The organism is Prevotella sp. oral taxon 313, assembly GCF_003043935.1.
Taxonomy (GTDB): domain Bacteria; phylum Bacteroidota; class Bacteroidia; order Bacteroidales; family Bacteroidaceae; genus Prevotella; species Prevotella jejuni.
On the sequence record NZ_PYXE01000001.1, the window covers coordinates 3,344,949 to 3,564,033 of the forward strand.

Below are 219,085 nucleotides of genomic sequence, written 5' to 3' on the forward strand. Positions count from 1 at the left end.
CTTTTGAGCTGCGCCCCACTTAACCTTATCATTTTTCCATTTTCATATATTTTGATACCATTGCCCATAAAGGTAATACCACCTTCTCCATCATAATTTACACCTGGAATCAAATTCAAAATATTAGAAAGAGAACGTGCCTTTAACAATTTACTATGTTCTACACTAACTATCATTCTGTCAGCTTTATGTTGAACAAATGGTCTTTCTGCTAATGCTGTTACTTCAGAAAGATTTATTGTATCTGATATTGAGGTATGTTTGTTCTGTGCAAAGGCCGTTAGTGTACATTGCAAAAAACAAAAAGAAAGAATGTATAAATACTTTTTCATAGGGACTTTGGACAATTTACGTCAGAATAATTCCAATTTTTGTACCATCTTCTTACAATATCTATATAACATATATAAGAATATCTAATGGTTGTTTATGCGAATATAGTCTTTTATTCTTTAGAGTGCAAGAATCTTACCTGAAATATCAATGGGAATCGAAAATTTAACAATTAAACCGGCATAAAATGCAGACAAATTGACCTTTGGGCATATTCATAGTTGTTCGTTTTGACATGTATGTGTCCGTATGTTCCATCTATAGAATTTTTCTCATGATTTCTTGAGAGGTTGGTGTTTATCTGCAAATTTTCGTATAGTTTTCTACGTTTCATGCATGGCAAACGGCAAAAACATGAAAAAACATCCGTCACGTATTTCTCATAAAACACATGATGGATGCAATTCCTATATGATAAAAGAGTTTTCTCCTGTCTATGCGCTATAATTCTCTTCCAGCAGCCTCTCCAAATCTAAAGCCTTATAGAGTATCTTTCCTGCGAACTGTGCATAGGGAATAATCCTCTTGTCCCGATAGCTCTGCAGGGGGCTGGGCTGATATACAGCCTTTCGCATACTTCTTTACTTGTGAGGAAGTGCTCACCGCCAAAGAGCGGCTTGTGTGTCTGTGTACTTCCTTAATTCTCTTGCTTATTCCGCTGATAGCGGACAACACCACCTGCATATTGTCAGCCTCCATGTTTAAGTCTCTTACCTGTTCCATAATCTTCCTACTTTGGTTCATCTTTGTAAGTCAAACACAGAACCTATTATTCGTGTTTACAGCGAGGCTAACACCATGGAGGCTGCTGACGCATTAGGCAAAAAGCTGATGCAGGTAGTTTACGATATGCAGTAAAATAACCTTATCATATAAAAGAAAAGGATGCTTTTGAGGTTTCTTTAAAGCATCCTTTTTTCATTGATAGCCGTTTTATGTAATATTTCATCACCGCCTTTATCTGTCTTTCTGTTGACTCATAAGATGTAGGAGAATTTTGTTTTAGCCTCTGTATATGCCCTTTTAATTCTGTGTTAAGGTGCAACATGAAATGCGTTTACTATCAGTAGGCACCGTGCGAAGCTATAGCATGAAAAGAAAAAGTATAGATTTGCAATTGGAAGAGGGACTTATAGTCATTTATTTGGAATATTATATGTATCTTTGCGGTATCATCCATTAAAAGAGAAGGAGACGATTATGAAATATCCTATCGGTATACAGAGTTTTGAAAGTTTAAGAAAAGAAAACTATGTGTATGTTGACAAGACGGAGATGGTATATGAGTTGGCTGAAAGAGGAAAGTATTACTTTCTTAGCCGCCCGCGTCGTTTTGGCAAGAGTCTGCTCGTTTCCACGATTGAAGCCTATTTCTCAGGACGGAAGGATTTGTTTAAAGGCTTGGCAATAGATGAACTGGAAAAAGATTGGGAATGTCATCCTATCTTACATCTTGACCTAAATACAGAACGTTATAATACAGTTGACTCCTTGACTGACAAGTTGGAAGCCAACCTTAATGACTGGGAGCAGTTGTATGGTAAGAACCCAGTTGCAAAGTCTTTTGCTACTCGTTTTGAGTATGTCATTCGATATGCTTATGAAAAGACAGGCCACCCTGTGGTAATTCTTGTTGATGAGTATGATAAGCCAATGTTGCAAGCTATTGGTAATGAAGAGCTGCAAAATGAATATCGTGGGATTTTAAAAGGATTTTATGGTGCCCTGAAGTCGCAGGATCGTTATATACGTTTTGCTCTACTCACGGGTGTTACGAAGTTCGGAAAAGTGAGTGTATTTAGTGATTTGAATAATCTACAGGACCTCTCAATGGATGCGAGATACCAAGCATTATGTGGTATGACAGAGGACGAGGTTGTACGTTGTTTTGGCGAGCCTATCCGTGCATTGGCTATCAAGAACAAACTGAGTGAAGAAGAAACGCTTGCCAGATTGAAGAAACGTTATGATGGTTATCATTTTGTTGAGAATGGTATCGGTATCTATAATCCATTCAGTCTGTTAAATACTTTTGAACGATTACAGTTTGGTAGTTACTGGTTTGAGACAGGAACACCATCTTATCTTGTTGAACTGTTGAAGCGTGATGACTATGTTCTGCCACATCTGACAGAAGAAGTTTCCACGGCTGACGTTTTAAATAGTATTGATGTCGTTTCTAATAATCCAATTTCTGTGCTCTATCAGAGTGGCTATCTTACAATCAAGGATTACAATGCTGAATTCGGGGAATATAGATTGGGCTTTCCTAATGAGGAGGTGGAAGAAGGGTTCCTACGCTATCTTCTTCCTTATTATACTGGTTTGCACGATGTGACAACTCCCTTCTCCATGAGCCAGTTCATTGGTGATCTCCGATCTGGTCGTCCAGAACAGTTTATGCAACGAATAGCATCCCTCTTCTCAGATACAGACTATAAGATTGTTGGTAATTCTGAACTCTATTTTCAGAATGCTTTTTATCTTGTCGCTAAGATGATGGGCTTCTACACAAAGGTGGAACGGACGACGAGTAATGGTCGGATGGACCTAACGATAGAAACTAAGGATTATGTTTATATTGTGGAGTTTAAATTAGATGGTTCGGCTGATGTAGCCTTGCAACAGATTAATGAAAAGGGCTATGATAAACCATTCTTGATGGATGAACGCCACCTCTATAAGATTGGTGTGAATTTCTCTTTGGAGAAACGTTGTATTGATGCGTGGAGGATAGAACCTGCTCCGTAAGTGGGAGTTTACAATAAACAGTAGACAATTATTCTGCACCTCACGTCTATATGTCATCATTCTCAGTCTATTGTAGAATATAATTAGAGCAAAAAATATTACTTCTCAATATCATTTGTCACCTTTTCACTTGTTTTTTTCCTATTTATTTTCTTACTTTGTAGCGATAGTTATAAAGCTTAAAGTATAATGTTATATATGCTTGTATATGACTGAAAGATAGCAGTAAGATGGATAGAAGGAAGATAATTTGTGTGGTCTTTGGTATGATGACACTTCCTGCTGTAGCACAGACTGATTCTGTATCAAAGAGTATTCAGCTGAAGGAGGTGGTTGTTGCAGGTGATATGGCGAAACGAGAGGTGGACCATATCGACTGTATTCCTACTCCGAAACAGCGGAAGCATGCCCATTCTGGATTTGAGCTTATAAGGAATATGATGTTGGCTGGTGTCAATGTGGATATTGAGAATGGTGTTATAACAACGCCAGCAGGTACGGCAACGCTGTATGTTAACGGCAGGAAGGCTTCTGTGAGAGAGATAACTTCGTTACGTCCAAAGGATATTCTGCGTGTAGAATACTATGATATGCCTACGGGAAAGTATGCAAACGACAAGGCTGTGATAAACTATATTGTTAAGACTTATACTTCGGGTGGTTATACGCAAGTGGATGCTTTGCAAGGAGTAGGTTATCTGAAGGGTGGTTACAACCTTACCTCAAAGTATAGTCTTGGGCATTATAATGTTAATCTATGGGCAGGTAGCAGTGTACAGAACCCTAAGGTTTACGGTGAAACTACGACAGATTATCTGCTGGATAACCCTATTCACAAACAAGAAGCAGCGTATGATACTGATGTGAAGAGTATCGGTCGTTACGTTAATGCCAGTCTTAGTCGGAGGACGGAGCGTACAACGTGGATGATTAGAAGCGGTGTTGAAGTCAGTACAAGGCGTGATGATATATTGAATGGTAGTTTGATATATACGGGTTATACCGTTCCTTTGTCGTTTACAAATAATGTTCTTGAGCATGATAAGACTGTAAAACCCACTCTTTCCCTATACTTTAATCGTATTTTCAAGGGTGGAAAGAGTCTTGAATGTTCGTTGGATGGTTATTATGCACGTAATACTTATAAGCGTAAAAGCCTTGAAGACAGAGCTTTCTTGAGTGACGTGAAAGAAGATTATACGTATCTAAACCTAAATTCAAGCTATGTGATGCCCCTTCCCAAGGGACATAATCTAACGTTTAGTCTGATTGAATTCTTGAAGATAAGTCAAGATGAGTATAGAGGTAGTTCTCCGAGTCTGCAGCATCTGAGGTCTTCTGAATCCTTGTTTTTTGTTGATTATGCGAAGCGGTGGGGGAGAAAAGTAATGTTGGTGGCTCGTCCTGGTGTGTCTTACCTTGCTTACAAGTTGCGTGGAGAGCAGGAGGTGACACATCTGGCACCACGTTTTTACTCAATGTTTTCGTGGAGTCCAAATCAGCATCAGGCTGTACAACTGTTCTTTGCCTTAGGGAATACGTTCCCAACACTGAACACCGTGAATGCTGCAGAGCAACAGGTAGATCGTGTCTTGGTACGTCGTGGTAACCCAACGATGGCCAACTCCACGCTGCTTGGTCCTGCTTTGACTTATTCACTCAACTTTAAGAAGTGGTCGGCTCTGTTGTCTGCCAACTATGAATATATGAGTAATGCTATTGCCGATGTTTTTCTAAAAGATAATAACAGACTGATAAATACCTATTCGAGTGACACACGCTATCATCAATACCAGCTGTTACTTTCTGCTACATGGAAACCTATGAGTGATTTCAATGTGAAATGGGAGGGTGGATATGATTATTACCGTGTAAGCGGAGCTGCCGACGAACGTTTAGGATGCTGTTATGCACGTATGGAAGCCAGTTATTACTTGGGCGATTTCTCGCTCTCAGCTTCTGCACAGACGGCTCGCAAGGATTTGATGGGTTGTCAGGAACGTGTACACCTTCCATTCCTCTATGATTTGTCAGCAGAGTGGAGTCACGAGAACCTGTCAGTAGTCGTTACTGCACGAAATCTCTTTATACAAGGAAATGAGCGTACACGAAGTTTATTAGCCTCTAACTACCAGTGTTATAGACGTGATGTTAGCGAGCGGGATAATTCTTTTGCTTCTGTAAAAGTAGCCTATTCTCTTGATTATGGTAAGAAGGTTAACCATTCCCCTAAGTATGAGTCGAAGGCTGCGGAGAGTTCTATCTTGAGGTGAAAAGTGGGTTTTACGTAGCTTGAATGTCTGTCGCTCCACTGTTCAGAGAAACTAATAAGACTATGAAAAATCATTACATAGTGTCGAGCAAAATATCTTTAATGACGGAGTATAATCTCCCTTAAAAGTAAGCCTGTAACATGCAATAAATCAGTAGATTACAAACAGTGTTGAACAAGACGCCCTTCTTGCTCCAAGAAGGGCGTCTTCTTAACCCTTGAAGGGCATGTTCTTGAACGTAGAAGGGCCTCTTTTAGGCTCATCCTCGGCCCCTTCTCAAATTGAGAGGAGAGGGATGATTAAAATATCCTTACAATCTTCAGCGTCATTCGGAAGAGTTGTCAATGTTATTCCCGTTTAATCCACTTCAGAATTGTTGGGTCTTTCAACTTGTTGTCTTCTGCAAGTAGTACCATCTTGGAAACAATCTCCACGGTCTTTGGGTCTTCATCCATAAAGGGGAGATAGAGTCTCCCACGGTGCTGACCATGTACGGGAATGATAGGAATCTCTACGCCACCAACCTGTCGCACATTGCCCGAACCGAGGTGGATAGTATAGTCAGCAAGTGTGCCTTTGACGTGGATGAAGTTGTCAGAAACCGTTACATTGTTGAATTTCATCAGCTCGGCAGTACACTTGACAATAGCTGCGCGGAGTTCTTTCGTTGAGTTTCCTGTCTCTGGGTCGACGCCACCAACAAAGGCTATACTGACTGTCATATCCACATCACGCATCACCTCGCTATAGAGAATAGGGTCGATATCAGCAATTTTCAGTTGCTTGTCAGAACGTGTAGATGAGAAGCTTACATACTCAATGGCTGGGGCCTCCACATCGGCAGGAGTGAACCAGTTGGCTTTTGCATAGAGTTCAACCGAGATACCTTGGCGATAGAACACCTTGCGAAGGCCTCCTTCGTAGTCAGCACTCCATCCACGGCTACGCAATGCGGCTGCGGCTTGCTTCACTTGAATCTGGTATCCGCTGTAACGGAGCGACTCACTCTGTTCTGATTCGGCAGGTGTAGGGATGTAGATCTCACGGAATATCTGTTTGAAAGGTTGTACTATCTTCTTGTTGAAGACGGTGTGTTGCCAGGCTGACCATGTACCGTCGGCATAGAGCTGTTGTGCGTGGGCAATGGTGATAGGCTCGTTAGCTTTCACTTGACGTACACCATCGAGGGTCTCCAAACCTTTGTCAGTAAGGAAGCCTGTGGTTGTCCCTTGTCGAAGAAGCAGTAGTCGGAACATCGGACTGACAATAGGATTTTGTGCAATCACCTCCACATCCTGTGGACGTAATGGTGTCTGCCGTATCATCATGTCCTCCAGCATTGTGCGAGCACGCTTTCTCTGTTTCGTCCATTCCCTGCCCATATCGGCAATACTGAGGTAGTCGGGATGCTTCTTAATCTTTGTTGGTACTGTTTTCAATACCTTCTCGCCTTGTTGGATGATGAGTTTATTGGTGCCATCCTCGGCCAACTGCAGTCTCAGTGTGTATCCTTCCACATTGATTCCCTGCAAGTAAGCAGCATTATCAGTCACCTGCTGACTCTCCATACGCCATGTTAGCTGCATTGGGTCAGCATAGCCTGCACCACGTGAGAGGTTCAGTAGGGCAATCTCACATACCCGTTTCTCTGACGCCTGACGCTGTGCACCATACTGCTTCGACTCTTTCAGAAAGGCTTGTATAAGCTGGTAGCGGAGTTGCAATGCTTTGTCACTCTTGTCTGGGAGTAGTCCCAATGAACAAACTGCATCCTTGTTGCGCTTGGAATGTATCTGTTCTGTGATGGTTTCTTCGTCTATCTTGCCGAGAGCCGTGTCTGCAAAGCGACGTGCGCGACTGTGATAGTTACTGCTTCCGATGTATCGTGCTGCCTTGTAGAACAGTTCGAAACGCTTTTCTCCAACCACGGTGTAAGCCTCGTGGAAGAGTTTTTCGTCAAAGGCACCATCGGCAAGATCGGCTGGATCAAGGTCAGTGAAGAGTGCCGTAGCTGCCCGCTTCTCGTCTGCACCCATCTCCTTTGTATGCGCAATGAAATAGTAGTAGGCAAGGTCGAAGCCCTCCCAGTTAAGATGTGCTTTGATAAGTGGGACCCATTGCGGTGCAAAATAGGCTAATTCTAAGAGTCTGTCGTCCTTGATAGGTTTAAGTATTTCGGGCTTATCAGTGGTGAGCGGGAAGGTAAGTTCGATGATATCGGTCAGTACCACACGCTTCTCTGTGCCATAGCTGCTTGCCATCAGGTGATCTTTGCCCAATGCCTTCATTGCTGTAACCATGTATTCAGCACCCTGCAGCACCATTGCGTTCCCCGCACGGGTGATGATGTAGGAGGCTGTCGTTGGTGCATTAAGGCGCGTCATCTCAATCTTAAAGAGGTGTTGAGCTATCTTGTTGATGACTCTCTGCAAATTCTCGTAAGTCTCTTTGCCGTATCGAGCATCAAATATCTTCTCGTCCTCATATTGTAAAGAGAGTCGGTGACCTCGTGTGTTATAGATGTACTTCCCTGCTTCCTGTAGCTGTTTGCCTTCGTCCTGCAGCAGTAGTTCCATAAAGGCGTCGTCGGATAGATGTCCTTGAAGGTTGTAACGGGATAGTAAGAGTGCATCTATGCTATAGTCAGAGTAATATGTTGATTTGTCAGTTCGGGCCAATGGTGCATACTTCTCATACATCGCCAATGTCATCTCAGCAAAGAGCTTGAACTCTTCTTCGGTTCTCCAACTACTTTCGGCATACCTCATCGCAATTGAGAAGAAATGGCTGTTGAATATATATCCCTCTTTCTTTGAATCGTAAGAAGAAATTCTTATATACTTGTTAGTCGGACAATAGAAGTATATCAGCGCAAGTGTCACGTAGGCTTGACGGAATAGTAGGGACGGATTTCTCCTGTTTAAGTCGGCAAGTAAGGTCGCTATGATAAGTTTGAAATGGTAGTCATACTTCCAGCTTTCAACGTTCTTTAGACCCTTGAAGGGATAGTTGTCTGCGTTAAGGTCTACGATTTCTGTATGATAGTTGTCTTCAAACACAATAAGCATCAGATAGATACCTAATAAATCTTCGTCTTTGAGAGGATGGGCGGCCAGAAAACCTTTCCATAGTTCGGGGTAGGGAAGGGTGTCAAGGGTTTGTTCATCAGACGTAAAAGAGAGATAGCTATCTCCAAGTATTTGTGTACCTCCCCAGCGACTCTTATACTCCTTGTCGGCATTCTCTACTATAATCTTTTCCAGTTCGGTGTAGAGCTTGCGTAGTTCGTCAATGGTATAGGTAAAGACAGAGCTTGCATCTGCATGGCTCTTACCGGTAATCTTATTGAATACCTTACCAAGGAACGACTGCGAATCGTTCTTTGTCTGGAAAGGATCGGATAGCTTAATGGTTGGTATCTCCCCCGTCTTGTACAGACCGTAACCACCTTCAGGGCCAGGATAGGACGTTGGTGTGACAGTGCTTGTCTCTTCACTTGTAGGAGCAAAGTCCTTTGCAAGCTGTTTGTTGCCCTCCCTAAGTTCGGTCAAAGCGGCTGGGATATAGTCTCCATTAGTAGTCTGCAAGCGTTCGTAAGATGCTTTCAGCAGCGAGTAAGGTAAGGTGAGAAGGATGCGCACAGCCTTATTACGTGTGTCAGAGACCTTGGATTTCAGTTTCTTCTCTATCTCCTTGATATCCGTGGTGGTAAAGTCTTCCTTGGGGAAGAAGGTCAAGAGAAATTCAAAACCCTCCTTCTCGTAGCTAAAGATATTCTTTGTAAGGTACTGACGACGTGCTTCAGGACTGCCTAAGGGGTAATAGTCCTGCATAAAAGCACGTAGTGGCTCTTTGCGTTCATCGTCTTGCCCATATCTATAATATCTGGTAAAGGATACACTCCAGTTAGGAATCTTCTCAAGAAGGATGTGGTCAATGGTCTCTTGCGTCTTCAGTTGGCAAGCAAACACCCACAGAGCATTGATGAAGGTCTCGCGTGTAAGACGGATTCTGAACCATTCAAAGCCTTTGAAGGTGAAGTCTGTATTATTCTTAACATCCTTCTCCCATTTCGCAATCTCATCAAAAAGCTGTTGAAAAAGTCCACGTTGTTTTCCCGAGACACGGCCAACCTTCCCATATTCATACTTTTCCTCCCTGGCTGTACAACTTAATTGTTGTATGAAGAAAGCCTTTGTGAAAGGATCATCCAGATGCTTCGCAAAGAACTCGAGGTGGTCTGTAACTTTGAAATGACTTGAACGGTCAAGATAGTAGATGGCTGCAATACGATTTTGGAGTGGGGCATCATTGTTGATTAACTGTATAGCATCATGTTGTGCAACATTGAAGTCTTCAGCGCCAGCGGTATATAAAGCAACGTAAACGAGTAGTGCATTCGGCCCCATATAGGCTTTTGCTCGTTCCTCAGGGTGGCCCAGGAACAGGCAAATACCTTCAAAGATGGTCTTTATATCTTTGTCGGTAACAGTCTCGTAGCCTATTCCTACCCACGTCTGCACAGACCGTCTAACGGAGCTATAACGTAGGAGTCCTTCTTCAGCAATGACTTTTAGCATCCGTTTATAGAATGTCAGACTATATTCATTACCACATTCTACGATACTCTGGCGTAGACCTTCTTGTAGTTTTGCTGCCCTCAACACGTTGAGCAGGAGCATGTGCAACTCCTCATTGTTATTAGACTCTATGGCTGTGATGAGGCTTTTTGTGAGGATTCCGACGTTGTTCTCACTGGTCAACACCTCTTTTGTAGCTTCGATAGTTTCTGGCTTACCTTGTTGGATGGCAGCAGTAAGAACCGGAGTGAATGAGAAGAAATAGTTTGTAACATCTGGGTACTGTCCACGGATGAGCTCGTCAATAGTGAGGCCATAGGCAGCTGTGGCAAAGAAAGTTCGCATTATGTCTGATATGTCAGATGCTATCTCCATTAAGTCGAGGTCGCCTCTTACGTCTATGCGATAGATTCCTTTCGTATGGGAGAGGTCTTTGAGCTGTCTCAGATGCGTTTCTAAGAGTTCGGAAAAGTCTTTGGGAAGAATGTGAGGGAGGTTTGCTCCTGAGGAAAGGAGTTCTTCTATCGTTTGAAAAGAGAAATTTTCCTCAGTGATTGGATTATAGAAAATATTCAGATAGTTGCCGAATTGATAGTTATCCTCCCTGCAGCGTTTTACAAGTTTCTCCTCCCATATATTGCATTTAGATAGGTTGATGTTTTCAATATATTGTTTACAGTGTTCCTGTAGTTCTTGCTTTGTTTTCATATCTTATTCTTTTTAGTAGGTTCTTAGATGATAAATCCTTTATTGTCAATGCGATATTGCTGACCGAAAGGGTTTGTGAAATGATGGTGAATGGCAGAAACTAAGCGTTTGCCCTTGTAGGCAGAACTTCTAAGGGGATGTCTTAGAAATAAAGTCCTGTGAGCATGGTGAGTCTGATAATGACGATTTCTGCTCCTTGACAGAGCTTGATGGGAGCGTCCCATGTTGTTATTTCTTCACCATTGATGAATACTCTAAAGAGTCTATCGTCGTATGCCTGTCTCGTTCGTTGGATAGCCTTTTCAAGTGTGTCATGGTTTTCACCATAGTTCTCAGCAAAGCGGATACGTCCTTCTTCTGCCTGTTCGGCTATCTCACTGTCGGATAAAGCATGGTTCTCTTTCGGAGTCTGGGCTTCTGTCAGACCTTGTCGGGTCAAGGTGTAGAGTAGGGCTTCGAGCGTATTGACGGTTTCATCAATCTCTATAGGGTGCCTGCCTAATTCCTTTCTACTCCCCAATTTCTTTTTTACAATGTGTACTTCCATTTTGTTTAGGTGTTTCTTTCCCTTTGCAAATATAGGAAATAATTAGTAAACAAATGAATATTATCCCATTTCTTTGTATTCAGTGGGAGTAAGAAGGTGATAATAGAGTATGGGCTCGAGCGTTGGAAAGTGGGTTTAAGGTTCTCGGTAGTTGTAAGAAAGAGGATTGGTTATATTTAGAAATGATATGTAGACATCTATTAATAAGAAATGCTATGAGAGTATTTCGTGGAAAAGTAGTCTTTTAGAGGTTTAGTGTATGACATTTAATATGAGATTTAGTCTGCTTTACCAGTTGTCTTCAATCAATGTGTTCTTCTCCCTTTTTTGCTTTTGAGGTAGTGCCGTTGTTTCGGAGTAAGACTGGGGAGGAGTCTACTTATTCGTTTCAAGGTGGTTTTAAATTTGCTGTCATTCCTGTCATGCGGAGTCGTCATCTAACTAATTAGTTATCAGCATGGTTACATAAAATGTTAAAAATGACAGCAAACTAAAATAAAAAATATTCTTGTAATATGTGTAATAGTTTCTCTTGTTAGCAAGCCTTTATGACGTCAAATACCGAACAAGCTATATTCCCTAAGTGTTTTATAGTTTTATCTATGAGGAGGTAGTTATGAAAGAGAGATTTATTGTTTTATCTAAGTCGGTTATTAAACTACAAAATCACTAATTTTAGTTTTAGTACTGTTGCTTATCACGTATATAAAAGAAAAAGCGGAAATCTATTAAAGACTTCCGCTTAATTTAAGAAGGGTGGGTGGTGGGATTCGAACCCACGACATTCAGAACCACAATCTGACGCTCTAACCAACTGAACTACATCCACCATGTTGGCTATTTCTTCTTAGCGAGTGCAAAGGTACGGGTTTTATTTGGACTGACCAAATATTTCCCGTACTTTTTTGTTATTTCTTTTTATTTAGCTGGAGATGCTGGTGCCTGAGCTGGTGCAGCAGGAGCTTGAGCAGCTGGTGCGGCCTGTTTCTGCTGGCTTGCGCCGAAATTAGGCAGGTTATTAGGATTAGTTGTGTTGTCCTGTGTTGCAGCTTTCTCTATTACGCTCTCATCAGTGCTTGCTCTTGGAGCCACGTATGCACTGGCAACACTGATAACTACCATAGCAATAGCTAAACCCCATGTAGTCTTCTCAACGAAATCAGTAGTCTTGCGAACGCCCATGATGGCATTAGAAGATGAGAAGTTTGAAGAAAGACCACCGCCCTTTGACTCTTGAATCAGTACGACACCAATCATCAAAAGTGCTGCAATCACGATAAGGATTACTAATAACGTGTACATTTTTCTTGTCTTATTTTTTATTGTTATTTATTATCAATTTCTCTAAAAACCGTATTTGGTCTGCAAAGTAACGATTTTTTTTCGGATATACCAAATTTAATCGCTTAATAATTTCCAATGCTTTGGAATATCGACCTTGTTTTATATATATTCTTGCTAAGGTCTCGGTGAAGTAGCCTGTATCTTCGTTTTCGGCTGCTTCGTTATGATTGTTTTCTTCTGGTTCGTATTCTGTTTCCTCTTGTAAGGTTATCTTACCTCCTTCGTTGAAGATGAAGTCGTCGATTAGTTCTTGTCCTCTAAGCTGCGGGGTGACCTCTTCTTTCTGTTTACTCTCACTTTCCAGTAAATAGGCAACGTAGTCTACTGTTGCATCGGCAGGTGTTGGTTTACGTACACCAGCTGTTTCTTGTTCTCTTTCGGCCTCCTCTGGGATTTGTTCCAGGAAATTGTCTATCAGTGAGGTCGTACGATCCTGTTCCTCTTTGGCTGTCTGTGTAGCAGTAGAAGCTTCTGTTTGCTTTTTTACTTGTTTCTGTTGTGGAATCAACCGATAGTGAGCTTCTTCTACAAGCTTAAATAGTATGTGACGATCAGAGATATAAACAGCAGCACGTCTCAACTCGTCATCGAAGGTCGGGTCGTGGAGTAGGAAGAGATTCTGTAGTAGTAGGATACGTGCTGGTTGGTAATAAGGATAAAGCGCAAGCAGACTTCGGAGATCATATAAGGTCTCCTTGTTCAGATTTTCTGGGTGATTAATCAGATTGGCTATATCCATGTGTTGAAGCGTTTATGAGGGGGAATGGTAAGAATGATAATGCAAATGAATTGTATTTACCAATTAGCTACGGTTGCATTAAATATTTGGTCAGTAAGATCTTTCACCATCTGTGTGACGAGTTCCTCCTGTACAGAGTTCAGACTACGTACTGTTTCATAGCTTGCTGTGGCTGTGAACTGTCGCTCAAAGTCTTCGCTATGGTTAGTATTGTTTGTGAAACGCACGTTGACGGTGATGGAAAGTTCTGTTTGTGCAGAATATCCTTCGCTTGAAACACTCTTATTACGTTGCTGGTATTGTGTGATTTCACCCTCAATCTTCATATCTCCATTTCGCTTCACTTGTTGTAAACGTGTGTGATTGGCAAAGACATCTTTCAACTGGTTGTTGAACATTGGTCCCATAGGGCCCCATACGTAGGATGAACGGATAGGGAAATCTGAAATCTGGATAGTATGTACCTTACTATAATCAATGCTTGCACCATTGAATTTATAAGATACACTGCACGCTACAAGCAAGAGCAAGCAGATAGCTGTTACACCCCATGTGAGTGGACGAATAGATATTATGTTCTTTCCTATCTTCATTGTCTTTTATGAGAGGATAATTCTTTTACGTAGTTATTGTTTAATCTTTGTCTAACCCGTATTGTCTGATGCGACGATAGAGGGTGCGGTCGCTGATACCTAACTCTAAGGCAGCTTTCTTGCGATTGCCATTGTTGCGTTCTAATGCTTTCTCCACGAGTTGCTTCCCAATATCATTTAGGTTGAGTGTCTCTGGTTCAGAGATCTCTTCAGCCTCAGCATCTTCAACTGGTTCTATCGTACGAGTAGGGGTGATAGGTTGCTTGTTAGCAGTGGCTGGGAGATTTGAGACTGTCTGTGGAGCAGGTTGGAATCCACTTGCCCCATTGAGTTGTCTACTCTCTTCCAACTGTTTACGAACATTGGTAAGGTCGCGACGTAAGTCACTTACATTTCCTCTTAACTCATAGAGTATCTTATAGAGAATCTCACGTTCGCTCTCATAACTATGCGTACCACCACTTTGTATTGGTGCAAGTTGTGTGCTATCCTGGTCACGAGGGATAAAGTGCAGCAATGTGTCAGCATCAATCTCTCGCTTCTCACTAAGGATAGACATCTGTTCGGTAATGTTCTTTAGTTGACGAACATTGCCTGGCCACTTATATTGTAACAGTATCTGTCGGGCTTCTTCGGTAAGTGTAATCTTTGGAAGATGATACTTCTCGGCCATTTGCATTGCGAAAAGACGGAATAGAAGTAGGATATCTTCGCCACGATCACGGAGTGGTGGCATTTGGATGGGAATTGTATTCAGACGATAGAACAAGTCTTCACGGAACTTTCCTTCGCTGATGGCTTTACGCATGTTTACATTGGTAGCAGCAACAATGCGTACGTCAGTCTTGCGAATTTCCTGTCCTCCGACACGAATATATTCACCTGTTTCGAGTACACGAAGTAGTCGAGCTTGCGTTGCTATTGGTAGTTCACCAACCTCATCAAGGAAGATTGTGCCTTTATTGGCTATACCGAAATAACCTTCACTCTCACCTATAGCACCAGTGAAAGAACCTTTCTCATGACCGAATAACTCGCTATCAATGGTTCCTTCTGGGATAGAACCACAGTTGATAGCAAAGTATTTCTCACGGCGACGAGGCGAATTGTCGTGTATTACACGTGGGATAATTTCCTTACCAACACCGCTCTCGCCGATAATTAGTACTGACAAATCGGTGGGTGCTACCTGTAGAGCAACATCCAATGCACGATTTAGTCCGTCACTATTACCGACAATATTATATCGTTGTTTGGTTTTCTGTAATTCTGTTGTATTCATTTAACTGACAAATTTACCTATTAAATTTGAGAAAACTGCAACTTTGGCAGACTTTAACAACTTTCTTTTTGTCTTTCTTTGCCGCCTCTGATAAAGGATAATTCAAATAGTTTAGAATTATGAACGTCAGTCGTATAACAAGTAGAAAAAAGTTCGCGAATAATTCATAAAGAGTTCGCGAACATCTTGATGATTGTTCGCGAACTTTTTTATAACTGTTTTTATATTTCAGATTACTTGTCTTGTCTTCTATTCAGTTTGATAAGTAGTAAGCCAATAGCTGTCCAAATGAGTTCACGGATACGGACGAGTAGGGCAACGAAAATACCCGCTTCGAGCGTAAGTCCTAAGCCTTTGACAGACATTAGGAAGCCTCCTTCACGACCACCTAATTGTAGAGGCATGAAAAAGAGCATGTTGGCAAAGAGAGAGGTGAAGGCAAGAATGAGAATACAGTCAAAGTAATTGACTGACGGGAGTAATACTAAAAGGATGAAGAATATCTCTAATGCACTACAAATTCGGCATGAAAACTCAAGTAGAACAACGGTAAAGAAGGTACGTGGGTTCTGGTTGTGTAATGATGCTATCTGTGTGTCAATTCTGTCGAGCTCTTCCTTATGACTGGCAATAAAGGGTTCTGCCCATCTCTTTATAAAAGGTATATGCCGTACAAGGTTCATTCCCCGAACTGCTAAACCTTTCTTATAGCCTGTGAGGAAGAACCAAATAGCAGACACGCAAAAGACAAAGACTACAGCTAACATCACACCCATTGGAAGGTTGACAGGCTGCGTGAAGATATAAAGAAAGATGGAGACAAGCCAAAACCAAAAATGACTAAAGATGTGGGTCATGGCATAAAGGACGACAGAAGAGGTTGCACGTTCAGCTCCAATCTTTGGTGTAAGTTCCATGATACGATAAGGTTCACCACCCATTAGTCCTCCTGGAGTAGCGTAGTTAAGGGCAAAGCCTGACACAGTAACCTTATAAAGCCATAGGAAAGAAACCTTCTTTCGTTCCTCTGCGCCCTGTGTCTGACTACGTATAATCGTGTACCAAGCTGCCGTATTAAAGATGTAGAGGAATGCCCAAAGTATAACTACAGCAAGGAACCAATACCCCGCATGCTGTATTTTTTGCCATGCATCAGTAAAGTCAAGGTTGTACACCATAATACAGAGTACAACCAAGCCAAAGATGAAGAAGATGTTCTGAAACTTTTTGTTCATAAGTCTTCTTTATTAATATCAGTAATAGAAAGAGGACACGCTTAGTGTGTCTCTTTCGTGTTACGGCTTTCGCCGTTATTTGGTGTGCGGTCCTCACGCTTACGTGGAATGGCAAAGCGCACCTTGTCGCTTTCATCTCTTCTTTCCTTGTAAAGCTTTGGAAGAGGATTGCGCATAGGTGCATCGTATTCTGCACGATTGCGGAAGATGTCTATAGCGAGATAGATTGCATGGCGAAAGGGTAGTTCGTCTGCAATCCCCTTACCTGCTAATGCCAGACTATTTGGTATTTCTGCAGCTGTACGAATAAGTGATAATCCCGCTGTATATATGATACCATGGCATGACGAAAGAGTACGGAAAGGAGCAAGTCCTTGTTCGTAATACATTGCTAATATACCATCAAACTGTTCTGCATCGTTGCAGCCAAAGAATGTGTCAGCAGGGTAAGGGCCGAAAGCTTGTATTCCATTTTCTACCAGTTCGTCTATAGCTGGCAAGATAATCTCTTGTTCTTCAGAGCCCAACAAACCATTGTCGCCAGCTTTGGGGTTCAAACCGAGTACGGCAATGCGTGGACAAGAAAGGCGGAAATCACGACGAAGACTCGTAAAGAGTGCACTTACATTATTAACAATACTTGCTTTTGAGATAGACTCTGCTACTTGGCGTAATGGGAGGTTACGTGTAGCGAGAGCAATACGTAGTCCGTCATTAATCAATACAGATAGTCCTTGCTCCTCTGTGTCCAAATGGTCTTCAATATATCGGCTCTGACCACTAAAGTGGAAATGTTCATTGTTATCGATAGGAGCGGTTACGAGAACATCAAATACTCCTTGACGATAGTCTTCTAAAGCCTTGTCTACAGCACGCAAACCAGCTACACCAGCTTCCTCAGAAGGTACACCTAATTCAACCTTAATCTCGTCATCGAAGACAGGGAGCAGGTTAAGCCGTCCATTCTGTGCTTCTGATGCATCTTTAATAATAGTGAAATTTGCTTCAATATTGAGTGCATTGCGATGATAGGTGGCTACTTTAGGCGAACCATAGATGATGGGCGTGCAGAGTTCCAACATCTCTGGTTCAGCAAAGGTCTTAAAGATAAGCTCATAACCAATGCCGTTCGTGTCTCCGTGTGTGATTGCTATACGGATTCTTTTATTCTCGTTCATATAATTATATCTTGTATTGTTTTGTTTTATTCAGTTTCCTTTTTATCTTTTACTTTTCTTTCCTCCTCTTTCCTCATCAATCTTCTTTGCCGTTGAGAGCAGACCGCAAGCTGCAAAGATATCCTGTCCACGACTGGCACGGATTGTTGTGAAGATACCATGTTGTGTCAGATAGTTTCTGAATCTCTCCATCCTATGGTCATCAACACCCTGCAATGGAATATTAGGGATAGGATGGAAACGAATAAGATTGATACGGCAGTCCAATCCTTTGAGTAGATGTACGATCGCTTTAGCATGTTCCTCACTATCATTGAAATCCTTGAAGACAATGTATTCAAACGACAGACGACGTTGATGTGAGAAATCGTAATTGCTGAGTAACTCGATGATACTCTCAATAGACATTCCTTTTTCTGCTGGCATCAACTCCGAACGCTGGTCGTGCAGAGGGGTGTGCATACTGATAGCAACGTGACAGTCACTTTCATCAAGGAACCGTTTGAGTTTTCCTTTGACGCCTACACTGCTCACTGTAATGCGCTTTGGTGACCATCCATAGCCGAAGTCAGCTGTCATAACCTCTGTGGTACGAAGTACGTTATCAAGATTATCCATTGGTTCGCCCTGCCCCATGAAGACGATATTCGTCAGCTTGTCACGTTCAGGGAGGGAGTAAATCTGATTGAGAATGTCTGTAGCCGAAAGACTACCTTCAAAACCCTGCTTTCCTGTCTGGCAGAAGAGACAGTTCATCTTACACCCCACTTGTGAAGAAACGCAGAGTGTGGCACGGTCTTCATCTGGTATATACACCGTTTCAACAAACTTACCATTATCAGTTGGGAAGAGATATTTGATGGTTCCGTCCTTAGAATGTTGTGCATCAATAGGTTCCTTACAGCCAATAGCATATTCTGCAGCGAGTTTCTCTCTGTTTGCTTTTGAGATGTTCGTCATCTCATCAATACTTTTCACATGCTGTGTATAGAGCCACTTGGCTATCTGTCCGCCTGTAAAAGCTGGCATTCCGAGCGACTTGGCAACCTCTTTCAGTTCGCCAAGTGTCATTCCCAACAAATACTTCTTTGCACTTTCCATTCTCGTTCTCAATGTTTTGTTGCTGCAAAGATAACGAAAAAATAGCTAATATTCGTGCTTTCCTTTCTTTTTTGAGATACTTCGATAATATGGAGTGATAAAGTCCGCTAAAGTAAGAAGGAATTTATCACGTATTATACAAGAGTTTTTTTATGGTTCTTCCGTTAAATGTGTAGATTGTTAATAGAGTGAGATTAATCCACATACATGGTAAGCTTACCTCCAATAAGATTGTTTTATAAGGGGGGAGGTAAACTATATGATAAATGTAATTAGGTGTGATGCCTATCTGTCGTCTATAACCTGCTTATTCCCTTATTAAATCATGTTTGTAAATTGTTTTCGTACAGCTCAAACCCAATACATGCTCTTTTGGCTTCTAAAAGACGCCCTTCTGGGTTGCAAAAGATGCTCTTTAAGACCCTTGCTAACGCCCTTTTGATGTCCAATCAAGCACCTTTTATTTTATACTTGGTAACTAATTGATACCCTGTTGATTGCAAACTTGCTTCATGTGTGTATTTTTGCCGTTAGTTCTAGGTGTTTTCCTTAAAATTATGTAATGATTTTTCAAACCCTTGTCTGCAGATTTTCGAAGTCTTAAAACGGAAAGATTTTCAATGAAAGAGGATGAAAATAGGATAGATAGTTGACTGTCTCAGCTATATTTTTGTTTAATGAGTAACTTTGGCTCTTACGTTAAAGCACTACGAAAAGCGTCCACACATTTAACGGAAGAACCTTTTTTATTTTATTTTCCTGTCATTTTTAACATTTATCGTAAACTCTTTATAAATCAAATACTTGTGTGTCTACGTTGGATGACAGAAATGACAGGAAAATTTGTTTTGGTAGAATCGCTTATTAATTACGATCTTTTTGGGCATAAGGTGGCACACTTATTAGGCGTGCCTCCGTCCAGCATTAAATATGACCTTCTAGATAAGACTTTTGATGAGCGAAGATTTTGTAAACATCAGTGCTGAAGAATTCTTCATGTGACTGCTTCTTTTTCTTGGAAATCTTTTTCTTTACATCATCAAAACTCCCACACCACATTTCGTTTACATAGCCTGTATCATACATTGCTTCTATTTTGGGGAGAAGTTCTGAAGCTTGTATATCTATGACGTCAGAGGTGATAATTCCTGCCAACGCACCATCGAAATATTCTTCTTCTGGTAGTTTTTCAGTTGCAAATGTGATAACCTTGTCAAACCACTCAATACATGTCTGCCTCAATTCAGGCTGGTTGAATACTATTTGCAGTATTGTCTCAGCCACATGAGATTTGCCGAAAGAATATGGTAAAGGCTCTTTCATGAAGCTGAGTAGCTTATCAAAGTCATCAGCTGTCATTATCTTGTAGAGAGTCGGAACAAAAACATGATGAGCAGTATCGCCATAATGATAATCATAGAAATCCTCTGACTGTCTTAGACTCTCCAATACGAGGTCCAGACTACTGCTGTTGTTTCCCACTTCTCCTAATAAGATAAGGGAAGAAGAAAGAATTCCATTGATATCTCCATGTTCAAAATAGGACGGAATATCGCCATCTTTTGTGATGGTTATGACATAGCGGATAATCTCTTCTAAGTCCGAACGCAGCTCTTCCTTAGGCAGAGCAAGAATCTTGCTTATTAATGGTTTTTCTAACCAATAAGCGTTTTCGGGTTTGCTTAGTTCCTCTACAAGCCATTTATTATGCAGGTTTAAGTTCTCTGCAAGTTGCTGTGATTTGTTGTCGTTTTCTGTTTCCATGTCGTATGTGGTATTTGTTTCATTGTCCGATTTAATGATAGACTCGTCGTCTTCATCGCTCTCTGCAGGTGGAAGATTGTGTCTGAAGCTATTCCCAAACTCGTACTCTATGAGAGGTATATCGTCTGTATCTTCTTCCAGCATATACTTTGTGATCATGAAGCTACTATGTGGTTTTCTTCCTTGTTCTGCGGCATATTCAATAGCACCATATATAATGTTGTGTGCTTCTTCGTAGCTACATTCTTCAAGTTCAGTTGTCTCGCTGAGCATCTCTACAGTATCGATAAAATCGTCTGCATCTACTCTTATTGCATACATAGAATCTTTTAACCCTAAGTAAAAGGTCTCAATGAGATAGCATGCATAACTAATCTTACCGCCTGTATGTTCTCTGGAAACTAAGACATAACCAACTCCAATTTCAAATAGGTTAACGGCGCAGTAGCATTTCCCTATTTTTAGGGATCTGGCTCTTGTTTTCAGGAATTTCTCTGGTGAAAGAAACTGTTGTTGTCCACCTTTCTTTTGCTTTTTCTTCTTTGCCATATTTTTTATATTTGTTTTCTGTCTTTTATAATATCTGGGGTAGCTTACAAGCAGTTCTTTGTTGTTTTAAGTTCTTAATAACAAATGAAAGCTAGTGCTACTTTACTTAATTAGGTGAGCAAAGGTAATAAAGAAAAATAGAACGACAGGATAAACGGCTCATAAAATGTGTTTTTGATGATTGATTTGTGCGAATGACGTGTTGTGAACATGGTATTAAAAGAACAGGATACAATCTTTTCATCAGTTGACACAGCCGCCTTCTCTCTTGCATAGTTGTCGTGTGGAATGGGGCAGGGGAGCTTTCTGTAAGTGTAGTAAAGATATGAGGTAAAAGAATAAAATGTAAGAAATATAGACAATGTTATTTCAACTGTGTTACCAGCTAACACAATAAAAAGTTTGTCGGCCACTTCCAATTATTATAGGTTCTTGAAGTTACATATCCAAAAATTAGGAAACTCAGAAATACTTTCGTATCTTTGCAATATCAAGAAAAACGATGGTTTATATCACCAGTGAATTAAAAGCCATACTTTATATCGAACCCAGCGTGATTTTACCAAGAGAAAGGCAGCTTCGGTTTGCCCATCAGCATTCCTCAAGCTCCTAAAGAAATGAAGCCAATGGCACAGTTCAGATGACGCACCCGGACTAAACTTAGTGGGTCGTCCTTATCCATAAATCTGTCTTCAATGTCTTTTCCCTCTTTTATCTTATTGTGATGAACAGTGACGTCTAATCCTCGTGCTTTGAACTTGCGATTACCATTCCACAAAATTCTCTTCAATAAATTCTTCAAAAGAATTTGAAAGCACCTGCTTTTCTTCTGTATCGTAGTCAAATAACACCATTTCCCCATTAGGCATAATAGCAATAGGATTTCCTGAACCATCGTCTGCAATTACAAGACTCTTATTAATCTCTGGGAAAAGATTAGCTTCATTAAAAAGTTTACGATCGTTATTTGTTAAATCAATTATAGTTTCATTCCCTATTGATGTTCCATTTATAAAAGCATGAATTGCTAATCCAGCATAAGCACCTCCAAAGTTTTGAATAAACTCTTTATAATCTTTATCCATTATAATATTAAGTTCTTTTTCTGCGCTTATGATTTGTTCATTAGTAGCAGCTTTCCCTAACATCGTGGGATTTTCTTGAAAAAAATATTCAATTTATTTATGATTTCTTGTTTCATATCCTTTTTTTTAATTAATTATAACCAATTATTTTACCTCTCGCTTTTAATTCCGTTACGGCTTGATTTTTCCAATATTCTTGCTTCCATTTATTAAATACAGCTCGTTCGCCAGGTGTTAATCCACTTCCTTTTTGCTTCCCAAATGGATGCTGGCCAGGGTTTGTATGTGGTTTATCGTGATGTTTGGCAGGCATAGCTATTAAATCTCCATTAGGATTTTGTTTATAATGATGTAATACAATTGTATTCCCTTGTTTATCCACACCAGATAATCCAAAACCTTTTCCTTTGAGAGCATTATTATTTGCATGATAGAGTGTATTTAATTGGCTATCGCTCATATGACTCAAATTTGTATATCCACTGATTTTATGAGTCTGTCCGCTACTACGTGTAAATATTAGGGGGTTGGAACTCAATCCTAATAGGTCTATCCAGCTGTTAGAATCATAAGCATATACATTTATCCCACCTGCTATAGAAATCGGCTCTTGGCTGATGTAGTTACCAATCCTCAAGTCATAATAGCGGAAGCGGTTATAATACAGTCCAGTCTCTTCGTCCTCATACTGTTCTAACTGTCGGAAAGGGACGAACAGTCTACTGCCGTGTAGGTTGCGGAGATTATCATAGATGTCATAGTCTGCCTGCCAGACGATATTACCGTTATCATCGTATGCCTGTACGGGACGGCCGATGTAGTCACTGATGATGCTGTAATGCCTGTCACCAACAATCTTGGCTGTAGGGACATAGCCGTCACTGTCGTAAACCCATGTGATGAGATTCTCAACTGGTTCTGGCCTGTCAAGTGTGACCTCACCAGCCTCGGTAACAACCGTATTCGGACGGTCAGACTCGGCATAGTCCCACTCGTGCAGGATGACATCACCATCCCATAGATATCAACTCGTTCTACAGTAATATCGTGGAGCGTTTATCTTGTATCAGTAGAGGTGCGAATAAAAAAAATAAAAGACCTAATTTATACAAATGAATTTATTCTGCTTTTTGTTCACGAAACTTTATCAATTTTTTTTCGATAAAAGTAAAGTCATTTATAGCTTTATCTTTATCTTTAGCACGATCATACTTTTCACGCCATTTTCTGATTCCGAAAGCATAGAATTTAAATCCGTCTTCTGTTAAGTCCCCAACTTTGATTTGAGAATCATCAGTGGCTTTTTCTCCCTCTTCTAATATCACCCTTGTTGTAAATCCATTATCTTGTAAAAAATGAACATAGTTTTCAAAGAAACGATATTGTCGTTCTTTATATTCTTGAGTTATTGGCTGTGGAGCCATTTTGGATTGAGTTATCCAACTAACTTGTTCAATGATTCTGTCTTGATCCATAATTTATCTAATTAATGATAGCTTACTTTTTTCGTCTCTAAGTCGACATCCAATCTTTCAGTTTCAACTTTAGAGATATCATATAACGTACCATTTTTGCCAGGTTCCTTAACATGAGTACCTCCATTCCTTCTAATATCAGCTTTCTTCACCATTTGTGCTGTTTTATCTGCTGTCGGACTTGTAACTTCATAAACACCTTTTTCCTTACCGTCTTCAACAACAACAAAATCTAATCGCCGTCTTGACCCAAAAGTTTCTCTAACACTTTTGCTTTTTATATCTCGTATATAGCGTTCTGATAATATCTCTGCATTAGCGAATTTGTTTTCTAACCAATTTTTGCGATTACTTCACGGGCATCACCTGCTACTTTAATAGCAATGGCTTCTAATCCCATGGGGCTATCCAATTATTAGTATCGTGAACATGGCTGTAAAAATTATACTCACTGTTTGCCAATCCAATTGGGTCTTGTGAGATAAATAGCCCTGTATTTGGTTCGTGATACCAAAAGCGGTTGTAATACAGCCCTGTCTCCTCATCCTCATACTGTCCTAACTGGTGGAAAGGAATGAACAGCCTGCTGCCGTGTAGGTTACGGACGTTACCATAGATGTTATAGTCTGCCTGCCAGACGACATTACCTTTATCATCGTATACCTGGACGGGACGACCGATGTAGTCGCCGATGATACTGTAATGCCTGTCACCAACTATCTTGGCTGTAGGGACATAGCTGTCACTATCGTAAACCCACGAGATGAGATTCTCAACTGGTTCTGGCCTGTCAAGTGTGACCTCGCTAGTCTCGGTAACAATCGTGTTCGGACGGTCAGCTTCGGCATAGTCCCACTCGTGCAGGATGACATCACCATCCCAGAGGTAGCGGTAAACACAGCCGTCAAAGACCTTCTCAATGCGTCTGCTTAAAGCGTCATACCTGAACGTAACGGTCTTTTCGTCAGGTCGTGTTACACTCCTAAGCATACCATTACCCTGCCACGTATAGGCATAGTCACCGCTCTGCCATGCAAGGAACTCATCCCGTACCTCTGCATTACGCGATGGTTCCATCCTACGCATGGTCTTCAGCACAAGGTTGCCATGGCAATCATAATAATACTGCCACTTCCTATTCTCACGCAGCTGTCCACCACGACCATAACTCCTGTCCGTTCGGTCAGGGCTATCGTACACGTTACCCATCAGGTCCGGGTTGCGCCACTGACGGCTGCCGTCACCAAACACTGCCCCTGACAGAGAACCGAAGGTATCATAATCGTAACGAATATTCCTGCCGTTTATTGTGTCAAACTTTCGTAGAAGGCGAAGATTATCACCCCAGATAATAAATACGATGTTTACCCATTACCATGTCTTTCCATTCTCTACGAACAACTTATCTCTATACTAACCGATACTTGTAAACTATTTTCGTACGACTTAAAACCGATATATGCTCTTCTGGCTTTGAGAAGACGCCTAACTAACTTGTAGAAGATGCTCTTTTGAGGTTCTACTAATGCTCTTTTGTATCCTTACTAGGCACCTTTATATTACGATTTCGTAGCCGATTGATTTACTGCATGATACAACCTTGCCTTTTACACGCATTATAATCTTTATTTGTATATGTTTTATCTGAAATTATGTGATGATTTTTCAATACTATATCTACAATTTTTCGGAGCGTTAACATGAAAAGCTCTTTTGTGTCAGAGGATAAATAAAATAGACAGCCAATACCGTCTTGGCTATCTATTTGTTGAACGCATAACTTCTGTTCTTCCCTTAAAGCTATACGAAAAGTGCCCATGTGGTGTAACGGAAGCACCCTAAATAGTTCTTTCGGTTCTCCCCAGCAATAACTACGTAATAGCATTGTTCTATGTTCTAATCTATATACATTATTTAAGTAAAGAATAGCGTCACAGAAATAACAAAATCGAAATGGCACAATACGATTATATTCATATTTTCCATATATCGTGTATTTATGCCCTAATGGCACTAAATGATAAACTGTGTATCACTGCCGTGCTTTTCCTTTATCAGTTCTGTTACTTCCTCTATTGTATACTTCCGTCGATTCTGAATCGTAAGGAAAACCATCTGAAATATTACATCCATTTCCTTATTGTAGCCAGTTGGAATCTTCGGAGCTTTCGCCATATTAGTGGAAAACAACTCGTTTTTGATTTGGGGTACATCCAGTCCCAAGTGTCTGCGCACCTTTTGTAAACTAATCAGCTCCATCGGAATCATGCCAGAATGCAGGAACTCCTCATTCTCCCACTTCTCACCACGCTGCAATCCTATCCCCTTCAGATGGTACTCACACAATTCATCCCAATAGCTGTTTTCTATCTGGGAAAGATCTTCCCAATTGTCGATAATCCGCTGATAAATACCGTAACCGCTACCATAGTTCAGAATAAGGTCTTTCACAGGACTGTACCCAAGCCACTTCTCTAAAAGGAAATGAACCAGCTGTGTACTCGCATAAATCTTTTGTTTTCTGAAATACTTATCTGACAAATTCTTCTCATTTGTCAAAATAGATAACAAATAGTCAAATAATTGTTCTATCAAGTCTTTCCGTTCGACATATAGAGCGTATTCGAGAGGTCCTCTGATATTCTCAACCCAGTCACCATTACTATGACCGTATGTCCAGAACACCGCTGTTCTTTCAAAATATTTCCAGCAGTCTTCACTCCCTTGAAACAGAAGATTCTTTGCCTTAATATGTGTACTGTCTGGGAGTCCATATAAACTCAATCTTACAGTTCTTATATTCTTACGCAAATCCTCTTTTTGAGTATAAAGATCGTACATATACAAAAATGTCTTTACGCTTTCCTCCAAATCTATAAGCTCGGCATATTTATAATGCTTGATAGCCTTATCTATCCATTTCTTCATCATTTACATCGTAGTCTAATAGAACGTTTTTCAATATTTATCTGAAAAAGCTTGTTGTTAAGTTTTCTATTATCTTGAGCTTTTCTTATTATTGTAAGCAAATTGTCTTGATATTTGGGTTTGCTAGCCCACATACCATTGGTGTTACCGTTATCTTTTCAATATTCTTCCTTGTCCAACCACCCATATTGCTCTTACTTCTCCACTTGTTCCCACTGGTCTTCACCTCAATTACATTTATATAGCCATCGGCTGTCTTGGTAACAAGATCAAAACCATGACCAGAAGCATTCTGTATTGACCCAAGGATAGTATGTCCCTCCTTCTTCAGATATTTGGCTGCGACCTTCTCTCCCTATTTTCCCATTGGCATATCTCCTACCATCTGTGTTGTGAGACCAAGCACGTCAACTCCAAGATTCGAGTCACTGACAAATGCATACAGCGTAGGATTATTTCCTCCTAACCTTATCGGATCCTGGCTGATGTAATTACCTAGCCTTGAGGCATAATAGCGGAAGCGGTTGTAATAGAGGTGCGTCTCATCGTCCTCATACTGTCCTAACTGGCGGAAAGGAATGAACTGCCTGCTGCCGTTAAGGTTGCGGAGATTACCATAGATGTCATAGTCTGCCTGCCAGACGATATAACCATTATCATCGTATGCCTGGACGGGACGGCCGATGTAGTCACTGATGATGCTGTAATGCTTGTCATCAACAAGCTTGGCAGTAGGGACATAGCTGTCACTGTCGTAAACCCACGTGATGAGGTTCTCAACTGGTTCTGGCCTATCGAGTGTGACCTCACCAGTCTCGGTAACAACCGTGTTCGGACGGTCAGCCTCGGCATAGTCCCACTCGTGCAGGATGACATCACCATCCCAAAGGTAGCGATATACTCGTCCGTCAAAGACCTTCTCAATGCGTCTGCCTAAAGCATCATACCTGAACGTTACGGTTTTGCCGTCAGGGCGTGTTACACTCCTAAGCATACCATTGCCCTGCCACGTATAGGCATAGTCACCACTCTGCCAAGCAAGGAACTCATCCCGCATTCCAGTTTCAAGGGATGGTCCCGACCTGCGCATGGTCTTCAGAACAAGGTTGCCATGGCTGTCATAATAATACCGCCACTTCTTGTCCTCACGCAGCTGTCCACCACGACCATAACTCCTGTCCGTACGGTCGGGACTATCATACACGTTACCCATTGCATCCGGATTACGCCACTGACGACTACCGTCACCATACACAGCCCCTGACAGAGAGCCGAAGGCGTCATAGTCGTAACGGACACTTCTGCGGTTTATTGTGTCAAGCGTCTGCAGAAGACGAAGATTGTCACCCCAGATAATAAATACTATGTCTACCCATTACCATATCTTTCAGTCTTCTACAAACAACTTATCCCTATAGTAACCGATACCTGTAAACTATTTTAATGCGACTCAAAATCGATATATGCTCTCTTGGCTTTGAAAAGACGCCTGATTGACTTGCAATAGGTGCCCTTTTGAAGGCTAACTAACGCCCTTTTGAACCCTTACTAAGCACCTTTTCTTGTACGACTTCATAACCAATTGATTTTCTGTTGGTTGCAAACTTGCTTTTTATACGTGTTTTTCCACTTTACTTTAGACGTTTTATTCGAAATTATGTCATGACTTTTCAAAGTCTTATCTCCAAATTTTCGATGTATTAAAATGGTAAGGTGTTCTGTGTCGGAGGATAAATAAAACAGACAGCCAAGACTGTCTTGGCTATCTGTTTGTTTAACGCATAACTTTGGTTCTTCCTTTAAAACTATACGAAAAGTGTCTACGCATTTAACGGAAGAACCAAAAATAGCGTTTACAGTCTTTGCAGAACCAACGCTGATAATCCTTCTCCTTACCCTTTTTAATGGTGCGATGAGAACCGCAATAAAAGCAGTTTTTTTGTCATCGAAAAGTTTTTTATCCAAAGCTATAGTAAATAAAGGGATTACAAAAGATTTTAGGTTTCTTTTTTCATATAAGCCCAATTATCTTATTCATATTTACCAAGAGTTTGTTTCTTTAGCCCAAATCTCATTAAACTAGTAAAAAACAATTTCATATGATTTCTAATGACTGCCATTAGAAAATGATATTTGGGAATGGATCTTGTTTGATAACTTACATCATCAACCACAAATAAATCATTCCTAATGAAATTTGGGCTTAAATATGATTGATTGCATAAGATTAATATCACGAGAGATTATCATATGCATCCCCTATATACTCAAAATTGTCTTGCAACCAATAGTAATAACCACCTTTGCCTTTAAATAGCTGTTCTAATAATTCTGTAAAAGAATTAGCTATGATAGGCTGTTCTCCTACAACACCATACCTATCCCAAAAGCTATCATAACATTTACCCAAACGTTCCTTAAACAGGTCTATTGTTATAAATTGTGGATTGTCATCTGCTATAATAAACCAATTATTACTAATATCATCAGGAACCTCTTCTCCAATTATGACAGGATTAGCTTTTTTAAAATCTTCTATTCCGACTATTTTCACAGAATACTCTGAATTCTTCCAAAAAATAATCGAGTTATAATTCTCAAGATAATATCTTAAGTCATCAGGCAAAAGATATCCTACATCAACATTTACATGATGTTCTCTCTTCAATAATAAACAGTCCTTTGACTCTGAAATAGCCTTGAGGATTCTTTGAACTCTTTCCATAATTTTATTTACACATTGTATATATATATTTATTAAACTCCTTATAATATTCATCTCTTGCATACTGTGGAACACCAGCAGCATCAAACATGTCTTCTGATAATTTAAATATCTCATGTGGATAGATTTCTTCCCAAGCTACTTTACCTCCAACAGGTTTACCAGTTTTCTCTTTCAGCCATTCTCTATAAACTTGCTTCGTAGAATCATGCTGTCCTTTTGTTAATGCAATAGTTGGATTATGGCTAGCTCTACTTTTATAGCCCTCAATATTTTTTGCTGCCCAAACATCTAAAATACCATGATGATTTTCTAAAGGGGAACTTGATGGTTTATATGTTACAATATCAAATGGACTTGTTGGGCTTAACCCAAATGTATCCACTTGAGTATTATTATATGAATAAGAGTAGAGGTTAAACTCACCACTTGAGAGTCTTATCGGGTCCTGGCTGATATAATTACCAATCCTCGGGTCATAATAGCGGAAGCGGTTGTAATACAGCCCTGTCTCCTCATCCTCATACTGACCTAATTGGCGGAAAGGAATGAACCGCCTGCTGCCGTGAAGGTTGCGGACGTTACCGTAGATGTCATAGTCTGCCTGCCAGACGATATTACCATTATCATCGTATGCCTGGACGGGACGGCCGATGTAGTCGCTGATGATGCTGTAATGCCTGTCGCCGACAATCTTGGCTGTAGGGACATAGCTGTCACTGTCGTAAACCCATGTGATGAGGTTCTCAACTGGTTCTGGCCTGTCAAGTGTGACCTCACCAGCCTCGGTAACAATCGTATTCGGGCGGTCAGCCTCAGCATAGTCCCACTCGTGCAGAATGACATCACCATCCCAGAGGTAGCGATATACTCGTCCGTCAAAGACTTTCTCAATACGTCTGCCCAAAGCGTCATACCTGAAGGTAACGGTCTTGCCGTCAGGCCGTATTACACTCCTAAGCATACCATTGCCCTGCCACGTATAGGCATAGTCACCGCTCTGCCATTGAAGGAACTCATCCCGTGCCTTCGCATTATGCGATGGTTCCATCCTGTGCGCATGGTCTTCAGCACAAGATTGCCCTGGCTGTCATAATAATACCGCCACTTCTTGTCCTCACGTAGCTGTCCACCACGACCATAGTTCCTGTCCGTACGGTCAGGGCTATCGTACACATTACCCATCAGGTCCGAGTTGCGCCACTGACGACTTCCGTCACCATACACAGCCCCTGACAGAGAACCGAAGGCATCATAGTCGTAACGGACACTTCTACCGTTTATTGTGTCAAACGTTCGTAAAAGACGAAGATTATCACCCCAAGTATATGACTTGTCAAGCAGCGTCCGGCCATTGTGACGGACACGCTGATGTGCCGGACGGCCAATGCTGTCATAGTGCATCGTATTCTCTACACAGCCAGGCATCATACGTGATGTTTCACGCCCGAGTCGGTCGTATGCTATATCCGCCTCCCAAGGCTTCTTCCGCCCTGACATGCCAGCTGATATGTGGTTGACAGAGCCTTTTGCATCATATCCGTAGGTAATACTTCCTCCTAATGCACTTACTATATGCGACAGTCGAGAGCGCTCATCATACTTATGCTCCACTGTACGCCCGTCTTGGGTTTCCTTTACGACTTGCCCCAAGGCGTTACGCACGAACTCCGTCACGCTGTCCCTGTTGTACGCTTTGGTGAGCCGTCCTACCTTATCGTACTCCCAAGCCTCCCAACTACCGTCGGTATACTTGTTAAAAGTAAGTCGTCCAGCCTGGTCATGCTGATGATGCACAGCTGTACCATCAGGCAGCTGCGTTGTGATCACCGTGCCGTCAAGGTCACGGATATAGTGGCGTTCTAATCCATCGAAGCCCCTTTCACAAATCACCTCACCATTAAGGTCACGTTCAAAGAAGTAACGTTCGCCATGTTCGTTCTCGACAAACTTCAGCTGGTCATAGGAATCATACTCGTAGTTCAGTGCACTGACCATGCGCATACTGCTCGTCCGTCGTGTCTGACGGCGCAAGTTACCCATAGGAGTGTACTCCATAGTCCACACCTCATTGCCACTGGTAACTTCAATGGGCAGGTCGTAGGCATCGTAGGAGATGTGCATCACACTTTGTCCAGGAGCCGCATAGCGAGTAACACGGCCAAGTCGGTCACGCTGCCACTCTGTACTGTTTCCATCAGCATGCTTGTGCTTCAGTGGACGGCCATAGTCATCATAAGCGAATGTTTCACAAACACCATGCCCATCTGTAACACTTGAGATTAATCCTAAAGTGTCATATTGTAGAACAGCACGTAGTTCTCCACCATACTCAATAGCAAAAGGCTGTTGCTTACCCTTTTCATAAGTATAGGTCACAACTGTGCCATCCGCTTCCTTATGTTTCAGCAACAATGCTGTCTCTGTATCATAGACCCATTCTTCTCTATTACCTGCCGCATCTGTACGTGCCACCATACGATTATGGTCATCATACTCATAAACAGTCTCAGCTCCGTCAGCAGCCGTCAATCTTATAAGGTTACCACGGTCATCATAATCATATCCTACGACCTTACCCTCTGGTGTACCTACCAATGTTCGCTCATGCCAAGAATTATAACCATACCAGGTCTCACCACCCATGGCATCCACCTTCTTATATACAAGGTTGTTTCCGTCATAATAATACTGTTCCGTAGCTCCTGTAGCAGAGTATCTTACTTCATTATATCCGTCATGGTAAGAGATATAACCCTCCTGTACGCCACCTTCACCAGTAGTATGGATAACACGTCCTTCAGCGTCATACTCCCATGTATACGTCATATTGTTGCGGTTACGACGTAGAACGACTCTATTGGCACCATCATATTCAAACTCAATACTCTTACCAAATCGATCACGTACACGTATGAGATTACTCCTTTCATCATAGTCGTATACCACCAATTGGTCTATGACATCGCCATGTTTATACATTGCTGAGCGGATAAGACCTCGTTCCTCATCCTGTCCAAAGATTATAAGACGTCCAAGGTGATCTTCTATAGTAGAAAGCAAGTGCTTACGCCCACTATAATCTAACAATAGGAAACCACCACCCACATAGTCTATCCTTTCTGCAAGATATACCGTGCCGTACTCCTCGTCAGGAAAAGCACGATAGGTACGCGTTTCAGTCTCTGTCCTTACAACCCACTTGGACTTGCCTGTTGAATCCGCCAAGAGCTTATAAACATTAAAAAGCCATATCTACGCATTTAACGGAAGAACCTCTTTTATTTCAAGTGACCTATTATCATCGTTGAGGATGACGGAAATGCCACTACGTGTCTTAAGACTTTTAATACTATTATTTGAACCTCCGCCACCACCTATCGTACCATTAAACAGGCTACCCATGACGTAGGGACGGGCGGGGTCGCCATGGCGGAAGCCGAGGAGGACTTGGTCGCCTACCTCTGGGATAAACACAAAACCACGGTTGCTCTTTACGTCTTTGCTGCCGCCACCATCCGGCGTCATCACACGCACCCAACTTGTTCGCATGTTGTCGGTTTGCCAATTCATGCGCACCTGCACACGACCTGCTCCATGTGGGTCGGCATTGCTTGGCACCGTTGCCATCTGTGTTTCAGCCAGAGGCATACGCAGTCTATCGGTATAAAGACATCTACAACGCATCATAAAGGTAGAGCATGAGTACTTTTATTCACTTTCAACAAAAGTATTATTTCCTGTGTCTACAAACGATATTCTTCCTCCTTTAGCACACATACAGAATGACTGCTCCGTCAGCTTTTTCATCCCATTGATACTGTCTTTCTGTGTTGTTTGCTGCCATCCTTGTGGCTGGGGAAGACAAGGAGGATTCGAGGTGCTACATTTGCAAACTCCAAAACTGGAGATATTATCTAAACCACTTTTATCCTCCTCCGTAGCTACCAATGCTCCCGAAATACTTCGGAAACTTTGACTAAGAACCGTCAACTTAGCTTGCCCAGTCCCTAAAGTACAACACATTGAAGCACCATCAGTTACAACTTTCACCATTCTACTTTATTATAGGATTTGTACCTAGCATATTACATAGACTATGGTTTAATCTCTACTTTTGAGCTTTAAACTCCTTTTCTTTTATCACTTTTCTCGTACTGATGTCTATTATAACATTCTTAAATACATCTTTCTTGCTTTGCCAGCAAATATCATATACTGGGATACTAGTCGTATCAAGATAACGATGTACAATCGTGTGCTTGTCAAAAAAATCAACATGATATTCTTTCTCCATAAATAAGCGTACTTCATTCCAAGGATAATTCCTGAAAGGCTCATCCTTATCAATCTCTCTTATCAACTTTCCATCTTCATTATACTCACTCCAGACGCCTATAGAAAAACCATGGTTCTTATAACAAAACCCCCTCACATTGAGTTTGCCACTTGAGAAAAATCTACGATACTCCTCGATAAGTTCCCCATCCTTTAGTTTTCTTTCATAATAATAGTAAACATTATTATCACTCATATACCTTTGCAGAACTTGCCATTGTCCTGTTCTATACATATAATCATTATTGTAACCTCTGTTCATTTGGAACAGAAGTGTATCAAATTCTTCACTTGTTGTTTCCATTTGTTTTCCTATTCTAGTTTGGATGTTACAACTATTATTAGGCGCACTGCAACTGTAAATGCCTATCAATATTATCGATAATATAATAAGCCTTTTCATTTGTTTTTTGATTCATTAATTATTTCATCTACTGTCTGTAATTCTCTATGCAACATATCCCATTGAAATTGCCAAGTAGAAATGACAGGAATTCCTTTCATGTCAGAGTAATCCATAATATTATCTGTTTTGTATTGTTTAAAAACATATTTATTCAAGCTATTAAATGAATGATGTAAACCTAATGCGTGGAAAAGTTCATGTACCATTGTACTATCATATAGTCCCAGCTTCAAGACTATGACTTCTTTAGCAGGAATGTTACGTGTCTGTCCACATAAACCAATTTCTTCAGAAAGTTCATCAAAAAGGAATATTTTATGAAAATCCATATACTTTAAGGTATCCTCATTGTTGTTCATTATGGTTGTCAGATAATCAAAAATAAGACCATTATCTATTGTGTCTTGTTTAATTTTTCCATTTGAAGTGAATGTTGTAAAACCTTTCTTGTTCTTATCAGTTGTCAGGTCTAATTCGCATTCTTTAATTTCTGTTTCTATATAGCATTGGGCAAAATATTTTTCCAATTTTGTTTTATAATCAGGATTTTGTATAGGCTGTGTGGGCTCTTCGTCAGGATTTTCCCGTATCTTGCATTTGACCCTTACTAGTATAACTTTAAGTACATAGCGATGTTTTTTATCATTAGCTTTTATAATTAATTTACCTGCTAATGATTTCTCCTCTTTTTCATCATAGGCATAAATGCTTATTTGCTTATCTTCCGAGAACTCTTGTTTACATAATATTTCCAATTTATCCCCTTCTTTATGTTTTCCTTTCTTATAATTCTTAACCGTGTCCGTACTCAAAGAAAACAAACTTTCATCATACTCATATTTTAGTGTCTTAGGTGTTTCGAAAACATCTATATTCAAAACTAGTTTAGCAGATCTACCTTGCATTAGAGTCATCACTGGAACGACATAAAGATTTTTACTTTTCTTCTTCCAAGGTATGATATACTGTTGCTTGTATTCTGTCAGAAACTGAATATATTTATTGGTTTCTTGTTTGAAATTATAACCATTTCCCTCACAAGTACCGATTATCTTGTCGTATCGGTTTGCTCTTTTATCTCCAATCCTACTTGAGTCTGCAATACGCACCCAGTCAAAGCCGAACTCGCCGCTATAACTTTCTGATGTCCTGAACTGTACGCATACCTTTGTTCCTATTTCCTCTTTTACTGTTTCATATTCTTTGGCTGTATTCAGTTCGTGCATACCCTGCTCTCCACGCATCTCCATCGTACCTTGTGAATTCACCACCGTTTTGTTTGCTGAATGTATAAAAAGTTCCTGCTCACCAACGACATTCGTTTCTGGAGCTTCAATCTTTATTTGATTCTGAGAGTTGAGCAATGCCTTTCCTGCCTGTGTGTGGAAGAAGTCTGCAACAAGCTGCTGCATGAATGGAGTATTTACCAATATCTTCTGCATTACATTGGTCAGCATCATATTACCAATGTTCGTTGTTTGAGAGTTTCCAACATTAACTTGTAGGTCGTGACCTACCATTAAGGACATATCATTACCAGCATGGAGCTGTATGTTCTTAGGGGCGTTAAGCAAGATATTTCCATTTCCATCCAAATGAATGGAGCTACCACCTGCATCTTTTATTTCAAGTGACCTATTATCATCGTTGAGGATAACGGAAATGCCACTACGTGTCTTAAGACTTTTAATACTATTATTTGAACCACCGCCACCACCTGTCGTTCCATTAAACAGGCTATCCATAACGTAGGGACGGGCGGGGTCACCATGGCGGAAGCCGAGGAGGATTTGGTCGCCTACCTCTGGGATAAACACAAAACCACGGTTGCTCTTTACGTCTTTACTACCACCACCATCTGGTGTCATCACACGTACCCAACTTGTTCGCATGTTATCAGTTTGCGAATTCATGCGCACCTGCACACGACCTGCTCCATGTGGATCAGCATTGCTTAGCACCGTTGCCATCTGTGTCTCAGCTAATGGTATACGCACCTTCGGACTTGGCAGCGCAAGTTTACAGATAAAACCGGACGTAGTATTATATTGGAGCTATCGGACAAATATCTGCAATATGTTCAACAGGAATTTTAGCAAAATCAAATGCTCCTAAGACTTTATATTGTCCAGTATGTTGAAAACTAATACAATTAGGTGAACCTAAAGCACATGTCCCGATACTGTCATCAAGTAAGGGATAAGATGTACCATTGATGCTCACTCCATCATAGTATTTCTCCCATTTGACTATAACAGGAGTGCAGGGACAGTTGTTGTGTAAACTGCACGTTCCAAAATTAGGAAAGAAGGTGTTTCCTAATGAATTTGTTGTAGCAGTGCGATTACCATTCATAGTAACGCCTGTATTATCATTCACCAGTAATTGACCTACAGAGATTCCATACTTACAGGTTGCTTTTGCTCCATTAACAATATATTCTTTTCCCATATCACTCTTCTATTATGTTTATATCCACCATCTTACGGTAGTAGCCTTCATTAGACATCTCTACTCTAAATTCCAAATGAATATCTTTAGGGATACCATGAATTGTTTTTTCTATTTCAAGAATTCCCTTCCCTTCAACAAAATAAGGATTACTTCCAGGCAACTGTGCTTTTAAGTCCCAAATACTGGGATTAGAATATGTTGAGGCTCTTTTAAGCTTCCATTGTAGTGGCGTATTTGGATTAGGATAATTTGGTGTCAAGAGATAATCTTGATTATCCTTAAAAAGCATGAGTTGCAGGAAGATTCGTTGCATAATCGCTTTAAGAAATGTACTCTCATCTTTCATCCATAGAGAGCTACTCTCTATATATTCTTTCACGTATTTTGATTCTTCTCCTGAACAAGCGACTTTACTATATTTATCCCATTGCGCTTTTGCCGCATCAAAATTCAATAACTCATAGTCTTCCTCGTTCATTTGAAATGATAGAGGATAAACAGATTGCCCTAAGTTGAAGGCAACTTTACTAGCTTCTGTTAGAGGTCTCCCGTCTAACGATATATCATTGCTTCCCAAGAAAGTAATAGTAGTAACCCTTTGATTTAAACGTTGAATATCTACTGATTCTTTCATTGAAAGTATAGATGTATGTCCTTTAGGATTTAAAGAAATTATTTGTACTCTAAAATCTTTAATCTGCTTCATTGTTTTAACCGTTGTACATATCTCTAAGATTATCTTCTGATGGTTTATTAATTTTCACAAGACCTCCACCTGCCGCCTCACCATTAGCAGACAAATGGATATACTTGGTTCGTATTCCTGTTAAAATTTTTATCCATTGTATATTATCCGCTCATTATCGCTTGTAGCGTGATGCCCTTTTTCTGCACGTGCAGACAGATGTAAATAGTTAGTCCTGACGGCAAGTATTTTTTCCCAATCATCACTATCACCTATGAATCTTATCTTTCCATCCACATAGCCGTATACAGGTTTTCCCTCTACGACATCTCTTAGTTTTTTTAAATCACTAAGCGCTTCACCATCAAGTGAAGTCGTTCCTTCAAAGACTTCGCTTTTCCATAAGATACCTTTAGATGCAACTTTATTAGCTGATGTGAGATTTATCCATGTAACTTTCTTGGAGGCCGCTTTCTTTCCCATGATATACAAAGGGATTTTGGAATAAGTATTATAGACCATCCTTATTTTATTATAGGTAATAACGGACCTCCCATACCTATCTAAGCTTTCTTGAGGGGCTAACCAATTAAAAGGCAGCCATCCTCCATCCAACAGTTCTTGTAAAGAGAGGTAGCCTCTACATTTTCTCTTTCCTGTTTCGTGTTCATTAACATCATGAAATATACGATCACTCATATAAATATATTCTTCTTCATACCGTTTGTACCCTCCGCCAATATCGCTATGTGCACCAGGAAGTATAACCTCTTCTCCTCTGGTAGTTTCAGCAGAGGCAATGTTTGTAAGACCAAAACACTCTCTATATTCATCAGCCGCAACAAGTTGGACTACAGAACCTACATAGGGTGGAATGGTTAATTGAAGTTCTTCTACATCATTTTCAAAAGGCGATGTACTCCATAGTAACGTTATCGTAGATGGCGATATAAAACTTTGTTTATAAGATGAAACGGTATCAAATAAGCCTAAAAAACGAACACCCGTAGTGATGTGACTAATTGTTCCTAAAGCATAAATTCTATCAAACTGCTCCTCCAAAGTTACTTTTTTATCTTCTGTAACGCTTTGATATATAAATCCTTTTAGAAGCCTATGAACAAAACTTCGTGCAGCTGTCGCTCCTCGGCTAAATCCAAAAACATCCAATATCAGATTTAATCGCAACTGGTCGCCCTGAATATCGCGTATCTTTTTAAGAACTTTATCAACGAGCAATTGGCATCCACGCTCAATCTTTGCATTTACACCAGTATCCCCAGAACCCAATGCATATCCCCTTAAAGAGTCGTCTTCTCCGCTCGAAACCATTCCGTCTTCATCACTATATGGTTTAACACTCTTGGATACAATGGGACTTTCCGTCCCAGGGCCCTCAACATACACCTTAATGCAATTTGGCATCTTTGTAGTATCATACATATACCAAAGTTCTGCAATATTTGTTTTGGAACTATTTCTATAGCTGGCATAATGCTCTGCATCTGTATCGTCTTTGAGCTTTCTATACTTTTCGTAATCTTCTTTATCTGAGGGGTGTATATTTGGCCCATTGCCCCAAAAATCTATATTATATTTATTATTATTGGTTCCGTCGAAAAATACACCTGCAATAATAGTGATATCTGTGATATCTGAACTCGAATCCGAATCATTCGATTCGTTCCCACATATACTGTTTGAATACTCTCTCATATGCTATTCTCCTATATAATGAATGTCTCCAGAATAAATATCTGGATGATTATTATAAAATGGCCATTTTTCCTCCTTTAAATGCTGTGGGGTTATTCGAAAAACATGAATCTTTGTTTTGGTTAACGGATACTTTTTACCACTCACCAACAAATAAATAGTAAACCAATTGTTATATTTGCTAACCTCAATGACCAACTTTCCCGAAGCTCCCTTAGCTTTGAAAGCCTCTGCATATCCCTTTATGATTTCATCTTCATCAAAATAGAACTTTCCATTATAAATTGTTGTACCTACCTTCCAGCCAGCCTGTATCTCTCTTACGCGAGGCAATAATGAAGGCATCGGCTTATTATCTCTATGCCAAAATTCTCCCGTAAGGAACCGGTAAAGGTAATCAGTACCTAAAGCTGCTTTTTCGTCTTCAAACTTAAATTCTATTTCATAGTTGAATTTTGTCTTGTAGGTATCCCACAAACCATCTGACAAACCATTTCGTTTGAAATTCTCTTCCGCCCATGTGTAATCCCTAAGTCGCCCTTCACAAAACGCATCAAGTGTTTTGCGGTATCGAAACCCATCTTCGTCAAAATCCTGCAATGGCACATTTACTTCCCTGCCAACAAGAGTGTCACAGACCAATTCGCGTCGACCTATACCATCTACATAAAGCCACACATGCCCTTTGGGAAGCATATTGATCACAAAACCTGTAAATGCCCAATACCTCTTAGCTGGCCAATCATAATATTTTGTACGGAACTTTTGGCGTATCTTATCTTGTAGCTCTAATGAGAATTTAACATTAAGCCGATAAAACTTCTTTTCTAAATACGAAAGCCACACAATATCAACACTACTGGGGGCATCCATTCCTCCGTTAGAGTCACTGCCCATATCTACCGTACCATCCGCTTCGCCCAAACCTGAACCAGTAAATCTCTCCATCACACCAACATATCCACCAGAGTTTCCTACGCCTACTCTTGCATAATGCACCTCCATGGGATAATTTCTTGAAGATGCAACGAGTGCTTCCCAACAAAAAGCTGTATCCATACCTTTATTATCTTCCTTTTTTGTTTTGTTTCCTAATCCGCTACATGCCGTGCTTATAGACATAGCAAAGCTAACCATTATAACTATTAGTATATATTTCATAAAACTTTATTTATTCCTTTGTTATATCAACCTTAGTATTACTCTTTATATACAAACGATCTTGGGCACCAATAGTCGTAATTCCTTTCGTTTCGAATGTAGCGTTCTCCATAATATTCCCCTTAATAGAACCTCCTACATTCAGAATTGTATCTTTGTCTATATGACTGATATGATCGCCCGCAATGTACGTATGGTTGTCTTTCCCTACATTCTGCATAGCATTTCCATTTACCGAAACTGTTGAATCTTTTTCAATGCTAACAGACGATTGCTCACCAACCTGCATCGTAAAATTCTTACCCACATTTACATTCATATTCTCTGATGCGTTGATGTTGACATTCTTCGTATTGACATTTACTTCTTCAGCAGAAGATATGGTGATGGTGCCATTTAATTCATCAATGAAGATTTTATTAGCTCGAGTTGTCTGTAAGAGAATGGTATGGGCTGTATCGTCAAAGGTAACGGTCGAACCGCTTCGGGTGGTAAGGCTTTTCTTGTGATTGGCAGCAAAGCCTCCGCTACCTGTCACTCCGTTAAACAAGCTACCCATAACGTATGGTCTTGCAGGGTCACCATGACGGAAGCCGAGGAGGACTTGGTCGCCTACCTCTGGAATGAAAACGAAGCCACGGTTGCTCTTTACGTCTTTACTGCCACCGCCATCCGGTGTCATCACACGCACCCAACTTGTTCGCATGTTATCAGTTTGCCAATTCATGCGCACCTGCACACGACCTGCTCCATGTGGGTCGGCATTGCTGAGTACCGTTGCCATCTGCGTTTCAGCCAGAGGCATTTCAACCTTTGGGTTAGGCAGACTCATTACAGTACCAGGAATGGCTTTGAAACGGTTTTTGTAATAACAGCTCTCGCTCACTTCATGGGTCATCTCGATGATGATGAAATCGCCTAAGCTCTCTTGAGAGAGATTGCCAACTCCCTTTAAGAAAGAACTATACAAGCTAATCACCGAACCCACATGTAGCCTTGGGTCCTGGCTTTCGGCTGTGACATAATGGGTTTCAGCCGTTTCGGCTGCTTGTTTTAGGAGTACATAATTCTCAAGATCATTGATAGAGCTGACACGCTGTATGGAGTGCTGGCGAGCCGCCTTAGGGTAGGAGGGGAGCGCAGCACGGAATGCATCACCCGCCATCCTGTCATGTCCGTAAGCCTTATCAGGTGTCTTGCGGTCCATCTCACGGTTTGCACCAGAATGGAACGTAAACACCTGTTCTGGACGAGCTAATGTTTGTAGGCCAATATTGAGGGAACTTAGTGACGTGCCAAATTCCATCTTGATAGGGTCTGGCAATCGTCTTGGCTTACCGAAGACAAGTTTCAGACCATCATAGTACATCCACTCCTGATACTGCAAGGCAAGCCGACGAACGAAATCGAAGTCAGATTCCTCGTATTGGCAGATGTAATCCAACTGTTTCTTGTGTGCCGCATTCAATGCCAATTGCACCTTACCATCACTGCACAGACTCTTTACGACATCACCAATCGACCTGTCATTCCATGAGTAACAGCTCGGAGCCGTCTCCATACGATAAGTAGAGGAGTATCCAGACACCTGTATACACCCGAAGTCGCTACCATCGCGATGCAACTCAATGTTCGTCACTATGCCGTAGAAGAATGGTTTGTTCGCAGCTTTCACTATGATATCCTTGCCGAGCCACTCTTTACTGCTACTGATGTTATGCACCTGTCTGTTGCCCCCCGACTCAAGGTCAACCGTGAGGTCAAAGTGATGATGTGCCCCAGTACTTTGGTCGATACGAAGTGATTTGAAAGAAGAAAGTCCATCCTTTCCTATGGTGATGGAGATGGGATTAAAAGGTATTGCCATTGAATATATTTTTTGAGGTAATTAAGGCTGAAAAGCGATTTGATAAGATTTGTTCCCTATATATAATAAGGTGGCGACCTCAGCAGCTTATAGGTATGTCCTACTGCGGTGAGACCTAAATAGAAAGCTAAAAGGACCATGTCAAGCACGTAGCCCGACACAGTCCTTAAGTTTCTTAGACCTATGTGCGAGGCCAACGGTTATCGAGCTCGGCATTACCCACGGTGATATTCTCAGCAGAGAAGGTCATCGCAATGGTCATCGGCGCCTCGTTGTTAACGTCGAGTGTCTCCTTGTAATGAACGATGTAAGCATTCTTGAAAGAGATCTCCTTCATCTTAGCATCCTCCTCACTCTTCTTGTAAACAATCTTACCCTCAACAGGCTTGAACTGACTGTTGAGCATAGCCTCGATAGTAGAAGTGTCATCAGTAGACTCGATAGTGACACTGATACGGCCACCAGAGATGCTTGATGCAGGCTGACCCTTCTTGTCAGTCGTACGACTGAACTCGTAGTTAGAATAGAGTACGTCGTACTCCTTGCCACCTAATTCCAATGTTGCTCTAAATGAACTCATGATAGATAATTTTAAAGTAGTTAGAAAAAAAAGAAAACGAGGTCATCTTAATTTCCCTCACGTATGAGAAACAAAAAAGAGAAAACCCCTAACAACGTTTTGAAGTCTCCTCTGCGTGTGGCTGTAAAACAGTCTTGCTCTTTGGAAGAAGAGGAAGATTTGCAATCTGTTGTCATTTTTGTTGTTAAAAGTAATCATATAATTTCATAAAAGCAATTGATACAACACTAAATAACAAAGGTTTAATATCTTATACATATTCAAAACCATTTTTATTCTGCCCCTTATCCAGTCTTAACCATTATGCCATTCTGTCTATGTAAGAGCTTTCGGTTACTCTATGTCATTATGTCATTCTGTCTGTGAACATTAAAATCTCCAAAAGTTCAGAGCTTTTAGTCACTCTATGTCATTATGTCATTCTGTCTATGTAAGTGCTTTCAGTCTCTTCCTGTCATTATGTCTGAGAACATTAAAAGTGTTTTTCCTTCTGTACCCTCCGTCTTCATGCAATTTGTGTAATTCGTAGTCCTGTGTTGATGGTTGTTTAGTATAGTCCATACTGTTTTGGGGTTTCTTCAGAAATTTGGACTAATAATGACTCGCCTAAGCTTAAGTCTCTGATTAAATGTCACATAGAGAAAAGGACAGTACGGAGAGTCGCAAATTCGACAAACTATTATTTTTCTATCTATTTGTTAGGGTGGTAAACTTTAGTAAGTAACTTTAAAAGGTTCTTTCTGCCTCACGAGTGTCATTCAAAACCTTTCGTTATAGGGGACAGAAGAGTTTGTAAAAGAGTAAGAAAGTATTACACCGTGAAGAGCTAAGTATGCTCTATGTGGTTGTATGATATCCCTTAAAAACGAGTTTGTAATATACAGTAAATCAGTATATTACAAATAGCGTTGGAGAAGACGCCCTTCTTGCCTCAAGAAGGGCGTCTTCTATGTGCAAGAGGGGCATATTCTTTATCGTTGTTAGGCCTCTTCTTGACTTAAATTCGGCCTCTTCTCGGATGAAAGAGAGAATGGTTAGTGAAATATCTTTATGTTTTCTACCTATATATTTAGTATTTCATCCCCTTTTATCAGCAGTCTTATAGAGATAAACTCACATTCTATTCTTTGCATCATGCGCAGAGTGACTGGAGGTGAGGTTGCCTTTATAGGGTTAATAAGACTCATGGGGTAAATAAGGCCGATAAGGGAGAAGCAGGATAATACTACCCGTAGAAGAAGATTGATAAGGGTTAGTAAGTGGGTAGAAGGTGCAAAATGATGTTAAAAATAACATGCAGTCGCTTGCGATATAAGTTTCTTTTTATATCTTTGCAAATAAGAATAATGGTTTAGCAAGATTTAGATAAGAAAGATTGTAAAGACGATTAATCTGTAAAAGCATTGCAAGTGGATGTGATGCCGACAGTTTATACGGTATAAAAATATAATTGTAGAATTTAATAAAGAGTAAAGAATTATGGCAACAGTTTATGATTTCAATTTGAAGGACAAGAAGGGTAATGAGGTAAGTCTTGAGACATATAAGGGTAAGGTACTCCTTATTGTAAACACAGCAACGGGTTGTGGCTTCACTCCACAGTATGAGGAGTTGGAGGCTATGTACCGCAGTCTGAAAGAGAAGGGTCTTGAGATTCTCGATATTCCATGTGATCAGTTCGGTCATCAGGCTCCAGGTACAGACGAGGAGATTCACGAGTTCTGTACAGCAAAGTTTGGAACTGACTTCCCACAGTTCAAGAAGAGTGATGTGAACGGTGCTAACGAGCTTCCTCTTTACACATGGTTGAAGAGCGAGAAGGGCTATGCTGGTGGCGCATACGAGGAGAAGTTGGCTGCTATAATGGAAGACCTTTATAACAAGGCAAACACAGAGCCTCGTAAGCAGAACGACATTCAGTGGAACTTCACCAAGTTTCTCATTAACCGCAATGGCGAGGTTGTTGCACGCTTCGAGCCTACAGTAGACCTCAAGGAGGTTCAGAAGGCTGTGGAGGCTGAGCTCTAATCAATAGCTGATAAGTAAGTTTTAATAGTTCCTTGTGGGACAATCTTTTAGGAGTTGAAGGTTTTAGTGGGGTTAAGCCATTACTGTTTCTTTTCGGAGGGCAGCAATGCAAGGATATGAATGGTATCGGCTTAACCCCTACTAATTCCTTTCGCTCCTTTTTCATTAGGACAATTTGGAGTGAGAATGGCTATAGATATAGAGGCGTTTCGCAAAGAAGTCTATGAGGTTGTGGCGTCTATTCCGAGCGGGCGTGTACTGAGTTATGGGCAGGTAGCGTGGCTTGTTGGTTGTCCCCGACATGCTCGTTTAGTGGGGAGGATGCTTCATGGCGTATCTGAAACCGAACATTTGCCATGTCATCGAGTCGTAAATAGTAGTGGACGTACGGCTCCTTGTTGGGAAGAACAGCGCAGTCTGTTGGAAGCTGAAGGGATAACCTTCCGTGCAAATGGCTGTGTAGATATGAAGAAATGTCAATGGAAACTGGAGGAATAAGACTGTTGTGGTCTTTTTTCCATTTGTAGCATACAACCTTATATAAAGTGATAGTTATGAGCGTAAAGCTCTTTCTTTTTGATTTAAGTCCGTCATTCCTTTGTTAACTGAAATAAAAGCATTAATTTTGTAGGCATAAAAAGAAAAGTAAATGCAGGCAATGATTTTTGCAGCCGGACTCGGTACCCGTTTGAAACCGCTTACTGACACAATGCCAAAAGCGTTGGTAAGGGTGGGAGGTGCGCCACTGCTTGAGCATGTAATCAGGAGATTAATAGATGCTGGATGCAGTCGTATGGTTGTTAATGTACATCATTTTGCAAACCAGATAACAGACTATTTGGATGCACACAACTATGGTGTGGATATCTATGTGTCTGATGAAACAGAGCAGCTCCTTGACACCGGTGGTGGTATCAAGCGAGCTGCTTCGCTTTTTAATCGGCAATTACCAGTGTTGATACACAATGTTGATATATTAAGTAATGTGGATTTAGCTGCTTTCTATCGCCATGCTTTGGAGATAAAGGCCGATGCCTTACTACTGGTAAGCCGTCGTGTGACGCAACGTTACTTGATATTCGATAGCAATATGCGCTTAGTAGGTTGGACGAATGTGGCTACAGGCGAGGTAAAATCACCTCATGACGAGATACGTCAGCTACATTTTGTATCACCGACAGAGGCTGAAAGTTCTTATTTTCAGCATAGTTGCTACCTCTGTGCCTTCTCTGGTATTCACGTGTTAGCACCTTCTGCGGTACAAGCTGTTGAGGCTGTTGATGAGAATAAGTTCCCAATTATGGAGTTCTACCTTAACAACTGTGACAGACTGGATATCCGTGGAGAGTTGAAGACCGACCTCCATCTGCTTGATGTAGGCAAACTCAACAGTTTACAAGCTGCTGAAGACTTTATAGCAAATTCAGAGTATCGAAGCTCCAAGACGGAGAACTGATATTCTTTAAATATATTCATTTACATGCAACAGAAGATTATCATTTTGGATTTCGGCTCACAAACGACCCAGCTTATAGGCCGTCGTGTACGTGAGTTGGATACCTTCTGCGAGATCCTTCCTTACAACAAGTTCCCGAAGGACGACCCCTCTGTGATTGGTGTTATCCTTTCTGGTTCACCTTACTCCGTACATGATCCAGAGGCGTTTAAGGTAGATCTCAGTCAATTTATCGGTAAGATACCTGTCCTTGGCATCTGTTATGGGGCACAGTACATCTCTCATTCAAATGGAGGTAAGGTTGAACAGACGGGTACACGTGAGTATGGTCGTGCCAACTTAGAGCATATCGACCTTAATAACCGCCTTTTTGCAGGCTTTGAGAAAGGCTCGCAAGTATGGATGAGTCACGGTGATACGATTACAGCAATCCCAGAGGATTACGATATTATAGCTTCTACAGGCGACGTTAAGTATGCTGCTTTTGCATCAAAGACACAGCCTGTATGGGCAGTACAGTTCCACCCAGAGGTTTACCACTCATTGCAGGGTAAGCAGCTGTTGAAGAACTTCGTTGTGAATATCTGTGGCAGCAAGCAGGAGTGGAGTGCAGCTTCATTTGTAGAGAGTGCAGTTCAGGAGATTCGTGAGCAGGTGGGTAACGATCGTGTTATCCTTGGTCTTTCTGGTGGTGTTGACTCTTCTGTTTGTGCAGTATTGCTCAATAAGGCTATCGGCAAGAACCTTACTTGTATATTCGTAGACCACGGTATGCTCCGTAAGAACGAGTTTACAAAGGTGATGGAAGCCTATAAGGGACTCGGACTGAACGTTATCGGCGTTGATGCATCAGAGCAGTTCTTTAAGGATTTAGCTGGTGTTACCGACCCAGAGCAGAAGCGTAAGATTATTGGTCGTGACTTTGTTGAGGTGTTTAATGCTGAGGCTAAGAAGATTACCGATGCTAAGTGGCTTGCACAGGGTACTATCTACCCAGACCGTATTGAGAGTCTTAGCATTACAGGTATGGTAATCAAGAGTCATCATAATGTAGGTGGACTTCCTGAGGAGATGCATCTTCAGCTTTGTGAGCCACTCCGCTGGCTCTTTAAGGACGAGGTTCGCCGTGTAGGTTATGAGCTTGGAATGCCAGAACGTCTTATCAAGCGTCATCCATTCCCAGGTCCTGGTCTTGCTGTTCGTATCTTAGGTGACATCACACGGGATAAGGTGCGTATCCTTCAAGATGCTGATGACATCTATATCGAGAAGATGCACAACTATACTATGCCAGATGGTACAAGTCTTTACGACCATGTTTGGCAGGCTGGTACAGTGTTGCTTTCTACCATTCGTTCCGTGGGAGTGATGGGTGATGAGCGTACTTACGAGCATCCTGTTGCTCTTCGTGCCGTTACATCAATGGATGCCATGACAGCAGACTGGGCCCACCTCCCTTATGATTTCATGGCAGAAGTTTCCAACGAAATCATCCGTAAGGTAAAGGGAGTTAATCGCGTATGTTACGATATCTCTTCAAAACCACCTTCAACAATTGAGTGGGAGTAAGAAGGAAAACAGACAAAATAAAAGGATAGGGGCGCAGTTGCGTCCCTATTTCTTTTTATACAACTTTATATATGATGTTAGAGTGGACAAAGAACACGATGTTCTTATAGTTGTAAGATACCTTTTATTGTGTTGATAATCAGAGTGTAACTTTTTTTATTTGACTGGCTAATACTATCGTTGTTTACCATCTATAACAAATTATATTTATGATAAAATAATTTTTTCGATATTTTGAGTGAAACCTCTTTAATTTTATGGCGTAAACCTCTATAATCTTTTAGGTTTATTTGTGTTCACCATGTTTCCCTATACTTAGTAACTCTGAGTGCCATAACTGTCCGCACTATTTGTGTATGCCATCCGCACCATGAGTGCTGGACTTATGCACTCTATGTGTTGGGGACGTACTTTGATAAGGAATGGGAAGAATGGCTTATTGTGGTTCATCCTCCATATGGAAAAAGGATGTATATTGATAAGGTATGTTGTCGTTGTGTAAGTGGCACCTAAATTCTTCTGCCGAAAATAATTCTGTGGTGTAGTATACATCTTCTTTTGATTCCATATACCTATTCTTCTATAACAAAGCAATCATTTCAAAATTAAGTTTCCTGTCATTCCTATCATTAAAGATACACTTATAACCTGTTGATTTTCATTATGTTTGGAAGAAATGTTAAAAGTGACAGCAAAATGATTTCAAAACTATTATTGTAATATAACTGTATTCCTGTAAGAAAGAAGATGATCTATCTCTTAGAAATCAAAGGACAATATGAAGCATTGGGAACTTTCATATCTTCCATTAAAGTATCTTCTGTTTGAGAAAACTTTATCATTTTAGATACCGTTTGAAACTTATTTTTGTTATGTAGGAAGGTTTATGATGATATTTTTTGTGTTCTATGGTTTTAATAATTTTGTCCTTTAGCTATAAAATGTTCTTTTTTCTTTGTTATTTAGAAATGTTTGTATATATTTGCAGAATGAAACAAAATAATTGCCTATGACATAAGATAAGAAAAGACATATAAGAAAATAAGCGTTAACTCGTTATTCTGACTTCCTAAAAATCGGCAAAATTTACAAGAAGCACATTAGAGTAAAGTTAATGCTCACGTCGAATGGCGTGGGCTTTTACTCGTGTATGATGTGCTTGGGTGTTTGCCGATACCTTAGGGAGCGTAGACGAAGTATTAGTCCTCGCTTTTTTCTGTCTAATACTCAGGTTAATGGACTATAACTTATCTAAATTCTTTAATTTATAACTTTAGTACAAAACTTTATTTTATGAATAAATTATTTTTATCAATAATTTTTGCCTTGTCTAGTGTATCTCTCCAGGCGCAAAACTTTTTCGATAATAGCTCATTAGATTTGACAACAGGTTTAAATTTTTCAACAGTTACAGATTTGAGTGGTCATTTTGGCTATAATGTAGGTGTCCGATTTAATAAATCTATAAAGGATTTTGCAAAAGGTAATTTGTATGGTAATATAGGGATGTTGTACTCAAAAAAGGGAGCAAATCTAGATAATGATGGGATTGGACTCATTACGGGAGCTTCTAATCTCACAATTAATTATTTAGAATTCCCAATCCATGTGGGGGGTAGTTATCCTATTGGCAAGAAAGTTTCTTTATTTGCAGATGCCGGTCCTTATATAGCTTATGCCACAAGTGGAGATTTAAGAGGGGTAGAAAATATATTTTCTGATAATGGTTTAAAAAAAATCGATTTAGGATTAGGCTTTAGATTTGGTTTAGCATTTAAAGAGAAAGTAAGATTGTCTTTTGAATACGAGTCAGGACTTGTAAACATCAATAATGGTTTGGAAGATGGTAGATTTAGACCTGATAATAGTTCAATTGCAAATATAAAAAACTTAAATTTCATGATTAATTTGTCATGGAGAATTTGGCATAAATAAATTATTTATATATAAAATAGTATTTGATATTTATGAAAAAGTTTAAATCATATTTTGTTCTTAGTTTCATAGCAATATTGAGTTTAATATGTAGTTCTTGCACTATAGAAAGAGATGAAGAATTTAATAACTCTTCATCGATATCTGTGGATGGGAATAAGTATTTTATTTATCAATCTTTTTTTAATAAAAGTAATACTGGTGATATATATTTTTCTGCGATTCTTTACCCAGATAATAAAGAGCCTGGAGGGGCTGACGAATTTGTTATAGTAACGTCTATATCGTCCCAAGAACAATTAACAGTTGGAGAGGATATTACAGATAGGACATCAGTAAGAGACTTTAAATATTATTTGGAAGCAAGTGTACACCCGTATAGTTATAAGGAACTTAGTGGAAGTATAAAGGTAGTATCTGTTGATAAAAAATATATAACTTTGCAGTTCAATAATTTCACGTTTAGTAATATTGCTAATATAACATTTTGTATTAATGGTACCCTTAAATATAAAAGAGATGGAGTACGTTATGAGAATGGTGTTGTAGTTGAAGATTAATAGTGAAAAAACTCAAGGTTCCAATTGAAACCTTGAGTTTTAATTTTTAAACTTATTTGATAGATTTGCTTACTTGTTTTTCAGCAAATCACGAATCTCAGAGAGCAGTTTCTCCTCGTTAGTTGGCTCTGGATCAGGTGCTGGAGCAGCTGGTTCCTCCTCCTTCTTCTTAGAAAGCTTGTTGATAGCCTTAACCATTAAGAACACACAGAAAGCAATGATGAAGAAATTAAGTAATGTCTGTAAGAAGTTACCATAGTTGATGGTAGCTGGAGCAGGAGCAGTTACACCAGGAATCTCTACTGCAGGCAGCGTCCATTTCAAGTCTGAGAAATTAACACCACCGATAAGCCATCCGATAGGAGGCATGATGATGTCGTCTACAATAGATGAAACAATCTTGCCGAATGCACCACCGATAATTACACCGACAGCCATATCAACTGCGTTACCCTTTACTGCGAATTCCTTGAATTCTTGAATAAGTTTGCTCATAATAAATGTTGTTGTTAATTTAATTGTTTGTCTTGCGTGCTAATACTAATACCCTTTCTTTTGTTATATAGACTTTGCAATCTTGGTTTAATGTATTGCATAGAATTGCCTATGTGTGCGAAACGAGTTATTTTTTATAATATTTAATACGCTAAGCGACTGCAAAAATAAAAAAAAAATTGTATCTTTGCAATCGTAACAGATAAAATGTTTCAATCGAAAGGTAAAAGAATTTAGTTTTTATACACTTTTATAAATAAATTAAAGTAAAATGGTAAATGTAGCTATTAACGGCTTTGGCCGTATTGGTCGTCTCGCATTCCGTCAGATGTTCGAGGCTGAAGGTTATGAGGTTGTTGCAATTAACGACTTGACAAGTCCTAAGATGCTTGCTCATTTGTTGAAGTATGATACTGCTCAGGGTGGTTTCGCTGGTAAGTTCGGTGAGGGTAAGCACACTGTAGAGGCTACTGAGGATTCTATCATCGTAGATGGTAAAGAGATCAAGATCTCTGCTGAGAAGGACGCTGCTAACTGCCCATGGGCTGCTAACAACGTAGACGTAGTTCTCGAGTGTACAGGTTTCTATACATCTAAGGAGAAGGCTTCTGCTCACCTCCAGGCTGGTGCTAAGAAGGTAGTTATCTCTGCTCCTGCAGGTAACGACCTCCCAACAGTTGTTTTCAACACAAACCACAAGACTTTGAAGGCTGAGGATACAGTTATTTCTGCAGCTTCTTGTACAACAAACTGCTTGGCTCCTATGGCTGCTGCATTGAACGCATACGCTCCAATCCAGTCTGGTATCATGTCAACAATCCATGCTTACACTGGCGACCAGATGATTCTTGACGGTCCACAGCGCAAGGGTGACCTCCGTCGTTCACGTGCAGGTGCTTGCAACATCGTTCCTAACTCAACTGGTGCTGCTAAGGCTATTGGTCTTGTAATACCTGAGTTGAACGGTAAGTTGATCGGTTCTGCACAGCGCGTTCCAACTCCAACAGGTTCTACAACTATTCTCGTTGCTGTTGTTAAGGGCAAGGACGTAACTGTTGAGGGTATCAACGCTGCTATGAAGGCTGCTTCAAACGAGAGCTTTGGTTATACTGAGGATCAGATCGTTTCATCTGATATCGTAGGTATGCGTTTCGGTTCTTTGTTCGATGCAACTCAGACTATGGTAAGCAAGATCAGCGATGACTGCTATCAGGTTCAGGTTGTTTCTTGGTACGACAATGAGAACTCTTACACTTCTCAGATGGTTCGTACAATCAAGTACTTTGCTGAGTTGAAGTAATACCAACCGAAAGGTCATCTGCAATCCTCTCTTGCGTAGAGAGTGGTTGACGGATAAAATAATAGTCCCTGTCAGCTTGCTGGCAGGGATTTTTTTGTTATCTTTGTGACATGAAGAACGAGTTTACAGGTGAGAGTACTGTTGTTGGCACTGCTTCCGACAAGCGTATGATAACCATTCTTGGACCTACAGCGTCGGGAAAGACCGACCTTGCTACACATTTAGCTGCTCGGCTCAATGCTGAAATTATCAGTGCTGACAGCCGTCAGGTCTATCGTGGCATGGATATCGGTACGGGCAAAGACTTGGCTGATTACACGGTTGCAGGACAGGCAATACCTTATCACCTTATAGATATATGTGAACCAGGAACGAAGTATAATCTCTTTCGCTATCAGCAGGATTTCCTTGATAGTTATGAGGATATACGGAGTAGGGGAGTGTTGCCCATTCTCTGTGGTGGTACTGGCCTTTATATTGAAGCAGTACTGAAGGGGTATAGTCTGTCACCAGTGCCACAGAACCCTGAACTCCGTAAAGCGTTAGAAGACAAGACACTTGAGGAACTGACCACGATGTTAGTTGAGTTGAAGGAAAAGAATCATTCTGTCATGCACAACAAGACGGATGTAGACTCTTGTCAGCGGGCTATTCGTGCGATTGAGATAGAAACCTATAATCTAACTAAGCCAACGGAGGAACGACAATGTCCGCCAATAGACTCATTAATAATAGGTGTAGACATCGACCGTGAGGCACGAAGAAAGAAGATAACCACCCGTCTGAAAGCTCGTCTTAAAGAGGGAATGGTTGAAGAGATAGAAGGATTACTAAAGCAGGGCATACCTGCTGACGACCTTATCTATTATGGTTTGGAATATAAGTATGTGACAGAATATCTCATAGGGAGGCTGTCTTACGACGAAATGTTCCGACAGTTAGAGATAGCCATACATCAGTTTGCTAAACGACAGATGACGTGGTTTCGTGGTATGGAGCGTCGTGGATTTACAATCCATTGGGTCAATGCTGCGCAAAAGATGGAAGATAAAGTAGAAGAAATTATAAAGTTATGGTAGAGGAAGGAAGATGGGGGATTATTTATTGCCCTAAAAACGGATTGCTTAGTAGCCCAGAAAAACGCTGGGAACATACAGAACGCTGTCTACTATCGCATGGTATAGAGTTTGATATGGTGCAGAGTGAGAACCCACGAAGCGTAGATCGGTTGGTGCGTATGCTGGTTAGTAATGGCTACAAAACTATTATCATCTATGGTGGAGACTCAGCATTGAATGATGCGGTAAACTATCTCATGCTGTTAGAGCCAGAAGAGCGGGATAAGATAACGTTGGGTGTTATCCCGAATGGTGTGTTGAACGACTTTGCCCACTTCTGGGGTTTTGACGAGTCACACGTGGAGCAGACGATTAAGTGGCTCAAGCAGAAGCGTGTAAGACGAGTGGATATTGGCTGTATTCGCTATGAGAATAAGAAGAATGAGCGTTGTCGTCGATATTTCCTCAACTGTGTGAACATAGGTATGGTGGCTAATATCATGAGTATGCGTCGTCGTATGCGCCATCTCTTTGTGTCGCGTACAATCTCCTTCATCCTTTCTTGCATCCTACTTCTCTTCCAACGAATTGACTATTTGATGTCGTTAAAAATTAATACAGATACTATCAAGCAACGACTGATGACGGTCTGTATAGGAAACGCTCAAGGATATGGACAGACACCGAATGCTGTTCCTTATAATGGGTTGCTCGATGTCTCCATTGTATCGCAACCAAAGATGTGGCAAGCAATAGAGGGTATGTATCTCTTGTTGAGGGATAAGATACTAAATCATCGTAATGTCTTACCTTATCGTACGCAGGAGTTGAGCGTACAGTTATCGGAACACACACCAGTAAGTGTTGACGGACGACTATTGAATGGTACTCCTGTCGGCACATTCACGATTGGCGTAGAAAAAGAAGTTATCAATTTCCTCATTCCAGATTAGTCTTTTGAGGGGCTACTGGGTTGTTGAGGGCTTTCGTACTACAGATTGTTTCTCCCGTAGGGCGGCTCTGTCTGTGACGAATTACCTGCGATATTCCGTGAGAGATAATCGCTGAGAAGGCTCTATAAGAATACTGATAGAGGGAGAAAGAATACTGAGCATATTGGAAGAAATTGTAAGAATATTTCAGTAATTGTGCTCCTCTCTATTTGGAAAGGGGCCGAGTAAGAGAATAGAATATGCCCTTCTACGTTCAAGAACACGCCCTTCTTGCATGTAGAAGAGCCTTTTCTTGATGCAAGAAAGGCATACTCTATAATTCAGCTTGTAATGTGCTGGTTTATTGCAGGTTATAAACTTTGTTTTAAGAAATGTTTGACTGCTTTGTAGAGGGAGTTTGGTTGATTGTGTTGTAAATATATTTCACTGTTCTAATAGCTCTTCTGATGTGTGGATTGGAATGTTTATTGTTCTGCTGAAATATGGAGTGATAAACTAAAACTCTTATATCATAAGGCACACAGAGTTACGGAGAGGACAGAGGTAAACGCAATAACACGGAGGTGCCGATGGCACAAAGAGCAACGGAGGTGTAGTGTATAGATTTCTGATAACTTTTGAAATAAATGCTCTGGGTATAGAATCTCTAAAAAAACAGGCAACCTATCTCCGTCGCTCCACGCACCGACGGTGCCTCCGTGACTACCGATGATGTGTTTTGATACCCCTCCGTATTCTCCATTTCTCTGTGTGACATTTTGTTAGAGACCTAAGTTTAGGCGAATCATTATCATTCCAAAAATCTGAAGAACCATGTTTATCACATCACTTGAAAAGAGGAATGAGTGAGTGGGAGGCTTCTGTACAACAGGTGTGGATGGTTTGCCAATATGACACAGGGGTGTGGCGTTGATGCAGTTAAGTAGTGATTATTCTACAATCTACTATTGTGACTCATGCAGTCTTTTGTTATTTAAAATCTTATACAATACCCCAAGCGAATAAGGTTTACTTGTTGGAGCGTGATGGTATTTGTCAATGCGATAGGAGATGGTCTAATTAGTCTAAATCCATTCAAGCCCAGAAGAACTGGTTGATAGCAAAAATAATTTTGCTGTCATTCCTGTCATACTTAGTAAGAGGCTAACAGGTTAGTTGTCAATGAGTTCTATGGAAATGTTAAAATGACAGCAAAATGAAAATAAAAAAAACTTGTTATTTGCGTAGTTTTATTCTTCAAATACCGTAAAGTTTAATCACTCCAAAACATAGGAAACAACTAATATTTCCTGAGACAATAATGGGCAGCAAACAAGAGGAAGATTTTATCGAACATTAATAATTGAAAATATTATCTTACTTTATGGTGTCATTATGAAAAATATTTGTATCTTTGGAGTGCCGAACGGCAAAGTCTGTAAAGACTTCTACCAAAGGACAATTAAAAACCAAACAATAAACCTTAAAAGACATGAGCTACTTAAAATTTGAAAAAGCTCTGATGACCAATCTTCAAGATTCGCTTCCCAGAGAGTTATTGCGAACAAATCGCTCTGGTGCCTACTCTTGTTCGACGATTGTTGATTGTAACACACGCAAGTACCATGGCCTACTTGTAGTACCAGTTCCTGAATTGGACGATGAAAACCATGTACTTCTTAGTTCTCTCGACCCTACCGTCATTCAGCATGGTGCCGCTTTCAATTTGGGTTTGCATAAGTATCAGGGCAATAACTTTAGTCCGCAAGGGCATAAGTATATCCGTGAGTTCGACTGTGATACTGTGCCTACTACGCTTTATAGAGTAGGTGGTGTCTTGTTAAAAAAAGAGGTTGTCTTTCAGCACTATGAAGACCGTATCTTAATTCGTTACACCTTATTAGAGGCACATTCAAAGACTACCTTGCAGTTCCGTCCATTCCTTGCGTTCCGCAGTGTGCGCCAGTTTACCCATGAGAATGGTGCTGCCAACCGCTCGTATGAGGTTGTCGACAATGGAATCAGCACTTGTATGTATGCTGGTTATCCATTGCTTTATATGCAGTTCTCTAAGAAGAATGAGTTTCACTTTGAACCTTATTGGTATCGTGGATTGGAATATCCGAAGGAGCAGGAGCGTGGTTACGCTTCTAATGAGGACCTTTATGTCCCTGGCTACTTTGAGATGAATATCAGCAAAGGCGAGAGTATTGTCTTTGCAGCATCTACAGCAGAGTGTCACCCATCAACGCTGAAGAGTCTGTTTGATAAGGAGGTGGAGTCTCGTAGTCCACGTGATAATTTCTTCCATTGCCTTGTCAATGCTGCCCATCAGTTCCATAACCGTTCGAAGAAAGATGAACGTTACATTCTTGCTGGTTATCCTTGGTTTAAGTGTCGTGCTCGCGACCAGTTTATTGCTTTACCTGGACTGACCTTGAGTATCGAAGAACAAGATTACTTCGAACTCGTGATGCAGACGGCAGCAAAGGGCTTACGTGAGTTTATGGAGGATAAACCACTCAGCGTGGAGATATACGAGATGGATAAACCTGATGTTCCGCTCTGGTGTGTTTGGGCAATACAACAGTATGCTAAAGAAGCTGGCAAGGTGCGTTGTAGAGAACTATACATGGATTTGATACGTGATATTGTTGATTATCTTCTTGCAAGTAAGCACCCTAACCTCACTTTAGACGAGAATGGATTGCTTTATGCAGATGCGAAAGGAGAAGCGATAACATGGATGAACTCCATGAACAATGGTCAGCCGGTTGTTCCTCGCTCTGGATATATCGTTGAGTTTAATGCTCTTTGGTATAACACGCTGCGTTTTACGGCCTCTATGGAGAGGGAATGTGGCAATGAAGAGCGTGCAATAGAGTTAGAGGCACTTGCTGAGAAATGTAAGGCTTCATTCGTTGAGATATTCCTCAATGAATATGGCTACCTTTATGATTATGTTGATGGTAAGATGATAGACTGGAGTGTACGCCCTAATATGGTGTTCGCTGTGGCACTTGACTATTCTCCACTTGACCAGAAGCAGAAGAGAGGAGTGTTAGATGTCTGTACACGAGAGCTGCTTACGCCAAAGGGATTGCGTTCGCTTTCTCCAAAGAGTGGTGGATACAATCCGATGTACACGGGTCCACAGAGTCAGCGCGACCTTGCCTATCACCAAGGAACAGCTTGGCCATGGTTGGGTGGTTTCTATCTTGAAGCCTGCTTGAAGCTTTACAAGCAGACACGTCTGAGCTTCGTAGAACGCCAGTTGGTAGGTTATGAAGACGAGATGATTAACCATTGTCTCAGTACACTACCTGAACTCTTCGACGGCAATCCACCGTTTAATGGGCGTGGAGCAATCTCCTTTGCCATGAACGTAGCCGAAGTGCTTCGTACGTTAGAATTACTTGAGAAGTTTAAGTTTTAAGAGGAGGGACTAATATGAAAGTTTTAATGTTTGGATGGGAGTATCCTCCTCATGTATATGGCGGTTTAGCAACTGCTAACTTTGGTATTTCAGAAGGTCTGCATGCGCAGGGCGATGTTGAGACAATCCTCTGCTTGCCACATCCTTTTGGTGATGAAGACCATACCTACGCTGAGATTGTGGCAATGAATTATGTGCCAATCGCTTATCGTGAACTTGGCTATGATTATGTGAAGGAACGTCTTGGTAATATTATGTCGCCAGAACTTTACTTCAAGTTGCGTGAGCACATCTATGCCGACTTCAATTATATGAACGTCAACGACCTTGGTGCAATGGATTTTGCGGGAGGTTATCCTGCTAATCTACATGAAGAGATTAATAATTATTCGATTATTGCTGGTGTCGTTGCACGTACATACGATTTTGATATTATCCATGCACACGACTGGTTGACTTATCCTGCTGGTATTCATGCTAAGCGTGTGTCTGGTAAACCTTTGTGTATTCATGTGCATGCAACCGATTTCGACCGCTCACGTGGTAAGGTTAATCCTACTGTTTATGGTATCGAGAAGGATGGTATGGACAATGCTGATTGCATCATGTGTGTGTCAGAACTTACACGGCAGACCGTTATCAATCAGTACTATCAGGACCCACGCAAAGTGTTTACGGTTCATAATGCCGTTTATCCTTTACCACAGGAGATTGTAGACATTCCACGTCCTGACCACAAGGGAAAGGAGAAGATTGTTACTTTCCTTGGTCGTCTGACAATGCAGAAAGGTCCAGAATACTTTGTTGAGGCTGCCAATATGGTGCTTCATCGTACACGTAACGTTCGTTTCTGTATGGCTGGTTCAGGCGATATGATGGACCAGATGATTTATCTGGCTGCTGAAAGAGGTATTGCCGACCGCTTCCATTTCCCTGGTTTTATGCGTGGAAAGGAGGTTTACGAGTGTCTGAAAGCATCTGATGTCTATGTTATGCCGTCAGTCAGTGAGCCTTTCGGTATCTCTCCTTTGGAGGCCATGCAATGTGGTACACCAAGTATTATCTCTAAGCAGAGTGGCTGTGCCGAGATTCTCAACAATTGTATTAAGGTTGATTATTGGGATATTCATGCGCTCGCTGATGCTATTTACTCCATTTGTCATAATGAGAGTCTCTTCGATTACCTTGCTGAAGAGGGTAAGAAAGAGGTTGACCAGATAACATGGGAGAAGGTTGGTGCATGGATTCGTGAACTTTATCTTCGTACTTTGGGCTGGCAATAGCGGTCATGAGAGAACTAATAACCTTTTAAAACTAAAACAAAAAAGATAATGAAAACAATCTGTTTATATTTCGAGATACATCAGGTGATTCACCTGAAACGCTACCGCTTCTTCGATATTGGTACCGACCATTATTATTATGACGATTTCGAGAACGAACGCTCAGTATCGGAAATCGCCGAGAGAAGCTATATGCCTGCATTGGACACGCTGCTGCAGATGATTAAAGACAATGGGAAAGCTTTTAAGGTGGCCTTCTCTCTGTCGGGTGTGGGTATTGAACAACTTGAGATGCATGCTCCACAGGTGCTTGATAAGTTGCAGGAATTGAACAATACGGGCTGTGTGGAGTTTCTTGCTGAGCCTTATTCTCATGGTTTAGCATCATTGGCTAACGAGGAGAGCTTTAAGTCTGAAGTGAAACGGCAGGCCCAGAAGATTAAGGAATACTTTGGTCAGACTCCAAAGGTGTTGCGTAATTCTTCACTCATCTATAGTGACGACATTGGTTTGATAGCTTCTCAGATGGGTTTCAAGGGAATGTTGACAGAGGGTGCAAAGCATGTCTTGGGTTGGAAGAGTCCACATTATGTATATAACTGTGCCCTTGCTCCTAACCTAAAACTTCTGTTGCGTGATGTGAGATTGAGCGATGATATATCATTGCGCTTTAACAATTCAGACTGGGAGGGGTATCCTTTGTTTGCTGATACGTATATGGCAGAGATTGCTGCGCTCCCAAATGAAGAGCAAGTGATTGGTATCTTCATGAACCTTTCAGCCCTCGGTATCGAACAGCCATTGTCAAGTAATATCCTTGAGTTCTTTAAGGCGTTACCTGCTTGTGCTAAGCAGCAGGGTATTACCTTCTCTACTCCAACAGAGATTTGCATGAAGTTGAAGAGTGTTGACAGCCTTTATGTGCCTGACACATTGAGTTGGATGGATGAAGAACGTGATGTCAGCACATGGTTGGGTAACCCAATGCAGCGTGAAGCGTTCAATAAGTTGTATAGTATTGCCGACCGTGTACGTATTGCTAACGACCCACGTATCAATCAGGATTGGGACTATCTGCAGGCAAGTGACAACTTCCGCTTTATGTCGACCAAACCTTCACGTGTTGGTATGGACCGTGGTATCTATGACAGTCCATTTGATGCTTTCACTAACTATATGAATATTCTCGGTGACTTCCTAAACCGTGTCAATACTCTTTATCCTGCTGAGATAGACAATGAGGAGTTGAATGGATTGCTAACTACTATTCGCAACCAGGGTGATGAGATTGAAATGAGAACGAATGATATTAGTAATCTTCAAGCAAAGGTTGAGAAGTTGGAGGAAGAAGGTGACAAACTTCGTGCGCAGTTAGAGAAGAAATCACCTGCCAAGAAGGCTGCTACATCAAAAGCTATAGCTAAGAAGCCTGCCAAGAAAGCTCCTGCTAAGAAGGCCGCTTCGCCTGTTAAGGAAGAAACTAAGGCTAAGTAAGACTTTTATATAACATACATATAACGCTCATATAGCATGTGCCCTCATTTATCCGCCATGTTATATGAGCGTTTCTTTTATACCTTTAAAGGCTATGTCTACATTTCATGATAGAATAAAATGCTAAAGTCGTTCAAGTCTATTGCTTTCTTCTGCAGAATATTACCACGAAAGTAAATGTTTCTTGGTATGAAGAAAAATATTTTTATAATGAGACTAATTTGATAATAGGTGTTTGTGAGGCAAGGACAACGCTTATTCTTATAAATTGTTTGATGTTATTTTTGTTATTAATGATAGCTGTTAGAAATTTATATTTAGGGAGTTACGGTTACTTAATGGTATGCTTAATATTTGAGGTAATGTTATTATAGGCTTTCTTGTAAAGCAGTTGTCGACTGCTATTTCCCCTCCATTGGTACGCAGCACCAGCGGGAGACTTTGAGCATCACGCCTATACCTGGTATTTCTTTTAGGAGATAATACTTCTTACTTGAGCGCACCAGACGACCTGTCATCCCTTTTAATGGTCCAAACTTAACAAGAACTTCATCTCCAGCTTTCATTTGTGCCTCGTCAGAAGAGAGGAACTTGCGCATCGTTATTTCAGGATTACACATCAAACGGAACTCATACATCTGGTTATGAGGGATAAGCGCATACTCTCTTGAATCCTTAGCTTTCTTTACAACGCTAATCTTATAGTTAGCTTCCTGTACTATCTTCAAGAACGAGATGTCTTCATCTGGTTTTTTTACGAAGATAAGATTGCGAACAACAGGACGAAGAACAGTGTGTGGTTTACCGTCTCGTCCCTCAATGTCAACATACTGTTCAGGAACGAAAGATTCCAAGTTATGACTTTTAAAATAGGTTCTGACTTCTTCAAGTTTCAGTGTGAATAGTTTCACAGCATACCACGGTGCTCCGTCGTCAATGACTTCGTCTGTATAGCTTGTCGCTTTTGTCATAGTAAAGTACAAGATTTATTATTTGTTAGATGCGTAACCAATTCGCCATAATCTTCTTCCCATCAGGTGTTAAAACACTTTCTGGGTGGAACTGTATACCATATATATTATGCGTCTTATGGCGTAATGCCATGATTAATCCTTCCTTGCTTTCAGCGATAACCTCCAAGCAATCAGGAAAGTTGGTCCTTTCTACGACCCAGCTATGATATCTTCCCACAAGGAAATGTTTGGGAAGACCGTCAAACAAAGGGGTATCAACGACTTGTGTTGTTTTTGTTGTCACACCATGAAAGACGTCAGAAAGATTCTTCAACTTTGCTCCGAACACCTCGCCAATAGCTTGATGGCCCAAGCAAACGCCCAAGATAGGTTTTACGCCAGCATACCGATGAATAACATCCAATAGTAGGCCTGCTTCTGAAGGAACCCCAGGGCCTGGACTCAAAACGATACGGTCGTAAGCATTCAAGTCTTCAAGGGAGAACTGATTGTTACGAACTACCGTCACATCAGCTCCCAACTCCTTTATGAGATGAACAAGATTATAGGTGAAAGAATCGTAGTTATCAATGATAACACAATTTGTTTTCATTCGTGTATCAACCTTTTAATCGACGAACCTTACTTTATCTTTTCAAGAAAGTCCTTCAGTAATGCAACGTCCTTTACTGCTGGTGCGCTCTCAAACTTCTCGTTCACACTGATACCATAGAATAGAGGGTGGGAGAGCTTTTTGATATTCTCAATATCTTCAGCACCAATATTTCCACTTACAAGGAAAGGAACTTTCCCGTCGTACGCTTCTAAAAAGCTCCAATCCTTTAGATGTTCTTGGAGTTCGAAGAGGAAATAATCCACTCCCTCAGCATATTCCTTGTATTTCTCTATGTCCTCACGTTTTGTGATGACAAGACGCTTCATCATCTTAATTCCCGCATGAATGTCTGGGTCAAGAGTACGACGAAGATTGTCAATCATCACGCTACTCTCGTCTCCATTGAGCTGAACAACATCAAGATTGAAATTAACAACACGTGTAACAATATTCTGTGGCATGTCATCAGCAAAGACTCCACAAAGAACAGGACCTTTTTTCTGTTGGGATAGTTTGTCTGAAGACAGGTCAGAAAGGCTACTATAGTCAGGAATTATCCCCGCACATGATGCTATTTGACTCACATAACGTTCGCTGTTAGGAATGAAATCCAAACCTATCCAGTCTATGCCAAGTTGAGAAACCTCGTGAATATTGCGGGCATCACGCATGCCACATACCTTTATAATCATATAGATATAAAATTCTCAAATACTTTTACGCTACAAACTTACATAAAATTATCGAATTATTAGCCTGTGGGATAGAGAAAAGCTTGTATCTTCAAGGGAAAGATGGGTAAAAAGGAGCAATGCAAGAGTATTCTGATAGAATTAATACATATAAAGAAGAAATATTCTTGTAAAGAGATATAATAATATCTAATTTATATCGTTTAGAAGATATAATAACTCTCAATAAAACATTTCCAGCCTATGGTAAGAATATTTACTTCAGAAGAACTTAAGCCGTCTGAGAAGACGCTTAACCTCATCCGACAGATAGCTTATACCTATCGGGTAATTAAAGTTAATGGAAAAATGCAAACCTTTTGCTTGAACTAAGTCTTATATGGAAACAATAGTATCACCTTCTTTACTCTCTGCTAACTTCCTTCATTTGGATAAGGAGATTGAAATGATTAACGAAAGTGAGGCCGATTGGCTCCACATGGATGTTATGGATGGTGTCTTCGTTCCTAATATCTCTTTTGGATTCCCTATACTCGATGCTGTCGGAAAGGTTTGTAAGAAGCCTATGGATGTTCATTTGATGATTGTTCATCCAGAGAATTATATCCAACAGACCGCCAAGTCGGGTGCTGCAATCATGAATGTCCACTATGAGGCATGTGTTCATTTACATCGAACGATACAGGCTATTCACGATGCAGGGATGAAGGCGGGTGTAACCCTTAATCCTTCAACACCTGTCAATGTACTTGAGGATATCATTGGCGACGTAGATATCGTTCAGCTCATGAGTGTTAATCCTGGTTTTGGAGGACAGAAATTCATCGAAAGCAGTATTAAGAAGGTTCAACGTCTTCGTCAACTGATAGAGTGTGAAGGTAGTAAAGCCTTGATAGAGGTAGATGGTGGAGTACAAGCAGAGACAGCCCCTCGTTTAGTGGAGGCAGGCGTCGACATACTTGTTAGTGGTAGTTATGTCTTTAAGGCAGCTGACCCAAAAGCAACAATCCACTCTCTCAAGCAGTTGCATAGATAATTATAAGGTATAAGGCGACCCTCGCTTGTTTCAACTACATTGTAGAGAAACAAGCGAGGGACATTTTATAATTAATTCAAAGAGGTGTAAATCTTTATGCTAACTGTAGGTTCACCTTGTGTTCGCGAACCATTCTTCTTAGGTTGAAGATGGCATAACGCATCCGACCAAGACTGGTATTAATGCTAACACCTGTAGTCTCAGCAATCTCCTTAAACGACATCTCTTGATAGAAACGCATAAATACCACTTCACGCTGTGTCGCTGGAAGAAGATTCATCATGCGCTTTACGTCAGAGAGCGTCTGGCTGTTAATGAACTGACACTCAATGTTGTCAATGACAGTATCGTCACCACCAACATTGGATAGGTCGTTGTCTTTGGGTGCGTCAATCACCTTGTCAGCACGTTGTGCACGATACCAATCCATGATAACGTTATGAGCGATACGCATAACCCATGCAGAGAACTTACCAGTTGGTGAGTATCTGCCCTGTTGCAACTTCGTGATAATCTTTACGAAAGTCTCTTGAAACAAGTCATCAGCAGCATCCCTATCATGCACAACGAATAGAATATACGAGAAGAGTTTCGACTGATTGCGTGACAGCAACAGGTCGAATGCATCGTTGCTTCCTTCAATGTATGACAATGCCAACTGCTCGTCGGTCATCTCATTCAGTTTCTTCATTTTTAATTCTCTTTCTTATGAAGTAGAAGTATGTCGATAGGCTTTTCTAACTTTTACAATTATTTGGTGTTGCAAATATAATCATTTTTCTCTTTTAGAGCAAATGTTTCATATAAAAAAGTCATTCGTCAAGCCATTCAATGGCCAATATGTGCTTTTTTATACCTGGTATTCCTAAGTATTTCTGTTTAATGCCTAAGAAAGCTATCTGCCGTCCATAGTTTTGTGGATTACTATCTAAGGCAATGTTTTCTTTCATTTGTTTGTTAACCATCTGAATGGATATAACCTTATCAGGGTCTGATTCTTCTGGGCTATCAGCCAACAAGATAGCCGTATTATACGAGAAGGGAGGTTCCCATTCGGCTTGTTTGATACTTCGTTTACATGCGCCAACGATATAACCCTGTACCCAAACAGCTTTGTCTCCAAAGTTTCCTTCGATGAACTCCTCCACACTATAGACGGTTTCGTCGTCGACAGGCGTTGAAGAAGGTGTTTCTTTCTCTGTTTCTTCTTCCTGATCATTCTCGGAGGGCAGAATTGTTTTGCCACAACCAGATAGGTAGATTACGGCTAATAGTAAGATAAAAAGCTTATTCAGTTTCATAGACTTAGGTTTAAAAACTGGTACAAAGATAAGTAATCATTTGTTACTTGTCAAGTAAATCAGTATTTTTCTGATGGAAGAAGGGACAGTGCTACGAGTGACTCTAATCCCTCGAAGACTGTAGAAGTGAACTACGAATTAATCTAATTATTCGAGTAAGGGTGGTGGCAAATATGAGTTAGAATCTATGAAAGGATGAGAAACTAAAATAGAGAAGGAAAAGTATCAATATATACGAATTTAGTTTTAATGTTAGTTGCTGTCATTTTAACATTTACTCGTATAGTATTGTAAATAAGTTGTTTAGCTCTTTGAAAGTGATGACAGATATGACAGGAAACTTCGTTTTTACTTTTCTTGTCTATACAGAATATGGGGAACATTCGCTAAGGATTTTGTTTAAGATGATAAAAAAAAGAGGTTGGTGCAGGAAGCTACCAACCTCGAACATGATTTAGCAGAATATCTAAATCAATGAAAAACACATCGCAAATATAGGGCAAATAATGTAATAAAGCAAATTTTACCAATAAAAAAAGATGTTTTTAACATTGTAAGCGCACACATGTGTTTATGTGAACTTTGCTTATACATGTCGAAGAGGATAAATAAATGGCTATACTTTGATTAATAATTGCATATATCATAATTATTACCTATATTTGCATTGTATTTAAACCTTTATATTAATTAAACTAATTTATTATGAATCGAATTTTACGCTTTGCTTTTGTAGCAGCATTAACTGCTGTTAGTTCTTTATCTTTTGCCCAGAATACTGTGACTTTTGAGGCTGGTCAAGATACTGCTGATGGACTAACAATTGAAAAAGAGGGAGTAACCATTACTCTTACTATTGGTAAATTGAATGAAAGTCAATCTTATCGTCTGTATAAGAATGCCACAACCACGATTTCTTCATCAGGTGCAAATATAGTGAATGTAGCTTTTATATGTGATAAAATCAAGTATGGTAAGAAGATATACTTAGGTGATGGCTTTGATTCATCTATGACTGGTTTGACAATTTCAGATGATAAAGTTAATGTAACATGGGCAGGAGATGAAAAGTCAGTAGAGTTTAAGACTTCTGGTCATCAGGTACGTGTTAAGAAGATTACCGTTACTTTGAAGAGTGACCCTGCAGGTATAAAGGAAGTCCATAATAGTGAGGTTAATGATAAAGCACCAATCTATAACCTTGCTGGTCAGCGTGTAAGCAAGGATTATAAAGGTGTAGTTATACAGAACGGTAAGAAGTTTGTTCGGAAATAGACAAACTATCGTACTGTTGGGTAATTATCTTCTGTATAAAGTCGACCTTGACATCTGTCGATATGGAGGATACCATCTATGAATACCTCTCTTAATCTCTAATTGATAGATAAAGGGATTGTACAGGTGGTGTTGCTGTTTGATACATGTAGTGTACACGTTGAATACCAACAATTTTGCAGTTCCGATATATTGATTGATAGAGGTTACAAAAGTAATAGGAGTACTTTTTTCTCTCCTTTCCCTTCACCGAAAGGAGAGACATGATTAGTGAGGTTACCCCAATGAAGGTAGCCTCACCTCTGACTCCTCGCCGATAGTAGCGGGGAGGAGAATGTGAGCTTTCTTCTATAAGGTGGCTGATAAAAGGAGATAGGACGCTAAACATGTAGGAAGAAAAGATTGCTTTATTTTGGTAATCACGACCATCATTGTTTGGAGAGAGGATAGAGGGGAGCAAAGAAGAGGCTCTTCTTTATTCAAGAACATGCCCTTCTTGCCTATAGAAGACGCCCTTCTTGGGGCAAGAAGGGCGTCCTCTTGAAGGCTGTGTGTAATAGTCTGATTCCGTGGGCGTTATAAGCTCGTTTTAGTGAGATATGTCATTCCTATTCTGAATGAGACAAGCTCGATGATGTGTAATGTTTTTTTATGGTGATAATGTTACCTTCGAGATGTGAGAAGAGCGTTTGAAGCATCACTCGAAAAGTTAGTTGAGTAGGTGTATTCTACCTAAAATGCCATGTAATATAACGGTAGGGTAGGAGCTGTAAATGGTTAGGAAAGGGTTTTACCTTTTCTATGCTAAGATGATATTGATTACTCATAAAGAGAAACCTCAGGTGCGTGTGCTAAGGAAAATAAGCCCAGCAGCGTAATCTCTTTAGTATAAGCGAATAACAAAGCTCCCCTTTAACTCGTTCTGTCATATAAAAAACGCCAAAGAATTGACATACTCTTTGGCGCTTTAATTTTATCTTGTCCTAAGTTTAGAACTCACTTGTAAAGTGGAAACGGATATGTTCAAAGTCTTGTTGTGCCATACTTAGCACGTAACCAGAGTCTGCGAGGAAGACATCACGCCCCTCAATATCCTTAGCCATATACTGGTATTTACGCTTCTTAAAGTTCTCTAACTCTGCCTCATCATCAGCCTCAATCCAGCAAGCTTTGTAGAGGTGTACTGGTTCCCAACGACACTTCGCATTGTATTCATGTTCCAATCGATATTGAATAACCTCAAACTGAAGCTGTCCAACGGTTCCCACGATACGACGGTTGTTGAATTGGTTTACGAAAGACTGTGCGACACCTTCATTCATCAGCTGTTCGATACCTTTTTGGAACTGCTTAGACTTCATTGGGTCATCGTTCTCAATGTATTTGAAAAGTTCTGGAGAGAAACTTGGCAGACCACGGAAGTGGATGTTTTCTCCCTCAGTTAGTGTGTCACCAATCTTAAAGACACCACCACTATCAGGCAGACCAACGATGTCACCTGGGTAAGCCTCCTCTACAGTACTCTTACGTTGTGCCATAAACTGAGTAGGGGAGGAGAAGCGCATCGTCTTCCCATTACGCACATGGAGGTAAGGTTGGTTGCGTTGGAACTTACCCGAACACACCTTACAGAAGGCAATACAACTGCGATGATTAGGGTCGATATTGGCTGTAATCTTAAAGATGAAGCCAGTAAACTTTGGTTCAGTAGGTTCAACAACACGTTCTTCAGCCTTAGTAGGACGTGGACTTGGGGCTATTTCAACGAAGCAATCGAGTAATTCTTGTACACCAAAGTTATTTAATGCAGAGCCGAAGAACACTGGTGCAACCTCCGCACGACGATAAGCCTCGACGTCGAAATCTGGGTAAACACCATTTACTAATTCGAGGTCGTTGCGTAGCTGTTCAGCAAACTCAGCACCTACTTGCTCGTCCAAGTCATTCGAGTTGATGTCTACCTCAACCTTCTCGGTCACACGCTGTTTGTTAGGTGTGAAGAGGTTCAGCTGTTGCTCGTAGATGTTATACACACCTTTGAAACGCTGACCTTGACCGATAGGCCATGAAAGTGGACGTACACTAATCTTGAGTTCTTCCTCCAATTCGTCTAACACCTCGAACGGGTCGCGACCTTCACGGTCCATCTTATTGATAAAGATGATAACTGGTGTGTTGCGCATACGGCACACCTCCATCAACTTACGTGTCTGTGCCTCCACACCTTTGGCTGAGTCGACAACGATGATAGCTGAGTCAACAGCTGTCAGAGTGCGATAAGTATCTTCGGCAAAGTCCTGGTGACCAGGCGTATCGAGGATATTCACCTTATAATCTTTGTAGTCGAACTCCATCACAGAGGTCGATACAGAGATACCACGTTGCTTCTCGATGTCCATCCAGTCAGACGTAGCCGTCTTACGTATCTTGTTGCTCTTCACCGCACCAGCAACCTGAATCTGACCACCGAAGAGAAGGAATTTCTCGGTCAAAGTGGTCTTACCGGCATCTGGGTGAGAGATAATGGCGAACGTTCGCCTGCGTTCTATTTCATTCATCTGTATTATGTTCTTTGGGAGTAAAAGTCTTGTCTGCAGTTGGTTAAGCCGATGCCAACTATTTTCCCTTTATGTTTTCAAGGAAGATGACGGCTTAACTTTATCTCATCCAACTTATTTCTTCACTCCTATTGTTTGTCTTGTTCCTGTAAGCCTTTCATGCACTTCTTAAGAGAGTCTACCCAATATGGGATCTTTATGCCGAAGGTCTCTTTTATCTTAGTCTTGTCGAGGACCGAGTAAGCAGGACGTTTAACAGGAGAAGGGAACTCGTCGCTGTGGCAAGGAAGGATGTCACATGCTGTGTTACCTGCAAGTTCTGCAATCTTAATGGTGAAGTCATACCAGCTACATACACCCTCATTTGAGAAATGATAGATGCCATTATTCCCCTCATACTTGCGGTTCTCAACGATATCGAAGATAGCTTCTGCTAAGTCGCCAGCGTAGGTAGGAGTACCACACTGGTCGAAGACAACCTTCAACTGTGGTTTAGTAGCAGTGAGATTCATCATCGTTTTCACGAAGTTATGGCCGAACTCACTGTAAAGCCATGCCGTACGAAGAATAATATGATTGACACCAGTAGCCTGAATCTTCTCTTCCCCATGTAGTTTTGTAAGGCCATAAACACCTGTAGGAGTACCCTTCATGTCCTCTTTGCAAGGAGTGTTGTAAGGGTCGCCACCGAAGACATAGTCAGTGCTGACATGAACGAGCAAGCCACCCACCTCTTTCATTGCCTTTGCGAGGTTCTCTGGGGCAACGGCGTTGAGTAGTTCAACAATCTCGCCCGCTGTCTCTGCTTTGTCCACATTGGTCCACGCAGCGCAGTTGATGATACATTCAACCTTATTGTCTTGTACCATCTTGCGGATGTCTTCGAGATTAGTAATGTCTAACTTTGTATACCCCTCACACACGTCAGTGAAGATATAGTGGTCTTTACTCTGTTTAGATACAAGCTGTATCTCATTGCCAAGCTGTCCGTTAGCTCCTGTAACTAAAATATTCATACGCTATCTCCTTTATTCTTCGCCGAAGTCTAATCCTTCAGTCTTATCTTTTATGTAATAGTCTGATAACATACCAATGAAGGTTGTTATCTCGTTAAGTGCACGAGTTGTCTCTGGTGTAATTTCTTTCTTCTGCAGACGAAGCATCATCACACCATAGAGGAGGTCGAAACAAGTCTCTATCTCGCTCTTTCCTAACTGTGCAGCAACGGTCTTCAGGCGTTCGTCATTCGTACGAGCCATCTTGTCTGCTGTGCGCTTAGTCTTACCTCTTAGTTCAACAATGAAAGGCAGAACACGATAGTACTCAGCGGAATAGAAAGGAAACTTAGACGATTGCAGTAACTGTGCGTGTAGTTCTGTCAAATCTTGCATGAGCACCTTATTAATCTGCAGATGTCCACCTTCACGGCAACCCTCTTGGTTCATCATACGAACAAGGTCGCCAAACCAGTCTTCCTCTTCTTCTTTTTGCTCGTCAGTATATTGGAATTGGTCGATATATTCTTTACGGATTCGTGTCAATGAACAGCCGTATGCACGGATAGTATCTTCTATCTGCCACATGTAAAGCAGGTATTCTGCTATGCTCTTTTTTCTTAATTCCTTCGCTACAAACATAATTACCCTTTCTCTATTAATCCGTCAATAGTTGGTAAATGATAGAGATTAAACACTGTTCCCAAAAGCATAATGATAGAGAACAGGATGACGACAGCACCTATCACCTTATTTATAATAAGGATACCATTGACATCGAATTTCCCTCTAATCTTGTCTATCAGCCATGACAAACCATACCACCATAGCAACGCACCAGCTGGGACGCAGGCAAAACCAATAATCATCTCTAATGGACGATTAGGTTGTACGAATGCAAACTGTGCGTATGATGCAATGAAAAGAAAGATAATCAAGGGATTAGAAAGCGTTACTAAAAAGGCTGTAACACCATTGTGGAAGAGTGAACCCTTCTCCTTTCCGCTCTGGTGAGCTTTCTTCATCGGGTCTGATTTGAAACAATATACACCGAAAAGCAGCAGTAACACGCTTCCTGAAATCTGTAAGATCAACTTGTAGGTTGGATTCTCTAAAGGAGCCATGATAAAGCTCATGCCTAATCCAACAATCAAAGCATAGATTGTATCACTGATGGCAGCACCGATACCTGTTATAAAACCATACCAACGCCCCTTGTTCAAAGTGCGTTGTATACATAATATTCCAACTGGACCCATGGGAGCTGACGCTATAATACCAATGAGTAATCCCTTAAAGATGAAATCCAGTATATCTAATTGAATAGGAAATTGCATGCTTGTTATTTTGGGTGCAAAATTGCAAAAATAATACGAGATAAGCAAATTTACCTAACAAAACTTTGTGGTATTCTACTTTTTTCATAACTTTGCCCATAGTATATTCAAACTAAAAACTTATTATGTCATGGACGTAACAGAGCAGAAGCCAGTTGTAGCTGGATTGGAAAAGCCATTTGTAATTGGCTTGGACTTAGGAGGAACAAATGCTGTATTCGGTGTCGTAGATCAGCGTGGTCAGGTACTTGCCACCAATTCTATTAAGACACAGGCTTATAAAACAGTCGACGATTTTGTAGAAGCAGGTGTAGAGGCAATACGTCCTCTCGTTGCTAAATATGGTGGAATAGGTCAGTTCCGTGCTATGGGTATTGGTGCACCTAATGGTAATTTCTATCGTGGAACGATTGAGTTTGCGCCAAACCTCTTATGGGGACACGATGGTGTTGTGCCATTGGGCGATATGTTCTCACAAAAGTTAGGTATTCCTGTTGGTCTTACCAATGATGCGAACGCTGCTGCTATCGGAGAGATGCAGTACGGTGTGGCACGCGGCTTGAAGGATTTCATCATGATTACCCTCGGTACAGGCGTAGGCTCAGGTATTGTTGTTAACGGTCAGATGGTTTACGGCTCTGATGGCTTTGCAGGTGAGTTGGGTCATATCATTATGGTTCGTGGAGAGAAAGGTCGCACTTGTGGTTGTGGTCGTACAGGTTGTTTGGAGACTTACTGCTCTGCAACAGGTGTTGCTCGTACTGCTCGTGAGTTCTTGCAGAATAGTAAGGAAGATTCTCTGTTGCGTGAGTTGAAACCAGAAGATATTACATCTTTGGATGTTTCTATTGCTGCTGGTCGTGGCGATGCACTTGCTAAACGTGTTTACGAGTTCACTGGTAATATGTTAGGTGAGGCTTGTGCTGACTTCGCAACCTTCTCTTCTCCAGAGGCTTTCATCTTCTTTGGTGGTCTAACTAAGGCTGGTGACTTGTTGATGGAACCTATCATGCGTTCTTATAAGGAGCATGCTTTGGAAATCTTCAAGGACAAACCAAAGTTCTTGGTAAGTTCGCTTGATGATGCTGCCGCTGCCGTTCTCGGTGCTTCAGCTATTGGTTGGGAATTATAATATAAGGTATATAGTTTCGGCTTCTATGAGGTGGTGCGTATGGCTATCCGCTTAATAGAGTGTGAAACGAAATGTACATAATGTAGGGACAAACACCCTTGTCAGTCTTTCTATATTAGATAGGTGGAACTGAGTTACGAGGATGTTTGTCCTTTTTGTGTTTGTTATCCATATCTTTGTTTTCGTGTGATATATCTTTAGTGAGGGTATAGCTATGTTATAAAGAAGAGCAAGATAAAGGACAACTTATTGTTTGTATGGAATAGTTCTACCACAAGTAAGTTTATAGAAGAGTCTGCTTTTAGAGGTTCCTCCGAACATTAATCACTCTTTGTAGACTTTCTTTTTATAGTTTTTGTTTTGTGTTCTCGTTTTTTTAATCTAACTTTGCGAATACTTATAATAGTTAGACAGAAAAAACAATAACAGAAGATGAAACAGGAAGACGACATCAAGAAAGCGATTGAAGTGATGAGAAAGGGTGGTATCATTCTTTACCCAACTGATACAGTGTGGGGTATAGGTTGCGATGCTACCAATGCGGAAGCTGTAGCAAAGGTATATGCCTTGAAACGCAGAGATGATTCGAAGGCTCTTATTTGCTTAGTTGATTCTGATAACCGACTTCAGCGTTATGTTCGCAATGTTCCTGATGTTGCTTGGCAGTTGATAGAAGCTGTTGAGAAACCAACAACATTGATTCTTGATGGTGCTGTTAATCTTGCTCCAAATCTGATAGCAGAAGATGGGTCTATAGGTATTCGCATAACAAAGGAGCCCTTCTCACATGAGTTATGCTATCGATTCCAGAAGGCTATTGTAAGTACTTCGGCAAATGTCAGTGGTGAACCTGCTGCGCAGAATTATCGTGATATCTCACAGGAGATTCTTGATGGTGTTGACTATGTTTGTGAGTCAAGACGTCAGGAACACAAACCACATACTCCATCCAGTATTATCAAATTGGCTGCTGATGGTGAAGTAAAAGTTATAAGGAAATAATTGAATAGATAGATGAAAGTATCAGGTAGTCAGGGCGTTATTTCTCAACTTGATAATTGGCGAAAGAATCATGTTTCCAATCGCGAGTTAGTCTTAGTACTGGCGTTTGCTATTGGTCTTCTTGCTTCATTGGCAGCATATATTCTTCACTTTATTATCAAATTGATAGAGGAATTAGTAACCTCTGGTTTCGATGTTGCAACGATTAACTGGCTCTATCTCATCTATCCAATCGTAGGTATTTGGCTGACAAGTCTATTTGTTAAGTATGTTGTACGTGATAATATTTCGCATGGTATTACGCGTGTCCTCTATGCTATTTCTACGAAACAATCTCGTTTGAAAGCTCATAATACTTGGTCGTCTATCGTTGCTTCTGCCATTACGATTGGTTTTGGTGGTTCGGTAGGAGCAGAGGCACCTATTGTGTTGACGGGTTCAGCTATTGGTAGTAACCTCGGACGTATCTTTAATTTAGATAATCGCACACTCATGCTTCTTGTGGGTTGTGGCGCAACGGCGGCTGTATCTGGTATTTTCAAGGCTCCAATAGCAGGATTGGTATTTACATTGGAAGTGTTGATGGTCGATTTGACCATGGCTTCTCTTTTGCCGATATTGATTGCATCAGTGACGGCAACGTGTTTCTCCTATTTCTTCACAGGTGGTTCGTCTATGTTTCATTTCCAAATGGATAACATCTGGGGACTTGATCGCGTTCCACCGACAATCTTGTTAGGTATCGGTTGCGGTTTTGTATCACTCTACTTCATGCGCTTAATGTCATGGTGTGAGAATGGTTATGGGAAACTTTCTTCTAAGCCTTATCTGAAACTTCTTGTGGGAGGCTTGGTGCTTTCTCCACTTATTTTCCTCTTTCCCTCTCTCTATGGTGAAGGCTATGATAGTTTGAGATTGTTTATAGAAGGAAAGACAGAGGCTGACTGGATGCAAATCATGAGTGGCTCTATGTTTGCAGAGAAGTCCAATTTCCTACTGCTATATGTGGGCTTAGTTGTCATGACGAAGGTCTTTGCAACCAGTGCAACAAATGGTGCAGGCGGTTGTGGTGGAACCTTTGCGCCTTCTTTGTTCATCGGCGGTTTTGGTGGTTTCTTCTTTGCTCGTTTTTGGAATATGCAGCAACTTGGTGTTTATATTCCAGAGAAGAACTTTACGCTTTATGGTATGGCAGCTGTGATGTCGGCTGTGATGCATGCACCTTTGACGGGTATCTTCCTGATTGCCGAACTAACAGGCGGTTATCAACTCTTCATCCCATTGATTATCGTGACTATCAGTTCTTATCTTACGATAAATATCTTTGAACATCATAGTATATATGCTGTACGTTTGGCAAAGCAAGGTAAACTTCTCACACACCATACAGATAAGTCTATCCTCACTTTGATGAGTATGGATAAGATTATCGATCATGACTTTACATCTGTCGGACCTGATATGGAGATGGGAAAGCTTATTCATGCTATCAGTTCAAGTCACAATGATTATATTCCTGTGCTCGATGAGTCTCGTAAGTTATTAGGTGAGATTGATATTAACAATCTACGACATATTATTTTCCGTACAGAGCTTTATCATCGTTTCCATGTCAATCAATTGATGTCGCCACCAGCAGCAATGCTCGGTGTCAACGACCCAATGGAGGATGTGATGAAGACTTTTGAACGTACGGGTGCACAGTATTTACCTGTTGTGAATATTGATAGCCAGTTGGTTGGCTATATCTCTCGAGCTCGCCTTTATAGTATGTATCGTCAGTTTGTAGCAGACTTTAGTGCGGAATAAAATAGATATCTGCCGTCTCTTACTTATTATCTCATCTCTTGTTAAATTCCCAAAGATAATGAAAAAAGAAAATATACGTATTGTTTTCATGGGTACTCCAGAGTTTGCTGTGGAGTCGTTGAAAGCATTAGTTGAGAATGGATATAATGTTGTAGCTGTAGTCACACAGCCTGATAAACCTGTTGGACGTCATCAAGAACAGCTGCAGCCATCACCGGTGAAACTCTATGCACTTGAACATAACTTGCCTGTTTTGCAGCCTATAAAGATGAAGGATGCTGATTTTATAGAAGAATTGCGTTCTTATAAAGCTGATATGCAGGTGGTTGTAGCCTTTCGAATGTTGCCAGAGATAGTGTGGAGTATGCCTCGCCTGGGTACGTTTAATGTACATGCAGCCTTGCTTCCGCAGTACCGTGGTGCTGCTCCTATCAACTGGGCGGTTATCAATGGTGAGACCGAGACAGGTGTGACGACCTTCTTCCTTGATAAAGACATTGATACTGGTCGCATTATCCTTCAAAAACCATTTGCTATTCCTGATACAGCTGATGTTGAGTATGTCTATGATGGCTTGATGTATTTGGGTGCAAAGATTGCTATGGAAACAATTGATCTCATTGCATCTAAATTGCCTGAAGATAGTTTGGATAATGTTGATTTCTCTGCAGTTCTTGATGGCATAAGTGCTCCTCAGGTGTGTGAAGATGCTGAATTACATCATGCACCGAAGATATTCAAGGAGACATGCGAAATTAATTGGAACCAGTCTGCTAAGAAAGTTTATAACTTTGTGCGTGGACTCAGTCCTTATCCTGGTACTTGGAGTACACTCTGTTCTATTGAAGACAATGGAGTAAAGCCTTTGATTATGAAGGTTTATAAGACGGCTAAGTCAGACCGTGCATCTGTAGGCACCCCAGGTACGCTCGTTGTAGAAAAGACCCGTCTCTATGTCAATACTTCTGATAACCTCTTAGAACTTCTTGATATTCAGTTGACAGGTAAGAAACGAATGGATGTTCGCTCATTCTTAAATGGCTTTAAGGATATAGAGAAGTACCTCTTCCAGACAGAATGACGATAGTTTAGACAGAATGACATAAAGACATATTGCTTTAATGACATATTCTAAGGGAAGACAGAATGACATAAAGACATATTGCTTTAATGACATATTTTAATATGGGACGTGTAGGCTGTGAATTAAGATATCTTATGTAGTTCTGTCTGATAGCCTATACTTAACTTCTTTCCAAACAACAAAATATGTCATTAAAACAATATGTCTTTATGTCATTCTGTCTAAACTATCGTCATTCTGTCTAAACTCTTGTCTTTTTGTCTTGTTTTATAGTCTCACAGGTATTGTTATTTGTAGTTCTGTGAAGTCTGCCTTCGTTGCATGTGCATTAACGCTAAAGCCTAAAGTAAGATTCTTTAGCTTAGGGAAACTATAAAACACACCAACTTGTTCATGATAAGGTCTTTCCAATCCATTGCGTGATTTATAACCCATGTGTCGGTAGAGGTAATAGCCTAAGCTGACACGGACAGACATGTTACCATAAAAGATTTCGTGACGGCCTTCGATGCTAAGTGACCACGGACTATGCTTCTCTCCGATGTATCCATGTTCTTTATCATGTTGTGCAACCCTACTGGCATAATCTCCATAGAAAAGACCAAGACCTAAGCCAGATGCCCAGCGACGTGCATAACGATAGAGTAGGTGAGTATGGAAAGAATAGGCTCCGTAGAAAGCAAACTGCTCCTTACGATAGTCAGGATGTCCTTGCGGTGTTTCAAATTGTGTCTGCTGCCAATCCTCAAGTAAAGTTTTACCACCTATTCCAAGGGTGAATTCAGTAAACCAATACTTTTGGAAGTGATTTTTAGGAAGTGTATTCCCCTTTGCAACCTTTGTTGTTTCCTTCTCTGGTTCGTATACAATACCCAGGAATGGACCTAAATAGTTTGCGCCTTTGTTGGGTCGTGCCATAGCCCCATTACTATGGTGTGCGAAGTCTAATCCAGCCTTTATGCTCCATTCCTTAGCTACCTTATATTGTCCGTACAGTCCTGCTGTGAAGAAGATATTAAGGTGTGAACCAATATATTCGTTGTCAATATTGTTCTTCTGGTTATATTTTAGCGAAGTATAGCCTACGCCAGTGCCTAAGTAATAGCCCCATTGCCAGTGCTTACTACGATAAAGTGGACGATTAAAAGTGCCATAGAGTGTCAGAAAGTTGCCTAATTTACTGGTGTAGTCTACTGGCTGTGCTTCTCCCCATGGATAGTCTTTATGCATTGTTGTCCCATGGTTGAAGTTATAACGCAAGCCAATAGAGAATGTTGGATAATTATAATCGCGTGCAAAATCATTCTCTGATGGTGTGATATTTAGTTGTGCAGCTATGGTATGCGTTTCTTTCGTCTTAGTCCAAATACGTGGCTCCTTGTCCAAACATAAAGTTTGGGCAGGCGTATAATGCACCTCTATACCAGTTTTGGATATAGCAATAGAATCACACTCCTCTGCAGAAGCAACTGCAGAGAGTAGCAAAAAAGGTATGAAAAGGAATTTTCTCACTTGTCTTCAAACGGCATCAGAGCACCTGTATTCTGTAGCCAAGTGTTACTTCTAACATGCTGTTGCGAGCATTCTTTAATAAATCCTTTGCTTCAGTGTTTTTTGTTAATTTTCTGAGGGATAGGCTGTAACGTCCTTCTATCTGCCATTGTTTCCATTCGTAGCTGACACCGATAGGAATAGATACATTGCCTCTATAGATGCTATTCTTTAAATTAATAGCTTCTCCATTCTTTTGCTTAGCGTGTCCACTGATGAGATAGCCTGTGTGAACTCCTGCTGTGAAACTCCAAGGTAAATCTGCCCAAGGATACCAACGTACAAGATAGTTCATGTTGAAATAGTGCAAGTTAAAGTTATATGGACCATATTCTTGTACAACAGGGTTTCCATAGTCGTCTGTTGTATTAATATTGCGATAGACTCCAGAAGAACCTTGGTGACTATAAAGAAGTTCTGCATCAATTGCAAGGTTATTTGTAAAAAATACTTCAATATAAGCACCTGCAACAGCGCCAATTTTCATTTTCCCATCGATTCCTGATAGGTTCGATAAGTTTAGTCCAACTTTCGGGGCTGCATAGATATCCCATACCGTATGCTCACCAGTTGGTTTGGTATCTTGAACAATAACCTCTTTGACGTCCTGGTAGCCTTCTTTGACGGCTTGTCCAATACGTTTTGCGTAGTTCTTGTTTATTACCTGAGCGTGTCCGTTTGTTAATGCCCCTAAAAGGATGGCAGCAATCAATATAATCTTTTTCATTTTTTAGGAAAACTGATTCTGATGCAAAGATAGTGATTTTTCTTCAAACCATTGATATCTTGTGGCTTTTTCATACATATAAAGATACAGAATGCTAAACAGAATGATATAAAGACATAGATGGTATTAAGCCAGAATGACATAAAAACATATTCTTTAATGACATATTTAATACAGAATATGTAGCTGAAGCATTAGGTATATACCTATGTCCTTATGTCTAAGCTTTGTCATTATACGTGCGGGGTATCTCGGTGATTACTCCCCTCCCTTTGGGGGAGGGGCGAGGGGGAGGGGCCAGTTGGTGGGTCAGGCTTTGTTGTCATTTCTTTCTTTTTTATATCGTTTGCCTACAAATATTCTATGAATTTTCTTTCTTTTCTCATTTTTTTTATTTAATTTTGTACCCATAATAAAGGAAATTAGAACTATTAACAGAAAGATTCTGCGAACGAAGCATCTACTGAATTGACCAACACAGTTTTTGTTGTTTAAGTTAACGATTGTTACTGTACCACGTCTATTTGTTTTTGCCCATTCGTTCTTATGTGGAGGAACCGTGATAGTTGTCAGCCTGCAAGCTATTCATTGTTTGTAGGGAGGAGATGATGTTATTATTTCATTCAGTTCTAAAATATTCTTTTTTATCAACTCGTTGGCTGATTGATAAATTAGCTAACTAAGTTGTTTAAAGTTTTGTCTAATGTTTTAAATCTAAAGTAAGTAAGAAATGGTTATGGGATTTTAAATTGGATATTTCCGCTATTTGAGTATATTATATCGTGATAATAAGAGGAAAGTACTATACAAGTTTCAACTTGTGTAGGTAAAACAAGTTGTTAATCAAATTGGTATATGAAAGAAAATGTACGTGGTAAAGCCTTTTCAGGGATGTTGTGGGGAGGTTTAGAGAAACTGTCTCTTCAAATTTTTGGATTTGTGCAAGGAGTCATTCTTGCTCGCTTATTATCTCCCTCGGATTATGGCTTAATAGCCATGGTTTTTATTTTTGTGTTGATTTCCTATAATTTTATTGATGCTGGTTTTGGTACTGCATTAATTCAAAAAAAAGAACGAACAGAAAGGGATTATTCTACGGTTTTTGTTTTAAATCTTTCTCTTTCTTTTTGTATTTCATTATTATTATTTTTATCAGCTCCTTTAATTGCAGATTTTTATGATGAAGTTGCTCTTGTGGAAATAGTGAGAACATATTCTTTTATTATTTTTCTCAGTTCTTTTGTTGCTATTCAAGATGTCAGACTATCTATTTTTTTAGAATTTAGAAAAAAAAGTTTAATCAATATTATTACGACGGTTGTTTCTGGCGTATTATCAATTATTTTAGCCTTTTGCGGCTATGGGGTTTGGTCCTTAATTTATCCGCAGTTCGTAATGCTGATGACTAAGGCTATGCTTTGTTGGCATTTTCAACATTGGATTCCGAGGTTATCATTTTCTTTGGATTCATTTTATAAATTATTTGGGTTTGGTTCTAAGATTTTTGTATCCTCAATACTTAATAGTATTTCAGGAAATATATATTCATTAGTTATTGGTAAAATTTTTTCTGCAAGTTCATTAGGTTTTTATAGTAGGGCTGATGGTTATGCAGCTTTACCAGTTAAAACTATAACGGGAGTTATTGATAGTGTAACATATCCAGTGTTTAGTAAATTCCAAGATGATAATATACTGTTGATAAACTCTTTTAGACGTATGTTACGTCTTTCTGCTTATGTTGTGTTCCCAATTATGATAGGTCTTGCAGTGTTAGCAAAACCATTCGTGGTTATTTTAGTCACGGAGAAATGGTTACCTTGCGTTGTTTATTTACAAGTTCTTTGTTTTGCAAGAATGTGGTTACATGTTCAAAATTTAAATTTTAATGTATTGAAAGCAAAAGGGCATTCTAATCTTTTTCTTAAATTAGAGGTTGTCAGACAAGTGGCAATTATTCTATTTTTGGTAGCTACAGCTTCGTTTGGTATTTTATTTATTTGTATTGGGAGCATATTTGCTGCGCTTGTTAGTATGCTTATTAATTCTTATTATGTTGGAAAAGTCATAGAATTTGGCTTTATTAAGCAGTTAAAAGAGATGGCACCTTCTTTGTTATACTCATTGTCAATGGGCATTATAATATATATATCAATATTATTTATTTCAAGTATGTGGATAAAGTTGTTGGTTGGTATTTTAGTGGGTATTTCTTATTATTTTTTGATTTCTTTTGCAACTAAATCGCAAGAGTTAAGTTATATTTTCGCATTAGTACGTGAGAGAAAAAAATAATTTCACGCATAAGAAGATAATAGTAAATACAGAACTTGTACTACTGCCTATTTGTTAATGAGTTTCTTATAGTACAAGTGTATTTGTTGGAGAACTATAACTTTTTTATGTTACTTTGTTATTTTTATACTATTCTCATAAATTATTATAGTATAAATATTTGGAATAATAAGTTGTTTGGTTAAAACTAATTTAAAACAAAAATAAATGAATACTAAGATAGTATATGTTATTGTTTCATCTCTTTCAGATATTTATTTTGAACAGGCATGGGCATCTATCTGGTCGTTAAGGTTCTATAATCCTCAATGTATGATAGATATTGTTGTAGATGAACAGACTATAAAAGTAGCTAAGAATAGTTATAGAGCTAAAATGCTCCCTTTGGTTGATAATATTGTAATGAGAAAGTTCTCAGAGGAAATAAATAATAGAGAAAGATCTAGAAGTTTGAAAACAAATTTACGGCATATCGTTTCTGGAGACTATTTATTTATAGATACTGATACTATTATTACAGGTGATTTATCATTTGTAGACAATATTGTGTCACCTATGGCTATGGTTGATGATATGAATTGCAATTTCATTGATAATCCAAATTATGCAAGACTCTCTGATAGGCTAAAAAGTCTTTTTGGTGTGAAAGTTTTACCTTCTTCTCATTATTATAATAGTGGTGTTATTTATGCAAAAGATAATCAAGATGTTCATGATTTTTATCGAGGCTGGTTTAAGAACTGGTCTTTATCAAAGGATAAAGGATGTTTTTTAGATCAGCCTGCTTTGTACAAAACTTGCATGGATTATCCGAATATTGTAGATGTAATGTCAGGTGAGTTTAATTGTCAACCATCTATAAGTATAAAATTCTTGTCTGATGCAAAAATAGTGCATTTCTTCAATGATAAGAATGCTGAATCGGACTTATCTCCTTTCCTTACAGGAGAGATATACAAACAAATTAAAAAGGAAGAGGAGCTTTCGGATGAAATAAAAAGATGTTTGCTAAATTGTAAATCTTCTTTTTCTTCTCCATCAAAGATAATTCCTGGTGAAGACGTCCTCGTATGGTCTTCTAATAGTTTTATTTTCCTAAAGACTATGAGTCGTAAATATCCAAAGATTTTTCATGTAATGGAAGTTCTATCTTTTAAGTTGTCAAGTTGGATACTAAAAGGTTAGCTAGACTTTTTATTTAAGACTTTCAGGTGCTTAATTTTGATAATTTATGATTTTTTTAATAGAAGGCGTGTCTTTTATTATTTGGTGTGTGTTTATAGTATTTACATTGCTGTAAATATTTTGAAATATAGTTACTATTATATATTTGTTCATAATAGATTTTTTATTATTTAATGCGTAAAGTTAATTTTTTAATGCCTCATGACGGAATAGTTCCCTCGGGAGGATATAAAGTTGTCTATGAGTATGCAAATAGATTGGCTAAAGATGGTTTTTTGGTGTCAATAGTCTATCCAAATACAAAGAAGGGATGCTTAAAATCTTTTAAAGAACGAGTGAAGGATGTCGCAAGATATGTTGTAAGGTATTTTAACAAAGGTTATCAGTCAAAATGGTTTAGTTTAGATAAAAGAATAAATTTAAAGTGGGTGTGGTCACTTGATAACTATTCTCCCGAAGTGGGTAGCTATGTCTTTGCTACGGCTATTGAGACGGCGTTTAGTCTTAATAAATATTCTGATAATATAAGCAAATTCTATTTTATTCAAGACTATGAGAACTGGTTTTTTTCTGATCAACAGGTTATTGAAAGTTACAGATTTCCTATGAAAAAGATTGTTATAGCAAAGTGGTTACAAGAATTAGTTTCATCTTGTGGTGAATATGCCACTTTTATTCCTAATGGTTTTGACTTTAAAACTTTTTCTTATGTGAAACCGATTGATGAAAGAGAAAAATATAGTATAGTTTGTATGTATCATGTGGATAAACGTAAGGGAATGGATGTTGCTTTTCGAGCATTTAATCGTGTGTATGAAAAGTTCCCGCAAATAAAAGTCACTTTTTTCAGTGTTTATGATTGTCCTACTGGCTTACCTCAGTATGGGGAATTTGTTAAGCAACCTGATGTAAGTTTACTTAATAGCTTATATAACAAATCTGCTATATATGTAGGTTCGAGTAATATGGAAGGCTGGGGATTAACAGTTGGAGAGGCTATGCAATGTGGGTGTGCTGTTGCGTGTACTGATAACAGAGGATATCTTGAAATGGCTCGTCATGGAGAAACAGCATTAACTTCACCTGTAGGTGATGCTGAGGCTTTGGCTGATAATATAATAAGTTTCATAGAGAATGATGAATTAAGGATTAGAATAGCTTTGGCTGGCAAGAATTTTATTCAAAGCTTTGATATAAATAAATCATACGAGTCCTTTAAGGATGTTATAATAACCAGTAAATGAGATTGAATAAATGGTTGATGTAAGTATTATAATTGTTAATTACAATACAAAGGAGATAACAGCTTCTTGTATTGATTCTATTTATAAACAAACTAAAGGTTTAAAATTTGAGATAATCTTAGTTGATAACGCTTCAACTGATGGTTCTAAAGATTTTTTTGAGAAAGATTCTAGGATAAAATATATTTATTCAGAAAAAAACGGAGGCTTCGGGTATGGCAATAATTTAGGTATGAAAGTTGCAAATGGTGATTTTTTCTTTTTGTTAAACTCAGATACATTATTGTTAAATAATGCAGTAGGAGAGTTCTTTAAGTATGCAAAGTCACATAATCCAAAGACTATTTATGGTTGTTATTTACAAGGTGACGATGGTAGCTATAGAGACTCATTTTTTTACTTTCCTGCTTTTACAATAAAAGATTTTATAAAGAGGATAGTCAAACCACATAACTATCAACCAGACTACACTAATCGCGAGGTTGAGTGTATATGTGGTGCAGATATGTTTATACCTCGGCAAGCCATAGATGAGGCTGGGATGTTTGATGAAAATATATTTCTATATGGTGAAGAAGGAGAACTTCAGTATCGTATGATGAAGAAAGGCTATAGAAGAATGCTTATAAACTCACCCCAAATAGTTCATCTTGAAGGAGAAAGCTCAGGTAATACTGCGAGATATAAATATGGCATGAAAAGTCATTTGTATATTTTAAAAAAATACATGAATCCTATTACTTATTTATGTGCATGGATATATTATAAGATACGAATATAGTTGTTCTCGTTTTATTAAATACTGAGAAATCATCGTATTATATTGTAAGCCTATATAATATCTTTATAGTAATACACTTATTTTATGTTGAAGGTAAAGCTTAAAAAGTATCAAAGAGTATGAAGGTAATTGGAATTTCTGTGATGATGCCTGCTGCGGAGAATATTCGGGGTACGAGTGCATTGCCTTATCATTTACTTGCTGGTAGAGATAAAAGTATAGAGGTAATTCTTTATTCGTATAATTTAAATCGGCTTTCTAAAGAGCAGATAGATTCTATTGCAAAGGAACTTAATATAAAGATTTGTTTATTGCCGGTACCATGGTGGTATAATTTTTTCCTTAGATTTCTTTTACCATTTAGAATATTATTGAATTATCCTATTGGTAATTATATTAGCTTAAGTTTTTCACAATTAGATACTATCATTAATGATAATCCTGATGCTATATGGATTTATGGAGAGGAGTTATCTCGTGTCAGTCGTCAATTAAAGGATTTTAGGCGAATACATACATTGCCAGATTGTGAATCTCTCTATTATTATAGGATGCTTGGTAAGCGTTTCGCAATAAGAAATAGAGTAAGATTTTGGAGATCAGCGTTTATGTATCCTAAGTATCTGAATATGGAGAAACAGTTTGATACATCTTCAAATATCCACTATCATTTGGTAGGTAAAGAGGATGTTAATTTCCTTGAGGAGATTTGTCCTGGAATTCAAGCTCATTTTCTTCGTCACCCTCATTATCAAGTTGCAAAACCTGCTAAGGTTATTTCCTTTAATTCTCCAAAAATAAAGGTTTTATTTGCAGGGCAGTATAATTTGTATATGCAGCAGGATGCTGATATGCTGATAGATTGTCTGATAAAATCTAAAGATCTCTCAGAACTAAAAGAACATTATGTATATACTTTTTTAGGTAAGGGATGGGATAATCATGTAGAGAGACTTAATAATGCAGGGTATGAAACTCATCATATAAAATTTGCCCCTGATTATATTGAAGAAATTTGTAAACATGATATTCAGGTAACACCTATATGTATAGGTACAGGTACTAAGGGAAAAGTCCTAGACGCAATTGCTAATGGTTTATTGGTTATTGGTTCGTGGTATGCATTGGAAAATATAGCAGTAGAGCATAATATTTCCTGTTTGCAATATAATGAAGTCTCTGATATAATTGGGATGCTTAAAGATATATATACAAGCTCATCTCATTATGAGGAGATTGCTGAAAATGGGCGTCAAACAATACTAAATCTTCATAATAATTTTAGTATAGCAAAACAATTATTTTCTTTATTTTAAAACAATGTCTGTAAATTAATTTTATGTATAAGAAGCTAAAAAAAATTATTGAGTTTACCTCTTTTCTGTATTATTTTTTACTAATATTGAGGCATAATATTGTTTGTAGAAAACGATTACTAATACCTTTATACAAGAATAAAGTTATAGATAATAGGTATGAACATGATGAAAATGTTATTATTTATATGGTTCAGCCTGAGACAACATTTTCTGGTGGATTATCTGATCGTCTTAGAGGAATTACCTCTATATATGGTGAGTGTAAGCGTAAGAATCTTCCGTTTAAAATTGTTTTTGAGCCATTGCATCTGCAGGACTATTTAGTACCTAATCAATATGATTGGCAAATTGAAGCAAAAAATATATGCTGGGACTTGAAAAAAGTTTACCCTTGTACCCTTCTGACTTATAATAATAATTTGGAAAATAGTGCACAGATAAATGCGCAAAAAAAGATTTTGCAATATTATTTAAATAAGTCATATAAGCAGATTCATATATATTCTAATATGGCTATTGCTGATAATGATTTTAGTGTTTTATTTAACGAACTTTTTCGGCCATCTGAACGATTACAAAATCAAATAGATTATCATCTTAATAAGTTAGGTGGTGAAAAAAAATATATCTCATTAACTTTTCGTTTTAGGCAATTGTTGGGAGATTTCAAAGAAGGTGGATATATTTTGCCAGAGTCAGAACGAGAGGCTTATATTCTTAAGTGTATAAAAGGAGTTGTAGAATTACATTTAAGATACCCAACTGAACGAATATTAGTGACAAGTGATAGTAAGATGTTTTTAGATAGATTATGTCACCTTGAATATGTATACGTTATTCCTGGTAAGGTCGTTCACATGGGCTTTACTTTCGATGCAAGTCAAGATACTTACATAAAATCATTCATTGACTATTTTATGTTGAGTAATGCAAAAAAAGTTTTCCAGATGACGGATAAACTTTTGTTTCGAAGTGGTTTTCCTAAAAGAGCAGCAATGTTAACCAATGCACCTTACGAAGAAATAGAGCTATTATGAAAAAGTTAGAATCAAAACGAATTGTTTTTTTAGATGTAGTTAAATTTTTTGCTATTTGGATGGTCTGTATTGGACATTCATATTCTTTGGTAGATATGAGTAAAGCTTCAATTTTATATAATTGGATTTATTCTTTTCATATGCCTTTATTTATGATGCTCTGTGGATATTTTTCTTTGAGATCTTACAAAAAAACATTTGTTTCTTTTTTAAAACAAAAATCGATTTTATTATTATTGCCTACAGTTACAATTTCTATATTAACGATTATAGTTTGTATTCTTATTGATTTTCCTGATATAACGGTTATTGTAAGAAATGAATTTATAGGAGGTATGTGGTTTTTAAGAACCTTATTCTTTTGTTTTGTATATACCTATGTTTTTAAGCGGCTGGGTCGTCACGATTATCTTACGGCGTTAGGTTCTATTGTACTTGCGCTTGTCTTTCCTCATGGATATTTTTTGCAATTTAACTGGATGTTAATATTCTTTTGGTTAGGGTACTTTTTGAAATATTATAGAAGTCTTTATGTGAAGTACCAAGTCTTTATTACGATTTTTTCAGTATTGATTTTTATTTTTCTGTGTGTACATGAAGTCCCTAAAGTTTTAACATATCAAGTTCTTTTCTTGACCCCATGGTTATTTTTCTCTCAGTTAATCTCAGGAGTTTTTGGTTCATTGGCACTGGTTGGTATTACATATTATTTTTGTTTATGGTTAAAGGATGATAATTGGCTTGTTAAAAAGATGGCAGATATAGGAACATATACTTTGGGAATTTATGGTTTACAATCTATTATTCTTCAACGTATATTTATAAAGTATATTCATTTTAATACTTTGTCTCTACCATGTTGGATTAATGATTTTATCCTCGTACCAAGTATCGGTTTATTTTCTGTTCTTTTCTGCTATTATTGTACCTTGTTTATGAAAAGAAATAAGATAATTAATCTATTCCTTTTTGGTAATCAGTATGGACGTTAAATAGTTGATAATATTTTATAAAACTGTTATGACATTATATTTTATTTGTTTTTTTCTTCTTATTTCGATAAATTATATAGCGGAGAAAGCATGTTATAAAAAGGAATTTATTTTAGTATTTTCTTTCTTTTTTATGGCGTGTTTTGTTGGCTTTTCTGATATGTTAGGTGGATATGATCGATATATCTATGGTGAGTTATTTGATGATTTAGCAGATGTCATAAAAGGAGGAGGTAAATACCAAGATGCTATAATCTCTAAAGTGTATTCATCAGAATATGGATATATAGGGAGCAACATGTTAATTTCGTCTGTTACAAGTAATCGGTATATTTTTATTCTAATTTATACATTGGTAGTTTATGTCTTATTTTATTTTTCCATAAGAAATTATTGTTATGATTATTTGTTAGCTTTAATACTTTTTATGGGATTAATGTACTTCTTTACCTTCACTTATCTAAGACAAATGATGGGTGTTGGAATAGCCTGGTTAAGTTTTCGCTATATATATAAAAGAAGTCTATATAAATTTATAGTATGCGTTCTTTTGGCAGCATCCTTTCATAATTCGGCAATAATTTTATTACCATTGTATTTTATACCTATAAGAAAACACAATAAAAAGAATATAATTATTTTCATGTTTATATGTTTGATAGTAGGTCTGACAGGTGGACCATCTGCGTTGTTTAGAGTTTATGGAGATGTTGCTGATATGCAAGCTCGTTCAGATTCTTATATAGAAAAAGAAATTGGGTTTAAGTTTGAATATATTATAGAGGCATGTGTTTTCTTATATTTCTTATTGAAAAATTATTCTTTTCTATCAAATTCAAAAAAAGATTTAGTTATGCAGAATGCACTACTTGCTTTCTGTGCAATACTTTTACTTTTCGTTAAATCCCTTAATGGTGGCCGTTTAGGTTGGTACTATTTAATAGGAGTAATAGCAACTTTCTCTAATTTGGACTATAGGTTGAGTATAACAAAAAGTACTAAGGCTATAATAGCTGGAATAAGTCTCGTACTCTTTATACGAATTTTAGTACAATGGGATTATATGTTATCGCCATATAAAACTTTTCTTACAAATGGAGTGCGCGATTATGACCCAGTCTATGATAAGTATGAATACGATCAGAACTATGCGATCGATAAATTTTATAGGAAATGATTACAGTACTTACCCCAACTTACAATAGAGCTCCTTTATTAGATGTCTTGTATAAAAGCCTGGTTGAGCAATGTTGTACCGATTTTGAGTGGATTGTCATAGATGATGGATCAACAGACTCTACATCTGCTCTTTTTGAAAAGTTGATACAAGAAAATAAGATACACATAAACTATATAAAAAAAACAAACGGTGGGAAACATACTGCTATAAATAGAGGAGTTAAGGAGGCAAAAGGTGATATTATCCTAATTGTTGATAGTGATGATAGCCTACCCAATGATTCTCTGGCTTTGATAAATAAGCAATATTTGAATATAAAAGATGAAGAATCTATTGCTGGCGTTTGTGGTTTGATGGCTCATCATGATGGAACAATTATAGGAGATAGGAAGATTAGTTCTTCAATGAATCTTAGTTCAATAGAGATGCGCTATAAATATGGTTTTGTTGGGGATGTTTGCGAGGTTTTTAAGACAGATGTTTTACGAGAGTTTCCTTTCCCAGAGATAGAAAACGAGAAATTTTGTCCAGAAGCCTTAGTATGGAATAGGATTGCTACAAAATATAAGCTTCGTTATTTTAATGAAGTTGTTTATTATCGAGATTATCTTGATGACGGATTAACATCTAAGATTGTAAGAATCAGAATGAATAGTCCTATTGCCTCTATGATATGTTATGCAGAATTAAATCAACTCGATATTCCCTTTAAGGATAAATTCAAGGCAGCTATTAACTATTGGAGATTTCGTTTGTGTTATAATGGAAATGATAGTTATCCAAAGTTATCTGGACTATGGAATGCTGTAGCACCTTTAGGTTGGTTGATGCATTTGAATGATATACGTGTAAATAAAAGATAGTTATGAGGATTCCTTGATTCATAACATCCCTGTATATATGTGTTAAACTGGAATGTTAGTCCTATATTTGGTTCCAAGCATACTAACACTGAAAATGCTATATGATTATGTGACTTCTCTGGAACAGAGTTATCATTACTATAGCGTAGGTTTTTCGGTTTTGCTGTCATTCTTGTCACTTGAAAATAAAGCATAATCTGTTGAAGCTCAACTCCCTATGCTGAAATGTTAAAAGTGACAGCAAACACGTTTTAAACTTTCTGTGGTATTTGTGGAATACTTTTGAAGATTATCTGGCATTATAGAATAAAAGAAACAGGATAATGAGAATATTACAAGTCATTACATCTTTGGATATGGGTGGTGCAGAAACGTTGGTAGTTAATTTGATACCAAGGTTGCAGGCTTTGGGGAATACTGTGGATTTATGTATCTTTAATGGAAAAGAAACACCATTGACCCATAGATTGAAGAAAGAAAGTCCACAGACAAAGATATATGCGTTAGGACATGGGGTTTATAATCCGCTCTATATATTAAAGTTAATAAAGATAATGAATAATTATGATATTGTTCATACGCATAATTCGTCACCACAACTCTTTGTAGCAATCGCCAGTTTATTTAGTCATACGAATCTTGTTTCTACAGAACATAATACTTCTAATCGGAAACGAAATTGGATGTGGTACCGTCCGATAGAAAGTTGGATGTATGGTAGGTATGACCATGTAATATGTATTAGTAAGATTGCAGAAGAAAAACTAAGAGAATATATGGGAGGGGATTGGCTTGTCAAATCATCAAATAAGTACAAGTCTATTACCACAATAAATAATGGAATTGATGTCAATACGATATCAGAAGCTGAACCATGTAAAGAGTTATTAGATTTAAAAGAAAGTCGTAAGTCTATCTTGATGGTGGCTGGATTTCGTAAACAAAAGAACCAAGATACTATTATTAGGGCTTTAACCTTATTAGACAAAGAAAAACATGAAGTTTGGTTTGCTGGTATAGGTGAACGGATGGAAGAAGTAAAACAGTTAGCTCTGTCTTTAGGTGTAAGTGACCGGGTTAGGTTTTTAGGCTTACGTACTGATATTCCAAATGTTCTGAGAGCAGCTGATGTTATCGTGATGTCTTCTCATTGGGAAGGATTGAGTCTTAGTAATGTAGAGGGAATGAGTGCACATAAGCCATTTATAGCTTCTGATGTTAATGGGTTGAAAGAGGTTACTAAGGGATATGGTTTACTTTTCCCACATGAGGATGCAAAGGCATTGGCTGAAGAAATTAATCGTTTAGCAAGTGATGAAGCTTATTATAATGAAATAGCTGAACGCTGTTACAATAGAGCTTTGGAGTTTGATATCTCAAAAACGGTAAATGGGTATAATAATGTTTATAATGAAATATAATAATAAAAACATACTCCATGTTGTAAATATTTACTTTGTACTTCCTTATTTTATTGGAGGGCAATTTAAGTACTTTAAAGAGAAGGGATATCGTTTCCACGTTGTTTGTTCAGCGTCAGAATACTTGGATGCTTATGCCAAGGATAATGATTTTGATTATCGTGTAATGCCTGTTTTGAGATCTATTAATATTCTTCAAGATTTTAAGACTATTGTTGGTATTTGTCGATATATCAAAGAAAAGGAAATAGGGATTGTTGTTGGACACACGCCTAAGGGTGGTTTGTTGTCGATGATAGCCGGATGGTTAATGAGGGTGCCGAATCGTATTTATTTTCGTCATGGGCTTGTCTATCAAACTTCACGTGGGCTAAAACGTTTTATCCTTATGAGTGTAGATCGATTGGCATCCCTTTGTGCGACCAAGATAGTATGTGTGTCTCCTTCTGTTTTGCAACACTCTGTAGAGGACCATTTAGCGCCAGCAGCTAAGCAATTAATTCTTCATAAAGGGACGTGCTGTGGTATTGATACTGAAGGAAAGTTTAATCCTGATAATATTGATACAGCTAAGCTATCTTCTATGAGAAGAAAGTGGGGCATTGATACTAACGATTGGGTGATAGGGTATTCCGGTCGTTTAGTGAAGGACAAAGGAATTATAGAGTTGGTAAGAGCTTTTCGCAAGGTAAAGAAAGATAATCCTCATTACAAACTTCTTCTTGTTGGAATGTTTGAAATTCGAGATGCGCTTCCTGATGATGTTCAAGAAGATATAAAGAAAGATACTCAGATAATATGGACTGACTTTCAGAATTGTGATATGGAGTATTTTTACGCAATGATGAATGTCTATGTCCTTGCATCTTATCGTGAGGGATTTCCTACAGGTGTTTTGGAGGCTCAGTCAATGGAGGTTCCTGTTATTACAACTCGTGCGACAGGGTGCTGTGATTCTATACTTGAAAATGAGACAGGATTGTTTGTAGGACATGATGTAGACCAGTTGGCTGCAGCTATTCGTCGTATTCACAATGGAGAAACAAGTATAGATGGGGTAAAGGCACGCAAGTGGGTTCGTGATAACTTTGAGAATCATATTGTTTGGAAAGAAATAGAAAAATTATATTGAAATGAAAATACTTATTACTGGCTATCATGGCTTTGTTGGACAAAATCTTATACCTTATTTGAAAGAGAAAGGACATGTTGTCTATGGGCTTGGTCGGTCAGGAGATTATTTATGGAAAGATCTTGAAGAAAATAAATTACCGGATGTAGATGCTATAATTCATCTTGCTGGTAAAGCACATGATACGAAGAATCAGACAGAAGCTGGTGTTTATTTCAAAGTTAATGTTGATTTGACAATGAAGGTCTTTAATTACTTCGTCGATCATCCAAATATAAAAAAGTTCATATTCTTCTCTTCTGTCAAGGCTGCAGCAGACCAAGTAAATGGTGAAGTTTTGAATGAGGACATGCCGATGACGCCTAAAGGTCCTTATGGAGAAAGTAAGGCTGAGGCAGAGAAGAAAATAAATGAGGAATGGAGCAATTTGGATATGAATCAAAAGGTCTCTCGTCATGTGTATATTTTGCGTCCTTGTATGATGCATGGGCCGGGTAATAAAGGTAATCTGAACTTACTTTATAAAGTCGTAAATGTAGGATTACCTTGGCCATTAGGAGCCTTTGAGAATAAGCGTTCTTTCTGTTCTATAAGCAATGTTTGTTATGTAGTGGGGCAGCTTTTGGCTTTTGATGTAAAGAGTGGAACTTATAATTTGGCTGATGATGAAGTTTTGTCTACAAATGAGTTGATTAGTATTATTTGTGAAAACTTAGGTCGTCCGACTCGAATATGGAAATTTGGACGCTCTGCTATGTCATCTTTAGCTAAGATTGGTGACAAATTGCATTTACCTCTAACCACGGAACGTTTGGCTAAGCTTACAGAGAACTATATTGTTGATAATAGCAAGATTAAGAATGCGTTAAAGATAGATAGAATGCCTGTTCCTGCTCGTGAGGGTCTTTCTTATACGATACATAGTTTTAAGGAAAAATAGTAAATGGAAATCATAGATAAGAATTTGTTAGATACTGTAAGTGCAGCAGCAAAGTTGTCAGAACGCTTGCGGATGAATCATAATTTTCATGAAACTTTAGAGGCTCCGTGTCAACGTATGTTGAATGCTTTGGAACCAGGGACCTTTGTCCCTATCCATCGTCATAGGCATACAGCAGAGACTTATATACTACTGCGTGGAAAGCTTAAGATATTTTTCTATAATGAAGAGAAAGTAATTGTTGAAGAGGAAGTTCTCGACCAATCTCATGGATGTTATGGTGTTCATATCCCTGCTGGGATATGGCATTCTATGGAAGTGTTAGAGTCTGGTACTATAATTTTCGAAACAAAGGATGGACCGTATACTCCTATAACAGAACAAGATATATTAAAATAAGTAAACCATGTTGCAGATAGCAATTATATTTCTTTCGCTTTTCATTCTTGAAGTTTTATATTTTAAGGTTGCTGATTACTTTAATATTATAGATAAGCCATCAGAACGAGGGTCTTCAAAGTTTATTACTCTTAGAGGAGGCGGTATAATCTTTTATATAAGTGCCTTAATTTGGTTTATATTCTATGGAAGAGAGTATTGGCTTTTCTTTACAGGACTTAGTATAGTCTCTATACTAAGTTTTGTCGATGATATACATTCTTTAAGTGCACGATTACGTTTACCATTGCAGTTTATAGGAATGTTACTGCTATTATCCCAGTTAATTCTTGGGAATAATAGTATAATAGATATAAACAGTAGTGGATTCTTTACTATAGTACTTATTCTTGTGTTAGGCTTGGTGATTTGTACTGGAGCAATGAATGTTTTTAATTTCATGGATGGTATTAATGGAATAACAGGTGGATATTCATTAATAGTTCTTTCTGCTATACTTTTCATTTTAGATAGAGAAACTTTGTTGGGTCAGTCATCAGAAGTTGAAACTATTGTATCTTTGTTAAAGATAGTTTTATCGGCTGCCCTTGTATTTTGTTTCTTTAATTTCCGTAGTAGGGCCAAGTGCTTTGCTGGAGATGTTGGATCTGTTTCTATAGCCTTTATAATCTTGTTTACACTTGGGTATATAGTTATAAATACGGGGGACCTCTCTTGGCTGTCTTTCCTCGTTGTTTATGGTGTTGACGGCTGTCTGACTATTTTACATCGTATAATGCTGCATGAGAATATTTCTCAACCTCATCGAAAGCATTTGTTTCAAATTATGGCAAATGAGTTGAAGATACCCCATGTAATAGTTTCCCTTGTGTATATGGCGGTACAATTATTGTGTTGCATTTGGTATATTATATATCCAGGTTATCTTACACTTTTGTTCCAGATTATAATTTTATCTATTATATATATACTATTTATGCGCAAGTTCTTTAAGTTGCATCAGCGTTAGAGATGAGCTAAGCCTTATAGGTTTTATTAAGGGCTGACGTCGTAGATCTTAATGTCTTCGGTGCCAGCCCTTGTTGTGTTTTTCCATATATTAGATTATGGTAATATCTTGTGACTCTACTTTCTTATCTGATACATGTAAGCCGTCGAATTATTGAGCGGATGAATAAAAATCCTAAATTCTATTAGGTTTGTACCTCAAGTGGGTGATAAGCAAGAGTTTTTATGCTATTTAATAATGTTAGTGTCGCAAAAGTACGAAAAAAAAATGAACGAACGAAGAAAAGAAAAGAAAAATAGTACTTATTTTTCAAGATTTCTTTTCTCTTCTTTTTTGATAATATCTTTTACAGAGTCAGGTGTGTTTTGCGGTAGTAACATTGTAGATATCAATGAGTTGAGAATTGTCGATATGTTTTTTAATTGCATCGTCTCATTGTGTTTGTTGGTCGTGTTGTCGTCTATTTTCGATAGTGAATCTTTAGGTAAAGTAGCCTCATAATTTGCCCAGCAAGCAGCTGACATTCTTTTTATCTGCGCAAGTCTCCCTTGCACATCTTCATCCTGTTTATACTGACAATAAATCTTTTCAGCATTCATATATTGGTCGTATGCTGGTTTCCATGCCTGTAGAAACATGTTACATAGGCCTAAGCGGTAATAGACATCAGCCTTTTCTCGTTCATAACATACGGTTAGTGTCTTCTCATAATAGGGGATAGCCTCTTTGTAACGTTTAAGGTTGAACTTACTTTCAGCCGTGGTGTAATAGTAGACTGACCGTTCATGTGGGGCGAACACCTCCAGTTTTGGCATAGCGTTTTCTAAGTATTTAGCAGCAGTTTCATAATCCCAATCGTGGTAATAGCACAATCCTATATAAGCCTTAAAGCGTTCGTTAAGCTTATACTCTTTATCTAATCGTTGAAAGATAAGCAGGGCTTCATGATACTTTGCCGACGTAAAGTATTCCAATGCCTTTCCCAACTCCTCAACATCCTTGCTTTTCTGTGCAGATGTAGAGACAGAGCACGTTAGGAACAGTAGGAGTGTTATGATTAATTTCCCTGTTATTCTTACAGCCATATAATCTCTTTTACAATCTTCTCGCCGTATTGTGCAAGGTCGATATCAATCAGAACCTTTCCCTTTTGATGGTTTTCATGCGAGTCGCCCATCGTCTGTTCAATCTCCTTTAGACATTGTATTACTTGAGTGAGCGACATCTCTGTTTCAAGAGTTCCTATACAGTTTAAGAACTTATCCGACGTGATTCCAATCGGTTCAGTCCATTGTGTATCCGAGAATATGACATTCTTGAAACGCTGTTTCAACAATGTCTGTGCCTTTGAAATATTCTCCTCTTGATTATAGTTTGACCCCAATGCGATAATAGTCCTCATAGAGTACAAAGTTACGTATAAGTTTTGAAATGTTTGAGAGATTTAAGATAAATCACTTTGTAGTATATAATAAAACGTGTATTTTTGCAGTTATATTATATAAAAAGAACTTTTTATGAAGCGATATATTTTCCTTTTTATCTCATTCCTCTATATGTTTTCTACCGTAGCGTCGGGACAGGCAAGGTGGAATCAAGTTTATCAATCTTATATTGATCAGTACAAAGACATGGCCATTGAAGGTATGTTGAAGTATGGTGTACCTGCAAGTATCACCTTAGCACAAGGTTTGCTTGAGAGTGGGGCAGGCCGTGGTCGACTCGTACTTTTAGGTAATAATCATTTTGGAATCAAATGTCATGGTTGGGCTGGACGTACTATCACACACGATGATGACGCAAAAGGAGAATGTTTTCGTGCCTACGATAGTGCATTAGAGAGCTTTGAAGACCATTGCAAGTTCCTTCGCGACCGTCCACGTTATAGGAGTCTGTTCAGTTTAGATAGGACTGATTATCGTGGTTGGGCGTATGGGTTGAAGCGAGCAGGGTACGCTACTAATCCTGTTTATGCGCAGAGTTTGATTAATCTGATAGAGTTGTATAAGCTCTACGAGTATGACAAGGCTACTCGTTACGACCGCTTTATGGCACATCACAGTGGTGAGAACACTGTTGTTCGTGATATTGATAAGGGTAGGATTAGTCCTGCTCAGATAGTAGGAGCCCATCCTATTAATAGATACAATGATAACTATTATATTGTTGTAAGACAGGGCGATTCGTTTAAGTCGTTAAGTAAGGAGTTAGAGATAAGTGCAAGGAAGCTTGCTAAGTATAATGAGCGCGATAAGCATGACCGACTTATTCCTGGTGAGTATATCTGGTTGAAGAAGAAAAAGAAGAAAGCGCCGAAAGAATATAAGAATCGCCCATATTATGTACGCAAGTCTGAGAGCTTATATGATATTGCACAGCGATATGGTATTCGTCTGAAGAGTCTCGTGAAGAAGAACGAGAAACTTGCTGAGCGTGGTCTGCGGATTGGCGATGAGGTGATATTATATTAGTACAGAACCCACCGAGTTATCCCTGTGGAGATGTTTGCAAACGTTGTTGGGTGTTGAATATTGGCTGTTACTGGCTGGGATTAGGCTGATATATTTCACTCATTACCTATATAGTTATAGCGAACTTAATCCCGTTAGGTACTCCTCTTGTTCGGAGGAGATAGGAGAAGATGTCTCTTTAGACACTCCCTTTTTCAAAGATGTTGATAGGAGGTCAGCCCGTTTGGCATCCTCCTCCTTTTCGAGGAGAGGATGGGGGAGAGGTTTTAGGGGTTGGGAGGAAGGGTTCCTTTTCTCATCATGTCAAATCTTTTTGCTCCTCTCGAACTTGACACATGCTCTTTAAGATGATAGAAGGGGCCTTTCAACGTTCAAGAACATGCCCTTCTTGCATACAAAAGACGCCCTTCTTGAGGCAAGAAAGGCGTCTTTAATAATGCTATATATAACTCGTTGACTTATTGCGAGTTATAAACTTGTTTATAAGAGATGTTATACCTTTGTTGTGAGAGACCTTGGCTTGATATTATGTAATGATTTTTCGCAATCTTACTTGTTCTCCCGAATGATGGAGTAATTATTGAGATACTCCTCGTGAGGGTTTGAGAGAATGTGGTAAACCACGTCCTTCTCTCATTTAGTAACCCTCTCTACGACTATAACGAATAGTCAGTATGATGCTCCGTAGGTTGGGTGAACCATAGATAAGATACTGTTAATCTCCCATGAATGGTGAAGGTATCAACTGTTAGAAGTCAGTCAGACAGGTATCCAAGGCTTTGGTGATAGCCTCTTTATCGAGGTTTTGGCCAATAAATACGAGTTTCTGCATTCTGTCTCCGTATGGTTCCTCCCAATCTTTCTTAAGTTTAGGATTTTTCTCAAGGAACTCACGTAATTGGAACTGTGGCATTGTAGCATACCACTGACCAGCATTGCGCAGGCTAACTTGCTTTCCTGCTTGCTCGAAAACATAACAAATATCTTTCTCGTTAGCGAAGTAGCATAAGCCTTTACAACGTATAATCTGCTTAGGCCATTGGCGTGCTACGAAGTCATCAAAGAAGTTTATATCAAATGGTTTACGTGCATTATATACGAAAGTTTGGATATTATATTCCAAAGCCTCGCCACTCTCTTCGTTCTCTAAGCCATGGTGGTGGTGATGATGATGGTGATGATGGTGGTGGTCATGATGTTCTTCATGCTCATCGTGGTCGTCTTCATGCTCATCATGGTCATGGTGATGCTCATGTTCTTCCTCCTCCTCATCGTGTCCTTCAATCTCTGCAATCCAAGCCGCAGAGGTTGCAACCTTATCAAAGTCGAAGTCTCCCGTATTGATAATCTTATCTAAGTCAACATCTCCATAGTTACATTCGATAATCTCAGCCTTTGGTTGGAGTGAGCGGATAATCTTCTTTACCAATCCTAACTCATCCTTGCTGACATCATCCACCTTGTTGAGGAGAATGATATTACAGAATTCGATCTGTTGGATAAGTAGATTCTCAAGGTCATCTTCCTGTAAGTCTTTCTTCAGAAGGTCACTACCAGCAGAGAACTCATCACACATACGACGTGCATCAACGACGGTAACGATAGAGTCGAGTACTGCTTTTCCTTTCTTGGCCAGGTCTGGATACATCTGTGGATAAGCACAGATAGTCTGTGCAATAGGGGCTGGTTCGCAGATACCACTTGCCTCAATGACGATATAATCGAACTTTTGCTGTGATACAATCTCGTTCAACTGCTGCACTAAGTCCATCTTCAACGTACAGCAAATACAACCGTTTTGGAGTGCAACGAGCGAGTCATCCTTCTGGTCGACAACACCACCAGCCTCTATAAGGTCGGCATCAATATTCACTTCACCAATGTCATTAACGATAACAGCAAACTTAATACCTTTCTTGTTAGCAAGTATCTTGTTTACTAATGTTGTCTTACCACTGCCTAAGTAACCTGTAAGCAGAAGGACAGGAGTCTCTTTTATATTCATATAATATGTCTTTTTGTTTTATAATTCTTAGACTACAAAGTTACAAAAAATATGCCAAGTGACGTATTCTGTATGGTGAAATATTGCGTAATTTAGTCTTTCCTATTCCATAATAGAAAGAGAACGGCTATGCCCTGATTGGTATAACCGTTCTTTCGGGGATGTGTATTGTCAACTAATGGTCCTTGTAGACAAAAGGAAGAGTGAGACACTTATCCTATTGAAAACAGTTCGATCTCAAAGATTAAAGTAGAGAAAGCAGGAATGTCACCGTCGCGTTTTGTGCCATAGCCTTCTTGATAAGGAATGTAGACACGCCAGTGGTCGCCTTTGTGCATTGCGCAGAGTGCTGTTTGAAAACCTGTAATCAGTTCGTTGACACGGAATGCCTCAGGGATACCTCTTTGCCAACTATCGTCAAACACCTTACCAGAGATGAGGCTACCGCGGTAGTGACAGGTGACGATAGAACGCTCAGAGACTTGTCCCTCACCGCTTCCATCTTTTATTACTTCATAGAGAACACCATGCGAAAGGCTTCGGATACCCTCTCTCTGACTAAGTTCTTTTAGATACTCTTCGTTCTTCAGTTTGTATTCTTGCTTTTTACTCATATCATTTAATTATCCAATAATGCACACAAAAGTAGCTAATATCTTTAGAATTCACAATTAATTCAATTACTTTTGTTTTGGCATAGTATTTGTACAACAGCTTATAAACGAACGATATGGATTTTGATAGAATCGAGAATGACGCACGTCGTGCAGAGCTGATTAGAGTGTTGGAACATTCAATAGAACGCTTGTCATTGGCAGAGTTGGAGGCTTTGTATTACGACCTGGTGGCTAAGGATTACATTAGAGAGTAGAGAAATGCAATTGATGGATAACTGGAACAGGGAGATACTGCGCCTTGCTATCCCCTCTATTATAAGTAATGTGACAGTACCACTGTTAGGTCTTGTCGACTTGGCGGTGGTAGGGCATATTGGCAATGAGACCTATATCAGTGCGATAGCAGTCGGTTCAATGATATTCAATGTGATGTATTGGCTGTTAGGCTTCCTTCGTATGGGTACAAGTGGTATGACTTCTCAGGCATACGGGAGGAAAGATAGGCAAGAATGTTTAGATATTCTTATACGCACCTTGATGATAGGAGTAGGCATGGGCTTGCTCTTCATTGTGGCACAATGTGGCATAGAGTGGGGGATGCTTCGGCTGATGAATACGCCAGCAGCCTCGTGGCACTTTGTAGCCACCTATTTTAGAATAGTGATATGGGGCGCTCCTGCAATGTTGGGACTCTATGGCTTGACCGGATGGTTTATCGGTATGCAGAATACACGTACGCCTATGCTTGTCGCAGTATTGCAGAATATAGTCAATATCCTTGCCTCTCTCTTCTTCGTCTTCGTGCTTGGTTGGGGGGTAAGTGGCGTTGCAACAGGAACATTACTTGCTCAATGGGTAGGTTTTCTTGTCTCTCTGTATGCTGCTTATAGGCAGATGACTACTGTCGGAGTTGATGAGCGTGTGTGTTTACAAGGGTCTGTCCGTCGAGTGTTGGCTATGAAAGGTAAGTGGGGTGAGTTCTTTCGTGTAAACAAGGACATCTTTTTACGCACCCTTTGTTTGGTAGCTGTCAACTTTTTCTTTACCTCGTCAGGTGGAAAGCAAGGACCAATGATTTTGGCTGTAAACACCTTGTTAATGACATTGTTTACGCTGTTCTCTTATATAATGGATGGTTTTGCATACGCAGGAGAGGCACTAAGTGGGAAGTACTATGGTGCGGGAGATAGAGTAGGGTTGCGTATAACTGTTCGCCGATTGTTTGGTTTTGGCATCATTATGGCCTTGTTTTTTACATTGATGTATGTCTTCGGGGGTGTAGGTTTCCTCCATCTTCTCACAAGCGATAGGACTGTTGTCGTCGCAGCACACCCCTATCTCTTCTGGGCCTACCTTATTCCCGTAGTGGGGATGGCAGCTTTTGTGTTGGATGGGGTCTTTATTGGGTTGACAGCAACTAAAGGGATGTTGTTCTCAACAGCTATGGCAATGATAACATTCTTCGTTGTCTATTATCTACTGTGGAGTAGTTATGGGAATGATGCCTTATGGATAGCATTCTTATCGTTTCTTGGAATGAGAGGTGTAGCCTCTATACTGTGGGCACGTAGATATTTAGTAATATTTTAAGTAAAAAGATTGTAAGATGAACCTTAGTAGAGTAATAGTCCTTCTTCTAATCCTTCTAATAGGTGTTGGGTATGTAAGTTGGCATGTGTGGCAACTCCTGCCGATGACGGCTACAGGTAAATGGGTCGTTACAGGTGCATTGCTTTTGTGCTTAGTATGCTTTTTTACCAATTTTATTTTTGGTCTTGATGATAAGCCAATGTCAGTGGCTGTAGCACTGTATGAACTGGGAAATTCTTCTCTTTTCATCGGATTCTATTTATTGTTGTTCTTTCTTGTACTCGATTTAGGTAGACTGTTCCATCTTGTTCCTCGTTCCTTCCTTTACAATAGTTGGATAGGTACGGTGTCGGTTATCGTCATTATGACAGGATTATTTGTCTATGGCTATTTCAATTATCTACATAAAGAACGTGTACCTATGGTTTTGAACTCTGATAAACCTTTTCATCAGCCACATAGATTGGTAATGATGTCGGATTTACATTTGGGTTATCATAATCGTGCGGATGAGTTTAGAAAGTGGGTTGACATGATTAATGAAGAGAATCCAGAGGTAATTCTGATAGCTGGCGACATCATTGATAGAAGTATTCGAGCTTTGATTGATCAAGATATAGCGTCAGAGTTCCATCGCTTGAAAGCTCCTGTATATGCTTGTTTGGGCAATCATGAGTATTATAGTGGCGAGCCCCGTGCTAAAAAGTTCTATCAAGATGCGGGGATACACTTGCTGATCGACGAGCATAGTGTGGTACCTTTGGCAGGTGGTGACTCAATCCTTATTGTAGGACGCGACGATAGGACGAATAAAAGACGTGCCAGTCTACGAAGCTTGATGGGGTTAGCACCAAAAGGTTATTATACGATTCTTATGGATCATCAGCCTTATCACTTAGAAGAGGCACAGCAGGCAGGGGTAGATTTCCAACTCTCTGGGCATACACACTATGGACAGGTATGGCCTATAAGTTGGATAGAGGACCTTATCTACGAGGATGCCTTTGGGCCTTTACAGAAGGGAGATACGCATTATTATGTATCTTCAGGAATCGGTATTTGGGGTGGTAAGTTTCGTATAGGAACAAGGTCTGAGTATGTGGTGGCTGATATCAAGTAGGAGTAAGCCGTGTTGTTCATTCTGAATGACACTCTTTATAAAGTAACTTTACGTATAAGATGCTTGTAATTAGCTATTTACTACGTACGGTTAAATTATAAACGTAAGTCTTTCTCGTCGTTGTCTACTTTGGTGCTGGTACTTTTCACACGTTGTATTGATGTCAAACACCAATGGTGTGAGGTGTCTGCACCATCGCTGTTAAGGGTTAAAAGTCTTGTAGAATGTCTTTGGTCTGAATCCTGTTTATCATTAGGACGGCTGTAAACGACCAAGGACTAATAAGATGTCTGATAGCAATACGATTAATAACCAGTTTTGACCATTATAGTTTATGGCAAGTCCTAAGTTTTAGACAGATTTTCTCTCAATGCACTTCAACACAGTTCTGATGTGGAAAGGTGTGCGTTATTATGTGTTGAAGAATCTAAAAAGAAAAACAGTTATTAGCTTGTAGTTATCAGAAAATAGTTGTATTTTTGCAAAGAATATGATTCGATCGATAAAATAAGGGGCGAAGTTCCATAATTTTCGTTCGTTTTTATTTTGCTAAAATTAATGTTGATAGTTGACTACACGTTATTTGTTCAAATGAAAAAAATTATTTTCTCCCTCATAGTTACGGCTATGATTGTGACAATGTCAGGATGTGGTTCAAGTAAGGGCTTTACCTACTTACAAAATGCTGACTCTATTAGCCTTGCTGCTTCACGTGGTTTGTATGACGCACGCATTATGCCAAAGGATGAGTTGACCATCACGGTGAACACTACCGACCCTGATGCGGCAGCTCCTTTTAACCTGCAAGTACGCAACCAGTTGGGAGGTGGTAAGCAAGTTAGTTCTGGTGGTGGTTCTTTACAGGGCTACTTGGTAGACAACTCTGGCTTTATCAATTTCCCTGTGATTGGTAAGATTCATGTAAGTGGCTTGACAAAGCCTGAGTGTGAGGACCTTATCAAGAGTAAGATTCAACCTTATTTGGCACGCACAGAGAATCCTATTGTGACGGTTCGCATGAGCAGTTATCATATAACAGTGCTTGGTGAAGTTGGTCACCCAGGCGTTATTCCTGTGTCAACGGAGAAGATGAGCGTTATGGAAGCTATTGCACAAGCAGGTGACCTTGGCGTTTATGGTAAGCGTAATAACATCATGTTGATACGTGAAGATGCGACAGGTCAGAAGCACGTTGTACGTTTGAATCTTAATGACGCAAACTTGCTGAACTCACCTTATTATTATCTTCAACAGAATGATGTCCTCTATATTGAGCCAAACAGCGTAAAGGCTAAGAACTCTGGTATCGGTAGTTCAACCACTCTCTGGTTCTCTTTTATTGGTATCGTGACGTCAGTAGCTTCGCTGCTTGTGAACGTGTTGAGAAAGTAATATACTGTCCTTGGAGGCTATTCTTATAGTCTTCTATGGAAGAAATATAATTGGAATGAGAATATCTTTGACATCCATGTCTTGGGTAGACCTTTCGGGTCTACCAAAAAGAGGGGGTGTGAGAGGTGTTCTCTTTTTTGAATAGAATAATAGATTGTATTAGGAGTATGTGTGGAATTGTAGGATACATAGGAACAAAGCGTGAAGCTTATCCCATTTTAATTAAAGGCTTACAGCGTCTTGAGTATAGGGGGTATGACAGTGCAGGTGTTGCATTGATAAACGAGAGTAAGAATCTGAATGTATATAAGACTAAGGGGAAGGTTGCCGACCTGGAAGAGTATTGCTCTGATAAGGATACAACAGGTAATATCGGCATTGCTCATACACGTTGGGCTACTCATGGAGAGCCTTCCTCAGTAAATGCTCACCCGCATTATTCGCAGTCTAAGAATCTTGCTATTATTCATAATGGCATCATTGAGAACTATGCTGAGATAAAGCATAACCTCATAGAGAAGGGAATGAAGTTCCAATCAGAGACTGATACAGAAGTGTTGGTGCAACTGATAGATTATATACAGACGAAGAAAAACCTCAGTCTGTTGGAAGCTGTACAGTTAGCACTTCATCAAGTCATTGGTGCATACGCCATAGCTATACTTGATAAGCGTAATCCAGATACGATAATTGCGGCACGTAAACAGAGTCCGTTGGTGGTTGGTATTGGTGATGGAGAGTTCTTTCTGGGCTCTGATGCCAGTCCTATCATTGAGTATACGGATAAGGTAGTGTACTTAGATGATGGTAATATTGCCGTTATGAAGTTAGGAGAGGAGCTGAAGGTGGTTAATATTCTGAATGAAGAGTTATCACCTGAAGTGCGTACTGTAGATATTAATCTTGGTCAGATAGAGAAGGGTGGGTTCCCTCATTTCATGCTTAAAGAGATTTTTGCGCAGCCAGAATGTTTAAATAATTGTATGCGAGGACGTGTTCATCCTGAGCATAATCAGGTTACGTTGAGTGCTTTGATAGACCATCGTAATGAATTACTCAATGCAAAGCGCATAATTATCGTAGCTTGTGGAACAAGTTGGCATGCCGGATTAATAGGTAAGCAGTTGATAGAAGAGTATTGTCGCATCCCTGTTCAAGTTGAATATGCAAGTGAGTTTCGTTATGGTAACCCCGTAGTTGGGAGTGGTGATGTTGTCATTGCTATCTCGCAGAGTGGTGAGACAGCAGACACACTTGCAGCAGTTGAGCTTGCAAAGTCTAAGGGTGCTTTCATTTATGGTATCTGTAATGCGATAGGCTCAAGTATTCCTCGTGCTACTGACACAGGTACTTATATTCATGTAGGACCTGAGATTGGCGTAGCATCAACGAAGGCTTTCACAGGACAGGTTACTGTGTTGACAATGTTTGCACTTGCACTTGCACATGCAAAAGGAACTATCAGCGAAGAAGATTACAAGAAAGTAATAAAGGAATTGGCTGAAATGCCATCTATTATAGAAGAGGTGTTAAAGTCAAATGAGCAGATAGCAGACTTAGCTCGTACGTTTACTTACGCCCGTAACTTCCTCTATCTTGGTCGAGGATATAGTTATCCTGTGGCTTTGGAAGGTGCATTGAAGTTGAAAGAGATATCCTATATACATGCAGAAGGTTATCCAGCAGCAGAGATGAAACATGGTCCAATTGCTTTGATTGACTCAGATATGCCTGTTGTAGCTATTGCAACCCATAACGGAATGTATGAGAAAGTAAGGAGTAATATCCAAGAGATAAAAGCACGTCAAGGTCGTGTGATAGCTTTAGTATCAAAGGGTGACACAACCATCTCTAAGATAGCAGATGCTGTTATAGAACTCCCAGACATGATGGAATGTCTTGAGCCATTAGTGGCAACGGTTCCATTGCAGCTATTGGCTTATCATATAGCTGTATGTAAAGGCAAGGATGTTGATCAGCCGAGAAATCTGGCGAAGTCAGTTACTGTTGAATAAGGAGCGAATGAGTGGTAATAAACCAAATATTATAAGACATAGTCTGTGCGAGTTAACGCTTAATGTGCAGGCTATGTACACTCCTAAAAAATGAAACCAATAATATTTTCCTATTTAAAAGGGGAGATATACAGAGAGAAAGAGTAATATAAAAGAACAAGATAGACAGAAAGCTTATCAATGGAAAAGAACATTCATGAAGATTGCGGTGTAGCAATGATACGTTTGTTGAAGCCGCTTGAGTATTATCAGGAGAAGTATGGCACCTGGATGTATGCACTGAATAAACTCTATCTGATGATGGAGAAGCAGCATAATCGTGGGCAGGAAGGGGCTGGTATGGCTTCTGTAAAATTAGACTCTGAGCCAGGTAATGAATATATGTTCCGTGAGCGTGCAGAGGGAAAGAATGCTGTTACTGAGATATTTGCTAATGTTCATAAGCATTATAAGGACTACTCACAGGAGCAGTTGTCTGATGTTTCTTTTGCTAAAACTAAGCTTCCCTTTGCGGGAGACCTTTATATGGGCCACCTTCGGTACTCTACTACCGGCAAGAGTGGCCTTTCTTATGTCCATCCTTTCTTGCGTCGTAACAATTGGAAGGCTAAGAACCTCTGTATGTGTGGCAACTTTAATATGACGAATATTGAAGATGTCTTTGAGATACTGACCGAACAAGGACAGTGTCCACGCATCTATAGTGATACGAATATTCTATTGGAATTGATGGGACACAGACTCGACCGTGAGGTTGAACGTAACTTTGTGGCTGCTCAAAAGTTAGGTTTGGAGAAGCGTGCTATCACCAACTATATTGAAGAGAACGTACAGATGAGTAATGTCCTCAAGACAACGATGCAGCATTTTGATGGTGGTTACGTTATCTGTGGACTGACAGGTTCGGGAGAGATGTTCTCTATTCGCGACCCATGGGCAATACGTCCTGCTTTCTATTATAAGAATGATGAGATTGTTGTCTTGGCCAGTGAGCGTCCTGTTCTACAAACAACATTCGACCTCGAATGTGATGATATTCAGGAATTGAAGCCTGGTCAAGCACTGATAGTCAACAAGAGTGGGGAGTGTTCACTACAGCAGATACTTGAACCTAAGCAGAATGCGGCTTGCTCCTTTGAGCGAATTTATTTCTCTCGTGGCTCGGATCGTGATATATATAAGGAACGTGAAACCTTAGGACGCCAGTTGACAGATGCCGTCTTGAAGGCTGTTGATTATGATACAGAGCATACTGTTCTCTCGTATATCCCTAATACAGCAGAGGTAGCATTCTATGGTCTTGTTCATGGCTTTAAGGAACAAATAGACAAGAAGAAGGTTGAGCAGATTGCAGCTTTAGGTTCTAATGCTGCTCCAGAGGAGGTTTATCATATCATTCATCAAGATGTACGCTCTGAGAAGGTGGCATGGAAGGATATAAAATTGCGTACTTTCATTACAGAAGGTAACTCACGTAACGACCTTGCCTCTCATGTCTATGACGTTACATACGAGTGTATTAAACCCTATCAGGATAGTCTTGTCATCATTGACGACTCTATCGTGCGTGGTACAACATTGAAAGAAAGTATCCTCCGTATCCTTGATCGTCTGCATCCTAAGAAGATTGTAGTCGTGTCAAGTGCACCACAGATTCGTTTCCCAGACTACTACGGTATTGATATGCCTCATCCAGAGGAGTTCTGTGTGTTCCGTGCTGTAGTCGAATTGATACGTGAACGTGGTCAAGAAAGTCTTCTTCGTGAAGTGTATGAGAACTGTAAGAAAGAATTGGCAAAGCCTAAGGGCGAACCTATCTTCAATGCTGTACGTGCTGTTTATAAGCCATTTACGGTAGATGAGATAAATAAGAAGATAGTTGAAATGCTTCGCCCTGAGGGGATGACAACGCCTGTTGAACTTGTCTTCCAGAGTGTAGAAGGATTGCATAAAGCTATTCCTAATCACCCAGGTGACTGGTATTTCACAGGAAACTACCCAACTCCTGGTGGTATGCGATTGGTCAATGCGGCCTTCGTTAACTATTATGAGCGTGAACACTTAAATGCAGGAAAGGCGTAATAAACGCCTACCTGTAAATTAACATCATGATAAAAAAGATTTATTTTCATGAAAAGAATTATTTCTTTTCACGATAAGAAATAATTCTTTTCATGAATAGAAATTTCAATCCAACAATACTATAAGCAATGAGGAACGTAACTTTAGTCTTAAGTGACGGAACAAAATTCCATGGAAAGTCGTTTGGATATGACGCCCCAGTGGCTGGTGAAGTAGTCTTCAACACTGCTATGATGGGCTATCCAGAGAGCTTAACCGACCCTTCATACGCGGGTCAGCTATTAACAATGACCTTCCCATTGGTAGGTAATTACGGTGTACCACCTTTTACTATAGGAGAGAGCGGTATCCCAACCTTCATGGAGAGTGATAAAATCTATGTATCGGCTTTAATCGTATCAGACTACACTGAGGAGTATTCTCACTGGAATGCAGTGGAGAGTTTGGCTGAGTGGTTGAAGCGTGAGCATGTGCCAGGCATTACTGGTATTGATACACGTGAACTTACAAAGGTGCTGCGTGAGCACGGTGTGATGATGGGTAAGATTCTCTTTGATGATGAACCAGATAATATCCCAGAGGCTGATTACGAGGGAGTGAACTTTGTTGACCGTGTTTCAACCAAGGAGATTATCCGTTATAACGAGGGTGCTGGTAAGAAAGTAGTACTTGTAGACTGTGGTGTAAAGGCCAATATTATCCGCTCACTTATTAATAGAGGAGTAGAAGTTATTCGTGTTCCTTGGAACTATGACTATACAGGAATGGACTACGATGGTCTTTTCTTGGCTAATGGACCTGGTGATCCAGACATGTGTAATGATGCTGTTGAGGTTATTCGTAAACAGATGAGTATGAGTAAGAAGCCTATCTGTGGTATTTGTATGGGTAACCAGTTGCTTTCAAAGGCTGCAGGAGCAAAGATTTATAAGTTGAAATATGGTCATCGTGGACATAATCAGCCTGTTCGTATGGTGGGTACAAATAAGTGTTATATCACCTCACAGAATCATGGGTATGCCGTTGATGCTTCAACATTAGACAAGGATTGGCAGGAACTCTTCGTTAACATGAATGACGGTAGTAATGAGGGTATTCGCCATAAGGAGAATCCTTGGTTTACCTCACAGTTCCACCCAGAGGCTTGCTCTGGTCCGGTTGATACTTACTTTATGTTTGATAAATTTGTAGAAACACTGAAATAATGAAAGACGAGTCAATAAAGAAAGTCCTGATACTTGGTTCAGGCGCATTGAAAATTGGTGAGGCAGGCGAGTTTGATTACTCTGGTTCACAGGCATTAAAGGCCTTACGTGAGGAGGGTGTTTCTACTGTTTTGATTAATCCAAACATCGCAACAGTACAGACATCAGAGGGTGTTGCCGACCAAATCTACTTCCTTCCAGTTCAACCTTACTTCGTTGAGCGTGTTATAGAGAAGGAACGTCCTGATGGAATTCTCCTGTCTTTTGGTGGTCAGACAGCACTGAACTGTGGTGTTGAGTTGGATAAGACAGGAGTTCTGAAGAAGTATAATGTAAAGGTTTTAGGTACTCCTGTTAAGGCTATCATGGATACTGAAGACCGTGAACTCTTCGTTGAACGACTCGATGAGATTGATGTAAAGACAATCAAGAGTGAGGCTTGTGAGGATATTCAGCAGGCACGAGTGGCTGCAAAGAACCTCGGTTATCCTGTTATTGTACGTGCTGCATACGCATTAGGTGGCCTTGGTAGTGGATTTGCCGATAATGAGGAAGAACTGAATACACTCTGTGAGAAGGCCTTCTCGTTCTCTCCTCAGGTATTGGTAGAGAAGAGTTTGAAGGGCTGGAAAGAGATAGAGTACGAGGTTGTTCGTGACCGTTACGACAATTGTATCACAGTTTGTAACATGGAGAACTTCGACCCACTTGGTATTCATACAGGTGAGTCTATCGTTATTGCACCATCTCAGACCCTTTCTAACAGCGAGTATCATAAGCTTCGTGCACTGTCTATAAAGATAGTACGTCATATTGGTATTGTTGGTGAATGTAATGTTCAGTATGCTTTCGACCCAGAGAGTGAAGACTATCGAGTTATTGAGGTAAATGCTCGTTTGTCTCGTTCTTCAGCTCTTGCCAGCAAGGCAACTGGTTATCCTCTTGCTTTTGTTGCTGCTAAGTTGGGTATGGGCTACGGACTCTTTGAGTTGAAGAACTCTGTTACAAAGACCACTTCAGCTTTCTTCGAGCCAGCACTCGACTATGTAGTCTGCAAGATTCCACGTTGGGACCTCAGTAAGTTCCGTGGTGTGGATAGGGAGTTAGGCTCAAGTATGAAGTCTGTTGGTGAGGTAATGGCTATTGGTCGTAACTTCGAGGAAGCCATTCAGAAGGGTCTTCGTATGATAGGACAGGGTATGCATGGCTTTGTTGAGAACAAAGAATTGCAGATAGACGATCTTGATGCAGCGTTGCGTGAACCTACCGACAAGCGTGTGTTCCTTATTTCTAAGGCGATGCACAAGGGCTATACGGTTGACCAGATTCACGAACTAACCAAAATTGACCGATGGTTCCTTAATAAACTCAAGCATATCATAGATATTGATGAGGAACTGAAAACTAAGAATATCAACACACTTGATAAGGAACTTCTGCGTACAGCAAAGGTTTATGGCTTTACAGACTTCCAAATTGCACGTGCTGTTGGTTTGGAGGAAGAGTGCAAGAAGATGCACGAAGCTATGAGAATCGTTCGTCGTTTACGTAAGAGCTTTGGTATTCTTCCTGTTGTTAAGCAGATTGATACATTGGCTGCGGAATATCCAGCACAGACCAATTACCTGTACGTTACATACGCAGGTGTGGCTTCTGACATTACATTCTCTAATGATCGTAACTCAGTTATCGTACTTGGATCAGGTGCTTACCGCATTGGTAGTTCTGTAGAGTTCGACTGGTGTGGTGTTCAGGCATTGAATACTATCCGTCGTCAGGGCTATCGTTCTATCATGATTAACTATAATCCAGAGACAGTGTCAACGGATTATGACATGTGTGATCGCCTCTATTTCGATGAGTTAACATTCGAGCGTGTCATGGATATCATTGATGCAGAGAACCCACATGGTGTGATTGTATCTACAGGTGGACAGATCCCAAATAACCTCGCTATGTATCTTGATGAGGAGAACGTGTCCATTCTTGGAACATCAGCAAAGGATATTGATAACGCTGAGGACCGTGCTAAGTTCTCGTCAATGCTCACAGAGAATGGTATCAATCAGCCAGAATGGAGTGCATTGACAAGTATGGACGATATTGATAAGTTTGTTGACCGTGTTGGTTTCCCAGTACTTGTACGTCCATCTTACGTACTTTCTGGTGCAGCAATGAATATCTGTTCTAATAGAGATGAACTCACTCGCTTCCTTCAGTTGGCTGCCAACGTCAGCGAAGACCACCCTGTTGTGGTAAGTAAGTTCATTGAACATGCAAAGGAGATTGAGATGGATGCGGTTGCACAGGATGGTGAGATATTGGCATACGCTATCTCTGAGCACATTGAGTTTGCTGGTGTTCACTCTGGTGATGCTACAATTCAGTTCCCACCTCAGAAACTTTATGTTGAAACTATGCGCCGTATTAAGCGTATCAGTCGTCAGATTGCGAAGAAGTTGCATATCAACGGACCATTCAACATTCAGTTTATGGCACGTGATAACGATATCCTCGTTATTGAGTGTAACCTCCGTGCGAGCCGTTCATTCCCATTCGTTAGTAAGGTGTTGAAGCTCAACTTCATTGACTTGGCTACTAAGATTATGCTTGGTGCACCTGTAGAGAAGCCTAATAAGAACCTCTTCGACCTTGATTACGTAGGTATTAAGGCTTCTCAGTTCTCTTTTAACCGCTTACAAAAGGCCGACCCAGTATTGGGTGTTGATATGAGTTCTACTGGTGAGGTTGGTTGTTTGGGTGATGACACCTCAACAGCTCTGATGAAGTCAATGCTGTCAGTTGGTCTTCGAATACCAAAGAAGACAATCTTGTTGTCAACAGGTGGCGCAAAGCAGAAGGCTGGGATGCTTGATGCGGCAAAAATGTTGAAGCAGCATGGATATGAACTCTATGCAACAGTTGGTACATCAAAGTATCTCACAGAGAACGGTATTGAGAACACACTCGTCTATATGCCATCAGACGAAGGACAGCATCCACAGGCGCTTGAACTTCTCCATGAGAAGAAGATAGACATGGTTGTGAATATGCCAAAAGACCTTACGCCTCGTGAGTTAACCAATGGTTATAAGATTCGTCGTGCTGCAATCGATCTCAATGTACCGTTGATAACGAATAGCCGACTGGCAAGTGCGTTTATTTCAGCCTTCTGCAATGTCGGAATGGATGATATTGATATCAAGGCATGGGGCGAGTATTAATGCTCTTCAGATATTAATAAGCGTATAGGGAGTTTAGAGATAAGTTATCTTTAAGGGTATTCATACATATTTCTAAACTCCCTTAACTTTTTATTTGAGAACGAGGTGGTAATGTGTTTACTGCCTTTTACTCTCTTGACCCTTTTACTTTTAGAATATGAAACTACTATCTATGCGGGCTCTTCCTACATCTTTTGTGGTTGTTATGGCCTTTGCTATTATGTCATGTTCAGGTTATTCTTCACGAGGAGTAGGACATTATGATACGACACAAGTTGACACAATGATGGCTGTCGACCTTGATAGTAATTCGTCTGGTGATGGGACGTATGTATCGTCATGGTCTTATCAGAATGACTCACTTGTTGCCAAGACACAAAGTGCACCAAATAAGAAATCACAGATAACTCCTTCTAATCGTATGACGATACGAGTTAGATATCTTGGACGTGTCGGAGTTGAGGCTTGTATGATACTTGGTGATGGTGAGCAGTTTGCTGGTAATAGTTATGATACAACTAATTTTGTACGTGTCTACGCATACGGAGAAGAGGTGGGAAGGTTCAGTTATAAGCCTGGGATCAGTAAACAGACTGACTCAGCATTTGTACAAGACCCCATAGGTTTCGTTGACTGTCTCCGTAAGTATCGTTCTTTCAAGATAGAAACAACCACTTTTACCAGCGGAACACTTGTTTATAACTTTGATGCCATTGCGACCTTGGCTAAAAGAAGATAAGAGGGTAGTGTGTTACCATGGGAATTTTTGTTTTCTCTAATTCCCATATCGTGATATTATTAGTTGGTAGTATAGATAATATAAAGGATAATGAAGAAAGGACTTGTATTAGAAGGAGGCGCCATGCGCGGATTGTTTTCAGCTGGTGTGATGGATGTTTTGATGGAGAATGAGATATGGCCTAATGGTGTGATTGGTGTTTCTGCTGGTGCTGCCTTTGGTTGTAATATGAAGTCAAAACAGCCTGGACGGGCGATAAGATACAACAAGAAGTTGGCAAACGACTGGCGATATGCTTCTTTACGTTCACTCCTTACGACCGGTGATTACTTTGGTGGGGAGTATGCTTATCATTATATGCCTCGTCACATCGACTACTTTGATGTTGATACCTTCCGTGATAACCCTATGGAGTTCTGGGCTGTATGTACGAATGTCGGTACGGGTAAGGCTGAATACAAGCGTTTGATGGAGGTTGATGATAATTGTTTAGAATTTATTCGTGCCTCTGCTTCTATGCCTATTGCAGCTCGTATTGTGACGGTGGAAGGTAAGAAACTATTGGATGGTGGCATTGCCGACTCTATTCCTCTTCGCTTTTTTCAAGAGCAAGGGTACGACCATAATCTCGTTGTACTTACTCAACCAGAAGACTATGTGAAGACTCCTAATTCATTAATGCCCCTTATGCGAATGTGGTTACATCGTCATCCACGTATTGTGCGGGCTTTGGAACAGCGCCATATCATGTATAATGAGCAGTTGGCATATATCAAAGAGGAAGAAAAGAAACCTAATACACTGGTCCTACGACCTAAAGGAAAACTTACTATTGGGCACCTTTCTCACGATCCAGCCATGATGCAAGCAACGTATGAACAGGGTAGGAAGGTAGCCTTAGAGAGGTTGGATGAGATAAAGAAACTATTTGCATTATAAGAAACAGAATACGAATGATGAAGACAAAAGCAGAAGAGAAAGTAAGTATCTTGTTTATTTGTTTAGGCAATATATGCCGTTCTCCAGCGGCTCATGCTGTGATGCAACACCTTGTTGACGAACGAGGGTGGGACGACCGATACTTGATAGACTCAGCAGGAATTGGGGGTTGGCACGTTGGACAGCTTCCAGACAAGCGGATGAGAGAGTGTGGAAGGCAGCGTGGGTATAATGTCAATCATCATGCTCGGCAGTTTGATGCAAGCAGAGATTTTGATTGTTTCGATAAGATTGTCGTTATGGACGAAGAGAACTATCGTAATATTACGTCGCAAGCACCGAATGAGGCGGCACGAAAGAAGGTTATTCGAATGGCAGACTTCTTCACTCAGCACCCTTCAGCTACTTGTGTTCCCGACCCTTATTATGGTGGTACAGAGGATTTCAACTTCGCTCTTGATTTGATAGAAGACGGCTGCGAAGGTATCTTAAAAGCTCTATTAAATCATTGATAAAGTCTATTAACGAAGACTGAATATAACACTCACAATTACAGAAATATTTTTCATTTCATTTTGCTGTCATATTTAACATTTCATGTAACCCCGTTGTAAACTAATGTGTTAGGTGGCAATATTGAATGACAGTAATGACAGCAAATTTAGTTTTAGGTGAAATGCAGCGTTATCGATTCTCTGAAACAAAGTAGTGAGAAATGTTCAACTTGCAAGGAGCAACCAAAAGACGCAAAAGGATTGAAATGCGAACACTAAGAAGGATGATGACAATGTCGCTCGCATAGACCTTTTAAGCATCAAAAACTTGTAGTTATATAACTGACACCGAGCCGAAGGAGTAGGGTGATGAGCCCCTTCTTTATTGGATTACAGCATTTTTACAACCAGTCCAAGGCTTTTGTACAACCTATCCGAAGGCTTTGGACAACTTGTCCGAAGCCTCCGTACAACTTGTCCGGAGCCTCCGTACAACCTGTCCGAAGCCTTCGGACAATCTGTCCGGGACATCCGGACAAGATGAGATAAGCCTTAAAACGTGGGGAGAAGATGGGATAAAGGGAGGAATAAGGGTGTTGTTACATGAAAAAGTAAGGATTTACTGAAGTTCTTTCTTGCCCTTCTCAAAACCATTACTTATCCCTTATCAATTATGATGATGAGTAATAGAGTTCAAGAACGTTTCTTTCTTGAGTCTTATTAAGTGGTTGCTAACTCACGTTAGTTCCTTCATTTCCTACATCAGCACTACATAAAAAGAGTCCCACAACAAACTATTATTAGTTATGTTATGGGACTCTTTGTTTTATTCTTTCGTAGCTTATAACTATTCCATAGTCTTCAATATCTCTTGACAGAGCATGTAACCCTTTATCATCATACGTGGAACGTGGAATGGACCTTTGAAGATATTACCCTTTGCAGGCTGTGCAACGGTCCCATCACGATGTAGGTAACCATACCACTCTGGATAGTCTTGATCAGGGAAGTGGGCGTATGTCCACTCGCTAATGCGTTGATGACGATAGAGATATTCCTCGTCGCCTGTTCCAAGGTAAGCATAGAGAGAGGCAATGATTGTCTCGCACTGTGGCCACCAGAACTTCATATCCTGTGAGTAGTCCTGTGGTGGGAGGTTACGGCAGTCTCTGAAGTTGATGATACCACCATATTGCTTGTCCCATCCCCAGTCCCATGACCAATCGAAGATGGTGAGGGCAGTGTCGAGTAGGTCTTTATCCCAGTTGCGCAACTTAGCTTCCTCCATGATAAACCATGCAGTCTCAATACAATGACCAGGGTTGATGGTACGTGTTGCATTGGTATCAATGAACTCTCCCTTTGGACCGACAGTTTCAAGCAATGCCTTAAACTCTGGGTGCATGAAGTAGCGACGGAGCAACGAGATAGACTCATCAATCTGCTGGGTCAGTGTTGGGTCGTCAATCACAGCACGCAGACGTGAACCAACGTTGATGAGAATCATAATGATAGAATGGCTCTGCATCTCTACTGTGGGCTCATACTTAGCAGGGAGAAAACCTGGTGTAGAGAGGAAGCGTTGTGCATCATGGAACACCTGCAACGCTCTTTCTGCATAGTGTTTGTCACCTGTAGCCAAAGAATATTCGGCAAAAGCTATTGCTGCGAATGTCTCTGAGAAAACATAGCGACGCTTGCGCAGTGGTTTGCCTTCTGCTGTCACCTCAAAGTACATGTGTCCGTCTTTGTCAAAGCAATATTTCTCAATGAAGTCGATAGCCGACTTAGAGGCTTCAAGCCACTCTTGGTTCTTTTCTACATTGTTATATGCAAAAGCGCAGATGAAGGCCCATCGTCCTTGAAACCACACCGATTTCGTTGTGTCCATTAAGGATCCATCACGGTCCAAGCAGGTGTATATACCGCCATTCTCCTTGTCCCAGCCATGGTTCAACCAGAAGGGCATAATGTTGTTAGTAAGGTCGTTCTTGTAGGTTTCAGCCCATGAACGTAAGTATTCTTTCTTATTCATAATCTTAGGTGATATTATCTATATGTTTATTCTCCGATGGATAGCTGTGTTGGGTGGGGTAAGGAACGATCTTACTCAGTCCTTCCTTCATCAAAGAAACCCGACAAATTTAGAACTAATTTACCGATTATCCAAATAAAAGAGATGATAACTTGTAACTTTATTCTTGATAGCTATGACTTATTTCAGAACTTTCGCAAGGAAACGAGAAGTGTAGCTCTCCTTGTTCTTTGCCACTTCTTCTGGTCTACCACAGCTCAACATGCGACCACCTCCACGTCCTCCTTCTGGTCCCATGTCTATGATGTAGTCTGCAAGTTTGATGACATCGAGGTTGTGTTCGATGATGATAACGGTGTTACCACGGTCAACAAGTTTCTGTAAGACGTCCATCAAGATACGTATGTCTTCAAAGTGCAGACCTGTTGTAGGCTCATCAAGGATGTAAAGGGTCTTACCGGTGTCACGTTTTGCCAGTTCTGTAGCCAACTTAACACGCTGACTCTCACCGCCAGAGAGGGTAGTAGAGCTTTGTCCAAGCTTGATATAACCCAAGCCAACATCCTGTAGTGCCTTAATCTTCGGTAGTATCTGTGGTACGTTCTCAAAGAACTCTACAGCCATGTTAACCGTCATGTCGAGCACGTCGGCTATTGACTTTCCCTTGAAACGCACTTCCAACGTCTCACGGTTATAGCGTTTACCATGGCAGACCTCGCACGGTACCATCACATCAGGTAGGAAGTTCATCTCAATAGTCTTGTAGCCATTACCGCCACAGGCCTCACAACGTCCTCCTTTCACATTGAAAGAGAATCGTCCAGGCTTGTAGCCTCGTATCTTAGCTTCGGGGAGATTGACGAAGAGTTGGCGTATATCAGAGAAAACGCCAGTGTAAGTAGCAGGGTTACTACGTGGTGTACGGCCGATAGGACTTTGGTCAACATTGACTACTTTATCGATGTTGTCAATCCCTTCAATACTCTTGTAAGGCATTGGACGCTTCAGTGAGCGGTAGAAGTGTTGTGAGAGAATGGGCTGTAGGGTCTCGTTGATTAACGTACTCTTTCCTGAACCAGACACACCAGTGACGACAATTAGTTCGCCAAGTGGGAAGGTTACGTCTACGTCCTTCAGGTTATTACCCTTACAGCCAGTGAGCTGTAGCGTCTTACCATTACCTTCTCTGCGTTCCTTAGGTATCTCTATCTTACGCTCCCCGTTCAAGTATTGTGCGGTAAGTGTGTGTGTCTTGAGCATGTCTGCAGGTGTTCCTTGGAAGACAACCTCGCCACCTTTGCGTCCAGCTTTTGGTCCGATGTCTACAATCCAGTCGGCTGCACGCATCATGTCTTCGTCGTGTTCTACCACGATGACCGTGTTTCCCATGTCGCGCAGCTCTTTTAGCGAGTTGATAAGACGCTCATTATCACGCTGATGAAGTCCGATAGACGGTTCATCAAGGATATAAAGAACATTGACAAGTTGTGAGCCTATCTGTGTCGCAAGGCGGATACGCTGGCTTTCACCACCTGAAAGCGTAGCACTTTGACGGTTCAATGCAAGATAATCAAGGCCCACGTCGAGTAAGAAGTTTATACGTTTACGTATCTCCTTCACTATCTCTACAGCGATTGTACGCTGTTTCTCATTCATGTGTTCCTCAACATGGTCTATCCAATCTCGCAGTTCGGTTATATCCATCTCTGCAAGTTCAGCAATGTTCTTATCCCATATCTTGTAAGATAAAGCCTCACGATTAAGACGATGACCATGACATTCAGGACATTGTGCTTCGGCTATGAACTGGTCGGCCCACTTCTTCCCAGCTGAGGAATCATCGTTCTCCATCACGGTGCGGAGGTACTTAATGATACCATCAAAGGACACAAAATAGTCGGAGGTGGTGTGTACAAGCTCTTTAGCAATCTTCAACTTCTCCAAAGAACCATACAAAACCTCATCCATTGCCTCCTTAGGAATATCCTTGACAGGGGTCTTGAGGCTACAATCATATCGTTTTAAGAGTGCATCTATCTGCCAGAAAATCATCTGGTTCTTATACTTTCCTAACGGTACGATAGCCCCACTATGGATGTCAAGCTTATCATCAGGAATCACCTTCTTTAGGTCTATCTCATCAATCACACCCAATCCTTTACACTGCGGACAAGCTCCTTCGGGCGAGTTAAAGGAGAAGATGTTTGGAGCAGGGTCTTTGTATGCTATCCCAGTGACTGGGTCCATCAGTCGTTTAGAGAAATATTTAGCTTCGTCTCGTTCGTTATCAAGAATCATTATCAAGCCTTCTCCTTGCTTCATGGCCGTAGAGACCGTCTTTGCCAGACGCTCACGTAGAGTCTCATTCTCCGTACCACTTAGTTTCATCTTGTCGATGACAACCTCGATGTTATGGTTCTTGTAGCGGTCTACCTTCATACCACGTGTAAGCTCTTGTACCTCTCCATCGACACGAATGTACAAGTATCCCTTGCGTCGCATCTGTTCAAAGAGCTCACGATAATGTCCTTTACGGTTGCGAACAAGTGGTGAGAGGATATATATTTTGCGGTCTTGATAATCAGACATAATCATGTCTACCACTTTCTCCTCGGTGTATTTCACCATCTTCTCACCGCTCATATAAGAATAGGCTTCACCTGCACGTGCATAAAGAAGGCGTAGGAAATCGTATATCTCAGTTGTTGTACCAACGGTCGAGCGGGGGTTCTTGTTTGTTGTCTTCTGTTCGATGGAGATGACAGGAGATAGTCCTGTAATCTTGTCAACGTCTGGACGCTCCATATTACCAAGGAAATTGCGTGCATAAGCAGAGAAGGTTTCAATGTATCGACGCTGACCTTCGGCGAAGATTGTGTCGAACGCAAGCGAACTTTTACCTGAACCAGATAGTCCAGTGAAGACAGTAAGTGAGTTGCGTGGGATGGTTATGTCTACATTCTTCAGATTATGTACTCTGGCTCCGAAGACTTCTATTTTCTCATTCATGGGGTTGTTGGGTGTTTGGTGTTGGGTGTTTGGTGTTGAATGTTGGGTGTTGATGGATAGTTGGGTGTTTGGTGTTGGGTGATGGGTGTTGATGATTAGTACTGTGTTGATGGTTTCCTTGAAGATAACCACTGATGAAAATCGCTATTCATCACCACCCATCATTCATCATCCATCACCCACCCATCATCATCTCGTCGACTGCGTGTAACCTCTGAGAAGGTTAACATCTCGTCGGATGTGGAACTCTTTGCCGTCAGCTCCTTTGGCGGTTACATTGACGAAGTAAGTTCCTTGGGCAACGTCTTTGCCTTTATACTTACCATCCCAGCCACCAGCAGGGTCGTCCCATTCGTATATCTTTTGTCCCCAGCGGTTGAAGATGATAGCTTTGAACTCTACAATACTCTTATAGCCAGGCTTTGCACGATAGATATCATTGATGCCATCGCCGTTAGGTGAGAATGCATTAGGCATTTGTAGACTACTCTCACTAATCGACAGACTTATTGGGTTATAGCGTGTGGTGTCACCATTTAGAATCTCATAGAGTATTACTCTCGTCGTACCTGCCTCTGTGAACGTGTATTCCGTGTCCTTATCATAACGGATAAGAAAGGCCGAACGAGGATTCTTCTGGCTGAAGAAATGCCATTCGTAGTTTGTTGCTGCATCCGTTGTGGTAGCTGGGTTGGCTGTGAAAGTTATTGTTAATGGAGCTGAACCACTATAAGTATCACCAGCTGCAATCGTGTTTGTCTCACCATTCGTATCTGTATATTTGCCCGATGGCTGGCAGTTTTGTGCCCAAGCTACTGTAGATAGCACCATTGAAAGCAGTATGGCCAATATCCGTGGTTTATGTTGTTTCATTCTTATCGTTCGTTTATGTTACCTTGAAAATTGTATAATCGTGCAAATTTACACAATTTTTCCCATACAAACAAGTAAATGTTCCTGTCTGGATAAGATAATAATGCGTATTTCTTCATCGGTTGTTTCGCTCCTTACAAAAATGTGTAAACGATGTTGACTTAACTCCTTTTCACTCCCTTTCACTCCTTAACTCCTAAATTAATCATTCCCCGTCAGCCCTCATAATAGAGTATAAACGGTGTTGTCTTAACTCCTTTTCACTCCCTTTCACTCCTTAACTCCTAAATTAATCATTCCCCGTCAGCTCAAAATTCCTTGGTGGTTTGTCAATATCTTTCGCTCCCCTTAAAGCTACTACATGCTTTTCATGCTCATAGAAGAGGCCTAACTGCGTTCAAGAACATGCTCTTCTTGCCTATTGAAGACGCCCTTCTTGAAGCAAGAAAGGCCCCTTCTTCGACGCTGTTTGTAATATGCTGATTTGTTGAATGTTATAAACTTGTATTTTAAGGAAAGGTTAGTCTTATGTTGAGGATATTTAGTTTACCTTTGTGTAAGGATTTTTTCTGTCCTTGTTGACCTTTTCTAACTATTGAAGGCTAATTGAAATCCCCCTGTAGAAGATGCTGATAGAAGGAGAAGGGGAGTTTGTTCTCACAGAATATCATAGTCTTTGCGTACAAATGGGATGCAGTTTAAGATTATAAGGAATGGTCAAGGCGTCACGGCAGAAGTAGGATGAGCCCTCCTCTTTGAACTTTTTGCTTTTTGTCTTCTTATTAAGCATGAATGAAGAAAAGTTGCTATAACAGCTCAATTCACTCAAATTAGTTTTCCTGTCATATCTGTCATAGATTCTAAGATGTTAACTTGTTGGTTTACAGCAAAGTTTCATGAAATGTTAAATATGACAGCAACTTAAAATAGAACTATTCTTGTAAGATATGTAATCGTTTCTCTCTGGTGAGTGAGTCATTATCTTTCTATAACTCGGAAGAACCTAAGATAACATCGAACAATAGATTACTAAAAAATTATACAAGAACGTTATTATGTGCACAAATAAATTATCTGCTATTAACGTTTTTGTGTTTTTTATCATTCTACATCTTTTGATTACAGATTTCTTTTGTATATTTGCAGTTGTAATTAAATCTTTTTGAAACCAACAGTATGTTTATGAGAAAGTATTTGAAATATCTTTTGTTATTCTTTGCAATGACTTTTAGTTATAGCATATTGGCACAAAGTGTCCAATGGCACGACCAACATAAAGTTAAACGCAAGGAGACTATATTCGGAATAGCCAAGGAGTATGGTGTTACCATCCCACAACTTATAGAAGCAAACCCTTCGATGAAGCAAGCAGGATACGAACTGAAGAAGGGCGACCTAATCTTTGTTCCTTATTCAAAGGAGGGAGATTTCCAAGCTGACGGGTCTATAAAAGGTAAGGTAGACAAGAAGGCTGCGGCAAAGGCTGCCACTAATCAGGTTGCTGCGAAGGCTGTGAATGCTATTCGTGTTGGTGTTATGCTACCCTTGCATAACCAAGATGGAGATGGTAAACGTATGGTTGAATACTATCGTGGTATCTTGTTGGCTCTTAACCAGTTGAAGAGTGAGGGAATTACGACTGATGTTCATGCATGGAACGTACCAAAGGGTGCTGACATCCGAACTACATTGTTGGAGCCAAACGCTTCTAAGTTGGATGTTATCTTTGGTCCTCTTTATTCAGAGCAGGTAAAGCCTTTGGCTGATTTCTGTCGTACGTATGATATAAAACTCGTCATTCCATTCTCAATAACGGCGACTGACGTGGAGACGAATCCAAATGTTTTCCAGGTTTATCAAACTGACGCTTCATTAACGAATAAGGCCATAGCCGCTTTCTTAGAGCGTTTTCAGAAAACACACCATCCTATCTTTGTTAATTGCAAGGACGCAACAAGTCAGGTGGGCGACTTCACAACAACTTTGAGAAGACAGCTCGATTTACAGAAGATTAAGTATAATCTTACGAGTTCAAAGTCATCAGATGCAGATTTCTCAAAGCACTTTGAGTCAACTCGTCCAAATGTTGTAGTTATCAATTCAGAGAAGAGTCCACAGTTGAATGAGGTCTTTGCGAAATTAAATCAGTTGAAGAAGGCACGTCCTGGTGTGGCTATCAGCTTGTTTGGATACAATCAGTGGTTTGTCTATCAAGATTATGATCTTGACCAGTTCTTCAAGTATAACACTTATATCCCATCTACCTATTACTATAATAAGGCAGCAGATAAAACAAAGGAGTTGGAGGCAAAATATACAGAACAGTATGGCGAGCCGATGTCAAAGCAGTTTATTCCACGTATGGCAATAACAGGTTACGACCAAGCACAGTTCTTTGTTCGTGGTTTGAAAGCACATGGAAAGGATTTCAAGGGTTCTGCTGCCGAGGTTAAGTATCGTCCGTTACAGACTCGTTACGACTTTGTTCGTGTAGGACAGGGTGGGTATATCAATGATAACTTCCAACTGGTTCACTTTAAGACAGACCAGACAATGGAGAATCTTGTCTATTAATCTGAAGAAGAGTATCTTATCCCGAGATGAAGAAAATAAGCTCAAGAATATTAGCTGTTATCCTATTTGCGCTGCCGCTGACTGCAGCAGCGCAGATAGGAGACCATCGTGACGACCTCGCCATTGGTGTTAATGGTGGTTATGTCCTCTCTAATGTGGGCTTCACTCCGAGTGTAAGACAATCCATGCACGGTGGGTTAACGGGCGGACTGAGTGTGCGTTATGTGTGCGAGAAGTATTTTAATACTATCTGTTCTATCTATGGTGAAGTCAATTACGCTTCAGTAGGATGGAAGGAGAAGATACTGACGGGTACTGATCAGCCTGTTATCAACTCTAACGGGGCCGCTGAAGAGTATTCACGCACTGTAAACTATATTCAGATTCCAGTTTTTGCTCATCTTGCATGGGGACGTGAACAAAACGGTTTTAACTTCTTCTTCCAAGCAGGACCACAGTTAGGAATCTATTTGGGAGAGTCGACATCAAAGAACTATGACACCCCAAATCTTGCTACTGATGGTACTGGGCGGAGTAATACGGTAATTGCACAGGAGGCAATGCCTGTAGAAAAGAAGTTAGACTACGGTATTGTAGCTGGTTTAGGAATGGAGTATAGCAATCGGCAAGTAGGACATTTCTTGCTGGAAGCCCGCTATTACTATGGTTTGGGCAATATTTATGGAAGCTCAAAGAAAGACTTTTTCGGCAAATCTAATTACGGCAATATTGTTGTTAAGGCTACTTACCTTTTTGACATTGTAAGAACAAAGTAATAATTAACCTATAATTTTATCATTATGTTTGAGAACCAACCTAAAGCACTGTACGCATTGGCATTAGCCAATACCGGTGAGCGTTTCGGCTATTACACCATGATAGCCGTATTCACTTTATTCTTAAGAGCCAATTTCGGGTTATCTAGTGGTACCGCTGGCTTGATTTATGGTGTTTTCCTTGCCTTAGTTTATTTCTTACCATTGATAGGTGGTATTATGGCCGACAAGTTTGGCTATGGAAAGATGGTGACTATTGGTATTATCGTCATGTTTGCGGGCTATTTATTCTTGTCTATCCCATTGGGTGGAGGAGTAATGGGCTATGCAGCAATGTTTAGTGCTTTACTACTTGTTAGTCTTGGAACAGGTTTGTTCAAGGGTAACCTACAGGTGATGGTGGGTAATCTTTATGATGCACCAGAGCTGTCAACAAAGCGCGATTCAGGTTTCTCTATCTTCTACATGGCTATCAACATTGGTGCTCTCTTTGCTCCTACAGCAGCTGTGAAAATTAGGGATTGGGCTGAAGTGTCACTTGGCTATTCTGGTAATGACGCCTATCATTTCTCTTTTGCAGTTGCTTGTGTGTCATTGATTATCTCAATGATTATCTATTATGCCTTCCGTAGCACCTTTAAGCATGTAGAGGCTGGAGCAGGTCAGACCAAGAAAACTGATACAGCTGTTGCTGGAGAAGAACTCACACCACAGCAGACAAAGGAACGTATCGTTGCTCTTTGTCTTGTTTTTGCTGTTGTTATCTTCTTCTGGATGTCGTTCCATCAGAATGGTCTTACCTTGAATTACTTTGCTGATGAGTTTGTTAGTCCAAAGGCAGAGGGTGTTCAGACAATGGCATTTGATGTAATCAACCTTGTGATGATTATCTTCATGGTTTACAGTCTTATGTCATTCTTCCAGAGCAAGACCTCTAAGGCTAAGCTGATTTCTACTGTTGTATTCCTTGCAGCCGTAGGAGTATTGGTTTATAAGTATCATAACATCGGTGGTCCTGTTGATGTTAGTGCTCCTATCTTCCAGCAGTTTAACCCATTCTATGTAGTAGCTTTGACTCCTGTCAGTATGGCAATCTTTGGTGCTTTAGCAGCTAAAGGTAAGGAACCAAAGGCTCCTCGTAAGATAGCTTACGGTATGATTATCGCTGGTTGTGCTTATCTGCTTATGGTTTTGGCATCACGTGGTTTGCTAACTCCTAACGCGCAGGCTGCAGCAAAGGCTGCAGGCGAGACTGTTCCATTTGCTTCTGGTAACTGGTTGATTGGCACCTATCTCATTCTTACATTCGGTGAGCTGTTGCTGAGTCCTATGGGTATCAGCTTCGTTAGTAAGGTTGCACCTCCAAAGTACAAGGGTGCGATGATGGGTGGATGGTTTGTTGCTACAGCCATCGGTAACCTGCTTGTTAGTGTCGGCGGATACTTGTGGAATGACATACCTCTGACAATTGTATGGTCTGTCTTTATTGTACTTTGTCTCCTCTCCGCTGGTTTCATGTTCTTGATGATGAAGCGTTTGGAGAAGGTTGCATAGTAGAATACAAGAATGAACGTATGACTACCATAAACAGGTCTTTTGATATTGTTTTCTGGTAGTTCCATATAATGATATAAGAAAGGCTGAGCTCAATGGATGAGTTCAGCCTTTTTATTTGTCTACTTACAATACCGACGTTTGGTGGAATAGTCATAATGAGTCTCTATTATCTATGTTATTGTTATCAGATAGCGTATAGAATCCGGCTATCTGCTTATAGCAGATTAGAGGACGTACGCATGTGGCAGATAACAGCGTTATGGTAATAGCTTTCAAAGCGGTCGACGCTTCTCCTAAAGAGGGTTGACCCTTTTGCTCAAAAAGGTCAACCTTTTTCTTCAAAAGGGTTGACCTTTTTAAAAATCAGTCGACTGTCTTAAAAGATTCAGTCGACTGATTTATGTTGCAGTGTGTCTTAATACCACCAAGAAACGCCTGTGAAGGGAGGTGTTATCAATCTGTTGTGATAGGATTAATGCTTATCAAGGCGTGAATTTATAATTTTTCTTTCAAATACTTACCTGTCAGACTCTCCTTGCAGCGAGCCACCTCTTCTGGTGTTGCTGCTATTACGAGGTTTCCGCCCTTATCACCTCCATCAGGACCAAGGTCGATGACATGGTCGGCACACTTGATGACATCAAGGTTATGTTCGATGACTAATATCGTATGTCCACGTTCGATAAGCGCATTGAAAGCATGGAGTAGCCGATCGATATCATGGAAGTGCAGACCCGTTGTTGGCTCATCAAAGATAAAGAGAGTTGGGTCTTGCTGTTCCTGTCCGATGAAGTAGGCGAGTTTCACACGTTGGTTCTCACCGCCAGAGAGGGTAGAAGAACTTTGTCCGAGTTTGATGTAGCCTAATCCCACATCTTCCAATGGTTTTAGTTTGTTGACAATCGCTTTGCGTTTGTGCTCACTGAAGAATTGAATAGCCTCAGACACAGTCATGTTCAAGACGTCGTTGATATTCTTGCCTTGGAACTGTACGTCGAGAATCTCACGCTTAAAACGCTGACCATGACACTCCTCACACTCCAAGACGAGATCTGCCATAAACTGCATCTCTACCGTAATGACACCCGCACCCTTACATTCTTCGCAGCGACCACCCTCAGTATTAAATGAGAAATACTGTGGTGTGTAGCCCATCTGCTTTGATAACTGCTGGTCAGCAAATAGCTTTCTGATTTCGTCGTATGCCTTCACGTAAGTCGCGGGATTGGAGCGTGTACTCTTACCGATAGGGTTCTGGTCTACAAACTCCACATGTTTAATCTGTTTCCAGTCACCTCCAAGAGAAGAATATTCGCCAGGTATGTCAGCAACCTCGTCTAAATGACGTTTGAGGGCAGGGTAGAGAATACCTTTTACAAGGGAAGACTTTCCGCTACCACTGACTCCTGTCACCACAGTAAAGACGTTCAGCGGAAACTTAACATCTACTCCTTTGAGATTATTCATGCGAGCGCCCTTCAGTTCTATGGCCATATTCCATGGTCGACGACTCTTTGGAACTTCGATAACCTCCGCTCCCGTCAGATATTTAATGGTGTATGAACGAGGATACTTCTCAAGGAGTTGCTTTGACTCGGCATTGTTTTTATCATTGATGTCTCCCTTTATTCGTTTGATGTCAGATACTTTACCTTCAAATACAATCTCTCCACCCAGTCGTCCAGCATCTGGTCCAACGTCAATCAGGTAATCAGCAGCACGCATAATCTCCTCGTCATGCTCTACGACAACCACTGTGTTGCCTAATGCTTGAAGTTCCTTGAGTACGTGGATAAGTCGATCAGTGTCACGACTATGCAAACCAATGGAAGGTTCGTCAAGTATATAGAGTGAGCCAACGAGTGAAGAACCAAGGGAGGTTGTGAGGTTGATGCGCTGACTTTCACCACCACTCAGTGTGTTTGATTGGCGGTTGAGGGTGAGATAGCCCAATCCTACATCCAAAAGGAACTGCAAACGACTTGTAATCTCGGTCATTAGTCGCTTACTGACCTCTTGCTCATGCTCAGTTAGTTTCAGTTTGTCGAACCATTGTTTGAGGTTGATAATAGACATATCAACGAGGTCGGTGATAGCCATACCCCCAATCTTCACCCATGTAGCTTCCTTCTTTAGCTTTGTGCCATGGCAGTCAGGACAAACAGTCTTACCACGATATCGGCTGAGCATGACACGGTATTGAATCTTGTATTGGTTCTCCTTTACCATTTGGAAGAAGGTGTCAATACAGATACGGTCGTGGATGTCTTTCTTTCTTTCGCTTGGCAGACCCTTCCAAAGACTTTCCTTCTCATCCTTTGTTAGTTCAAAATAAGGCTTGAAGATAGGAAAGTTGTCTTTTGCTGCACGTCTACAGAACTCATCTTTCCATGTTGCCATCTTCTCACCATGCCAACACTGAACGCAACCATCATAGACAGATAGAGAAGAGTCTGGGATAACTAATTTCTCGTCTATACCGATGACGCGACCAAAACCCTCACAAGTAGGACAGGCTCCGAGGGGAGAATTAAACGAAAACATGTTGTCGTTCGGTTCTTCAAAGCGTATGCCGTCTGCTTCAAAGCGTGTGGAGAAATCGTAAGTAAGCTTGGCTGGCAGAATCATTAACTGCATATTGCCATCGCCTTCATAGAAAGCTGTCTCACAAGAATCGGTGAGTCGGGTCAGTGTGTCTTTAGAACTGTCAACGGATAGACGGTCGATGACAAGATAGATACTTTTTGTCTTATCCTTAGTTGTCGCTTTGTTGTTGTCGTCAGCAGGGTTCTGTTCCAGCCAATCTTCTATACGGATAAAGTCGTTATCTACATAGATACGTGCATAACCTTCCTGCATCTCCATTTCAAGTTGGTTCTGTACGCTTCGTCCTTCGACGATGTGGAGTGGGGCAAGAATACAGAACTTGGTCCCCTCTGAGTAGGACATCACTTTTTCTATGACATCTTCTACAGAGTGATGTTTCACTTCTTCGCCAGAGATAGGGCTGAATGTTCTACCTATTCGGGCATAGAGAAGACGGAGATATTCGTATATCTCGGTAGAAGTACCTACTGTTGAACGTGGATTACGGGATATAACCTTTTGCTCAATGGCTATGGCAGGGGGGAGTCCTTTGATGAAATCGACCTCAGGTTTAGACATTCTACCTAAAAACTGACGGGCATAAGCAGAAAGACTCTCTACATATCGGCGTTGTCCTTCAGCATAAAGCGTATCAAAAGCAAGTGATGACTTACCTGAACCAGATACACCTGTGATGGCGACAAATTGTCCCTGAGGGATATTTACGTCTATATTCTTTAGGTTGTTAACCTTGGCTCCTTTTACCTCAATATACTTATTCATATTGCTCAACTTTATTCTATATTTACTCTTATAGACCCTTAAAAGAGATTTAAAGGGCTAATCGGAATATGCAAAATTACAAAAAAACTTTGGTTCTTTCTGATATTTACTTTATATTTGCAGCGATATTATATATTTAAAAGAACACAATTATGAGAGTTAAAAAGTTATTGGTTATTGCTTTGATGGCTTTCCCAATGATGGGTATGGCACAAAGCTCATACGAGCAGAAGAGTGATTCTGCTAACACGACACAGTTTGAGAACAAGCAGAATAGCGCTGCTTACCAGCAATGGTTGAGCCAGTATGAAGAGTGTGGTCGTCAGATTAATACTATATCTGAGCAGTATCAACGCGAGGTAGAGAAACGTGGCTATCCTAAGAAGAAGACTGTTAAGGCTAAGATAGCACTTGTTAATCAGTATATCGGTCTGTTGCAGCAGCAGCGTGATTCTCCTGAACTGAATCAGGGAGTCGACCTTGACAAGGTGAATAGTAAGATTACTATGTGGCAGGAGCAACTTGCTGGTTTGACTGCTTTGTTGAAGAAGATTTAAAGAAGATTCTATCGTAATAAGTAAGAGCTGTAACCGCATTAGCAGTTACAGCTCTTTTTGGGTATTATTGCTCTTCACCATCCGTGTTAAGCAGAATTTCCTTGTTTCCTTTCTTTGCTTCGAAATAAGGTGGTTCGTCCCTCAATGATATACTATCATAGATGAAAGGTGCAATGATAGTATCTTTACCATCAGGGAGTATCAAACCAAGTTTACCGTCTAACTGGGCTATGAGTGGCATAGTACGTAAGTCGTCGACATATACATAACAAGTACGAAGGAACTCATACTTTGGTTCAACGAGTATACGTCCTCTATGGTCAAGGATACCAAACTTTCCTTTTCGTTCGATAACCTCGTGATACTGAATGTATATCTCACGTATGAGGTTCAGATACTTCACCATCTTTCGCTTATCGTTAACCAATGTAACGAGGTATTCGAAGGTGTCAGAGTAGTTGGCCATCGCACGGGCTAAGACAATCTTCATGTCTAACCCTTTGATAGCTTTGCGGTTCAAATCGATGTATCGAGCGATAGCAGCCTCCCTTTCCTTCATAGGAAGGTCTTTCAGATGCTCTTCAAAACGTAACATCTGTTGCTTGCTGCCGTGCATAGCTTTGATATATCTGTGTATCTGTCGCCCCATTTCGATGCACACGAAATGGCGAATCTGCTGTTCCTCTATCGGGTCAGCGTATTCTTGGTTGAAATTGTCTTGCGTAATCATGGGCTTTTTCTCCTTTGTTTTTGCCAAAGATACTGACTTTTAATAGTTCTACCAAGGATTTAAAAGAATTTAATTCAAATGATGATAAAATGTCTTTATTTCTTGTCTTTGGATTAAAGGTGAAGTTCAACGTCCTTGCCGAATGGCGCAAGTGATAGTCCGGCCATTTTGAAGTGTTGCTTTGCAAAAGGAATACCTATAATCGTAATGGCAAGGAGGATACCAAAGAGAATATGGGTCAAACATGCCCATAAGCCGCCAAAGATAATCCAGATGATATTGAGTGGAATGGTGATACAGCCCGAAAGACTTTCTCCGTTTCTCACTTCTGCCCCAAAGGGCCAAAGACACAAGAGTCCGAGCTTGAACGTTTGAATTGCTGCTGGTATGCCGATAATGGTAATGGCAAGTGCTAAACTACCTGTAAAATAACCGATAGCAGCCTCTAATCCGCCGAATATCCACCAAATGATGTTTCCAAGAATACGCATAATTGATTGTTGAATAATGATGTTTATAAGCAGATGACTCCTCTGCTTGAATATTATAAGGTAAGTTTTGAATCTAATTCTTACAATATCTTATTGTTTACGCTGACCTCTTCTTACGTGGTGAGGTCCTTCTGTATATTGTTTGAAGATAAAGGAAAAAGATTCTCGATGAGTGTTACATTATATTTATAAGACGACTAATGACCAAGCGCTACGAGTAATATTCACCAACCGACAAAGGTTGTTATGAAGATTATATGATGTCTGTAATTTCCTCTAATGTCTTACGCTTTTTCTCATTCGTTGGACAGTCATCTGCTATGTGACCGACGGGAATGATGGCAACAGGCTCAAAACCTGTATATGGAAAGGTCTCTTTCAGTTTGACTACATTAAAGTTACATACCCAACAACTACCTAAGCCCCGCTCTGTTGCAGCCAAGCAAAGATGTTCAGTAGCAATGGCAACATCAATATCGCCATGCTGCTTGTTGTCTTCTTTGCGTATCCAGTTGCTGTCAACCTCACGCATACAAATAATGTAGAGCGGTGCCGACTTGAACCATTCACGGTCGTAGCATTCTTGTAGTTGCTTGCGTGCTGCTTCAGACTTTACAATGACAAATTTCCATGGTTGTCTGTTGACAGCTGAGGGGGCCATACGTACTGACTCTAAAATATATTGTAAGTCCTCTTCTGATACAGGCTTGTCGCTATATTTACGAACGGAAAAGCGTTTTTGAGATAGTTCTAATATGTTCATAATGTGAAGAATAAAAGCCTTTCAACAGGGAGTAGGCTATGAGATACGATGTTGTTGATGCTTTTTCTATGGAGGATTTTACCTATTGCAATTCCTCCTTATAATATAATATCGCCTTAATGGCAATCTGTTCTGCTTCCTCGATGGTACAATTTAGTCTTCCACCTGATGCGTCAGCGTGACCGCCCCCATTAAAGAACTTTGCTGCCATAGGTTGACAGTGGAAGCCATTGCAAGAACGAAGACTCACGAGTACGGTCTTAGGCTTCTCAGTATCTTCTCGTAATGAGATACTTAGTTTAAGTCCTTTAATCTGCTGTGGAATATTAACAAGTCCCTCCATGTCTCCCTTGATGAAATGGAATTGTGCCATCTCTTCTTTTGTTACGGTATAATAGGATGCGTGCAACTCCTCAATCACCTTCATCTTGTTGAGGATGATGTGTGCACGGAGGCGGAGGGCATTGGTAGAGTAGTTATGGAATACACGGTTATAAATCTCGTCCTTATCAATGTGCTTTGCGAGAAGCTGACCGATAATATAGAATATCTCTGGGCGTGACGAATTATAGGTGAAGCCACCTGTGTCGGTCATCATGCCACAATAAATGCAAGACGCACATTGAGTTGTCATCTTCTTGTAACCATCTAATTGACTAATCAGACGGAAGACAATCTCACATGTACTTGACATTTCTGGATGTGAAACCGTCAATGCGTTGTTTGTCTCAGGTTCTAAGTGGTGGTCGATGAGTAGGCGAGGGGCCTTGGATGAGTCCAATACCTCTTGCATCGTATCTACACGAGAACTCTGGTTGAAGTCAAGACAGCAAACGAGGTCTGCTTCCTTAAATGCTTTCTCTACCTCTTTGGGTCGTCTGTCATAACGGATAATGGAATTATGTCCTGGTAGCCAATGCAGGAAATCGGGTGTGGCATCAGGTAGACACACCTTTATATTAGTCTTGCCAATCTGGTTCAGAAAGTGCATCCATGCCAATGACGAACCTGTTGCGTCACCATCTGGTGACTTGTGAGCACAGATTACTATGTTTGTTGCATTGGAAAGAAGATTGCGAAGTGTTGCAATCTCTTCTTGATTTAGTAGGTTTAATTCCATTACGGCTGTAAGCTTTGGTGTGTTTGAAATTGGTTGGGCTATTATGCTCGATGTGTATAGAGATGTAAGAGATAAAAAAGCCCTGCCTGGATATCCGTCTTACATCTTGAATAATATCAAAGGATGTATGTGGAAATAGTACCCAGGCAGGGGTTATGAATTAGAACAATTTAGCTGGATAGGTGCCATCGTCAACCAGTGACTGAATCTTGTCAACCACGCTCTGACGATCGGCAGCGTAGGTAACGCCAAACCACTTGCTGGTAGTGTCAAGCACCTTCACGGTAGATGTACCATCGTTGATGAGCTTGTTTACCATCAATGGGATGAAATACTCAGACTTCTTGTTCTCCATGTTCTTAGGATCAGAGAGGAACTCCTTGAAGTAAGCCTCGCTGTACTCGAAGTAGTCTGGTGTGAAGCCCCATACATTCATAGATACAGGAGTGTTCTCGCCTACGGCTACCCACTCGCCATTGTCGTCTTTGTACTTGATTTCGCCATCGCGACGCTCAATCTCTGTGCGCTCAACAACAGTTGTCAAGTTTCCTTCAGCATCGGTAGAGCAGATACCACGAGCAACAGTACCATTCTCGCTCAGCGTGTTACCTACGCGGAAACCAACCATTGCATACTTGTCTCTTGCACCTTCTGGGAGGTCAGCAAGGAACTTACCGATAACCTTGAAGCAATCACGGTTGTAGAAGTCATCGCAGTTGATAACGCAGAATGGCTCTTTGATAACATCTTTTGCCATCAATACCGCATGGTTTGTACCCCATGGCTTCTCACGACCTTCAGGTACAGAGAATCCTTCTGGCAGTGCATCAATGCTCTGGAAAACAAGTTCTGCAGGGATATGACCCTCATACTTTGAAAGAACTTGGCTGCGGAACTGCTCCTCGAAATCCTTACGGATAACAAAGACAATCTTACCAAATCCTGCCTGGATAGCATCATAGATAGAATAATCCATAATGGTCTCACCATTAGGGCCTAATTCGTCAAGCTGCTTCAGCCCACCGTAGCGGCTTCCCATACCTGCCGCAAGGAGTAATAATGTAGGTTTCATTTTCTTTATTATTTCGTTAAACTATATTTTATGTTCTGATTGCAAAGGTAAGAAAAATATAGGATAAACTATTATTTTGTATTGTGAATTATGGGGACTCTTCTGATATTTGGGGTGATAAACTAAAGCTCTTATATAATGGCATACAGAACATCTATCAAGCCACTTATATTCTTTTTCTCACAGAACTACACAGACGAACAGATTTCACAAAGGCGCACAGAGACATTAAGTCAACCGATGACACAGAGCCTTTCAGCTAATGTTAAAGGAAGCGGCCCCTCCCCCAACCCCTCCCCCGAAGGGAAGGGGCGTAGTATGTGAGGTTACCCCTATAGGGTTGCTGATAAGAGGATAGAACGAAGCGTACACCCTCTCCATAGGGGTATCTCTGTGATTACGCCCCTTCCCTTCGGGGGAGGGGTTGGGGGAGGGGCCGCTCTCTCTCATGTTCTCCTTTTTTCTCTCACAGAACTACACAGAAGAACAGAAATCACAAAGGCGCACAGAGACATTAAGTCAACCGATATCACAGAACCTTTCAGCTATTGTTGGGTGTTGGGTGTTAATTGTTAGGTGTTGATGATTAGCAATAACGCTCTGTGATATCTGTCGCCGTTTGCCGGCGTTTGTGGGTTCCCCTTGTTAGCAGAAAGGCTTCTGTTCATCTGTGAAAATCTGTGAGAGATAAAATTCCCAACGAGTTTCTTACGTTCTAAAATCTGTGAGAAAAAATCAACGAGCTACCACCAAAAAACTTGCCCCATGACACCAACAATGGCGCCAGGGGCAAGAAACGAAAATTAAATTACCGATGTATCGTCATTGATATCACATCAATGCCTTCCCGCTGGAAACATAATTAAAACTAAATTAATCAATTCAGTATTATTAAAACCGAACTTTTTTCTTTTCTTGAATATTGGCCTTATTAGGCCCATTAGCCTTATTGGCCTTATTAGCCCTATTAGGCCTATTAGGCCAATATCCTTTCCTATCCTTGGCCCGCTACTGGGCCACTTCCTTCTCCATTCTTTTTCTTATCCTCTTTTTTCTTGTCTTTCTCTGCTTCCTCCTTCTTCCTCACCGACTCATAGGAGTTTGCGGCTAACTCTCGCTTCAATTCTCCGCCTGGCGTGAAGACAACACGAGGCTTAATGGTTGCGGTCTTAAAATCTTCTTCTTTTTCGGCTCCTTTGCTCGACAGTGTGACACGCATCGAGCCAAACTCGCCCAACTGAATGCTGAAACCATCACGGAGATAATGGGGCAAGCAATCAATAAAGTTATACAACACGTTCGACACATCACCACGAGTCAAGGACGAACGCCCCGCAATGTCACGTGCAATGTCGTCGAGCGACTTATGCCCAAGGTTAACAGGGTTAGCATAAAACTTCACTTCCTCCCGCTTCTGCGGATTTTTCTTTGGTACTAAACGAATTTTCATGATTCTTTCGACTTTAAATTATTAATACTATTGTTGTTTATCATAGCATAGGGCAGCACGCCTCTGCAGCTTTCTTTGCGCATCTTCATGCTGTCCCATTCTATTTTCTTAGTTTGTTTCCTCCCTTTCATCGTCTCTTCTGTCCCCCTTTCTGCACCCTTCTCCCACTAAATACGTATTCCCTTGCTGCGCAATGCGTATCTACGTGCCGTTAGATGCGGTGAGCGTTGCTGCTGAATGCGGTGAGCGCTACTGTTAGATACGCATCTAACGGCTGCGCAATGCGTATCTACGAGTAGCTAAATACGCATCCGCCAACACGCAGATACGGTGAGCGCAGCGACGGAATACGCATTCAGCAGAAGCTCTGTCCGTTAGGCACTCCCTCCCCTTTGGGGAGGGCCGGGGTGGGGTCTTACGGCGGTTCTTTTGGTGTCGCCTTTTAGAGGGCGACACCTGTAAAGAGGCAATCGCAAGGACTACTGAAACCCGCCGACCCTGTAACCGTAGAGGCGGCTTTGGTACGACACCTTGATGCCACTCCTGGTAAATATCAGGGCGTATGCCAAAGTATTGTTCCACGAGAAAGAACTTGACGACCAATAGTACCCGTTGTAGTCGTAGTTCAGTGTACCATAGCTGTAGAAACCCGAAGCGGGTAGGTAGAAATAATTGCCTGCCTCGGCAGCAGAAGGAAGAGTCTGAGATATAGACCAGCTGCCCATCCGGCCATTTGTTCGCAAATCGCTTCCGTCTACTGCGGTATTAGGGTTGTATCCGCTTATACTCGCCTTCTTCTTAAACCACATGCCACCTTTATATAAGTGACCCATTGTTGTCCATAATTCGTCACCATCCCAACGTGGATCGCCCTTTGCGGCGTACCATGTCATTTCGTTAATGTTTGGAAGATTTGCACATGAATGGGTTGCTTGCAATGGACCATTACCTTCATTACAATAACGAGAATCAGTGTTATTTTTAGGGTAGTTGTTGTTGCTATAACCACTCAACACTGACTGCCATGGATTGGCACTATTCCATTCATGACCTTTCCAATATTGTTCTTGTGCATCCCACATGTAATAATGGTCACCGTCATAATTTTTCACGTCAAGCTGTGCGGTCATGTCGTAGTACGTGTTTGAAACGTAAGCTGTGGCAGGAAGCGTCTTCGTAATAGTACCCTCTACGTTGGTAGCTACGTCTTTTACCCAATAACGTACTTTTAAGATATGAGTTCCTGGCTTAATCACCATGTATGCACCGTTGGTACTTACGCTGGCTGAACTGTTGTTTAGTGGGAAGCCGTTTGGATTGCTACCGCCTTTTGTTGTCAAGACGATTTGTTTGCTGCCTGTACCTGCTGAAGCGTCCAATGCACCTGTTGTCGTATTGATGCTGTATGTTTCGGCAATATCGTTGTCAGAAGTTACCTCCACCTTGGTCAAGTAACAGTTATGCAGAATTGTGTTACTTGTGTAAGGCTGGAAGACAAGGTAAGCTGGCTGATGCTCTAACTGGAAGCTAAAGATGCTGCCGCCGACTGCTCCTGTTGCCGTAGCAGTGCCATAGTCGCCTGCTGTGCCGAAATGCTCGGTGTTGTCTGGTTTAGACTGACTTTGCGTTGCGGAGATTGTTACTTGGCTGCCGTTACTGTTCTTTCCCAAGTAATAAACCTTATAACTTGCACTTGCGCCAAACTTACCAGGAACTCTATAACGGAACGAAGCTACCTTCTGAGTTGGAGCATTGCTACTCTTCTGCAATACGCCATCATCATCCTTAACGTAGATATAATCGCCTGCCTCCCAAGAGAAGTCGCTACTGTTATAATCCAATGATGTGCGAGTATTTGCCTCGTCGCCTGCCACAAAAGTTGTTAAGTTCTTATCGTTATCGCCCTCTTTGTTGGTTGGATTTTGTGCCACATCCTCCTTAGCGCAAGATGCGAAAGTCAAGGCAATGCCGAACACGACAGCCAAAGACTTTAGTTGCGATGCGAATGAATATTGTTTCATTGTTGTCTTCATCATTTATTCGTTTTAATTTGTTCTTTTAGTTAATTACACTCTGTTAGTCTTCCCATGAGGTTGAGTTTTCATCTTCGAACTCTTCCTCATCCCATTGACTTGCCTTAGCAGCAGCTGGACCAGTAGCATGGTTTGCCTTTTTGTGCTGGCCAGGCATGGATGCGTCCATCAGATTAGTGGTTTCGTTTACGTAAACTATTTCACACTCCGGTGCAGAATAGTTCTTCTTTTGTTTCTTTTTATCCATTGTCTTATTGATTAAAAAATAGTTATTATTTCGTGCTTAAATTCTTCTTATTTCGTTTACGTAGGGACACAAAAAAGCGAACAAAGGAAACTCCGAAAAGTCCTTTGTTTACAGGGGTTGCACGGCACGCCTCGCGCGCGTATGCGAGAAGAAAAAAGTGGGGAGGTTAGGCCTGGCCTATATGAGAGAGAGAGAGTACAAAATTATTTGGAACTACCAAATAATTTCCGATATTTTTTTCATCTTTCTTCGTTAAAGAATCTAATACAACACAAAGCGTGTCTGCGCCTTTATTTCCTAATAAAGTGCAAACATTTGCTGAATTAATATTCTTTATGACTCTCATCGTTATTACGAGTTAATTTTATTTTAACTGGGCGCAAAGGTAGTGAGAATATATGAAACAAACAAGGAATTAGCTAAAAAATATAAAAACATTTATCTTTCCTTGCGCTACGTATTACCTTATATAATAGCAAACATCTTTGCAGAAGGCTTTAATTATGAGGGTTAAGTCCCTTTGCCTCTTCGCCTTTTCACCTTTAACTTAAAACGACAATTCGTCTTTTTACGTCCTTCTGTCTTTGACACTCTGGACTAAAGTTTTGAAGGTGGGCGAAAGAGAAAAGAGGGTCAGCCACGTTTCATAAGTATAGAACGCTCTGTGGGTGAGAACTTCTCAATGGCATAACGTAGCATGGTGCGGGGCATGTCTGCTCGATGGCTCATGACGTAATCATAAAGTCGCTCAGAATCACGCTTCCCAGCTTCGCGAAGCATCCAACCAATAGCTTTGTGCATGAGGTCGTGTGGGTGCTGCATCATTAGGTCGCTCAGCGCATAGGTGTCTTCTAATTGTCCTTTACGAATGAATGCGTATGTTGATACGATGGCGATACGATTGTCCCATAGTAGTGGACTGTGGGCTAATTGATAAAGAATGTCACGTGATTTGTCGAGTAGGTATTCTCCTACAATGAAGCGGCAAGATAGATCAACAAGGTCCCAGTTGTTAATTCTATCGGTTTGAGAAAGGTAGAGATCAAATAGCTGTTGACGTAAAGCCTCGTCTTTTTTCTTGCTTTTCTCTACCATAATAAGCAAAGCACAGAGGCGTACCTCATGCCATTCTGATTGCATTAGTTCTCGTATTTCGTTCAAGGAAATGTTCTTGTACTGCTTGGCAATAGCTCTGATATTGGGAACAGTAACACCTAAGAAACGGTCGCCTTCACCATATTCTCCTTTGCCAGCCTTAAAGAACTTCGGGAAAATCTCTCGTTTCTCATCGTCAGACAGAGCTTGAAGTTCGCTTGTAATAATCTTAGTAATCTTTTCCATCGTAAATCTTTGATAGTTCTTACCATATTCTTTTTCAATTGCAAAGATAAGACTTTATTTTATTTCTTGGCTTATATGACAAGAAGAACTGACAGGTTGTCAGATAATATTCGTGAAGATGTCAGTACGTCCTTTTGGCATACTTTTCGTATAAAGTAAGGCGAAACGATTTTTAGGAGTCGTAGAGTAATGATAAACAAAATCTTAAAATATACGATTATGACAATTAAACCTTTAGCGGACAGAGTGCTTGTACTCCCAGCACAGGCAGAAGAGAAAGTTGGTGGTATTATAATTCCAGACACAGCCAAGGAGAAACCACAGCGTGGTAAGGTTGTAGCTGTTGGTAATGGTACCAAGGATGAAGAGATGGTTCTCAAAGTTGGCGACGAGGTACTCTATGGTAAGTATGCTGGTACAGAGCTTGAGAATGAAGGAGAGAAATATCTGATAATGCGTCAGAGTGATGTATTAGCAGTTGTTGAATAAATAGCCTTTGCTTATTAAAGAATGTAATACTATTAACTTATATATATAAGGTGAACGATAAGCAAAGCATAACTAAACAATAATAATAAGGAATAAACAAAATGGCAAAAGAGATAAAATTCAATTCAGACGCACGTGAACTCTTGAAGAGTGGTGTTGATCAGTTGGCAAATGCAGTGAAGGTAACACTCGGTCCTAAGGGTCGTAATGTTGTTATCGGTAAGAAGTTTGGTGCTCCACAGATTACTAAGGACGGTGTTACCGTGGCTAAGGAGGTAGAGCTTGAGGATAACTTTGAGAATGCAGGTGCACAGCTTGTTAAGAGTGTAGCAAGTAAGACTGGTGACGATGCAGGTGACGGTACAACAACAGCAACTATCCTTACTCAGGCAATTGTCACTGAAGGATTGAAGAATGTTACAGCAGGTGCAAACCCAATGGACCTCAAACGTGGTATTGATAAGGCCGTTGCTAAGGTGGTTGACCATATCAAAGCAACAGCAGAGGTAGTTGGTGACAACTATGACAAGATAGAGCAGGTAGCTACTGTAAGTGCTAACAACGACCCAGAAATTGGTAAGTTGCTTGCAGATGCTATGCGTAAGGTATCTAAGGATGGCGTTATCACTATCGAAGAGAGCAAGACCCGTGAGACAAGCATTGGCGTTGTTGAGGGTATGCAGTTCGATCGTGGTTACCTCTCTGGTTATTTCGTAACAGATACAGACAAGATGGAGTGTGATATGGAGAACCCATATATCCTCATCTACGACAAGAAGATTTCAAATGTTAAGGACTTCCTTCCAATCCTCCAGCCAGCTGCAGAGAGTGGTCGTCCATTGTTGGTCATTGCAGAGGATGTTGACTCTGAGGCATTGACAACATTGGTTGTAAACCGTCTTCGTGCAGGCTTGAAGATTTGTGCTGTTAAGGCTCCAGGCTTTGGCGACCGTCGCAAAGCAATGCTTGAGGATATCGCTGTGTTGACCGGTGGTGTAGTAATCAGCGAGGAGAAGGGCCTTTCTTTGGATAAGGCAACTCTTGAGATGTTAGGTACAGCTAAGAAGGTTACCATTTCTAAGGACAATACAACAATCGTTGATGGTGCCGGTGAGAAGGAAGCAATCAAGGACCGTGTGGCTCAAATTAAGAACGAGATTGCAGCTTCAACAAGCTCATACGATAAGGAGAAGTTGCAGGAGCGCTTGGCTAAGCTCTCTGGTGGTGTAGCTGTTCTCTATGTTGGTGCTAACTCTGAGGTAGAGATGAAGGAGAAGAAGGATCGTGTTGACGATGCTCTTTGCGCTACTCGTGCTGCAATGGAAGAGGGTGTAGTTGTTGGTGGTGGTACCACATACATCCGTGCTCAAGAGGTATTGAAAGACCTTAAGGGTGAGAATGCTGACGAGCAGACAGGTATCAATATTGTTTGTCGTGCTATTGAGGAGCCTCTCCGTCAGATTATCGCTAATGCAGGTGGTGAAGGTGCTGTTGTAGTAAACAATGTTCGTGAGGGTAAGGGTGACTATGGTTACAATGCTCGCAAGGATGTTTACGAGGATCTTCGTGCTGCCGGTGTTATCGACCCAGCTAAGGTATCTCGTGTTGCACTTGAGAATGCTGCTTCAATCGCAGGTATGTTCTTGACAACTGAATGTCTTATTGTAGACAAGGTTGAGGATACTCCAGCAATGCCAGCAGCTCCTGGAATGGGCGGTATGATGTAATGTAAGTTTTAGATATTAAATAAAAAAGAGGGTGGTGACACCCTCTTTTTTTATGCTCTATCTGAAAGCGAACGGTTTTATTACGTCCTTAATCCTATATTTCTCAATCTTTTTTATCCAAAAAGACGCTTGAAGAAACTTTTCTTCTTAGGTTTACTCTCTTGCTTAAGTACATCTTCTTTAATAGCGTCTTTCGTTTCAGCAGTAAGTTCTTTTTCGTTGGTTGACTGGTCTTCAGGAATGTCATCACCCTCAATGATACCAGCAGTGCCCCATTGTGCAGCAAGTGCTATCGCATCCTTACGGGCCGTTGTCTCGTCGATTTCATATTGATTACAGATGAGTTCAACGAGATTATCCACTGTAAAAGTGCCCATTTTTTGCACCTCTTCCCACAGGTATGCAGAACTCTCGTTCATTGAAATGATATTACTAAAGTCGATGTTCTCATCTCCTTCAGCAACGATGATATGCTCTCCGCATACTTCACGGAGGTTGAAACCATTTTTTACTTTCATTCTTGTTGATAATTTATTTTGTTATCTTTCGTTTTATATCGGTCAAATTGTACCGAAGATAGGAATCCATATTCGTCTATATGCACCTAAGAGATATCTCCGTAGCGGTAGGAGTCGTGTCCATATATAGCTATATGTTCTCCATTTCCATGCGTCGGTAGCATCCATTTCTTTTCTTCCTTTGCGATAGAAACCAATGACGGCACCTACGATATTTTCTTTTTTGCAATGCTCGACACCAAGGTTTCCATCGCCTCGTAAGGTCACGTTGTCTCCTTCTATACTATCAATGCGATGTAAGACAAAGTGAAGAGGATTTACTTCAGCCAAGACTGGGTCGCCAACTTTGATACTTGAAGGTTTCACCAATAACGCTTTGTCACGATCGTTCTCAAGGAAAGGACGCATAGAATAGCCTCGAAGGCGTAATGTAACCGTATGGCCTTCATTTAATATCTTTACAACTTCTGGTAGAAACTCTGCATTAGCAAACTGAATCTCAGAAGTAGTTAGTACAGTCTTTGACATAAGTCTTATCTATTGTTACTGTTTGATAGTAAGCTGGGACATAAAAGTAGTGGTAGTCATTCTTTGACGTAAGCCTTACCTTTTTGTTACCGTTTGATAGCAGACCTCTGCTGCTTCCTGATTTGGTAAACAGTGCAATGTGAAAACCCTTCCTGTTTCAACTATCTTTGTAATTGTATCGCAAACTCCATTATAGATATCTGAGTCCCATTTCATACTTGAACAAGAGGGTAGGAGTGAAGCAAAGGCCGCAATAGGATTAGGTTTCTCTACAGAGTTTATCTTTGCACGATCAATTCGTGTGATGGCTCCTAAGTGTGCCTTGACATTTCGATAGCATGGAGTCTTTCCACTCCAAGGACTACCATATATCCACGTCTCACCATTAATAATTCTAACAATGGGGTTATCGTCATTCATAAGGTCGCTGCCAGGAATATAGCGTAGCCACATACTAACCTGTGTAGACTTACCTGTTCCGCTCTTAGCTATAAAAGCATACCCATAGTTGTTGTTACGAACGAGGGAAGCATGAATCAACAATGTCTTCTTATGTGCACCAGCAAAAGCAAAGATAAGCATTAAGGCATTGTTCAGTCCAAATGTACGCATGTTCTTATTACCATTGAGTGCACAACGGCAATCAGAGAAATCCTTATTGCTCTGTAGAAGACAGCAGTCAGCACCATTAATGTCTTTGATAATATACTGATAACTACCATCATCAACACGGTCGACAACAGTGTCACCGTTTCCTGTATCAAAGGCACGAATACGTTGTCTTCTATCTTTTGGGATAGGACGAAGCGTATCGTCAACAGTCAGTCGGAAAAAGACATCCTCCGATACTTCCTTAATCCTAAAAGGTTCAAAAGAACTTAGTAAGTGCATTCCATTGACACCCGTCTCACGGAAGATAATCTGTATATCAAAGTCAGCTATTCTAAAGTTATTTATTTCCATTCTCTTGTGTTTGGGCTTCCTTTGATTGAACTGCAGGTGTCGTATTCACTTGAGGAGTTACGTTTGGAGTATAGTTATCTGGTGTTACAGCCTTATATCTGAACTCAGAGTCAGAAATCAACTTAACATCAAACTTCTTCTTACCCTTTTCGTATTTATTCTTTAAGGCTGTGAACTTCTTCATAGCCTTACTTTCATTTTCTGCATACATCGTTACGCAGGTTGGAAAGTTTAGCAAGCCAGTACTCTGAAGGTAATAACGAAGCTGATAGGAGTAGTCTTCACGATTAGCAAGGAAATTCGTGCGGTCGTTGGCAAGGTAAGCATCTATCTTCTGTACGTTGGTCATGTAGACCGTTGAATCATTAAAAGAAGCTGCGAAGCCAAACATATAGACTTTTGCAGGTTTATATCCTTTTGCATTACTACTATTTACCCATCCCAGTAGGAGTACTACCGCTATGATTAATACCTGACGTACTTTCATCTTAATTTATAAATATATTATAATGTTATGTTATTGCCCCAAATACGCCTTCAATATCTTGCTATTGGTTTGCTGGCGTAGGCGTCGTATTGCTTTCTCCTTTATTTGTCTAACACGTTCACGTGTGAGATTATACTTACTGCCAATCTCTTCCAAGGTCATTTCTCGTTGGTTTATACCGAAATAAGCTTCAATAACCACCTTCTCTCTATCTTCGAGAATTTGTAAAGCTCTTCCGATCTCGTCACGTAAACTCTCCTCAACTAATTCCTTATCAGTAGAAGGGGTGTTGTCGTTGGGGATAACGTCTAACAGACTGCTCTGTTCATCGTCATAGAAAGGCGCATCAACCGATACATGACGGGAATTAACCTTCATCGCATCAACAATCTTGTCTTCTGGTAAGTCTGTGTTCTGTGCTATCTCATCAATACTGGGTCGTCGCTCGTTCTCTTGTTCAAACTGAGTCAATATCTTATTGATTTTATTGACAGAACTAACTTGATTTAGTGGTAGCCTAATGATACGACTTTGTTCGGCTATTGCCTGTAAGATACTTTGTCTTATCCACCATACAGCGTATGAGATAAACTTGAACCCACGGGTCTCGTCAAATTTCTCAGCTGCCTTAATGAGTCCTACATTCCCTTCATTGATGAGGTCGGGCAGTGAGAGACCTTGGTTTTGATACTGCTTAGCAACAGAGACAACGAAACGTAGGTTGGCCTTTGTAAGACGTTCTAAAGCCTTTCGATCACCATTCCGGATTTTTTGAGCAAGCTCAACTTCTTCTTCAATACTGATCATTTCTTCATGACCGATCTCCTGTAGATACTTGTCGAGAGAAGCGCTCTCTCGATTCGTAATCGATTTTGTGATTTTCAGCTGTCTCATGTGCTTAGTATTATATAAAGTGATGGCAAATTTACACAAATTCAATGAGTTAAACAAATAAAAAAGTAAAAAACTGACCTAAGAAAGTTTAATGTTGTATGGTAAGTTTTATCCTCATGGTTTGTACCTCTTTGTTGTATCATTGTTTAGGTTGGCTATCTTTATGCCTTTTTCTGCCTTTATCGTGAGCAGCTAAAGCATAAAAAGTCCCCCATTCTTGATTATCTTACAAGGATGGGGGACCTATCATTTATCGACATCTTCGTCGAAAGTTATCTGTTGTTAGTCAGCAAGCGGAATTGCGAAATATGCCTTCTTACCAGTTGGGTAGATACCTTGTACATAGAGTACAGGGTCCTTGCTGGTTGATGCCTTCTTAACGATGTTCTGCAAGTCGTCTATAGTCTTCACCATGTTCTCATTTACATTCTGAATGATGAACCCACGATTGATGCCAGCATTCTTCAGTGCACCATTGTTAACCTTCAATACCTCAAGACCATAGCTGATATTAAGCTGTTTCTTAAGATTGTCTTGTACAGGACGGAACTGTCCACCGAGAACGTCAATGTCGGCTTGTTCAATAACCTTTGTCGTTCCTTGTGCATTCTTCAGTGTGATAGTCTTTGAAATCTCCTTCTTGTGACGGATATAGGTTACAGTAGCCTTGTCGCCAGGACGCTTGCTGTTGAGTGCCTGCTGAAGCTCAGACATACGTGTTACCTTCTGTCCATCAAACTTAGTGATAACATCGCCCTTAGCCAAACCTAAGGCAGCTCCGTTGCCATCAGCTGATACCTCGCTGACATATACACCTTCGTTTGTACCGAGGTCAACACTCTTGCCCTCTTCTTTCTGTGCATTGATATAATTTAAGACGTCGCCACCTTGGATACCGAGCATTACACGCTGTACGCTACCATACTTCTTAATATCCTCAACAACCTTATTCATTATTGATGTTGGGATGGCAAAACCGTAACCACTGTATGCACCAGTCTGTGAGTAGAGCATAGCATTGATACCAACCAACTCGCCCTGAGTGTTAACCAATGCACCACCAGAGTTACCTTGGTTGATGGCTGCGTCAGTCTGGATAAAGCTCTCAATACCATTGCGAGTAGCACCCAAGCCACGTGACTTAGCACTTACGATACCTGCAGTAACTGTAGAATTGAGGTTGTAAGGGTTACCTACAGCAATCACCCATTCACCTACCTTCAATTTGTCAGAGTCACCGATAGGGAGGGTAGGGAGATTCTTTGCGTTAACCTTCAGTAATGCAAGGTCTGTCTGTTTGTCAGTTCCTACGATGCGAGCAGAGAACTCACGGTTGTCATTCAGTGTGACTGTCAGTTCGTCAGCGCCCTCAACAACGTGATTATTCGTTACGATATAACCATCAGGAGAGATGATAACACCACTACCAGTAGCCTCCTTCTTAGGGGTCTGTACCTGCTGACGGCGTGAGCCATTACCTTGGTTAGGATTTCCAAAGAAGCCAAATGGGTCGAAGAAACCACCGAATGGGTCGTCTTGAACGTCAACGGTTTGTGTCTTAGAGTTCTGTACATACTTAATGTGAACAACGGCTGGAAGAGCCTTCTCGGCAGCGTATGTCAAGTCGACTGGCTGTCCAGGAGCTACAACGGGTGTCTCAGCTGCATAAACTTTGATGAATGCGCCTGTAGAAAAAGCAAGGGCAGTAACACATGCTGCACCTACCAAATACTTTGATAAATTCTTCATATACTTAATTATTTGTACGTTAATTACTTTTTTGTGTGTCAAGTAGTCATTATTTCTAAATGTCTTGTTGACATCTTTCGAGATGCAAATATAGATGCAAAAAGTGAGAAACCGACATTTTGTCAGTTATCTTTATCCGATTTTAACATTTCCCAAATGCGTCTTAACGGTTCTTAGTTAACGGTATAAAATAATTTACATTCATTCAGTTTGAGCGTTATTTTTGTTGTTATTTCAAACATTTTACTCTCTATAACGATACTTTGTAAAAGGAAAAGTATATGGAAGTGCCATCTCTATGGTCATTGATGTTTAATTTGTTTGTAGAGTTGTTGTTTGTGTCAGATTGAACTTTTTCATTTGATTTATGCATCTGTTTTAGCAATGTGTATTATGTTCTTCGAACAGTAAAAGCATTAAAGTCTACTGAAATAAGCAAGGTAATAACGCACATTATAGCAAGATTATTTTTAAAATTAGTTTGCTGTCATATTTAACAAATCAAGTAAGTTGCTGTGTGTTAGAAACTTATTTGTTATTGATAGCTGACAGATATGACAGGAAAATTTGTTTTGAGGAAATCATCTATCGTTGGTTAACGCTTCACACTTGTGAAAAGTGGCATGCAAAAAAAGTTTTGTCAGATGTAAATTTAGTTTCTTTTATCCCATGTATATCAATGTTTGTGCATGCAAAACGAGACAAGGAAGAGTGATGATAAGCTGATACGAATAATAAATTCGCTTATGCCATTCTTTGTAATAAATATAGATAATCATTGAAATATTTTGCCTTTTCCATGATTTCTACTATCTTTGCACTCTGATAAGGCAGTGTTCCGGCTCTGTCGCTGGCATCTGTAATGGGTGCGAGAGGAAAGTCCGGGCAGCATAGGGCATCCTGCTTCCGAAAATAGAAGCTATTGGTGACAGTAGATGTAGGCAGAAGAAAATAACCGCCATACACTCGTATGGTAAGGATGAGAAGGTGGTGTAAGAGACTACCAGCAGGCGGGTGATCGTCTGGCTGTGCCGTTCAGGAGCTGCAAGTTCATGTAAACCGTTGTTTGAGGGTAGCCCGCCCAAGCTATAAGCACAACGGAGGGTAGAATGCTTTAGTTGCAGGGCGACCTGTAATATAGATAAATGACAGGCATCTTCCTATTATCTAAAGATGAGGGAGAGACAGAACCCGGCTTATAGGAACACTGTTTTATTTTTCTTTCATATAAGTCCTTCTTCTCTCATGTGGGTATAACGGAGAGATTAGGGGAAATGTAACTATACTAAAATTAATACTTTAAGATGTTATGAAAGATTTAGAAGAGAAATATGTAACTGTGTTGGACGATTTTCAACGCACTGTAGAAAATAAAATCCGAAATCATAAAGACGAAGATGGGTTCCCGCAGTTGCCGGCAGAGCTTAGCGAAGAGGACCTTTCTAATTATCTCTTCGACTACCAGGCAGCTTTGGATAGCGAGGGAACGGAGCGTACACGCTATACGATAGCAGGGTTTCTAATGTGTCTGCCAATATTGATTTTATCGGCTTTTCCTGATGACTCTTTGCCTTTCAAAGGGGCATTGAATGTGTTGGCAGCGATTGGTGTAGGACTCATTCTCTTCCTTCTTTACAGACTCCTCATGAAGTTGATGGTACGTAGTAAGATTCGACGTGCAAACTTGGACTACCCAGAAGCAAAGGCTTATGTGGACCGTGTGATGGCATTCGAGTAGGTTTAATTAATGTTTTAACGATAAGTATGGAGTTACCTGATTTACAGAAATATAAAGATAAGTTCACCCAGCAGGGGTTCTTTGATAAGATTCAGCGTATTGCAAAACGTGCAGGTGCTAAGTTGGTATATGTTGCTTTGCTACTATATTACTTATTGCAGAGTGATAAAGTGTCATTGAAGGATAAGGCGATTATCATTGGTGCGTTGGGATACCTTATCTCTCCGCTTGATATTGTACCAGATGCTATTCCTATAGCAGGACTCACCGACGACCTTACTGTCCTACTTTATGCACTGAATAAAGTGTGGACTTCTATCGATGATGATATTAAGAAGCAGGCACAGGATAAACTGTCAAAGTGGTTTGATGATGACGAAATGAACGTTGCGGAGGACCTCTTTGCAGAAGATACTACTGATAATCCAGTATAAAAAGAGTAGAAAGGAGGATTTATGTGGCAGTATTTTGTCTTAGCCATAGTGATTTTGTCAGCTATTGGCTATGTGGCTTATCGTACGTGGCAAACGTTTAGAGCGGCGAGTGATCCTTGTCATGGATGTGCTGGCTGTGCTATACATGACCAGTTGAAAGCAAAGCAGAAAAGGAAAGGGCGCAAGAAGCCTGTATGCTTCAAGTAGTTTCTGAAGAGATATTTGTCATTAGTTTTGTTTATACCATCTCTTACAAGATAGGCTATAGAGACTTGTTGAATTTGTTCATAACATTGAGTTGATAGCATGTTTATTGAAAAAAGTCTCTAAATTGTTTGGTTGAACCGAATTAATTGATTATCTTTGCACTCGCAAATCGCAATGATGATTTGTTATAAGAATGGTGCTTGGGCCGGGAGGTTAGGCAATGGTCTGCAAAACCATGTAGAGCGGTTCGATTCCGCTAGGCACCTCAAAAGACTCTCAGTAATGAGAGTCTTTTTTTATGTCGATATTTGACTGTAGTGTAGTCAATGCTTGTATAATTTAGCTTTTATATTCTTTCACTTCTTAAAACCTTAATTATTTGTCAGTATTTTTGCTCCCCATTAAGGCTACTACAGGCTCTTTGGATTGATAGAAAAGGCCTAACTATATTCGAGAACATGCCCTTCTTGCATGTTGAAGACGCTCTTCTTGAAGCAAGAAGGGCATGTTCTTTAATGCTCTTTGTAATGTAGTGATTTATTGTGAGTTATAAGCTCGTTAGTAGAAGATTTCATACCTTGGACTTGAGAATGTTGATCTCTAATTATGTAATTATTCTTTACGATGCAATTGGTGTTTCCTAAATGTGGTGCAATTGGCGGGTTTCATTCATGTAAGATATAGATAGAGGGAAATGAAAGTTTTTCTTTTCACAACCTAACGCTTAAAAATACATGCAAATAGTCCTTGCAGATAGGGTATTTCATCCCTTTGTCTTCTCCGAATAGGGTGGGGATTAATCATAAAACTCTCTTAAGGGGGTAAAGATATTGTTTGGTTAGGGTCGTTTTATTAATGTGTTAGCAGCCTGTCTGATAAGGGTGAGAGGTGTAGATTCACGAAGAAAGACGATATTATCAGACTTGAGAACCTTGTGCATTGGACCATATATTGTTTTAATCTAATAAGCTGTATTCTCGGTATAATGATTGCTTCGGGGTAGTGGCTTAGCTGTAATTATGTCGTACAGATAAGAATATGGGTTGAATAATCGTGCTTTAAGGTAAGAGATTATTCTGAAGTAATTTTATCAAAACGAACTTTGCTGTCATATCTGTCATCCTTTTAGGGTATATAAATAATTAATTTACATGTAGTTACAGGAAATGTTAAATGTGACAGCAAACTAAAATAAAAAATAATTGGTATAATTGTGTGGTTGTGTTACGTATTTGTATTGGGCAAATCCATAGTTTTTACTGCACATAGAAATGATATTGTCCTGCGACATTTGGTAGGTTGTTCTTCAATCATCATAGAGAAAGCTAAAGGAGGCAAAGGCGAGTTGGAGGGTAATGCTATAACGAATGATTTCAATGGTTACAAGGGTACCAGTTAAAGATTATAAGTCCATGATTACCTCTATATACTTATCTCTTAATCATAGTGGAGTAGGGTATAGGTCGGTAGTATCTTAATAGATATATAAAACAAAAGAGTTGTAATCAGATGACTACAACTCTTTTGTGGGTAGTGATGGATTCGAACCACCGAAGCTAGAAGCAGCAGATTTACAGTCTGCCCCATTTGGCCACTCTGGAAACTACCCAAGGTGGTGGGCGTTGACGGATTCGAACCGCCGACCCTCTGCTTGTAAGGCAGATGCTCTAAACCAGCTGAGCTAAACGCCCTTACTTTTCGTAAGCGGTTGCAAAAGTAGTCATTTTATTTGAACTGTGCAAACTTTATCAAGTTTTTTTGTTCTTTTTCTTTGTATAGCATAGGATTATAGTTTAAGAAGTTGATTTATTATGATGATGGAGACAAAAAATCCCTATGAGTAAGGTTATTGCTCATAGGGAGAGAGATGTCTATATAATAAGGTGTTTAGCCTTTTATAAAGTTCAAGACAAAGAGAACAGCCAAGATGATGAGTGTCCAGTTCAGTTCTTTCCACCGACGTGTACAAGTCTTCATGAATACGTATGCGAGGATTCCTAAGCAAATACCATCAGCGATGGAATAGCAAAGTACCATTGTTATCATCGTGATAAAGGCTGGGAAGGACTCTGTTATATCTTGGAGATCAATCTTCTTCACAGAGTCTATCATCAGTACACCTACCATAACCAAAGCGCCACTTGTTGCCGCACTTGGGATGAGTAAGAAGATAGGGGATAGGAAGAGAGCAATGATGAAGAAGATACCTACCGTGAATGCTGTTACTCCAGAACGGCCACCTTCCGCAATACCACTGGCACTCTCAACGTATGTTGTCAGTGTTGAACTACCCAACATAGCACCGCAGGTTGTACCGATGGCGTCACTCATCATGGCTTCCTTTACATGAGGGATGTTGCCATTTGCTTCAACAATACCTGTCTTATCAGCTAAGCCCATCAGCGTACCGATAGTATCAAAGATGTTAATCAACAAAAGAGAGAATACTACCAATACTGTCTTGAGGTTCAGAAGACTTGAGAAGTCAAACTTACAGAAGATTGGAGTTATGTCTTGTGGTGCAGAAACAGGTAACCATCCGTTAGGAAAAACCGTTACACCCATTGGTATACCGATAATTGTCGTGATGATGATACCCCAGAACAAAGAGCCTTTGACGTTTCTTGCCATAAGTGCACCACTGAGTAAGATAGCGATGATACCAAGAATACAGGTAGGTGTGAAGGCTCCTAAGCCTACGAGGGTTGCATCGTTATCAACGATAATGTTTGCATTCTTCAGACCGATAAAGGCAATGAACATACCAATACCTGCCGATATGGCATAGCGTAAATTCGTTGGGATGGCATTGAGAATCATCTCTCGCACATTGAAAAAGGTAATTACGATGAAGAGAATACCCTCAATGAGCATGATGGCAAGTGACTGCTGCCATGTAAACTTTAATGATACGCAGAGTGTATAGGCAAAGAAGGCATTAAGACCCATAGAGGGTGCCTGTGCAAACGGTAGTTTTGCCATAAATGCTAACAGCAATGTAGCAATGGCAGCAGCAAGAGCTGTACCCGTGAAGAGTGCTCCCTTGTCCATACCAGTAGTCGCAAGGATACTTGGATTAACTGCTAAGATATAGCTCATAGTTAAGAATGTCGTTGCTCCAGCAATAATCTCAGTGCGGAGCTTCATCGACTTGGGGTTAAAGCCGAGGGCTTTTTCTAAGAAAGTCATCATTGTTTTAAGGTTTAAATACTCTTTAGTTTATATTGATGTTTTATTTATCCAATCATCAAGAATCATTCTTGCTATTGATAAAGGCTCAGGAATGGTTGGTAGGTTGTCTTTAGTAAACCAGGCTCCTTTTGATAGTTCGCTTTGTTGTAGATGAATGTCTCCACCGTCATAATCGGCATTAAAGCCTACCATCAGACCACAAGGATAGGGCCAAGGTTGTGAACCAAAGTATCGGATGTTCTTTATCTTGAGTCCTGTTTCTTCTTCTACCTCACGATGTACAGCTTCTTCGAGTGTTTCACCAGTCTCAACAAAGCCTGCTACCAGTCCATAGAAATCAGTTTTGAAGTTACGAGCATGTACCAAAAGGACCTCGTTGCCTCGGTGTACAAGAACGATGACTGCAGTTGCCAATTGTGGCCATACTTCTTTTCCACAGTTCGTGCAACGCTTTGATATATCAGTGTGCATCTTCATCGGTGCACCACAAACGCCACAGAACTTCGTGTTATTATCCCAGTAAAGTAGTTCGTGACACTTGCCAGCCTTGAGATAAAGTTCTTTGGAAAGGTGGTAGAAGGAAGGACGTAAGCCACACATCTCATACAGAGGATTGTCTGTAATAGGTTGGTCTATCATGACCGCCTTCACTTCTGTACCGTCTTCCATTGGTGTGACGTTCAGTACGTGTGTCCAAGGATGTAGTGTTACTGGAGCTTCTTCAGAAAGTGGAATGGTATAGCCTTTACCCACTTTCTCAAGCATAATATCTGTCTTGCAGAAAACAAACCAGTATTTCTTCATTGGTCTCAGTATTAATCTTTTGCCTAATTCTATTAACCTTAAATTCTAAACTGTCATTATGTTTATTGCTCTTAGGTTATTTGTCCTTCTGATTTGTTTATTCACCAAAAAGAAGTTTACGGTCACGTGCTGCAGCAGGAACGGTCCATGTCTCTGGAATAAACTTCCAGTTATGGTTTGGCTGTGGATTCATCACACCTGCCTTCTTTATCTCTTCCATTAAATAATGACGTTGGTCTTTTGGACTTTCCCAAATGATTCGACTCTTCAAAGAGTCACGTGGAATACCAGCACCCTTGGTTAATAACTCGCCACCACCATTAGCACGATAGCTATTAACTGCTACTGTGTACCACTTATTCTCATCAAATGGTTCTCCATTACTCATTCGAAGGATACGTACCTTCTGTCCATCAGGTTTCGTAACGTCTACTTCATAATCGATGCCAGCTGCTGAATCAAAGTTGAATGAGAAATTCTTGAAGCCAAGACGTTGTGCATCATTCTGTGTATTAGATAGTAAAAGAAGGTGGTCTTCAGGACTCTTCATCGTGTTACACCACAGATCATAACTCATCTCAAGATGCTTACGAATCTCCTTACCAGTCAGACGCATGGTGCAGAGGTTGTTCTCATACTTATAAAGATTGAACATATCAGCAACAGTGATGGGACCAGCTTTGATAGATGCGTTGAATAATAAAGGTGCATTGAAAGCAATATCTGCCTTAGTAATCTCCAACTCCAAGTTGAGGATAAGGTCGTTGAAAGCAGAGTTGCCGAAGTAACTATCTTTTGTATAGATAGTATTTTCAAATCTTCCAATTACCTGATCGCTCCATGCTTTTACAGCATCAATCTCTGGTTGGAAGTGCTGAATGAAAGCATCATCAGCTTTGAGTTCCTTTACATCAACTAATTCACCTGTAGCTTTTGTTACGGTGTATTGACGCTTACCTTTGACTGTCTTAGGTCTAAGGGTTAAGGTTGCTATCGCTACACGTTGTGCATTGTTAGCAGGGTCAAGACAGATTACGTCTTTACCAACAATATTCTTTTCAATTGAACTATGTGGAGTATGGTCATGACCGAAGAATACAATATCAAAGCCAGGCACTTCCTTTGCTACTTTCTTCGAAGCGTCTTCGTCGTATTCAGGTGTCTTGATACCACCATCCCAACCAGAATGGAATAAACCAACAATAACATCTGGCTTCTCTTTCGTTTTCACTTCAGCCATTGTTCGCTTGGCACAAGAGACCATTTCTTCAAAGCGTAGACCACTCCAAATGCTCTCTTTTAACCAGTTTGGTATAGCAGGGGTGAGCATACCAATGACACAAACCTTAATACCATTCTTTTTCTTGATAGTATAATAAGGTAAGATATAAGGCTTATTAGTCTTTGTGTCGATAATATTTGCACCAAGGATAGGAAACTTCAGCTCCTTAAACCATTTGTCATAAACCATGTGTCCTGTCTCAATATCGTGGTTTCCAACCGTTGCTACGTCATATCCCATATAGTTAAGCACGCTTGCAGCGATGTTAGTCTTCTCTGGTGCAACGTAATTATAATAGTAGGAGATAGGCTGACCTTGTAAGATATCGCCATTATCCAATAAATAGACATTGTCTTTTCCATCCTTCTTACGCAGTTCTTCTACCAATGTATAGACTCTTGCCATAGAACCGCTCTTAGGCTTTCGAGTGATGAAATCGTATGGAAAGAAGGAACCATGCACGTCAGTTGTTTCGATAAGTTTGATGGTAACATCCTTCTGTTGTGCCATAGTTGAAGAACTGAGTCCTAACATAATGGAAAGTACTATTGTTGAAAGTTTCATAATCTTAATTTTAATTCAGCTACAAAAGTACTAAATTCTACGGAAATAAACGAACTTGTCTTGTTATGTTTCAAACTATGTTTGTAGCTTGGGGGAGTTGAGTAGGGGTGTTTTCAAGGTCAATAGGGAATTGTTTAATAATCTTTTGTGTCGTATAAGAATTATGCTGGTGATAGTACGAAATATGTCAGAAGCACACAGGCTAAACCCTTTGAACGTCCTTTTAAGTATTCTATCTTATATCGTTTTGAATAAATACTATGAACCTTCTCTATGGTTAAAGCTGTGTGCTCCTGTTTTTTAGTTGCGTTTGATAAGCGTAGAAAACCTAAATAACGCCTTGTGCCATCATTGCCTTAGCAACCTTGATAAAGCCTGCAACGTTAGCACCTTTTACATAGTTGATATATCCATCGGCTTCTGTACCATACTTGACACAGTTTGCATGGATATCATCCATAATCTGATGGAGTTTCTGGTCAACCTCTTCACGACTCCATTTCAGTCGTCCAGAGTTCTGACTCATCTCAAGTCCTGATACAGCTACACCGCCAGCATTACTTGCTTTACCTGGGCAATAAAGCACTTTTGCTTCTTGGAAGACCCTTACAGCCTCTGGTGTTGAAGGCATGTTTGCACCTTCTGTCACAGCGATAACACCATTCTTTACAAGTTCTGCAGCTGCTTCTCCATTGATTTCATTCTGTGTTGCACATGGAGTTGCTATGTCAGCCTTCTCAGACCAAGGTCTTCCTCCCGGAACATACTTGACATTATACTTCTCTGCATACTCACGAATACGTCCACGTTCAATGTTCTTAAGTTCCATTATATAAGCCAACTTCTCCTCATCTATACCATCTGGGTCGTAGATGTAACCATCAGAATCAGAACAGGTAAGGGGCTTAGCACCTAATTCAAGCAACTTTTCTATTGTGTATTGTGCTACATTACCCGAACCAGAGACGAGGACAGTCTTACCTTTAAGGTCAATGTTACGAGTCTTAAGCATGTTCTGTAAGAAGTATACATTACCATATCCTGTTGCTTCAGGACGGATGAGGGAACCACCGAACTCCTGACCTTTACCTGTAAGAATACCAACAAACTGATTCGTCAGTTTCTTATATTGTCCAAACATATAGCCAACTTCGCGTCCACCAACACCGATGTCACCAGCTGGAACGTCACAGTCTGGACCAATGTAATTCCACAATTCTCTCATGAAAGCCTGGCAGAAACGCATTACCTCTGCATTTGACTTACCTCGAGGAGAAAAGTCTGAACCACCCTTAGCACCACCCATAGGGAGTGTTGTTAGTGAGTTCTTGAATGTCTGTTCAAAGGCAAGGAACTTCAAGATGGACTCATTAACCGATGCATGGAAACGTAATCCACCTTTGTAAGGTCCAATAGTGTTGTTATGCTGTACACGAAAACCCATATTGGTTTGTACATTTCCTCTGTCATCAACCCAGTTTACACGGAACTTTATGATTCTGTCTGGCACACAGAGTCGCTCGATAAGATTGGCTTGCTCAAAACCTGGATGTTTATTATATTCATCTTCGATCGTATCTAATACCTGTGAAACAGCCTGAATATACTCTGGCTCATTTGGGAAACGCTGTTTTAATCTCTCTACGACTTCTGTTGCTTTCATAAATAGTTGTTTTTATTATTATACCCTGAAATGTTTTATTTCATATATTTACGCTTGTTTACCTTGCAAAGGTAATACTTCTTTGCTAAAATACTTGTCATTTTGTCGTTAAATATTTGATTACAGTGTTAATTAGTTATCCTTAGTTTCTTTTATAAAGTATCTTTTTGTAACGCCATTAAATCTCTTTTTTCTCTGTTTTTCAGTGTTGTTACGTGTCAACAATTCCCTTGTTGTTTGTATTCTTTCATTGATTTAATAGACAAACAGAAATCCTTTTCGCAACAGATTGGATGTGTGGATACCCCCTTTTCTTACCTTTCATTCCGAAGGTCAGATTGCTCTTCAATTTTACAACATATATATGTAAATCAAATACCTTATTATACTGAACTTTTTTTTATTTAAGTTTGCTGTCATATTTAACATTTCGTATAAAATATTGTAAGCTAATTAGTTACATACAACAAGGTGATGACAGTAATGACAGGAAATTTATTTTATACGAAAAAGCTCTGTTTTATTTTCGATATAATTCTTTGCTCTTTAGTCACATAAATTACCTTGCACCTAAAATATATTTCTATTTTGTTAGTGTATGGGTATATACTCTGTTCATGTCAGCCGAGGAACGCAGCCTCCTCCAAGTGCTCACTCCCATCAATAACTATAAACTCACTTTCCATATACTGATTTTGGCATGTCTTTAAGTCTATATCTTTGTCATGAAAATCATTTAATGACCCATATAATCATAGTGAGCTTTATATCGTTAGGCGCATCCTTTTCTTTTTGAGCGGGGCTGGGGAAGGAGGTTTTTCAACCTTTCTGTCAACTATTTTCGCTCCTCTCATGTCTAATACATGCTCGTCATAATTTAAGAAGACGCTCTTCAATGTTTAAGAACATGCCCTTCTTGCGTGTTGAAGACGCCCTTCTATGGTCAAGAGAAGCGTCTTCTTTGAGGTTATATGTAACATCTTGATTTGTTGTATGTTACAAAGTCGTATTTAAGAGATAATATACTTCTACTTAGAGAGAGTTCAGTTTGATGCAATGTAGTGATTTTTTACGAATACATAGGGCTCTTAGAAGCGTCGAGTGATAGTTTTCTTGTAAGTAGGAGAAGGTGGCTTTTCTTCCTTTCCCTTCCTTGCAATGAGGAGTTTGATTACCGAGTTACCCCCATAGAAGATGTTGATGAGGCTAAAAAAGGTGCTGTTATACGTATCATTCATTAATGGGCAGGTGGGAATAAAACAATGCCCATAACCCTTGTTCTTGGGTTATGGGCATTATATAATAATGTGTAAGCACACTTGTTTTACTTTTTACCGAGTCCACGAAGCCACTTCAGAGGCTTTTTAATAAGCGCCTTTAAGCCTGATTCGTTGTTGGATGTTGATGGCAACTCCTCACGAATATCATATTTCGTACTCCTTCTTACAGACTTGTCTTCTGATGTACGCTGGCGGTTGTTACGCTTCTTACGCTTATTGTTAGGCTTCTTGTTCTGCTGATTGGTAGTGTTTTCAGCATTGCCTTTATTATTAGCAGGTTTTCTGTCATTGCGCTTCTCGTTCTCAGCTTTTGGCTGACGCTCCTGCTGCTTACCCTTATTCTGACGGTTATTCTTCTTGTTTACTGGTTTACCCTCTGTTGCTGCAGGCTTGTTATCTTGCTGCTTTTGAGGTTTATTATTCTGTTTGTTACCAGCCTTACGCTCCTGTTGGTTCGCATTGTTCTCGTCAGTGTTGTTCTGAGTCTGTGGTGCAGGACGTCTGTTGCGCTGCTTGTTGTTTCCCTGTTTCTTGTCCTTATGACTCTGATGATCACGGTCCTTACGGCGGCGGTTCTTGGCACTATTGCCACACTTCTTAGGCTTCCCATTGCTCTTGTATTCAGGACCTTCGCCAAGTTCTGCTGGTAGTTGCGCCTTCTCAACCTCCTTCTCTAAGAACGATTCAATTTGTTGGAAGAAATAGATATCATCTTCATTTACGAAGGTAATCGCCTTTCCGTCACGGTCAGCACGTGCTGTACGACCGATGCGGTGTACATAATCTTCAGCATCATGAGGTACATCATAGTTGATGACCATTGCGATATCGTCGATATCAATACCGCGTGAAACGATGTCAGTGGCAACCAAAACATCAATTTGTCCACTCTTGAACTTGAACATAACGTCATTACGCTGTTCTTGATCGAGGTCGGAATGCATCTCACCACAGTTGATGTGCATACGATTGAGCGATCCTGCAATCTGCTTTACCTTCTGTTTTGAACCCGAGAAGATAATGACACGCTTGAGGTCGCCAGCCTTGAAGATATCCTTAATGATACCCATCTTTTGCGTCTCATAGCATACGTAAGCTGTCTGCTGAATCTTCTCTGCAGGTTTACTAACAGCGAGTTTAATCTCAACAGGATTCTTTAGCAGTGTCTTAGCAAGTTCTTCTATCTTCTTAGGCATGGTAGCAGAGAACATAATTGTTTGACATGTAGCAGGCAATTTCTTTGCTATTGTCATGATGTCATCTGCAAATCCCATGTCGAGCATGCGGTCAGCTTCGTCAAGAATGAAGAAGCTCACCTTAGATAAGTCTACATTTCCGAGAGAGATATGAGAGATGAAACGGCCCGGTGTAGCAATCACTACGTCTGCTCCCAATGCGAGGCTCTTCAACTCTTGGTCGTATCTATTACCATCATTACCGCCATAGACAGCAACACAAGATACACCATTAAGATAGTAGGCAAAGCCCTGCATACCTTGATCAATCTGCTGTGCTAACTCGCGTGTAGGCGACATGATGACACAATTAATTGCTGACTCAGGGTAGCCACCATCAGCCAGTTTAGAGAGAACTGGGAGTAGGTAAGCCGCTGTTTTACCTGTACCAGTCTGGGCAACGCCCAATACATCGTGTCCTTTTAATATTTCGGGAATGCACTTCTCCTGAACTGGAGTACATTCATCAAAACGCATGTCATATAGTGCGTCAAGTACGTTATCGTTTAAATCTAAATCTTCAAAATACATATTCTACTGTTTTGCCCTTCTTCAATGAGGGTAGTTTTTACTTTTGTTTTGTCCGCCTTATTAACTTGGTGCGTGTCTGTAGCAGAAGTAGGCGATGATAGCAAAGATAATATTTGGTATCCACGCTGCCAATATAGGCGGTGTGTCATCCTTAATAGCAAAGGTTGCTGAAACGGTCTGGAGCATGATATAGCCGAAACTTAATGCCAAACCGATTCCAAGATAGAGTCCCATTCCACCTTTCCTCTTACGTGAAGAGAGGGAGAGACCGATGATAGTTAGGATGAAGGAGGAGAACGACATCGCTATTCGCTTGTGGAACTCAACCTCATATTGTACTACATTACCAGAACCACGGCTGGTCTGCTTGGAGATATAATTTAGTAGTTCTGGGGAGGTAAAGGTCTCCTGTTGACCTTTAGAATAGACAAGGTCGGTCGGTTCCATGAGTAGAACGGTGTCCTTTGAGGCTCCACTTTGGATATGCTCCTTTAATCCTTTGAGTGTACGTATCTTCCAGTTACTTACCTTCCAATGATACTTTGTGTCAGCAACGGTATCATACTGAATCTCCATTGCAGTCATGTGGCTGACAATCTTCTTGTTTTTAGTCTTTACAAGTGAGAACCCATAGCCCCGTTTATACTGGTCGTCGTAATGCTGAATATAAGCGGTAGTATTCTTTGCAACAAACAGTTGTACGTTTTCTGCCGATGTGTTCTTTTTAGAATTACGATAGAGAGACTCGAAGTTTTGGCGAATAACAGTGCCATGAGGTATCACAAAGCTGTTAAGATAGAATGTTAAGCCTGCAATAAGAATACATGAAATCATGTAAGGGCGCATCAGTCGTCTGATAGACACGCCTGCTGCCATCATTGAAATAATCTCAGAGTTACCTGCCAGTTTGGAAGTAAAGAAGATAACTGCAATGAATACGAATAGTGGTGAGAAGAGATTGGAATAGTAAGGGATGAAATTGGCATAGTAATCAAAGATGATTGCTCGCCATGGAGCATGATATTGTGTGAACTTAGAGAGGTTCTCATTAAAGTCGAACACAATAGCAATGGAGATAATCAACAAGATAGCATAGATGTATGTACCTATGAATTTTTTAATGATATACCAGTCCAGAATACCGATAAAACGAGAAGGGGAGAGCATCTGAAGTAGATGTCCTACCTTCTTCAAGACAGGAAAGCGTGCAATAACACGTTGCCCGAAATGGTTAATCAGTTTCTTAACTTTATCAACAATCTCTTTAACCTTACTCATTTGGTTTCTTCTTAAATTCTTCTTCCTAATTGTTCAATGACAGAAGCTTTCCACTGTATGAAGTCACCCTGCTCAATATGTGTACGTGCATCCGTTACGAGACGGAGATAGAACGCAAGGTTGTGGATGCTGGCAATCTGCATTGCGAGCAATTCTCCTGCCTTGAAGAGATGATGGAGATAAGCTTTACTTGTGATAACATCAATATCACAGCCGTCAGGATCAATCGGTGAGAAATCGTTTTCCCACTTCTTATTCTTCATGTTCATCGTACCATTGTAGGTGAAGAGCATTGCATTACGGCCGTTACGGGTAGGCATAACACAATCGAACATATCCACACCGCGCTCAATAGCTTCAAGAATGTTCTGTGGTGTACCAACTCCCATCAGGTAACGAGGTTTGTCTTTTGGGAGAATCTCATTGACTACCTCAATCATTTCATACATCACCTCTGTTGGTTCACCAACTGCCAAGCCACCAATGGCATTACCATCTGCACCCTTATCAGCCACAAACTTTGCCGCTTCACGGCGTAAGTCCTTGTAAGTACAGCCCTGAACGATAGGGAAGAGACTTTGGTTATGACCGTAGAGTGACTCCGTCTCGTTGAAACGTTTAATACATCTGTCAAGCCAACGTTGCGTTAGTTGCAAACTCTTCTTGGCATATTGGTAGTCACTCTGTCCTGGAGGACACTCGTCGAAAGCCATCATGATATCGGCACCAATGATTCGTTCAGTATCCATCACGCTCTCTGGGGTGAAGATATGCTTAGAACCATCGATGTGACTTCTGAACTCACAGCCCTCTTCTGACAGTTTACGAATACCTGTCAATGAGAAAACTTGGAAACCACCAGAGTCTGTCAGGATTGGACGATCCCAACCATTGAAACCATGCAGACCACCTGCAGCCTTGATGATATCAAGTCCCGGACGCAGGTAAAGGTGATAGGTATTACCCAAGATTATCTGTGCCTTGACCTGTTTACGCAACTCCTCAAAGTGTACACCCTTAACAGAACCGACAGTACCAACAGGCATAAAGATAGGAGTCTTTATCTGTCCGTGGTCGGTTGTGATGATACCTGTGCGGGCATCGCTGGCTTTATCTGTATGCTGAAGCTCGAATGTCATTATTTAGTATCCTCCTTCTTTTCTTCAACAATAGTAAAGTCTACTGGATGTTCTACCTTTTCATCGGTCAAAGCAAAGTCCCATACCTGCTGAATGTTCTCAACGAAGTGGAATTGAAGACCCTTACGATAAACCTCAGGAATCTCCTCAACGTCCTTCTTATTCTCTGAACACATCACGATATCAGTAATTCCTGCACGTTTTGCAGCAAGTATCTTCTCCTTGATACCACCCACTGGAAGAACCTTACCGCGTAGGGTTATCTCACCCGTCATAGCAGTGTTCTTACGCACCTTACGCTGTGTGAGTGCTGAAGCAATACTTGTTGCAATCGTTATACCAGCTGAAGGACCATCCTTTGGAGTTGCTCCTTCTGGTACGTGGATATGGATATTCCACTGTTCAAAGATGCGATAATCTACGTTCAATGCGTTGATGTGTGCCTTAACATACTCCAATGCAATAACAGCAGACTCTTTCATGACATCACCAAGGTTACCGGTCAGGGTTAACTTACCCGCTTTACCCTTAGAAAGTGAGGTCTCGATAAAGAGAATCTCACCGCCAACACTGGTCCATGCAAGACCTGTTACCACACCAGCATATTTGTTGCCTTGGTAGATATCACGTGTGAAAGGTGGCTTACCTAATAAGTCCTCTAACTTATCTGGAGTAATCTTCGTATAAGGAAGTTGCTTATCCATTGCCTGCTTGAAAGCCAACTTGCGCATAGCTTTGTTGATTTGCTTCTCAAGTTGACGCACACCACTTTCACGGGTATAGCTTTCGATAATCTTCTCCAGCGTTGCCTTGGCAAACTTTGGTTTCTCTTCTAACTGGTCTAAACCTGTGTTTTCGAGTTCTTTTGGTACGAGGTGGCGCTTTGCTATCTCTACCTTTTCTTCCGTGATATAGCCTGAAACCTCGATAAGTTCCATACGATCGAGTAGTGGACGTGGGATTGTATTGATGTCATTGGCCGTTGCAATGAATAAGACCTTTGATAAATCGTAGTCCATATCCAAGTAATTATCGTGGAAAGCATTGTTCTGCTCAGGGTCGAGAACCTCCAATAAGGCTGATGAAGGGTCGCCGTTAACAGTGTTCTGAGTAACCTTATCAATCTCGTCAAGGATGAAGACTGGATTTGATGAGCCTGCCTTCTGAATATTCTTGATGATACGTCCAGGCATAGCACCAATGTATGTCTTACGATGTCCTCGGATTTCTGACTCATCATGGAGGCCACCTAATGACACACGAACATACTTACGTTTCATTGCTTCGGCTATACTCTTGCCCAAACTAGTCTTACCAACACCCGGAGGACCATAAAGACAGAGGATTGGTGACTTTAGATTGCCACGCAACTGAAGGACTGCAATATATTCAAGGATACGTTCCTTCACCTTGTCCATACCATAGTGATCTTTGTCAAGAATACGTTTTGCACGCTTCAAGTCAAGGTCGTCTTTGGTATATTCATCCCAAGGCAGATTAACTATTGTGCGCAAGTAGTTTACTTGTACACTATAGTCAGGACTTTGTGGATTTAATGTTTCGAGTTTGTCTAATTCCTTTTGGAAAACTTTAGCTACCTCTTCTGGCCACTTCTTGTTCTTAGCCTTCTCAAGCAACTCCTTCTTGTCAGGTGCAGAATCGCCATCCCCTAACTCCTCCTTAATATTCTTAATCTGCTGATGCAGGAAGTATTCGCGCTGCTGTTCATCGAGATCTTCACGTGTTTTTGAGCGTATGTCTTGGCGGAGATGCTGGAATTGTATTTCACGATTGAGCACCTTCATCAATGAGAATAAGCGATCCTTGATAGAGTTCTCTTCCAACATTTGAATCTTGTCAGTCACAGGGAATGGCATTGTTGAGCAAATATAATTCACTGCAATGACTGGATTATTAATGTTGTCAAGTGCGAATTGTGAATCGTCTGGAATGTCGTCACTACCATGGATATATTCCTTTACGACCACCTTCATGTCTTCTACTGCTGTAGAAAACTCTTTGTCCTTTTCAGGCTCAGCCTCTTCTGGTATAGCCACAGTGTATCCCTTCATGTAAGGTGTTGTCGTTGTAATCTTCTTTATCTTACACTTGCCAAGACCTTGCAATATCACTGTGCGGTTATTACCTTCGTAATTACCAGGCATATCAAAGGCACGAACGAAGCGTGCATAGATACCTGTCGTATAGATGTCGTCCTCCTGAGGCTCATTAATGTTGCTATCTTTCTGACTGACAATCGCTATGATTGTGTTTGGATTCTCCTCCAAGTGTCTTACAAGTTCTAATGTTGGCTTCCTTCCAACGAGGATAGGGGAGAGAATCCCAGGGAACATAACGAGGTTACGGGTTACGAAAACGGGTATCTCGCCGTCGACCTGTATGTCTAACTTTGGCATATCACCCTCGTAATCAGTAATCATTTGAATAGAGCTATTTTGTTTCATAAAGTTCTTTTATACCTACTTTTAGCTTGCAAAGTTACAAAATAAAACCGAAAGACTGAAAGAATAATTGTGCTTTAATTGGCTCTCTCGTAAAAAGACTGGTTTATATGCGTGAAGAGGTGGTGGTTAGGATGGGTCACAATGTAAATAAGAAGAACTGTTTTTCGGGGCTTTATGCTTGCTGTTTGATATGGTTAAACAGCATACGTAACAACGCATAAGCTCTTTGAGATAGATGATAACGTTTTTACCTTATTGTCTACCTACTTCATGCCTACTTGATGTAGAATTCTTGTGTAATATTTTGATACCATTCTGTGCGTGTCCCCTCATCGGTGGTCAGCACTTGTTCTTCCTCCTCACATTGTTTAGTAGCGTCCTTCCCAAATTCTATTAAGCAGCGTTTAGCTGGTTTTGAAGATTTAGTCTTAATGTTTGCAAGCTTCAATACTGATAATCCATTAAATATAGCTTCTGCTTCAAGTATATCTTTGTTGTTGTAAGGAATGATAATGGAGAGCGTTCCCTTTGCTTTAAGGAGTCTTTTGGCGTAATAAATAAGTTCTTGTGGAGAGAGGGAGTCGGCATGTCTTGCAGTCGTTCTTGACTGTAAAGGATTTTTTAATGAGTTGATGAAATATGGCGGATTACAGACGATTGTATCATAAACGCCCTCAGTACAGGTTTCATGACATAGCTGATAGTCTTGTAGACAACAATTGATAATGTTTATTCTATCGTTGAACGGAGATTGTGAAACGTTAAGCTGAGCATCCTCGAAAGCTCCTTTGTCTATCTCTATAGCGTCAATGTCGGCTAAAGGAAAACGTTGAGCCATCATAAGAGCGATGAGTCCTGTCCCTGTTCCGATGTCAAGAATCTTCTTACCTCCTTGTGCCCAAGCTCCAAGCAATACTCCATCTGTCCCGACCTTCATGGCCGTGTGGTTGTCAACGATATGGAATTGCTTAAAAGTAAAGCCCATGCGCCTTGTTATGGAGTTTTTATATATTTAGTTTGCGAAGCAGATTCTTATTGATTGCCTGTACTTTTCTACTTTGTTTGGTAAGGTCTTGTCTCATCAAATCAAAGTTGTAGAATATCTCAGAAAAGGCTGTTTGTAACATATTTGGTTGTCTACAGTCCTTCCCACCTTTAGGGTTAACAATGATGTTTATGCCTTTAGGGACAATAGAAATATCCACATCTGCACTTGATGTAATAGGGTCGCCATCATAGTGAATGATGCCTTCGCTCTTACGATGTATGTGTATATGCTTGGATCTGAAGGTCTTTATCTTCAGATTCTTATCTAATGTCTTATTGAAAAGTTCTATGGCAACTTGTGGCGCATCGATGAGGTCGAATGGTTCCATTATGATAACATCTAACAGTCCGTCGCTCATTGATGCCTGAGGAGCGATGTATGCATTGTTACCATACTGTGAGGCATTGGCTACAGAGACGAGGAAGGCCTTATAGCTATGCGTTCCATCCTCATCTTCAATGACGTAAGTTTCAGGCTCATAACGCAATCCCTCCTCAAGAACCTTCTGCATATAAGTGATAGGACCACGTTTCCCAGCTTCTGCAAACTTCATAGAAATGAATGCATCGAAGCCCATTCCGCAGGTGCAGAAGAATGGATGTTCGTTAATGATACCGTAGTCAAGTTTCTTAATATCGCAGTAGTTTAGAATGTCAATACATTTCTTAAGATTCATGGGTAGGTTTAGGTGTCTGGCAAGTCCATTACCAGAGCCACATGGAAGGATGCCCATTGTCGTGTCTGTTTGGGTCAGTGCTCTTCCAACTTCGTTGACAGTACCATCTCCGCCTACAGCAACAACAATGTCAATACCATCCTTTGCCGCTTCCTTTGCGAGCTCAGTTGCATGGCCAGCATAACTTGTTTCTGCTATGCAATAGTCAAACCTATCTTTATCGAGCCGTTCTTCAATAAGGTCAGGAATGCCTGCTTTACTGACTGTACCCGATATTGGGTTTAGGATAAAAGTTATTTTTTTCTTATTCATTGTGCCAAATAATCAGCGCATAGTTTATTTGTACAAAGATACATATTTGTTGTTTATATCGTGGAGATTAAGAGAGTAAAAATGTTTAAAAACCACTTTTCTAATCAAAAAGACTTTTTTGTCATTCTAAATTAGTATCTTTGCAGCCTGAAAATAATATTTAAGTAGTCATTGACTACACCATATTAAAAAATAATGGGACAATTACAAGACAAGTACAAAAGCTACCGCGAGCCGCAAAAGTTTATGGAGGCAGGTGTCTATCCATACTTTCGTGAGATTACAAGTAAGCAAGGAACAGAAGTAACAGATATTGATGGCAACAAGATTCTTATGTTTGGTTCTAACGCCTATACGGGTTTACCAAACGATCAGCGTGTGATTGATGCTGCTCATCGTGCTCTTGATAAGTATGGTTCGGGGTGTGCTGGAAGTCGATTCTTAAATGGAACGCTCGATCTTCATGTACAGTTAGAGAAAGAACTTGCTGCTTTTGAGGGTAAAGATGAGGCGCTTGTTTTCTCAACAGGCTTTTCAGTGAATGCTGGTGTTCTCGCTGTGGTTGTGGGACGAGGTGATTATATCATCTGTGACGACCGCGATCATGCGAGTATTGTTGATGGACGTCGTTTGAGTTTTGCAACTCAACTGCGTTACAAGCATAACGATATGGAGGATTTGGAGCGTATTCTCCAGCGTCTTCCTAAAGAGGCTGTTAAGTTGATCGTCGTTGATGGCGTCTTCTCTATGGAGGGAGACCTTGCTAATCTCCCTGCAATTATAGAGTTAAAGCATAAGTACAATTGCTCTGTTATGGTCGACGAGGCACACGGTTTAGGTGTCTTTGGTCGTCAGGGTAGAGGTGTTTGCGACCATTTTGGGCTGACTGATGAGGTTGATCTTATTATGGGTACCTTCTCAAAGAGCTTGGCTTCTATCGGTGGTTTTATAGCAGGTGATAAGGATACCATTAACTATCTTCGTCATACTTGCCGTACCTATATCTTCTCTGCAAGTAATACTCCATCTGCAACAGCGGCTGCGTTGGAAGCTCTTCATATCTTAGAGCAGGAGCCAGAGCGTCTGGAGCAGTTATGGAAGGTTACAAATTATGCTCTAAAACGTTTCAGAGAAGAAGGCTTTGAGATTGGTGATACTGAGAGTCCGATAATTCCGCTCTATGTACGTGATATCGAAAAGACTTTCATTGTTACTCGATTGGCCTACGAGGCTGGCGTATTTATCAACCCTGTTATTCCTCCTGCTTGTGCTCCACAAGATACGTTGGTACGCTTTGCGTTGATGGCTACTCATACCGAAGAGCAGGTTGAACGTGGCGTTCAGGCGTTGACAAAGATTTTTAAGGAACAAGGTATTATAAAATAAGATACTAATAGATTCTGATAAAGGAACTATAATTTAAGAACGAAGAGGTTATTCTTATTGAGTAAGCTCTTCGTTCTTTTTTAAATACTATATATATAAGGTGTAAATGCTTCGATAGGATTACGTCTTATGGTTATCTCTCAGTGGCATGTACGATAGGAGTTACGCCTATATTATGTGTAGGACGTCAAGATGCAGATTATGAACTTTATGTTTTGTTAGTTTTCATATCTGTTTGTTGTTATGATAGAAACGATTCTATTTACTCGCTATTTACCAACGTTGTGAACTTCTTCTGTATTTGTGTTGAATCTTGATAAAGCTGGAGTAGAAGGCGAAATATAACGTGTGAGCACTGTTTGTAGTTATTATCTCTTTGCTGGATTGACAGCTATTTGTAGCCTATGATGGGCTGAGAGGACAAACTACGAATTGCACGAATTATGTTAATAAGAGGGTGATAGACTTGAATAATGCTATTTGTGTAAGATGGAATGTTGTCGTGAAAAGGTGAGGGTGCTGTAAAGAAGATTAAAACTGATATATTGAAAAACCATTACATAGAACCAAGTTAAATACCCTCAAAAGAGGACTATAATGTCTATTAACAACATGCCTATAACTTACAATAAATCAATTGATTACGAATAATGTTTGAGAATATGCTCTTCTTGCCTCAAGAAGGGCGTCTTCAACATGCAAGAAGAGCATGTTCTCGAACGAAGAAGGGCCTTTTCTTATATCACCTCAGAACCTTGCTTGAAAGAATAGGGGAGTGGTTTATAAAACATCTCTACAATCCCTGCTATCATGTATAGTGTTTCTTCTTACGCTATCAATCATTCTGTGGGAGCTTCTCGGAGAGTTTTCTTCAAAGAGCAATAAGGGGTTTTACATATAAGTAGCGGTTGCAAATCGTTGGATTTACTTCCTCTTCGAGACAACATGTGCTGATTAAAGGGAACAGGAGAAGAGGAAAGTCGTCACAAGGAGACTACTGTTGGAGACTGATAAAAGGTCAATGTTAATCGTATAGTTCTGTTTGTAGGAGTGATTTCAACCATTATATCCCTCTTAGCAAGGATGGTTGACGGGAGAAAAATTAGTAGTTGAGGTGGGGGAGGGGTTACTTCTTCTGACCTTATAAGCTCTATTACGCCACATGTCTGAAGCATAAACCTGCTCATTATACTCTAATTTTATTTGGAAAGAAAGGCGGTCTGTTCGTTAGATCTTAGTAGAGATAGGTTAGGAAAGGACATTTTTTTTAGTTTACATGGATATAGAGTGATGCTTTTATTATAGTTTGATAATCAATAGTTTATTTAATATTAGAGCAGAGAAAAGTTAACAGAATAATGCAAAAGCATTAATTTTTCTTGAAAAAAAACGTAGAAAAGTTTGGCAGTACAGAAAATATATAGTACCTTTGCACTCGCAATTCGGAAATGAGTTAATCATTAAAGAAAAGCAACGGGGCGTAGCGCAGCTCGGTAGCGCATCTGGTTTGGGACCAGGCGGTCGCAGGTTCGAATCCTGTCGCCCCGACTTCTTGTCTAACTCTTTAGAGAAAGAGAGACATTAAATGCGGCAATAGCTCAGTTGGTAGAGCACGACCTTGCCAAGGTCGGGGTCGCGAGTTCGAGTCTCGTTTGCCGCTCTTTGATATTCTGAAAGATATATAAGCTTTTGCTTTTAGTTTATGCCCAGGTGGCGGAATTGGTAGACGCGCACGTTTCAGGTGCGTGTGTTTCACGACGTGCAGGTTCGAGTCCTGTTCTGGGCACTTTTTTATTCAGAATGTCACGGACATGTTGGAGAGGTGGCGGAATTGGTAGACGCGCTACTTTGAGGGGGTAGTGAAAATTGTTTCGTGGGAGTTCGAGTCTCCTCCTCTTCACATAGAATAGTTTAGTAAGTTGTTATTACTTACCTTTTAATGCGGCAATAGCTCAGTTGGTAGAGCACGACCTTGCCAAGGTCGGGGTCGCGAGTTCGAGTCTCGTTTGCCGCTCTTTTAAAGAGAAACATACATAGCATTATCTTTATGAATTTATACTTACGATATTTCGATAATGAAGTATTAGTGCATAGCGTCGATGAAGCGTTAGATTTTCTAAGCTCTATACCAGATATTCAGCTTACTCCAGAGTTGGAAGATGATATTAGAAATTATGCTTCTAATGATGTTTTCTATCCTAAGCGTTATAAGGTGCGCCCACGTGTTTATTTTATTGTGATTAAGACAGAAGCGGCTACGATGATGGACTTCAAGCAAAAGAAGGCGCTTCGTCCAGCTGTTGATGGTATAGCCCGCAAGGATAGTCCTGCTATCATGCATCTTAATGAAGAACGTGAAGGTTGGTATGAAGGTGAACTTGATTTCAAGCGTGTTGTTCTAATCCCTACTTCTGGTAAGCACGAATATCGTGATACACATTTTGTTGCACAGTGCAAGGCTGTTTCTGGATGGGATTGCTATAATCGCATTGTAGAGTACTTAAAAGACAGAGTTGACAATAGAAGTCAATTCCCATCAGCCAAAGGTAAGAATTTTAAGTTTAGATATTTAGGTATGTGGAAGTAATTCCACATTCCTTTTTGTTATTATGCTTTTATGAATAAAGTAATGTTGATTGGCAATGTCGGTCGTGAACCAGAAGTGAAGTACTATGATACCGACCAGTGTGTAGCTTCTTTTACGTTGGCTACAACGGAACGTGGATATACACTTCCTAATGGTACTGTTGTGCCTGATCATACGGATTGGCATAATATTGTTCTATTCAAGGCATTGGCTAAGTATGCAGAGAAATATATTCATAAAGGTGATAAACTCTATATTGAGGGGCGAGTACGTTATCGTTCTTATGATGATAAGAAGGGGATACGACGACATGTAACTGAGATTTATGGTGACAATCTTGAATGGCTTGCTGCGCCTCGCAAAGCGGAAAATGTGTCTGGTGATAAGACTGACGATAGGTCCGCTGATACCATAGATGAAACTAATTTACCGTTTTAATGGATAGCTTTTTAGTAGATTTTTCTTCTTATATAAGTGTTAATCCAATAGATATCAATGTTGTTGTTGCTATTCTATTGGTTATTTTACTTCTTCTTTTGTCAGGTTTTGCAAGTGCATCGGAGATAGCTTTTTTTAGTCTTTCGCCTACTGATGTTGAATCACTTGATCCGGATAAAAGTTCTTCGGATAAGCTTATTGAACTGTTAAGGGATGATAGTGAACGTACATTGGCAACGGTGCTTATCACAAACAACCTTGTTAATGTGGCGGTCATCATGTTGTGTAATTACATCTTTGGCAGCTTGTTTACATTTGGTGCCGAATGGTTGCAATTCCTTTGTGTAACCATTTTGTTAACTTTCCTTCTTCTTCTTTTTGGTGAAATTATCCCGAAGGTTTATAGTAGACGTAGACCATTGGCTTTCTGTAGAAAAGCTGTTAAAGGTATTATGTTCTTCCGTCGATTGTTCTGGCCTATAGAGACGATACTTTTGAAGAGTGGTGCTTTTGCTGAGAAGGTTATCCAAAAAGAAAATAGACAATTGTCGGTTGATGAACTTGAACAAGCCTTAGAACTAACAGATAAAGAGGAGATTAAGGACGAGCAGAGTATGCTTCAAGGTATTATTCGTTTTGGTGATGAGACGGCTAAAGAGATTATGACTTCTCGTCAGGATATTGTTGATTTGGATATTCGCTGCTCGTATGATACTGTATTGAAGTGTATTGTAGAGAATAACTATTCTCGTATTCCTGTTTATCAAGATAACCAGGATAATATACGTGGCGTACTTTATATTAAGGATCTCTTACCTCATCTTTCTAAAGGGGCAAACTTTAGATGGCAAAGCTTAATACGACCACCTTATTTTGTACCAGAAACAAAGAAGATTGATGATCTCTTACGTGATTTCCAAGAGAATAAGGTTCATATAGCTATTGTGGTAGATGAATTTGGTGGTACAAGTGGTATTGTGACACTGGAAGATATCCTCGAGGAAATAGTTGGGGAGATTAATGATGAATTTGATGAAGACGAACGTAATTATACAAAGTTGGCCTCAAATACATATCTCTTTGAGGGGAAGACGCTCTTGAAGGATTTCCTTAAGATCCTTAATCTCCCTGATGATGAATTTGATGATATTGAAGGTGATGCTGATTCGTTAGCAGGATTACTTTTAGAAATTAAAGGCGACTTCCCTGCTGTACATGAGGTTTTAATGTATAAAGGTTATAAGTTTGAGGTCTTAGAAATAGAAGAACGGCGTATTAGTAAAGTAAAGGTTACTGTCTGTGGTGCGAATAACGAATGATGCTGAGGGCAAAGTAATCATAGGTTTGCTGGAGATTGATAAAGGAAAGCAGGCTGAGAAAGAAGGAGTACGTCGTATCCTAAAAGCAATTTTAGGCTTTGAGACACCTGTCTTACATAATGATGATGGTAAGCCAATGGTCGATGGATATCATATTAGTATCACTCATACTATTGGGTATGTTGCTGTAATTCTCTCTCGAAATTATGAGGTTGGCATTGATATAGAATACTTTTCTAACCGAGTTAATCGTATAGCATCTCGCTTTCTTAGGTGTGATGAAATGTTTACAAATACTTTGGATACGCTTACTGCTTGGTGTGCTAAAGAAACAATCTATAAACTCTTCTCTTCAGAACATTTGGCTTTGCAAGAGATTAAGGTGAATCCACAATTAAGAACTGTCACTAATCTTAGGCAGAGTCTTACTTTTGAGTTCAAATGTGAATGTACACCCAAGTATATCTTAACCTATACTTGGTATTAGTTTTACTTGTATTCTTTATTCTTTCGGAGTGTGAATGTAATGCTACAAAGAGCGTTGTTTTATTACGAAATAATGCCTTTGTTGGTAAAAAATGTTTAAATAATTAGTATAATTAGACTAAATACTTGACTTTCGTTTTCTTTTTACTTATATTTGTACCAGCCATTTAGTGGATAACATAATATATTTACCAATTAGTCTAATTAATAGGAGGTATTTAACATGAAAGAAAACAAAACACATGAATTCTTCGAAGACTATGACTTCGAGAATCAGAATAGTCGGGAACACACCAACACAGACCAAACGCTTGGTGGAGAGATCTGGTACAACTAAGTTGTATACATATTAGATTATATATAATACAATAAATAAGAACGCACTTATCCTATTAGTTTAAGTGTGTTCTTTTTAATATGTTCATTATTCGTTTACTATAAAAAGAGGTAGTGCCTTAAAATGACATCTCCTCTCTTTTGAAGAAACTGTCAAAGTTCTCTTTGTTCGAATTATCTATCTTTTTTTTGCAATAACAGTCGAGCTTTTTTGAAGAAGGCGGTAAGCCTTTTATGATGGACTTTTACTCCTCTTAGAAAAACGATTAACCTTTTCCATGCATACAGTCAAATCTATGTTTAATAAGTGGTGTAGCCTTTTATGGTGGTTTAAATCTCTCTTTGAAAAAAGATTAACCCCCTTCTATGGAAATGGAGAAATCTATGTTTAGGAAATGGTCAAGCCTTTTATGGTGAGTCATCACCACGCTTAGAATAATGATTAATCCTTTGCAAGCATACAGGCAAATCAATGATTAAGGAATGGTCAAGCCTTTTATGGTGTGTCATCACCACACTTAGAATAATGATTAATCCTTTGCAAGCATACAGGCAAATCAATGATTAAGGAATGGTCATGTTTTTTATAGTGAACCATCACCACGTTTAGAATAATGATTAACCCTTTGCAAGCATACAGGCAAATCAATGATTAAGGAATGGTCATGCTTTTTATAGTGAATCATCACCACGCTTTGAATAAAGATTAACCCTTTCTTTGTAAACGGTCAAATCTATGTTTAAGAAATGGTCAAGCCTTTTATGGTGAGTCATCACCACGCTTAAAATAATGATTAATCCTTTGCAAGCATACAGGCAAATCAATGATTAAGGAATGGTCATGCTTTTTATAGTGAATCATCACCACGCTTTGAATAAGGATTAACCCTTTCTTTGCAAACGGTCAAATCTATGTTTAAGAAATGGCCAAGCCTTTTGTGGTGGGTTATCACCACGCTTTGAACTATGATTTACCCTCTCAACGAAAATACTCAACGATTTTGAAGAAAGAAGTCAATCCTTTTTAAGAAAGAGCAGACCTTTTGGTAAAATCTATCACCCTTTTTTGTGAAAAGAGTTTACTTTCTTTTGCAAAAATAGTTGTTGCTTTACGACAAAACTATCGTACTTATTATTTACAAAGATAATCGAGTTTTATGAAAGAGCTGGCAATGCTTTTGTAAAGACATTCATCAGTTTTAAAAAGTTAGTGTTTTTTTACGGAAAGTGTATTGGGGGGTAGGAATAAAAAGAGGGAATGTGTTTATTTTGACACATCCCCTTTTTTATTTTAGAAATCAACACGCCAAACCCCTCTATCGAATACGAATGATTTATTAGGATCATCGTTACTTGTCATTCGTAAAGACGTTGGATGCTTTGAATCATTGATAGTTAATGTATAAGTCGTAGGATTACCATTGGTGAGGAAGGTGTTAGCTATATCCTTCAGTCTAAAATTATTATAGAAGTTAGTGCCATTCTTCTCATCAGCTGTTTTAGTTCTCGTTATAAAACCAGAGATGGTTAGCTGATCATTTCCACTTACACTATAATTTACTTTGACATCTCCCCAGCCATTCCCAACGTAAGATGAGAAGCTAAGATAACCTGGCTTGTTACTAAAGAAGAGAGTAACAATAGCATTATTCTGACTTGTTGCGTATGTGGCTACATCACGCCAAATGTTCACTTCTGCCGTACTACTATGAGTAGTATTAAATGACCAATCGTCGAGGAAAAGAGCTTCCAATGGAGTTGCTGCACGTGGACAAAGTTGTATTGTCTTGTCATTAACATCAAGCCATTTATCATCAGCAGAATAAGTAAAGCGGGTCATCTTCTTTCCATACAATGGACTCTCTCGAAGAATCTCCATACCTTCTTTTGTATAAATGAAAGGAATCTCTATAGTCTTGCCTTCTTTGCCGACGAAAGTTAACGTGTGATATTTCATTTCAACAGGATATGTCTCATTATCGATGATTAGATTATAACGCTCTGAATACATTGCTGAAGTTGTATTCTTAACATCTGCGAAGAAGTTAGCCCACGTTAGGTTTTCAGGCATTGGAGTTAGAACAACACGATCCCCATGTTTACGACCTTCGAGGACGACACTATCTTTTGAACAAGACATCACACGGAACTCAAAATCGCCTTCAAAACCTTTACCATTTTGTCCGATAGCCTTACCATTCAGTACTCCAACAGGATCAGAATACTTATGTAAAGCGCTATTAAAAGAGTCGAACGAAAGCAAGACACCTTGTCCCTGTTGAATCTTATAATGCGATGTTGCCTTCACATTCTCTGTTTCTTCTTCACAGAAAACATTATTATCTGTTCCAAACTTACAAAGAATATTGTATCCACCGAAGCCACCAGAACCTTGATAAGCCATTCGCCAGCCGTTAGGTGCCGCAGTCAAGATATCTTTTGTATTTTTGATAGACTCAGCAATACGTGCAGCTGAAGGCTTATTAAATGCATCTTCCACTTCTGGTGTGCAAGAAGCTACAAGTATAAATGCCGTTGTAGCTATTAATAACCTATATACATTTTTCATACTTAAATCTTAATTTAAAGTTTCCAGATCCAGACTATTAACTTCGCTTGCACGTCGCAGGACAATGGTACGAAGCTTATCAATATCTACCCCCCAAGAGTCCTTTAGATAACTACGAATGATACTCAACTTAGCGAGAATTGCCTTCTTACCAGTTTCGTCACCATTAGCAGCTACTGCCTGAGCAAGTCTTTTCTGCCACATTACATCAGTATCCGTTACATAACATGAGAACACTTCAGCGAAATCCTCGTTGTATTCGCTACTTGCATAACCTGTTACATAACCTTCTTTACCAGCATCTTCGTCTTTTACGTTTACCCAATCAGCAGAGTGATACTCCTTAGTGATTGTACGAAAATCAGTAGAGTAATCCTTCAACTGCGTAAGGATATGTGCGAACTCATGATGCATTGTATGGAAATAAGCACGATTTAAATCGAAATTACTACCCGAAGCAAATGGATTTGTTTGTTCAATATATAGATGTGCAGGGTCTAAGTAATTTACTTGGAAGAGATTCACACGAATACCACCTTCAGCAAAACCAAGGACAATAGAGCCGTCATTCTTATGTTGAGCAGAACCAATCAGCTGAAACTCTCTAAAGCAATGTTGTTTAAGAAAGTCAGGTCCCATCAACTCGGTATATGCATCAAGCCACACGTGTTTGATAATCTTAGCCAAGGCAATAGACTTCTTAATGTCTGCAGGGCTAACATTATAGCCCATGTCACTATTCTGGTCAATATAAAGATAATTGAACCGAATGTTGTAAGGTTCAGTATAATTTTTATTTAACCACTTATCAAATGCTGTTGAGTCTGTATTCTCCTCTCGTGTAGGGAATATAGAGTTGTTCGCATCAACATCATCATTCGAACAAGCAACAGTCAATGCAGCTATTGCTGCGAAAAGAAATATTTTTATAGTATTCATACATTGTCCTCCCTTTTTTAATTCTCACGTGGATTAGGTTCCAGTCCAGCTTCGATTACATCAGAAGGTAACTGTAAAGCACCTCTGAGGTCACCCGATTTGAAGTAGACAGGATCTTCACCATCAATGAGGTGAGTTATTCTAATACCATAACGTTTGATATCCATAAATCGCATACCCAGCTGGCAAGTCTCTATACGTCGCATCTGTAGCAAGATATAAAGTAGGTTAGTCTGGGTTTCGTCAATTGAGAAGCCTTGTGGGTGCAATGCTTTCTTAAAACCAAAGTCTGATTTATTCGTGATCTCTTCTGGCACCAAAGGTACTGTTGCTAAGAAATCATTCACAGATTGTAGAGTCAGTGTAGGACGAGTTGCTGTTACCACGCCATTTTTCTCTACATTAGGAGCACAGTGTGCGTTAATCCATAGATTCATATCATTCAGTGCCTCCGTGTACTTCTTCAAGTGGATTTCCGCTTCAGCGCGAACAAGCAGTGTTTCGTCAGCTGTGAGCACAGCATCAACAGTACGAATATATCCTCTACTCCTTGCAGCATCAGTATACTCAAACTCATTAGACAAACGGGGGTAAGCAATCTGCTGGCTATTACCATAGAGTAAGTGCGACTCATAAAGCGTGTTATCAACAGAGCCTGCTCCCCATGGCATCTTTGTCCAGTAGAGTTCATTAAGAATAACATTGTAACCTGAATTAAAACGCTGATATCCTCCATAGAAAGTGGCAGCACCAGCAGAAGACACTGCTGTCTGTAGCATAAAGTTAGCATTCTCACTTGAGTTAATGTAAGCATCGTGAATAGCCCATCTTCCTCCGAGAGTCTTATAACGATATACTGTGCGTAAGAGAGAAGCAGGCTGAGAGCCTAATGCTTTAGAAGCATATTCAGCAGCTTTATCCCATTTCTGGTAATAGAGATTGAAGCGTGCTGCGAACGCGTATGCTGCTTTCAGATTAAAGTGATATTTAGGTACTGTCATATAAGATTCGCTTACATGAGGTAAAGCAGCTTCAATATCAGCATTAATATTCTCATAGAGTTCACGAAGTGTGCCACGTGTATCTATTGAGCGGTTAGGCTCTTTTGGATAAGGCAATCCAAGATACTTATCAGCCTTAGAGTCGTCATACGCCATACAGAAAGCGGTTGCGAGTCGGAACATTGACCATGCTCGACAGAGTAAAGCCTCAGCTTTCACAGCCTCAACATCTCCATCTTTCACCTTGCTAAGGTCAGCAATAGCCTGATTAGCATTTCCGATAGCATAATACATCTTTCCCCAGACATATCGTGGGTCATCGTTTCCTGTAGTATTCACGTCTTTCCAACGAAATAGTTGGTCTTGATTTGTTTGATAATTGAAAGTTTTTCCATTATCCATTACGTTATCACTACAATACTCCATCATATAATCAGTTGACCCATCAGGATAAGCTGACGACACCAACTGTGTAGCCTTTTCAAAGTCGTCTACCTCAGCTCGATCATCAGGCAACTTATCCAAGAAATCATTACAGGACGAGAATGTAAACAGTAATCCCACTCCTGCCAATAGAATATTTATCTTTTTCATTTTGTAGTTCTCCTAATTATATATGTTTGTATCAGATTCCGAGACGCAATGTCAGTGTGAGCTGACGAGGAACAGGTAGAGCCACACCACCTGCATTATAGAATTCAGGGTCCTGACCATTGAGTTTCTTATCAGAATAAATCAAGAAGAGGTTAGTAGCCTGGAGCTTTAAGCTCAATGAACTTAATGAAAGATGTCTTATCATCTGTACAGGGAAATCATAACTCAGTGATATTTCCTTCATACGAATAAAGTCTCCTTTGGCAATACGCTCCGTTGAGTAGTTGTATGCGTTATAAGCACGATACAAATAGCCATCTTGTTGTAATGATCTAAGGTCAGCTATAGCAGGGATATTCGTATGCTTCTCATCACCAGCCTCAGTCCATCGATTACGGAACTCCTTAGGCATTGCAGACATATCAGAATAGCCTGTGCTAAAGAATGGGTCAAGGCGTACCTTATTACCAAAAGCGTAAGTGGCAAAGATACTCAAGTGCCAGCCTTTATAAGAGAATGTGTTACCAAATGAGCCTGTAATCGTTGGATCTGTTGGACCCTCATAGACTAAATGGTCGAGGTTATAGCTTTGGAAATCCACACCACTTGTTGTAAGGTTACCATTCTGGTTGATAACCTGTGGTATTCCATGCTCGTTAAGTCCCTTGAAATCCCAAGAGAAGAGTGCACGATAAGGATAACCTACCATTGTGAAACCGCCTCCACTCACCATTGACATAATACGTGAACGGCTATCGAGGTCGGTTACACGTGTATTTACATGAGAGAAGATAAAGTCAGTAGTCCATTGGAAATTCTTCGTCATGATGTTCTTACTTGAGATAGACAGTTCCTCACCATGCGACTTCATACTTGCAACGTTAGCATATTCAGTAATTGTACCCTTCGTACCATTTGTCGTACGTGGACCAATAAGGTCGTAGTTATTACGTGTGTACCAGTCGAATACAACATTCAAGCGGTTATTCAAGAATCCTAAGTCTACACCAATGTTAAACTCATGTTTCTTTTCATAAGTAAGATCAGGGTTAGCAAAGTGCCAAATCTCTAATCCAGACTCTTTATCAATAGCAAAAGGACGCCAGAAATTTGTACTTGTAATCATCACCTGCGAATTGGTAACAGCAGGTTTATCACCCGTCAGAGAGTATGACATACGTAAGGTAGCGTGTGTCATTGCACTCTTAAATGTCTTTTGGAACCATGGCTCCTCATGTGCATTCCACACACCTGACACGTTCCATGTAGGTAGCCATCGAGCCGTGCGAGCTTTACCGAGTCGGTTACTTCCTTCATAACGAGTTGTAAAGTTGGCAGCATAACGTCCCTTCCATGAATAGTTTGCTGTACCGAAGAAAGACACGTCACGGTTGTAGCTATTAGAGAGACTATAATACAACATATTCTCTTCTACAGCATGCTTGAAATAATGATAGTCGTAATTAGCTAAGAAACCTAATCCGTACTGCATACCCACGCCTTCAAAGAAACTACGGTTACGTTTTGTATTGTTAATCTCCATACCTCCATAGAGGTTCAAGATATGTTTCTCGTTGAATACATCATTATAGCTTGCCGTTGCACGGAAGTCCCAGCTATTCATGCGATACTTTGTTTCGTCATAGAAACCTCCCTTAGGTAATACAGAGTATTTCAAAGAGTTAGGCTGGTCTGGATCAAGATACAACCAAGGGTTCGCATTGCGAATAGTAGCGTCGTCCATAGCGCGATAAGCCATAGCCATGTTAGAGCCTTCACGAATCTGGTAAGCTTGAGAAGTGATAGAATACTTATATGCACCAAGGAGAGCGATTTGTACCTTACTGATAGGTTTATACTTCAATTCTGCTTGCATCTTCAAATCGAGAACATCAAAGTCAATGAAATTATTTGCTAACTCATGATGTATATTAAAAGGTGCATAGTTGCGAACATAGAAAGTATTTGGATCTAAGGCACGTGAGGTGTTAATAGCATAAGAATAAGGATTGATGTCAAAGCCACGATTTACCTCACCCGTTACCACGTTTACATCTTGATTAACTGAACCAGGGGCACGTTGCTTACGATATGAAGTGTTACCAATAAGATTTAAGGAAACTTTCTTACTTAGGTTATAGTTTGCATTGACAGAGTAAGTCATACGACGAACCTTGCTCTGCTCAGTCCATCCTGGGTCATCCATGAATGAGAATGATGTATAATATTGAGCTTTCTCCGTACCAGATGACATAGAGATAGAATGGTTCATAGAGACAGAATTGCTGAAAAGCTCTTTGAACCAGTTGGTATTACGCATCTCTGCTTCACGAAGATAATCATTAATAGCAGTTGGGTTATTTGCAATACCAAATCGTCCGTTAGTTTCATCGTAAGTATTCAGCAGTGTGTACATCTTACCGTAGATACCACTTGTGGCTGCACGCATCGTGCGTGAAAAGGAGAATAAGCCATCAGCAGCCATCTCTTTATAAATACCCATTTGTTCCTGTGAGTTCATGATATTAAATTGTGAGTAGCTTGGACGCATACGCATCGTAAACTCACCGGTATAGCTAATACGGTTATTACCAGCCTTACCTTTCTTTGTTGTCACAACAATCACACCACCCATGGCACGTGCACCATAGATAGATGTTGCAGAACCGTCCTTCAGAATCTGGAAGCTTTCGATGTCGTCAGCATTTAGTCCTGCAATAGCAGAAGAGATAAGTGTTGCAGCATCTCCTGATGACAAGTTGTCGGCATTGACCTCTGTTACATCTTCCATGATGACACCATCAACTACCCAGAGTGGTTTTGAGGAACCATAGATAGAGGTAGCACCACGTACACGAATCTTCGGTGCCGTACCGAATGTTCCTGACACGTTTTGAACACTCACACCTGCCGCACGACCTTCGAGCGAACGACTCACGTCTGCCATACCATCGAGTTTTGCTTTTGAAGCATCAATCTTGGTGGCTGCACCAGAGAAGAGTCGTTTGTCTTGTTGGGTCATACCCGTTACGACAACTTCCGTAAGCTGATGGTCGTCATTGCTTAGGGCAACCTTCATGCCGTCTTTAGGCGTAAGGGTCTGTGTGACCATACCAATGTAACTGACTACGAGTTTCTTTCCTGCAGGGACATCGATTGAGAAACGGCCGTCTATATCAGTGACAGTACCCGTCGTAGTACCTTGTACCATGACAGACGCACCGATGATGGCTTCTCCATCTCCCTGAGAAACTACGGTTCCATTAATCTTTGTCTGTCCGAATGCTGTGCCTAACGACAGAATCAGACCAAACAAGAATAGAGCAATTCTTTTTTCCATAGATCTCTTGTGATTATTAAAACATTTTTGAATAACTGTCTTGTTAAACTATACGTATTTTATTCTTCGCTGAAATCTTATATTAGAATAGGTATATAAACTTTAAAAGATTGTTTAGGTTCTACAATAGATAAAGAGTATTACGTCTATTGGCCACAAAGATAATTATTATTTATTGAGATTGCAAACTTTTTTTGTCCTATATTACATTTTATATTAAAATTTCCTTTAATTCCATAACTGCATACTTCGTTTCTCCTTAATAAAAGACATGTGTTTTTGAGTGAAAGCCCTTTTGTTTCATTCAAGAATTAAAAATGTAGTTGACTCCTATCTTTGTTATTCTACGTTTAACACCTATCATTATAATTTCTTGCCGTCAGTGCACTCTTTGCTATGTTTCAGCTGTGGATTTTGTGTCCTACAAATCTTAGTCCTTCTAAATGGTTTTTACTTTTAAAAAGATCTTCATATATAATGAATGGTGGAGCATACAAAAGTAAGAAGGGTTATGTTTCAAGCTCTTTCCCTTCTCCATTATTTCCCTTCGGTCATTGATTGTAGGCGTGGAGAAGAGTAGGAGCAGAGTCCTGTAGATTGTAGGGGTGAGTCTAATAGGAGACGAGGTGAAACTAATTCTTTTGCTCTATACATACAAGGTCATGTCGAGCTTAACCCTGTCCGACATCTCCTTTCATTCAGAAAAGGGTGGGGGAGAGAGTGAATATCTTATTCTTGTTGTCAATATTCTTTGTGCCTTCAAATCATACACATGCCCTTTGAGCAAATAGAAAAGGCTTAATTAGATTGCAGAACATGCCTTTCTTGTGTGTTGAACACGCCCTTCTTGGAGCAAGAAGAGCACTTTCTTTAATGCCTTTTTTAACCTGTTGATTCTATGTATGTTATAAGCGCTGATTTAATAACTATTATACCCAATCTTAAGGATTTATCATCCGTCCTTTTATAATATCTTTTTATTCTTCTTAGTGATATCTTTGGCATATAGAACAATTATTTTGATACGCTTATAGAGATGTAAGTAAATGTAGTAAGAGATATACCTCTCGCAGAATATAACAAAGCCTCGCGTGTAAAATCATTTCTACTACTGAACTCTATGAATGCCCGAACGAATACGGCATACTCAGGCTCTTTGGACGCAAGCGCATAGAATAAACATTCTACCTGCCAATTGTACGGACGATTTATCTATCTAACTACAGAGAGATAGATAAATCTTACGTTCGTCCAAACGGTCTATCGTTCGAACTATCTATTTATCGAACTATCGGACGACCGATATGTTGAATTGTCGAACTCTCGCGAGTTACCTGCTTTCATTTTCGTTGATATGAAACGAACCGGAACCTCTTCTCATTACCGCAATCATACCATTCTTATACAGAACATAAGAGTTTTTCAGCGACAGCTCCAAATCTGATAGGGAAAGCTAACAGCCTTTGCGCTTAAAGTTTATGAGCTTTCTATGAAAAGCTTATAAGTAATCTGACAAAAGCTTATAAGTTATTTACAAAAAGCTTAAGAGCTTTTTGATGAAAGCTTAGGAGCTTTTCAGACTGACAAACTAATTTCTCTTCTCATCCTTCTATTTCCTTGCTTTTCTGCGTTGCTTTGTTCAATGCAGTTCTACGCTTACCTTTGCACACAACTATAGTGGCAACAGACTGTATATGAGTTTGTTTGCCGAGTAACAATAACGTAATCAAAACAAAAAGAAAGCAATGAAACTCATCATTATCGACCGCAAGGCATGGGAGCAGCACTGCTCCGACTTTGCAGACTTTGTCCATCGTATCGAACAATTCATCGGCAATCCGCCCGAAACAGACGAATGGCTCAACAACGAAGCCGTATGTCGCAGACTCGGCATCAGCAAGCGTACCCTGTAATCTTATCGGGATACAGGCATAATACCCTTTTCCATCATTGGGCATAAGTGTTATTATAAGGAGAGTGACATCACAGATTTACTGAACGCAAAAAGTGAATGAACTATGACAGAGAACGAAATCGTTACACAGAAAGACTCTCAGATGCAGATGTTTGCACAGCTGATGCAGGGCACATTGAAGAAGTTGGAGCGTTATTGCTTGGCGGCTCGCCCTATGCTTGGCGGAGAGGTTTACCTCACGGGCGAGGAAGTTTGCAGTCTGTTACGTCTGAGTACCCGTACACTTCAAGACTATCGGGACAGCGGAACGATTGCCTATTGCAAAATCGGAGGCAAGATACTCTACAGGCAAAGCGACATACAAGCCATGCTCGAAAGGCACTATTACCCAATACGCAAGAAGGAAGGCTAACAAAACGTGTCGCAAGAAGTCATAACTTAAGTCAAGGGTATGGTCAAGAATAAAGTAAATCAATAAGTCAGCTGGTCAGTAAGTTAGTTTTAACTCAGGTCAAAATTGACTCACTGACCAAACTACAGACTTAACTCAGTTGACAAGTCGATAAATCGATAAGTCAAGAAATCGACAAGTCGATAAGTCTGAACTTTGGTCAAGAAATATCGGGAGGTAATATCAACAGCAAAAGTATCATTTCTTTATACTGGCAAGGCGTGTCTTTGTACCACAAATTGCCATTTGTACCACAAAGACCCTTGCCCCAAATGGGGGTTAAATCACTCCAAAGTCGTGATTAAAAAGCAATGAAAAAGCAGAAACAAAAGAAGCCAGACGGCAGATGTGCCACCTGCCCAAGATGGGACAGATGGCACATCAGAATACCGAACCCCGAAGACCAGCAGAAACTTATCAGACTTTACCGCAAGTCGGGAGCAAAGACAAAGAGCGACTTTGTCCGAGCAAGGCTTCTTGGTGAATCTTTTAAGGTCATCACCCAAGACCCTGCAAAAGAACCTTACTTGGAGAAACTATCAGAAGAGTCTGATTACACTCTCTTTTGCTGAACCTAAATAATCATATTCAATAACATTGACATGGTTATCACTATTCACAATTCAATCATAAATCCCAAGAGAAGAGTATAGAGTCCGCTTCACACTTTGATAGTACGATATCAACGCTATTATATAATTTTTTAATTCGAGAAGGGCTGTTACTACTATTGTAATTTCTTTTAGCAGTATGATAGACGTATTCCCATTTCTTTTTTTCGAAATAGTATGTAATAGTCAAAGACTCTCGTATACTTCCATCTATCGTCATGTAAGTTTTGTCTCCCAAATATATATCACTTTCACAAATTATCCTATTGTTCTTTATTAAATTGCGCTTTTGAAAATAACAAGGTACTCCGTCCTTTTTTTGCGGATTAACCCAAGTACCTCCCTCAGATGTATAGGAGGGGTAGTATTTCCAAGAAGAATCCAATAGAGGTAACTTTATAATACTCCTTTGGTCGTTAAAATTTATGCCATATCTATTCTGTTTATCAGCACAGCCAAATATTATTAATATGACGCATAAAGAGCAAATCATACATTTTAGTCTTCTATCCTTACTATTTCTGTCCATTTTCATATTTCTTTAATGTTACCACCGAGTCTTATACCTTCTCCTCTCATTTTGTAGGGTATAATGGCATCGTGTTATCCATCATGATTATTATCTTTTCGCAATCGGGAGCCAGACTCCCATCCTGTTGTATTTGTGACAGTATCATTTTAATTATAATTTCCATCTTTATTTTTCCTAATACCCACATTTGTATTATAACTTCTTATGAAAGAAGTTACAACATTACCATCCAATAATCCCTTCATAAAATTCTTTTTTACCATAGACCCAAGTATCGTTCATAATAGTACCTGCCTTAGCATTCACTACAAGGTTTTGCAAACGTCTGCGTGTAGAGTAGTAGCTGTAGAAGGTTTCCGCTCCGTTGCAATACTTCAAGTAAGTGCGCTGCTCAAACTTGTCGTAGCCAACCTTTAGCGTTTATAGAAAAAGCTGTGTTGAATGGATTAATGAAAGGCAGAATAATTAACGATTAATATGTTTATTTAAATATAAGATATCACCTCTTGGAATGGAATCCTTTATAGTATATGGAATAAATAACTGAACAGGAATAGTATCAGTTATTTCAAATTTGGTTGTATAATTTGTTTCCTTATTGTAAATACAAATTGTGTTTGATTGAACATTTACAGAATAAATATTACTTAAACCAGTAAATTCACCATATAACTTATTATTTAAAAATAACACAATGGAAACGTTAGATCTTTGGGAGTCAAATTCTTGCCCTGATAAAATTGTCTTTTGCAATAACTCATAATGTTCATTTTCTAATTGCAATGAGCCCAAGAATTTTAATTGATAATCGTTTACTAAAGTATTGGTTCTTTCCTTTAAAGAAAAAACAATATTCTTATTTTGATACGTTAAACACATCGTTTCTAAATCAACAACTACATCGTCTATTGAATAGGATGTGTTTATATTCTTGTTTTGACTGCCATTTGTACAGCACACAAATAGTATTGCTATAATAGTGCATAATGTTAATTGCATTTCTCTCATATTCATCATTAAATATTAGAGGGGGAAGAGAGCGCTCTCTGCTCTCTCTAAATTATTAGTTGCGTGGTTTCGCTTCTTTTACCATTGTTTCAATATCTTTTTGGTAGTTCTTTACGCCACCGGCATTAAAATTATTTGTTGCACTTCCCCAACCTCTAAACTCATACGATGGTTTGCCCGTACAACTTTTTTCATTCAATATTTGTTATTCTTTTTTTGACAACTCCGATTTAGATTATTACTATCTAACAAGCCTTTACATATATAGCCTACAACATACTCTATAGGTGTCTGTAGTTCAATATCATTGTTATCTAACAAATCGTTTATTAAATTATTTACTATACCCCAGGTTTTATCCTGCTCGTATTTTTTATATGGGTGTTGCATAATTTTTTGTTTTATTTTTAGATCAATTTGGTGATATTTGGTTACCATTATAATCAACCCTGTTAACCTTTTTCCTGTTTTAGGATTTGTAACATCATAATGGGTTTTATGTTTTCTGTCTTTTCCCAAATATTTCCTTTTTTATTTTTCCATTCCTGTCCATCACGTAATTTGGTTAGTTTAGCTGGAGGTTCTTTAGAATATCTTGGAGTGCTTGAATATCTACTACATTTTCTTGCAGATGTCCTTTCCTATTTTCCTAAATCCTTTGTGCCATTAATAGTCATCATTGAAGCAAGCTTAGTATTGTACTCGACTTGCACGATAATTCACATAGATGGCTTCATGCTCGCCACTCGTTTTCACTGTGCGCTTGCTATCGGCATCGTAGCAATGCGAGAATACATGCTGTTGTCGTCCACTGTAAGCGGATGATTTCTACATTGGCAAATGTATATAACATTCTTGAGAAATCCAAAGAAATCGAAATTTATTTTTGAGGTTTTTGTTTTATAGGACATCTTGCATCCCATGGCTATTTGAGAAGGCTTCGTTTTTACTAATTGCGACACTCAATTAGAACATATTACCAAGAAGGCATGTTCTGATTATCAACCTCTTGTCGATATTAATATCTCATTGAAAAGTGGCTTTGAAGTGATTTACTAACGAGAATGTAAGAAACTCAATGTTAATAATCCGAGCAAGGCTCTTGGGCGAAGATTTTAAGTTCATCACGAAAGACCCTTCAAAAGAAACTTACTTAGAGAACTAACAGAAATCGTTGCCTTGACTCATAAGATAGGTGTTCTGTACAACGAAATCGTGAAAATCCTCAATAATTAATCATTCTGTCGCCACTGCTCAACGACTGCTTGGAAAACTCGAAACCTATTACCAAACTCTCATCAGACTGCAACAGCAAGCAGTGCTGCTGACAAAATCCCTTGAGAGTAAACAAGAATGGATGCTGATAAATCATAATGCCCAACGTTAGTATCGTGCTGTGATTGCCCAATCCCTCTTTGGTCAGTTATCAATGTTAGGAAGATAGGCTTTGTATGTTGTAGACGGTAATAAAACGGTTTTGGCAATTCTTACATCGGTAGCGTTGTTTACCTATTACTACTTTTACCACTTTAATAATATTGTTTGAGTGGCAATGCGGACATTGAATCTCAATTCCCAATCTGGAGCATAAAGTGCCGAAGCGTTCTTGTATATTCACTTTTCTTTGTTTTGGGTTACAAATATAGAAAAAGGCAGAGAATTTTTCCCTGCCTTTATGCCTAATCTTTAATAATCTTTTGAAAATCAGGTGATTGTTTTGACCTGTCCCGTTTTTGAGCATTACAACCTATTCCCTATTCGTTGTATTACTCTATCTTTAAAGGTATAATAACTAAAAAATCTACCGTCCTCATAACGTATTATTTTTGAAATATTAGCTTTGTTAGTTACGATTCTAAAAGACTCGAAAGGACATCTTATTATCTCCCAGTTCCCAAGGCCATCGGTCTCATAAATTATAAAGAGCATAGAAGCCCCATACGTGGAACCCTTTACATACATTTCTATAGCATATACTTTATTATTAGGTTCGAAATAATATGATTTTAAAGAGATTTTTCCATCTTTAAAATCAATATTCCCCGCACCTGATATAGTTCCGATTTCCGAAAAGTTTTTACCATAATATCTAATCGTTTTGAACATCACATAATTATTAATAGTATCCTGATAAACATTTAAAAAGGAGGTTTTATTTTCTCCCAAAGGGAATTTTTGTACACATTGAAGTGAGTTGTCCTTTAAAGAACTAATTGATTCCCTTTGAGCATGGGTAACGGTTATATTAAATGACATAATTAATAACCACATACACTTTAAAATATTCATTTTCTTTGACATTTCTTTTTCGATTCTTTGTAAGTATACATCTTAATATATGATGCTCTAACTCCAGCTACGTATATTTCCTTTAACTTGTTAAAGTCCCATTTAGGGATGGTAGGATTACCTTTCTTATCCCTTGACATCGATCTTGGACTATAATATAACAAAGCCGATTTACTGATTCCCCGTTCACTTCCTTTATATACCTTGATAGCATTAGATAAACTTCTAACCCACGCATTATGATTCAGTTTGTCTAACTCGCCTTTATGCTTCCCACTTTGAATCTTAAGTGTCTCGCTAGGATTGGTATAGAAAATCCGATTATTGTCATTCTTATTTAATGAAGAGAACTGCCATGGTTGTGTTATAACACCCTCTATAGTATTTGGAAATTTATCAGACTCAACTCTGTTCATTACTATATCCATTCCTACTAGTTGCTCCGTAGAATTTCCCCCTCTAAATTCGGCATAACCAATTCTAGCTAATTGCCCAATGTTGCTATTTAAATTAATTTCAGATATTGAAGTTTTTTTATTAATCTTCCCATTGAGATAATCATTCATATTAAAATTACCTGTAACAGAATAAGCTTTACCATCGTTTATTTTATCATATCCCAAATAAATCCCAGAATTAGTGAAATAATCTCCTTTGCCATCTGGATCGTATAAAATTATAGGGTTATTATGGCAATATCCATAAGCTGATAGGTTAGGATAATCTTCTTCCAAGGGATCCGCACTCATCCACAAACTCAACCTCGGCTCATAATACCTCGCACCATAGTAATACATACCCGTCTCCTCGTCAAACTCCTTAGCGTTGAAGAGGTACGGCGTGTTCCACGTGTTGTTGCGCTCCTCTATGAACACCTCACCAAATGGTACATACTCGATGTACTGCGACACTTCTCCGTCAAGGTTGGTGATGTAACTACTGCTACCCAAGTGGTCAGGATGATAGTAGAACTGCATCTTCTCGTACGCATCCTTGTCATGGAAGTTGTCATTGGCAGCTTTCGCACCAGCCATCGCCCTTGTCTGCGCAGCTTCCGGCGTGCCATCGTTACAGCAGAATTGTCGTGCAAACGAGAGGAAAGTGAGCTTGCTCAAGCTTTCCCGAGTGCAGCCGACAATGTCTTTTAGACAAACCTAACCATTCACATAGTCGTCATTGTCCTTACCGTTATAAGGTTGGTCAAATGCCTTGTAATTGTCTTTAATGGATTGTAACTGCTGGTTGTACTTATCCTTGTAATTGATAGTCAAGCCATCAGCCTCATTGCCTGCATACGGTATTCGTCTTGGGTCTGTCTCTTATGTTCACCGATATATGCTGCTTTTTTGATTTTACTTCAAATTCAATCATAACTTCTTATTGTTTTTGGTTATCAATTATTTAACGTCGTTCTTTCCTGTTTATTGCTTATGCCTTTTAATACCCATATAAGGGTTATGATGAACACCCTTATAAGGGTATTGCCCGTTACCCTTATATGGGTGTTGGGGCATACTCCTGTATGGGTAAGTTCAAACAATCTATGTATGGTTTACCATAGACTTGTTGTTTTAATGTTATACATTCTGTTATTTATCACTGCTGTGACTCGCCATATGTGTCACATTTGTTACTTTTTTTATTTCGACAACTTCTAATTTTGAGCATTATCTTTAATGTCTATTTCTTTAGTATCTAATCTCTTATTTATATCTATTTTATGCTTGCACAATATCTTTTTAAATCTTTCTTTGTTACTATTAGTAATTCCTTCAAATATAGTATCGCCTTTATAATTATATATTCCTATAAATTCCAGACAATCGGGTCCATTGCAATAATCAGATCCCCAAATAGCATAGTAAATGCTTTTTTTGATTTTACAATTCCTATCTCATAAATAGGCGTTTGTAATACATTTAAAAATATGCCATTTACAGTTCTTTTTTTTGTATTTGCTATTGGGAGTTTATACTCTTTTAATATTGTATCATTAGCTGTAAAAATAAGTACCTGTTTTAGAATGATAGGAGTTGAATATGGATCTTCTTGATAATCAAAGATATCTAAAGTATCCTTGCTATATTCACTCTTTACAATTAAAGCATACTTTCCTGTTTTGTTTATAAAAATGCTATCAGACTCCGAATAGTACGGTTGTTTTTTATTTGTACCTCTAGTATTATCTGTAAGGGTAATTATGCCCTTATTACAGGTAATACATGTAAATACTAATAACAAGCAAATAATAATTTTCATCATTTTTTTCTTAATAAATTTCCAATAGGAGTAGCTATTTTAGAATGTCCCGATAATTCCATTGCTCTATATTTTAGAAAAACATTATTTAATTGACCGACTGTCCAATGTTCTAAAGAAACCCATCTTGCTTTTGTTGTTTCTTTAAAATCTTTCATATTGCCGGATAATGCTGCTGAATAACTCGAAGATGTTTCAAAACTTTCTGTATCTTCAATTATCATACTTACATAATATAATAGTCGTAATAGCTTATTATGCGTTTCTTTTGTAATAAGAGACGTAGTCTTGGATATAAATTGTGTGTTTTTACATACTTTAATAATCTTTTTTCTTCTATTATATTACCGTTGTTATGATTAATTATTACTAGCATTACTATTATCTCTTGTTGTCGTTTTTCACAACACCATTTTACAAATTGGCGATATGCAGGCAATTTTGATACTCTACAATTATTCCAAATCCCAAGTAGACCTAATACATTTTTTTTTAATAATAAATCATTTGCTATTGAATATAAAACTGTTGTATCTGTACAATTATATAATAGGTTTATTTTATAATCATCCCATGTTTCATGCGATTCTGGATAAAAAATATTTAAGTCTTCACGATCTTTTATTAGCATGCATTTCACTAGTTCTTTAAAAGAAGGTCGTGAAAACAGTATAGAGAGTGAATCTTTATTTAGAGTATCAGTAGATTCATTAGTCATAGAAAGGTGTAAATACCTACCTAATAAGGTATTAAAACTCTTGTTGGATTCCATATCATTAGATATGACAAAAGGATTCTGAGTCCAAATGTCCATTTTATGATAATCTTTTTTTATGGAAACCTGAGCATAACAACAAATTATGCTACAGATTTCCATTAGAAGCACAGTTAAGTTTCTTTTCTTTTTGTATATATTTGCTTAAAAGATACTTTTATATCTGTTCCTTTTCTATTTCCCTTATCTTCTTTTTGGAAACGCATAATATCATTCATAAAAGAAACTTGAGCCGATATATAATATGTTGTAATCTCGTATTCGCATTTCCTCGCTCAAGGAATAGGATTTTGCCAGCAGAATTCTCGCCTACACCTACTATCTGATTATCGGAATGCTTAATTCCATGTAAGGCAAGTTGTTTAACCAGCCTATTCTTTACCGTCCAAGTTGGTGATGTAACTACTGCTACCCAAGTGGTCACCGTGCGCTCGCTATCGGCATCGTACCAATGCGAGAATAAATGCTGTTGTCGTCCACTGTAAGTGGGTGACTTCCACATTGGCAAATGTATATAACATTCTTGAGAAATCCAAAGAAATCGGAATTTATTTTTGAGGTTTTTGTTTTATTGTATCAAATTGCATCCCATGGGTATTTGATAAGGCGTTGTTTTTCCTAATTGCGACACTCAATTAGAACATATTCCCAAGAAAGCATGTTCTGATTATCAACCTCTTGTTGATATTAATATCTCATTGAAAAGTGGCTTTGAAGTGACTTTCTAACGAAGATGTAAGAAACTCAATGTTTATAATCCGAGCAAGGCTCTTGGGCGAAGCCTTTAAGGTCATCATGGAAGACCCTTCAAAAGAAACTTGCTTAGAGAACTAACAGAAATTGCTGCCTTGACTCATAAGATAAGAGTTCTGTACAACGAAGTCGTGAAAATCCTCAATAATTAATCATTCTGTCGGCACTGCTCAACGACTGCTTGGTAAACTCGAAACCTATTACCAAACTCTCATCAGACTGCAACAGCAAGCAGTGCTGCTGACAAAATCTCTTGAGAGTAAACAAGAATGAATGCTGATAAATCATAATACCCAACGTTAGTATCGTGCTGTGATTGCCCAATCCCTCTTTGGTCAGTTATCAATGTTAGGAAGATAGGCTTTGTATATTGTAGACGGTAATAAAACGGTTTTGGCAATTCTTACATCGGTAGCGTTGTTTACCTATTACTACTTTTACCACTTTAATAATATTGTTTGAGTGGCAATTCGGATATTGAAACTCAACTCCCAATCTGGAGCATAGAGCTCCGAAGCGTTCTCGTAAGTTCATTTTTTCTTTGTTTTGGGTTACAAAAATAGCAAAAGGCAGAGAATTTATTCCTGCCTTTATACCTAATTGTTTATAACTACATTGATTATCAGACATATATTCTGATAATTCCCAAATTAAAGCATTACCATGTTGTATGTGTTTTATAAGATACAACCACTACTATAATACTATTTTTTGCATTCTAGCACCACCACTGTATATATAAACAATATTATTAATTAGACAGTTGGGGCGTACATAGTTTGGCTCTTCTAACTTTTTGATTTGCCAAGTTTTGCCTTTATCTAAACTATAAAGCAAATCGTATTCTGTAAAAGCACCTTTTATATTACCAATAAAACCTATTATTGCTTTGTCATTAGATTGTAAGTTTTTAATAATAGAATAATTTTTGATTATTTTTATAACCCTCGATTGCCGTGCATTGGGTTTATAGCTTATTATAGAAATTTCATTTTTATCTGTTAACGTGTTCCCAGCAATTATTATAGTATTATTACCTTGTCTTACTATACTTTGGGGCATTATAGAAAGTCTTATTTCTTTATTTTCTTTTTCTGTACTTCCAAAATACGAGGTTTCACCACTACTAAAAATTGCATATGACTTTTCGTTTATACCTAAACCTTGTAAGGCATAATTTTCAATATCAATACTATCTATATTTTGATTTTTATCTAATGAGTATAGCTTTATTGGACCTCTGTTATTCGTATAAAATATTTTACTATTATTAGTCCAAATTGCAGATATCGGTTTTATATTTGTATAATTTTTAATATTTTCTTTTTTTATATTAAAAGCTACAATGCTAAAATTATAATTTTCTCTTACATCATTTCGTAAAATATAAATATAGTCATTTAGTTGAGTACCTATATTAAAATAACTATAATTTAAACTTGAATTTATTTTAACCCAATTTTTTCCTCCATCGATAGTTTTATAAATATTTGCCTCGTCTGTTGATTTGGGAGTATTATTTGGATTTTCTAATTCTTTTTCTGATAATTCTTCATATTCTGTATAGGTTCCAAACAAATATCCTTCATATTCTGTTTTGAAATACATATAAGCAAACGCTTGATTTACATCGGGAATTCCTTTACATTTAATCATATTCGTATCGTCTTTACAACCAAACAAGAGTAACAACAAAAAATTAAATAATACAAACTTTTTCATAAGTCAATTTCTATGGTTGGAATATTTTTTTTATTCTGTCAAGTATTGGCATTGCCTTATCTGGATCTACATTTTTGTCGTTTTCAAACCTAAATTCCTTTCCTTTGTTTTTAAGGTTTTTAATCCAATTATTATATGCCTTCATAGAGTCTTTTAGAATACCATATATATATCCCTACTCTACTTTTCCTGTGCGCGAATTACCCTTTTTTAAAATGTCTCTTAATGCTATACATTCTTTCATTTATTGCTGTGATGGCTTGGCGTTTGTGTGCCACGTTTATTGTTCTTTTTATTTTGACAAGTCCCAATTTGGAACATTACCAAAAATCGTGTGTTATTTGTTTTCATATATGATTTCTTTTGTTTCATAGTGTCGTCTATATATTTTTTCTAATTTTACTATTCGGTTATTTTTATCATAAGTAAATACACATGTATATGAAATAATGACGTCAGACATATTGGGTTTGTAAGTATAACTATATTGAGTAATAAGACTATCCTTGACTATAATGTTAATACTAAATACATAGTCAACACTGGCATCAAGATACGTGTAATACTTATTGATATCTTGTATAGAAATCTTTTTTCGCTCCCCTATAGGCTTTGTAAACGATAAGATTTCGCTTGGGTCATAACTTGACAAAATATCAGCAATAATACACGCATCTTTATATATGACCTCGGGATATTTTAGAATTATTCCATAATCAATCAGGCTATAAGATTGATCTAAAAATATCTTTTGATATTTGATTTCATCTGCGGACAATTTAACCAATCTACCTCGTTTATTATACACCCCGATTTTTTTTTCGTTTAGAAATAAACTTCTCTCTACCTTACAACCATTGCTTAAAATTTTTACAACAGTTTGTGATTTCAATTCTAAACTATTTAGAATTGAAATCACAGAAAGTATCAATATAGCACAAAATCTCATTATTAATCTTTTATTTAGTTTCTTTCCAAAAAATAGTTCTTCCGTATACAGCTGTTGATTTTAATTTTGTTTTTCCAGCATTCATATTACGTTTTTTCTCACCACCAAGATTCATTGGAGCAACGCAAGTTTGAGGTGCTTTAAAAGATTTTCCAACATTTTTCTTCCTGTTCGCATAATGTTCATCGGAGATTTTCCATCCCATAGTATTCATGTGAATTTCGAGACGTCCAGTACTTCTGCGCATGTTTTTAATTGTTTATTGTTATCAACTATATAAAACACTATTCTTTCCTGTTTATTGCTTACGGCTTTTAATACCCATACAAGGGTATTGCCCGTTACCCTTATATGGGTGTTGGGGCATACCCTTGTATGGGTAAGTTCAAACAATCTATATATGGTTTACCATAGTCTTGCTGTTTTAATGTTATACATTCTGTTCTCTATTGTTATTGTGGCTTGTAAAAAGATATTTCCTTTATAACTTTTTTCTTAGGTAAATCACGAATGTCATAGATTGTAACCACAATGGTATCGGGTGGAACTTGCCTTTCAAAATAATAATTAAGCGTGTACGGTGCTTCAAATGCAGGAATGTTATCTATTTCCCAAGTTTCTCCATAACCTTTGCTTTGCAAGTTATCACTATCTGATAAGATAATTATAAATTGGTAGCTATCTCTATCAACTATTAATGCTTCACTATTGTAATCTCTGTAATTATACGGATGTTCTACAAATGATCCTTTTATGTGAATACATATACTATCAAATACTATTGCAGTTCTATCTGTTTTATATATAGACACAAGCGCACCTCGCTCTTGAGATTCTGCTGCAGATATACTATTTGCAATTCTTAAAGTCTTTCGTTTATAAAAACAGTTACATGAAGACAAAGTATTTATAATTAATATTATCAAAGTAGTCGATAAAAAAATCTTCCTCATAGTATACAAATTGAATAACACTGCCATAACTGATTTTTGTACATAAATAGAATAATTCAAGTATTAAAATTAGCCTAGTAACCACGGACGTGGTCTACCTGCCCACCGAGGTTGCAGCCATAGGTTACTTTCTCCTCATCGGGGTAAATCATTTCCAATAGGCGGTTATGACTGTCATATTTCCACTGTGTGATGTAGGTTGCCACTGCCTGATTAGGCATAATCAGCGTACGTACCGTCTTAAAGACCTCACCCATTTTACCATAGTAATACTCGATAGCACCACTTCCGTCCTCACGAAGCATCAATCTGCCGATACGATTGTAAGAAGAGTTGATACCACCGTAATGGTACTTCACGTTGTTTTCTGGATGGTCGGGCAATGAGTTTAAATATCGTCTCATGGGCCTGTAAAATTAATAAGCATTAAAAAGTGGATAACTCAAAATGTATATAAAATTTTATGGCTGAAATTATGTTGTCCTAATTTCAGCCAGCTCTCAAACGTCACGAGAAAGAAGGATATATTCCGTAGACGGAGAGTGAAATCCATTCAAAGAATGAGTTACGACCATAAGCCTGTTATTAGTTATACCCTCGTTGGCAAATGTATATAACATTCTTGAGAAATCCAAAAAAATCGGGATTTATTTTTGAAGATTATTTGTTGTATGGCACATATTGCATCTTATGGCTATTTGAGAAGCTTTAATTTCATAGTTACAACACTCCATTAAAATTGATTTATCCTACAGAAAGGCATTGATTACCAGAATTTTGTCAGCAGTAACATCTCAACGAAAAATAGCCTTGAAGAGATTTTCTAACGAAGATGTAAGAAAGTCAAAGTTTATAGTTTGGATTTCTTCTCGTCTACTTCGTTTTCTACGAAAAAATTGTTATCATAGAAGGTTCTTTGAGGCATTGCAGAATAAAGAGAGGGAAAGAAACTTACTCGTTTCTTATTCATTCACCCTTTGACATATAACCAACTCAGACTTCTAATAATCGTTTTTTTTTGATCTTCCGAGATATGAAATGATAAACTAAAACTCTTATATAATAAGGTGCACAGAGTTACGGATAGATTGGAGGCAAAGGTTATATTACGGAGGTGCCGATGGCATAAAGAGAGACGGAAGTGTAGTGTACAGATTCCTAATTAGTCTTTTGGGAGAAACGCTTTGTGTATAAATTGCTAATGGAATAGGCAAAATATCTCCGTTGTTCCACGCATCGATGGTGTCTCCGTGACTATCAGTGCTTTGATTTGATAACCCTTCATACTCTCCTTTTCTCTGTGTGACATTTCGTCGGAGACCTAAGCTTAGGCGAATTATTATCACTTCAAAATTCAAAAGACCCACTTTTATCATATAAGTTATTTTTTTATAGCATTGACAGTAATTCATTCTTTAAAAATATTTTTCCTGTCATTCCTGTCATCCGAATTGTCTATCTAACTTGTTGGTTTATAGTGTCATTGCATGAAATGTTAAATATGACAGGAAAATGAAATTTAAAATGTTATAGGAATTGTGCATAATAAATCCTTTACTTTTTGTAATCTTAATCGTACTATAATTTTGAAGATTCTTAGTTCAGAGAATCAACATTCTATATAGGGAATAAGGCACTAATTTCTTTATTTATTAGATAGTAGATGTGCTATACAAAAGTAAAAGGTGTGCTAATCTTGTTCATTTCATATAAAATGAGTACTTTTGTATTTACAAACTATTATTTATGAAAGAAACAAAGGCAGAACAAGAAGAACTAATCCTTATCCGTATTACAGGACAAGATAGGCCAGGACTGACAACAGCAGTAATGGCTATCCTCGCACATTATAATGCACATGTCTTAGATATTGGTCAAGCAGATATCCATTCCACATTGTCACTCGGTATTCTTATTCGTATTGATGAAAAAGGAGCTGGGCAAGTAATGAAAGAGCTATTGTTTAAGGCAACGGAGCTTGGTGTAAATATTGGATTCTCCCCAGTTGCAGACAATGAATACGAAGATTGGGTTAACGAGCAAGGTAAAAATAGATATATTCTAACCATTATCGGTAGATCTCTCTCTGCACGCAATATCGAAGGGGCAACACGTGTGATTACAGGGCAGGGGGTGAATATTGATTCTATTCTACGTTTGACGGGTCGTCAAAGTATACGTAAAAGTAATCAAAGTGTGAGAGCTTGCATTGAATTCTCGTTGCGTGGTACTCCAAAAGATTATAGGCAGATGCAAGCAGACCTCATGCAGATGAGTCATGAACAAGGTATTGATTTCTCTTTACAGAAGGATACCATGTATAGGCGAATGCGTCGACTTATATGTTTTGATATGGATTCTACGCTCATACAAACAGAATGTATAGATGAATTAGCAAAGCGTGCTGGAGTAGGGAAAGAGGTTTCTGAAATTACAGAACAAGCTATGCGTGGTGAGATAGATTTCAAAGAAAGTTTCACACGACGTGTTGCTTTATTGAAAGGTCTTGATGCCAGTGTCATGGAGGATATAGCAAGGTCAATGCCTATCACGGAAGGTGTAGATCGCTTGATGACCGTGTTAAAGCAGTGTGGATATAAGATAGCAATATTAAGTGGAGGGTTTACTTATTTTGGTGAATATCTTCAGCGGAAATATGGGATTGACTATGTTTACGCAAATGAGCTTGAGATAGATGAGAATAATAAGTTAACTGGACGTTACGTTGGTGAGATTGTTGATGGCAAACGGAAAGCAGAGCTACTAAAATTAATTGCTCAAGTAGAAAAGGTTAATCTTGCACAAACTATCGCTGTTGGTGATGGAGCTAATGACCTTCCTATGTTATCTGACGCAGGATTAGGTATAGCATTTCATGCAAAGCCTCGTGTGCAGGCAACAGCAGAACAGAATATTACCACTATAGGGTTGGATGGTGTCTTGTATTTCCTTGGTTTTAAGGATAGTTATTTGGGTGAGGCTGGAAGACTCTAAGCCAGAAATCAAGTTTAGATAAAATAGATTCAAGTGAACAACTATAGACTGTTACTAATATATCAGAATTTGGTAAATATGTCCTTAAAGTTTGATAGATGCAGTTATTTTTTTATTTGTTAACAACCATTGTTGTTGATCATTATTATAGAAACCTACTTGGAATAAAGAAAAGGTGTAGTTGCTTAATATAAAATAGGAGATAATCAACTGTGACTATCTCCTATTTTATATTAAGTAATCTCAATCTTTGAGACTCTTAAATCGATCTGTGCGTCTTGGGGAAGTAAGTCCTATTATCAAAAATTCCACCAGTGTTTCTTTTTTGGAGGTTGATGATCTTCAAAAGAGCGATGAGCATAGTTGCGGCTCTCCCATGTCTCATGGTTGGTTATCATTTGATAGATAGTCCCCCAATCAGGTAATCCTCCAAGATTACGGTCGTCAATAAACATCTCAACCTTTAGTTTTCTGGAGAAATGATTGTTCTTTTCCTTCTCCTCTTCAGGGTAGTCCTTGTTAACAGCCCAGAAATCGACCCCACGTTCATGACACCAGTCAACAGCTTCTTGGAGTAAATCCCCTTCCCTAACACTCCATAAGATAAGTTGATGGCCATCTTTTATCAGCATTTTAAGAGTATCGGTAGCGAAGGGAAGTTCGCTACCGATTTTAGGATATTTATGTTCTACGATGGTGCCATCGAAGTCAACTGCAATTATCATTGTCTTTTTAGAATTATTCTCTTGTTTTAGAGTTTATCTCTTTACAGAATTATCATTCTTATTTCCATAGTGACTATTTGTGTAGTTACCATAGTTGCCATAGTTACCATACTGTCCGTAGCTTGTACCATAACTTGCTCTACCATATCTACCATATTTTCCATAGCCACCATAACCATAGTAATAGCTATACTTTCTCTTAGACATATCGATGCCATTAAGGACGATAGCCATATTTGGGAACTTGTTTTCGTTTGCAAGTGCGTTAATCAAGTTGAAACTTGATTTTGGTGTGTAGTCTGCACGACACATATAGATTGAAGCGTCTACAACACGTGCAATCTGGAGCGTATCAGTAACCAAGCCAACAGGAGCAGTATCAATCATGATATAATCATACTTTTCTTTCAAGAGATTTATGATGATATCTAATGAGTTGCGCGCAATAAGCTCCGCTGGGTTAGGAGGAATAGGACCGGCCATAAGTAAATCCAAATTCTTATTAACACCAGAAGGTAAGATTTGTTCTTGTAGTTCCTCTGCTGTTGGATTATCCTTTACAAGGAGGTTTGTGATACCATGCTTATGATCGTTGATACCAAACAATTCAGCCAAACGTGGGCGACGAATATCAAGACCAACCAAAATAACCTTTTTGCCTAAGAGACCAAAACTAACAGAAAGGTTAGCTGCGTTGAAGGTTTTACCCTCACCTGAAGTAGATGAGGTGAAGAGTACAACCTTTTGACCTTCTTTCAGCATAAACTGAAGATTGGTTCGCATAGACCGGAAAATCTCCTCCATCTGGTTGTTCTGATTTTCGTGTACAACGATATCAGCTTTACCCTTAGCTTTGTTACTTGCAACTGCAACATCAGCGATGATAGGTAGCTTAGTAAGGCGTGCAACATCATCGTGACCTTCAATCTTATATCGGAAGAATTGTAGTACAAGTATTACTAAAACAGGGATTACTAATCCGATTAAAAGTGCAACCATCATAATAGAAGTTGACTTAGGACTAATCTTTCCTACTAACTGTGGGTCATCGATAAGTTTACCCTTGTCAGCAGTAGCAGCCAAAGAAATGCTATTTTCCTCACGTTTTTGCAATAACATAAGGTAAAGTCCAGACTTAACCTCCTGCTGACGATCAATCTGTGTCAGCATACGCTCCTGTTGTGGAGTCTCTGCTACCTGACCGTTATACTTATTTACTTGTGCAGAAACAGCATCACGCTGAATAAGTAGGTTTTGACGGGCCGCTGCTATTGCACGGCGAATGTTACCATTTAGTTCGCGAATCTGAGCTGTAAGTGGTTCTACTACAGGTGAGCTTTCAGATGCGCTACGTAACAAACGGTTACGTTCAAGTACTAACTCATTGTACTTATTAATTAAGGATGTTGAACTCTGGTCATCCAATCCAACATTAGATGGGATTACCTGAGTGAGGTTACGAGATGAGCTTTCAACTTCTCTTGCAATGGTGTTGAACAACTCTATCTGTGTTTCAACGTCAGCAAGTTTAAGTTCAGAATTATTCTGATTAGCAACAGAGTTGCCTGCATTCATTTGTAGTTCAACAATGCCATTCTTCTGTTTGTAGTTCTGTAGCTCGCCTTCAGTCTTGCCAAGTTCTGTATTAATCTTAGACAGACGATCATTAATGAACTTATCTGTACGAAGTGCAATCGTATTCTTGTCTTCATTTGCTTGACGATTATATACAATGGCTAATTGTTTCAAATAGTCAAGAGAACGTTGTGGTACCTCATCAGTCAGTTGTAACTGTGCAATAGAGGTTGATTTTGCTGTTTGAGAGACTTGCAACTCACTTGTATACTTGTTAGCTGCCATCCGTGGTGAAAGGATACTAACGTTCAGAACATCTGAATTCTTTAATGTATGTCCGTAATTAGAGCTAATCGTAATAATACCAGCACGAGTTGCTATAGTAGCAGGAAGATTTGTTATCTTTCTGTTGATAGAATAAGGTCCCTCGTTTGAGTTGTCATTTGTGGGTACATAGTATGTTCCACTGACGATGTAGAAGATACTGTCCTTAGTAATTGTTAAGTCGATAGGCGCATTTAGTTTCTCGAGATGCTCCGGGTCAACATCAACATTAAGTGGCTGGTTACGATATAAGATAACGTCTTTAACTCTTCCTTTTGTTGAGTAGTTGACATATAACTTTAAGTCTCTAATAGCGTCTTCTGCAAGAGAGTGTGATGTAAGAATCTCCATCTCATTGTCAATACCAGTTGAGTTTGAGATGATACCAAGGTTTGACATGTTTTGTAAAGACTGTCCACGTCTGTTACTACCGCTTTCATCTTTAATCAATAATTTAGCAGTAGACTGATACATTGGTGTTGTGTATCGAAGATAAATCGCTCCTAAGCTGCCAAAGATTATTAATGACAGTACAAACCAATACCAATTGAGAACGATCGTTCGATAAAGGGTGGCAAAATCAAAGGAAGAAAGACCTTCACGGACTTCTTGTTCCTTCCCTTGTTCTAATTTAGTTGTTTCTTCCATATTTATTATTTTTCTTATTATTCTGTAAAGGATTTATTTTGTATTCTTATTCTCTTCTGCAAGTTGAAGAAGATATTTACCATAGTTATTCTTTATCATTGGCTGTGCCTCTTCTTTTAATTTTTCTGTCGTTATCCAGCCTTTTTTGTATGCAATCTCTTCTAAACAAGCAACCTTAAGTCCTTGTCGTTTCTCTATACATTCTATGAATGTACTTGCCTCAGACAAACTATCATGTGTTCCTGTGTCAAGCCATGCAAAGCCACGTTGGAGTGTCTGTACCATTAAATTTTCTTGTTTAAGATAGCATTGATTGACAGTCGTAATCTCTAACTCTCCTCTTGGTGATGGCTTTATGTTCTTAGCAATCTCAACAACACTGTTCGGATAGAAATATAGTCCCACTACAGCATAGTTACTCTTAGGATGTTCAGGTTTTTCTTCTATACTAAGACATTTCCCATTATGGTCAAATTCTGCAACTCCATATCTTTCAGGGTCATTTACATAATAACCAAAGACAGTTGCTTTGTTGTCTTCTTCCGCCCTCTTTACACTATTCCGTAATAGTGTGCTAAATCCAGCTCCATAAAAGATATTGTCTCCTAAAACTAAACACACAGAATCATTACCTATGAACTTTTCTCCAATAATAAAAGCTTGTGCAAGACCGTCAGGAGAAGGCTGTTCGGCATATTCGAAGCGTACTCCAAAACTACTTCCATCTCCTAAAAGACGTTTGAAACCTGGTAAGTCAAATGGAGTTGAAATAATAAGAATCTCTTTAATTCCAGCCAGCATCAAAACGGATACTGGATAGTAAATCATGGGCTTATCATAAATTGGTATAAGCTGCTTACTTATTCCTTTTGTGATAGGGTAGAGGCGTGTGCCAGAGCCACCTGCAAGAACAATTCCTTTCATAATAATATGGTTTGATATCTGTTTTTTAATTAGTAGTTGTTGACTCTCTCTATATGTTTAAGCATTAATTCCATGAAAACTTTCAGCGCTTTTCGCTGTCAGTACGTGTATAGATAGCAATGAGGTTATACTCAAAGGGACTATGTCGTAGAGAATAACCAATATGCTCGTTAAGTATTTGCTGTTACACGCTTTCATTTATAATATAGTATATCTTGATTGCAAAGGTAATAAATTTAATTTGATTAAAAGCTGTGAAAATGAGAAATCATTTGCTTAATAGGCGTTTTTCATGTTTTTTTATTAACTTTGCAATCGAGTAAAATCAAAAGATTTATCTTAATAACTTTAAAACTTTAAACAAAAGATATGGGATTCTTATCAAAACTCTTTGGAAAAAAAGATGCTGAACAAGCTAAGACTGGTGGAATGGAAGATTACATGACACTTGTTCGAGTTTACTTTCAAGCAGTGTTAGCAGCTCGTTTGGGTATCAATAACTTAGCTATGTTACCAGACCTTCGTACATACAAGCAAACATTCCGTGTACCAACACTCAATAACAAGTTGGGAGTTGGAGAAAAAGCCAGTGTGCGTAAGACTATGAAAAGTATTTATAATCTAGATGATAATTTCTTTGATGAGATAGATGCAAGCATCAAGAAGAATTGTAAGAAGATGCAAGATATTCAGCCTTATCTTTATCAGTTCCAAGGCTACACACAAGATTTGATGATGCTGATTGGTAATTTGATGAAATTCAAATTGCGTGTTCCTGGTTTCTTTAAGAAAGCAATCTATACGATGACAGAAAAGACGGTAAACGATATTTTTGATAAAAACAGCTTTTCTGATCCGGGAGTTATCAAGTCTGTTATGGCTGTTCGTCAGTATAATCAGCGTCTTGGGTTTAGCCGTAAGTGGACATCAGATTTTGTTTATCAGATAGTGATGCTTGCAAAGAAAGAACCAAAGCCTGCGGATGATTCATCGTCAAAATAATTAGGTATATATTTGCTTAAATAGAAACTTTAATGTAATTTTGTAGCCAAAACGAATATATTAGCTATGAATGCAAATGAGAAGATTCTGAATACGTTTGCGACGCGTGTACGCCAGATGATTCTTCAGTACGAAACACTGAAGAAAGAGAATGACGAGTTGTACACACTTGTTGATCAGCGTGAGCAGGAGATAAAGCAGCTACAAGAGAAGTTGTCTCAAGCACAAGCTGATTATAATTCGTTGAAAATGGCCAAGATGCTTGAAGTTACGGATGGAGACATGGAAACCGCACAGAAGCGTGTTGCCAAACTTATCCGGGATGTAAATAAGTGTATCACACTTCTAAGTGAGAAATAAATTAGAATACAATGGCAGACGATAAGCTACATATAAGATTGCATGTTTATGATGCAGAACTTTCCGTAAATGTTCCACGAGAAGATGAGGAGTATTATCGTTCGGCAGCCAAACTTATTACCGACACAATTAATACTTATTCTACTCTTTTTAAGGGGAAAAAGGGAGATAAGGATATTATATATATGGCTATGCTTGATATTGCATTGCGATATAAGAAAGAAGGTGTACGTAATGATACAGCTCCATTCAATGATATTCTTAGTAAACTCACTTCAGAAATAGAAGATGCACTGAAGTGATAATAAGAATATTTAATTTAATTCATATAAATAATCAATGAGTCCAATTGTAACAGTTATAATAGCTGTGGTATGTCTTTCAGCAGGATGTGCTGGAGGGTTTGCTTTTTTTCGTTATATCTTAACTGGAAAGTATAAGGATACAATGGATAAAGCGGAAAAGGCTGCAGAAGTTATTAAAGAAAAGAAGCTGCTTGAAGTTAAAGAGAAATTCCTTAATAAGAAAAGTGAACTTGAAAAAGAAGTTCAGCAGCGTACGCTGAAAATTCAGCAAGGTGAAAACCGCTTAAAGCAGCGTGAGGTAACGTTGAATCAGCGTCAAGAGGAAATAAATCGCCGTAAGCAAGATGTTGAGCAACAACAGCAGCGCGTTGATAATGAAAAGAAGTTGCTACAAATTAAGCAACAGGATCTTGAGAAGATGCAGGAGCAAGAGAGAATGAAGCTTGAGGAACTCTCAGGACTTAGTTCAGAAGAAGCAAAAAAGCGTTTGATAGAGAGTCTGAAAGATCAAGCTAAACTTGATGCTGCTTCTTATATTAATGAAATTGTTGACGAAGCAAAACTTAATGCTAATCAACAAGCAAAGAAGATTGTCATTCAAACTATTCAGCGCGTTGCAACTGAAACAGCTATAGAAAATTCTGTTAGTGTTTTCCACATTGATAGTGATGAAGTTAAAGGACGTATCATTGGGCGTGAAGGTCGAAATATTCGTGCCTTGGAGGCAGCAACAGGTGTTGAGATAGTTGTTGATGATACGCCTGAAGCAATTGTCATTTCTGCATTTGATCCTGTTCGTCGTGAGATTTGTCGTTTGGCACTTCATCAGCTTGTTGCAGATGGTCGTATTCATCCTGCACGTATTGAGGAAGTTGTAGCAAAGGTGAAGAAGCAGCTTGATAATGAGATTATAGAGACGGGCAAGCGTACAGCTATCGATTTAGGCATTCATGGCCTTCATCCAGAGTTGATTCGTATTATTGGTAAGATGAAATATCGTTCTTCATACGGGCAAAACCTTCTACAGCATGCTCGTGAAACAGCCAATCTTTGTGCGGTTATGGCAAGTGAGTTAGGCTTGAATCCGAAGAAAGCTAAACGTGCCGGATTGTTACATGATATTGGTAAGGTACCTGATGAAGAGACGGATTTACCACATGCTCTTTATGGTGGTAAAATAGCTGAGAAGTATAAAGAGAAGCCAGATATCTGTAATGCTATTGCTGCGCACCATGATGAAGTTGAGATGACAACTCTTCTCGCTCCAATCGTACAGGTATGTGATGCTATCTCCGGAGCACGTCCAGGTGCACGTCGTGAAATTGTAGAAGCATATATTAAGCGACTAAATGATCTTGAAGCAATAGCAATGAGTTACCCTGGTGTAACGAAGACCTATGCTATTCAAGCAGGTCGCGAACTTCGAGTAATCGTAGGAGCAGATAAGATGGATGATGCAGAAAGTGAGAAGCTAAGTTCTGAGATTGCGGAAAAGATTCAGAATGAGATGACTTATCCTGGCCAAGTTAAGATTACGGTCATCCGTGAAATTCGTTCTGTTGCGTATGCAAAATAGTTTTTTTGATAATAAATAGAAAGCACTCCTTTTATGGGGTGCTTTTTTTGATTTGCCTCTTTTAATTGTAGATAGTATTCTATGTGCCTTTAAAGGACTAATCACGAAATAGTGTATTAAGAATGTTATAATACAGAAACAATTAGTATAGAATGTGCTGGTGCATCACTTGTTTAGAAAACAATATAAGTCTTTAGTTTATTTTCTCTGTATTTTTTATAGGCTCTTCCGTTAAATGCGTGGATGCTTTTCGTACAGCTTTAACAGAAGACTCAAAGTGATTCATCAAACAAAATACATGGGCAAGGCAGTCAACTGTCCATTCTATCATCACCCTCCGATGCAAAACAACCTTTTTATTTTAATACGTTCAAAATACAGACAAGAGTTTGAAAAGTCATTACATAATTTCAGACATATCATCTGCAAATATAAAAAACAAATGCAAAAAAGTAAGTTTATAACCAGCGGCCAATCAACTGGTTATCAAGTCATTCTTAAAAGGTGCTTAGTTGGACTTCAAAAGGGCGTTAGTAACACGCTAAAAGAGCATCTATTGCAAGCCAATCAGGCGTCTTTTAGAAGCCAGAAGAGTATGTGTCAGTTTTGAACTGCGTAAAAATATTTACAGACACCGATGTTATGGTAATAATTTGTATGTATAGGCAGAAAGGCATGCTAATGAACAGACACAGCATGAATTTGTCTTTTTGCATCATATCTTGTAGTTTATCTTCCGATATAAGACCATATGATTTTGGACAGGCATACCCTGCAAGTGCATAAGCCTTTATTCTATTTCCAACCTACACATTTATCTGAAGAACCTTTTTATATTGTCTGTAAAGTGCAAATAATAAAGTATTTCAATGTTATAAACGATAACAGAAGAAATGGATCCTTGTCATCTTAGTTTATACAGTTTTCCAAGATGGCAAGGATTTCATTATTTATTAGCAACCTGAACCATCAAGGCGACAAGATGCTGCAGGTGTTTCATTTAGGTTAATTCCAGCTTCTTTTGGTGATAATGTTACAGTACCATCCTCAAGTACGAAGCAGGGGATGCCAGCATATCCATGTTTCTTGGCATCATCAAAGACTGAATTATTATCACGAAGGTGGAGAAACTCTTTCAAATACTTTATATGTGAACCAATATCAATTATTTCGTATCGATTATCACCTTCTACATGCTTGTCTACAGCAATACAGTCTGGACAAGTTTTCATTCCATAAATTTTAATCATAATCTATTGACTTTATTAAGCTCTAATGTATAGAGCAATGAATTTAATTTTTCTAATAATCTTTAATCTTAATGGTTGCAAATTTTACTTGTATCAACTGTGAAACCTCCTTGAACCAAGGTAAACTTGCTACGCTCTGCCAAGAAATCAACAATCTCATTAGCATCCATACCCTCTGCTGAGCAAGTATGGAATCGTTCTTCTGTCCCAAAACGAGCAATGATAGCCTTTACCAAGTCTTCTTTTGTTGCGTAAGTGTTGCCCTCCATCATGTGGAGTACATCATGTCCATGTGCCATATATTCTTATTTTAGTTGATAATTTATTATATTGAATCTCAATAAATATATTCTATAAGCTGCAAAAGTTGTGCCACACACGCGGTTAACTATCTTTAACTCATCAAAAGTCTTAGAATGATATAATTTAATTAATTTTGTGCACGATGACATATTTTATTGATGGTCAGACTGTCAAAATGGTGTTGTTTATGCTTACAAGTCTTTAGCATATCAAATTAGAAAGTTGTACATATAAATTTATTTGATAAGAGAGTATATTATGAAACGAATTATATTAGCTCTTGCTGCCGTTATTATGTTGTTATCATCCTGTGGCAGTAATAAGGCAGTAGTCAATAGTTCAAGGGAAATTAATTTTATGGAAGCTCGCAATTATTTCCATGTTGGTACTGAAAAGAGACCGACTATAAAGAAGATATTGTCACGAGCATCTCTTGAAAAGGAATTTGGTGAAGCTACATTCATGGGTAAGGGAGGTGAACCGACAAAGATTGATTTTAATAAGAAATTTGCAATAGCTTTTATCCTTCCACAAACTAATCGAAAGACGGTCTTAGAACCTCTTTCTTTAACTCTTAAAGGCAAACAGCTTGATTTGCTTTACAAATTAGAACAAGGAAAAGTACAAACTTATTTTACTCAACCTTTCTTTCTAATTGTAGTTGATAAAAAATATGCCGATTACAATATTGTAGAAAGCAGGAGTTTTGATTAGTTCTTTTCTATTCTTTTATAATAGATGAATACTTTCTGTAGATAAAATTTAAGGCATCCGAAAGGATGCCTTTAATTTTATAATTTGTGAGCGGAATACGGGAGTCGAACCCGCCTCACAGGCTTGGGAAGCCCGTGCACTACCGATGTGCTAATTCCGCTAATGGAGCCGATACCCGGACTCGAACCGGGGACCTACGCATTACGAATGCGTTGCTCTACCAACTGAGCCATATCGGCGGTAATGCGATGCAAAGATACATCAAAAAAAACAAACGACCAAATTTTTGTTTTACGTTTTTGTTTTTACTATTAATGAAAGTACATATTCTGTTTCTTCATAGCGTCATAACTAATTAAATAGCCTCACGTTGTAATCTATAATTATCCAAGGTCTATTCCACTATGATTATTTTTCTTGAGATTTAACAGTTTCTTGCTGTGAATTATAGCATTTATTTTTTGTCTTTCTTCATTATTATTGATAACTTTGCAATAGATATAAATAAGTACGGATAGTAATCTTCTTTTCAGTATTCTTCCTGCTTATATAATTTAATTTGAAAATTCCTGATTTAATTAAAGACCTATGAAGAAAATTATTACACTTTTATTCTTGGCGCTCGCTATGACTGTTTCTGCCCAAGATTTCAGTCGTTATTTCGATGATGCAACTCTTCGTTTAGATTACATCTTTGCTGGTAATGCACAGCATCAGACGATTGCTGTAGACGAGTTGTCACGTATTCCGCACTGGTATGGTAAACATGAACGTTTAGCAGAGGTCCCTGTTGAAGGGAACGGCCAGGTAATTGTTCGTGATCATCGTACGCAGAAAGTTATTTATCGCAATTCTTTCTCAACTCTTTTCCAAGAATGGTTAACGTATGATGAAGCAAAGAAGTCATCAGAAAAATCCTTTGAAAATGTTTTCCTGGTTCCTTTCCCCAAAGATACTGTGGATATCACAGTTGAATTAAGAAACAATCGTCGTCAACCAACTGTGTCTATGAGTCATACAGTTAATCCAAAGGATATTCTTATTCGTCATATTGGCGAGCATTCTGTTACGCCTTACGAAACATTACAGAAAGCTGCCGATACGACACGTTGTATTCATATTGCATACATCGCAGAGGGATATACTGAAGCAGAGATGCCTAATTTCATTGAGGCATGCCAAACTGCTAATGAAGCTCTTTTCGCACACGAGCCGTTTAAATCATTGCGTCAACGCTTTAATGTTATTGCAGTTAAAGCACCTTCTGTAGAGAGTGGCACTTCAGAACCATCAAAAGGTATATGGAAAAACACAGCTCTTCACTCTCATTTCGACACGTTTTATAGTGATCGATATCTTACAACATTGCATTTGAAAGACCTACACGACTGGTTGGCTGGTACACCTTATGAGCATATTATAGTGCTTGTCAACACAGAAAAGTATGGTGGAGGAGGTATTCTTAACTCATATAACCTCTCAATGGTTCGCAACTCTTATTTCAAACCTGTTGTTGTTCATGAGTTTGGGCATTCTTTTGCAGGTTTGGGAGACGAATATGCGTACGAGAAAGAACAGATTAATATGTACCCTACTGATGTGGAACCTTGGGAGCCAAACTTGACTACCTTAGTAGATTTCCATGGTAAATGGGAAAAGCTTATTGACAAGAAAACCCCTATACCAACACCACAACCAGCCGATCTTGACAAAGCTAATGTTCGTCGAGATAAGTGGAAGGTTGGAGTTTATGAGCCTGCAGGCTATTCTCAGCATGGTGTTTATCGTGCATACCCAGACTGCCGTATGCGTACGAATATGCATCCTGAGTTTTGTCCAGCTTGTAATTTGGGGCTGACAAAGCTTATTAAGTTCTATACGGGAGAGTAGGGGATATTTGTTTAGCTTACATCTCTTTTTAAAGTAATTTATTGATAGTTTTATAACTTGGCTTATGTGTTCCATCAGATATGTTCTGGGAATACATAAGCCATATTGTTTGGGTGAAGTGATTAAGATTCATCTTTTGTGTTATACAAAAATACAATGTCTTTGGCTTCTCCTGTTAAATAGATAGATTTGTGCATTGATTAAGATTTAGAGTATAGCTCCTTAAAATGCAGCTTGGTTGTTTTCAGCTAACAGAATATTGTACATTGTATAGAAATAGTACGCATTGCTATTTTCTTTAACATTCAAAAGCCTTATCTACGCATTTAATGGAAGAACTAATTATTTTCTATACTATATAAAAAGGTGTGCCATTCATTAGGCACACCTCTGTTGTTGTTTAGTATCTTATAAAGTTGATACCTCTTAATTCTTATGTTTAGTAAGCGAAAAGAGGATAATCCTTCATTGTCTCATTCACTTTCTCACGAACTCGTTTAATAACCTGTTCGTTCTCAGGATCTGATAAGACTTCGTCGATAAGCTCGGCACAGAGCAACATCATATCTTCTTTGCAACCACGAGTAGTCATGGCTGCTGTACCAAGACGTAATCCACTGGTCTGGAAAGCAGAGCGCTCGTCGTATGGAACCTTATTCTTGTTTGCTGTGATATCTGCTGCCACGAGTGCATTCTCAGCAACTTTACCAGTAAGGTCTGGATACTTTTGACGTAGATCGAGCAACATAGAGTGGTTATCCGTGCCACCACTAACGATACTGAAGCCCTTGTCAACGAGTGCCTGTGCGAGTACGGATGCATTCTTCTTCACTTGCATTGCATATTCTTTCCAGCTTGGAAGGAGGTTTTCACCGAAACCTACAGCCTTAGCTGCGATAACATGCTCCAATGGTCCGCCCTGATTGCCAGGGAATACAGCAGAGTTGAAGAGCATTGACATAGGCTTTAAGTCGCCCTTCTTTGTTGTTAAACCCCAAGGGTTAGCGAAATCTTTACCCATAAGAATAACACCACCACGAGGACCACGCAATGTCTTGTGAGTTGTGGTTGTAACAATATGTGCGTACTTTACAGGATTATCAAGTAAACCTGCGGCGATAAGACCAGCTGGATGAGCCATATCAATCATCAATAAAGCACCAACCTCATCAGCTATCTGACGCATACGCTTGTAATCCCACTCACGACTGTAGGCAGAACCACCACCAATGATGAGCTTAGGTTTATGTTCACGTGCAAGACGCTCCATCTCATCATAGTCTACACGTCCTGTTTCAGGATTGAGCGTATAACCGACGTGATTATAGAGTATACCAGATGTGTTCACCTCGCTACCATGAGAGAGATGGCCACCTTGGTCAAGATCAAGTCCCATGAATGTGTCGCCTGGTTTCAGTACGGCAAGCAAGACTGCTTGGTTAGCTTGTGCGCCAGAATGTGGCTGCACGTTGGCATACTCAGCACCAAAGAGTTCTTTTACGCGCTCAATAGCGAGTGTTTCAACTTTGTCAACCACTTGGCAACCACCATAATAGCGTTTACCTGGATAACCTTCAGCATACTTGTTGGTTAAGTAGGATCCCATAGCTTGCATCACTTCGTCACTGACAAAATTCTCAGATGCAATCAGCTCCATTCCTTTGAGCTGGCGCTTGTGTTCCATCTCAATAAGGTCAAAAATTTCTTGATCTCTTCTCATGTGTATTGAATGTTTAGTAGGGAGTCATTTTCTTCAAATTAATCCCTGGTTAGTGATAATGTTGCAAATATACGAATTAATGTTTTAACTTGCAAGTGTATCAAAAAAATAATGTAACTTTGCAATAGAATAGTGTGATTATTATTTGCCTATCTCAGTATTGTAATGTGAGAAAAGTGCTGGTTTACAATATATTATAAGTTTATATATGAAGTTAAAAGAATTATTCCAAGCTTACAGTTTTGATGAGATTTATCCTCTAATCGGACTGATGTTTCCTAAAGGTAGGCATTTGCGTACTCAGTTTGATAATGCATACGACTTGTTGTTAACACTTAATCCTGTCGCATCTAAGAAGCAGATTCGTTATCAGTTGATGGAGGATCCTGATACAAATGAGATGTTTTTCGGAGCTGATGACCATGATTTTAATGGTCCATGGGAAGTATTACTTGGTAAGGAAGTAAAGAAAGAACCTAAGGTTGACCTTACTAATGAGGAGATGGTGGCTAATTGTTTGTTGAATACAGTATTAATAGGTCGGCATCCACGCTCTTTTGAAAGTGATTTTCAAGTTATAGTCAAGTAAATAATCACGCTACTAAAGTATTTAGTAGATTAAAAAAACGAGTTGACAAGTCGCTGTAGTTTAAGGCTCTAATTCCCTTTTTCAAGCAACTTGTCAACTTGTTTATTCTTGTTCTTGAGGTTTTATAAACCTTGATAAACTGTTATCTGATTTATTAAAGAAATTGTTATCTTGTCGAGCAGTTTTATTAATCAACTCGTCACCCCACAGTCTTATCCTCTAATCATTGTAATAATCATCTTAAATTTTTCGGGTGCATTTACAGAGTGGGGAGCTCCACTTGGAATGATGAAACTTTCGCCCGTTTTGATGATATGCTTAACCTTATCAACTGTCAGTTCCATCTTTCCGTCGACAACTTGAATAAAAGCATCGAATGGTGCCGTATGTTCTGAAAGTCCTTGACCAGCATCGAAACTGAATAAGGTTACACTACCCGCATTGCTGTGTACCAATTCTTTGCTTACTACGCCACCTTCAGAATAGTCTATAACTTCGTTAGACTTGAATACAACTGCTTTTTCTACTTTAGCCATGTTTTTATCTATTTTGTTTGTAATATGTTATTATCTCTTTATTAACCTACGCAACAAAGTTAATGCCAATGCTGCAGGTAGGAACAAATGTTACTTCCAACCATAAATGCTGAGTCACAATTGTGTGTTCTCGTTTCTCTAAAACTTTTTTACGGTGATATTTCGTTTAAGACCTTCGAACTTAACACGCTTTACAGCTGAACCTTTGAACAAACGCTGATACTCCTCAACGGTAAGATTATGCCACTTTTCTTTACTCATACTAAGTAGTTCGGGCTTTGGTTGCAGCGTTGGTTCCGTATTTGGTGTTGCATATCTATTCCATGGGCATGCTGTTTGACAGCGGTCACAGCCATAGATTGTATCACCCATAGCTGCTTTTGCCTCGTCAGATAATTCTCCTCTGTTTTCTATTAGTTGATAAGATAAGCAGCGTTCGGCATGGAAATCCTCATCAGGAATGATGGCTCTGGTAGGACACGCATCAATGCATCGATGGCATCTGCCACACCGATTGGGCATTGGCTCATCGTAATTATCGGTGTCAAATGGGAGGAATATTTCACCTAAAAAGAACATAGATCCAGCATGAGGAATAATGAGTTGATGATTACGCCCAACCCATCCAAGTCCTGCTTTCTGTGCCCAATAGCGTTCAAGGACAGGAGCTGTGTCACAGAAACAACGTATGGTAGGCTCTTCATTTTCTTTATTTTGAGGAATTTGATACTGTTCTGCTATCTTTGTTGCTAATTCTCTCATCTTTCGTTTCATCAAGTCATGATAATCTTGACCGAGTGCATAGGCTGCTATTTGGTATTCCCCTTTTGGTATCTGTTGAGCAGGTGCATAGTTGAGGGCAAGCGATATGATACTACGTACACCTGGAACAAGGAGACAAGGATTAAGTCGTTTCTCCAAGTAGTTGGCCATATAGGCCATTGAAGCTTCTTCTCCTTTTTCCAACCATTGTCGATATTTCAGTGCAATTACCTCATCAACAGGTGCTGCCTTTGCTATGCCACAAGCAAAGAATCCCATCGAGTGGGCTAAGGACTTAATAACTGATGATTGAACAACAGAGGAGTCCATTCCATGTGTGTTAGTGTTGAAAGTATCTATTGATGACATACAATGAATTTAGTAATTTCTTTCTGTACTTTTTCTTAGCAGATACAGGTGAATTAGTGGGGCGATATTCCATGTAGAATGGTATGTTATACCATGGAATGTTATCCTTTTATTTAAATAGTAATGTTGTAAGACAATATATTATTAAAAGGTTTCAGCGGGATCATCGGGGAATACCTTAAACGCATATCCTTGCTCTTTCAACCATTGCAACGATTCTGGAAGTGCTGTACGAAGTTTATCTATACTTTTAAGAGAATCATGGAAAGTAATGATAGAACCATTTCGTGAGTATTTTTTTACATTCTTTACAACATCATCAGCCGTCAACCATTTGGAATAATCTCGTGTTACAAGATCCCACATAACGACGCGATAATTCTGTTTCACCCACCAATAAACTGTATGACGGAGCCATCCATGTGGTGGTCGGAAGTAAGGGGTATTGAGTAAAGCGTCTGCCTTCGTTACATCTACTGCGTATGTCAATGTCCAATGCCTAAAGGAACCAAGGTGATGATAGGTATGGTTACCGACTTTGTGGCCTCGTCGAATAACCTCTTCATATAGTTCAGGATATTTTCTAACGTTATCAGCAACCATGAAAAACATTGCTTTCGCATTGAATTGGTCGAGTATGTCGAGGATAAAAGGTGTTGCCTCAGGTATAGGTCCGTCATCAAATGTCAGATAGACCGAATGGTCCTCCTTGTCCATACGCCAAAGTGCGTGTGGATATAGGATACGTAGCCATCGTGCAGGTTGTTCTATTATCATATAATGTAATCCTCTTTGTTCTCCTCTAAATCCATTAATTAGGGAGAGGTTTGTTATTTATACTTGTTTTTCCCTTATTTATCTTTCATAGACTTAAAGGAGGATATAAAGCAAAAAGCCAGAGTTTGGTTATCTGTTATGATAACCAGATTCTGGCTTTTAGATAATTATTTTAAATGGAGAGCTTCTGCTCTCTAAGTTTATAATGACCCACCTTTTGCTTTGAAGATCTGGAACAGGTTGTTAAGCTGATTTGCATGCTTCTCAGCCCATGCACGATTGGTCTGGTCATTGTCATTGACAAGATTCATCATTATCTGGAAATGCATCTTACATGACCCTTCTGACATGTTGAAAAGACGAGGAGGAAGATTCATATAGTAGTTTGCATACTGAAGAGAAATCTTCCACAATGCATCATAGAGTTGACTTGCTTTTGCCTTTTGTCCCAACAATGCGTATGCACGTGCCATATCACCAGAACCACTCATATAGCTGACAGGTACATTATAGGTAGGTATCTCCTTATCAGCCTTCTGTAATACCTTCAATGCTTTAGCCTTCTCACCCTTTGCAATGAGGTGAAGTGCAAGGTCGGCCATCTCACGACGATGTGTATAGCACATACGAGCTACAGTTTCATCGATGTAAAGTCCTGGCTTGCTAAGGCCTCCCCACTTAAAGCGGTTCATCATTACATCGTATGTCTTCTCTGTATCGAAGTTACGCATGTTGATACCTTCTGAATCCTGACTTTGTACTGTTGAGAATGGTGTGATACGATTGACCAAACCTTCTTGAACAAAGTTATCACCTAAGTTCATAAAATTCTCTGAACCAACAGTGATTGCTACATAGAGAGGACGTGTCCAGTTGCAGTTAGCTATCATCTCAAGCATCATCAAGTCGTTCTTATACAACGCTTGTTTTCCTGCCAGAGAGATGACCATACGGTCTGGAATTGAATCGCCAGGGAGCATCATACCACTTCGACGTACAGCTTCCTTATCGATAGTCATATATATGGTATCGGTAGGAATACAATGGGTCTCATCATTCTTTGAGCGTACCCAATATTTGAGGATATTCTTTAACTCAAATGGGTCGTCACCAAATTGTGCCTTTGCAGAAACTGGATCCTGCTTGTAGAATTCCTTAATCTGTTCCTTATACTGTGGTTCAACTCGTACAGCCTCATTAGTACCACTTACATAATCGAGGCGTGGCCATGAGATAGGGACGCTCGGGGATTTATATGCAGGACGTCGCATCTGGTCAATATACCAGTCTGTCTGTAGGTAAGAAAGGTTACATACGCGTGTATCTGTACGTACTCCTTCAACCTCTTGGTTGTACCATAGTGGGAAGGTGTCATTATCACCATTTGTGAAGATGATTGGATTACCCTTCTGCTGTAGTGAGTTAAGGTAGTTCTGACCAAAGTCGCGACATGTGTATCGGCCTGAACGGTCATGGTCGTCCCATGTCTGAGATGCCATCTGAATAGGAACAAGCAGACAGACGAGTGAGATGACTAATGCTGACAATACCGGTGCAACTTTCAATTTACGTACCCAATCGTAGAGTGCCAATACACCTAAACCACACCAAATTGCGTAGGCATAGAATGAACCTGCATAGGCATAGTCGCGCTCACGTGGCTGACTTGGTGTCTGGTTCAAATAGATTACGATAGCAAGACCTGTCATAAAGAACAGGAAGAATACCACCCAGAACTGCTGTATACCTCGTTTGCCACGCCACGCCTGCCAGAAAAGTCCAATAAGACCAAGTAACAGTGGTAAGCAATAGAATACGTTATGACCCTTATTAGCTTTCAGCTCATCGGGCATTAAGTTTTGATTACCATAGAGTGCATTGTCAATGAATGAGATACCAGTAATCCAGTTGCCATGTTCGGGCTCACCATTACCTTGTATATCGTTCTGACGTCCTGCGAAATTCCACATGAAATAACGCCAGTACATGAAATTACACTGATAAGAGAGGAAGAACCTTAGGTTTTCCAATTGTGTTGGCATCTTCACGCCGTCAACGTCATGTCCGACAATACCTCCCATCCACTGCTCATATTGAGCCGCATGGCTAGGGTCATACATACGAGGGAAGAACATATTCTGGTCAAACACCTGTGTTGCTTTATGACGTACAACAAAATAAGAATCTTTCTCATCTTTAGATGCTTTCTCCTTACGTTCATAGACAGGTGCACCCTCATCGAACTTATAATGTGTACCATCATCTGTAACAGAAGGCTGACTTGAGTAAGCCTGTCCGTAGAATAATGGATGGTCACCGTACTGATCACGGCTCAGATAGCTACCCAAGGTAAAGATGTCCTCTGGTGAGTTCTGGTCCATAGGTGGGTTGGCTGTTGAGCGAATAACAATCACTGCGTATGAAGAATAGCCGATAATCAACATCAGCATACACAGTAGGGCTGTATTCTTTACACGTGGTGATATAAGAGCAACACGTTGTCTTTTTCCTTCTTTGTTGAATGGACGCTGCCACTGTAGTAGCACATAAACGACAGCCAGTACAACAAGACCTGTGAAGAAAGCAGTCCAACCATAGCCATAGAATGGTATACCAATTAAAGCTAATGCTGCTAAGAATGCAATGTTCTGCCGTCTTGTGTCTTTGTTCTGATATGTCTCATATATACCCCATACAAAGGAAGCAATAAGAAGAGCTATATATACAATGGTACCTGTATTAAATGGCATGCCAAGAGTGTTTGTGAAGAATAGTTCAAACCACCCTCCAACGGTGATAATACCAGGTACAACACCATAGAGTACAGCTGCGACAAGAACCACAGAGAGTACTAAGGCTAATAATGATCCCCTTAGATTAGCCTCAGGAACCTTCTTATAATAGTAAACCAGTACGATAGCTGGGATACAAAGGAGATTGAGCAGGTGTACACCAATAGATAAGCCTGTCATATAGGTAATGAGAATCAGCCAACGATCAGAATGTGGCTTGTCTGCATTATCTTCCCATTTTAAGATGAGCCAGAATACTACTGCGGTAAATGCTGATGAATAAGCATATACCTCTCCTTCAACGGCAGAGAACCAGAAAGTATCACTGAACGTATAAATCAGTGCACCAACAAGGCCTGCACCCTCTATAGCGATGGTTTTTGCAAGTGATGGAGCTTCTCCGTCACGCACGATTAGTCGACGTGAGAGGTGAGTGATGGTCCAGAAAAGGAACATGATACACGTTGCTGAAAGCAATGCGCTCATGGTGTTAACCATGCGTGCTACCTCTGTTGGATCGCTTGCAAAATGTGAGAAAAGATTAGCTGTAAGCATGAAGAATGGTGCCCCAGGAGGGTGTCCAATCTCCAGTTTATAGCCTGTTGTAATGAATTCGGGACAGTCCCAAAAGCTGGCTGTCGGTTCAATTGTGGAACAATAGACGAAGGCTGCAATAAGGAATGCAACCCATCCAAAGATGTTGTCCACCAGTCTAAATTGTTTCATTTATGCGATTAGAATTTACTGTCTACTCATCTTTCTTGGATAAGCAGAGATATTTATTTCGAAATAATCGATGCAAAGATAATAATATTAATCAAAACAACATAAAGAGAGTGGAGAAATTATTGTAAAATGTGATGAAAAGAACATGACTAACGTTTGGAATTGACTTTATTTGCTTGGGTTAAAGCATAAAGGTAAGATTATGTAAATGTGTTTTTTGAAGTTTTATACTCGAATAGGAGGATTATATTACACATCTTATAAGAATATTTTTTATTTTAAGTTGCTGTCACTTTTAACATTTCATGTAATACCACTGTAAACTAACAAGTTATATTATGATTTTGGCTGACAGTAGTGACAGCAAAATTATTTTTTGAGAAATACTTAGATCTCTTTATACTGAGTTTGGGCGCTTTAAAGAGCATTCGTTTATTATGAATATGCCAATAAGGTTTCGGGAAACACAAATGATTGTGTTTAAGAATGATGATTAAATTATGGGTCTTCAGGATTTTGGAGTGATAAGTTTTGCCGCTTGTGTTTAGAGTTTGAAGCAATGTCACACGGAGGCACGGAGAGGACGGAGGATTATTAAAACAAAGCAATGGAAGTAACGGAGGCACCGACGGTGCATAGAACCACGGAGCTTGTTTGCCAATTCTATTAGCAATTTATATACAAAGCGTTTACCTCAAAATAGTTATCAAGAATCTGTACGATATACCTCCGTCGCTCTTTGTGCCGTCGGCACCTCCGTGACATAGCATTACCTCCGTTTCTCCATTACTCCGTGTGCCTATTATATAAGACTTTTAGTTTATCACTCCATATTTCGGAAGAACCCTTTTTAAAGCTCTACCAACCATACGCCATCTTTCTTAAGATAAACGATTGGGTCTACATCAAATTTGAAGCCCTCAATGGGGGTACGTTCTTCCCAAATGTCAGTTACTTCATTCACAAAAGAATCATAAGGTAAATGAATTCTTCTATCATCATAAAGATGTAATCCTAATTTTTTCTTTGTCTCTAATTCAGGAGATAATATAATCTCATCATTTTCTAAAATGATATTTTCTAAATAATACTTTCCAACCTGATAGTTACAATAATTTTCCCTCCGAAAAGCACTTTGTATCTGTTCTGCGGATAGAGTTCTGAAAACTTTATCTGATAAAAACTCATTTGTTTTGCAATTTTCATATCTTTTAAATCCAATACTCAATAGCCCTTCTTTAAAAGAGGTTTGAAGACGATATAAGTTTTCTTCTACTTGCCAAAACCGACATTCTATACCTTTTAAAAAAGCATAGTCATTATTTTATATTTTCAACATAACACATCATTTTATGATAATAAATTTTTCATCTTCTTTACTGTAGATTGCCCCTAAAATTTCTTTGCCATCATTAGACACCTCCCATATTTCATCACCTTCATTAAATTTTACTCTTCGTAGCAAATTCCATTCAGGTATTCCTAATCTACATTGTTACCAGAGGTAAATCCTGTGGAAGTAAACGGATAGAGCCAATTATCAAATGTACCTCCTTTGGGAATAACAATATTTTCAGGAATATCTTTTGATTTGAACCTTATGACCCCACAACTATTATTTAAAAGATGAAACTTGATGTCCTTGTTTTACTCCTCCACCAACCAAATACCATCTTTTTTGAGATAAACAATTGACTCTACATCAAATTTGAAGCCCTCAATGGGGGTACGTTCCTCCCAAACGTCGGTTACTTCTTCTTTGCTTATTTCAAATCTTGGATCCCTTGAATCATACCAACCCTTATGCCAAATTCTCCTTGGATAAACTTTAAAAAAAGAATCTTCATTCAAAGGAGCGACTAAAAGCATCTTATCATCACAATTCTCTATGTATAAGTCAAATCCTTGATACTTGGCAAAAGAGCGAATCTTAAAAGCCCTTATTCCTGTATTTCTTGGAGCTTCTAATTCATAAAAAATATTTTTCAAAAGAGGTTCTCTTATTGCTTTAAACTTATATTCCTCTATAAGATCTTTATTTTCTGTATAATATATATAGGTACCTGATTTACTTGCCATTCTTAATAAATGTCTACCAAGATATCCATATA

179 protein-coding genes, 11 tRNA genes, 1 other RNA gene and 10 pseudogenes (1 of these 201 running past the window's edge) are annotated in these 219,085 nt (G+C 39.5%); 83 read left to right on the forward strand and 118 right to left on the reverse strand.

Annotation, left to right across the window (positions count from 1 at the left end):
* Positions 1 to 176, reverse strand: the 5' end (the start) of a protein-coding gene (locus AXF23_RS13100) for an outer membrane beta-barrel family protein (protein ID WP_233251312.1). The gene continues 1,828 nt to the left of window position 1, outside the view; 176 of the gene's 2,004 nt are visible here — the first part of the coding sequence; its start codon is at positions 174 to 176; its stop codon lies off the left edge, out of view.
* Between the two features lie 591 nt (positions 177 to 767).
* Positions 768 to 1,056: pseudogene (locus AXF23_RS13105) on the reverse strand (helix-turn-helix domain-containing protein).
* Between the two features lie 477 nt (positions 1,057 to 1,533).
* On the opposite strand from AXF23_RS13105, the gene AXF23_RS13110 reads away from it, so the two are divergent.
* Both AXF23_RS13110 and AXF23_RS13115 read left to right on the forward strand, forming a co-directional pair.
* Entirely contained in the window at positions 1,534 to 3,084 is a 1,551-nt protein-coding gene (locus AXF23_RS13110) for an ATP-binding protein (RefSeq protein ID WP_107625602.1), read from the forward strand.
* Positions 3,085 to 3,314: 230 nt separating this feature from the next.
* Entirely contained in the window at positions 3,315 to 5,357 is a 2,043-nt protein-coding gene (locus AXF23_RS13115) for a TonB-dependent receptor (RefSeq protein ID WP_107625603.1), read from the forward strand.
* A 347-nt stretch (positions 5,358 to 5,704) separates the two neighbouring features.
* Here AXF23_RS13115 and AXF23_RS13120 read toward each other — a convergent pair whose 3' ends face one another.
* The 15 genes and pseudogenes from AXF23_RS13120 to AXF23_RS16635 all read right to left on the reverse strand — a co-directional run.
* Positions 5,705 to 10,645 carry a DUF4132 domain-containing protein gene (locus AXF23_RS13120; RefSeq protein ID WP_107625604.1) on the reverse strand — a complete coding sequence of 1,647 codons (4,941 nt, stop codon included), beginning with the start codon at positions 10,643 to 10,645 and terminating at the stop codon, positions 5,705 to 5,707.
* Between the two features lie 142 nt (positions 10,646 to 10,787).
* Positions 10,788 to 11,192 (reverse strand): hypothetical protein, encoded by a 405-nt coding sequence (locus AXF23_RS13125; protein WP_107625605.1) that lies wholly within the window; start codon positions 11,190 to 11,192, stop codon positions 10,788 to 10,790.
* A gap of 755 nt (positions 11,193 to 11,947) precedes the next feature.
* A tRNA-His gene (locus AXF23_RS13130) sits at positions 11,948 to 12,021 on the reverse strand.
* Positions 12,022 to 12,110: 89 nt separating this feature from the next.
* On the reverse strand, positions 12,111 to 12,494 hold the full coding sequence (gene secG, locus AXF23_RS13135) for a preprotein translocase subunit SecG (protein ID WP_009012029.1): 384 nt from the start codon (positions 12,492 to 12,494) through the stop codon (positions 12,111 to 12,113).
* 10 nt (positions 12,495 to 12,504) lie between these two features.
* The gene (locus AXF23_RS13140; RefSeq protein WP_107625606.1) at positions 12,505 to 13,275 is read right to left on the reverse strand and encodes a hypothetical protein; all 771 of its coding nucleotides are present in this window, start codon (positions 13,273 to 13,275) and stop codon (positions 12,505 to 12,507) included.
* Positions 13,276 to 13,331: 56 nt separating this feature from the next.
* Positions 13,332 to 13,868, reverse strand: coding sequence for an LptE family protein (locus tag AXF23_RS13145; RefSeq protein ID WP_009012027.1), 537 nt, complete (start codon positions 13,866 to 13,868; stop codon positions 13,332 to 13,334).
* Between the two features lie 40 nt (positions 13,869 to 13,908).
* Positions 13,909 to 15,150 carry a sigma-54 interaction domain-containing protein gene (locus tag AXF23_RS13150; RefSeq protein WP_009012026.1) on the reverse strand — a complete coding sequence of 414 codons (1,242 nt, stop codon included), beginning with the start codon at positions 15,148 to 15,150 and terminating at the stop codon, positions 13,909 to 13,911.
* 233 nt (positions 15,151 to 15,383) lie between these two features.
* A complete protein-coding gene (locus AXF23_RS13155; RefSeq protein WP_107625607.1) occupies positions 15,384 to 16,385 on the reverse strand; it encodes a lysylphosphatidylglycerol synthase transmembrane domain-containing protein in 1,002 nt (333 codons plus the stop codon).
* A 41-nt stretch (positions 16,386 to 16,426) separates the two neighbouring features.
* Positions 16,427 to 17,563: a PdxA family dehydrogenase gene (locus AXF23_RS13160; protein WP_107625608.1), complete on the reverse strand. Its 1,137-nt coding sequence runs from the start codon at positions 17,561 to 17,563 to the stop codon at positions 16,427 to 16,429.
* A 42-nt stretch (positions 17,564 to 17,605) separates the two neighbouring features.
* The gene (rlmN, locus tag AXF23_RS13165) at positions 17,606 to 18,664 is read right to left on the reverse strand and encodes a dual-specificity RNA methyltransferase RlmN (RefSeq protein ID WP_107625609.1); all 1,059 of its coding nucleotides are present in this window, start codon (positions 18,662 to 18,664) and stop codon (positions 17,606 to 17,608) included.
* A 924-nt stretch (positions 18,665 to 19,588) separates the two neighbouring features.
* Positions 19,589 to 20,977 (reverse strand): hypothetical protein, encoded by a 1,389-nt coding sequence (locus AXF23_RS13170; RefSeq protein WP_107625610.1) that lies wholly within the window; start codon positions 20,975 to 20,977, stop codon positions 19,589 to 19,591.
* 601 nt (positions 20,978 to 21,578) lie between these two features.
* Positions 21,579 to 21,767, reverse strand: a complete 189-nt coding sequence (locus tag AXF23_RS15870) for a hypothetical protein (protein ID WP_146156746.1) — start codon at positions 21,765 to 21,767, stop codon at positions 21,579 to 21,581.
* Complete coding sequence (locus tag AXF23_RS13175; RefSeq protein WP_107625611.1) at positions 21,742 to 22,125, reverse strand: SMI1/KNR4 family protein; 384 nt, start codon at positions 22,123 to 22,125, stop codon at positions 21,742 to 21,744. The genes AXF23_RS15870 and AXF23_RS13175 overlap by 26 nt, the downstream gene beginning before the upstream one ends.
* Before the next feature lie 67 nt (positions 22,126 to 22,192).
* Positions 22,193 to 22,522: an HNH/ENDO VII family nuclease gene (locus AXF23_RS16385; protein ID WP_233251313.1), complete on the reverse strand. Its 330-nt coding sequence runs from the start codon at positions 22,520 to 22,522 to the stop codon at positions 22,193 to 22,195.
* A gap of 90 nt (positions 22,523 to 22,612) precedes the next feature.
* Positions 22,613 to 22,963, reverse strand: a pseudogene (locus tag AXF23_RS16635) (RHS repeat-associated core domain-containing protein); the annotation flags it as partial.
* Here AXF23_RS16635 and AXF23_RS16395 point away from each other — a divergent pair.
* Positions 22,901 to 23,083: a hypothetical protein gene (locus AXF23_RS16395; protein WP_233251314.1), complete on the forward strand. Its 183-nt coding sequence runs from the start codon at positions 22,901 to 22,903 to the stop codon at positions 23,081 to 23,083. The pseudogene AXF23_RS16635 and the gene AXF23_RS16395 sit on opposite strands and share 63 nt — an antisense overlap.
* 97 nt (positions 23,084 to 23,180) lie before the next feature.
* On the opposite strand, the gene AXF23_RS13185 is transcribed toward AXF23_RS16395, so the two are convergent.
* The 20 genes and pseudogenes from AXF23_RS13185 to tssD form a co-directional block, all read right to left on the reverse strand.
* Positions 23,181 to 23,537 (reverse strand): cyclopropane-fatty-acyl-phospholipid synthase, encoded by a 357-nt coding sequence (locus AXF23_RS13185; protein WP_107625613.1) that lies wholly within the window; start codon positions 23,535 to 23,537, stop codon positions 23,181 to 23,183.
* A gap of 11 nt (positions 23,538 to 23,548) precedes the next feature.
* Positions 23,549 to 23,692 carry a hypothetical protein gene (locus AXF23_RS15990; RefSeq protein ID WP_158267697.1) on the reverse strand — a complete coding sequence of 48 codons (144 nt, stop codon included), beginning with the start codon at positions 23,690 to 23,692 and terminating at the stop codon, positions 23,549 to 23,551.
* Between the two features lie 235 nt (positions 23,693 to 23,927).
* A complete protein-coding gene (locus AXF23_RS13190) occupies positions 23,928 to 24,788 on the reverse strand; it encodes an RHS repeat domain-containing protein (protein WP_304598329.1) in 861 nt (286 codons plus the stop codon).
* A 762-nt stretch (positions 24,789 to 25,550) separates the two neighbouring features.
* Positions 25,551 to 26,468, reverse strand: a complete 918-nt coding sequence (locus tag AXF23_RS13200; protein ID WP_233251315.1) for a hypothetical protein — start codon at positions 26,466 to 26,468, stop codon at positions 25,551 to 25,553.
* A gap of 85 nt (positions 26,469 to 26,553) precedes the next feature.
* A pseudogene (locus AXF23_RS16640) lies at positions 26,554 to 26,808 on the reverse strand (hypothetical protein); the annotation flags it as partial.
* A 12-nt stretch (positions 26,809 to 26,820) separates the two neighbouring features.
* On the reverse strand, positions 26,821 to 27,720 hold the full coding sequence (locus AXF23_RS13205) for an RHS repeat domain-containing protein (RefSeq protein WP_233251316.1): 900 nt from the start codon (positions 27,718 to 27,720) through the stop codon (positions 26,821 to 26,823).
* Between the two features lie 317 nt (positions 27,721 to 28,037).
* On the reverse strand, positions 28,038 to 28,430 hold the full coding sequence (locus AXF23_RS15995) for a hypothetical protein (protein ID WP_158267698.1): 393 nt from the start codon (positions 28,428 to 28,430) through the stop codon (positions 28,038 to 28,040).
* A 268-nt stretch (positions 28,431 to 28,698) separates the two neighbouring features.
* Positions 28,699 to 29,190: an SMI1/KNR4 family protein gene (locus AXF23_RS13215; protein WP_107625618.1), complete on the reverse strand. Its 492-nt coding sequence runs from the start codon at positions 29,188 to 29,190 to the stop codon at positions 28,699 to 28,701.
* A gap of 4 nt (positions 29,191 to 29,194) precedes the next feature.
* The gene (locus tag AXF23_RS16400; RefSeq protein ID WP_146156747.1) at positions 29,195 to 30,241 is read right to left on the reverse strand and encodes an RHS repeat-associated core domain-containing protein; all 1,047 of its coding nucleotides are present in this window, start codon (positions 30,239 to 30,241) and stop codon (positions 29,195 to 29,197) included.
* Positions 30,139 to 32,418 carry an RHS repeat domain-containing protein gene (locus AXF23_RS13225; protein WP_107625619.1) on the reverse strand — a complete coding sequence of 760 codons (2,280 nt, stop codon included), beginning with the start codon at positions 32,416 to 32,418 and terminating at the stop codon, positions 30,139 to 30,141. Before AXF23_RS13225 ends, AXF23_RS16400 begins: the two co-directional genes overlap by 103 nt.
* A 48-nt stretch (positions 32,419 to 32,466) precedes the next feature.
* Positions 32,467 to 32,850 (reverse strand): annotated as a pseudogene (locus tag AXF23_RS13230) (phage baseplate assembly protein V); the annotation flags it as partial.
* Between the two features lie 51 nt (positions 32,851 to 32,901).
* Positions 32,902 to 33,246 (reverse strand): DUF4280 domain-containing protein, encoded by a 345-nt coding sequence (locus AXF23_RS13235; RefSeq protein ID WP_107625621.1) that lies wholly within the window; start codon positions 33,244 to 33,246, stop codon positions 32,902 to 32,904.
* Positions 33,247 to 33,301: 55 nt separating this feature from the next.
* Entirely contained in the window at positions 33,302 to 33,832 is a 531-nt protein-coding gene (locus tag AXF23_RS13240; protein WP_146156748.1) for a hypothetical protein, read from the reverse strand.
* A 1,619-nt stretch (positions 33,833 to 35,451) separates the two neighbouring features.
* Positions 35,452 to 35,949, reverse strand: a pseudogene (locus tag AXF23_RS13245) (phage baseplate assembly protein V); the annotation flags it as partial.
* Between the two features lie 28 nt (positions 35,950 to 35,977).
* On the reverse strand, positions 35,978 to 36,385 hold the full coding sequence (locus AXF23_RS13250) for a PAAR-like protein (RefSeq protein ID WP_107625623.1): 408 nt from the start codon (positions 36,383 to 36,385) through the stop codon (positions 35,978 to 35,980).
* A 1-nt stretch (position 36,386) separates the two neighbouring features.
* Positions 36,387 to 37,094: a toxin-antitoxin system antitoxin subunit gene (locus AXF23_RS13255; protein WP_107625624.1), complete on the reverse strand. Its 708-nt coding sequence runs from the start codon at positions 37,092 to 37,094 to the stop codon at positions 36,387 to 36,389.
* 129 nt (positions 37,095 to 37,223) lie between these two features.
* Entirely contained in the window at positions 37,224 to 38,789 is a 1,566-nt protein-coding gene (locus tag AXF23_RS13260) for a T6SS phospholipase effector Tle1-like catalytic domain-containing protein (RefSeq protein ID WP_107625625.1), read from the reverse strand.
* A 3-nt stretch (positions 38,790 to 38,792) separates the two neighbouring features.
* Positions 38,793 to 39,950, reverse strand: a complete 1,158-nt coding sequence (locus AXF23_RS13265) for a DUF2931 family protein (RefSeq protein WP_107625626.1) — start codon at positions 39,948 to 39,950, stop codon at positions 38,793 to 38,795.
* 10 nt (positions 39,951 to 39,960) lie between these two features.
* Complete coding sequence (locus AXF23_RS13270; RefSeq protein ID WP_107625627.1) at positions 39,961 to 41,817, reverse strand: type VI secretion system Vgr family protein; 1,857 nt, start codon at positions 41,815 to 41,817, stop codon at positions 39,961 to 39,963.
* A 181-nt stretch (positions 41,818 to 41,998) separates the two neighbouring features.
* On the reverse strand, positions 41,999 to 42,397 hold the full coding sequence (gene tssD / locus AXF23_RS13275) for a type VI secretion system tube protein TssD (RefSeq protein WP_004383461.1): 399 nt from the start codon (positions 42,395 to 42,397) through the stop codon (positions 41,999 to 42,001).
* A 1,479-nt stretch (positions 42,398 to 43,876) separates the two neighbouring features.
* Between tssD and AXF23_RS13280 the strand changes: the two genes are divergently transcribed.
* From AXF23_RS13280 to AXF23_RS13310, 6 genes are all read left to right on the forward strand, one after another.
* Positions 43,877 to 44,425, forward strand: a complete 549-nt coding sequence (locus AXF23_RS13280; protein ID WP_107625628.1) for a glutathione peroxidase — start codon at positions 43,877 to 43,879, stop codon at positions 44,423 to 44,425.
* A gap of 186 nt (positions 44,426 to 44,611) precedes the next feature.
* Positions 44,612 to 44,923 (forward strand): MGMT family protein, encoded by a 312-nt coding sequence (locus AXF23_RS13285; protein ID WP_107625629.1) that lies wholly within the window; start codon positions 44,612 to 44,614, stop codon positions 44,921 to 44,923.
* A gap of 151 nt (positions 44,924 to 45,074) precedes the next feature.
* On the forward strand, positions 45,075 to 45,881 hold the full coding sequence (locus AXF23_RS13290) for a sugar phosphate nucleotidyltransferase (protein WP_107625630.1): 807 nt from the start codon (positions 45,075 to 45,077) through the stop codon (positions 45,879 to 45,881).
* Between the two features lie 24 nt (positions 45,882 to 45,905).
* Positions 45,906 to 47,450: a glutamine-hydrolyzing GMP synthase gene (gene guaA, locus AXF23_RS13295; RefSeq protein ID WP_107625631.1), complete on the forward strand. Its 1,545-nt coding sequence runs from the start codon at positions 45,906 to 45,908 to the stop codon at positions 47,448 to 47,450.
* A 1,293-nt stretch (positions 47,451 to 48,743) separates the two neighbouring features.
* Positions 48,744 to 49,385 (forward strand): outer membrane beta-barrel protein, encoded by a 642-nt coding sequence (locus AXF23_RS13305; RefSeq protein WP_107625633.1) that lies wholly within the window; start codon positions 48,744 to 48,746, stop codon positions 49,383 to 49,385.
* A 32-nt stretch (positions 49,386 to 49,417) separates the two neighbouring features.
* A complete protein-coding gene (locus AXF23_RS13310) occupies positions 49,418 to 49,945 on the forward strand; it encodes a hypothetical protein (RefSeq protein ID WP_107625634.1) in 528 nt (175 codons plus the stop codon).
* Positions 49,946 to 50,014: 69 nt separating this feature from the next.
* Here the strand turns inward: AXF23_RS13310 and mscL are convergent, their stop codons facing one another.
* Positions 50,015 to 50,440 carry a large-conductance mechanosensitive channel protein MscL gene (gene mscL / locus AXF23_RS13315; protein ID WP_009011833.1) on the reverse strand — a complete coding sequence of 142 codons (426 nt, stop codon included), beginning with the start codon at positions 50,438 to 50,440 and terminating at the stop codon, positions 50,015 to 50,017.
* A gap of 271 nt (positions 50,441 to 50,711) precedes the next feature.
* Here mscL and gap point away from each other — a divergent pair, with 271 nt between their 5' ends.
* From gap to AXF23_RS13345, 6 genes are all read left to right on the forward strand, one after another.
* Entirely contained in the window at positions 50,712 to 51,740 is a 1,029-nt protein-coding gene (gap, locus tag AXF23_RS13320) for a type I glyceraldehyde-3-phosphate dehydrogenase (RefSeq protein WP_009011834.1), read from the forward strand.
* Between the two features lie 110 nt (positions 51,741 to 51,850).
* Positions 51,851 to 52,819 (forward strand): tRNA (adenosine(37)-N6)-dimethylallyltransferase MiaA, encoded by a 969-nt coding sequence (miaA, locus tag AXF23_RS13325; RefSeq protein WP_107625635.1) that lies wholly within the window; start codon positions 51,851 to 51,853, stop codon positions 52,817 to 52,819.
* Positions 52,813 to 53,751 (forward strand): diacylglycerol/lipid kinase family protein, encoded by a 939-nt coding sequence (locus tag AXF23_RS13330; protein ID WP_089366064.1) that lies wholly within the window; start codon positions 52,813 to 52,815, stop codon positions 53,749 to 53,751. Before miaA ends, AXF23_RS13330 begins: the two co-directional genes overlap by 7 nt.
* 1,471 nt (positions 53,752 to 55,222) lie before the next feature.
* Positions 55,223 to 57,166 (forward strand): glycogen debranching enzyme N-terminal domain-containing protein, encoded by a 1,944-nt coding sequence (locus AXF23_RS13335; protein ID WP_107625636.1) that lies wholly within the window; start codon positions 55,223 to 55,225, stop codon positions 57,164 to 57,166.
* Between the two features lie 14 nt (positions 57,167 to 57,180).
* Positions 57,181 to 58,449, forward strand: a complete 1,269-nt coding sequence (locus AXF23_RS13340; RefSeq protein WP_107625637.1) for a glycosyltransferase family 4 protein — start codon at positions 57,181 to 57,183, stop codon at positions 58,447 to 58,449.
* Between the two features lie 48 nt (positions 58,450 to 58,497).
* The gene (locus AXF23_RS13345; protein ID WP_107625638.1) at positions 58,498 to 59,943 is read left to right on the forward strand and encodes a glycoside hydrolase family 57 protein; all 1,446 of its coding nucleotides are present in this window, start codon (positions 58,498 to 58,500) and stop codon (positions 59,941 to 59,943) included.
* 401 nt (positions 59,944 to 60,344) lie between these two features.
* On the opposite strand, the gene AXF23_RS13350 is transcribed toward AXF23_RS13345, so the two are convergent.
* From AXF23_RS13350 to AXF23_RS13360, 3 genes are read right to left on the reverse strand one after another with little or no spacing between them, the layout of a single operon-like run.
* Positions 60,345 to 60,914: a UpxY family transcription antiterminator gene (locus tag AXF23_RS13350; protein WP_107625639.1), complete on the reverse strand. Its 570-nt coding sequence runs from the start codon at positions 60,912 to 60,914 to the stop codon at positions 60,345 to 60,347.
* Positions 60,915 to 60,939: 25 nt separating this feature from the next.
* Entirely contained in the window at positions 60,940 to 61,509 is a 570-nt protein-coding gene (locus AXF23_RS13355; protein ID WP_107625640.1) for an anthranilate synthase component II, read from the reverse strand.
* Between the two features lie 29 nt (positions 61,510 to 61,538).
* The gene (locus AXF23_RS13360; protein ID WP_107625641.1) at positions 61,539 to 62,204 is read right to left on the reverse strand and encodes a phosphoribosylanthranilate isomerase; all 666 of its coding nucleotides are present in this window, start codon (positions 62,202 to 62,204) and stop codon (positions 61,539 to 61,541) included.
* A 243-nt stretch (positions 62,205 to 62,447) separates the two neighbouring features.
* Between AXF23_RS13360 and AXF23_RS16505 the strand changes: the two genes are divergently transcribed.
* Positions 62,448 to 62,576, forward strand: a complete 129-nt coding sequence (locus AXF23_RS16505; RefSeq protein WP_009011849.1) for a hypothetical protein — start codon at positions 62,448 to 62,450, stop codon at positions 62,574 to 62,576.
* Positions 62,577 to 62,583: 7 nt separating this feature from the next.
* On the forward strand, positions 62,584 to 63,240 hold the full coding sequence (rpe, locus tag AXF23_RS13365) for a ribulose-phosphate 3-epimerase (RefSeq protein ID WP_107625642.1): 657 nt from the start codon (positions 62,584 to 62,586) through the stop codon (positions 63,238 to 63,240).
* 94 nt (positions 63,241 to 63,334) lie between these two features.
* Here rpe and AXF23_RS13370 read toward each other — a convergent pair whose 3' ends face one another.
* Both AXF23_RS13370 and AXF23_RS13375 read right to left on the reverse strand, forming a co-directional pair.
* A complete protein-coding gene (locus AXF23_RS13370) occupies positions 63,335 to 63,931 on the reverse strand; it encodes a sigma-70 family RNA polymerase sigma factor (RefSeq protein ID WP_107625643.1) in 597 nt (198 codons plus the stop codon).
* A 121-nt stretch (positions 63,932 to 64,052) separates the two neighbouring features.
* Entirely contained in the window at positions 64,053 to 64,541 is a 489-nt protein-coding gene (locus AXF23_RS13375; protein ID WP_107625644.1) for a DUF6359 domain-containing protein, read from the reverse strand.
* A 705-nt stretch (positions 64,542 to 65,246) separates the two neighbouring features.
* Between AXF23_RS13375 and AXF23_RS13385 the strand changes: the two genes are divergently transcribed.
* The gene (locus tag AXF23_RS13385) at positions 65,247 to 65,816 is read left to right on the forward strand and encodes a hypothetical protein (RefSeq protein WP_107625646.1); all 570 of its coding nucleotides are present in this window, start codon (positions 65,247 to 65,249) and stop codon (positions 65,814 to 65,816) included.
* Positions 65,817 to 66,805: 989 nt separating this feature from the next.
* Here AXF23_RS13385 and AXF23_RS13390 read toward each other — a convergent pair.
* From AXF23_RS13390 to AXF23_RS13405, 4 genes are all read right to left on the reverse strand, one after another.
* Complete coding sequence (locus tag AXF23_RS13390) at positions 66,806 to 68,374, reverse strand: peptide chain release factor 3 (protein ID WP_009011854.1); 1,569 nt, start codon at positions 68,372 to 68,374, stop codon at positions 66,806 to 66,808.
* Between the two features lie 128 nt (positions 68,375 to 68,502).
* Positions 68,503 to 69,390 (reverse strand): dTDP-4-dehydrorhamnose reductase, encoded by an 888-nt coding sequence (gene rfbD, locus AXF23_RS13395; protein ID WP_107625647.1) that lies wholly within the window; start codon positions 69,388 to 69,390, stop codon positions 68,503 to 68,505.
* 12 nt (positions 69,391 to 69,402) lie between these two features.
* A complete protein-coding gene (locus tag AXF23_RS13400; protein WP_089366081.1) occupies positions 69,403 to 70,011 on the reverse strand; it encodes a DUF4924 family protein in 609 nt (202 codons plus the stop codon).
* A 2-nt stretch (positions 70,012 to 70,013) separates the two neighbouring features.
* Positions 70,014 to 70,706: a LysE family translocator gene (locus tag AXF23_RS13405; RefSeq protein WP_107625648.1), complete on the reverse strand. Its 693-nt coding sequence runs from the start codon at positions 70,704 to 70,706 to the stop codon at positions 70,014 to 70,016.
* A gap of 130 nt (positions 70,707 to 70,836) precedes the next feature.
* On the opposite strand from AXF23_RS13405, the gene AXF23_RS13410 reads away from it, so the two are divergent.
* The 4 genes from AXF23_RS13410 (at position 70,837) to fmt (ending at position 75,730) form a co-directional block, all read left to right on the forward strand.
* Positions 70,837 to 71,838 carry an ROK family protein gene (locus AXF23_RS13410; protein ID WP_107625649.1) on the forward strand — a complete coding sequence of 334 codons (1,002 nt, stop codon included), beginning with the start codon at positions 70,837 to 70,839 and terminating at the stop codon, positions 71,836 to 71,838.
* A 432-nt stretch (positions 71,839 to 72,270) separates the two neighbouring features.
* Positions 72,271 to 72,840: an L-threonylcarbamoyladenylate synthase gene (locus tag AXF23_RS13415; protein WP_004361264.1), complete on the forward strand. Its 570-nt coding sequence runs from the start codon at positions 72,271 to 72,273 to the stop codon at positions 72,838 to 72,840.
* 12 nt (positions 72,841 to 72,852) lie between these two features.
* Complete coding sequence (locus AXF23_RS13420) at positions 72,853 to 74,649, forward strand: chloride channel protein (protein ID WP_107625650.1); 1,797 nt, start codon at positions 72,853 to 72,855, stop codon at positions 74,647 to 74,649.
* Between the two features lie 58 nt (positions 74,650 to 74,707).
* Positions 74,708 to 75,730, forward strand: a complete 1,023-nt coding sequence (gene fmt, locus AXF23_RS13425; protein WP_107625651.1) for a methionyl-tRNA formyltransferase — start codon at positions 74,708 to 74,710, stop codon at positions 75,728 to 75,730.
* A 270-nt stretch (positions 75,731 to 76,000) separates the two neighbouring features.
* On the opposite strand, the gene AXF23_RS13430 is transcribed toward fmt, so the two are convergent.
* Positions 76,001 to 77,245, reverse strand: coding sequence for an acyloxyacyl hydrolase (locus AXF23_RS13430; protein WP_107625652.1), 1,245 nt, complete (start codon positions 77,243 to 77,245; stop codon positions 76,001 to 76,003).
* 16 nt (positions 77,246 to 77,261) lie between these two features.
* Entirely contained in the window at positions 77,262 to 78,011 is a 750-nt protein-coding gene (locus tag AXF23_RS13435) for a porin family protein (protein WP_107625653.1), read from the reverse strand.
* Between the two features lie 855 nt (positions 78,012 to 78,866).
* Here AXF23_RS13435 and AXF23_RS13440 point away from each other — a divergent pair.
* The 14 genes from AXF23_RS13440 (at position 78,867) to AXF23_RS13505 (ending at position 93,808) form a co-directional block, all read left to right on the forward strand.
* Positions 78,867 to 80,306 (forward strand): lipopolysaccharide biosynthesis protein, encoded by a 1,440-nt coding sequence (locus tag AXF23_RS13440; RefSeq protein ID WP_107625654.1) that lies wholly within the window; start codon positions 78,867 to 78,869, stop codon positions 80,304 to 80,306.
* 207 nt (positions 80,307 to 80,513) lie between these two features.
* Positions 80,514 to 81,491, forward strand: coding sequence for a hypothetical protein (locus tag AXF23_RS13445; RefSeq protein ID WP_107625655.1), 978 nt, complete (start codon positions 80,514 to 80,516; stop codon positions 81,489 to 81,491).
* A 173-nt stretch (positions 81,492 to 81,664) separates the two neighbouring features.
* Positions 81,665 to 82,735, forward strand: coding sequence for a glycosyltransferase family 4 protein (locus AXF23_RS13450; RefSeq protein ID WP_107625656.1), 1,071 nt, complete (start codon positions 81,665 to 81,667; stop codon positions 82,733 to 82,735).
* Between the two features lie 10 nt (positions 82,736 to 82,745).
* Positions 82,746 to 83,516 carry a glycosyltransferase family 2 protein gene (locus AXF23_RS13455; protein WP_107625657.1) on the forward strand — a complete coding sequence of 257 codons (771 nt, stop codon included), beginning with the start codon at positions 82,746 to 82,748 and terminating at the stop codon, positions 83,514 to 83,516.
* A gap of 119 nt (positions 83,517 to 83,635) precedes the next feature.
* Positions 83,636 to 84,832 (forward strand): glycosyltransferase family protein, encoded by a 1,197-nt coding sequence (locus AXF23_RS13460; RefSeq protein ID WP_107625658.1) that lies wholly within the window; start codon positions 83,636 to 83,638, stop codon positions 84,830 to 84,832.
* Between the two features lie 23 nt (positions 84,833 to 84,855).
* Positions 84,856 to 85,872, forward strand: a complete 1,017-nt coding sequence (locus tag AXF23_RS13465; RefSeq protein ID WP_199222199.1) for a hypothetical protein — start codon at positions 84,856 to 84,858, stop codon at positions 85,870 to 85,872.
* Positions 85,869 to 86,864 (forward strand): acyltransferase family protein, encoded by a 996-nt coding sequence (locus AXF23_RS13470; RefSeq protein ID WP_107625659.1) that lies wholly within the window; start codon positions 85,869 to 85,871, stop codon positions 86,862 to 86,864. The genes AXF23_RS13465 and AXF23_RS13470 overlap by 4 nt, the downstream gene beginning before the upstream one ends.
* A 28-nt stretch (positions 86,865 to 86,892) precedes the next feature.
* Positions 86,893 to 88,041 (forward strand): EpsG family protein, encoded by a 1,149-nt coding sequence (locus AXF23_RS13475; RefSeq protein WP_107625660.1) that lies wholly within the window; start codon positions 86,893 to 86,895, stop codon positions 88,039 to 88,041.
* The gene (locus AXF23_RS13480; RefSeq protein ID WP_107625661.1) at positions 88,038 to 88,907 is read left to right on the forward strand and encodes a glycosyltransferase family 2 protein; all 870 of its coding nucleotides are present in this window, start codon (positions 88,038 to 88,040) and stop codon (positions 88,905 to 88,907) included. The genes AXF23_RS13475 and AXF23_RS13480 overlap by 4 nt, the downstream gene beginning before the upstream one ends.
* A gap of 323 nt (positions 88,908 to 89,230) precedes the next feature.
* Positions 89,231 to 90,328, forward strand: a complete 1,098-nt coding sequence (locus AXF23_RS13485; protein WP_107625662.1) for a glycosyltransferase family 4 protein — start codon at positions 89,231 to 89,233, stop codon at positions 90,326 to 90,328.
* Positions 90,318 to 91,460 carry a glycosyltransferase family 4 protein gene (locus AXF23_RS13490; RefSeq protein WP_107625904.1) on the forward strand — a complete coding sequence of 381 codons (1,143 nt, stop codon included), beginning with the start codon at positions 90,318 to 90,320 and terminating at the stop codon, positions 91,458 to 91,460. Before AXF23_RS13485 ends, AXF23_RS13490 begins: the two co-directional genes overlap by 11 nt.
* Before the next feature lies 1 nt (position 91,461).
* Positions 91,462 to 92,400, forward strand: a complete 939-nt coding sequence (locus AXF23_RS13495) for an NAD-dependent epimerase/dehydratase family protein (protein WP_107625663.1) — start codon at positions 91,462 to 91,464, stop codon at positions 92,398 to 92,400.
* Positions 92,401 to 92,403: 3 nt separating this feature from the next.
* The gene (locus AXF23_RS13500; protein WP_107625664.1) at positions 92,404 to 92,799 is read left to right on the forward strand and encodes a WbuC family cupin fold metalloprotein; all 396 of its coding nucleotides are present in this window, start codon (positions 92,404 to 92,406) and stop codon (positions 92,797 to 92,799) included.
* A gap of 7 nt (positions 92,800 to 92,806) precedes the next feature.
* Positions 92,807 to 93,808, forward strand: a complete 1,002-nt coding sequence (locus tag AXF23_RS13505; RefSeq protein ID WP_199222200.1) for an MraY family glycosyltransferase — start codon at positions 92,807 to 92,809, stop codon at positions 93,806 to 93,808.
* Positions 93,809 to 94,110: 302 nt separating this feature from the next.
* Here the strand turns inward: AXF23_RS13505 and AXF23_RS13510 are convergent, their stop codons facing one another.
* Both AXF23_RS13510 and AXF23_RS13515 read right to left on the reverse strand, forming a co-directional pair.
* A complete protein-coding gene (locus AXF23_RS13510) occupies positions 94,111 to 94,893 on the reverse strand; it encodes a tetratricopeptide repeat protein (protein ID WP_107625665.1) in 783 nt (260 codons plus the stop codon).
* Positions 94,884 to 95,210: a 2-amino-4-hydroxy-6-hydroxymethyldihydropteridine diphosphokinase gene (locus AXF23_RS13515; RefSeq protein ID WP_107625666.1), complete on the reverse strand. Its 327-nt coding sequence runs from the start codon at positions 95,208 to 95,210 to the stop codon at positions 94,884 to 94,886. The genes AXF23_RS13510 and AXF23_RS13515 overlap by 10 nt, the downstream gene beginning before the upstream one ends.
* Before the next feature lie 115 nt (positions 95,211 to 95,325).
* On the opposite strand from AXF23_RS13515, the gene AXF23_RS13520 reads away from it, so the two are divergent.
* On the forward strand, positions 95,326 to 96,279 hold the full coding sequence (locus AXF23_RS13520) for a glucosaminidase domain-containing protein (RefSeq protein ID WP_107625667.1): 954 nt from the start codon (positions 95,326 to 95,328) through the stop codon (positions 96,277 to 96,279).
* 748 nt (positions 96,280 to 97,027) lie between these two features.
* On the opposite strand, the gene AXF23_RS13525 is transcribed toward AXF23_RS13520, so the two are convergent.
* The gene (locus tag AXF23_RS13525; protein ID WP_009011886.1) at positions 97,028 to 98,284 is read right to left on the reverse strand and encodes a GTP-binding protein; all 1,257 of its coding nucleotides are present in this window, start codon (positions 98,282 to 98,284) and stop codon (positions 97,028 to 97,030) included.
* Positions 98,285 to 98,496: 212 nt separating this feature from the next.
* Positions 98,497 to 98,898, reverse strand: coding sequence for an FKBP-type peptidyl-prolyl cis-trans isomerase (locus AXF23_RS13530; protein WP_107625668.1), 402 nt, complete (start codon positions 98,896 to 98,898; stop codon positions 98,497 to 98,499).
* Between the two features lie 116 nt (positions 98,899 to 99,014).
* Between AXF23_RS13530 and AXF23_RS16150 the strand changes: the two genes are divergently transcribed.
* From AXF23_RS16150 to AXF23_RS13580, 11 genes are all read left to right on the forward strand, one after another.
* Positions 99,015 to 99,155, forward strand: coding sequence for a hypothetical protein (locus AXF23_RS16150; protein ID WP_009011888.1), 141 nt, complete (start codon positions 99,015 to 99,017; stop codon positions 99,153 to 99,155).
* A gap of 13 nt (positions 99,156 to 99,168) precedes the next feature.
* A complete protein-coding gene (locus AXF23_RS13535) occupies positions 99,169 to 100,491 on the forward strand; it encodes an MATE family efflux transporter (RefSeq protein ID WP_107625669.1) in 1,323 nt (440 codons plus the stop codon).
* 16 nt (positions 100,492 to 100,507) lie between these two features.
* Positions 100,508 to 101,611 carry a metallophosphoesterase gene (locus AXF23_RS13540; protein WP_107625670.1) on the forward strand — a complete coding sequence of 368 codons (1,104 nt, stop codon included), beginning with the start codon at positions 100,508 to 100,510 and terminating at the stop codon, positions 101,609 to 101,611.
* A gap of 591 nt (positions 101,612 to 102,202) precedes the next feature.
* A complete protein-coding gene (locus tag AXF23_RS13545) occupies positions 102,203 to 103,003 on the forward strand; it encodes a polysaccharide biosynthesis/export family protein (RefSeq protein WP_042856203.1) in 801 nt (266 codons plus the stop codon).
* A 167-nt stretch (positions 103,004 to 103,170) separates the two neighbouring features.
* Positions 103,171 to 105,018 (forward strand): glutamine--fructose-6-phosphate transaminase (isomerizing), encoded by a 1,848-nt coding sequence (gene glmS / locus AXF23_RS13550; protein WP_107625671.1) that lies wholly within the window; start codon positions 103,171 to 103,173, stop codon positions 105,016 to 105,018.
* 180 nt (positions 105,019 to 105,198) lie between these two features.
* Positions 105,199 to 107,100, forward strand: a complete 1,902-nt coding sequence (locus tag AXF23_RS13555; RefSeq protein ID WP_009011893.1) for an amidophosphoribosyltransferase — start codon at positions 105,199 to 105,201, stop codon at positions 107,098 to 107,100.
* A 128-nt stretch (positions 107,101 to 107,228) separates the two neighbouring features.
* A complete protein-coding gene (gene carA / locus AXF23_RS13560; RefSeq protein WP_107625672.1) occupies positions 107,229 to 108,305 on the forward strand; it encodes a glutamine-hydrolyzing carbamoyl-phosphate synthase small subunit in 1,077 nt (358 codons plus the stop codon).
* Positions 108,305 to 111,529: a carbamoyl-phosphate synthase (glutamine-hydrolyzing) large subunit gene (carB, locus tag AXF23_RS13565; protein ID WP_107625673.1), complete on the forward strand. Its 3,225-nt coding sequence runs from the start codon at positions 108,305 to 108,307 to the stop codon at positions 111,527 to 111,529. The genes carA and carB overlap by 1 nt, the downstream gene beginning before the upstream one ends.
* Before the next feature lie 157 nt (positions 111,530 to 111,686).
* The gene (locus AXF23_RS13570; protein ID WP_089366117.1) at positions 111,687 to 112,268 is read left to right on the forward strand and encodes a hypothetical protein; all 582 of its coding nucleotides are present in this window, start codon (positions 111,687 to 111,689) and stop codon (positions 112,266 to 112,268) included.
* A 90-nt stretch (positions 112,269 to 112,358) separates the two neighbouring features.
* Complete coding sequence (locus AXF23_RS13575; RefSeq protein ID WP_107625674.1) at positions 112,359 to 113,207, forward strand: patatin-like phospholipase family protein; 849 nt, start codon at positions 112,359 to 112,361, stop codon at positions 113,205 to 113,207.
* A gap of 14 nt (positions 113,208 to 113,221) precedes the next feature.
* A complete protein-coding gene (locus tag AXF23_RS13580; RefSeq protein ID WP_107625675.1) occupies positions 113,222 to 113,719 on the forward strand; it encodes a low molecular weight protein-tyrosine-phosphatase in 498 nt (165 codons plus the stop codon).
* 829 nt (positions 113,720 to 114,548) lie between these two features.
* On the opposite strand, the gene AXF23_RS13585 is transcribed toward AXF23_RS13580, so the two are convergent.
* From AXF23_RS13585 to AXF23_RS13600, 3 genes are all read right to left on the reverse strand, one after another.
* Positions 114,549 to 115,736: an AGE family epimerase/isomerase gene (locus AXF23_RS13585; RefSeq protein WP_089366120.1), complete on the reverse strand. Its 1,188-nt coding sequence runs from the start codon at positions 115,734 to 115,736 to the stop codon at positions 114,549 to 114,551.
* 180 nt (positions 115,737 to 115,916) lie between these two features.
* Entirely contained in the window at positions 115,917 to 118,745 is a 2,829-nt protein-coding gene (uvrA, locus tag AXF23_RS13590; RefSeq protein ID WP_009011900.1) for an excinuclease ABC subunit UvrA, read from the reverse strand.
* Between the two features lie 189 nt (positions 118,746 to 118,934).
* Positions 118,935 to 119,618, reverse strand: a complete 684-nt coding sequence (locus tag AXF23_RS13600; protein WP_107625676.1) for a gliding motility-associated C-terminal domain-containing protein — start codon at positions 119,616 to 119,618, stop codon at positions 118,935 to 118,937.
* A 1,182-nt stretch (positions 119,619 to 120,800) separates the two neighbouring features.
* Between AXF23_RS13600 and AXF23_RS13605 the strand changes: the two genes are divergently transcribed.
* The 3 genes from AXF23_RS13605 to AXF23_RS13615 are packed head-to-tail and all read left to right on the forward strand — an operon-like array spanning position 120,801 to position 124,522.
* Positions 120,801 to 122,192, forward strand: coding sequence for an amino acid ABC transporter substrate-binding protein (locus tag AXF23_RS13605; RefSeq protein ID WP_107625906.1), 1,392 nt, complete (start codon positions 120,801 to 120,803; stop codon positions 122,190 to 122,192).
* 26 nt (positions 122,193 to 122,218) lie between these two features.
* Complete coding sequence (locus AXF23_RS13610; RefSeq protein WP_107625677.1) at positions 122,219 to 122,968, forward strand: porin family protein; 750 nt, start codon at positions 122,219 to 122,221, stop codon at positions 122,966 to 122,968.
* Between the two features lie 24 nt (positions 122,969 to 122,992).
* Positions 122,993 to 124,522 (forward strand): peptide MFS transporter, encoded by a 1,530-nt coding sequence (locus AXF23_RS13615; protein ID WP_107625678.1) that lies wholly within the window; start codon positions 122,993 to 122,995, stop codon positions 124,520 to 124,522.
* Positions 124,523 to 125,020: 498 nt separating this feature from the next.
* On the opposite strand, the gene uvrA (AXF23_RS13620) is transcribed toward AXF23_RS13615, so the two are convergent.
* On the reverse strand, positions 125,021 to 127,894 hold the full coding sequence (gene uvrA / locus AXF23_RS13620) for an excinuclease ABC subunit UvrA (protein ID WP_107625679.1): 2,874 nt from the start codon (positions 127,892 to 127,894) through the stop codon (positions 125,021 to 125,023).
* 152 nt (positions 127,895 to 128,046) lie between these two features.
* Between uvrA (AXF23_RS13620) and AXF23_RS13625 the strand changes: the two genes are divergently transcribed.
* Positions 128,047 to 128,451, forward strand: a complete 405-nt coding sequence (locus AXF23_RS13625) for a hypothetical protein (RefSeq protein WP_107625680.1) — start codon at positions 128,047 to 128,049, stop codon at positions 128,449 to 128,451.
* 64 nt (positions 128,452 to 128,515) lie between these two features.
* Here AXF23_RS13625 and AXF23_RS13630 read toward each other — a convergent pair whose 3' ends face one another.
* From AXF23_RS13630 to AXF23_RS13650, 5 genes are all read right to left on the reverse strand, one after another.
* Positions 128,516 to 129,181 (reverse strand): hypothetical protein, encoded by a 666-nt coding sequence (locus AXF23_RS13630; RefSeq protein ID WP_107625681.1) that lies wholly within the window; start codon positions 129,179 to 129,181, stop codon positions 128,516 to 128,518.
* A 113-nt stretch (positions 129,182 to 129,294) separates the two neighbouring features.
* Positions 129,295 to 129,672, reverse strand: a complete 378-nt coding sequence (locus AXF23_RS13635; protein WP_107625682.1) for a YccF domain-containing protein — start codon at positions 129,670 to 129,672, stop codon at positions 129,295 to 129,297.
* 253 nt (positions 129,673 to 129,925) lie between these two features.
* The gene (locus AXF23_RS13640) at positions 129,926 to 130,435 is read right to left on the reverse strand and encodes a nitroreductase family protein (RefSeq protein WP_107625683.1); all 510 of its coding nucleotides are present in this window, start codon (positions 130,433 to 130,435) and stop codon (positions 129,926 to 129,928) included.
* A gap of 82 nt (positions 130,436 to 130,517) precedes the next feature.
* Positions 130,518 to 131,555: a DHH family phosphoesterase gene (locus AXF23_RS13645; RefSeq protein WP_107625684.1), complete on the reverse strand. Its 1,038-nt coding sequence runs from the start codon at positions 131,553 to 131,555 to the stop codon at positions 130,518 to 130,520.
* 160 nt (positions 131,556 to 131,715) lie between these two features.
* Positions 131,716 to 132,627, reverse strand: a complete 912-nt coding sequence (locus AXF23_RS13650; protein WP_089366130.1) for a glycosyltransferase family protein — start codon at positions 132,625 to 132,627, stop codon at positions 131,716 to 131,718.
* A 138-nt stretch (positions 132,628 to 132,765) separates the two neighbouring features.
* Here AXF23_RS13650 and AXF23_RS16000 point away from each other — a divergent pair, with 138 nt between their 5' ends.
* A complete protein-coding gene (locus AXF23_RS16000) occupies positions 132,766 to 132,951 on the forward strand; it encodes a hypothetical protein (protein ID WP_158267699.1) in 186 nt (61 codons plus the stop codon).
* A gap of 670 nt (positions 132,952 to 133,621) precedes the next feature.
* Here the strand turns inward: AXF23_RS16000 and AXF23_RS13660 are convergent.
* The 4 genes from AXF23_RS13660 to AXF23_RS13680 all read right to left on the reverse strand — a co-directional run bounded on the left by AXF23_RS13660 (position 133,622) and on the right by AXF23_RS13680 (position 137,698).
* Positions 133,622 to 134,077, reverse strand: a complete 456-nt coding sequence (locus tag AXF23_RS13660; RefSeq protein WP_107625686.1) for an HU family DNA-binding protein — start codon at positions 134,075 to 134,077, stop codon at positions 133,622 to 133,624.
* A 479-nt stretch (positions 134,078 to 134,556) separates the two neighbouring features.
* The gene (locus tag AXF23_RS13665) at positions 134,557 to 136,110 is read right to left on the reverse strand and encodes a hypothetical protein (protein WP_107625907.1); all 1,554 of its coding nucleotides are present in this window, start codon (positions 136,108 to 136,110) and stop codon (positions 134,557 to 134,559) included.
* A 43-nt stretch (positions 136,111 to 136,153) separates the two neighbouring features.
* Entirely contained in the window at positions 136,154 to 136,357 is a 204-nt protein-coding gene (locus AXF23_RS13670; RefSeq protein ID WP_107625687.1) for a hypothetical protein, read from the reverse strand.
* 633 nt (positions 136,358 to 136,990) lie between these two features.
* A complete protein-coding gene (locus tag AXF23_RS13680) occupies positions 136,991 to 137,698 on the reverse strand; it encodes a DNA alkylation repair protein (protein WP_107625689.1) in 708 nt (235 codons plus the stop codon).
* 219 nt (positions 137,699 to 137,917) lie between these two features.
* On the opposite strand from AXF23_RS13680, the gene AXF23_RS13685 reads away from it, so the two are divergent.
* Positions 137,918 to 138,187, forward strand: coding sequence for a co-chaperone GroES (locus tag AXF23_RS13685; RefSeq protein ID WP_107625690.1), 270 nt, complete (start codon positions 137,918 to 137,920; stop codon positions 138,185 to 138,187).
* 101 nt (positions 138,188 to 138,288) lie between these two features.
* The gene (gene groL / locus AXF23_RS13690; protein ID WP_107625691.1) at positions 138,289 to 139,914 is read left to right on the forward strand and encodes a chaperonin GroEL; all 1,626 of its coding nucleotides are present in this window, start codon (positions 138,289 to 138,291) and stop codon (positions 139,912 to 139,914) included.
* A gap of 113 nt (positions 139,915 to 140,027) precedes the next feature.
* Here groL and AXF23_RS13695 read toward each other — a convergent pair whose 3' ends face one another.
* The 6 genes from AXF23_RS13695 to AXF23_RS13720 form a co-directional block, all read right to left on the reverse strand.
* Entirely contained in the window at positions 140,028 to 140,432 is a 405-nt protein-coding gene (locus AXF23_RS13695; protein WP_107625692.1) for a PqqD family protein, read from the reverse strand.
* A 42-nt stretch (positions 140,433 to 140,474) separates the two neighbouring features.
* Positions 140,475 to 140,960, reverse strand: coding sequence for a S24/S26 family peptidase (locus AXF23_RS13700; protein ID WP_107625693.1), 486 nt, complete (start codon positions 140,958 to 140,960; stop codon positions 140,475 to 140,477).
* Between the two features lie 75 nt (positions 140,961 to 141,035).
* On the reverse strand, positions 141,036 to 141,923 hold the full coding sequence (locus AXF23_RS13705; protein WP_107625694.1) for a hypothetical protein: 888 nt from the start codon (positions 141,921 to 141,923) through the stop codon (positions 141,036 to 141,038).
* Positions 141,910 to 142,410 (reverse strand): hypothetical protein, encoded by a 501-nt coding sequence (locus tag AXF23_RS13710; protein ID WP_107625695.1) that lies wholly within the window; start codon positions 142,408 to 142,410, stop codon positions 141,910 to 141,912. Before AXF23_RS13710 ends, AXF23_RS13705 begins: the two co-directional genes overlap by 14 nt.
* A 30-nt stretch (positions 142,411 to 142,440) precedes the next feature.
* Positions 142,441 to 143,304 (reverse strand): sigma-70 family RNA polymerase sigma factor, encoded by an 864-nt coding sequence (locus AXF23_RS13715; protein WP_089366608.1) that lies wholly within the window; start codon positions 143,302 to 143,304, stop codon positions 142,441 to 142,443.
* Between the two features lie 282 nt (positions 143,305 to 143,586).
* On the reverse strand, positions 143,587 to 145,053 hold the full coding sequence (locus tag AXF23_RS13720; RefSeq protein ID WP_107625696.1) for a trypsin-like peptidase domain-containing protein: 1,467 nt from the start codon (positions 145,051 to 145,053) through the stop codon (positions 143,587 to 143,589).
* Between the two features lie 830 nt (positions 145,054 to 145,883).
* On the opposite strand from AXF23_RS13720, the gene rnpB reads away from it, so the two are divergent.
* The 5 genes from rnpB (at position 145,884) to AXF23_RS16005 (ending at position 147,698) form a co-directional block, all read left to right on the forward strand.
* Positions 145,884 to 146,268, forward strand: an RNA gene (rnpB, locus tag AXF23_RS13725) — RNase P RNA component class A.
* 94 nt (positions 146,269 to 146,362) lie between these two features.
* Positions 146,363 to 146,791 carry a hypothetical protein gene (locus AXF23_RS13730; protein WP_107625697.1) on the forward strand — a complete coding sequence of 143 codons (429 nt, stop codon included), beginning with the start codon at positions 146,363 to 146,365 and terminating at the stop codon, positions 146,789 to 146,791.
* Between the two features lie 26 nt (positions 146,792 to 146,817).
* Positions 146,818 to 147,225 carry a YkvA family protein gene (locus AXF23_RS13735; RefSeq protein ID WP_107625698.1) on the forward strand — a complete coding sequence of 136 codons (408 nt, stop codon included), beginning with the start codon at positions 146,818 to 146,820 and terminating at the stop codon, positions 147,223 to 147,225.
* Between the two features lie 21 nt (positions 147,226 to 147,246).
* Positions 147,247 to 147,432, forward strand: coding sequence for a FeoB-associated Cys-rich membrane protein (locus AXF23_RS13740; RefSeq protein ID WP_107625699.1), 186 nt, complete (start codon positions 147,247 to 147,249; stop codon positions 147,430 to 147,432).
* A gap of 195 nt (positions 147,433 to 147,627) precedes the next feature.
* A tRNA-Cys gene (locus AXF23_RS16005) sits at positions 147,628 to 147,698 on the forward strand.
* Between the two features lie 1,261 nt (positions 147,699 to 148,959).
* On the opposite strand, the gene AXF23_RS13745 is transcribed toward AXF23_RS16005, so the two are convergent.
* The 12 genes from AXF23_RS13745 to AXF23_RS13800 form a co-directional block, all read right to left on the reverse strand.
* Positions 148,960 to 149,041 (reverse strand) — tRNA-Tyr (locus tag AXF23_RS13745).
* A gap of 4 nt (positions 149,042 to 149,045) precedes the next feature.
* Positions 149,046 to 149,123 (reverse strand) — tRNA-Val (locus tag AXF23_RS13750).
* 196 nt (positions 149,124 to 149,319) lie between these two features.
* On the reverse strand, positions 149,320 to 150,621 hold the full coding sequence (locus AXF23_RS13755) for an NCS2 family permease (protein ID WP_107625700.1): 1,302 nt from the start codon (positions 150,619 to 150,621) through the stop codon (positions 149,320 to 149,322).
* 30 nt (positions 150,622 to 150,651) lie between these two features.
* Complete coding sequence (gene nudC, locus AXF23_RS13760; RefSeq protein WP_107625701.1) at positions 150,652 to 151,428, reverse strand: NAD(+) diphosphatase; 777 nt, start codon at positions 151,426 to 151,428, stop codon at positions 150,652 to 150,654.
* 97 nt (positions 151,429 to 151,525) lie between these two features.
* Positions 151,526 to 153,274 (reverse strand): bifunctional metallophosphatase/5'-nucleotidase, encoded by a 1,749-nt coding sequence (locus AXF23_RS13765; RefSeq protein ID WP_107625702.1) that lies wholly within the window; start codon positions 153,272 to 153,274, stop codon positions 151,526 to 151,528.
* Between the two features lie 328 nt (positions 153,275 to 153,602).
* Positions 153,603 to 154,937, reverse strand: a complete 1,335-nt coding sequence (locus tag AXF23_RS13770) for an NADP-specific glutamate dehydrogenase (RefSeq protein ID WP_009011934.1) — start codon at positions 154,935 to 154,937, stop codon at positions 153,603 to 153,605.
* Between the two features lie 1,324 nt (positions 154,938 to 156,261).
* Entirely contained in the window at positions 156,262 to 157,983 is a 1,722-nt protein-coding gene (locus AXF23_RS13775) for a DEAD/DEAH box helicase (RefSeq protein ID WP_107625703.1), read from the reverse strand.
* A 60-nt stretch (positions 157,984 to 158,043) separates the two neighbouring features.
* Positions 158,044 to 159,261 carry an LptF/LptG family permease gene (locus tag AXF23_RS13780; RefSeq protein WP_107625704.1) on the reverse strand — a complete coding sequence of 406 codons (1,218 nt, stop codon included), beginning with the start codon at positions 159,259 to 159,261 and terminating at the stop codon, positions 158,044 to 158,046.
* 11 nt (positions 159,262 to 159,272) lie between these two features.
* Entirely contained in the window at positions 159,273 to 160,400 is a 1,128-nt protein-coding gene (gene tgt, locus AXF23_RS13785) for a tRNA guanosine(34) transglycosylase Tgt (protein ID WP_107625705.1), read from the reverse strand.
* Positions 160,400 to 162,865, reverse strand: a complete 2,466-nt coding sequence (gene lon / locus AXF23_RS13790; protein ID WP_107625706.1) for an endopeptidase La — start codon at positions 162,863 to 162,865, stop codon at positions 160,400 to 160,402. The genes tgt and lon overlap by 1 nt, the downstream gene beginning before the upstream one ends.
* A 274-nt stretch (positions 162,866 to 163,139) precedes the next feature.
* A complete protein-coding gene (locus tag AXF23_RS13795; RefSeq protein WP_107625707.1) occupies positions 163,140 to 163,850 on the reverse strand; it encodes a tRNA1(Val) (adenine(37)-N6)-methyltransferase in 711 nt (236 codons plus the stop codon).
* A gap of 19 nt (positions 163,851 to 163,869) precedes the next feature.
* Complete coding sequence (locus tag AXF23_RS13800) at positions 163,870 to 164,901, reverse strand: diacylglycerol/lipid kinase family protein (protein ID WP_107625708.1); 1,032 nt, start codon at positions 164,899 to 164,901, stop codon at positions 163,870 to 163,872.
* A 195-nt stretch (positions 164,902 to 165,096) separates the two neighbouring features.
* Here AXF23_RS13800 and AXF23_RS13805 point away from each other — a divergent pair, with 195 nt between their 5' ends.
* From AXF23_RS13805 to AXF23_RS13850, 10 genes are all read left to right on the forward strand, one after another.
* Positions 165,097 to 166,287, forward strand: coding sequence for a serine palmitoyltransferase (locus AXF23_RS13805; protein WP_009011942.1), 1,191 nt, complete (start codon positions 165,097 to 165,099; stop codon positions 166,285 to 166,287).
* A gap of 1,474 nt (positions 166,288 to 167,761) precedes the next feature.
* Positions 167,762 to 167,835: transfer RNA gene (locus AXF23_RS13810), tRNA-Pro, on the forward strand.
* A 39-nt stretch (positions 167,836 to 167,874) separates the two neighbouring features.
* Positions 167,875 to 167,947, forward strand: a tRNA-Gly gene (locus AXF23_RS13815).
* A 44-nt stretch (positions 167,948 to 167,991) separates the two neighbouring features.
* Positions 167,992 to 168,073 (forward strand) — tRNA-Leu (locus tag AXF23_RS13820).
* Positions 168,074 to 168,103: 30 nt separating this feature from the next.
* Positions 168,104 to 168,187 (forward strand) — tRNA-Leu (locus AXF23_RS13825).
* Positions 168,188 to 168,228: 41 nt separating this feature from the next.
* Positions 168,229 to 168,301 (forward strand) — tRNA-Gly (locus AXF23_RS13830).
* Positions 168,302 to 168,334: 33 nt separating this feature from the next.
* The gene (locus tag AXF23_RS13835; RefSeq protein ID WP_107625709.1) at positions 168,335 to 168,874 is read left to right on the forward strand and encodes a hypothetical protein; all 540 of its coding nucleotides are present in this window, start codon (positions 168,335 to 168,337) and stop codon (positions 168,872 to 168,874) included.
* Positions 168,875 to 168,904: 30 nt separating this feature from the next.
* Positions 168,905 to 169,312 carry a single-stranded DNA-binding protein gene (locus AXF23_RS13840; protein ID WP_089366621.1) on the forward strand — a complete coding sequence of 136 codons (408 nt, stop codon included), beginning with the start codon at positions 168,905 to 168,907 and terminating at the stop codon, positions 169,310 to 169,312.
* Complete coding sequence (gldE, locus tag AXF23_RS13845) at positions 169,312 to 170,631, forward strand: gliding motility-associated protein GldE (protein WP_107625710.1); 1,320 nt, start codon at positions 169,312 to 169,314, stop codon at positions 170,629 to 170,631. The genes AXF23_RS13840 and gldE overlap by 1 nt, the downstream gene beginning before the upstream one ends.
* Positions 170,615 to 171,118: a 4'-phosphopantetheinyl transferase family protein gene (locus tag AXF23_RS13850; RefSeq protein WP_107625711.1), complete on the forward strand. Its 504-nt coding sequence runs from the start codon at positions 170,615 to 170,617 to the stop codon at positions 171,116 to 171,118. Before gldE ends, AXF23_RS13850 begins: the two co-directional genes overlap by 17 nt.
* 1,626 nt (positions 171,119 to 172,744) lie before the next feature.
* Here the strand turns inward: AXF23_RS13850 and AXF23_RS13855 are convergent.
* Genes AXF23_RS13855 through AXF23_RS13870 form a run of 4 tightly spaced genes read right to left on the reverse strand, consistent with a single transcriptional unit; the run spans position 172,745 to position 179,896 of the window.
* Complete coding sequence (locus AXF23_RS13855) at positions 172,745 to 174,022, reverse strand: DUF4302 domain-containing protein (protein ID WP_107625712.1); 1,278 nt, start codon at positions 174,020 to 174,022, stop codon at positions 172,745 to 172,747.
* Positions 174,023 to 174,031: 9 nt separating this feature from the next.
* Complete coding sequence (locus AXF23_RS13860; protein ID WP_107625713.1) at positions 174,032 to 174,961, reverse strand: zinc-binding metallopeptidase; 930 nt, start codon at positions 174,959 to 174,961, stop codon at positions 174,032 to 174,034.
* A 17-nt stretch (positions 174,962 to 174,978) separates the two neighbouring features.
* Positions 174,979 to 176,556: a RagB/SusD family nutrient uptake outer membrane protein gene (locus AXF23_RS13865; RefSeq protein WP_107625714.1), complete on the reverse strand. Its 1,578-nt coding sequence runs from the start codon at positions 176,554 to 176,556 to the stop codon at positions 174,979 to 174,981.
* A gap of 31 nt (positions 176,557 to 176,587) precedes the next feature.
* The gene (locus AXF23_RS13870) at positions 176,588 to 179,896 is read right to left on the reverse strand and encodes a SusC/RagA family TonB-linked outer membrane protein (protein ID WP_107625715.1); all 3,309 of its coding nucleotides are present in this window, start codon (positions 179,894 to 179,896) and stop codon (positions 176,588 to 176,590) included.
* A 1,745-nt stretch (positions 179,897 to 181,641) separates the two neighbouring features.
* Between AXF23_RS13870 and AXF23_RS13875 the strand changes: the two are divergent.
* From AXF23_RS13875 to AXF23_RS13885, 3 genes and pseudogenes are all read left to right on the forward strand, one after another.
* Positions 181,642 to 181,911: pseudogene (locus AXF23_RS13875) on the forward strand (helix-turn-helix domain-containing protein).
* 3 nt (positions 181,912 to 181,914) lie between these two features.
* Entirely contained in the window at positions 181,915 to 182,223 is a 309-nt protein-coding gene (locus AXF23_RS13880; RefSeq protein WP_107625716.1) for a helix-turn-helix domain-containing protein, read from the forward strand.
* A 350-nt stretch (positions 182,224 to 182,573) separates the two neighbouring features.
* A pseudogene (locus AXF23_RS13885) lies at positions 182,574 to 182,807 on the forward strand (hypothetical protein); the annotation flags it as partial.
* Positions 182,808 to 183,870: 1,063 nt separating this feature from the next.
* On the opposite strand, the gene AXF23_RS13895 reads toward AXF23_RS13885, so the two are convergent.
* Together AXF23_RS13895 and AXF23_RS13900 are read right to left on the reverse strand one after the other, a co-directional pair.
* Positions 183,871 to 184,413: a hypothetical protein gene (locus AXF23_RS13895; protein ID WP_146156749.1), complete on the reverse strand. Its 543-nt coding sequence runs from the start codon at positions 184,411 to 184,413 to the stop codon at positions 183,871 to 183,873.
* Positions 184,414 to 184,608: 195 nt separating this feature from the next.
* Complete coding sequence (locus AXF23_RS13900; RefSeq protein WP_107625719.1) at positions 184,609 to 184,932, reverse strand: hypothetical protein; 324 nt, start codon at positions 184,930 to 184,932, stop codon at positions 184,609 to 184,611.
* Positions 184,933 to 185,500: 568 nt separating this feature from the next.
* On the opposite strand from AXF23_RS13900, the pseudogene AXF23_RS16410 reads away from it, so the two are divergent.
* A pseudogene (locus AXF23_RS16410) lies at positions 185,501 to 185,800 on the forward strand (hypothetical protein); the annotation flags it as partial.
* A 45-nt stretch (positions 185,801 to 185,845) separates the two neighbouring features.
* On the opposite strand, the gene AXF23_RS16645 reads toward AXF23_RS16410, so the two are convergent.
* The 8 genes and pseudogenes from AXF23_RS16645 to AXF23_RS13940 all read right to left on the reverse strand — a co-directional run bounded on the left by AXF23_RS16645 (position 185,846) and on the right by AXF23_RS13940 (position 190,238).
* Positions 185,846 to 186,154 (reverse strand): IS1/IS1595 family N-terminal zinc-binding domain-containing protein, encoded by a 309-nt coding sequence (locus AXF23_RS16645; protein WP_107625720.1) that lies wholly within the window; start codon positions 186,152 to 186,154, stop codon positions 185,846 to 185,848.
* Entirely contained in the window at positions 186,154 to 186,714 is a 561-nt protein-coding gene (locus tag AXF23_RS13915; RefSeq protein WP_233251317.1) for an electron transporter RnfC, read from the reverse strand. Before AXF23_RS13915 ends, AXF23_RS16645 begins: the two co-directional genes overlap by 1 nt.
* Positions 186,699 to 187,268, reverse strand: a complete 570-nt coding sequence (locus AXF23_RS16415) for a cell wall hydrolase (RefSeq protein ID WP_370445516.1) — start codon at positions 187,266 to 187,268, stop codon at positions 186,699 to 186,701. The genes AXF23_RS13915 and AXF23_RS16415 overlap by 16 nt, the downstream gene beginning before the upstream one ends.
* Before the next feature lie 99 nt (positions 187,269 to 187,367).
* A pseudogene (locus tag AXF23_RS13920) lies at positions 187,368 to 188,015 on the reverse strand (RHS repeat domain-containing protein); the annotation flags it as partial.
* 493 nt (positions 188,016 to 188,508) lie between these two features.
* On the reverse strand, positions 188,509 to 188,964 hold the full coding sequence (locus AXF23_RS13925; protein WP_146156750.1) for a hypothetical protein: 456 nt from the start codon (positions 188,962 to 188,964) through the stop codon (positions 188,509 to 188,511).
* Positions 188,961 to 189,185, reverse strand: coding sequence for a hypothetical protein (locus AXF23_RS13930; protein WP_107625722.1), 225 nt, complete (start codon positions 189,183 to 189,185; stop codon positions 188,961 to 188,963). The genes AXF23_RS13925 and AXF23_RS13930 overlap by 4 nt, the downstream gene beginning before the upstream one ends.
* Before the next feature lie 2 nt (positions 189,186 to 189,187).
* Positions 189,188 to 189,775: a hypothetical protein gene (locus AXF23_RS13935; protein WP_146156751.1), complete on the reverse strand. Its 588-nt coding sequence runs from the start codon at positions 189,773 to 189,775 to the stop codon at positions 189,188 to 189,190.
* Between the two features lie 175 nt (positions 189,776 to 189,950).
* Positions 189,951 to 190,238, reverse strand: a complete 288-nt coding sequence (locus tag AXF23_RS13940; RefSeq protein ID WP_107625724.1) for a hypothetical protein — start codon at positions 190,236 to 190,238, stop codon at positions 189,951 to 189,953.
* Between the two features lie 254 nt (positions 190,239 to 190,492).
* Here AXF23_RS13940 and AXF23_RS16420 point away from each other — a divergent pair.
* A pseudogene (locus tag AXF23_RS16420) lies at positions 190,493 to 190,762 on the forward strand (hypothetical protein); the annotation flags it as partial.
* A gap of 423 nt (positions 190,763 to 191,185) precedes the next feature.
* On the opposite strand, the gene AXF23_RS13945 reads toward AXF23_RS16420, so the two are convergent.
* From AXF23_RS13945 to AXF23_RS13965, 6 genes are all read right to left on the reverse strand, one after another.
* Positions 191,186 to 192,211, reverse strand: a complete 1,026-nt coding sequence (locus AXF23_RS13945) for a beta propeller repeat protein (RefSeq protein WP_107625725.1) — start codon at positions 192,209 to 192,211, stop codon at positions 191,186 to 191,188.
* Between the two features lie 10 nt (positions 192,212 to 192,221).
* Positions 192,222 to 192,356, reverse strand: coding sequence for a hypothetical protein (locus AXF23_RS16510; protein ID WP_255413679.1), 135 nt, complete (start codon positions 192,354 to 192,356; stop codon positions 192,222 to 192,224).
* A gap of 192 nt (positions 192,357 to 192,548) precedes the next feature.
* Positions 192,549 to 193,160 carry a hypothetical protein gene (locus AXF23_RS13950; RefSeq protein WP_107625726.1) on the reverse strand — a complete coding sequence of 204 codons (612 nt, stop codon included), beginning with the start codon at positions 193,158 to 193,160 and terminating at the stop codon, positions 192,549 to 192,551.
* A gap of 10 nt (positions 193,161 to 193,170) precedes the next feature.
* On the reverse strand, positions 193,171 to 193,407 hold the full coding sequence (locus AXF23_RS13955; RefSeq protein WP_107625727.1) for a hypothetical protein: 237 nt from the start codon (positions 193,405 to 193,407) through the stop codon (positions 193,171 to 193,173).
* 205 nt (positions 193,408 to 193,612) lie between these two features.
* On the reverse strand, positions 193,613 to 194,113 hold the full coding sequence (locus AXF23_RS13960; protein ID WP_232214084.1) for a hypothetical protein: 501 nt from the start codon (positions 194,111 to 194,113) through the stop codon (positions 193,613 to 193,615).
* A gap of 74 nt (positions 194,114 to 194,187) precedes the next feature.
* Positions 194,188 to 194,517: a hypothetical protein gene (locus tag AXF23_RS13965; RefSeq protein WP_009011971.1), complete on the reverse strand. Its 330-nt coding sequence runs from the start codon at positions 194,515 to 194,517 to the stop codon at positions 194,188 to 194,190.
* A 1,342-nt stretch (positions 194,518 to 195,859) separates the two neighbouring features.
* Between AXF23_RS13965 and serB the strand changes: the two genes are divergently transcribed.
* Positions 195,860 to 197,107: a phosphoserine phosphatase SerB gene (gene serB, locus AXF23_RS13975; RefSeq protein ID WP_107625729.1), complete on the forward strand. Its 1,248-nt coding sequence runs from the start codon at positions 195,860 to 195,862 to the stop codon at positions 197,105 to 197,107.
* A 299-nt stretch (positions 197,108 to 197,406) separates the two neighbouring features.
* On the opposite strand, the gene AXF23_RS13980 is transcribed toward serB, so the two are convergent.
* Genes AXF23_RS13980 through rfbA form a run of 3 tightly spaced genes read right to left on the reverse strand, consistent with a single transcriptional unit; the run spans position 197,407 to position 201,303 of the window.
* Positions 197,407 to 197,832: a BT0820 family HAD-type phosphatase gene (locus tag AXF23_RS13980; RefSeq protein WP_009011974.1), complete on the reverse strand. Its 426-nt coding sequence runs from the start codon at positions 197,830 to 197,832 to the stop codon at positions 197,407 to 197,409.
* Between the two features lie 33 nt (positions 197,833 to 197,865).
* Positions 197,866 to 200,379, reverse strand: a complete 2,514-nt coding sequence (locus AXF23_RS13985) for a GumC family protein (protein ID WP_009011975.1) — start codon at positions 200,377 to 200,379, stop codon at positions 197,866 to 197,868.
* A 33-nt stretch (positions 200,380 to 200,412) separates the two neighbouring features.
* Positions 200,413 to 201,303 carry a glucose-1-phosphate thymidylyltransferase RfbA gene (gene rfbA / locus AXF23_RS13990; protein ID WP_107625730.1) on the reverse strand — a complete coding sequence of 297 codons (891 nt, stop codon included), beginning with the start codon at positions 201,301 to 201,303 and terminating at the stop codon, positions 200,413 to 200,415.
* Between the two features lie 369 nt (positions 201,304 to 201,672).
* On the opposite strand from rfbA, the gene AXF23_RS13995 reads away from it, so the two are divergent.
* The 4 genes from AXF23_RS13995 to rny all read left to right on the forward strand — a co-directional run bounded on the left by AXF23_RS13995 (position 201,673) and on the right by rny (position 204,546).
* On the forward strand, positions 201,673 to 202,305 hold the full coding sequence (locus AXF23_RS13995; RefSeq protein WP_107625731.1) for a hypothetical protein: 633 nt from the start codon (positions 201,673 to 201,675) through the stop codon (positions 202,303 to 202,305).
* 66 nt (positions 202,306 to 202,371) lie between these two features.
* Positions 202,372 to 202,665, forward strand: a complete 294-nt coding sequence (locus tag AXF23_RS14000) for a hypothetical protein (protein WP_107625732.1) — start codon at positions 202,372 to 202,374, stop codon at positions 202,663 to 202,665.
* A gap of 11 nt (positions 202,666 to 202,676) precedes the next feature.
* Positions 202,677 to 202,967 carry a cell division protein ZapA gene (locus AXF23_RS14005; protein ID WP_004360862.1) on the forward strand — a complete coding sequence of 97 codons (291 nt, stop codon included), beginning with the start codon at positions 202,677 to 202,679 and terminating at the stop codon, positions 202,965 to 202,967.
* A gap of 37 nt (positions 202,968 to 203,004) precedes the next feature.
* Positions 203,005 to 204,546 (forward strand): ribonuclease Y, encoded by a 1,542-nt coding sequence (gene rny / locus AXF23_RS14010; protein ID WP_009011979.1) that lies wholly within the window; start codon positions 203,005 to 203,007, stop codon positions 204,544 to 204,546.
* Positions 204,547 to 205,499: 953 nt separating this feature from the next.
* On the opposite strand, the gene AXF23_RS14025 is transcribed toward rny, so the two are convergent.
* The gene (locus AXF23_RS14025) at positions 205,500 to 205,796 is read right to left on the reverse strand and encodes a hypothetical protein (protein WP_009011980.1); all 297 of its coding nucleotides are present in this window, start codon (positions 205,794 to 205,796) and stop codon (positions 205,500 to 205,502) included.
* A 68-nt stretch (positions 205,797 to 205,864) separates the two neighbouring features.
* A complete protein-coding gene (locus tag AXF23_RS14030; protein WP_009011981.1) occupies positions 205,865 to 206,095 on the reverse strand; it encodes a YecH family metal-binding protein in 231 nt (76 codons plus the stop codon).
* 262 nt (positions 206,096 to 206,357) lie between these two features.
* Between AXF23_RS14030 and AXF23_RS14035 the strand changes: the two genes are divergently transcribed.
* Positions 206,358 to 206,813, forward strand: a complete 456-nt coding sequence (locus tag AXF23_RS14035) for a hypothetical protein (protein WP_009011982.1) — start codon at positions 206,358 to 206,360, stop codon at positions 206,811 to 206,813.
* Positions 206,814 to 206,902: 89 nt separating this feature from the next.
* Here the strand turns inward: AXF23_RS14035 and AXF23_RS14040 are convergent.
* Both AXF23_RS14040 and AXF23_RS14045 read right to left on the reverse strand, forming a co-directional pair.
* Positions 206,903 to 206,973, reverse strand: a tRNA-Gly gene (locus tag AXF23_RS14040).
* A 3-nt stretch (positions 206,974 to 206,976) separates the two neighbouring features.
* Positions 206,977 to 207,052, reverse strand: a tRNA-Thr gene (locus AXF23_RS14045).
* A 349-nt stretch (positions 207,053 to 207,401) separates the two neighbouring features.
* Between AXF23_RS14045 and AXF23_RS14050 the strand changes: the two genes are divergently transcribed.
* On the forward strand, positions 207,402 to 208,703 hold the full coding sequence (locus AXF23_RS14050) for a M64 family metallopeptidase (protein WP_107625735.1): 1,302 nt from the start codon (positions 207,402 to 207,404) through the stop codon (positions 208,701 to 208,703).
* Between the two features lie 439 nt (positions 208,704 to 209,142).
* Here AXF23_RS14050 and glyA read toward each other — a convergent pair whose 3' ends face one another.
* Complete coding sequence (gene glyA, locus AXF23_RS14055) at positions 209,143 to 210,423, reverse strand: serine hydroxymethyltransferase (RefSeq protein WP_107625736.1); 1,281 nt, start codon at positions 210,421 to 210,423, stop codon at positions 209,143 to 209,145.
* 208 nt (positions 210,424 to 210,631) lie between these two features.
* Between glyA and AXF23_RS14060 the strand changes: the two genes are divergently transcribed.
* On the forward strand, positions 210,632 to 211,012 hold the full coding sequence (locus tag AXF23_RS14060) for a hypothetical protein (RefSeq protein ID WP_107625737.1): 381 nt from the start codon (positions 210,632 to 210,634) through the stop codon (positions 211,010 to 211,012).
* Between the two features lie 212 nt (positions 211,013 to 211,224).
* On the opposite strand, the gene AXF23_RS14065 is transcribed toward AXF23_RS14060, so the two are convergent.
* From AXF23_RS14065 to AXF23_RS14090, 6 genes are all read right to left on the reverse strand, one after another.
* Positions 211,225 to 211,548, reverse strand: coding sequence for a cupin domain-containing protein (locus AXF23_RS14065; RefSeq protein ID WP_107625738.1), 324 nt, complete (start codon positions 211,546 to 211,548; stop codon positions 211,225 to 211,227).
* Between the two features lie 138 nt (positions 211,549 to 211,686).
* On the reverse strand, positions 211,687 to 212,679 hold the full coding sequence (gene queG, locus AXF23_RS14070) for a tRNA epoxyqueuosine(34) reductase QueG (RefSeq protein WP_107625739.1): 993 nt from the start codon (positions 212,677 to 212,679) through the stop codon (positions 211,687 to 211,689).
* A 144-nt stretch (positions 212,680 to 212,823) separates the two neighbouring features.
* Positions 212,824 to 213,456: a polysaccharide deacetylase family protein gene (locus AXF23_RS14075; protein WP_009011988.1), complete on the reverse strand. Its 633-nt coding sequence runs from the start codon at positions 213,454 to 213,456 to the stop codon at positions 212,824 to 212,826.
* Positions 213,457 to 213,656: 200 nt separating this feature from the next.
* Positions 213,657 to 216,974, reverse strand: coding sequence for a glycosyltransferase family 117 protein (locus tag AXF23_RS14080; RefSeq protein WP_107625740.1), 3,318 nt, complete (start codon positions 216,972 to 216,974; stop codon positions 213,657 to 213,659).
* Positions 216,975 to 217,824: 850 nt separating this feature from the next.
* On the reverse strand, positions 217,825 to 218,202 hold the full coding sequence (locus AXF23_RS14085; RefSeq protein WP_199222201.1) for a hypothetical protein: 378 nt from the start codon (positions 218,200 to 218,202) through the stop codon (positions 217,825 to 217,827).
* Between the two features lie 419 nt (positions 218,203 to 218,621).
* Positions 218,622 to 219,085, reverse strand: a 464-nt coding sequence (locus AXF23_RS14090) for a hypothetical protein (protein WP_233251318.1), incomplete at its 5' end; no start/stop codon positions are given.

Coding starts and splice junctions, on each gene's coding strand:
- AXF23_RS13775 (WP_107625703.1), bottom strand. CDS start 157,983: ATGTATTTTGAAGATTTAGATTTAAACGATAACGTACTTGACGCACTA.
- AXF23_RS13665 (WP_107625907.1), bottom strand. CDS start 136,110: ATGAAGACAACAATGAAACAATATTCATTCGCATCGCAACTAAAGTCT.
- AXF23_RS13375 (WP_107625644.1), bottom strand. CDS start 64,541: ATGAAACTGAATAAGCTTTTTATCTTACTATTAGCCGTAATCTACCTA.
- AXF23_RS13610 (WP_107625677.1), top strand. CDS start 122,219: ATGAAGAAAATAAGCTCAAGAATATTAGCTGTTATCCTATTTGCGCTG.
- AXF23_RS13880 (WP_107625716.1), top strand. CDS start 181,915: ATGACAGAGAACGAAATCGTTACACAGAAAGACTCTCAGATGCAGATG.
- AXF23_RS13865 (WP_107625714.1), bottom strand. CDS start 176,556: ATGAAAAAGATAAATATTCTATTGGCAGGAGTGGGATTACTGTTTACA.
- AXF23_RS13700 (WP_107625693.1), bottom strand. CDS start 140,960: ATGTCAAAGACTGTACTAACTACTTCTGAGATTCAGTTTGCTAATGCA.
- AXF23_RS13360 (WP_107625641.1), bottom strand. CDS start 62,204: ATGATTATAAAGGTATGTGGCATGCGTGATGCCCGCAATATTCACGAG.
- AXF23_RS13265 (WP_107625626.1), bottom strand. CDS start 39,950: ATGAAATATATACTAATAGTTATAATGGTTAGCTTTGCTATGTCTATA.
- AXF23_RS13860 (WP_107625713.1), bottom strand. CDS start 174,961: ATGAATACTATAAAAATATTTCTTTTCGCAGCAATAGCTGCATTGACT.
- AXF23_RS13895 (WP_146156749.1), bottom strand. CDS start 184,413: ATGAGAGAAATGCAATTAACATTATGCACTATTATAGCAATACTATTT.
- AXF23_RS13400 (WP_089366081.1), bottom strand. CDS start 70,011: ATGTTTGTAGCGAAGGAATTAAGAAAAAAGAGCATAGCAGAATACCTG.
- AXF23_RS13705 (WP_107625694.1), bottom strand. CDS start 141,923: ATGGAAATAAATAACTTTAGAATAGCTGACTTTGATATACAGATTATC.
- uvrA (WP_009011900.1), bottom strand. CDS start 118,745: ATGAATGAGAAAATAGAAGTCTTCGGAGCCAGAGTACATAATCTGAAG.
- AXF23_RS13175 (WP_107625611.1), bottom strand. CDS start 22,125: ATGTTAGGGAAAGCTGCTACTAATGAACAAATCATAAGCGCAGAAAAA.
- glyA (WP_107625736.1), bottom strand. CDS start 210,423: ATGAGAAGAGATCAAGAAATTTTTGACCTTATTGAGATGGAACACAAG.
- AXF23_RS13930 (WP_107625722.1), bottom strand. CDS start 189,185: ATGATAATTGAAGATACAGAAAGTTTTGAAACATCTTCGAGTTATTCA.
- AXF23_RS13730 (WP_107625697.1), top strand. CDS start 146,363: ATGAAAGATTTAGAAGAGAAATATGTAACTGTGTTGGACGATTTTCAA.
- AXF23_RS13475 (WP_107625660.1), top strand. CDS start 86,893: ATGACATTATATTTTATTTGTTTTTTTCTTCTTATTTCGATAAATTAT.
- AXF23_RS13200 (WP_233251315.1), bottom strand. CDS start 26,468: ATGATGAAGAAATGGATAGATAAGGCTATCAAGCATTATAAATATGCC.
- AXF23_RS13500 (WP_107625664.1), top strand. CDS start 92,404: ATGGAAATCATAGATAAGAATTTGTTAGATACTGTAAGTGCAGCAGCA.
- rfbD (WP_107625647.1), bottom strand. CDS start 69,390: ATGAATATTTTAGTTACAGGAGCTAACGGACAGCTTGGCAATGAGATA.
- AXF23_RS13670 (WP_107625687.1), bottom strand. CDS start 136,357: ATGGATAAAAAGAAACAAAAGAAGAACTATTCTGCACCGGAGTGTGAA.
- AXF23_RS13740 (WP_107625699.1), top strand. CDS start 147,247: ATGTGGCAGTATTTTGTCTTAGCCATAGTGATTTTGTCAGCTATTGGC.
- AXF23_RS13345 (WP_107625638.1), top strand. CDS start 58,498: ATGAAAACAATCTGTTTATATTTCGAGATACATCAGGTGATTCACCTG.
- AXF23_RS16645 (WP_107625720.1), bottom strand. CDS start 186,154: ATGCTCAAAAACGGGACAGGTCAAAACAATCACCTGATTTTCAAAAGA.
- AXF23_RS13755 (WP_107625700.1), bottom strand. CDS start 150,621: ATGACTTTCTTAGAAAAAGCCCTCGGCTTTAACCCCAAGTCGATGAAG.
- carB (WP_107625673.1), top strand. CDS start 108,305: ATGAAAGACGAGTCAATAAAGAAAGTCCTGATACTTGGTTCAGGCGCA.
- AXF23_RS13955 (WP_107625727.1), bottom strand. CDS start 193,407: ATGCGCAGAAGTACTGGACGTCTCGAAATTCACATGAATACTATGGGA.
- AXF23_RS13150 (WP_009012026.1), bottom strand. CDS start 15,150: ATGAATACAACAGAATTACAGAAAACCAAACAACGATATAATATTGTC.
- mscL (WP_009011833.1), bottom strand. CDS start 50,440: ATGAGCAAACTTATTCAAGAATTCAAGGAATTCGCAGTAAAGGGTAAC.
- AXF23_RS13965 (WP_009011971.1), bottom strand. CDS start 194,517: ATGAGACGATATTTAAACTCATTGCCCGACCATCCAGAAAACAACGTG.
- AXF23_RS13240 (WP_146156748.1), bottom strand. CDS start 33,832: ATGGAAACAACAAGTGAAGAATTTGATACACTTCTGTTCCAAATGAAC.
- gldE (WP_107625710.1), top strand. CDS start 169,312: ATGGATAGCTTTTTAGTAGATTTTTCTTCTTATATAAGTGTTAATCCA.
- AXF23_RS13960 (WP_232214084.1), bottom strand. CDS start 194,113: ATGAGGAAGATTTTTTTATCGACTACTTTGATAATATTAATTATAAAT.
- AXF23_RS13980 (WP_009011974.1), bottom strand. CDS start 197,832: ATGATAATTGCAGTTGACTTCGATGGCACCATCGTAGAACATAAATAT.
- AXF23_RS13460 (WP_107625658.1), top strand. CDS start 83,636: ATGAAGGTAATTGGAATTTCTGTGATGATGCCTGCTGCGGAGAATATT.
- AXF23_RS13440 (WP_107625654.1), top strand. CDS start 78,867: ATGAAAGAAAATGTACGTGGTAAAGCCTTTTCAGGGATGTTGTGGGGA.
- gap (WP_009011834.1), top strand. CDS start 50,712: ATGGTAAATGTAGCTATTAACGGCTTTGGCCGTATTGGTCGTCTCGCA.
- AXF23_RS13925 (WP_146156750.1), bottom strand. CDS start 188,964: ATGATGAAAATTATTATTTGCTTGTTATTAGTATTTACATGTATTACC.
- guaA (WP_107625631.1), top strand. CDS start 45,906: ATGCAACAGAAGATTATCATTTTGGATTTCGGCTCACAAACGACCCAG.
- AXF23_RS13650 (WP_089366130.1), bottom strand. CDS start 132,627: ATGAAACCTACATTATTACTCCTTGCGGCAGGTATGGGAAGCCGCTAC.
- tgt (WP_107625705.1), bottom strand. CDS start 160,400: ATGACATTCGAGCTTCAGCATACAGATAAAGCCAGCGATGCCCGCACA.
- AXF23_RS13450 (WP_107625656.1), top strand. CDS start 81,665: ATGCGTAAAGTTAATTTTTTAATGCCTCATGACGGAATAGTTCCCTCG.
- AXF23_RS13870 (WP_107625715.1), bottom strand. CDS start 179,896: ATGGAAAAAAGAATTGCTCTATTCTTGTTTGGTCTGATTCTGTCGTTA.
- AXF23_RS13735 (WP_107625698.1), top strand. CDS start 146,818: ATGGAGTTACCTGATTTACAGAAATATAAAGATAAGTTCACCCAGCAG.
- AXF23_RS13570 (WP_089366117.1), top strand. CDS start 111,687: ATGAAACTACTATCTATGCGGGCTCTTCCTACATCTTTTGTGGTTGTT.
- AXF23_RS13505 (WP_199222200.1), top strand. CDS start 92,807: ATGTTGCAGATAGCAATTATATTTCTTTCGCTTTTCATTCTTGAAGTT.
- AXF23_RS13855 (WP_107625712.1), bottom strand. CDS start 174,022: ATGAAAAATGTATATAGGTTATTAATAGCTACAACGGCATTTATACTT.
- AXF23_RS13800 (WP_107625708.1), bottom strand. CDS start 164,901: ATGAATAAGAAAAAAATAACTTTTATCCTAAACCCAATATCGGGTACA.
- AXF23_RS13720 (WP_107625696.1), bottom strand. CDS start 145,053: ATGAAGAATTTATCAAAGTATTTGGTAGGTGCAGCATGTGTTACTGCC.
- AXF23_RS13310 (WP_107625634.1), top strand. CDS start 49,418: ATGAAAAAGTTTAAATCATATTTTGTTCTTAGTTTCATAGCAATATTG.
- AXF23_RS13235 (WP_107625621.1), bottom strand. CDS start 33,246: ATGGTGAAAGTTGTAACTGATGGTGCTTCAATGTGTTGTACTTTAGGG.
- AXF23_RS13835 (WP_107625709.1), top strand. CDS start 168,335: ATGAATTTATACTTACGATATTTCGATAATGAAGTATTAGTGCATAGC.
- tssD (WP_004383461.1), bottom strand. CDS start 42,397: ATGAGTTCATTTAGAGCAACATTGGAATTAGGTGGCAAGGAGTACGAC.
- AXF23_RS13840 (WP_089366621.1), top strand. CDS start 168,905: ATGAATAAAGTAATGTTGATTGGCAATGTCGGTCGTGAACCAGAAGTG.
- AXF23_RS13940 (WP_107625724.1), bottom strand. CDS start 190,238: ATGTGGAAGTCACCCACTTACAGTGGACGACAACAGCATTTATTCTCG.
- AXF23_RS14000 (WP_107625732.1), top strand. CDS start 202,372: ATGAATGCAAATGAGAAGATTCTGAATACGTTTGCGACGCGTGTACGC.
- rfbA (WP_107625730.1), bottom strand. CDS start 201,303: ATGAAAGGAATTGTTCTTGCAGGTGGCTCTGGCACACGCCTCTACCCT.
- AXF23_RS13340 (WP_107625637.1), top strand. CDS start 57,181: ATGAAAGTTTTAATGTTTGGATGGGAGTATCCTCCTCATGTATATGGC.
- groL (WP_107625691.1), top strand. CDS start 138,289: ATGGCAAAAGAGATAAAATTCAATTCAGACGCACGTGAACTCTTGAAG.
- lon (WP_107625706.1), bottom strand. CDS start 162,865: ATGAAACAAAATAGCTCTATTCAAATGATTACTGATTACGAGGGTGAT.
- AXF23_RS13480 (WP_107625661.1), top strand. CDS start 88,038: ATGATTACAGTACTTACCCCAACTTACAATAGAGCTCCTTTATTAGAT.
- AXF23_RS13625 (WP_107625680.1), top strand. CDS start 128,047: ATGAGAGTTAAAAAGTTATTGGTTATTGCTTTGATGGCTTTCCCAATG.
- rny (WP_009011979.1), top strand. CDS start 203,005: ATGAGTCCAATTGTAACAGTTATAATAGCTGTGGTATGTCTTTCAGCA.
- AXF23_RS13435 (WP_107625653.1), bottom strand. CDS start 78,011: ATGAAAAAGATTATATTGATTGCTGCCATCCTTTTAGGGGCATTAACA.
- AXF23_RS13945 (WP_107625725.1), bottom strand. CDS start 192,211: ATGAAAAAGTTTGTATTATTTAATTTTTTGTTGTTACTCTTGTTTGGT.
- nudC (WP_107625701.1), bottom strand. CDS start 151,428: ATGAAGAAATACTGGTTTGTTTTCTGCAAGACAGATATTATGCTTGAG.
- AXF23_RS13950 (WP_107625726.1), bottom strand. CDS start 193,160: ATGAGATTTTGTGCTATATTGATACTTTCTGTGATTTCAATTCTAAAT.
- miaA (WP_107625635.1), top strand. CDS start 51,851: ATGAAGAACGAGTTTACAGGTGAGAGTACTGTTGTTGGCACTGCTTCC.
- AXF23_RS13485 (WP_107625662.1), top strand. CDS start 89,231: ATGAGAATATTACAAGTCATTACATCTTTGGATATGGGTGGTGCAGAA.
- AXF23_RS13415 (WP_004361264.1), top strand. CDS start 72,271: ATGAAACAGGAAGACGACATCAAGAAAGCGATTGAAGTGATGAGAAAG.
- AXF23_RS13805 (WP_009011942.1), top strand. CDS start 165,097: ATGGGACAATTACAAGACAAGTACAAAAGCTACCGCGAGCCGCAAAAG.
- AXF23_RS13515 (WP_107625666.1), bottom strand. CDS start 95,210: ATGAGGACTATTATCGCATTGGGGTCAAACTATAATCAAGAGGAGAAT.
- fmt (WP_107625651.1), top strand. CDS start 74,708: ATGAAAAAAGAAAATATACGTATTGTTTTCATGGGTACTCCAGAGTTT.
- AXF23_RS13330 (WP_089366064.1), top strand. CDS start 52,813: ATGGTAGAGGAAGGAAGATGGGGGATTATTTATTGCCCTAAAAACGGA.
- AXF23_RS13535 (WP_107625669.1), top strand. CDS start 99,169: ATGGATAACTGGAACAGGGAGATACTGCGCCTTGCTATCCCCTCTATT.
- AXF23_RS13520 (WP_107625667.1), top strand. CDS start 95,326: ATGAAGCGATATATTTTCCTTTTTATCTCATTCCTCTATATGTTTTCT.
- AXF23_RS13305 (WP_107625633.1), top strand. CDS start 48,744: ATGAATAAATTATTTTTATCAATAATTTTTGCCTTGTCTAGTGTATCT.
- AXF23_RS16400 (WP_146156747.1), bottom strand. CDS start 30,241: ATGGAACCATCGCATAATGCGAAGGCACGGGATGAGTTCCTTCAATGG.
- AXF23_RS13575 (WP_107625674.1), top strand. CDS start 112,359: ATGAAGAAAGGACTTGTATTAGAAGGAGGCGCCATGCGCGGATTGTTT.
- secG (WP_009012029.1), bottom strand. CDS start 12,494: ATGTACACGTTATTAGTAATCCTTATCGTGATTGCAGCACTTTTGATG.
- AXF23_RS16385 (WP_233251313.1), bottom strand. CDS start 22,522: ATGAGCGATAGCCAATTAAATACACTCTATCATGCAAATAATAATGCT.
- AXF23_RS16000 (WP_158267699.1), top strand. CDS start 132,766: ATGGCATACAGAACATCTATCAAGCCACTTATATTCTTTTTCTCACAG.
- AXF23_RS13270 (WP_107625627.1), bottom strand. CDS start 41,817: ATGGCAATACCTTTTAATCCCATCTCCATCACCATAGGAAAGGATGGA.
- AXF23_RS13635 (WP_107625682.1), bottom strand. CDS start 129,672: ATGCGTATTCTTGGAAACATCATTTGGTGGATATTCGGCGGATTAGAG.
- AXF23_RS13140 (WP_107625606.1), bottom strand. CDS start 13,275: ATGGATATAGCCAATCTGATTAATCACCCAGAAAATCTGAACAAGGAG.
- AXF23_RS13335 (WP_107625636.1), top strand. CDS start 55,223: ATGAGCTACTTAAAATTTGAAAAAGCTCTGATGACCAATCTTCAAGAT.
- AXF23_RS13170 (WP_107625610.1), bottom strand. CDS start 20,977: ATGGCAAAGAAGAAAAAGCAAAAGAAAGGTGGACAACAACAGTTTCTT.
- AXF23_RS13770 (WP_009011934.1), bottom strand. CDS start 154,937: ATGAAAGCAACAGAAGTCGTAGAGAGATTAAAACAGCGTTTCCCAAAT.
- AXF23_RS13645 (WP_107625684.1), bottom strand. CDS start 131,555: ATGGAATTAAACCTACTAAATCAAGAAGAGATTGCAACACTTCGCAAT.
- AXF23_RS13185 (WP_107625613.1), bottom strand. CDS start 23,537: ATGGATCAAGACAGAATCATTGAACAAGTTAGTTGGATAACTCAATCC.
- AXF23_RS13540 (WP_107625670.1), top strand. CDS start 100,508: ATGAACCTTAGTAGAGTAATAGTCCTTCTTCTAATCCTTCTAATAGGT.
- carA (WP_107625672.1), top strand. CDS start 107,229: ATGAGGAACGTAACTTTAGTCTTAAGTGACGGAACAAAATTCCATGGA.
- AXF23_RS13115 (WP_107625603.1), top strand. CDS start 3,315: ATGGATAGAAGGAAGATAATTTGTGTGGTCTTTGGTATGATGACACTT.
- AXF23_RS14060 (WP_107625737.1), top strand. CDS start 210,632: ATGAAGTTAAAAGAATTATTCCAAGCTTACAGTTTTGATGAGATTTAT.
- AXF23_RS13490 (WP_107625904.1), top strand. CDS start 90,318: ATGAAATATAATAATAAAAACATACTCCATGTTGTAAATATTTACTTT.
- AXF23_RS13580 (WP_107625675.1), top strand. CDS start 113,222: ATGATGAAGACAAAAGCAGAAGAGAAAGTAAGTATCTTGTTTATTTGT.
- queG (WP_107625739.1), bottom strand. CDS start 212,679: ATGTCATCAATAGATACTTTCAACACTAACACACATGGAATGGACTCC.
- AXF23_RS13495 (WP_107625663.1), top strand. CDS start 91,462: ATGAAAATACTTATTACTGGCTATCATGGCTTTGTTGGACAAAATCTT.
- AXF23_RS13110 (WP_107625602.1), top strand. CDS start 1,534: ATGAAATATCCTATCGGTATACAGAGTTTTGAAAGTTTAAGAAAAGAA.
- AXF23_RS13145 (WP_009012027.1), bottom strand. CDS start 13,868: ATGAAGATAGGAAAGAACATAATATCTATTCGTCCACTCACATGGGGT.
- AXF23_RS13260 (WP_107625625.1), bottom strand. CDS start 38,789: ATGAGAGAGTATTCAAACAGTATATGTGGGAACGAATCGAATGATTCG.
- AXF23_RS13985 (WP_009011975.1), bottom strand. CDS start 200,379: ATGGAAGAAACAACTAAATTAGAACAAGGGAAGGAACAAGAAGTCCGT.
- AXF23_RS13915 (WP_233251317.1), bottom strand. CDS start 186,714: ATGTCAAAGAAAATGAATATTTTAAAGTGTATGTGGTTATTAATTATG.
- AXF23_RS13455 (WP_107625657.1), top strand. CDS start 82,746: ATGGTTGATGTAAGTATTATAATTGTTAATTACAATACAAAGGAGATA.
- AXF23_RS13685 (WP_107625690.1), top strand. CDS start 137,918: ATGACAATTAAACCTTTAGCGGACAGAGTGCTTGTACTCCCAGCACAG.
- AXF23_RS13465 (WP_199222199.1), top strand. CDS start 84,856: ATGTATAAGAAGCTAAAAAAAATTATTGAGTTTACCTCTTTTCTGTAT.
- AXF23_RS13660 (WP_107625686.1), bottom strand. CDS start 134,077: ATGAAAATTCGTTTAGTACCAAAGAAAAATCCGCAGAAGCGGGAGGAA.
- AXF23_RS14030 (WP_009011981.1), bottom strand. CDS start 206,095: ATGGCACATGGACATGATGTACTCCACATGATGGAGGGCAACACTTAC.
- AXF23_RS13585 (WP_089366120.1), bottom strand. CDS start 115,736: ATGAATAAGAAAGAATACTTACGTTCATGGGCTGAAACCTACAAGAAC.
- AXF23_RS13390 (WP_009011854.1), bottom strand. CDS start 68,374: ATGAATGAAATAGAACGCAGGCGAACGTTCGCCATTATCTCTCACCCA.
- AXF23_RS13385 (WP_107625646.1), top strand. CDS start 65,247: ATGAATCGAATTTTACGCTTTGCTTTTGTAGCAGCATTAACTGCTGTT.
- AXF23_RS13680 (WP_107625689.1), bottom strand. CDS start 137,698: ATGGAAAAGATTACTAAGATTATTACAAGCGAACTTCAAGCTCTGTCT.
- AXF23_RS13555 (WP_009011893.1), top strand. CDS start 105,199: ATGGAAAAGAACATTCATGAAGATTGCGGTGTAGCAATGATACGTTTG.
- AXF23_RS13470 (WP_107625659.1), top strand. CDS start 85,869: ATGAAAAAGTTAGAATCAAAACGAATTGTTTTTTTAGATGTAGTTAAA.
- AXF23_RS13350 (WP_107625639.1), bottom strand. CDS start 60,914: ATGACAAAAGCGACAAGCTATACAGACGAAGTCATTGACGACGGAGCA.
- AXF23_RS13640 (WP_107625683.1), bottom strand. CDS start 130,435: ATGAACATATTAGAACTATCTCAAAAACGCTTTTCCGTTCGTAAATAT.
- AXF23_RS13545 (WP_042856203.1), top strand. CDS start 102,203: ATGAAAAAAATTATTTTCTCCCTCATAGTTACGGCTATGATTGTGACA.
- AXF23_RS14025 (WP_009011980.1), bottom strand. CDS start 205,796: ATGATTAAAATTTATGGAATGAAAACTTGTCCAGACTGTATTGCTGTA.
- AXF23_RS13420 (WP_107625650.1), top strand. CDS start 72,853: ATGAAAGTATCAGGTAGTCAGGGCGTTATTTCTCAACTTGATAATTGG.
- AXF23_RS13605 (WP_107625906.1), top strand. CDS start 120,801: ATGAGAAAGTATTTGAAATATCTTTTGTTATTCTTTGCAATGACTTTT.
- AXF23_RS14035 (WP_009011982.1), top strand. CDS start 206,358: ATGAAACGAATTATATTAGCTCTTGCTGCCGTTATTATGTTGTTATCA.
- AXF23_RS14075 (WP_009011988.1), bottom strand. CDS start 213,456: ATGATAATAGAACAACCTGCACGATGGCTACGTATCCTATATCCACAC.
- AXF23_RS13695 (WP_107625692.1), bottom strand. CDS start 140,432: ATGAAAGTAAAAAATGGTTTCAACCTCCGTGAAGTATGCGGAGAGCAT.
- AXF23_RS13290 (WP_107625630.1), top strand. CDS start 45,075: ATGCAGGCAATGATTTTTGCAGCCGGACTCGGTACCCGTTTGAAACCG.
- AXF23_RS14080 (WP_107625740.1), bottom strand. CDS start 216,974: ATGAAACAATTTAGACTGGTGGACAACATCTTTGGATGGGTTGCATTC.
- AXF23_RS13615 (WP_107625678.1), top strand. CDS start 122,993: ATGTTTGAGAACCAACCTAAAGCACTGTACGCATTGGCATTAGCCAAT.
- AXF23_RS13795 (WP_107625707.1), bottom strand. CDS start 163,850: ATGGGCTTTACTTTTAAGCAATTCCATATCGTTGACAACCACACGGCC.
- AXF23_RS13355 (WP_107625640.1), bottom strand. CDS start 61,509: ATGAAAACAAATTGTGTTATCATTGATAACTACGATTCTTTCACCTAT.
- AXF23_RS13765 (WP_107625702.1), bottom strand. CDS start 153,274: ATGAAACTTTCAACAATAGTACTTTCCATTATGTTAGGACTCAGTTCT.
- AXF23_RS16510 (WP_255413679.1), bottom strand. CDS start 192,356: ATGAAGGCATATAATAATTGGATTAAAAACCTTAAAAACAAAGGAAAG.
- AXF23_RS13125 (WP_107625605.1), bottom strand. CDS start 11,192: ATGGAAGTACACATTGTAAAAAAGAAATTGGGGAGTAGAAAGGAATTA.
- AXF23_RS13995 (WP_107625731.1), top strand. CDS start 201,673: ATGGGATTCTTATCAAAACTCTTTGGAAAAAAAGATGCTGAACAAGCT.
- AXF23_RS13255 (WP_107625624.1), bottom strand. CDS start 37,094: ATGAAGCAGATTAAAGATTTTAGAGTACAAATAATTTCTTTAAATCCT.
- AXF23_RS13410 (WP_107625649.1), top strand. CDS start 70,837: ATGGACGTAACAGAGCAGAAGCCAGTTGTAGCTGGATTGGAAAAGCCA.
- AXF23_RS16150 (WP_009011888.1), top strand. CDS start 99,015: ATGGATTTTGATAGAATCGAGAATGACGCACGTCGTGCAGAGCTGATT.
- AXF23_RS16415 (WP_370445516.1), bottom strand. CDS start 187,268: ATGAATGATTATCTCAATGGGAAGATTAATAAAAAAACTTCAATATCT.
- glmS (WP_107625671.1), top strand. CDS start 103,171: ATGTGTGGAATTGTAGGATACATAGGAACAAAGCGTGAAGCTTATCCC.
- AXF23_RS13405 (WP_107625648.1), bottom strand. CDS start 70,706: ATGCAATTTCCTATTCAATTAGATATACTGGATTTCATCTTTAAGGGA.
- AXF23_RS14050 (WP_107625735.1), top strand. CDS start 207,402: ATGAAGAAAATTATTACACTTTTATTCTTGGCGCTCGCTATGACTGTT.
- AXF23_RS13285 (WP_107625629.1), top strand. CDS start 44,612: ATGGCTATAGATATAGAGGCGTTTCGCAAAGAAGTCTATGAGGTTGTG.
- AXF23_RS13370 (WP_107625643.1), bottom strand. CDS start 63,931: ATGAAGAAACTGAATGAGATGACCGACGAGCAGTTGGCATTGTCATAC.
- AXF23_RS14005 (WP_004360862.1), top strand. CDS start 202,677: ATGGCAGACGATAAGCTACATATAAGATTGCATGTTTATGATGCAGAA.
- AXF23_RS13525 (WP_009011886.1), bottom strand. CDS start 98,284: ATGAATATAAAAGAGACTCCTGTCCTTCTGCTTACAGGTTACTTAGGC.
- AXF23_RS13250 (WP_107625623.1), bottom strand. CDS start 36,385: ATGGGAAAAGAATATATTGTTAATGGAGCAAAAGCAACCTGTAAGTAT.
- AXF23_RS13530 (WP_107625668.1), bottom strand. CDS start 98,898: ATGAGTAAAAAGCAAGAATACAAACTGAAGAACGAAGAGTATCTAAAA.
- AXF23_RS13445 (WP_107625655.1), top strand. CDS start 80,514: ATGAATACTAAGATAGTATATGTTATTGTTTCATCTCTTTCAGATATT.
- AXF23_RS13280 (WP_107625628.1), top strand. CDS start 43,877: ATGGCAACAGTTTATGATTTCAATTTGAAGGACAAGAAGGGTAATGAG.
- AXF23_RS14065 (WP_107625738.1), bottom strand. CDS start 211,548: ATGGCTAAAGTAGAAAAAGCAGTTGTATTCAAGTCTAACGAAGTTATA.
- rlmN (WP_107625609.1), bottom strand. CDS start 18,664: ATGGAAAGTGCAAAGAAGTATTTGTTGGGAATGACACTTGGCGAACTG.
- AXF23_RS13710 (WP_107625695.1), bottom strand. CDS start 142,410: ATGAAAGTACGTCAGGTATTAATCATAGCGGTAGTACTCCTACTGGGA.
- AXF23_RS13155 (WP_107625607.1), bottom strand. CDS start 16,385: ATGAACAAAAAGTTTCAGAACATCTTCTTCATCTTTGGCTTGGTTGTA.
- uvrA (WP_107625679.1), bottom strand. CDS start 127,894: ATGAATAAGTATATTGAGGTAAAAGGAGCCAAGGTTAACAACCTAAAG.
- AXF23_RS13935 (WP_146156751.1), bottom strand. CDS start 189,775: ATGGACATTTGGACTCAGAATCCTTTTGTCATATCTAATGATATGGAA.
- AXF23_RS13215 (WP_107625618.1), bottom strand. CDS start 29,190: ATGGAAAGAGTTCAAAGAATCCTCAAGGCTATTTCAGAGTCAAAGGAC.
- AXF23_RS13160 (WP_107625608.1), bottom strand. CDS start 17,563: ATGAACGAGAATAAAAGAATCCGTATAGCAATCACACACGGAGACACG.
- AXF23_RS13780 (WP_107625704.1), bottom strand. CDS start 159,261: ATGAGTAAGGTTAAAGAGATTGTTGATAAAGTTAAGAAACTGATTAAC.
- rpe (WP_107625642.1), top strand. CDS start 62,584: ATGGAAACAATAGTATCACCTTCTTTACTCTCTGCTAACTTCCTTCAT.
- AXF23_RS13600 (WP_107625676.1), bottom strand. CDS start 119,618: ATGAAACAACATAAACCACGGATATTGGCCATACTGCTTTCAATGGTG.
- AXF23_RS13630 (WP_107625681.1), bottom strand. CDS start 129,181: ATGATTACGCAAGACAATTTCAACCAAGAATACGCTGACCCGATAGAG.
- AXF23_RS13715 (WP_089366608.1), bottom strand. CDS start 143,304: ATGAGACAGCTGAAAATCACAAAATCGATTACGAATCGAGAGAGCGCT.
- AXF23_RS13510 (WP_107625665.1), bottom strand. CDS start 94,893: ATGGCTGTAAGAATAACAGGGAAATTAATCATAACACTCCTACTGTTC.
- AXF23_RS16505 (WP_009011849.1), top strand. CDS start 62,448: ATGGTAAGAATATTTACTTCAGAAGAACTTAAGCCGTCTGAGAAGACG.
- AXF23_RS15990 (WP_158267697.1), bottom strand. CDS start 23,692: ATGGTGAAGAAAGCTGATATTAGAAGGAATGGAGGTACTCATGTTAAG.
- serB (WP_107625729.1), top strand. CDS start 195,860: ATGAAAGAAACAAAGGCAGAACAAGAAGAACTAATCCTTATCCGTATT.
- AXF23_RS16395 (WP_233251314.1), top strand. CDS start 22,901: ATGCCTGTCACCAACAATCTTGGCTGTAGGGACATAGCCGTCACTGTC.
- AXF23_RS13120 (WP_107625604.1), bottom strand. CDS start 10,645: ATGAAAACAAAGCAAGAACTACAGGAACACTGTAAACAATATATTGAA.